Raw genomic sequence first — 228,989 nt, 5'->3', positions numbered from 1 at the left:
GCCTCGGCAGCCGCGCCATCGGCGGCACCGCGTAAGGGTCAGCCGATTGTCCCGCCAGCAACATAAGACGTCCTCCGAAGGTCATTGCGCGAACGCATGCGATGCTACCGTGGCGGCTCTTCATTCACACGGCTTCCGTTCACGAGCGCTCACACCCGCACCACCCGCAAAACCGTCACCGCGATCCGTTCGACCAAGGGCATCGGCAGCCTCGTCGCGCTGACCGCGTATTCCGCGCCGATGGCGAAACTCGTCGACGACGTGGCCGACGTGATCATCGTCGGCGACTCCGTCGGCATGGTGCTGTACGGAATGCCCGATACGCTGCGCGTCACGCTCGACATGATGATTGCACACGGCGCGGCCGTCGTACGCGGCGCCGCGCAGGCGTGCGTCGTCGTCGACCTGCCGTTCTCGACGTTCCAGGAATCGCCCGCCCAGGCCTATCGTTCGGCCGCGCGCCTGCTCGCCGAAACCGGTGCGCAGGCCGTGAAGCTCGAAGGCGGCTGCGAGATGGCCGACACGATCCGCTTCCTGACCGATCGCGGCATCCCGGTGATGGCGCACGTCGGCCTCATGCCGCAGCAGGCCAACGCGACGGGCGGCTTCCGCGCGCAGGGGATGGACCCGCATTCGGCCGCGCACGTGTTCGACGCCGCGTGCGCGGCCGAGCGGGCCGGCGCGTTCAGCGTGGTAATCGAAGGCACCGCCGAAGCGCTCGCGCGCCACCTGACCGACACGCTGACGATCCCGACGATCGGCATCGGCGCGTCGCCCGCATGCGACGGCCAGGTGCTCGTGACCGAGGACATGGTCGGCGCGTTCGATGCGTACACACCGCGCTTCGTGAAGCGCTACGCCGATGCGAATGCGGTGATGCGCGACGCGATCCGGCAGTATGCGCACGACGTGCGGGAGCGCGTGTTTCCGGAGCCCGCGCATTGCTTCGGATACGGCAAGCCGCTGCAACTGCCGGAGGCGGCTGCGGTTGCGGCTACGGTTGCGTGATGCGGATCGAACGGTATGGTCAGGTCACGCGCGTTTGCGTGTCGCATGCGCGACCCGTGCGTTCGCTTCGAATTTCGCGCGATGCGTCGAGAAGAACGTTCGCACGTTGCGGACGTTCGATGCGCCGGTGAACAGCCGCCGCGCGAATTCGTCGTATTCGGCGACGTCGGCGAGATCGGCCACCACGACGAAATCGGGCCCCGGGGACACGCGGTAGCACTGCGTGACGGCCGGCTCCGCGCAGACGTAGGTTTCGAACGCGTCGTAGTCCTCGGCTGTCTGCCGGTCGAGACTGATCTCGATCAGTGCGGTGACGGCCGTACCGATCGCGACCGGGTCGAGCACCGCGACCTGCCGGCGGATCACGCCCGCCTCCGTCAGACGCCGTACGCGGCGCATGCAGGTCGGCGGCGACGACAGCGCCCGCTCGGCCAGTTGCAGGTTCGACACCGACGCATCCTCCTGCAGGATCGCGAGGATGCGCAGGTCGAGATCGTCGAGGGTGATGCCGGCCATCGGCGGCTCCTTCCGGTCAAGGGAGTGAAATTTAATTTCAATATGATAGATGATCTACGGTACGTTTCATTTTCATTTGATTTTTGAAATTTAATTCCACACAGCCCGCCCTACCATCGCTCTCACTGATCCAGACAGGACATTTACGGAGCGCGATATGTGTGGAATTGTCGGGGCGGTCGCCCAGCGGGACATCCTGCCGAACCTGGTCGACGGCCTGAAGCGGCTCGAATACCGCGGCTACGATTCGTGCGGCGTCGTGGTCTATCGCGACCGCGCGCTCGCGCGGGCGCGCAGCGTCGACCGCGTGGCCAACCTGCAGCGCGACATCGCCGCGCAGGCGCTGTCCGGTTACACGGGCATCGCGCATACGCGCTGGGCCACGCACGGCGCGCCCGTCACGCTCAACGCGCATCCGCACTTCTCGCCGAGCGACGCCAATGCGCGCATCGCGCTGTCGCATAACGGCATCATCGAGAACTGCGATCAACTGCGCGTGGAGTTGCAGGCGCACGGTTATGTGTTCGCGAGCCAGACCGACAGCGAGGCGATCGCGCACCTGATCGATCACCTGTACGACGGCGATCTGTTCGATGCGGTGCGGCGGGCGGTGGCGCGGCTGCGCGGCAGCTACGCGATCGCGGTGATGTGCCGCGACGAGCCGCACCGGATCGTCGGCGCGCGCGACGGGATGCCGCTCGTGGTCGGGGTCGGCGAAGGCGAGAATTTCCTGGCGTCCGATGCGATCGCGCTGTCGGGCATCACCGATCGCATCGCGTATCTGGAGAACGGCGACGTCGCCGACATTCAGCTGCATCGCTACTGGATCGTCGACGCGAACGGCCAGCGCGTCGAGCGCGCGGTGCAACGCGTCGCCGCGCATAGCGGCGCGGCCGATCTCGGGTCGTACCGCTACTACATGCAGAAGGAGATCTTCGAGCAGCCGCAGGCCGTGGCCGATACGCTGCTCGACGTGTCGTCGATCATGCCCGAGCTGTTCGGCGACGGCGCGTGGCGCGTGTTCAACGATGTCGACTCGGTGCTGCTGCTCGCGTGCGGCGGCAGTTATCACGCGGCGCTGACCGCGAAGTACTGGATCGAGAGCATCGCGAAGCTGCCGGCGAGCGTCGAGATCGCGAGCGAGTTTCGTTATCGCGACGGCGTGCCGAATCCGCGCACGCTGGTGGTCGCGGTGTCGCAGAGCGGCGAGACGGCCGACGTGCTCGGCGCGGTGCATGTCGCGAAGCAGAGCGGGATGATGCATACGCTCGCGATCTGCAACGTCTCGACGAGCGCGTTGATGCGCGAATGCGCGCTGCAGTTCGTGACGCGCGCGGGCATCGAGATCGGCGTGGCGTCGACGAAGGCGTTCACGACGCAGCTCGTTGCGTTGTTCCTGTTGACGTTGTCGCTGGCGCAGGTGCGCGGGCGGTTGAGCGACGACGAGGAGAAGACGCATCTGCGCGCGCTGCGGCACCTGCCCGATGCGATGTCGAAAGTGCTCGCGCTGGAGCCGCAGATCATGGGGTGGTCGGAGTTGCTCGCACGACGCGACAACATGCTGTTTCTCGGGCGCGGGATGCATTACCCGATCGCGCTGGAAGGCGCGCTGAAGATGAAGGAGATTTCGTATATCCATGCGGAGGCTTATCCGGCCGGCGAGCTGAAGCACGGGCCGCTCGCGCTCGTCAGCAACGAGATGCCCGTGATCGCGGTCGCGCCGAACGACATGCTGCTCGAAAAGCTCCGGTCGAACATGCATGAGGTCAGTGCGCGGAACGGACGGCTGTTCGTGTTCGCGGATGTGGACTGCGGGTTGGTGCCGGGCGAGGGGATCGAGGTGATCCGGCTCAACGAGTATTACGGGCCGCTATCGCCGATCCTGCACACGGTGCCGATGCAGCTGCTCGCGTATCACGCGGCGCTGGCGCGGGGGACGGATATTGATAAGCCGAGGAATCTGGCGAAGTCGGTGACGGTGGAGTGAGGCCTGTTTTTTGCGCAATTTCGGCACGATGAAAAAAGCGTTCCGCGCCCCGTCCAGTTAGGTTTTTCGGAGAATTTATCTCCCTCCACGAAACGCTCCGACCTTCACCCCCTCGTCTTCGCTCTGGATCGCGTTATGGCCGCGCTACATATGAAGAATTCGGTGCGTGATTCGTTGAGCCACGTCAAGCCATCGGAGGGGCGTCGGCATAGAGTGGTTTCAGGGTTCGACCGCCTCCCGAGAACCGCGCTCATGGAGAACAAGATGGCAATCCCGCAAAAACTCGCCATTGCAATTGCGACGCTCGGCATGGTCAGTGCCGCTGCAATCGCTGGTACGCCGGCAGCCAGCGACAGTGCAGCACACGACGCCCATCATCCGAATAAAGCAACCGCAAAAGCGCCGAGCAAGTCGAAACGCGACGCGGACGACCAAATGCAGGCCATGCGCGTCATGCACGAAAAGATGATGAACGCGAAGACGCCTGAAGAACGCGCCGCCCTGATGGACGAACAGATGAAAGTCATGCAAAACGGCATGAGCATGATGGAAATGATGGGGCCTCCCTCGTCCGGCATGCCGATGTCGTCGCGGCGGGGAAGCATGGAAATGCGCATGGACATGATGCAAATGATGATGCAGGCAATGATGGACCGTCAGGCTGCTCGGGAGCATCCGGCCGAGAAGTGACGGTACGAAATGGGAGACTGCCGTGGATGACAACTCGCATGGCGACCGGCCGTTCTGGAAATCGCGGTCAGCCGTTGCACTCGTCGCGTTCACCGCAATAGCGCTGGTCCTCCTGCTTTCCGAACACCGCGCCCACTTCCTTGGGGCGCTGCCCTATCTGCTGTTGCTCTCGTGCCCGCTGATGCATCTGTTTATGCACCATGGACACGGGCACCACGGGACGAAATCGACCGACAGGCGTCCTGATTCAGGAGACGGTCATGACCAGCATCGGTGACGGTTACGGGCTATGGAGCCTCGTCGTTATCAATTCTCTTGTCTTCATCATCTTCGCGTTCAGCTTCTTCAAGCCGGCAACCAAGCGGGACTGGCGAACGTTCGGCGGGTTCTCCGCCTTCATCGTCGCGCTATTTGCGGAAATGTACGGATTTCCGCTCACCCTCTATTTGCTGTCGGGTTGGTTGCAGACGCGCTTTCCGCAAACGAATTTGCTGTCTCACGACGCAGGGCACCTCTGGTGGACCTTGACCGGCCGGCACGGCGACCCGCATGGCGGACTGCCGCATCTTCTCAGCTTCTTCCTGATACTGGGCGGCTTCTACTTGCTGTCCACAGCCTGGCACGTACTGTATGAAGCGCAACGCGACAAAGAGCTGGCCACCACCGGCCCCTACGCGAAAATCCGGCATCCTCAGTACGTCGGGTTCGTCGTCATCATGCTGGGCTTCCTGCTCCAATGGCCCACGCTCGTGACTTTGGCCATGTTCCCCATCCTGGTCTTCATGTACGTTCGACTCGCGATACAGGAGGAGCGCGATTCGGAGGCGAAGTTCGGCGCTGCGTGGCGTGAATATGCGGCACATACGCCGCGCTTTGTGCCGAACTTGTCTGGAAAACGCCCGGCTCACCCGTAGCTGGCACTGCCGCCCGGAATGAATGTTGCTCCCGCCCTATCGCTCAGGCGTCCTCCGACGATTCGGCAATGTAGTCTCACTGTACGCAACCGAGATACCGGCCAGCCTCAATGGAAGCGGAACGGATGAGCAAAGGAGCGTCAAATGAGCGGCCAACCCGGCGAAGACAAGCTTCATCACCCACGGATTTCCGAGCACGTGTCATCGGGCGAACATCACGCTCGCGAGATGGACAAGCACGACCATCCCGCCGGGCACGAACACGACGCACATGCTCATCACCGTGAGGGCCAGGACGAGCGCGTTCGTTCCACCGATTCGCTTCGCGACCCTGTCTGTGGAATGACGGTGACCGATGAGTCACGCTTCCGCCGCGAACACAATGGCAAGTGGTACACGTTCTGCAGCCAGGCCTGCTTGACGAAATTCGAGGCTGCACCGTCCAGGTACGTTGAGCCTTCGACCATTGAGCAACCACAAGCAGTGCCCGGGGGCACCATCTACACGTGTCCGATGCACCCGGAAATTCGCCAGGACCATCCCGGGCAATGTCCGAAGTGCGGCATGACCCTGGAACCGATTCTGCCCAGCGATGACGAAGACGACAATCCGGAGCTGGCCGATTTCCAACGCCGATTCTGGTGGACGTTGCCACTGACCGTCGCAGTCTTCGTCCTGGCGATGTTCGGTCATCGCCTCAGATTGATGGACGTCGGCACCGGGAGCTGGATCGAGTTCGTCATCTCCACACCGGTCGTCCTGTGGGCAGGACTGCCGTTCTTCGAGCGGTGCGTGCGCTCATTCATGAACCGCAGCCCCAACATGTGGACGCTCATCGGGCTCGGGACAGGCGCGGCCTACATCTACAGCGTCGTCGCCACCCTCTTCCCTGGCGTGTTTCCCGATACGTACAGTGCGCACGGCCGAGTCAGCGTATATTTCGAGGCGGCGGCAGTCATCATTTCGCTAACGCTTCTCGGGCAGCTGCTCGAACTGAAGGCCCGCTCGCAAACGTCCGCCGCCATCAAGGCACTCCTCGGGCTCGCGCCCAAGACTGCGCGGCGCGTCAACCCGGACGGCTCCGAAGAAGACATTCCGTTGCCCCATGTTCATGTCGGAGACATTCTTCGTGTGCGGCCGGGCGAGAAAGTCCCCGTCGACGGTGTGGTGACGGACGGCACGAGTTCGGTCGACGAGTCCATGATTACCGGCGAGCCCATTCCCGTCACGAAGCGTGTTGGCGACCACATCATCGGCGCAACGATGAACGCGACGGGCAGTCTCCTCATCCGCTCCGAGAAAGTCGGCGCCCAGACCGTCCTGTCGCAGATCGTGCAGATGGTCGCGCAGGCGCAGCGCTCCCGTGCCCCCATGCAACGTATGGCCGACAAGGTCGCCGGCGTATTTGTCGTCGGGGTCGTCAGCGTTGCGCTTCTGACGTTCTTCGTGTGGGGCATCCTTGGCCCCGAGCCCAGCTGGGTGTTCGGTCTCATCAATGCGGTGGCGGTGCTCATCATTGCGTGTCCGTGTGCGCTGGGCCTGGCGACGCCCATGTCCATCATGGTCGCGAGCGGAAAAGGCGCCACAAACGGAATTCTCTTTCGCGATGCGGCTGCGATCGAAAATTTGCGCAAGGTCGACGTGCTCCTTGTCGACAAGACGGGGACGCTGACGGAAGGGCGTCCCGCGTTCGAGCAAGCCGTAGGCGCAAACGGATACACGACCGACGAAGTGCTTCGTCTGGCGGCGAGTCTCGATCAAGGCAGCGAGCATCCGCTTGCGGCAGCCATCGTTGCGGCAGCCCGTGAGAAGAAGCTGACTTTGGACCGCACGGAAAATTTTGAATCCGCAACGGGTATCGGCGTGAGAGGAATGGTCGCGGGCAGGAGACTTGCACTCGGCAACACCGCGCTGATGCAGACTGACGGCGTATCCGTCGAATCGCTGTCCAACAAGGCGGACAGCCTGCGTGCACAAGGCGCCAGCGTCATGTATCTGGCAGTCGACGGCAGTTTGGCCGGACTGCTGGCGGTCGCCGATCCGATAAAGCTGACCACGCCGGAGGCACTTTCGACATTGAGGGCGAACGGAATTCGAGTCGTGATGGCGACCGGTGACGGTGTGGTCACGGCCCAGGCGGTGGCCGAAAAGCTCGCCGTCGACGAATTCCATGGCGAGGTGAAACCTGCCGACAAGCTCGATCTGGTGACACGGCTTCAGCAAGCCCGGCATGTCGTCGCGATGGCTGGCGACGGTATAAACGACGCCCCCGCGCTTGCCAAGGCCGATGTCGGCGTAGCCATGGGAACAGGCACGGATGTGGCGATGAGCAGCGCTCAGGTGACGCTCGTCAAGGGCGACTTGCGCGGTATCGCGCGTGCTCGAAAGCTGTCCGAGGCAACCGTCGCAAACATGAAGCAGAATCTTGGCTTCGCGTTCGTTTACAACGCGCTCGGAGTTCCGTTGGCGGCCGGCGTTCTTTACCCGTTCACGGGGCTGCTACTCTCGCCGATGATTGCAGCGTTGGCGATGAGCCTGAGTTCGGCCTCGGTCATCTCGAACGCGCTGAGATTGCGTAACGCCAAAATTTGAGCAGCACCGAACCCTGCCGCAATTCGAGCCACCCGCCACGATTCGCTGATGAAGCGTGCGTCAAGGCACTGACGGGAGACGCGGTCCGGAGAAGTCACGCGCGCAGTTCCACTGGCGGCATACGTCATTCACACGATTGCAAAAGCGCGTGTTCGGATGTTGATGGTGGACACACGATCCGTATGACCTGCACCAACGGGCCGTTGTCCGGCTCATCCGAACGCGCCTCACCCCGCCCGCACGAAATGATGCTCCACCCTCGTGCGCAATACACCATCGAGCGCGGCAAGCCGTTCGCGCAGACGCACCGCCTGCCCTTCCGTCATTTCACCGAGAACGATCTTTTGCTCGAGCACGTCGCCACAGCGGGTGATGGCCCACCGGTCGACCGTCGCCGTTTCACCTTCGAGCACGGCGGCCGCGGTCGAGACGATGCCCGGATTCCGTTTCGATACGAGATGAACGGTATGCGTCAACGTGAAACCGGGAAGGAACTGCGACCAGTCTTCACAGAGGGTCGGGCGGGAAGCGGAGGAAACTTGGCTCATGGTTGCTCCGGATGAATGGTTATCGAACCGGTGCCAGCCATGCTGCTCCCGTTTCGTTGCCGTCAATCGGCCGCATCGCCTCGAAGGCGTCCACCTTGCCCGGGAGGGCAGGTTGGCGTCGGATAATCCGACTCTGGATGCTTGATGTGTCACGTTCGGCATTTCGAACGTGGGTTCATTATACCGAAAACCTGCCGGCGGGCAAGAAGCCCCGGAAAACGGCGCTTCAGCCGGACCGCATCACCGATCCGGCCCTTGTCTGTCCACACGCCGGCATACCCTCGTCGCCGACACCCGCTACTTCGACAAAGCCAGCTTCTTCGACACCACGACGCCGCTCGACGGGCTCACGAGCCGGATGTCGTGGAGATCCACGTGCAACGTGGAGACCCTCGTCGTGATGTCCGTCGGCTCCTCGATACTCGGATCGGCATGTTCGGTTTGGTCGGTCAGGTAGGGCCGAACCAGGCGCCCGGAAAAAACGAGCGCGAAGTCGCCCTGCGTCCGGGCGTACTCGGCGGGCGAAAGCCGCACGCGGCTACGAATGGTGGTCTTTTTGCCTTCCCCGGCGTCGAGTTCGATGACGTCGACGTGCTGGATGTACCCTTTTGCCTTCGCTTCGGGCGCAATCACGAGCCCGCGCCCTCGTGGCCCCTTCGTGACCTTGCTGAGCAGGATGCCCGTCCGGTCGCCGCGCTCCGCGTCGAACAGGTCGACATCCAGCGTCAACAGGTGCCGCCGCGACCGGTACCTCACCCCGTACCGCACCGGCACCACGAACGTCACGTCACGATCCAGACCGACGGCCGCCAGGTCGGGATTCGATCCGTGCCGGTCGACCGCACCGGGAACCAGGCCGCGAACCCGGTCGCGCAACGAAGGCGAGCGCGTGCCGACGTGCAGTTTCTGCAGCGCATCGCGAATGGCGGCCGGGTCGTCGCCGACAATCGGCCGGGCCGGCGACGCGTCGCGATTGACGGCCGACGCGATGCGCGTCGCGCCGTCGACAGTCTCCGTCTCTGCGTGCGCGGTGACCGTCGCCAGCATCGTCGCCAGGGCGACGATGCTGGCCAGGTTCGAACGACCCCATTTGGATTTCCGGTGAAACACGACACACTCCTGATTGGCTTGCAGATCGATCAACGACGAGCACTATAGGGTGGAATGATCGGCAGCGCACCCCTCGGTGTTGATCGTCACCGAGGGCCGGCGCGCCCCATCATAGGTTCGTTGTCGGCGCGGCGGCAGGCCCACGGGCACACTACCGTGTTGCCCGGCCGACAACAACCAACGGGATGTGCGCTGCGGCGCCCATCGGGCATCCACACACTCATGCCTGCCCGTCCTCCCGCCGATACTCCGCCGGCGCCTTCCCCACCAGCTTGCGAAAGTCGCGCGTGAAGTGCGCCTGATCGAAATAGCCGAGCGCCTGCGCCAGTTCAGCCAGATCGACCGGCTGTCCGCCGGCCAGCCGGTCAGCCGCCTCGTGCAGGCGATATCGACAGATCACCCACTTCGGCGTCACCCCCACGTAGTCGGCAAAGAGCTGCTGCAGCGTGCGCTCGCTCAAGCCGGCGCGTTCGGCCAGATCGCGCACCTGCGTGATGCCGATGTCCTGCTGCAGCATCTGCAGCAAGCCGTGGATACGCTCCACCTGAGGATCGGGCGGCGGCAGCACGCGCAACAGCAACGACTCCGCGGCCGATACCATCCCCGCATCGTCCTGCGCACCGAGCACCCCCGCCTCGGCCTGCGCATCGCTGCAGTCGAGCAGTGTCGACACCGGCAGCACCTTGTCGGTCATCAGATGCACGGGCTTGCCGAAAAACGCCCGAAACGCGCCGGGCCGGAATCGCAGCCCGATGACGCGCCCCGTGTCGGCCAGCGTCGTTTCGAATGCGCCGGACACCACGCCGAAAATGCCCGTCTGCCGCCGGTCGAACACCAGGTTCACGCAGGGATACGGCAGCGTGCGCTGCACGTGGGGCGGCTGGTCGCGCAAATCCCATTCGACGATCCAGTGGTGATCGAGCACGCCGGCCAGTGCGGCGCACGGATAGTAGCGATTCAGGCGGAAGCGCTGCAGGGCGGCCCGAGGGCCGACCACGCCCTTGGGGCTATCGGTCACGCTGCGCAGGTCGGACATGGTGTGAACGGCGAGAGGGAATACCGTGATGATGCACCGCCACAGCGGATTTTTCCAAGACGATGCCGCGCGCACCGGCCTACATTGGACGCCCGCTTCCCGACCACGCCATGGAGTCCGCCATGCCGCCAGACCGCCACCTGATCCTTTACCATTCGCCGCGCAGCCGGTCGGCCGGCGCCCGCATGCTGCTCGAGGAACTGAACGCCGACTATGAACTGCACGCGTTCGACCTGTCCGCCGGCCAGCATCGCGAGCCCGCCTATCGGGCGATCAATCCGCTGGGCAAGGTGCCCGCCCTGCGCCACGGCGACGTGGTCGTCACCGAGCAGGCCGCCGTCTATCTCTATGCGGCGGAACTGTATCCGGAAGCCGGCCTGGCGCCGGCGACGGGCGATCCGCTGCGCGGCTCGTACCTGCGCTGGATGGTGTTCTACGGATCGTGCTTCGAGCCGGCCATCGTCGATCGATCGATGAACCGGCCGCCTGCTCCGTATTCGACGTCACCCTACGGCGACTTCGATACCGTCGTCGACACGATCGGCGCGCAACTGGCCAACGGGCCTTATCTGCTCGGCGAACGCTTCACCGCAGCGGACGTGCTGTGGGCGTCCGCGCTGAACTGGATCACGATGTTCAAACTGATGCCCGAGACGCCGGCGGTGCGCCACTATCTCGATCGCGTGCTCGCACGCCCCGCCATCCAGCGCGCACAGGCGGCCGATGCGGCGCTGGCGGCGGAGCAGGACAAGGTGAAGGCGGCCGCCGCATCGGCCGGCTGACGCCGGGAATCCTCGCAGGTGACGGAGCCGGACCCGCGCACCGTCGTGCGGCGTCGGCTCCGCTCCCTCAAAACACCGTATGCAACCCGAGCCGAGCCACCGTCTGACTTGCCGAACTCGACGCACCGTTCGGATCGAGCACGCCATTCACCTGCGCATTCGCGCCGCTATTGGCGCGCTGGTAATCGGCCGACACGTACACCATGGTCCGCTTCGACAACAGGTACTGAAGCGCCACGCTGACCTGGTGCGCGTGGTTGTCGTTCACCGCTTCATTGCCCTTCATGTACATGTACTTCGCGCCCAGGACGACGTCCGGCCGGATCCGCCACAAGCCGCCCGCTTCCGCCATCCACACACCGGCATCGTTGAACGCATTCCGCACGGTGGTCACCAGTGCCGTCGCCTTCACGACACCGAAGTCGTAGTGCATGCCGACGCCCCAGTTGCGCACGCTGGTCGACGGCACGCCCGGCGCCGAGCCATATTTCTCGTTCGTGTATGCCGCGCCCACGCCGAAAGCGCCCATCTCGTAGTTCACGCCGGCACTGACGGCGTTGTCCGCGCCGATCGAGCCGGCCACCCCGCCGAACGCATACATCACGCCGCCGGAAAAGCCCGAGACCGTCGGCGACGTGTACTTGACCGAATTCGCGATCGGCTTGCTGCCTGCCGTGCGGTCCCAGTCGAACGCGCCGGTCGGATTGCCCGGCAGCGCGAGACGCTGGAACGGCCCGTTCCTGAAACCGTACAGCCCCGAGATGTCCCGCCCGATCGCATTCCCCTTGTTGAAAAGCGCGTCGACCATGAAGTCGTATTGATTCCCCAGCGTGATGCTGCCGAACCGGTCGCTGTCGAGGCCGACGTATGCATTGCGCCCGAAGATCCCGGTCCCGACGATGCTTCCGTTCGCCATCGAGAACTGGTTCACGAGCGCGAACACAGCGCGATATCCGCCGCCGAGGTCTTCGGTGCCGCGCAAGCCGAACAGATTCGGCGCATAGATGCCGTCGTCGAACTTGACGTTCTTGCCGCCGCCCTCGTTGCTGACATACGAGATGCCGGCGTCGATCAGACCGAACATCGTCACACTGCTCTGCGCCCATGCGCCCTGCGCGACGGCAAGCACCGCGAATACGCCAAACCTGAGTTTCATGTTGTCTCCGTCTTTTTATGGAAATACGAGCCCGTCACCGCGCCAGGCGGCGGGTGCTCGCTTGTTGCCTCGTGGAAAATCGCCCTGATTCGGGCTGCTACATCACCATCAAAATCATGATTAGTTTTACTGATTGATTAACGTGAAATTCTTTACGTGAACCGGTGTCGCACCCGAGCCGATCAGGATCCGTGATTCACGGCTCTCGAGAAATGACCCACGCCGAGGAATCCACGTCAACGGCCACGGCTTCCAGTCCGGCACCCGCACACGGCCCGTCGATGCACACGCCGTCGTCGAAGCGGAACAGCGCGCTGTGATGTGCGCACATCAGCACCTGCGACCGATAGCAGGAGACATTGCCCGGCACGTAATCGAGCGGGACGGAAAAGTGCGGGCATCGATTCACGTACGCCCATACCTGCTCGCCACGCCGCACGACGATGACGGGACGCCCGAGGCACGCTTCGTCGACGACGCGCGCGCCGCCGTCGGGCACCTCGGAAACGCGGCAGAGTCGTCTCGCTTCCATCGCTCACACCCGCTGCTCGGGGTTGCCGAGGCTCCAGTCCCACGGGCGCACTTCCACGTGCGAGAACAACCCCTCCTTCACATACGGGTCGTTGCCAACGAACCGCATCACCGCATGAATGTCGTCCGCCTCGACGACGAGCAGCGTACCGTTCATCGCGTCGCCCTGCGGGTCGAGCGTTGGGCCGCCAAGCCGCACGACCACGCCGTGCTCGGCAGCCGCACGCAGATAGGTCCGATGAATCGGCCGCACACGGTCGCGCACGTCGCGCATGCCGGGCTGGTCCGTCGCCAATACCGCGAAAAATCGAGCCATGACGATCAGCTCCGGTCGATGGAGTCATTCATCAGTCTTTCTCCATTGGCGCATCACGCCGCTCAACGCGGCGCACGGCCTTCCCATGCGTCCTGAAGCAGCGCGCGAATCGCCGCGCGCTCGATCGGCCGCGGATTCGCATACGGGTTCTTGCATGCGAGATCGGCCGCCTCGTCGAGCCCTTCCCGCGGCATCCCGATCGCGGCGAGCGCCGGCGCGATGCCGAGCTGCTCGTTCAGCCCGAACAGCAACGGGCCGGCGTCGGCCGCGTCATTCCCGCCCAGTGCCCGCGCGACGCGACGCAACGCATCCGGCGCCGCCGCGTGGTTGTAATGCGCGGTATGCGGCAACATCGCCGCGTGCGTCTGTGCGTGCGGCAGATTGAACGTGCCGCCGAGGGTGTGACAGAGCTTGTGGTGCAACGCCATGCCGACCGCACCGAGGCAGATCCCGGCGAGCCACGCGCCATACAGCGCGCGGCTGCGCATCGGCCGGTCCGCCGGATCGCGCACCACGCCAGGCAGCGCTTCGCCGAGCGCGCGAATCGCTTCTTCGGCCATCAGGCTGATCACGGGGTTCGCATCTTCCGCATAGAGCGCCTCGACCGCATGCGCGATCGCATTGACGCCCGACGCCGCCGAAATGCCCGGCGGCAGCGACACCGTCAGCGACGGGTCGTACAGCACGGTACGCGGCAGCACGCGCACATCGCGCCCGGTGCGCTTCAAGCGGCCTTCCGTGAGCCCGTAGATCGGCGTCATCTCCGAGCCGGCATACGTCGTCGGCACGGCCAGGATCGGCAGCGGCGATTCGAGCGCGATGGCCTTGCCCAGCCCGATCGTCGACCCGCCGCCAATCGCGATGCAACAGTCCGCGCCCCGTTCGGCGGCCATCTCGCGGGCCGCGCGCGCGACGTCGACCGGCACGTGCATGACGGCCTGCGCGCACACGCCGGCCGCGCGCTCGCCCAGTATGTCCGTCACCCGGTCGGCGAGAGGCCGCTGTTCGGGTGTGGACAGGATCAGCGCGCGGCGGGCGCCGAGCGTCGCCAGCTCGTCCGGCAGCCTGTCGAGCGCACCCCATTCGAATACCACGCGGGAGGGCGTGCCCTGATAGACGAAGCGCTCCATGCGAACCTCAGCGCTTGAAGTGCGGCGGCACGTTGCCGTCGACGTTGACCCACACCGATCGCGCTTCCGTGTAGTCGTGCATGGCCTCGAAACCCATCTCGCGGCCGTAGCCCGACTTGCCGACGCCACCGAACGGGCTGCCCGGATTGACGCGCTTGTAGCAGTTGATCCAGCACATGCCGGCGTTGATCCGCGACGCCATCTTGTGGGCACGCGACAGATTCTGGGTCCAGAGGCCGCTGCCGAGCCCGTATTCCGTCGCGTTGGCAATGGCGAGCGCCTCTTCGTCGCTGCCGAAGCGCAACACGGTGACGAACGGGCCGAACACTTCCTCCTGCGCGACGCGATCGTTGGCGCGCTTCGCCTCGATGACCGTCGGGCGCACGTAGTAGCCGTTGGCAAGCGCCGGATCCTGCGGCGCGCTGCCGCCGGTGAGCACGCGGCCGCCCTGCTCGCGCGCGACGTCGACATACGACAGCACGCGCTCGAGGTGCTGCTTCGACGTGAGCGGCCCCATTTCGGTATTCGCATCCAGCGGATTGCCGATGCGGATCGACGACGCGAGCGCGACGAAGCGCTCGAGGAACGCATCCGCGATCCGTTCGTGCAGCACGAGACGCGAGCCCGCGATACACGCCTGCCCCTGGTTGTGAAAGATCGCCCACGCAGCGCCGTTGATCGCCGCATCGAGGTTCGCATCGTCGAACACGATGTTGGCGCCCTTGCCGCCCAGCTCCAGCTGCACGCGCTTCAGGTTGCCCTGCGACGCTTCGACGATCCGCCGGCCGGTCGCGGTCGACCCCGTGAACGCGATCTTGCCGACGCCCGGATGTTCGGCGAGCCGCTGGCCTGCCGTATGACCGTAACCGGGCACGATATTGACGACGCCGGCGGGAAACCCGACTTCCGCCATCAGCTCGACGATGCGCAGCGTCGACAGCGGCGTGATTTCCGACGGCTTGAGCACCACCGTGTTGCCGGCCGCCAGCGCCGGGCCCATCTTCCAGCTCGTGAACATCAGCGGAAAATTCCACGGCACGATCTGGCCGACGACGCCGATCGGCGCGCGCTGCACGTAGTTCAGGAAACCGGTCTCGACCGGAATCACCGAGCCTTGCAGCTTGTCGGCCATGCCGCCGAAATAACGAAAGCACGCGGCCGTGCGCGGCACGTCGAGCGAACGCGAATCGCGAATCGGGTGGCCGGTATCCAGCGATTCGAGCCGCGCCAGTTCGTCCGCGTTGGCTTCGATCGCATCGGCCAGGCGCAGCAGCAGACGGCCGCGTTCGGCCGCCGGCATCGCCGACCATGTCGGAAAGGCGCGCGTCGCGGCTTCGACGGCCAGGTCGACGTCCGCCGCGGTGGCCGCCGCGATCTTCGCGATGACGGCACCGTCGTGTGGGTTCAGCACGTCGATCGTGCCGCGCTCGACGGCGTCGACGAAACGCCCGTCGATGAAGAGTTGGGTTTGCATGAATCGTCCTCGGTGTAGGGCTGAAGCGGAAGCCGTCGCTGGCGCGCGGCTCAGAACGCGATCGGGTACGGCGCAAGCTCGCCGCTCTCGTAGCGCCGCGGCAGGTCCGGCGTCGCGTTTTCCCAGACCAGCAGCATCGACCGCTTCGTCGAATAGCCCTGGTGGCGGATGTCGGCCGGCATCGCGCAGATGTCGCCCGCGCGCATCGTGATGCGCGCACGCGGCGCGCCGGTGTTCTTGTCGCCGATGTCCCACACGATTTCGTCGGACAGTTGCAGGAACCATTCGACGCGATCGTTGCCGTGGAACACCGGCAGGATGAATTCCTCGGTGGTCGGGCAGAACAGGCTGCGCCCGCACACCGACGTCACCGACGGATTCCACGTCACGTCCGAGCGCGACAGGTACTTGAACAGGTTGAACGCGTGCAGCTCGCCTTCGAAGCCCGGCTCGACGTGCACGTCCGGCTCGTCCTGCGCGACGTCGAGGAACGCGCGGTTGACCGGCAGTGCGTCGCGCAGCGGCGAATCGCCTTCGAGGCCCGGCATGCGGCGCGTCGCGATACGCGTGCGCTCGATCGCCGAGCCGTTGTCGCCGTGCTTGCGCCCGAACGCAGTCCCGGTTTCCTCGGGCGCCGCGAACGGATCGAAGCCTTCGTTCGTCCAGTCGTGCAGCATCGCCTTGAAGGTCGCCATGATCGTCGGCGTGTCGAAGGACTCGGTGTAGTCGACACCGGCATCCTTCAGGATGCCGTTGAAGGTGCCCGCATACATGTCGACCTTGCCGTAGTGATTGCGCGTGCCGAACACGTGGTCGAAGTTCACCCAGCCGTAGAAGAAGCCCCAGGCGACGTCACGCATCATCGCGCGCAGGAACGCATCCGCCGGCATCGCATGCGTGCGCGTCTGGCCTTTCGCGGGCCAGCTGATCTTCACGAAGTATTCGTCGCGCTGGAATTCGAATTCGCCGAGCTGGAAGCGGCGGTAGCCGGTCACGGCATCGGCGTCGGTCGATCGCACCAGATCGGCGGCAAAGCCCGTGGACGGATCGAGGGTGTCGAGGGTGGCCATAACGTGTCTCCTGGAATAGTCGAATGAGGTCGGAAGGTCAGTGCAGGCAGATCTCGGCCCACTTCTCGACGGACAGTTCGCCGAGGACGGTCTGCACGAGCGCGACGCCCGGCCGGCTCGCGGTGAAGCGATACGCGCAGCCGGCCGGCAGCAGCGCCTGATGGCCCTGGCGCAACACGACGTACCCCATGTTCCGGCCGGCCGGCTGCGAGCCGGCGCTCACGGTACCGCGGCCCGATCTCGGCGGGTGGTCGAGCTTGATGAAATCGATCCGGACTTCGCCGTCCATCTGGATCGTGAACTCGTCGTGCGCGCAGGCGAACCACGGCGACTGGCCGTCGGTCCTCAACACTTCGATCACGTATTCGAGATTCTTGCCGGCGACGACCTTTTCATAAGGGGCCGACTTCGATGCCACCTCGAAGACGTTCGAGAAGGCGTAGTGCTGCGCGCTGCCGCTGGTGATTTCGATCTCGCCCTTCCGGTAACCGTCGAGCGAGCCGAAGACGGTGTGGAATGCCGTGCTGGTCATTGCTGTCTCCTGAGTTGAACCGCTTGTTGGATTCCACTCTAGGGGCACCGCACGGCAGCAACAAGGCAACGGACGGCGATTACGGCATTTGCGTTTCGCGAATAATCCGCGCGGCTCAACGCACCCAGCCGCGCGCCAGCAGCGGGAGATCCCACGGCGATTCGTCGCCGATGTATTCGGCGAGGAATTCGACCAGCGCCTTGACCTTCAGCGCCTGTCGCTGCGTCGCGGGATAAACGGCGGCGAAGCTCAGCGGCGCGAGCTGGTAGTCGGTGAGGATCGGCACCAGGCGGCCCGCGACGAGCGCGTCGCTCGCCACGAGCGTCGGCAAACAGACGACCCCGCCGCCGGTCAGCGCGTATTCGCGCAGCAGGTGGACGGAGTTCGAGCGGATCATGCCCGGCAGCTCCATTTCGACGACCTCGTCGCCGCGCGTCATGGTCCAGCGGTTACGTGACGGATAGCCCGAATACAGCGCCGTCGTGTGCTGCAGCAATTCGCGCGGATGTTGTGGCGCACCATGCGCGTCGACGTAGGCGGGTGCCGCGCAAAAGAGACGCCGGACCGTGAACAGCCGTCGCTCGATCAGCGATTCGGAAATCGGCGGGAAGATCTGGAACGCGATGTCGAACCCTTCTTCGACAGGGTCGACCACACGGTCGTTGACGATGATGTCGAGCTGGATGCCCGGGTAGCGCTGATTGAAGGCCGCCAGCGGCGCGCCGAAGTGATCGAGCGCGAAGCCCGGCAGCATCTGGATACGCAGCCGCCCGGTCGGCGTCGCGCGAAGCTCGCGCATCTGGTCCGTCAGCTCGTTGACGCGCCCGACCACCTCCGCGCACTCGCGATAGAACGTCTCGCCCACGTCCGACAGGCGCACGTGGCGCGTGCTGCGATGGAACAACGGCGCGTTGACGAACTTCTCGAGCTGCTGGATGCGATTCGTCACGACCGAACTCGTCACACCCAGCTGCCGCGCGGCCTCCGCGAAGCTGCTCGCCTCGGCCACTCTCACGAATGCCTCGATGCTCAGGAACCGGTCCATACCGCGCCCTTTTTCGACAGCGAAACCGGCAGTCTACCCGCGCGGGAATCGGGCTGTGTCATGTGAAAAGCGTCACAGTGTCGCCGAATCGATGTCAATTGCGCGGCGCACCGCGCGTTACCGCGATTGCTCTCCGGCCGCCAGCTCCGGCGGCACGACCGCGCGGCGCTGCAACACGGCCGGCGCGGTTTCCTTCAACAGCAGACTGACCACGATACCGAGCAGGACCGCGCACATCGGCAACCACAGAATGTTCTGGATGCCAAAGTGTGCGGCGACATAACCGCCCAGCGCCGGCGCGATGCCGCCGCCGAAGATCTCGCCGACGCCGACCACCACGCCGATGGACGTCGACACGAGGCCGACCGGTGCGGCTTCGGTCGCGACCGGGCCGGACAGCAGCGACACCAGCCCGAGCGTGAAGAACGATGCGACGAACAGCACGCCGAACAGCGCGAGCGGCTGCGGGCCGAGACCACGGAAGAGGTAGAGCATCGCGGCCGTTCCCGCGAAACCGACGATGCTCGCGATGCGGCGGCCGACCAGATCGGAAAGACCCGGCAACCCGAACTGCCCGAGAAAACCGCCGAAGCCGATCGCCGAGACGACGAGGCCCATCTTCTGCGTACCGAGCGCCAGGTAATCGGTCAGGTACAGCGGCAGCAGCGCGCCGAGCACGAAGACGCCCGTCATCGCGCAGCACAGTGCGGCCATCGCGACGAGGATGTTGCGGCTCTTGAGTACATGGCCGAGCGATGCCGGCGCATGTTCCGCGGCGACTTCCTTTACCACCTTCGGCTCGCGAATCACGAAGAACATGATCGCGCCGAGCACCAGGCCGGGCACGGCCACCAGCGCAAAGACCCAGCGCCACGACACGAAGCCGAGCAGCTGCGTGGCGATGATCGGCGACAGCGCGAGACCGAACAACGCGAAGCCGCTTTGCTGCAGCCCGAGGTTCAGGCCGCGCCGCCGCGGATGCGATGCATCGGCCGTCGCCGCGAAGCTGGTCGGGCAGAACGAGCCTTCCGCGACGCCCATCAGCCCGCGAATCGCCATCAGGCCGAGCAGCCCGCCCGCGAGCCCCGAGAACCCCGACAGCAGCGAGAACGCGATGATGGCCGGAATCAGCACCTTCCTGCGGCCGATCTTGTCGGAGATGCCGCCCATCAGCGCCGCGAAGATGCCCCACGACAGGCCGAGCACGCCGATGCAGTTGCCGACGTCCTGCGCGGTCAGGTTCAGGTCCTTCATGATCGAAGGAAACAGCGGCGCGATGAGCCAGCGGTCGAGGCCGACCAGCCCGAATCCGAGCGCCAGCAGCGTGACTGCCCTCCACTCGTATGCGGTATCCCACTCGTTTGCTTTCATGTCCGTCTCCGTGGACGCCGGTTCGCCCGCGCGCGCCGCAGCGCCTGCGCGTGGGTCCGGTCCGATGGTTTTTGTGTGCGATGCGAATCGCAATGAAGTGCCGGCTGGCGTCCGGATTCGACGCATCGAATTCGCCCGGCCGACGTCGCCACGATAGGGGTATGGCCGCGAATCGGGTATGGAACAACCGGCGAACGCGCCATTCGCGAAACGCAAATAATCGGGAACGGCGGGCAAGAAGGACCGGCAGGGAAGCGTCGCGCGCGTCGACGCCGTGTTGAAGCGGCGCTCACGCGCGCCGCATCGGGGAATCCCTCATGGACTTGCAAGCGCCCGGATACCGCACCACCCGGGAACGTGGGAGGGGGCGCGTCTCATCCGGACAGAAAGGCCCTCGCATCGAATGAGAACCAAATTCCCCAATTTGGCACCAGGATAAAACGTCATTTCATATCAGACCGAATTACCAGCCAACTTTGGATCCTTTTTCCCTTCTGTCCCCCGTATCATTTCCGTCACCATGCAATGAGCAAGAGACGGAAATGAGCGACGCCCACCCGCTGCACTACCTCGACTACGCCGCCACGACGCCGGCCGATCCGCGCGTGATCGACGCGATGACGGCCTGCCTCGGCTTCGACGGCATCTTCGGCAACCCCGCGTCGAGCTCGCATACCGCCGGCCGGCTGGCGAAAGACAAGGTCGAGCACGCACGCGCGCAAGTCGCCGCACTGATCGGCGCGGATGCCGACGAGATCGTCTGGACGTCGGGTGCCACCGAATCGAACAACCTCGCGCTGAAAGGCTATGCGGAAAACGCGGCCGGCAAGCGCCACCTGATCACGAGCCGCATCGAGCACAAGGCCATCCTCGACACGATGGCCAGCCTGGCGAAGCACGGCTCGCAGGTCACGTTCCTGACGCCCACGCGCGACGGCGAGATCACCGCCGACGCGGTGGCGGCCGCCATCGGCCCCGAGACGGGCCTCGTGTCGCTGATGCTCGTGAACAACGAGATCGGCACGCTGACCGACATCGGCGCGATCGCCCGCCTCGTGCACGCCGCGGGCGCGCTGCTCCACGTCGACGCCGCGCAGGCGCTCGGCAAGACGCCGATCGACGTGCGCGCGCTCGGCATCGACATGATGTCGATGTCGGCGCACAAGGTTTACGGGCCCAAGGGTATCGGCGCGCTGTTCGTGCGCCGCGAGATCGCCGATCGCATCGCACCGCAGATTCACGGCGGCGGTCACGAGCGCGGGTTGCGCTCGGGCACGCTCGCGACGCATCAGATCGTCGGCATGGGTGTCGCATGCGCACTCGCCGCCGACAAGCTCGACGGCGAAACCGCACGGATCGCCGCGCTCGGCGCACGCCTGACCGACGCGCTGCTCGCGCTCGGCGACGTCACGCAGAATGCAGCCGCCGCGCGCCGCATCCCGCATACGCTGAGCCTGACCGTGAACGCACCGGGCTTCTTCCCGTTCATGCTCGGCGAAGCGCTCGCCGTCTCGTCGACCTCCGCGTGCAACTCGACCAGCGGCGCACCGTCGCACGTGCTCACCGCGCTCGGCCTCGATGCGGAAACGGCCGGCCGCACGGTGCGCATCAGCTTCGGCCGCTTCACGACGGAGCAGGACGTCGACTTCGCGATCGCGTGTTTCCGCAAGGCGATCGAGCAGTGCCGCGCGACGGCGGCGAACGGGTTCTCCGCGTCGCGCCAGATCACGCCGGCCGACCTGAAGGCGATCCGCAATGCCGGCTTCCGCTCGGTCATCTGCAACCGGCCCGACGGCGAAGGCGACGATCAGCCGGCGTTCGACGAGATCGCCGCCGCCGCCCGCGAACTGGGCCTCGAGGCACGCTACCTGCCGGTCGAGCGCGACCAGATCGGCGACGCGGAGATCGACGCGTTCGGCGCACTGGTCGACACGCTGCAGAAGCCGGTGCTCGCGTATTGCCGAAGCGGCAGCCGCTCCGGCCTGTTGTGGAATCGCCTGTCCGCGCGACGCACGGCCTGAACCCGCGCACTTCCCCGCTATACCGCGTCACCCGCGTTCACGCACGAAGCCGATGCTGCGTTGCATGACCGCGAGGTGATGCCGGCCAACGCAGCATCAGCCCCTTTCTCCGTCATTCATCGGCGTGTAGATCGCCAGTTTCAGCGCGGGATCGTCGTTCGCCTGAAACGTCGCGTACTCATAGCGCTGCGTGCCGCGTTGCGCATGCACGAGCACCTTCTCGCCGGACACGCCGCTGCGCACGTCGTGTGCGTCCCACCCTTGCGCGAATGCGACGCTGCTCGCATCCGGCGCACGCTTCCGGATTTTCACTACGCCGCCGAAATCTGATAAAGCCGGACGATCCCGCACGCGCGCTACCGAAGATTCGGCGGCCGATGCGATTCTCCATCGCACCGGCCGCCGCGCCGCCTGCTACGTCACTCGTCCTGCTGCTCCTGCTGCGCCTGCACCTGCCGCTGCTGGATGAACTGCTGCACGTCGCTCATCGTCACACGCCCGGTGTGCTTCGCATCGATCTCGTCGAAGTGCTTCGACACGAAACCCAGGCCGCTGCTCTGCGCCTGCGCCTTCGTCACGGCCGCGCCGTTGCTCAGCACGGTATTGCCGCCAAGCCTTGCGTCGACGCGCTGCTGCGCCTGCTGCTGCAGCGCCGCGCCGGTCGACGGCAACACCGGCGCTGCCCGCGTGGCGGGAAAGAACGGGCCGTCGACGCCGCGCCCGCCGTGTGGCAGCTTCACCGGCGCCACCGCTTGCGGCGGCAACGCATAGGCACTGCTCGTCACGGCACCGAGGACGATCAACGGAGACATACGCCGCATCAATTTGATTAGGGACATGATCACTCGCATTCAATGGATGAATAGAGGGTTCCTTTGACAAGGAGTCCGTCGCTCAGGGCGCCGCCGCCAGCGTCGTTCCGGCCGTCGCGCCCGGGACGCTGCCGGTCGGCACGCTCGGCGGATTCTCGTCCGGCCACGGCGGCGGCAGCGTGTGCAGCGTCAGCGCCGTCGGAATCCGCGCGCCCTTGTAGAACGTCTTCAGGTCCCGCTTCATCTCCGGCCGGGCGACGTCGTCCAGGTAGATCATGTGGCCGCCCTGGAAGAAGTTCACCTGCAGCTTCGGATTGAGGCCCTTCACCGTCTGCAACCGCGCGAGTTGCTTCTCGGTGTTGAAGAACGGCGTCGCGAGATCGTGATAGCCATTCTCCGCGAGCACGCGAAGCTTCGGGTTCAACTGCAGCGCACCGAGCAGATCGGGGATCGTGTCGGGCATCGGCTGGCCGTCGTGCGAGAAGTCCCAGACGCCGATGATGTTGTCGTTCAGCGGCAGGTACGTCGCGTTCGGCGCGGAGTAGCCGAGGTAATCCGGCATCTGTGTCGCGAGCGCGTTCGTGAACGGCTGCGAGATCAGGATGTCGGACGGGTCGCCGTCGTTCTGCAGCCGCGGATCGGAATTCGGCAACGACACGCGTCCGTCATACCGGCCGATCGTCGTGCCGGGCAGCAGGCTCGTGCCGAACGGATTCGCGTTGAAGTAGCCGCGCAGCGCCTGTTGCGTGAGGCTCGACGGGATCGACCACAGCCTGAGCGTCGCATCGCTCGGGAACACCGGCGTGCCGAGCGCATCCGGAATGCCGAGCTGGCTCAACACCCACGACTGCGAGTACTTCTGCAGCTGGTTGTAGATCAGCGTCGTGAACAGTTCCGTCTGCAGTGCGTACAACCCCTGGTTCACCGGCGCCGGCGAGACCTGGTTGAAATACGCCGCGACCGCCGCATAGCCCGGCAGGTAACCGGCCACCGTATCGGTTTCGAGCAGCAGCCCTTCCGTCGACTGCGTGATCGCCACCGCTTCCACCGCATCCGCGAAGTAGTTCAGGATGGCTGACTGCAGCACGATGCCCGTCAGGTGCACGCCGGCCGATTCGAGTGCGAGCGCCAGCATGTCGGTACGCGGCGTGCCGTACGATTCGCCGTACAGATAAATCGGCGACGTGCCGCGGCTGTTGACGTTCAGGTAGCGCTGGATGAAATCGCGCATGATGTTCACGTCCGCATCGGAACCCCAGTACTTCTGGTTGGTGTTCGGCAACACGGCTTCCGACAGCCCCGTTCCGGGCGGGTCGATGAACACGAGGTCGGTGGTGTCGATCAGGCTCTCGGCATTGTCGACGAGCGGATAGTTCGGCCAGGTGGTGCCGAACCCGGGATCGGGCGTGGCCACCCGTGTCGGCGCGAACGAGCCGAGCCGCAGCCAGATCGACGACGACCCGGGGCCGCCGTTATAGACGAACGTGACGGGGCGCGGCTTGCCGTTGGTGCTCGGCGCGGTGTACGCGACGTACGACATCGACGCTTCCGCATTGCCGTTCGCATCCTGCGCGGTCAGGTGGCCGGTGGTCGTCGTGTAGTTGACCGTCGTGCCGCCGGATTTCCACTGGTAATGCATGACGGCCGCTTTCTCGGATACCTGCGCCGCGGCGAGACCGTCGGTCGCGTTCATCGAGTAGGCGACGGGGTCGATGTACGGCTGGTTGGCCGCCGGCGCCTGATTGCCGGCCGCTTGCGCGCTGGCCTGCTGGCTGGCCGTGGCCTGCGCGAGGCTCGACGCGCCGACGGACGACGAATCGTCGCCGCCGCAGGCCGCGAGCGCCAGTGTCATGACGGTCACTACGCTCAGCCCGGCCATCCGGCCGTGACGAGCACGGCGGCTGCCGGTACAGCTCCTGTCTGGTTTCATCTCTGTCCTTTGGTTCGGATACCGCTTCACAAAGGCCGCCTTCGCCGACGAGACGCGCAGCAACACCCGCCACTCGCGCAAAAGGCGGTTGGGATCGGACTGCTTCAAGAGACTGAACGTGATACAGACACAGCAAACTGCTGGCGAGAATCGTGCTTGAACCGCCCCCTGCAGTTTGGACTTCTATTCTGATTACCGAAATTTACGACATCGACAAAATAGGCGGTGCTGCGCCGCGTTGTCAAAGATCATTCGGATATTAAAAATCCCGCAATGATGCGAAGGGCGGGCAGTGTTTGGCATTTGAAAGAAAACGGAATTATTCGTGCAAGCTGCGCTTTATCGGTAATACCGGGCCGAATATTTTACTTTTCTCGCATAACCCGGAAGCCCCGCCTGCATTGACTCGACGATGACGAAACCTTCAGATCGACAGGATTTTTCTTTCATTTTTATTATCTGTGATCGATTAATACAGCACGGCAACCTTCACCCATCACGCCAGGATTCGATTCGCCTCAACCTTTCTTCAATCGCCATGCTGATACGCGCCGCATCGCCCATAAAATACCGATTCCATTAATTTCAATCCGGCTTGACGGCATTATTTACTCGATATCCGGCCGGCATTTCCGGGCGGATGACGACATGCGGCGTCGCCGCACGTCGTCGGTTGCGGCACGTCGATTGTCGATTATTTCTTGCCGCCCGGGAGCGCGATATCGATCAGCACCGGATCGTGATCCGACGAACGATAGGCGTCCGGTGCATAGAACGTCTTCTGCTGTTCGGCCGACTTGTACGCGAGCGTGTACTGCAGCGCGAGCGGCTCGTCCGCGTTGATGTGCCATTCGTGCACGGCCTTCACGTGCGAGGCGAGCGGCAGCGTCGCGAGCGCGTGATCGAGATAGCCGGCTTCGCCGTTGTACACGTAGCTGTACGCATTCGCGCCAATCCAGCGCGCGACGAGGTTGCGGTAGCCGCGCGATTCGAGCGCGCGGATCGGGTCCTCGTACGTATAGCTGTTGAAGTCGCCGATCAGCAGCACGCCCTGGCCCGCGACGCCCGTCGGGTTGCCGGCCAGCCAGTCGGCCAGTTTCGTCGCCGCGCGCGTGCGCGTCGGGTTCCAGCAACCCTGGCCGTCGCCCTGGTCGAGATCGTCGTTCGCGGCGTCCGGGCAGTTCTTCGACTTCAGGTGATTGACGGCCACCGTCAGCGTCTGCTTGTTGCCGTCGACCAGGCGGAACGACTGCGCGAGCGGCTGGCGGTTCTTGTCGTCGATTGCAAGCGTCGCCGCGCGGCCGACCGGTTCGACCTTGCGGCTATCGTAGATCATCGCGACCGCGATCGCATCGCCGCCGAGGCGTGACGAGCCGGGATCGACGACGCGCCAGTGGCTGCCGAGCTTCGCCGCAAGCTGACGCACCGCGCTCAGTTCGCCGTAGCCGTTGTTCTGGATTTCCATCAGCCCGATCACGTCGGCATCGATCGCCTTCAGCGCGCTGACGATCTTCGCTTCCTGACGCTGGAATTCCTGGAACGTCTTCGCGCCGCGGTTGTTCGGATCGTCGAAGCCGCCGCCGAGCCCGTTGCCGTTGAAATAGTTGAGCACGTTGAACGACGCGACGCGCAGGTTCGACTTCGGATCGCGCGCGGGCGCGTTGGTGCGTGGATTCGGACGCGTGTCGAACGCCGGCACGGCCGCGCCGGGCAGCGGCTGCACGCGCCACGCGCCGTAACGCACTTCGAGCACGCCTTCGACGTCGCGCACGGTGTAGCCCGCGCGCAGCGTGTTCGCGGCCGACAGGCCCGGTGCCGGATACGGCACGGTCGCCGGGTTCTGCTTGTTCGAGCCGTCGTCGAGGATCAGGCGGTTGCGTGCGTTCGCATCGATCTGCGTCTGCGCCTGCGCGGGCGGCACGACGCTCGTCGGCGTACGCAAGCGGCCGTTGCTGAGCATCACGCTGCCGTAGCGGCCGAGCTCGTAGTTGTCGGTCACGTTCAGCGTCTGCGGCAGGCGCACGCGCATCCCTTCGTACGCGGCGAACGCGTTCGGGCTGTCGACCGGCAGCGTGAGCGTCGCGGGCGTGACCGTCTGGCCGTTCGCGCACACCGCGATCGCCCCCGACAGCGTCAGTTGCGTCTGGCCGTATTTCTCCTCGACCTTGCCCGTCACGTGCACGAGATCGCCGGCCTTCGCGCGCGCTTTCGGCGCATAGACGAACAGGCCTTCGGACACGCCCGGCTGGTTGCGGCGTTGCGCGTCGGCCTGCTGGACGAAGAAGCCGCCGAAGCCGTCCGTGCCGCCGAAATCGGCGGTGACGACCGCCTCGACCGACACGTTCTGGCCAGCGAGCGGCGACGGTGCGCCCGGCCCCTGGATATCGGCGATCGGCGTCGTGCTGCCGCCGCAGTTCGGGCTGACGGGAGCGGCAAATACCGGCGCAGCAAGCGTCGGAAGCAACAATAGCGGGGCAAACAGGCGGATTGTCGAGCGCATGACGGGGAATCCCGGTTGTGAGGGTGGCGAAAGCTTAGCGGCGCTCAATGACAGTTTTTGGTAATGAACAGACAGGCCGACGTAATGCCCGTCATCCCGCCGCGATCCCCACCGATCGCATGTTCGGGCCCGGAAATGCGGGGCAATCGGCTGGCAGGAACGCCTCCGTGCTCCGGACGATTCCCCCGCGCCGTCGCCGCCGCATCGCCGCGCTAGGCCGTTCCCGGCAACGCGCTCGATACGAGCACGGCCGCCACCATCAGCACGCCGCCGAGCACGACCGCCTCGATCCGCAACACGGCGCCAAACCGTTTCAACGAGACGGCCGGCATCGCGGCAGCCGGGTCCCGCAGCGCGGCCAACAGCTTCGGCATCCCGAAGAAGCGGTTATGGCCGCCGAGCGCCGCTGCGATCAACACGAGCGAAAGCTTCAGCAGCAGGATCTGCCCGTACGTCGACACGAGCAGGTTGGCCGGCGTATCGACGCCGCGCCAGCCGCTGTACGCGCCGGTCGCGAACAGCACGACCAGCGCATACGTCGACGCATCGGACAGCGACTGCACGAACGATGCGCCCGTCGCGCGTTCGCTCGCGGGCATGCCGGCGAGTCGCGGCATCACGCCGAATGCCGTCACGAGCACGAGCCCGACCCACGCGCTGATCGCCAGCAGATGCAGCCAGTCGATCCACACGGGCACGCTGAACAGGCCTGCGTCCACCGGATGCCCGCCGTTGCTGCGCGCAAGCGCGACGCAGGCAAGCGCGGCCCACATCGCGAACGGAAAACGCGTGTCGTTCGCGCGCCTGACGAACGCCAGCAGCACGACGACGAGCATGAACACGGCGCCGGCCAGCCATGCATGACCGAAGCCCGTGCCCGCGAGCATCGCGCGGACGGCCGGCCCCGCTTCGAACAACGGCACTTCGCTCATCAACGCGCAGTGCGCCCAGAACGCGGTGACGCTCGCGAGCAGCGACACGGCGGACGCGATCCGCAGCGTCGCGACGAGCCGTCGCCCGATCCCGTGCTGCCATGCCGACGCGCCAAGCGCGAGCCAGCGGCCGCCGAGCAGCGCACCGACGACGACGGCGAACCCCGCATTCTGGATCGCTACCGCCACGAGCCGCAGCAGGCCGACGATACCGTCGTTCATCCTTTCACCCGGAACGTATAGGTGCCCTTCGTGCGATGCGCGTCGGCGGTCATCGCCACCCATTGCACCGTGTATGCGCCGGGCGCGAGCCTCGGCATCGCGACCGTCATCACGCGCGGGTTCGACGCATCGACCTTCGCCTTGTCCCGCGTGACGGCATTGCCGTTCGCGTCCGACACCTTCACCGAGCTGAATGCAGGTTCGAGGTCTTCGTTGAACGCGAGCCGCACGGTGTCGGGCGCCACGTCGACCGTGCTGCCCGTCGCCGGTGCGGCGCTTTCCAGCTTGCCGTGCGCCGAGGCCGCGACGGGCGCGGCCGCGAGGATCGCGCCGGCCGCGGCAAAGCCGGCCAGCCGCTTGAGCATCGTGATCGTCATGTTCGCGCTCCGCGTCACGGCTTCTTCAGTTCGACGACGGTCAGCGCGCCGCCCACCTCTTCGGCGACGAAGTCGATCTTGTCGCCGGCCTTGACCTGGGACAGCATCGCCGGGTCCTTCACCTTGAACACCATCGTCATCGCCTCCATCCCGAGGTTCTCGAGCGGGCCGTGCTTGATCGTCAGCTTGCCCGCGGCCGCATCGACCTTGCGAACTTCGCCGTGCGACATGCGCTGCGCCGCGTCGGCGCCCTGCTTCGCGCCGCCGCTCATGTCCATGCCGGCCATGTCGCCGGCCGCGTACGACGCGGCGGAAAACGCCAGCGCGCAACCCGTTGCCATCAAAACCAGTCCCTTCTTCATCGTGTCGACTCCCGTGTGAGTGAATGGAAACCGGCGGCCGCATACGCACGGCCGCCGCATGCTGCTGCTCAACCGTCCGGCAATTCGCCGGTGTATGCGTAGGCGACGGTGCCCTTCGGATGCCGGAACCAGCCCGGATCGCGATAGTCGGTGCGGCCGAGCCCCTGCCGCACCTTGCAGACCGTGAACATGCCGCCCATCTCCAGCGGCCCGAACGGGCCCGTGCCCGTCATCATCGGCAGCGTGTTGTCGGGCAACGGCATTTCCATCCCGCCCATCGCGCCGCCCGTGCTGCCCATCGCCATGTAGTCGGGCACGAGCTTGCCGATACGCTGCGCAAGATCCTTCTGCGGCACGCCGATCAGGTTCGGCACCTGGTGGCCCATCGCATTCATCGTGTGGTGCGACTTGTGGCAGTGGAACGCCCAGTCGCCCGGACGATCGGCGGTGAACTCGATCGCGCGCATCTGCCCCACCGCGACGTCGGCCGTCACTTCGGGCCAGCGCGCGGCCGGTGGAATCCAGCCGCCGTCGGTGCCGGCCACTTCGAAGCTGTAACCGTGCAGGTGGATCGGATGGTTCGTCATCGTCAGGTTGCCGAAACGAATCCGCACGCGGTCGCCGGCGCGCACCGGCAATGGATCGATGCCCGGGAACACGCGGGAATTGAAAGTCCACATGTTGAAGTCGGTCATCTCGTTCACGCGCGGCGTGTAGCTGCCCGGGTCGATGTCGTACGCGGCGAGCAGGAACACGAAATCGCGATCGACCGGCATCGTGCCGCGATCCTTCGGGTGCACGATGAACATGCCCATCATCCCCATCGCCATCTGCACCATCTCGTCGGCGTGCGGGTGATACATGAAGGTGCCGTGCGCTTCGAGCTGGAACTCGTAGACGAAGGTCTTGCCGGGCGGGATGTGCGGCTGCGTGAGGCCGCCGACGCCGTCCATCCCGTTCGGCAGCCGTAGCCCGTGCCAGTGGATCGTCGTATGCTCGGGCAGCCGGTTGGTCACGAAGATGCGCACCTTGTCGCCTTCGACGGCCTCGATCGTCGGGCCCGGCGACTGGCCGTTGTAGCCCCACAGGTTCGCGTTCATGCCGGGCGCCATCTCGCGCACGACGGGCTCGGCCGTCAGGTGGAACTCCTTCCAGCCGTTCTTCATCCGCCACGGCAGCGACCAGCCGTTCAGCGTCGCGACGGGCGTGTACGCGCGGCCGTTCGGCGGCACGAGCGGCGGCTGCGTGCCGGTCTTCGCCATCGTGGGCGCTTCGGGCAGCGACGCGGCGCCGGCCTTGCTGACCATCGCCGCACCGAGCAGCGCGGCGCCCGAGCCGCTGAGAAATTGTCGACGGGACACCATGTCAATGACCTTCCGGATGCGTTTGCGTCGCGGGCGCCGGTGGCGCCGCGGGAGTGGAGACCGGCTGCGCGGCAGCGTCGGCCCTGGGCGTGGTTTCGGGTGCCGGTTCGGCGGCATTCGCCGCGCGCGGCGCAGCGCCTGACGACGGCAAGCGACCGCCGACGGCCATCTGCAGATCGGTTTCGGCGAGCCAGTAGTCCTTCAGTGCATCGATGTAGCCGTTGACCGCGCCGACCTGCTCGCGCGCGTCGGCCAGCAGCTCGAACACGCTCGCGAGCATCCCGTTGTAGCGCAGCAGCAGTTCGTCGGAGATCGTCTTGCGCAGCGGCACGACTTCGTCGCGATAGTGGGTCGCGACGTCGTAGCTCGTCACGTACGCCGCGTACGATTCGCGCACTTCGGAGCGCGCGTCGATCGCCGTTTTCGCGAGCCGGTTCGCCGACTGCATGTAGAGGGCCTCGGCGCGCGCGACTTTCGCGCCGCCCCAGTCGAACAGCGGAATCTCGACGCTGATCTCGTAGCCGTGCTCGTGCCCCTTGCCGGTTTCGTAGTTGTTCACGTAGCCGAGATCGACCGCGTTGACGAAGCGTGTCGCCTTGCTCAGGCCGAGCGACGACGCGACGCCCTGCGTCTGCAGCTTCGCGGCCTGGATGTCGAAGCGGTTGCTCATCGCGAAGCGTTCGAGATCGGGCAGGTTCGGGCGCGCTTTCGGCAGGTCGGGCAAGCGCTCGGGCAGCGCGTACCGCGTGCGCTCGCCCCACAGCCCCATCGCGCGCGTGAGCTTCTCGCGTGCGGCCAGCGCCTGCTGGCGCGCCTTCGCGTGCAGCGCGACCGCGTCCGCCTGGAACGCCTGTTCGCGCGCGTAATCGAGGCGGCTGAAGTTGCCGGCCTGCCGCATGCGTTGCGCCAGTTCGGCGGCCGCGCTCGCGGCGTCGCGCACCTGCTGCGCATAGTTCGCGGCCTGCCCGGCGGCGACGGCTTCCACGTAGGCGCGGCGCGCGTCGGCCGCCACCTTCAGCATCGCATCGGCCGTTTCGAGCCTGGTCTGCTCGAAGCGGCGGCGTTCGATGCTCGTCGCGAGCGGCATCGTCAGCAGTGCGAACACGTTCGCCGACAACGTGCGACCGAGCGTCAGTTCGCCGTCGCCGGCGCGCGTGCGGCTGAACGCGAAGCGCGGGTTCGGCAGCCGGCCGGCCTGCACGAGGTCGGCCTCCGACAGTCCGAGTTCGGCGTACGACGCCTGCAGGCCGCGGTTGTTCAGCAGCGCGACCTGCACCGCATCGTCCATCGACAGCGGCCTGGCCAGCAGTTCCTGCGTCCGCCTGTCGACGGCCTCGCGGTCGGCATCGGTCCTGACGACCACCGCGTCTTTCCCGATGCGTTCCGATGCGGCGGACGACACGGCGTCGAAACCGCCGTCCTTCGAAAACGTCGTACAGCCCGCAAGGAACGCCAGCGCGACCGCGGCCGCACCGATCCTCGGCGATATCGCCAGATTCGTCATCGCGCGGCCCCTCCGTGCGTCGCATGCGCGCCGCCGTTGCGCGCCGCATTGCCGGGCTTCGCGGGCCGCTCCGTCACGTCCCGGTTCAGTTGTTTCCAGCCGGGGCCTTCGTCGTCGCGATACGGCCGGTAGCCGTCGAACGCGGACGTCACGGTGACGTCAGGCACCGGCGCGGCGGCGTCCGCCGGATCGGGCAACGGGGTTTGCGCAGGCGCGAGCGACGGCATGAAGGCCGCCGCGCTCAACAGCGCCGCAGTGATCAGTCGCATGAAAATATCTCGTCGTGAGTCGTCCGGCGGACCGGGTGCGGCCGCCAGCGTGAATTGCAGGTCGCGGCCTGTCGGCCACGGGCGGGGACTAGACGGGTATCGCGCGAGGCGGCCGGTCGATGCCGCCGGTCAGGAACGACACGCCGCCGGCCGATGGGGGAGGCGCGGCGATCGCGACGCCGACGCTCGTGACGGCGGGCACCGCCCCGGCACCCGACATGCCCGTGCCGAAGCAGCACGACACGCACGCGGAACACGACGACGCATGCCGCGCGTGACCGTCATGATCGTGATGGCCCTCCTGCGCGTGCGGGGCCGCCTCCGCCGGCATGACGGCAGCGCCCGCGCACTGCATCGACACAGCCGCGAACGACAGGATCGGCAGGCTCAGCGCCAGCAGCACGACGACGAGGAATTTGCGCCAGTACGACATGGATGCGGAATCGGGCAGGCAACGACCGGTTGGGCCGGCGCGGCGCCGCGACGGCGCGCTCCGGGGACAAGACGGCTGCAGGTTATCGCCGCCGCGGTGACGACGACATGGCCGAAACATGACCGGATTTTCATGAAACGCGGGTGACGCGGCGCCTGGGCGATGCATGACAATCCCGTCATCCGGCGGTCATCGTTCGCGCACGCGCGGCCCCTTAAGCTCAGGCGTTACACTGACCGGCTGGAAATACGGACAGCCTGCCCCACCATGCGGATACTGATAGTCGAAGACGAACCCAAGATGGCGTCGTACCTCCGCAAGGGGCTGATGGAGGCGAGCTACACGGTCGACATCGCGGAAAACGGCCAGGACGGGCTGTTCCTCGCGCTGCACGAGGATTTCGACCTCGTCGTGCTCGACGTGATGCTGCCGGCGCTGGACGGCTTCGAGGTGCTCAGGCGGCTGCGTGCGCAGAAGCAGACGCCCGTGCTGCTGCTCACGGCCCGCGACGCGATCGAGGACAAGGTGGCCGGGCTCGAACTCGGCGCCGACGACTACCTGCTCAAGCCGTTCGCGTACGCCGAATTCCTCGCGCGCATCCGCTCGCTGCTGCGCCGCGCGCCGCGCAACGCGCGCGACATCCTGCTCGTTGCCGATCTCGAGATCGACCTGCTCAAGCGCCGCGTGCGGCGCGCCGACACCCGCATCGACCTGACCGCGCAGGAATTCGCGCTGTTGCAGCTGCTCGCCGAACGCGAAGGCGAAGTGCTGACCCGTACGTTCATCACGTCGCAGATCTGGGACATGAATTTCGACAGCGACACGAACGTCGTCGATGCGGCAATCAAGCGGCTGCGCGCGAAGATCGACAACGCATATGAGAAGAAGCTGATCCACACGATCCGTGGCATGGGTTACGTGCTCGAGGATCGCTCGTGAGCGCGAGCCCGGCTTCGTATTCGCTGCTGCGGCGCCTGACGCTCGCGTTCGCCGTCGTCGCCGCGCTCGTATTCGCGCTGACCGGCGCATACCTGTACCGCTCGCTGTCCGCCGAACTCACGCGGCGCGACGACATCGAGATCTCCGGCAAGCTCAACCAGTTCCTGCAGCTCGCGCACGCGAGCGGATCGACAGCCGCGCTGCGCGCCGATCCGGCCGTGTTCCATGAAGTGCTGCTGTCGCACCCGGGGGTCTATCTCGGCATCTACGATGCGCAGGACCGCCCGCTCGTCGAGCACTCCGACGCGGCCGGCAACACGCTGGCGTCGGTAATCACGGCACCGCATCCAGCCGGTGGCGCCGCCGGGCCGTTCTCCTGCTCGCCATCCGGCATCGGCACGTCCCGCTGCGTGTATGCGCGTGCAACGCTGCCGTCCGGCGAAGCGATCCAGGTCGCGCTCGCACGCACGGCGACCGATCGCCAGTCGCTGCTCGAAAGCTATCGCGTCGACATCTGGCTCGCGGCGGCCGTCGGCGCGCTGCTGGTCGGCGCACTCGGCTACGCGGTCGCATCGCGCGGCCTGCGCCCGGTCGAGAGCCTCGGCCGGCAGACGTCGCGCATCGAGGCGCACAACCTGAACGCGCGCCTCGACGCGCGCGGCGGCCCCGTCGAGCTGCGCGAACTCGCGACGTCGGTCAACCGGATGCTCGACCGCCTCGAACGCGCGTTCGTGCGGCTGTCGCAGTTCTCGTCCGATCTCGCGCACGACATGCGCACGCCGCTCGCGAACGTGATCAGCTCGTCGCAGGTCACGCTGTCGCGTGCCCGCACGACCGAGGAATACGAAACGCTGATCGATTCGAACATCGAGGAATGCGAGCGGCTGCAGCGGATGATCGAGAACATGCTGTTTCTCGCGCGCACCGACAATGCGCGTCAGCACCTGAAAACCGCCGAGCTGGACGCCGGCAGCGAGTTGCGCCGGCTCGCGTCGTATTTCCAGGCGCTGGCCGACGAAGCCGGCGTGCGCATCGACGTGCGCGGCGAAGCACCGGTCGTCGCGGACGCGACGCTGTTCCGGCGCGCGGTGAGCAACCTCGCATCGAATGCGCTCGAACACGCGCAAGTCGCGTCGGCGATCGAACTGGCAGTTTCGGTGCAAGGGAATGATGCGGTCGTCGAGGTCACGAATCGCGGCGCCGCGATTCCGCCCGAACAGGTCGAACGGATCTTCGAGCGCTTCTACCGCATCGATTCGTCGCGGCACGGCGCGGCGCGCAACGCGGGGCTCGGGCTCGCGATCGTGAAGTCGATCATGGAATTGCATCGCGGCAAGGTGGAGGTCGCGAGCCGCGACGGGCGCACGACGTTCGCGCTTTATTTTCCGCGCGGCACGGACGGGTAATCCGCCCGCCCGCTCACGCGTCCGTCCCGCGCCGCAGCTTCGCCTCGCGGCGCGACCGGTCATTCAGTATCTGGTGCCGGCGGTGATCGGTCATCTTCTTCCAGTCGCGTGCCTCGTCGCGCGTGCGCAGGCAGCCGGCACAAAAGCCCGTCCGGCCGTCGAACGCGCACAGGTCGATACACGGCGATTTCACGGCCACGATCAGGCCGCCTTCGCACGCGTCGTCACTTCGACGGTCACGTGGGACACGCCGTCGAAGCGCGCGACGAGCGCATGGTAGAAACGCGCATCGCGCGCGGTATCGCCGGTTTCGACCGACACGATCGCGCTCATGTGCCCCGGGCCCACGCGCCACACATGGAGATCGTTGACCTTGTCGCCAAGCGCCTCGATCGCGCGGCGGACGTTGTCCGTCAGCTTGCGATCGACGTTGACGTCGAGCAGGATGCCGCCCGTGTCGCGCATCAGCCCGTAGGCCCAGTTGGCGATCACCAGCGCGCCGACGATCCCCGCGAGCGGATCCATCCAGACCCAGCCGAACGCCCGCGCGAGCAGCAGGCCGACGATGGCCAGCACCGACACGGCCGCGTCGGCGATCACGTGAACGTAGGCGGACCGGATGTTGTGGTCGCGATGCGCCGCCGCGAGCGAGCCGTGGTCGTGATGCGCGTGATGCGCGTCGTCATGGTCGTGATCGTGGACATGCGCATGACCATGCCCGTGATGATGATCGCCGCTCAGCAGCCACACGCTGGCGAGATTCACCGCGAGCCCGAGCACCGCGATCGGAATCGCTTCGCCGAAATGGATGGGCACCGGAGACAGAAGGCGCGCGATCGCCTCGTAGCCGATCAGCAGCGCGATCATCGCGAGCACGATCGCGCTCGTGAACCCGGCCAGATCGCCGAGCTTGCCGGTGCCGAAAACGAAGCGCGGATCGTCCGCATGCCTGCGTGCGTAGGTGTAGGCCAGCGCCGCGATCAGCATCGCGCCCGCATGCGTCGACATGTGCAGCCCGTCGGCGACCAGGGCCAGCGAGCCGAACAGCGTGCCGCCGACGATTTCGGCGATCATCATCGCCGTGCACAGGCCGATGACCATCCAGGTCTTCCGCTCGTTCCGCGCGTGCGCGGCGCCGAGAAACGCATGGCTGTGCCAGCCGTCGGCGGCACTCCCCTCGAGTTTGCTCATGTTCCGATCCGGTTACTTGAAATAACTGTGGACGACGTCGATGAGCTGCTCGGTCGCGCTGCCTTCATGCGCGTCCGGCGTGTCCGCGTCGACGAGATGCGACCGGATGTGGTCTTCCAGCACGACGGCCAGCAGGCCGTTCATCGCGCCGCGGCAGCTCGTGATCTGCTGCAGCACATCGTTGCAGCCGCGCTCGTCCTCGAGCGCGCGCTCGATCGCCTCGACCTGACCCTTGATACGGCGCACGCGGTTCAGCAGCTTCTGTTTGTCGCGAACGGTATGACTCATCGATGGCTCCTGTATAGGGTAGGGGAGTATATCTCCAGGACGGTTTCCCCATAGGGTGGAGGGAGATATTTTTTTCGAGATGAAGGCTTGTCGAAAGCAACCCGCTCGGCTAGACTGCCCTTCGTCTTTGGGGAGTAGCCTGCTTTCCGTCCCCCGGAAAGCGAACGCGTCAACACACTCGGCCTGCGGCCGTGGCGCGTTCGGCCTGATCGGCTTGGCGAGACCATGGGCGCATCGCGTCGTTCCTGGTTGGACGGCGGCGGATGCGCCATGGTTCGTCAGCGTCCGACCACGGAGTCCCCATGTTCCTCCCCGCTCTCTCCCCATACGCCACCGTTGCCCGCGGAGGTGCCGCATGACGTTCATGTTCCTCGAACTGGCGTTCATGCTGATCGTCATCCTCGTCGCGGCCGAAGTCTTCACCAATGCGCTCGAACATCTCGGCGAACGCCTGAAGATTTCCGAAGGCGTGACCGGTTCGCTGTTCGCGGCCGTCGGCACGGCGCTGCCCGAAACGATGGTGCCGCTGCTCGCGCTGGCCGGCGGCACCGCGAACCAGGCCGTGAACGAGGAAATCGGCGTCGGCGCGATCCTCGGCGCGCCGCTGATGCTCGCGACGCTCACCACGTTCCTGATGACGCTCGCCGTGATCCGCTCGCGCGGGTTGCGCGGCACGATCGCGCCGGAACGCACGGGCTTCGTGCGCGACATGAACTACTTCCTCGCCGCGTTCTCGCTGGCGACCGCCGCGATGTTCGTCCCGCATCACAACTGGGCCGTGCGCGCGCTGCTCGCCGCGATGCTCGTCGGCCTCTACGTGATGTACGTCGTGATGACGTTCCGCGCGTCGACCCGGCTCGTCGATGCCGGGCACGGCACCGAGGCGCCGCATGCGATGTTCCTGTCGCGCGCGGGCCTGCCGACCAACCTCGCGACGATCGCGCTGCAACTGCTGATCGGCGTCGCGCTGCTGGTCGGCGGGGCGAAGGGCTTCATTCACGGCGTGGAAGGCGTGTCGCATGCGCTCGGCATCTCGGCGCTGCTGCTGTCGCTGATCATCGTGCCGATCGCGACGGAGCTGCCGGAGAAGGTCAACAGCGTGCTGTGGATCCGCCGCAGGAAGGACACGCTCGCGTTCGGCAACATTACCGGCGCGATGGTGTTCCAGGGCACGCTGCTGCCGGCGATCGGCATCATGCTGACGCCGTGGGAGCCGCGCCCCGAAGTGCTGACCGGCGTGATCATCACGCTCGCGGCGGCCGCGTGGCTGCGCGTCAACGCGCGGACGCGCGGGCTCGCGATCTGGGCACTGCTCGCGAACGGCGCGGGGTATGCGGGTTATCTGGTCCTGACGCTGACACGCTGAATGCGCCGATGCGCGCACCGGGCGCGCCGGCCGACGGACACGTCGGCGCGGCGCGCTTCACTGCGCAGATGCGGGCGACCGCCGCACCTGCCGACGACGGTCAGGAACCCTTGACGAGCTTGACGATCGTCAGCGTGCCGTCGACCTTCTCGATCCGCACCTTGACCTTGTCGCCCGCCTGCGCGTGCGCGAGCATCGCCGCATCCTTCGCCTTGAACGCCATCGTCATCGCCGGCATCCCGACGTTGTCGAGGGCGCCGTGCTTTAGCGTGATCCTGCCGCTCGCGGCATCGACCTTCTTCACCTCGGCGTCGGTCAGCGCGGCATGCGAATCGGCCGCGCCGTCCGGCGCCATCTTCATGCCGGCCATGTCCATGCCCGACATCTCGCCGGCGGCAAACGCCGGTATGGCGGCAGCGCCGAGCGCGACAACGGCGGTTGCGGCGGCGATCAATTGATTCATCTTCATCGTGATTCTCCGGTTGGGATGGGTGGCACGTTCGTGCCGGAAGGAACTGCATCGGAATGCCGCGCCCGGCCCGCGCCGTACGCACGACGGCGCTGAAGCAGGAGCCACGCGGCGGGAATGACGAACATCGACAGCAGCGGCGCCGTGACCATGCCGCCGACCATCGGCGCGGCGATGCGCTGCATGACTTCGGAGCCGGCGCCATGGCCGACCATGATCGGCACGAGACCGGCGAGCACGACGGCGACCGTCATCGCCTTCGGCCGCACACGCAGCACCGCGCCCTCGCGGATCGCGTCGAGCAGCAGCGCATCGGTCAGCGGTTCGCCGCCGTCGAGCCGGCGCTGCAGCGCGCCTTTCAGGTACAGCAGCATCACGACGCCGAATTCGGCGGCCACGCCGGCCAGCGCGATGAAGCCCACCGACGTCGCGACCGACACCGCATGACCAAGCGCCCACACGAGCCAGAAGCCGCCGACCAGCGCGAACGGCACCGTCGACATCAGCAGCAGCGCATCGGCCACCGAGTCGAACGTGAGGAGCAGCAGCACGAAGATCACGACGAGCGTGACGGGCACCACGGTACGCAACGTCGCCGCCGCGCGTTCGAGATACTCGAACTGGCCCGACCACGCGATCGAATAGCCGGGCGGCAACGCGACCCGTTGCGCGACGGCCCGCTGCATCGCGCGGACGGCCGTGCTCAGGTCGACGCCGCGCAGATCGACGTACACGTAGCCGGACAGCCGCGCGTTCTCGCTGCGGATCATCGGCGGCCCGTCGGCGATGCCGATGCGCGCGACATCGCCGAGGCGGATCTGCGCGCCGCGCGCGGTGACGACCGGCAGTTGCCGCAGGTTCTCGAGCGAATCGCGGATCTCGCGCGGATAGCGGAGGTTGATCGGGAAACGCTCGCGCCCCGCGACCACTTCGCCGACATCGTCGCCGCCGACCGCCGACGACACGACCGACTGGATGTCGGCCACCGACAATCCGTAGCGCGCGGCCGCGAGCCGGTCGATATCGACGTCGATGTAGCGGCCGCCGTTCAGCCGTTCCGCGAGCGCGGACGTCACGCCGGGCACGCGCTTCACGGCCGCCTCGACCTGCGTCGCGATCGCGTCGATGCCTGCCAGGTCCGGCCCGGAAATCTTCACACCGACCGGCGTCTTGATCCCGGTGGACAACATGTCGAGCCGGTTGCGGATCGGCGGCACCCACACGTTCGACAAGCCCGGCACCTTCACCGTCCGGTCGAGTTCGTCGACGAGTTTCTCCGGCGTCATGCCGGACCGCCATGTGCTGCGCGGCTTGAAGCGGATCGTCGTCTCGAACATCTCGAGCGGCGCGGGATCGGTGGCCGAATCGGCCCGGCCCGACTTGCCGAACACCGTGTCGACCTCGGGCACGGTCTTGATCAGCCGGTCGGTCTGCTGCAACAGTTCGCCCGCCTTGTCGGCCGAGATGCCCGGCAGCGCGGTCGGCATGTACAGCAGGTCGCCTTCGTCGAGCGGCGGCATGAATTCGCTGCCGAGCCGCGACAACGGCACGGCCGTCAGCACGAGCGCGACAACCGCGATACCGATCGCGAACCACGGGCGCCGCAGCGTCGCCTCGAGCAGCGGCCGGTACAGGCGGATCAGCACGCGGTTGATCGGGTTCGCGTGCTCGTGCGGAATGCGGCCGCGCACGAGATAGCCCATCAGCACGGGCACCAGCGTCACCGACAATCCGGCGGCCGCGGCGATCGTGTAGGTCTTCGTGAACGCCAGCGGCGCGAACAGCTTGCCCTCCTGCCCTTCCAGCGAAAACACTGGAACGAACGACAGCGTGATGATCAGCAGCGAGAAAAACAGCGCGGGCCCGACTTCCGCGGCCGACGCCGCGACCAGCTCCCAGCGGCGCGCGGCGGTCGGCGGCTCGCCCGGATGCGCGTGGTCGTACGCTTCCAGATGCTTGTGCGCGTTCTCGATCATCACGATCGCCGCGTCGATCATCGCGCCGATCGCGATCGCGATCCCGCCGAGCGACATCAGGTTCGCATTCACGCCCTGGTAACGCATCACGATGAACGCGGCCAGTACGCCGAGCGGCAGCGACAGGATCGCGACGAACGCGCTGCGCAGATGGAACAGGAACACCGCGCAGACGATCCCGACGATGACGAATTCCTCGATCAGCTTGTCCTTCAGGTTGCCGACCGCGCGCTCGATCAGTTGCGATCGGTCGTAGGTCGTGACGATGTCGACGCCGGGCGGCAGCGAACGCTTCAGGCCGGCGAGCTTCGCCTTCACCGCGTCGATCGTCGTCAGGGCGTTCTTGCCCGAGCGCATCACGACGACGCCGCCCGCCACTTCGCCCTGCCCGTTCAACTCGGCGATCCCGCGCCGCATCGCCGGGCCGACCTGGATGTGCGCGACGTCGCCGAGCAGCACCGGCGTGCCCGCGTCGTCGGTACGCAGCACGACGCGGCGGAAGTCGTCGAGCGTGCGCAGGTAGCCGGACGAACGCACCATGTACTCCGACTCAGCCAGCTCGACGACCGAGCCGCCGGATGCCTGGTTGGCCTTGCCGAGCGCATCCGCGACCGCCGCCTGCGTGATGCCGTAGGCACGCAACTTGTCGGGATCGAGGACGACCTGGTACTGGCGCACCATGCCGCCGATGCTCGCGACTTCCGAGACGTCCGGCACGGCCTTCAGCTCGAACTTCAGGAACCAGTCGTTGAGCGCGCGCAGTTGCCCGAGATCGTGACGGCCGGTGCGATCGACGAGCGCGTACTCGTACACCCAGCCGACGCCGGTCGCATCCGGCCCGAGCGACACGGTCGCGCCGGCCGGCAGGCGGCTTTGCACCTGGCTCAGGTATTCGAGCACGCGCGAGCGCGCCCAGTAGGGATCGGTGCGGTCGTCGAACAGCACGTAGACGAACGCATCGCCGAACGACGAGTATGCGCGCACGGTCGTCGCGCCCGGCACGCCGAGCAGCGTCGTCGTCAGCGGATAGGTGACCTGATCCTCGACGACCTGCGGCGCCTTGCCCGGATACGACGCCTTCACGATCACCTGCGTGTCCGACAGGTCGGGCAACGCATCGAGCGGCGTCTGCCGCAGCGAATGAACACCCCACGCGGCGATCAGCACGGTGGCCAGCAGCACCAGGAAGCGATGCCGGACGGACCAGAGAATGACGCGCGCGATCATCGTTCGCCTCCCTGCGGCTCGACCTTCGTTAGCCGGTAGCCGTCGTCGGTCTGCATGAACGCGAACCGCGCGGTCTGACCCGGCTTCACGTCGGGAAACGCCCGGGCCGACGGCTTGCCGAACGCCATCGTCATCGCGCCCCAGCCGAGCGCCGGCACCGGTTGATGCGAGAACGTGATGTCGTCGGCCGTCACCTTCTCGACCTTGCCGGTCGTTTCGTAGACCGGCAAGGTCGCCGCAGCGGACGATGCGGCCGTACCTGCCTCCGACGTGCGTTCGAGCCGCGGCAGCACGCTTTTCAGGCTGGCTTCCGAATCGATCAGGAACTGGCCCGACGCGACGACCGTGTCGCCTTCGTGCAACCCGTCGAGCACTTCCGTGTCGCCGCCGACGTCGTTGCCGGTCGTGACCGATACCGGCTGAAGGCGGCCGTCGCCGTTCTTCACGATGACGATCGTGCGCTTGCCGGTCGCGATCACGGCCTCGGACGGCACGAGCAGGCGCGACACCGTATCCTTCGCGGCTACGCGCACGCGCATCAGCATGCCGGGTGTGAGCTTCAGCGACGCGTTGTCGATCTCCACGCGCGCCTGCAGCGTACGGCTGCCCGTGCCGATGCCGGGCAGCACTTCGCGGATGCGGCCGCTGACGTGCCGCGCCGCATCGCCCGCGAACGTCGCGTCGACCGACATCCCCGGCTGCACGGTCAGCGCGAGCGCTTCCGGCACCTCGACGATCAGCCACAGCGTCGACAGCCCCGCGATCTTCGCGAGCGTCTGACCGGGTGCGACCATCGCGCCGTCGCGCACGTTCAGCTCGCTGACGACACCCGTTTCCGGCGCCGTGAGCACGACATGCGTCTGCGCACGGCCGGTGCGTTCGAGGGCCGCGACCATCCCGTCCGGAATCGACAGCGCCCGCATCCGTGCGCGCGCCGCATCGAGCAGGCTGCCGTCCATCCCGCCGCGCTTCAGCGCGAGATATTCCTCCTGCGGCGCGAGCCAGTCGGGCACGAACAGCGATGCGACCGGCGCGCCCTTCTCGATGCGCTGCATCGGCGCACGCGCGTACAGTCGATCGATATAGCCGGTGACGCGCGACTGCACGACGTCCGCGCGCGATTCGTCGAACTGCGTCGTGCCCACCGCGTCGAAGCCGGCGGCCGTCTGCTGGCGCCGCACGGTCGTATACCGGATGCCGAGGTTCTGCTGCAGGCCCGGATCGATCCGGATGCCCGGTGCGGCGCCCTCTTCGTCCGCATAAACGGGCTGCAACTGCATGTCCATGAAAGGCGACTTGCCCGGTTTGTCGAAATGCTGGTTCGGCACCATCGGGTCGTGCCAGTACAGCACCTTGCGTGCCGCTTGCGGATCCTGCGTGCCGGACGGCGCGGCAGCGGCCGGGGCGGCCGTCGCCGCGCCGCCCGCCGCATGGCGAACGCCCGCGAAGTAGCCGGCGCCGCCGAGCGCCGCGCCGGCGAACGCCAGCACCACCGCGCGTGCGAGTGCTTGCTTGTTCATGGTGTTCTCCTTCACTGCGCGGCGGCCAGCGCCGACGGCACGACCTGATATTCGAGCTGCGCCCAGGTCCGCGACACGTCGCGCCTGAGATCGAGCAGCTGCAACTGCGCGTCGAGTTGCGCCCGCCGCGCGGCGAACGTATCGGCGAGCGACCCCGTGCCGGCCCGGTACGCGGCCATCGCGAGCTGCACGCGCTGGTCGGCGGCGGGCAGCAGCGCGGCGCTCAGGTTCGCGATGCGTTCGCGGCCGCTCGCCAGCGCCTCGGATTGCGTACGGATATCGGCCTGCACCTGGCGCAGCGTGTCCTCGTACATCAGGCGCGCCCTCGTCTCGAGGGCGGCCTTCTCGGCGATGTCGCGGTTCTGGCGGTTCTTGCGATTGAGCGGCAGCGGGATCGAGACGCCGACGGACACCATGTTCGAATACGCGCCGCCGCGCTGCTGGTACGCGATCTCCCATGTCCAGTTCGGGCTGCGCTCGCTGTTCGCGACCGCCGTGTCGGCTTCGGCCACCGCGATGTCGTCGGCCGCGGCGACGAGCGCCGGCTGCGACAGGCGCAGTTCGTCCGGCGGCAGCGACGACACGAAGGATTCCGGTGCAGGCGGCGCCCCCGTCACGTCGGCCGCCGGAACGGCCGTCCAGCGGGCCAGCACGACAAGCGCGGTGCGGTATGCCTGCTGCGCCTTGAGCACCTGATCCTGCGTTTGCGCGAGCATCGCGCGCGCCTGCACGACATCGCCGGCACCCGCCTTCGCGCCGCGATACGACGCCTGCGTGGCGTCGAGTTCGTGATTCATGTGGCCGAGCAGCGCCTGCTGAAGCGCGAGCGCCTGCTTCGCGTAGACGGCGTCGAGCCAAGCCGTCGCGGTCTGCTGGCGCACGATGGCGAGCTGCGCGAGATAGCCCGCGCGCTCACGGCCGACCTGCTCGTTGGCAAGTGCCGTGCGCAGCCGCCGCTTGTCGCCGGACACCCACTCCTGCTCGATGCCGATGCGGCGCATCGTCATGAAGTCCTGGCCGACGGTGAAGCGCTGACCGCCATTGACTGGCAGGTTGTCGATACCGGCCTTGAGCATCGGGTCGGGCAACTGGCCGGCCTTGACGGCCGCTTCGGAACGCGCGAGCACGGAAGCCTGCGCGGCCTGCATCGAAGCGGAATGATCTGTCGCGGACTGCAGCGCGGCGTCCAGCGTGACAGGCGACTGCTGTGCGTGAACGGCGCCCGCCGCCAGCAGCGCGACCCACAGTACGGGCGCGCGCCGACACCCACGCCGCGTACGCGGCGTGCTGAAATCGAATGACATGGTGTAACCCCAGGTCGGAACCCAAAAGGATTCCACGTCCTGCGCACAGGACGAACCTCACCGCGTGCGCGGTGAACCGGTCAGATCGGGATCAGTTGATGCGCGGCGGGCGCCACAACCCGTTCGGGTCGCGGGACGGGACGGACTGCGTGTAATGGAAGACGATCGTGCTCGCGAATGCGGCGGGACGGCTGACGTCGACGCGAGCGACCGGGTGATAGAGGCTGCCGAACTGGCATTCGGCCGTCACCTTGCAGGCCGCGCCCTTGGCTTTGGCCTTCGCGTGATCGGCGGATGACGGCTGCATCGAATCGCAGCCGCTCATGCCGGCGGACATCGCCAGGTTCATGCCGGTATCCGGATCCGTCGACATCGTGTGCTGCATCGGACATTCACCGGTCAGGCCGCTGGCTGCCAGCCCAGTGAGGGGCAGCACCGCGCACAGCAGCAGCAGGATGAAGGTCCGAAGCAGTTTCATGGCGGCGATTATATCCCGGCCGGTCGCTGCGTGGCGGCGCGTCGCTACAGCAGAATGACGCGCCGCCACGCCTCACTTCAGCAGGCCGTCCGCGGCCAGCGCGGCCTGCACGGCCGGCCGCGCGCGCACGCGCTCGTACCACGCGCGCAGATGCGCATGGCGGCTCAGGTCAATATCCGCGTTGTACACCGAGCGCATCCAGTCGGCCTTGCCCCAGCCGGTCAGCGCGAACAGGTACGCATCGGCGACCGTGAACGTGTCGCCGGTCACGAACGTCCGGCCGTCGAGCTGGCGGTCGATCCATGCGAAGCGGCCGTCGAGTTTCTGCCGGACGGGCTCGACGTACTTCCCCGCCTGCACCGCATACAGCAACGGGATGAAGCCCTTGTGGATCTCGGTGCCGAGGAAGTTGAGCCATTCCATCAGCCGGTAACGCGCGAGCGTCCCATGGGCCGGCGCGAGCGCGGCTTCCGGGCGCTGGTCCGCGAGATACTGCGCGATCACCGGCCCTTCGCGCAGCATCGTGCCGTCGTCGAGTTCGAGCAGCGGCACGTAGCCGAGTTCGTTCACGTCGTAGTAGTTGCGGCCGTCTTCGACGACGTGCTTGCGCGCGTCGACCTTGACGATCTCCGCGTCGATGCCGCCTTCGCGCAGCACGATGCAGATCGCCTGCGAACAGCTGCCGGGAGCGTGATAGAGCTTCATGCGTATCCTTCGTGGGTAGTCCAGGTATCGATTCGCCGCGACGCGGGCGCTAATATCTCGCATCGGCGCACGGCTGGGAAGACGGCAGTCGTTTGTGCCGTAGTCACAAAAAATTTACCGATCAGGGTTCAGCACGATGAAAACGAGTGCGACAGGATGTTCCGTTGAAGAAGCGATGCGCCTGCTCGGCGGCCGCTGGCGGCTGCTGCTGGTGTCGTATCTGCTCGACGGGCCGCGGCGCTTCAGCGACCTGCGCCGCGACATGCCGGGAATCTCGCAGCGCATGCTGACGCTCGACCTGCGCGCGCTGGAGGATGCGGGACTCGTGAAGCGGACCGTCTATCCCGAAGTGCCGGTGCGCGTCGAGTACGATCTCACCGCGGACGGCGACCGGCTGCGGCCGGTCGTCGAAGTCATGCGCGAGTTCGGGCTGTGGCTGAAGGCGCGCGACGAGCAGGCCGATCCGACGCCCGACACCGCGGCCACGATCGAAACACGCATGCATTCCCTCCGATAATCTTCATGCAGGAACCGACGTTCATGGAACTTCACGCTACCGTCGGCGCGGCGACGTCCGACCTCGACGACGACGAAAGCTTCGCCAACCTCTACTGTCACGATGCGGAGCAGGACTACTGCTTCGCGCTGTCGCGCTTTCCGGACGACGCGCTGATCGAAGTGATGGTGCGCGACCAGGTCAACCTGCGCGTCAAGGATCTGTCGGTGCGCCTGACCGACGATGCGATCGACGTCGAGATCGAACCGGGCATCGCCGCGCGGCTCGACGGCCACACGCGCTACGTGATCCATCTCGCGCCCGGCCAGTACGATCCGGTCACGCTGCGCGCCGCGCTGAAGGAGATCTTCGTCGGCAAGAGCGGCTATCGCGACGACAGCACGCAACGCTGACCGGCTGCCCGCATGCGCCCCTTCGCTTCGCTCCGGCACCCGCTCGTGACGCACTCCCCGCGGCTCCGCCCGCTTCCCCGCGTCGCCGCGCTGCTGCTCGCCGCGTGCGCATCGATCGCCCCCGCCGCGCATGCGGCCAAGCCGCTGCTCACGTTCAAGGTCGACGACACCGTCACGGCCCGCGTCGAACGCGCCGACAGCGCGCACATCACGGTCCGCTTCCTGCCGAGCGGGAAAACGCAAACGCTCGACGTCACGGCCACCGACGAGGAGGGCCACTATCACCTCGCGACCGACGACTACAACTTCGACGGCCACCGCGATCTCGCGGTGCATGCGCTGCTCGGCATGGTCAACGAAAGCTACGGCATCTACCTGTACGATGCCGCGCGCCAGCAGTTCGCGCCGCTTTCGATGCCGGCGAGCAACCTGCCGCACGGCAGTTGCGATGACCTGATCAATGTCGATGCAAAACCGAAGGAGCGCACGCTGTACAGTTCGTGCCGTGGCGGGCCGATCTGGTACACCGATGCGTACCGTTTCGACACCGCCGGCAAGATGTATCTGTACCAGTCCAGCGAAGCGGTACCCGACGACCTGCGCACGCTCCTCGACGACGACAACGGCCCGGCGTCGATGCTGCTGACCTACGACGAGCACGGCAAGCGTGTGTCGCGCCGACCGCAGGCGTATGGCGGCGGCAACGTGACGTTCAAGGTACATCCGGCGCGCCTGCCGCTGCACGACGCAATGATCGATGCGCCCACGCGCCGTTATGTCGTCGCGGGCGACACGGTGGAGGTGATCGATGCGAGCGATGATTTTCAGTGGCTGAAGGTGCGGTATCGCAATCCGCACGCGGGTGTGGTGCAGGGCTGGGTCCGTTCGGAAGAAGCAACGGGAAACTGACAGGGAACAATTTGTTGTACCCAGCGGGAACCCTTTCGTTGCTCATCAGTTACGGTAACTTGAGGACCCCGATAGATCGCGCGTGTTCTGGATCCGGCACTCGTGACAAGACTGCCGCCGCAGCGCGATATCGCGGCTGCGGCTCGCGGCTCTTCGACAACAGCGCGGCGATCTGCGCCGTCAGAAAAGCCGTGAGCTCTCGGTCCACGCCGACATCGTCTCCGAAGACAGCGGACCAAGAATCTCGCCCCTTCATCAGAACTGTGCCGTGACCTGAAACCCAATCGTCACTCGCGCCGTAGGGAACCCGGACGGCTTGTAGACCGGCGTAGCCGCGAACAGGTCGTACGCATAGGCGCCGAAGTGCGTGCCGACGCTGCCCTTCACGCCGATCGCCGCACCGGCCAGTTGCGCGCCGACCAGCGTGACCGGTTGCGGCCCCCACACACGGCCGTAGTCGAGGCCGGCATAAACGGCCTGCCCAGTCTGCCCGATCGTCATCTGCAGCTCGTTGCGCCAGTAGAAACCGCGTGACGCGGCCAGCATCGTCTCGCCATCGAAACCGCGCACCGTATAACGGCTGCCGATCGTCAGGTCGTCGATGTAGTACAGCGTGTTGCCCGTGTACTGACCGTGAAACGTCGTGACGTAGCGGAGCGGCTGCTGCGCGATTGCGAACGGCACCGACAGGTTCGCATCGAGCACGGCCATCTTGTAGCGGTAAGTCGGGCCGCCGTCGGTCGCCAGCATGTCGTCCTGCGCGCCGAACGCGCCGATACCCTGCCGATACGCAAGTGTGCCGTCGAACTGCGCGTTGCCGAAGTAATGGCGATCGGTCAGGCCAAACTCGACGAACGTGTTGTTGCGGCGCTGCTGCGGGATCTCGGTGTCCTCGATGAAGCTTTGCCCGAAGCGGCGCGACAGTCGGAACTGCGCACCGAACACGTCGTCCTGGCTGCGCGACAGCACGCGGTTCAGCTTAAAGTCGACCGTCTTCGAATTGCCGCTCGCGACGAACGTCTGATTCACGCCGGCGATCTGCTGGTAGTACGTGCTCGTGTAGGCCGACAGCGTGGCGGTCCAGTATCCCCACGGGATCGAGTAGAAGCCGTTCCAGCCGTGCGAGCCGAGCCGCTTGTCGCCGAACTCGAGATCCTGGCTCACGCCGATGTTGAAGAGGTCGTTCAGGCCGAGCGGGTTGTCGATGCCGAGCGACAGGTTGCCCTGTAGCCGGCCGGTCGCGCGCGTACCCGAGTTGTCGATCGACGCGACGACGGTCCACGGCTTGGCGCGTTTCACGTCGAGCACGACGTCGCTTTCTCCGGGCACGTCGGCCGGGACGATCTGCATCGACACGTCCTGGCTCGATACGCGTTTCATCTGTTCGAGGCCCTGTTCGAGATCGCGCAGGTTCAGCAGTTCGCCGTCACGCGTTGGGAAAGCGGTTTTCCAGGTGCCGCGGAGCTTAGAGGCCAGTTCAAAAAGACCCCGAAGGGGCTGTTAACTTCACCGGCGACCTGTTAACCTCACGCATCTGAGCAACGGGATCATGAGGAATGCAATCGCCGATCGTTGATGACGAATTGTGGATACTCATCGAACCATTACTGCCGCCACCGAAACCGCGGCGAACGAAGAACCCAGGACGGTTTCCGGTTCCGAATCGAGCAGCATTAAACGGCATCCTGTTCGTGCTCAAGACCGGTATTCGATGGAACCATCTGCCGACGCAGCTCGGCTTCGGCTCGGGGACGACCTGTTGGCGCCGGCTTCGCGACTGGCACGAGGCCGGCGTGTGGGATCGCCTCCACGAACTGTTGCTCGCCAAACTTCGGGCAGCCGACCAGATCGATTTCTCGCGTGCCGCCGTCGATTCATCATCGGTACGGGCCGTTGGGGCGGGCCAAAAACTGGCCCGAACCCCACCGATCGCGCGCGACCCGGCTCCAAGCATCACATCGTCACCGACGCCAATGGCACACCTCTCGCCGCGATCCTGACTGGCGCGAACGTCAACGATGTTACGCAGTTGCTGCCGCTTATCGACGCAATTCCATCGATTCGCGGCCTACGCGGCCACCCGATTCAACGGCCTCGCGTGGTCTATGCCGATCGCGGCTACGACTCTGAGCGACATCGGCAAGCATTGCGAAATCGCGGTATCGAGCCGGTGATTGCCAAGCGCCGGACCGAACACGGTAGCGGACTCGGCAAGTATCGTTGGGTGGTCGAACGCACGCACTCATGGCTCCACAATTTTCGACGTCTACGCACTCGCTTCGAGCGACGTGCTGACATTCACGAAGCATTTCTCAAACTCGGCTGCTCGCTTGTCTGTTGGAACATCTTCAGGCGTATCGAGCAGCCTTTTTGAACTGGCCTCTTATCGTCAGCGAAGCGCACGTGACGGATCACGCCCGGGATCAGCGAAAACTTGAGGGTACCGGCCGACAGATCCTGTTCGGGCAGCAGGACGCGCGTTGTGACGTAACCGCGAGCCAGAATGGCTTGCGACAAGCCCTTGACGAGCAAGTCGAGCCCCTGTTTGCCGACGCACTGTCCGGTGTAGTGTTCGAGCCATTCACGCGCGAATGCGAAGCGATCCATCGGCAACGCCGATGCTCCTTGCGCTTTCACGGAAGTCGGCAGCGCATCGGGTACGTCGAGTGTGAAACGCTCAATCCGAAAGCAGGGCGTTTCCGACGGTAGCGTGGGATACCCAGCGCTGGCCGTCACGTCCGATCGCACTCCGGGCGCAGAGACGGCCCGTTCGCGTTCACGCGCCTCTTCCTGCTGTCGGGTTTGCTGGTCGTTGCCCGGAATGATCAGGCGCGGCGCTTCCTGCGCCGACACACTGGTCGCGATAAGCAGCAGTGCTGCCGCAGCAGAATTCCCCCGGCGAATAGTTCTCGTGTGTTTTTCTAGATATCTGATCGTTGGCTGCAATTCAGTCAAGCATGTTATCGGCGCATCGTTTTCGACCGATTTGCCTGCAGACACCTGTCTGGACCACGTCTACAGACTCTATGCAACCACCCCTAGTTACTTTGCCGCTGGTATGTTCGAACTCGTGTCGTTGACGCGAACCAGTTCGAAGTCCGCTGAGCCTCCATTTTTATAAGCAAGGTACAGGCGATACTCCCCAGGCTTGATTTCGAACGATTTCTCCTTAAAGATGAGATTGTTCGATGAATACTCCATTGGAAAGTTGTCGAAGATGACGAACGGCTCACTCGACATCATTCCGGTTAGGCCGCACGTCACGTAAGTGCCAGTGCTGCCTTCAGGTTTCTTACGGGTGCCCGAGGTTTCGCACACGCGTGGCGTGATTGCATCGAACTGTTTGCCGTCGTTCCTGTAGAGACGAAACAGGGGAAGATTATTTCCGGCAGCGTCACCTCGAATCACTGATACCGTCGATACATTCCAGTTTCGACCTTTGATGTTCAGCACGCGGTAGGTTCCGTAGAATTGCTCCAGGCTTTCCGCAGCTTGACCTTTCAATCACTGGTTTTCGTCTGCAAGATCCGGCGCAAGCACAGAGCATGCGCTAACGAGTGGCAAGAGAAGTGCGGCAAGGCATCGGATTTCCATGATGATTTTTATTTAAGAAGTATAAATGTTTACATTATAAAATCGAAAAATATCTGAGCGTATTGGGCTCAGGACTTGTTCCGTTCATCGCTCTTCGCTTCGTAACTCTTGCGCGCCTTTTTGTAGCTGTTATCGAAGGGCTTGATCTTCAACATCGCGGCGCGACTTGTAAAGCCTCCGATCAAAGCCACCCCGAAGCCAGCCAATAATACAATCCCTCCAAAAATTGATGGTGGAATAAATTTCACTGCGACATACATCGCCAACACCCCCATCACAATCAAACTAAATCTCATCCATCGAGGAAAATTCCCATCCTCGATCATCTTAATTTTTCGCACCATTCCCTCCAGCATTTCCCGTTGTCGATTTCACGACACCTTGCCAATAAGAATTGAGTATCTCTTGAACCTTATTTTAAATATCGTTGCCGCTCATGGTATTCGACACTCCATTGATAACCGGGCCGAGAAGGGGATATTTCTCCGATGCTGCATTCGACACCACGGTTGGTTTATTGAACGCGAGCTTACCGAAACGCTGAAAGGCAATTGTCAAAAACTGCCAAGATGTTGAGTGGAAACCACGAATTTCAAATTTCAGACTCGTCCAATTGACGTGCACCCGGGCATCTATGGTCGAGTCTCTAAAGCATACGGGCGACAAACCTATGCTTCCCGTTTCAGACTGGCGCGCGATACAGCGCTACCGCCACACGTTCCCACATACTGAACGCCAAACATCCCATTAATAGGGATGCCTGTCCAAATGTTGACGCGCGTCGCGCCACGGTTCTAACGTTCGCCCCAACGCCATCCGATTCGGCCGCCCCGCTCGCGGGCGCCGGCCGGGCAGAGAACACAGGAGACGACCGTGGCCCAATCCGCGTCACGCACCCATGCGACCCCGCCTGAGCGCTCGACCGCGCATGGCGGTACCACCCCCGAATCCACGCCCCGCTCAGCCGCAACCACCCAGCCGAGCCGCAAGCGCCTGCTGATCCTCGCGCTGCTGTTCGTCACGGTCGTGATCAACTATCTCGACCGCAGCAACCTGTCGATCGCCGCACCCGCGCTGTTCAAGGAACTGAACATCGATCCGGTCCGCGCGGGCCTGGTGTTCTCCGCATTCGGCTGGACCTACGCGCTGATGCAGATTCCGGGCGGCTGGCTCGTCGACAAGGTATCGCCGCGCGTCCTGTATGCGGGCGCGCTTGCGCTGTGGTCGGCCGCGACGCAGCTGCTCGGCTTCGCGGGTTCGTTCGTCGGGCTGATCGTGCTGCGTCTCGCGGTCGGCGCGCTGGAAGCGCCGGCCTACCCGATCAACAACCGTGTGGTCACGACGTGGTTCCCAACCCGCGAACGCGCAAGTGCGATCGGCGGCTACACGTCGGGGCAATTCGTCGGCCTCGCGTTCCTCACGCCGGTGCTCGCTTGGCTGCAGGTGCACCTCGGCTGGCACATGGTGTTCGTCGCGACGGGCCTCGCCGGCATCGCATGGGCCGCGATCTGGTATGCGGTATATCGCGAACCGCGCGCGTTTCGCGGCGTCAACGCGGCCGAGATCGCGCTGATCCGCGACGGCGGCGGGCTCGTCGATCTGGAGGACCGCATCGCGGCACGCAGCGAACGCGCGCCGTCGACGTGGCGCGACCTCGGCGTCGTGCTCGGCCGACGCAAGCTGTGGGGCATCTACCTCGGCCAGTTCGCGCTGAACTCGACGCTGTGGTTCTTCCTCACGTGGTTCCCGACCTACCTCGTCAAATACCGCGGGATGGATTTCATCAAGTCGGGCTTCCTCGCATCGCTGCCGTTCCTCGCCGCGTTCGTCGGCGTGCTGTGCTCGGGCGTGCTGTCGGACTGGCTGATGCGCCGCGGTGCGTCGCAGGGCTTCGCGCGCAAGCTGCCGATCATCTCGGGGCTGCTGGTCTCGACCTGCATCATCGGCGCGAACTACGTGTCGTCGACGGGCTGGGTCATCGCGTTCATGACGATCGCGTTCTTCGGCAACGGCTTCGCGTCGATCACGTGGTCGCTCGTATCGGGGCTCGCGCCCGCGCGGCTCCTCGGTCTCACGGGCGGCGTCTTCAACCTGATCGGCAACCTGTCCGCGATCGCGACGCCGATCGTGATCGGACTGCTGGTCGACGGCGCCGACTTCTCGCGTGCGATCACCTACATCGCCGCGATGGCGCTCGCCGGCAGCCTGTCGTACGGGCTGCTCGTCGGCAAGGTCGAGCGCATCGACGCATGAGCGTCACGAGGGCGGCCCATACGAGCCGTCCCGGCCTTGCCGCTGTCCGCGTGCCGCGTCAGAACCGCGTGAACCCGTCGCGCGCGAGATCGTGCGGATTGCCGGCCACATAGTCGAGCGCGCACGCATCGGTATCGATGCCGACGGTCAGCAGCGTTTCCCAGCGCTCGGTATCGGGCATCGACGGATCCGGGTGGAAACACACGACGGCCGCGTCGCCGGCCGCACCGCACATCGCCGCCGCGCGTTCGCGCACATCGGCGCCCGTCATGCCCGTCACGACCTCGTTCAGGTACGCGAAGCGTTCGCGCGTGGTGGAACTGTCGGGCATGCACTCGCCGCCGCTCAACGCGCGATCGAGGAAGTGGTTCGTGTGCAGCAGCCAGCCGTCCGGGCGCGGCACGACCACACCGACACCCGACGGGCTCAGTTCGATGCTCGCCGCACGCGGGTTCGCGTCGTGCCGCGTGAACACGGTCAGCACCGTCGATGCGCTCACGCGCGCGGTGCGCGCGAGTTCGATCGCCTCCTGCACCGTCGTCGCCTCTTCGAGCAGACGCCGCGCGATCGCATGCACGGGCACGCCCGCGCTGCCGTCGTCGCTCGCGTGATGCAGGATGTTGAAGTGCAGCCCGAGCCCGGCGCTGTTCACGCCGAGCTTCGCGAGCATCCCGAATTCGGCGAACAGCTTGACCGTGCGGCCCTGCGGCGTCGCGAACTGCATCAGCAGCCCCTGCGGCGCGAGGCTGTCGTGCCAGTCCCACGTCTGCAGCGTGCGCGGCGCGTGCGGGCCCGCCGGCGCGTAGACGGTCGTCGAGCATTCGCCTTCGGCCGACGCGGGCGCGGTCGCGAGAATCTCGGTGCGCGCGTTCAGGCACGCGAGCTGCCAGTACGGCAAGTCGACGCCCTCGGCGATCGCCTCGACTTCGGCGGCCAGGCGCGGGCACCATGCGTCGAGCGCCGCGAGGCTCGCTTCGCCGATCGCCCGCGCGCGCTGCGGCTCGATGCCGAGCTTCGGGAAGAACGCGAGATAGCGCGCAACCGTATCGCGGATCGCGGGCGCGAAGCGCGCGCCGATCAGACGGCCCCGCTCATGCGGATCGGTGATGTCGGTCGCGAATGTGTGCAGCTTCAAGATCAAACCTCCTGTGTCGAATGAGACCCGGGCCGGCGCGGCCCGTAAAGTGTTTCGCTATACGAACAAATCGGCACGCGCCGGCCGTCAGAACGAGTAGATGAACTGCATCCCGGCGAGGTCGTTGCTGCGCGCGTACGTGCCGTTGCTCTTCAGGAACACCGGATGGTTCGCCGCGTCGTGGCGGTATTCGACCTTCACGGTGATCTGCTGCGTCGGATAGAACAACAGGTCCGCCGTGATCGCATAACGCCGCGCGCCCTTGCATTCGGTGCCGTTGGTCGCCGAGCCCTGGAAGCACGCCGGATCGATGCCGAAGCCGCTCGTGCCGTTCACCGACGGGTTGCCGCCCGCGAGCCCGTACTGGATGTTCGTGCCGCCGCCGCCGTTCGACGTGTTGTTCAGGTAGTCGAAGCGCAGCGTCGCGCCCATGCGGCCGACCCACGACGTCGTCCACTTCGTATGGCCGAGCAGCGACATCCCGTACCAGCGGGCCGTGCCGCCGTTCCACGCGCCCTTCTGCAGCTCGCCGTAGTCGACCTGCGCGTTGACCTGCGTCTTGTCGTGCGTATAAGTCATGTCGGCTTCCACGTACTTGTAGAAGCCGGTCGGTGACGCGCCGTTGCACTGGTAGCCGTAGCCGCCCGCCACCGCGCACGGCGAGAACAGCGACTGCCGGCCGAGCATCCCGGAGATCCCGAAGTCGAAGGCCGTCGACGTCGCGTTGTCGAAGCGCGCGGTGATCGTCGGCGTCCAGTTGGTCTTGGTCGTGTTGTTCGCCGCGTTCGCGATCGCACCGGCCGTACGCAGCACCTCGTTGCCGATCACGACCTGCCAGAAGCGCGTCATCGCCGCGTTGGACCCCTTCAGCCCTATGCCGATCAGGTTGCCCGGCTCGCTGAAGTCGTACAGCAGCCCGTGCGTGAGCGTGAGCATCTGGTTCGACGGCTGCACTTCGTAACCCGCGAGGCTCGGCATCATGCCGATCTCGAACGTGCGCGTCGTGGTGAGCGGCACGTTGACCTGCGCCTGCGTGACGATGTTGTTGCCGACGCCGCCGTGCGAATTGCTGAACACGTTGCCGAAGCCGCGGTTCGGCTGGATCACGATCTCCGCGGACGGCGCCATCGGGCCGACGCCGAAGGTCTTCTTGATGTCGAGATAGACGTCGCCGATCGTGCTGTTGTAGTAATCGTACGCGCCCGGGTCGTGGTTCAGGAACTGGAAGCCCGACGTACGCTGCGCGCGGTTGAACAGGTACACGGGATCGACGTAGCCGGTGATGCTCAGGCCCGCGAGCGGGCCGGTCGTCGCGGCTTCCTGCAGCGAGTCGACCTTCAGCGATGCATTCGCGATCTGCTCGCGCATCTGCTGCAGGTTGTCGTTCGTGAAGGCAGGCGCGGAATCGGCGGCCGCCGCCGTGCTGATCGAACCGATCTTCACGCCGCCCGAGGCGGCATGGGCCGTTGGTGCGGCGCCGGCAGGCTGCGCCGCCAGCATGCTCGCGCGCAGCTCGTTCACCTGCTGCTGCAGCGCGGTGACCTGCGCCTGCAGCGCCTTCATCCTGCTCGCGTCGGTCGCCTGCGGCGCCGTGTGCGCCATCGCCGAAGCCGCTTCGAATGCGAGCAGGCACAGCGCCGTCATGTGTTTGATCTTCATGTTCTGGGTGGTCGTCGGGACGAGCGCGCCCCCGCCCGCCGCGATCAGCGGCGGGGCGCGCGAAAGGTATGCGGGAGTGCGGGAGGCGGCGGCCGGCTTACTCGGTCTTCAGCTTCGTCCAGAGACGGTTCTGCAGACGCATCAGCTCGGGCGGAACCGGCTTGCTGAGGCTCAGCCGGCGGATCACGTCGGCGGGCGGGAACACGGCCGGGTCGCTCGTCACTTCGGCGCGCACGAGATGCCTCGACGACGGCACGGCGGACGGATACGACGTGTCGTTGGTCAGGTTCGCGCTCTCCTGCTCCGACAGCACGAAGTTCACGAACTTCAGTGCGGCGTCCGGATGCGGCGCATCCTTCGGAATCGCCATCATGTCGAACCACATCGCGCTGCCTTCGGTCGGAATCACGTACTTGATGTGATACGACTTCTTCGCGGAAGCAGCCGCGATCCGCGCGGAGTTCACGTCGCCCGACCAGCCGAGCGCGAGGCAGATGTCGCCGCCCGCAAGATCGTTGATGTAGCTGCTCGAGTTGAACTGCGTGATGTACGGCCGCACCGTCTTCAGCAGCTCATAGGCGGCCTGGTAGTCGGCCGGGTTCGTCGTGTTCGGATCCTTCTTCAGGTACACGAACGCCATCCCGAACGCATCGACCGGCGAATCGAGCACCGACACGCCGCAGTGCTTCAGCTTCTGCACGACCTTCGGATCGAACAGCAGCGACCAGCTGTCGAGCGGCGCATCGTTGCCGAGCGCCGCCTTCACCTTCTCGACGTTCATCCCGAGCCCGTCGGTGCCCCACGTCCACGGAATGCCGAACTGGTTGCCCGGATCGTCCTTCGCCAGCACCTTCATGATTTCCGGATCGAGCAGCCCGTAGTTCGGCACCTGGCTCCGGTCGATCTTGCGGTAGATGCCGGCCTGCAGCTGCCGCGCCCAGAAGATGTCGGACGGCACGACGACGTCGTAGCCCGACGTGCCCGACAGCAGCTTCGCCTGCAGCGTCTCGTTCGAATCGAACTCCTGGTAGACGACCTTGATGCCGGTCGCCTTCTCGAAGTTCGCGATCGTCGCCTTGCCGATCGAGTTGCCCCAGTTGTACACGTTGACGACGTCCGCCGCGTGCGCGACGGGCGTGCCGGCCCACGCGAACCCGCCCAGCGCGAGCGCCGCGCATGCCGTCCCCAGATGCCGTTTCCACTCCCCTGCCATGTTTTCCTCCGTCGGTATCGTGATCCGCTCCCGGCGAGCGGTGGTTGCTTCGGTCCGGGAAAATGTAGCCAGAGGAAATTGGCCGGTCTGCCCTGCCAATAGGGGGACACGCGTCACAATCGGCGCATCCGGTTCCGGCCGGGATGCGGCGGCCCGCGAAAACGGAAGCCGCCTGAAAGCCGCCGTCACCGCGTCGTCAGACGGGATGCCCGGTCAGGACGCCTGGATACCCGTGCGTGCCCCGAAATCGTTGCCCACGTGCGTGATGCGGCCGCCCATCATCGTCAGCCCGACGTCGATGCGGCCGATGTCGTATTGGCCGACCTCGAACAGGTCGTTCTCGAGCACGACGAGATCCGCGCGCTTGCCGGGTGTCAGCGAGCCGACCTCGTGCTCCATCCCGAGCTGGTACGCGCCGTGGATCGTGTACGCGGCGATCAGCTGCGGAATGCTCAGACGCTCGGCGATGTCCGGAAACACCGGCGCATCGGGTTCGCCCGCGAGCTGGCGCGTGTGGCCCGACTCGATGTGCTCGAGCGGCTTGTGCTGGCAGCGGCACTGGCACGCGAGGCCGTCCATGCCGATCGACACCGTCACGCCTGCGTCGAGGAACGTGCGGAACTTGTACATGTTGCTCCAGCGTGCGTGGCCGTAGTGGTCGCGCAGCTGCTCGGTGTACGCGTCGACCACGCCCCACTGCAACTGCGTGTTCGCCATCACGCCCGCGCGGCGAAAGCGCGGGATGTCGTCCGGATGCGTGAGAAACGCGTGCGTGATCACGTGGCGGCGGTCGCGCGGCGGGTTCGCGCGGTTGACCTCGTCGAAGCCGTCGAGCGCCATTCGCACCGCCGCGTCGCCGACGCAATGGACCATCACGTTCGCGTTCGCGCGATCGGCTTCGACCAGATAGCGGTTGAACGTGTCGGCCGGCATCGTCGGCGCGCCGCAGGTGTCGGGGCGATCCGCGTACGGTTCGAGCAGGTAGGCGGTGTGGTTCGCCTCGGTGCCGTCGAGGAACAGCTTCAGCGTACGCGCCTTCACGAGCGGCGAATCGTACTGCTCGCGATACCGGACGAGCGTGCCGACCGGATCGTCGATCTCGCCGATCACCGCGACGCTGCCCACCACGCGCAGCTTCAGGTCGCCCGCGCGCTCCATCGTCTGCAGCGTCTCGTACAGCAGCGACTGGTCGCCGCTCGCGTCGAAGAAGCCGGCATCGAACACGGTCGTCACGCCGGCCGCGCACAGCTTCTTCTGCCACGGCGGAATCGATTTCAGGTACAGGTCGATGCCGGTCGGCAGCAGGCCGGCCGCGCTGATCCGCTGCATCAGCAACGAATACGCGGCGCCGTCGACGATCAGGCCGGTCGGCTCGCCCGTCACCGCGTCCTTCTCGAACCAGCTCGCGCCTGCCTGCACGGGCGGCGTCGACGCGTCGATACCGGCGATCTCCAGCGCCTTCGAGTTCACCCACATCGAATGGAAATCCGTCGACAGCAGGCACACCGGGCGATCCGCGCAGATCGCGTCGAGCGTCTCCTTGCGCAGCATGGCTGGCGGGATCGTCGCCTGCACCCAGCCCATCCCGGTGATCGCCGGCTCGTCCGGATGCGATTCGACGTAGGCACGCAGCGCGCCCAGCACCTTCTGCGGATCCTCGTGATTCACGAACGCCTGGAACGCGAACGCGGTCGTCTCGAAGTGCCAGTGCGACTCGACGAAGCCCGGCAGCACGAGCCGGCCGGCCGCGTCGACGACCTTCGTCCGCGCACCGACGTACGCCTGCACGGCCGCCACGTCGCCGACGTGGACGATCCGGCCGTCGCGCACGGCAACGGCCTGCGCCCACGGCCGGTGCGGATCGACGGTGTAGACCTTCGCGTTGGTCAGAACGAAATCCGCCGGCGTCGCGGCGACCTGCGTCGGTTGAATCTGCATTGCCTGTCCTCGGTGGTCATCAGGTTTTCGAAGTGCTTTCACTATAGACAGACGATTCACACCGGTATGCCCCCCCGCCGCGGGGGCTTCGGCGAATTCACGCCGCCGCGTACCCGGTCTTGTCGTCGTTTTGGGGACAACGCGCGAAATCCGCGGGGTTGACCGGTGAATACCCGGCTGACGCACGCGCGGCGTTCGCGTAACGTCGCGCTGTCCCCTGACCGCCTGCGCCCGACCATGCGACTGCTCCAGCCCGACCCCGCCGCCCGCGGCCACTACCTGATCGGCGTGCGCCCCGACACGCTCGGCGCGACGCTGCGTGCGGTCGGCACGCCGGATTTCGTCGGCGCGGTCACCGCGTTCGTCAACGACAGCATCCACGCCGACGCCGTGCACCTCGAACGCTGGCGCGCGGACGCGGGCAGCACGTCGGGCTTCGTCGTCGAATGGCTCGGCAGCGGCAGCCTGCGTGTCGCGGCCGATACGCTGCGCGTGATGGATATTTACTACCAGCACTATTGCCAGACCGACCCGCTGGTCGCGCCGCTGCGCGGCAAGGCCGGCACGCTGCTCGTGCAGCGCCATGTCGACGGCATCGCGCAGGGCGAGTTCCGCCGGCGCATCTTCGACGAACCCGGCATCGCGCAGGAATGCCTGCTCGTGCACGGCACCGCGCACCTGCAGTACGCGCTCGGGCTCGCGCGCGCCGTCGGGCGGGCCGCGTTCACGACGGACGAGCTGTTCCATTTCCGGCAGATGGTCGATCTGCTGTTCCCGATGTTCGAGCTGCATGCGCGTACCTGCGCGGCGCGGCGCGTGGCAACGGTATCGGTGAACGTCGGATCGCAGGCGAGCTTCGACGCGCGCCTCGAACGCCAGGACGTGCAGTTGTCGCGCCGCGAGCACGAGATCTGCCGGCTGATGCTGTGCGGGCGCTCGGTGCCCGAGGCCGCGCAGCAGTTGGACGTGAAGCTGTCGACGGCCGAGTCGTACGTGAAGCGCGCGTTCGCGAAGCTCGGCGTGCGCACGCGCCGCGAGCTGTTCGACTGGACGCTCGTCGACTGCTGAGCGCGCGGCCCGGATTTACGCGGCCAGCACGGCCGCCTTGATGTTGAAGGCGCGCAGCAAGTCCTCGCAGAACGCGTCGACGATCGGCTTGTCGCTCGTGCTGCGCTTCATCGCGAGATGCAGCGGCACGTCGAAGCTGAACGTCGCGCGGCCGACGGCCTTCACGAGCCCGCGCTGTTCGAACGGCTCCGCGTAGTGCGCGGGCAGATAGCCGAGATGGCCGCCCGACAGGATCAGAATGGTCGCGGCCTCGATGCTGTCCGCGCTCGCGGTCACGCGGCGCTCCGGCAACGGATACTGCTCCTCCGGCACCGGGTAGGTACGCCACACCCAGTCGTGAAGCTGCAGATCGTCCGCCGTCACGGGCCGCGACGCATGGAACAGCGGATGCCCGCGCCCGCAATAGATCACCTGCTGCTCGGTGAACAGCGGCGTATAGAGCAGGCCCGGCACGCGATGCCAGAAATAGCCGATCGCGAGATCGAGCTGGTTGTTGACGAGGCTTTCCTCGAGCTCCTGCGGCGAGGCGACCTTCATCGAGAACGTGACGGCCTGGTCGCGCTGGCGGAACGCGCCGATCGCGTCGGCCACCCGCGCGTTCTCGACGAGCGGCGCCTGGCCGATCAGGCCGATCGACAGCGTGCCGACCAGCTTGCGGTCGATGTCGCGCACGCGCGCGACGAATTCGGAGGTCGCCGCGACGAGCGTACGCGCCGTGGCCGCGAAGCGTTCGCCCTTCGACGTCAGCCGAAAGCCGCCGCGCCCGCGATCGCACAGCTTGAAGCCGACGCGCGCCTCGAGCGCCGACAGCTGCGTGCTGATGGTCGACTGCCGCACGCCGAGCGACGCCTCGGCAGCCGTGATGCCGCGTGCGTCGACGACGGCCAGAAAGACCCGGATGAGCCGGAGATCGAGATCGGTGGTATTCGAAAACATGCGTCAAGCCGCTGCGCGTACGCGCGTTGCCCGGCCGGCACGGCGCGCCTCGCGCGCCCCGCCCGCCGCCTTCGCCGATGAACCGAACGGGACGCGCGCCGCCATCGGCAGCGGCGCGCGTCGCAACCCTGTCACTCCGATACCGCCGCGAGCGGGCGCGCGATGCCGAACACGGCCGGCCGCAGCCGCCCGTAGCAGAGGAACGCCGCCGCGCACAGCGCGATCGCCGCGATCAATGCCGACTGCGTGCCCGCGCGCTCGATCAGCGACCCGCCCGCGACCGAGCCCACTCCATAGCCGAGCGCGACGCAGCCCGGCGACAGCGCGGCCGACTGGCCGATCAGGTCGTACTGCGGAATCGTCGCGTAGATCAGCAGCGCGCCGCCGGTCCAGCAGCCGATGAACACGATCGCGCCGAGCGTGAACGTCGCGACCGACGCCGGCATCGCGAGCAGCACGGCCGCGACCGCGCAGCCGCCGAGGTTCACGAGCGTCCAGCGACGCAGGCCCGCGCCCGCGCCGAGCTTCGGCATCGCCGCGCAGATCACGAGGCTCGCGACGTTCGCGATGCCGAGCACGAGCGACACCGACTTGCCGCTCAGGCCCGCATCGGTGCCGATCTTCTCGAGGAAGGTCCATACGACGCCCACGCCGCCGTACAGCGCGAGCTGCGCGCACAGCACGAGCATCGCGCCCTGGCGGTCGATGCGGCTGGCCCCCCCGACCGGCGTCGGCGCGGCCATCGTCTCGCCGCGGCGGAACAGCGGCGTCGCGAGCACGAACATGCCGAGCACGCACGCGACGAAACCGAACACGCCGCGCGCGCCCCACGTGCCGCTCAGCATCGGGAAGACATACGCAAGCAGCACCATGCTCCACATCACCTGCCCCATCAGCATGATCCCGAGATTGCGTTCCGGCGCGCGCGAATACGACAGGTAGCGCAGCGCGATCCCGTTCAGCCCGCCCGAGCCGACGCCCGCGACGAACTGCAGCGTCGAATAGGCGACGAGCCCGTGCGTCGCGAGCGTGCCGAGGTTCGCGCCGGCCGCGAGCGTCACCGCGCCCGCGAGCACGAGCCGGACCGGCTGGCGGCCGAGCACGAACGCGACGAGCAGCGTGCCCGTCGATTCGCCGAGCACCTCGATGAAGCTCGACAGCCCGAGCGCCGCTTCGCCGAAGCCCCAATGGCGCTCGACCTGCCCGACGATCGCGGGCAGGCCGAGAAAGACCGTCGGTCCGAGGATGCCGAGCAGCAGCATCACGACGACGAACAACGCGCTTTCCTGCCGCGCTTCATCCTGCAGATTCACAACGTTCATGCGATGTCTCTCTCCGTGTCCGCGGCGCGGACCGTCTCCTCGGGGGAGTTGGATATGGCGGCGGCCCGGGCCGGGCCGCCGTGTCGCTTACATCGGGAAGCCCATCGCCTTGAGGCCGCTGATCCACGCGCGCTTCCAGCCGCCTTCGGCATCCGCGCCGTCGAACGCGTGGAACGTGATCTTCGCGGCGACCCAGCGCATCGGCTCCGGCGGGATGTAGCTCGGGCTCTGGTTCGCGATGTCGAGCTTGCGCTCGGGGCTGTCGCGGTCGAACAGGATGTTCAGCCCCATGAACGCGCCGAACCGGCTCGCCGCGACGCCGAATCCCGTATAGCCGGCGACGAACACGGCCTTGCCGCCGAGATAGCGTTTCGCGAACACCGAGCCGCGCGAGCAATAATCGATCGGGCCGCCCCATGCGTGCGAGAAACGCACGTCGCTCAGTTGCGGGAACGTGCGGTAGAACGCTTCCGCGAGCCGGTAGTACGTTTCGCGCCGGCCGTCCTGGTGCGGCTCCGGATCGCCGTCGAAGTGATAGCTGACGAGGCCGCCGAAGATGATGTTGTTGTGCTTCGTCAGCCGGAAATAGTTGAGCTGCGTGCGCGTGTCGTACACGCCCTGGCGATTCTTCCAGCCGATCCGCGCGAGCTGCTCGTCGGTCAGCGGCTCGGTGGCGAGCACGTGATCGCGCACCTGCATCACGCGGCGGTTGATGTCCGGAATCCCGACCTTCGCGGTGCCGCTGCCGAACACGACACGCGGCGCGCGCACGCTGCCCTTCGGCGTCGTCACGAACACCGTGCCGCCTTCGTCGGTCACGGTCGTCAGCGGCGTGTGCTCGTACAGTTTCACGCCGAGCGACAGCGCCGCGCGCTTCAGCCCCCACGCGAGCTTCGCCGGATGCACGATGCCGCTGCGGTTGCGCGACCACAGCGCGCCCGCGAACAGCGGCGAATTCAGTTGTTCGAGCGTTTCCTCGCGGTTCAGCAGCACGACGTCGTGGCCGTACTCGCGATGCAGGTCGTAGTCGCCCTTCAGGTGCGCGAGGTGCTCGGGATCGACCGCCACCGTCATCTCGCCGTTCCACTCGATGTCGGCGTCGATGTCGTAGCGCTTCAGCGTTTCCTCGAAGCCATCGAGGTTGTGATGGCCGAACGCCTCGAGTTCCGCGATGTCGTTCGGGAACACGCGCACCGCATTCGGCAGCCCGTGCATCACCGACGTCGAGATGATCCCGCCCGCTCGGCCCGATGCGCCGTGCGCGACCTTGCCCGCCTCGATCAGCACCACGTTCAGGTGCGGCATCTGTTCCTTTGCCTGCACGGCCGACCACAGCCCCGTGAAGCCGCCGCCGACGATCAGCAGGTCGGCCGTCACGTCGCCGACGAGTTCCGGCTCGGTGGCCGGCGCGGCCGGGTTGTCGAGCCAGTACGGGAACAGCCTGGTATTCGCGAGCGCCGCCTCGACGCCCAGCGCGACCGGTGCGACCGGCGTGCCACGTGGCGCCTGCACCGGCGCGGTCTGTTTTGCTTCGTTGACTTCCATTTCCATGATCCCAGCCATCACACGCGAAAAACGAAACCGCCGCCGGATGCGCGTCACACGGACGACGACACCCCGGCGGCGGCTTCGGACATCACGACTGTTCGAGCAGCACGTAGAACTTCTTCGCGTCCTCGATCGTCTCCCAGCGGCCCGCGAAGCCGGCCGGCAGCAGGTAGCCCTGGCCCGGCGTGAATTCCTTGCGGTTGCCTTCGACGTCGGTCAGCGCGATCCGGCCCTCGACGAGCCACACCGCTTCGTCGGCCGCGGTTTCCGGAAACTCCACCGAGCCGGCCTTGCCTTCCCACCAGCCGACGATGTAGTTGCCGCTCTTGCCTTCGGCCGCGCGCCAGTCGCTTTCGTCCATCCCGAAGTCGAGCTTCGTGAATTCGCCCACGCCTGCGCCCAGCGGCAGGATGTCCTTGATCAGTTTGGTCATCGGAATCTTTCGTCTCTTGATTGAAAAAAGCAGAGACAAAGTTACTCATTTACACTGCCCCGGTATGCCCCCCTTCAGGGGGGACAAGCGATGTTTTGCGGGGGCGGGCAGGTCGGCAGGACAACCGACGGTGTTTCCCCCTAATGACGTTTTCCGTTGCCGACGCTACAATCGCGCCGCTTTTCACCGGGGAACCGCATGCTGCTCAACGTGAACCCCTTCCACCGCGACAACGACCGCTTCAACGTGTCGTTCAAGGCGCTGGGCGAGCTGATCGAGACGGTCGGCACGCCTCACTTCGTGCCGCGCCTCACGCAACTGCTGAACGACGTCGTGCCGCTCGACGTCGCGCACGTCGAACGCTCGCGCGTCGACGGCACGATGCCCACCGGCTACCGATGCGAATGGATCGGCAGCAGCGGCATCGGCACCGCCCCTCATGAAATCTCCGACGTGATGACGCTCTACTACGAGCGCTTTCTCGACAGCGACCCGCTGTTCGCCGGATTGCGCGGCAAGACGGGCACGATGCTCGTCGTGCGCGACATCGCGGCGATCCCGCCCGGCGAATTCCGTCAGCGGCTGTTCGACGACGTGCAGATCGGCCACGAATGCGTGCTCGCGCGCGGCACGCGCTATTCGCAGCACTCGATCGCGCTGGAGCGCGGCCGCGACCGGCCGCCGTTCACGCTCGCCGAGATGAACCGCTTCCGCGGCATCAGCGACGTGCTGTTCCCGCTGCTCGAACTCCACGCGTCGACCACCGCCGTGCGGCGCGTCGCGCATCCGACACCGGAGATCCATCCGCTCGCGCAGTTCGACGCGCGCATCGCCGCCGACGGCGTGAAGCTGTCGAAACGCGAATACGAAACCTGCAAGCACCTGCTCTCCGGCAAGACCGTGCCCGAAACCGCCGGCATCCTCGGCGTGCGCGTCGCGTCGGCCGAGTCGTACGTGAAGCGCGCGTTCGCGAAGCTCGGCGTGCGGACCAAACGCGAACTCGCCGCGTGGGGCTCGGCCACCACCGCGTTCCCTTCCGCCGGATCGCACGACGCCGCCACGCCGCCCGTCCTCTCCCGCTGACCGCCCGCCGCCCGCGCCGGCCGCGCGGCCGCTTTCGGTTGCGCGGCGTCGATGCGGCGGCGCCACTCGCATCGAGACCCGTCGATGTAAACGTTGCGACTTCAAAATCTTCGCGCAGGCGTTCTCCTCTACCATCGGCCGATCGCTTTACCCTGGAAAAAGGAGACGGCCCCCATGCCCCGCGAACTCAATCAACCGATGGGCGGCAACGCCATGCCGCGTTTTGGCGGCATCGCCACGATGATGCGGCTGCCGCAGGCCGCGACGACCGACGGCCTCGACGTGTGCTTTGTCGGCGTGCCGCTCGACCTCGGCACGTCGAACCGCTCGGGCTCGCGCTTCGGCCCGCGCCAGATCCGCACCGAATCCGTGCTGCTGCGCCCGTACAACATGGCCACGCGCGCGGCGCCGTTCGATTCGCTGCAGGTGGCCGACCTCGGCGACGTCGCGACCAACCCGTACGACCTGAAGGACTCGGTGCGCCGCATCGAGGAGGCCTACGACGAGATCGTCGCGAACGGCTGCCGGCCGATCACGCTCGGCGGCGACCACACGATCGCATGGCCGATCCTGCGCGCGCTGCATAAAAAGTACGGCAAGGTTGCCGTCGTGCATATCGATGCGCATGCGGACGTGAACGACACGATGTTCGGCGAGAAGATCGCGCTCGGCACGCCGTTCCGCCGCGCGGTGGAAGACGGGCTGCTGCAATGCGACAAGGTCACGCAGATCGGCCTGCGCGGCACCGGCTACCACGCGGACGATTTCGACTGGTGCCGCGAGCAGGGCTTCACCGTCGTGCAGGCGGAAGAATGCTGGAACAAGTCGCTCGTACCGCTGATGGCGCAGGTGCGCGAACGCGTCGGCGACACGCCGGTCTACCTGAGCTTCGACATCGACGGGCTCGACCCGTCGTTCGCGCCCGGCACCGGCACGCCGGAAATCGGCGGCCTCACCATTCAGCAGGGCCTCGAAATCGTGCGCGGGATGAAGGGCCTGAACATCGTCGGCGCGGACCTCGTCGAAGTGTCGCCGCCGTACGATCCGGCCGGCACCACCGCGCTCACGGGCGCGAACCTCGCGTTCGAGATGCTCTGCGTGATGCCGGGCGTCGCCTACCGCTAACCCGACCGACAGGATGACGCCCATGTCCATCGCCGAACTTTCCCGTTCCGCAACCGCATTCGTGCTGCCCGCCGCGCGCATCGCCGGCCAGCCGGTCCGCACGCATTCCGATACGGCCGGCGCGCCGATCTTCAACGCATCGACCGGCGACGCGATCGGCTGGCAGGAATTCGCGACGCCCGCGCACGTCGACGCCGCGGTGCGCGCCGCGCGCGACGCCTTCGCCGGCTGGCGCGACACGCCGCCCGCCGCGCGCGGCCGCGTGCTCGCGACGATCGCCGAGCGCGTCGAAGCCGCACGCGACCGGCTGGCCGCGCTGCAGATGCAGGTCAGCGGCAAGCCGCCGTTCGAGGCCGACGCCGACGTCGGCGACGTCGCCGCGACGTTCGCGTACTACGCGAAGCTGTGCGAAGACCGAGCGCTGTTCGCGGCCGAGCCCGTCGCACTGCCGAGCGACGCCGTCACGGCCGAGCGGTTCCACGACGCGGTCGGCGTCGCCGCCCTGGTGATGCCGTGGAACTTCCCGATGGTCACGACCGCGTGGAAGCTCGCGCCCGCGCTCGCGGCCGGCTGCGCGGTCGTGCTGAAGCCGTCCGAACTCACGTCGCCGACCGAGCACGCGCTGCTCGACATCGTCGCCGAAGCCGGCGTGCCAGCCGGCGTCGTCAACGTCGTGAACGGCGGCGCCGAGGTCGGCGCGGCACTGACCGCGCATCCGCTGATCGACAAGATCTCGTTTACCGGCAGTACGGCGGCCGGCCGCAAGGTGATGCGGGCCGCGGCCGAAGACATGAAGCGCGTGACGCTCGAACTCGGCGGCAAGTCGTCGCTGATCGTGCGCGACGATGCGGATCTCGACGTCGCGGTACCGCTCGCGATTGCGGGCGCGTTCACGAACGCGGGCCAGATGTGCTCGGCCACCGCGCGCATTCTCGTGCACGACAGCCTCTACCGCCGCTTCATGACCGCGTTCGAGACGGCCGTGCGCGCACTCGTCGTCGCGCCGCCGACCGACGAACAGGTCGCGATGGGGCCGCTGATCTCGGCCGCGCAGCGTGCGCGCGTCGAAGCGATGCTCCAGCAGGGCATCGACGCGGGCGCACGCATTGCGTTCAGCGGACGGGTCGCGGAGACCGGCGGCGAAGGCTTTTTCATGGCGCCCGTCGTGATCGCCGAGCCGGCCGCCGACAACCCGTTGTGGACCGACGAAATATTCGGCCCCGTCGCCTGCGTGAAATCGTTCCGCACCGACGACGAAGCGATCGCACTCGCGAACGACACGCGTTACGGGCTCGTCGCGACCGTCGTCACGCGCGATGCCGACGTCGCGAAGCAATTCCAGCAGCGCGTGCGGGCGGGGCTCGTGTGGATCAATGCGCCGCAGCTGATCTACCCGCACGTGTGCTGGGGCGGCTTCGGGCTCAGCGGGATCGGCCGCGAACTCGGCGTCACCGGGCTGCGCAGCTATCAGGAACTGCGCCACGCGATGCGCGCGATCGACTGACCCGTGCGGCCGTTCAGGCCGTTGGCGGCACCGTGGCGGATGGCACGGTGCCGTTTTTTTCAGGTACACGTCGGATTTCCGGGCAGAGGACCGGCGGCCCGCGTGCGCCGGTCACGCGTTCGAGCGGCGCGCGAGCGCGCCTCAATGCGACAGCGCCGCGGCGTGATCGTGCTCGCGCAGCGGGTCGGGAATCGCACATTGCGCGAGCCCGCCGGCATCGATCCACGCCCGCGTGCGTTGCGCCGCCGCGTCGATCAGTTGCGCGCACTTCGAGTAATCGTATGACGACACCTCGAGCGGGCAGAGCGGCGGCACGACATGGATGTGCGCGCGGGCCGCGTACAGCTCCAGATCGCGCACCAGTTGCCGCGCGATCACGAGCGTCAGCGCGTGCGTCGCATGCGCGATCGCGCTGCGCGGCGGCACGCGCAACGCACAGGCGAACCCGGCCGGCAGCACGACGATCCGCTTGACGCCGAGCGCGATCGCGACGGAGATCGGCGTATTGTTCGCGACGCCGCCGTCGACCAGTTCCACGCCACCGATGCAGACCGACGGAAACACGCCGGGAATCGCCGCGCTGGCCTGCACGGCATCCACGACCGGGCCGGCGGACAGCACGACTTCGCGACCGCTCAGCACGTCGGTCGCGACGATGTGCAGCGACAGCGCGGCCTGCTCGATCCGCCGGTACGGCAGGTTCTTTTCCAGCAGCAGGCGCAGCGCGTCGGCCTCGACCAGATGGGGCCGGTTGCGCAGCAGCATCGCGACGATGCCGCGCATCGAGAACGGCATGATGTCCTGGCGGCGGATGCTGCACCACAGCGCGGCGAGCATCGCGACGCCGTCCCTGTCCGGCCGGCCCGCGAAATAGGCGGCATTGATCGCGCCCGCCGACGCGCCGACGACGCAATCGGGCCGTTCGCCGCTCGCGATCAGCTCACGGAGCATGCCGACCTCGATCACGCCCAGACTGCCGCCGCCGGCGAACACGAAGGCGGTCGAAGGCGTGGAATCGGAATTCACGGGGCACCCTCCTGCGGTTGGCTGCGACAGCGCTTTCTCCATGATGGATCGTGCGGCGCGTTGGATGTCCTGATGAAAACCCTGCCGGCGTGCGGGCCAGGCCGTTCGGCTGCCGACGTTTCCGGGTCGCCTCCACTCGGAAACTCGCGCGATCGCCACGTACTTTTTGACCTCGATCAACAAAATCGCGCGCTTCGGCGCCCGCAAACGTGTGCCAGGCACGAATCGCGCGGGATGCGTGGAATCACGGGTTCAGCCGCCGCGACGCGCGCCGTTATTGCATCAACACCCGCCGACCGGCATCGCGTCGCGGGCATGGAGCGAGACAGCCGAGCTGTCCCGCCCGCTTATCGACAACGGAACCAGCAGCGCACGTCGCGGACGAGGTAATCATGTTTGTAGCCATCGGATGGATCGTCGTGATCGGGTCGGTGATCGGCAGTTTTGTCGGCGTGGGCGGCCATTTGCCTGCCTTGCTGCAGCCGTTCGAGCTGCTGTGCATTTTCGGCGCCGCGCTGGGCGCGTTCGTCGTCAGCAATCCCGTCACGACGCTGAAGAAGACCATCAAGACCCTGCCGACCTGCTTCAAGGGCGGCGGCTATACGAAACAGCAGTACGTCGAACTGATCGCGCTGCTGTACGAGCTGCTGCACAAGGCGCGCAAGGACGGCATGATGGCGCTCGAGGCCGATGTCGATGCGCCCGAACAAAGCCCGCTGTTCCAGAAGTATTCGCATGTGCTCGCCGACCATCACCTGCTCGACTTCATCGTCGATTACCTGCGGATGATGTCGAGCGGCAACGTGAACGTGCTGGAGATGCAGGACCTGATGGATGAAGAGCTGCATACGCATCATGCGGAGGCGTCGGTCGCGGCCAATGCCATCCAGAAGATGGCCGACGGCCTGCCGGCGTTCGGCATCGTCGCCGCGGTGATGGGTGTCGTGCATACGATGGGCTCGGTCGGCGCGCCGCCCGCCGTGCTCGGCAAGATGATCGCCGGCGCGCTCGTCGGCACCTTCCTCGGCATCCTGCTCTCCTATGGCTTCATCGGTCCGCTCGCGGATCTGCTCAACGCGAAAGGCCGTGCCGCGGCCAAGCCGTTCCAGTGCGTGAAGGCCGTGCTGCTCGCGTCGATGAGCGGCTACGCGCCGTCGGTTGCGGTGGAGTTCGGCCGCAAGGTGCTGTTCACCGCCGATCGCCCGAGCTTCAAGGAGCTCGACGACGCCGTCCGCGCGACCAAGTCGCCCAAGGCGGCATAACGGATACGCGAGGAAACGGAACACGCCATGGCCGACCATCGCTCCAGTTCGTCGAAGCAGCCCGCCTCGGCATCGCGCGTCGTCGTGCGCCGCAAGAAAGGCGGCGACCATGACGCCCACCACGGCGGTGCATGGAAAATCGCGTACGCCGATTTCGTCACGGCGATGATGGCGTTCTTCCTGCTGATGTGGCTGCTCGGCTCCGTCTCGAAGTACGACAAACAAGGGATCGAGGACTACTTCAATACGCCGCTGTCGACGCTCCTGTCCGGCGGGAAAGACGCCCAGGCGCCGCGCCCGAGCGTCGTGCAGGGTGGCGGCCGCGACCTGTCGGACCCCGCGCCGGCCATCGACACGAAAGCGCAACCGGTGCCGGCCAGCTCGCCCGCAGCCGTCGCCGACAACGCCGATACGCAAAAACTCGAGCGCCTGAAGGCAAAGCTGACCGCGGCGATCGCGCGGAGTCCGTCGTTGCGCGCCTACCAGGACCAGATCCGGATCGCGATCACCCACGAGGGCCTGCGCATCGAGATCGTCGATTCGCTCAAGCGGCCGATGTTCGCGTCGGGCAGTTCGCAACCGGAAAGCTATGCGACCGCGATCCTCGCGCAAGTCGGCGCGGCGCTCGACGAGGTCGACAACCGCGTGTCGATTGCCGGCCATACCGATTCGACGCCCTATCCCGGCGGCCCGACCGGCTATTCGAACTGGGAGTTGTCCAGCGATCGCGCGAACGCCGCGCGGCGCGCGCTGGTCGCCGGCGGGTTGCGGGAAGCGAAGCTGCTGCAGGTGCGCGGGCTCGCGGATGTGCTGCCGCTCGACCGGAACGTGTCGGACGAGCCGACCAATCGCCGCATCAGCATCCTCGTCATGAACAATGCCGCCGAGCAGGCGTTCTTTCGCGACGGTGGCCGCACGACCGTCGGCGAGACGCCCGGCATCGTGCCCGCCGTCCGCCCGTGACGCGCGCGCGGCCGCAGCCGGCGACGGTCAACCGATGAGCGCGGCCGTTCAGGCCGTTGACGACACCCTGCCTTGCGGCACGGTGTCGTCTTTTTTTGCGTCCTCGATATATTCCGTAGAATATATCGAAACCTTGCCCACCCGGAGAAGCAGCATGGCCCGCACGTCGACGGATCGCACCCCGCCGCGCACCGCCCGGGAACAGGCGCTCGCACGCAAGATCAGCGCACTCAAGCCGCTGTCGAGCGACACCCGGGCGCGGCAGGTCACGGATGTCGTCGACGCGTTCCGGCGCCTGCGCGGCAGCATCGTGCGTTTCATCCGGATGCTCTCCGCCGCGCACACCGGCGCGATGCCGGACGAAGCGTTGTCGGCAATGGGCTTTCGTGAACTGCTGGCGACGCTCGAACGCGACGCACGCGCCGCCCGCTTCACGCGCCTGCCCGACCTCGAACGCGCGATCGGCCACGCGCGCGGCCTCGAACGCACGCGCGACGACGTGTTTTCCGATTCGTTCAGCAACGACCCGGCCGCGATGCGCGACGCGGTTGCCGCGCTCGAGCGCGTCGACGTGCTGTTCGTCGGGCTGTGCGTCGAATCCGTGATGGCGCGCCACGCGCCGGCATCGCTCCCCCTTTCGCCCGCGGCGCCGGCCGCGCTACAGCAACCCTGCCGTCCGGCGCTGTCCTGCTGACCATCCCCCGCATCGCCCGATGGTTTCCCCGGAATTGTTCCCGTTATATTCCGTGGTATATTTCGAAAATCTTTCGCGCATCCGTCTCCGGTCCGATCGTGCCGGATAGAGGTCAACATGCACGCTCCGCCCTTTCGCCTGGCCCGCACGGCGGATCTCCCGTCGTCCGGCGGCCTTCCGTCCGCGGCCACCGGCGCGCGGATCGACGCGTGCTGCGCGCCGTCCCGCGCGCAACAGGCCGAGTTGAAGCGCCGCGCGCGCCTGTCCGAACTCGATGCGAACCTGCACTGCTCGATCATCGGCACCTGCCTGACCACGCACGAACTGCGCAAGCTCGTGCCGAAGTTCACCGGCCTCGACCGGCAGCGTGCGACCGACCTCGACATCCATCACGCGGCCGTCGCGCTCGCGATCGACGGCACGGCCGGCGCCAAGGCGTTGCACAAGGCGCTCGACGAACGCCATGCGGGCGCGATACGCGCGTTCGACAACGCAAAGGACGCGGACGAACTGCTCACGCGCTGGAAGGAAGCGCTCAAGCGCGGCGACATTCCGCCCGCGTACTGGGCACTGATGACGCATCCGCGCACGACGATGGGCGTGCGCCAGGCCGCATTCGGCGACCTGCACATGCTGTCGCACCTGGTCGGCGCGGCCAATCGCGCCGATATCCGGCGGCTGGTCGCGCTGGAGGAAGAGAACGCGGCATTGCATGCGAAGCTCGAACGGCAGCAGGCACGCCTGCGCGAGATGAGCACGCAGCGCGACGCAGCACTGCAGGAACGGGACGCGCTCCACGCCCGCCACCACGCGCGGCCGCTGGCCGCCGAAAGCGCGTTGCGCGACGAAGTGCACGAACTGCGCGAGGCGCTGACCGCGCGCGACGAACGGCTTGCGCTGCACACGAGCCGCCGCGAGGCCGCCGAGGAGCGGATCGCCGCGGAACAGGCGAGCGCCCGCGCGATGCGCGCGCGGCTCGACGACCTGACGGCGATGGTAAAGACGCTGCGCGCGGAGGCGAGCGCGATCGAACAGGCGGTGCAGGCGTCGGCGGCCGACCCGGCCGACCCGGCGACGAATGCGCTGTCGATGCTGCAGGGCAGGCGCGTCGTCTACGTCGGCGGGCGGCCCGGTTCGAACCGGGCGATCCGGCGGATCGTCGAGGCGTCGGGCGGCGAAGTGACGCTGCACGACGGCGGCGTCGAGGATCGCAAGGGCCTGCTGGCCGCCGCGCTGCCGGGCGCGCAGATGGTCGTCTTCCCGGTCGACTGCATCGATCACGATTCGATGAACCTGCTCAAGCGTATCTGCGAACGCCACCACATCGCGTACTACCCGTTGCGGACCGCCAGCGTCGCGAGCTTCGTCGAATTGATCGGTCGGCTCGATGCACGGGCACGCGACGTCATCGCGCCGGATGGCGCCGCGAGCGACCCGTCACGCTTCTGCCTGCGGCACGGGTAGGCCAGCGCCGGCACAACGCCCCCGTCAGCGACGCACCATTTTCGTGAGCGCGGCGATGTCGTCCGCGCACGCCGCGTAAGCGCGCGCCTCGATCCCGCGATAAAGGCGGATGATCTCCTCGCCGACCGGCGTCAGCACGCTGCCGCCGCCGCTCTGCCCGCCATGCTCGGACACCGTCGCGGGCGATTTCAGCGAACGGTTCAGTTCGTCCATCAGCAGCCACGCGCGCCGGTACGACATTTTCAGGCTGCGCGCCGCCGCCGAAATCGAACCGTGCTCGCGCACCGCCTCGAGCAGCGCGACCTTGCCCGGGCCGAGCGCGATCGTGTCGGCCTGCTGGATACGCATCCTGAACCGCACCTCAGGCTTGGGGTGTGCCGAAGTCTTCATGTTGTCCGCCGAGTGATCGATGCGGGCAAGCATACACGATGGCCTGCACGGAAAACGCCGCGCCCGGCCCCCGGCAGGCGCGCGACGATGCCGGCGAGCCGCTTCACGCAGCGCGGCGCGGGCAGCCGGTCGGCGCCCGGGAACGGCGGCGGCGCGCCGTCGTCGGCCGACAGCGGTCCGGGTGCAAACGGCGCGCCCCATGGACGGTAGACGGCAGCCGATCCCCCTGCCCGCGGGCGCTATGCCAGCACGACGTTCCCGACGGCCTTCCTGATGCGCTTGTAGCTGTCGACCGATTCCGCCTTCTGGTCGGTCACCAGCGTGCCGATCCGAGCGGGCTCGCAGAAGCTGATCCGGCTGTTCGTGCCGAGCTTGCTGAAATCGGCCAGGATCGCCACGTCCGCCGCGTTGCTCACCATCGCGCGCGCCACCTCGGTTTCCATCCGGTCGTAGTTCGTCGCGCCGCGAACGGCATCGACGCCCACCGGCGACAGCAGCGCGAGATCGGCGCGGTAGCGGAAGATCTCGGCGACCGTGCCGTCGCCGACCGTCGCGGCCGCGCGGCTGCCGATCATCCCGCCGAGCAGGATCGTTTCGTTCCTGCCTTGCGCCGGGTCGCTCGAGCGCATCTTCAGCGCGACGTCGATCGAGTTCGTGACGATCGTGAGGCCCGACAACTTCGCCAGTTCCTCGGCCAGCAGCGTGGTGGTCGTGCCGGCGTCGATGAACAGCGTCTGCGAGCCCGTGACGAGCCGCGCGGCCGCGCGCGCGATCGCCAGCTTCGCCTTCACGTGCGTCTGCGCGCGCTCGGCGATCGGCGCTTCGTCGCCGACCTGCACCGCGCCGCCGTGCACACGCTTCAGTTCACCGAGCGCCTCGAGGTCGACGAGATCGCGGCGCACGGTTTCGCGCGACACGTTCAGGTCGGCCATGATTCGGTCGGTGGACACGCGCTGCATCTTCGATAACAGAAGCCGGATCCTCTGGTATCGCTCTTCTTGCCACATGAAATGTCCTCGGAAAAGTCTGTCAATCTTATTCGAACGGCCGTCTACCCGGCGCTTTCTTCCATTTTTTTGACGCCGACGAGGGTCTGCAGCGATTGACGGACCACCTGGAATTCGCGGCTCGTCATCTTCGAGAACACCACGTGGATGCGGTCGTCGTCGGGTGTCTCGTCGTCCTGCTCGATGATGAACTGGACGATGCGCGCCTGGTCGATGCCGGGCATCGACTGCAGCGACGTCAGTTTCACGGCGCCTCGGCTCGCGAGGATGCGCACGCCCCAGCGCTGTCGCGCGGCGAAAAAGCGCTTCTCGATCGGCTTCAGCCCGGCCAGGATCGCCAGCACGATCGCCGTCGCGGCGATCGCGGCCACGTACATGCCGCCGCCCACCGCCAGTCCGACCGCCGCGACGACCCACAGGCTCGCCGCGGTCGTCAGCCCGCGGATGATCTCGCCGCGCAACATGATCGACCCCGCGCCGAGAAAACCGATACCGGATACGACCTGCGCGGCGACCCGCGACGGGTCGAGCGACACGTTCTTCGCCTCCTGGATATCCGCGAAGCCGAACGCCGACACGATCATCACCAGCGCGGCGCCCACGGCCACCAGCATGTGCGTGCGCAACCCGGCCGCCCACGACAGGCGCTCGCGCTCGATGCCGACGATGCTGCCGAGCAAGGCCGCCAGCAACAGGCGGGAAACGATTTCCAGCTGACTGATCATTCGAACACTCCTTCCTGACGGATTCACTTGATGACGCACGGACCGCTGCGCGGCTCGCCCCGGCTTCGCCTGGCCGCCTTCGCGTTCGCCGGGTTGTATTTTTGTGCAATCTTGCGATTTTGTGCGTTCTAATATACGGTACGCAAAACGACAAAGCCAGACCCAGGTTCGTTTGTTTCATCCGATCCACACGATCAATCGTCAGACCAATCAGGTAACACGATCCGAAACACTTGCTTAGGAGACCATCATGATCAAGAAAGCATGGATGCTGGCTGCGACGCTGCTGGCGGCATTTCTAACGGCACCCGCTCATGCGTCCGAGGGCGATACCTGCAGGAAGGTGACGCTCGGCGATGTGGGCTGGAGCGACATCGCGGCCACCACCGGCGTCGCGATGATGCTCCTGGACGGGCTCGGCTACGAGGCAACCAAGACGATCGCGTCGCCGCCGATCGTGCTGGCCGGCGTGAAGAAGGCGCAGATCGATGCGTTCCTCGGCTACTGGGATCCGAGCATGACGCCGACCGTGAAGCCGTTCGTCGACGCCGGCGCCGTGCACCTGCTGCCGCAACCCAACCTGGTCGGCGCGCGCTACACGCTGGCCGTGCCGCAGTATGCGTCGGACAAGGGCCTCAGGAGCTTCGCCGACATCGCCAGATTCCGCGACCAGCTCGACGGCAAGATCTACGGGATCGGCGCCGGCAACAACGGCAATGCACTGGTCCAGCGGATGATCGACAGGAACGAATTCGGGCTCGGCGGCTTCAAGCTGGTCGAATCGAGCGAGGCCGGGATGCTCGTCCAGGTCACGCGCGCGGTGCAGGAACACCGGATGATCGTGTTCCTGGCGTGGGAGCCGCATCCGATGAACATCAACTACAAGATCGCGTATCTCGACGGCGGCGACACCGTGTTCGGTCCGAACTACGGCTCGGCGAAGGTCTACACGCTCGTCACGCCCGGCTATCTCGAACGCTGCCCGAACGTCGGCCGGCTGCTGACCAACCTGAAATTCACGACCGACGAGGAAAACCAGCTGATGGTGCCGATCATGAATCACGCCGATCCGGTCGCGGTCGCAAAGGAATGGGCGAAGAAGAACCCGGGCGTGCTGTCGAAGTGGCTCGACGGCGTCACGACCATCGACGGGAAAAACGCCAGGGACGCGATCGAGAAGCTCATCGGCGCGTAAATACGCCATACAGGGAAAGGCCCATGCACAAGAATCTCGCGCTGTTCGACCTCGATCACACGCTGCTGCCGCTCGACAGCGACCAGGCCTGGAGCCGCTTCATCACGCGGGTCGGCTGGCAGGAGGACGACGCGCACACGGCGCTGATCGACGAGCACTACGGCCACTATGCGGCCGGCACGCTCGACATGGATGCGTATCTCGCCGTGACGCTCGCGCCGCTCACGCGCTACTCGCGCGCGCAGCTCGAACGGTGGCATGCGCAGTTCATGGACGAGGTGATCCGGCCGGCGATTACACCGGAGGCACGCGCGCTGGTCGACCGGCATCGCGAGAACGGCGATCTCTGCTGCATCGTGACGGCGACCAACGTCTTCGTCACGCGGCCGATCGCGGCCGAGTTCGGGATCGAGCACCTGCTCGGCATCGAGCTCGATACCGAAGACGGCACGCCGGCCGGGCGGTTCACCGGGCGCAGCATCGGCGTGCCGAGTTTCCGGGAAGGCAAGATCGTGCGCACGGCGGCATGGCTGAAATCGCTCGGCTACCTGCCGTCCGATTTCGAACGGACCTACTTCTACAGCGATTCGATCAACGACGTGCCGCTGCTCGACTACGTCACGCATCCGGTCGCGACCAATCCCGACTCGAAGCTTTCCCAGGTCGCCGGCAAACGCGGCTGGCCTGTCATGAAGTTGTTCTGATTCGGGCGATATTCTCTGCTGTCCATTTTCATGTCTGGAGGGGAAATGAAATACGGAGCACGCAGCAACCATCCCGATCAATCAGGAATCCGATTCGAATCGGATCGAAATCAAGTCGTCCCGCCTCGCCCCGCGGAAAGCCGTATTCCGCACTGGCGCGGCGTTTTCATGATCGCGCTGCTGTGCGCGCTGGCCGCCTGCGGCGACGGCGACCCGGGCGCGGCGGGCACTGTCGCCGCCGCGCGCGCGTCGGCACCGGGTTCGGCGTCCGCGCCGGTCCTGCACTGCGCAAGCGCGTGCCATTGACCGGCCCCGGCCCTACCCGCCATCCAGGACAAGGAGCGATCATGCAAAACAAACCCACGACACGACGTCAGTTCCTCGCCGATGCGCTGAAGCTCGCCGGCGCCACCGCGGTGACGGGCATGCTGCCCGAAAGCATCCTGCGCGCACAATCGATTCCGGCCGCCACCGTCACCGGCACGATCCAGGACGTCAAGCACGTCGTCATCCTGATGCAGGAAAACCGGTCGTTCGACCACTATCTCGGCACGCTGCGCGGCGCGCGCGGCTTCGGCGATCCGCGGCCGGTCGTGATCTCCAGCGGCTACCCGGTCTGGCGCCAGCCATCGACGCTGTCCTACGTGTTCCCGTTCAACCCGTCGCCGCCCGTTTCCGGCGTCGCGAACGGCGACACGTACTACGGCGACCTCGATCACAGCTGGAGCGGCACGCACAGCGCATGGAACAACGGCCGCTACGACAACTGGGTCGCCGCGAAGACCAGCGGCACGATGTACTACTTCACGCAGAACGACATCCCGTTCTACTACGCGCTGGCCAGCGCGTTCACCGTGTGCGACGCGTACCACTGCTCGATGCTCGGCCCGACCGACCCGAACCGCCTGTATCTGTGGACCGGCTGCTGCGGCAACGTCGCCGGCTATTCGCCGTACACGACGAACACGATGACCGGCACTGGCTGGACCACGATGCCGGAACGCCTGAACACGGCCGGCGTCACGTGGAAGTTCTACCAGGACAAGGGCAACGGCCTCGATGCCGGCCACGGCTACGGCGAATACAACGGGTCGAGCAAGGATCTCTGGTGGAACGGCAACTACGGCGACAACGTCATCCTGAACTTCAAGCAGTACCAGAACCTCGGCGCGAATGATCCGCTCGCGCCGGCGCTCGACGGCACGCAGATCGACCCGACCGGCGGCGGCACGGAGTACGACACCCGTCTGTTCAGTCAACTGCGGGCCGACGTCGCGAACGGCACGCTGCCGCAGGTATCGTGGATCGCCGCGCCCTATGCGTATTGCGAGCACCCGTCGTGGGCCGCGAGCGGCGGCGAATGGTATGTCAGCAACGTGCTCAACGCGCTGACGTCGAATCCGGCGGTGTGGGCCAGCACCGTGCTGCTCGTGATGTACGACGAGAACGACGGCCTGTTCGACCACGTGCCACCGGCCGTCCCGTCGAGCGCCGCCGCCGGCACCGGCCGGTCGACGGTCTCGACGGCCGCGGAATTCGTCGCCGGCAGCGGCGCCGCATCGGACGGCGCCGCGAGCGGCGACGTCCCGATCGGGCTGGGCCCGCGCGTGCCGATGTTCGTGATCTCGCCGTGGTCGAAAGGCGGCAAGGTCAACTCGCAGGTCTTCGATCACACGTCGGTGATCCGTTTTCTGGAAGCGCGCTTCGGGCTGCAGGAGACCAACATCACGCCGTGGCGCCGCACGGTGTGCGGCGATCTCACGTCGGCGTTCGACTTCGCGAGTCCCGACCAGACGATTCCGGCGATTCCGGCGGCGGCCAGCAACATGGACCCGAACGGCTCGACGGTGCTGATTCCGCCGGCCACCACCACCGCGGTTCCGGCGCAAACGGCCGGCCGCAACACCGCGTGCCGGCTGCCGTACGAGTTCTTCGTCCAGGGCCGCGTCAACCGCTCCGGCAAGACGCTCGCGCTGACGATGACCAACACGGGTGCGGCCGGCGTGCACCTGCAGGCATGGGTCGACGGCACGAGCACGACGCCGCGGCAGTACACGATCGGCGCCGGCACCGGCGCGTGCCTCACGGATTCGCTCGCGCTGAATTCGGCGGGCGGCTACGACTATTCGATCTACGGCCCGAACGGGTTCCTGCAGACGTTCCGCGGCACCATCGGCGCAGCGGGGAACGCGGGATCGACCGGCGAAGTGTCGCTCTGCTACGACGTACAGAACGGCAACGTGCAGATCATGCTCGACAATTCGGCCGGTTCGAGCACGACGACGTTCCAGCTCGTCGACAATGCGTACGGGATGAACCGCGCGCAGTCGGTCAGCGTACCGGCCGGTGCAACGCAGGCGGTCACGTGGTACGGCGACGCCGGCTGGTATGACGCGAGCATCCGCGACGCGAACGATCCGAACTTCCTGCGCCGTATCGCCGGCTGCGTGCAGACGCAATCCGGCACGTTGCTGACGGATTCGGCGATCGGCAATACGAACGGGAAATTCGTCGCGGCGCTGGCGTCGCAGGGGTCGTCGTACGCCACGCTGCGGTTCGACTACGTCGTGCCGCCGTGGCGCCACAGCCCGAAGAACTGGGTCGGCATCTATCCGCGCGGCGCGCAACCGACCCGGGGCGGCTACAAGTCGTGGGCGTACCTGCCCAAGAGCACCGGCTCGCTGCTGTTCTCGTCGACCGCGAACAGCACGCTTGCCTCGGGCCAGTACGACGCGTGGCTGCTGTTCGACGACGGCTATACGCCGCTGGCAGGCCCCATCGCGATCAGCATCTGAGGTCGCGGCCGTTTCGTCGTCGCTTCAACGTTCCGGCCGGCGCGCGTGCATGACGCGCGCCGCGGCAAAAACGGGTGACGCAGGCCGATCCGCGTTGCGCCGGCGATGCAGGTCAGCCTCTCTTCCGGCTTTCGTGGAGCAGTGGACGACGCGATGCTTGACGGCGCCACGACCGTCAAACTGTTTGACAGAACATGTCGAGTTGTTCAAAACGGTAAACAATCATTCGGTTTCCTGTCGTCTTTCATCCGCCGACGATCGACTGCCGTCGCGATTGGGAAACACGACGCGCGGCGGTCGTCATCGCACCTGCAGCAACGCCGTGACGACGCCGAAATCCAGCATAATCAGGCGGGCACACAGCCGTGTCTGTACCGGTTTCGCATGCAGCGAATGGTGCAGATGCAGAAAACGAAGAACGGGAACGGGCGCGATTCGATGCACATCGGTGCGCCGGCGATCGCGCCACCAACGAGACCACACCCTCCGCCGAAGACAGGACACCGACATATGGACCGAGCCGAGCACATCAGCATCGAACCGGCGATCTCGCTTGCCGCCGACGAGCTGGACCAATGCGACTTCTCGTTCGACATCGCATGGGAGCTGAATGCGCCGTATCAGGATTTGCTCGACCTGCGCGCGTTGCCCGCGCGCCGCAAAAACTACGGGTTCGATCCGGCCGGCTGGGCGGATGAAGCGTCGGGCAAGACAGCGCTCTTTCGCGCGACCGCCGGCGGGCGGTTCGCCGGGTTCGTCGCGGTCGCCGAGCGCTGGAACGGCATGGCCGAAATCGCCGAGCTGGCCGTCGACCGCGAGCATCGGCGCCTCGGTATCGGGCAATTCCTGCTGGCGGCCGCGGAAGCCTGGGCGCGCCATCACGGGTTCGGCTTCATGCGGCTGGAAACGCAGGCGAACAACGTCGCGGCCTGCTCCACTTATGCGCGCGCGGGCTTTACGCTCGGCGGCCACGACCGCTTCCTGTATGCAGGCGGCGAGAACGCCGGGGAAGTCGCGCTGTTCTGGTACAAGGACCTGCGCGACGGGCAGACCGCTCGGAGCCGCACGGTCGATCCCGCATCGGTGCGGCCGGTGCGCTGACGCCCCGCCGCCCGTCACGTCATGGCCGAATTACTTCCGAGTCGCCACGATGAACAGGCGCGGGAACGGCAGCAGCACAGTGCCGTCGTCGAGTACCGGATAACCGTCCGGCCCGGCGATCGCGTCGCGATAACGCGCGAGGAACGCGCGCTGCTCGGCATCGTCGAGCGCGGCAAGGAACGGCCGCAGCGCACTGCCCTTGAACCATTCGACGACCGCGTCCGCACCGCCGCGCAGCGGGTGATAGTAGGTCGTGCGCCACACATCCACGCGCGAACACAGCGGCGACAGCAGCGCATGGTAGTAGCGCGCATCGAACCGCTCGGTACGCGCCGCCCCTTTCAGCTTGTCGGCCCACGGCCCGGCCGCGGCGACCTCGCGCATCAGCCGGTGTGCGGGCTCGTCGAGGTTGTCCGGCATCTGCACCGCGAGATGGCCGCCCGGCGCGAGCCGGCCGACGAGCATCGGGAACAGCGTGTCGTGCGCGGGCACCCACTGCAGCACCGCGTTCGACAGGATCAGGTCATAGCCGCCCGGATCGTCCCACGTGGCGACATCGGCAAGATCGAACCGCAACGCCGGCAGCCGCTTGCGCGCGGCCGCGATCATGTCCGCCGATGCGTCGATCCCGTGGATCGTCGCGTCCGGCGCGCGTGCCATCAGCGCCTCGGTCGAATTGCCGGGCCCGCAGCCGATGTCGATCGCGGTACGGATCGGCGTCTTCGGCACGGCGGCCAGCAGGTCGCGCACCGGCCGCGTGCGTTCGTCCTCGAACCGCACGTACTGGTTCGCGTATTGATCGAGTGGGGTCGTCACGATGATTCTCCTTGTGGGCGGAGGCGGCATGCGCGCCGGGATCCGGGCAGCCGCCGATCCAGCACATTCTGCGACCGTATCCGACCTTCAGTAAAATGAATTTAATATCGTTATTGATTCAAAATTCTGATGAAAATCGATACGCTCGGTGTCCAGGCTTTCGTCGCGATCGCCGACGGCGGCAGCTTCCGGCAGGCGGCCGACACGCTGCACGTCACGCAAACGGCGATCACGCAGCGGCTGCGCAAGCTCGAATCCTATCTCGGCGTCGCGCTGGTCGAGCGCACGACGCGCCGCACCACGCTGACCGAGATCGGCCGGCGCTTCCTGCCGCAAGCGCGCCGGCTGCTGAACGAGTTGTCCGACGCGCTGACCGAAATCCGCGAGACGGGCCTGAGCCAGCGCGGCGACGTCACGATCGCGTGCGTGCCGACGGTCGGCGTGCAATACCTGCCGCGCATCCTGCGCGCGTTCTCCGGGCATCGCCCGCACGATCGCGTGAAGATCCTCGACCATGCGTCGGCGTCGGTGCTGCAGGCCGTGCTGCGGCGCGAAGCCGAATTCGGCATCAGCATCGCCGGCGACCAGCATCCCGAACTTGTCAGCGTGCCGCTCACGCACGATCCCTACGTGCTCGTGTGCCGCGACGATCATCCGCTCGCGAGGCGCCGGCGCATCCGCTGGGCGGCGCTGCAGCCGCATCCGCTGATCTTCGCCGGCGAGGTGAGCGGCAATCGCGGGCTGCTCGAAGGCGCGCTGAAGACGAGCGGCGTGTCGCTGCATTCGTTCTACGAAGTGCAGCGCAGTTCGACGGCGCTCGGGCTCGTCGCGGAAGGGCTCGGTGCGGCCGTCGTGCCGAAACTCGCGATCCAGAAGAACGCGTATCCGATGATCCGCACGATCGAGCTCGTCGAGCCGTCGGTGTCGCGCACGCTCGTGCTCGTCACGCGCAAGAGCGCGCAACTGTCGCCGGCCGCGCGTGCGCTCTACGACATGATCGTCGAGCGGGCCGCGCCGGGGCGGTAACGCGCGCCATGCGGGCGTTGCCTGTGCCGGCCGGTCGTCCGCGATGTCGGCAGGCGTCAGGAAGTAGCCCGCACCGCCACGCAGCGCTCAAAGCACCTTGACCATGAACACGCGCGCCGCGCCTTCGGGCTCGCAAGGCACTTCGCCGAACGTCTCGTAGCCCTGCTTCCGGTAGAAGTCCGGTGCCTGGAACGAGATCGTGTACAGCACCGCACGCGCGCAGCCGCGCCGCTTCGCCTCCGCTTCGGCCTCGCGCAGCAGCCGGCTGCCGAATCCGCCGCCGCGCAGCGATTCGGGCAGGTAGAACAGGTCGATGAAAAAGAGGCCGAGCGACGTGCGGCCCGTCAGGCCGCCCAATATCTCGCCAGTCGCGGGATCGGTCACGTAGACGTCGAGCGCGGCCGAGTCGGCGCGCCCCGTCATCGCATGGTTGAATTCGCCGAGCTTGCGGCTGATGAAATGGCGGGCGGCCGGTTGTTCGGTATCGGTCAGTTGCAGGGTGACGTCGGCAGGGGTAGTCATCGGGCGAACGCGTGCGTGAATGAAGCCGCCGGGTGCGCAGTACCTGCGGCGGGCGTCGCATGACTATAGCGCGCCGCCACACGCTCACGCCACCGAGAACGCCGCCTTTCGGGCGGCCGTGTGGTGCCGCTCGCGCGTCCGCTGCACCATCGGCGGCCGGCGCACGTCGGGCGCATGCGGCACCGCTGCCGCCGCGCCGCGCAAACGTCAGAACGGCTTGGTCGGCAGGTACTTGCCGTCGAGCGTGATCACCGCACGCGAACCGCCTTCGGGATCGTCGACCTTCTTCACGTCGAGCCGGAAGTTGATCGCGCTGATGATGCCGTCGCCGAACTTCTCGTGGACGAGCGCCTTCAGCGTCGTGCCGTACACCTGCAGCATTTCGTAGAAACGGTAGATCGTCGGGTCGGTCGGCACGCGATCGTCGATGCTGCCGCGCAGCGGGATCGTCTGCAGCAGCAGTACCGCATCGTCGTCGAGGCCGAGCTTGTCGGCGACCACGCGCGCCGCATCGGCCGGCAGCGCATGCTGGCCGAGCAGCGCGGCGGTGACGAACGCTTCGCTCAGGCCCGTGCCTTCGGTGAGCTGGGCGAACGACAGGTTCTTGCGCGCTTTCGCGAGCACGACGGTTTCCGCAAGCGCGTGGCGGGCAGTCTGGCTGTGCTGGGACTGGATCATGGCAATTCCTCGTGGTGGGGTGGGAGCAATCCGGATTCAGGCCGCGGCGGCAAGCGTCGCGGGAGTCGCGCGGACACCGGGGTGGTCCGCGAGGGACACGAACCGGCCGGCCGCGCCGTCGTAGGCGTCGATACAGCCCGATTCGATGTCGTAGACCCAGCCGTGCAGCGCGAGACGTCCTTCTTCGAGCGCGAGCCGCACGGCGGGGTGCGTCTTCAGGTTGGCGAGTTGCGCGACGACGTTCTCGCGCACCATCGAGTCGATCCGCTCGCGTTCGCTGCGGTGCGGGCGCGCCTCGTTCACGACGCGCGCCGAATCGGCATAGCGCAGCCAGTGGCCGACGGCCGGCATGTGGTCCATGCACTGACAGGTCGCGATCGCGGTCATCGCGCCGCAATCCGAATGACCGCAGATCACGACGTCGGTCACGCGCAGCGCGGCGACCGCATATTCGACCGACGCCGACACGCCGCCCGGCTCGGGGCCGTACGACGGCACGATGTTGCCGGCGTTGCGGATCACGAACAGGTCGCCCGGTTCGCGCTGCGTGACGAGCTCCGGCACGAGCCGGCTGTCCGAGCACGAGATGAACAGCGCACGCGGGTGCTGGCTGCGCGCGAGATCGCGGAACAGCGCGGCGCGTTCCGGATACGCGTCGCGCTGGAACTTCAGGAAGCCTTCGATGATGTCCTTCATCGCGTGTTCTCCGGTGCAGGTGGAATCGATGAAGGGCAGGTTACGCCGCGCTTCCAATAACGTAAAAGACTGATTTATGATCAATCGGATAAGTACGCCTTATAGGAATCGCCATGCTGCTGCGCCATATCAACTACTTCCTGGCCGTCGCCGAGCACCGCAGCTTCACGCGCGCGGCCGCCGCGCTGCACGTGTCGCAGCCCGCGCTGTCGCAGCAGATCCGCCAGCTCGAGGAGACGCTCGGCGCGCAACTGTTCGACCGCACCGGGCGCGTCACGCGGCTGACCGATGCCGGCGACGTGTATTTCCGCTACGCACGGCAGGCGCTGCACGATCTCGCCGAAGGCCGGCGCGCGATTCACGACGTGCAGGATCTCAGCCGCGGTTCGCTGCGGATCGCGGTCACGCCGACCTTCACGAGCTATCTCGTCGGGCCGCTCGTCGAGGCGTTCCACGGCCGCTATCCGGACGTGACGCTGTCGGTGCGCGAGCTGTCGCAGGAGCGTATCGAGACGCTGCTCGTCGACGACGAGCTCGACGTCGGCATCGCATTCGAGGACGTGCAGTCGGCGGATATCGCAGTAGAGGCACTGCTGGTCGAAACACTCGCGCTCGTCGTGAGCCGTCGGCATGCACTCGCGGGAAAACGCAAGGCCGGCCAGCGCGCGCTGCACGACGCGTCGCTCGTGTTGCTCACCGCGGAATTCGCGACACGCGTGCAGATCGACCGCTATTTCCGCGAGCACGATGTGCAGCCGCGCGTGCTGATGGAGGCGAATTCGCTGGGTGCGGTGATCGAGATCGTGCGCCGCACGAACCTCGCAACGCTGCTGCCCGCGACGATCGCGACGGGGCATGACGATCTCGTCGCCGTCGCGCTCGATCCGGCCGTCCTGCGGCGCACGGCCGTGCTGCTGCAGCGCAAGGGCGCGTACCGGAGCGCGGCCGCGCGTGCGTTCGTCGAGCTGGCGCTCGCGCTGCGGGCGGGGCCGACCAACCGCACGCGGTAGCATGGCCGGCGGGCCGATCGCGTGTGACGCGTCGGGGCGGCGCTACCCGCCGGCGCCGCGACGCCGAAGTTCCGCGATTTATCCTGTAAAATCGCCGATCGAGAGAATTTGTACGATAAAACCGGCGGTCGAATCGCCCCCCCTGCTCATCGTTCTCGATTCAAGAGGGCCACGACGATGAATTCCCGAGAACTGGTTCGCGCGATCAGCGGCGGCCTGTTTCAGCAAGCACGCCTACTCAAGCTCGATACGCCGCTGGGCCAGAATGTCCTGGTGCCCCAGACCGTTCACGGCGTATCGCGGCTGGGCCGCGATTTCACGTTGACCGTCGACGCCGTCTCGACCCGTGACAATATCGAGCTGAAGAAGCTGATTGCGCAGCCCGTCACGCTGTGGATCGAACAGCAAGGCGACACCTATCTGCCGTGGCACGGCTACGTGCAGACCGCGCGCCGGCTCGGCTTCGACGGCGGAATCACCGCGTACCAGATCCGTTTCATGTCGTGGCTCGGGTTCCTCCGGTACCGCCGCGACCAGCGCATCTGGCAGGACCGCACTGCCGACGAAATCCTGACCGATGTCTTCAATCAGCATCCGCAAGCTGCAGGCATGTTCCGGTTCGCGCTCTCGGCACCGCTGCGGAACCGGTCGTTCTGCATGCAGTTTGAGCATGACTGGCATTTCGTCCATCGCCTGCTCGAGGACGAAGGCCTGTTCGGCTATTTCGAGCAGGCCGAGGACGGCTCGCACCACACGCTGGTGATCACCGATTCGCTTCGTTCGCTGCCCGCCGCCGCACCGGCCCGCGTGCCATTCCAGCGCACGGCCTCGGACGACGAAACCCAGGCGCTCGTCCAATGGTCGGGCACGCGCACCCTGCAGAGCAGTCATTACACGACGCGCACGTTCGACTACAAGTTGCCCGGCACCGCGCTCAACCCGAAGGGCACCGATGTCCCGACCCGTCCGGATCAGGGCGACCTGCCGAACCAGGCCGAGGTGTATACGTACACGGGCTCCTATACGTACGGCGCGCAAGGCGACGGCAACCGCCAGTCGACCATCCGGATGGAAGAATGGGAGTCGCGCGCAAAGCGGTTCCGCGGCATCGGCGGGATGCGCGGCATCGACGCGGGCCGGGTGTTCGAGCTGACCGACCATGCAGCCCATCCGCCGTCCGAACAGGACGGCAACCAGTTTGCCGTCGTCGAGACGGTCTGGTGGATCAAGAACAACATTCCGGCTGCGCCATCGCATTTTCCGCACGGCTTGGCCGCGCAGTTCGACGCGATGAAGGCACAGCTCGGCGACGCAGCCGGCGCGATGACCGTGCGCCACGCCGACGGCAGCGAAGGCTTCTATCTCGTCGAGATCGAGGCACAGCGCCAGACGGTGCCGTTCCGCAGCCCGTTCGAGCATCCAAAGCCCGAGATGCACCTGCAGACCGCGACCGTCGCGGGGCCGAAAGGCGAGGAAGTGCATACCGACGAGCTGAACCGGATCAAGGTCCGATTCCACTGGGATCGCCTGAACGAAGGCGACGAGCGCGCGTCGTGCTGGCTGCGCGTCGCGTCGTCGGATACGGGTGGCGGGTACGGCAGCGTGCACGTGCCGCGCATCGGCGAGGAAGTGGTCGTCGACTGGATGTCCGGCGACTGTGACCGGCCGATCGTCACCGCGCGGCTCTACAACGGCGCGACCAAACCGCAGTGGCACACGGATGGCCTGCTGTCCGGCTTCCGCTCGAAGGAATACGCCGGCAGCGGCTACAACCAGCTCGTGATGGATGACGCGACCGGGCAGAACCGCTCGCAGCTCTACAGCAGCACCGCCAACAGCCTGCTGCATGTCGGTTATCTGATCGAGCAGTCCGGCAACACGCGCGGCGCGTACGTCGGCAGCGGCTTCGACCTGAGAACCGATGCATACGGCGCCATACGCGCGAACCAGGGCCTGTACGTCACGACGCATCCGAAGTCCTTGTCGAGCCAGCCGCTCGACGTGCGCGAGGCGCAGCAACAGCTCGTCGGCGCCGAAGGCTTGCTCGAATCGCTGTCCGATGTGAGCGAAACGCACCAGGCAGACACGCTGAGCCCCGGTCGCGACGCGCTGAAGACGTTTACCGACGCGACCCAGCAGAGCCTGCCCGGCGCGGCATCGGGCGGACGCACGTCAGGTGGCGGGACCGGTAACGCGAATGCGTTCACGCAGCCCGTGATGCTGTTCGGCAGCCCGGCCGGCATCGGGCTGGCGAGCCAGCAGTCGCTGCAGATGGTGGCCGACCGGCACGTCAACATCGTCAGCGGCCAGAACACCCACATCGCGGTGGGAAAATCGCTGGTCGCGAGCGTGATCTCTTCGGTCAGTCTGTTCGTACAGAACGCCGGGATGAAGCTGTTCGCCGGCCAGGGCAAGATCGAGATCCGCGCACACAACGACGATGTCGAACTCACCGCGCAGAAGACCGTGAAGATCGTCGCCGCCACGGCGCAGATCGACGTCGCGTCGAAGCAACCGATCCTGCTGACGTCCGGCGGTGCATATATCCGCATCGGCAACGGCAACATCGAGATCCACGCACCCGGCAAGGTGGATTTCAAGGGCGGCGATCACAGCTTCTCGGGCCCTGCCAGCACTGACTACCCGATGCCGCGCTTGCCCGAAGGCGTATGTTCGGAATGCCGGCGCAGCGCCGCAAAAACGAAATCCCCATTGACGCCTCGTACATGACATCCGCCGCCTCGATGAAGCCGTTTCACGACCTGACGCGCGCGCTGCCGCTGCCGGCTCAGTGGCCGCGCACGACCGTCGCGCAACGGTATGACGATCTGCGCGACTGGCATCGCACGCGGCAAGCCGCGGAAACCCGCGCGCTGCGCCTGCTGGCGCTCGTCGACGGCGCGCTGGACGATACGATGCTCGATGCGGCACGAGCACGCGGCATCGCGTGGCAGTCGCTGTATCCGGACACGATGCTCGAAGCGTCGCGGCCCGAAATCGGCCCGTTCCTGCTCGACCTGACGGCGGACGACGACGCGTCGCGCACGACGATGTTCGACCTGCTGAATGCCGGGAGCGATTCGGATCTCGTCGTGTGGCTCGCGACCGGTCATGCATTGCCCGTGCTCGCCGCGTACCTGCATCCGCTTGCCGAGGCGACGTTGCCGGATACGCGCCAAGCGCTGCTGCGCTACTACGATCCGTCGATTCTCGAAAACCTCGTGCCGATCCTGACGCCTGCGCAACGGCGCGAACTGCTGGCAACGTTCGTCGAACTGCGTTATCGGTTCGATCCGTGGGAGAGCATCGTCGGCGAGGAAAAGGGACAGCTCCCCGCCGCCGCCGCGACGCCAATCGTGTTCACGGAGGCGCAGTACGATGCACTCGCGCACGAGGGATTTGCGGAGACGCTGTATTTCCGGTTGCGTGACGAATTTCTGCCGCCGATGTCCGCGGTGCCGAACCGCTGGGGCATTCGCTACGTGAAGGATCTGGTCGCGCGAGCGCGGAGCCGGCATGGGCTCGTGAATGAGAACGATCTCGCGTATTTCGCGCTGATCGGGATGAACGTGCATCCGGCGTTCGATGCGCATCCGGCGATCGCCGAGAAAATCGCCGCGCGCGGAGCAGCGCCTCCGCCAATGTCGTCAACGCTCGCGGATGTCGATGCGGACGTTTGGGCTGCGTTGCTCGATACGCATCCGCTCGCCGGATATGCCGGCGAGTCGCGGGATGCCGAAGCAGCAGCGGCCGACGCGTCGCCTGACGTGGGTTGAGCGACGGGAGATGAGGATGGTGCACGAATTGACGTATAGGATGCGGCGGGCCGTCGAAGCGGGCGCGGTAGCCGCTGGCGGTTTGCGGACTGCGTTGGCACATGCGGGGAGCGACGGACCGTATCGCATCATCGGGGACAACTTCACCGATCGGAGTATCTATCGTTTCAGGATCGACGGGTTTGGGGCGGGCAATCTGCGCGCGCACCGCAGGATCGACGCTCGATGGGCGGCAGTTCCAACCGATCCGCGTAACCCGAATACAACGAGCAATGCGTCGTCCGCGACGAACTGAATGACAGGAACATCGACATGCTGACTTTGCTTCGCCGCCTCATTCGCAACCCCATCGTCATCGCGGCGCTGCTGTTGAGCGGCGCATGGTGGGTGCATGCACAGACCACAAGCTACGGCCCCTATCGCGTCGTGGGTTTCAACTACACCGAGCGAGGTGTCTACAACTTCGTCGTGGACGGCTTCGGCGCAGGCAGCGTGCACGCCCGCCAATTCGGCGGGGGCGGCGGCACCGTCTGTTGCATGGAGGTGCCGCGCAACAAGAAGAACTGGCACCTCAAGATCACGTACGACCTGACCCCGGAGGAGGACGCCAAGAACCTGTCGCCGGAAATCTACGAGACGGATGTCGCCGTTCCGAAGCTACCGAACAAGCGCGACGGCTATATCGAGTTCCATTTCCTGCCTGAGCGCAGGATCGAAGCGCAGTGGGTCGAATATCCGACGATGCCGCGCATGCGCGCCACCAACTAGTCCAGCGGGGGGAAACATGTCGGACGAAACCATCGCCGCACAAGGCGCCTCAAAAAGCCAGTCCGAATCGGCATCGGCTGCATCGCGGGCCACACGCGCCGCGAGCGTCAGCGCGCAACTTCCGGCCGAGCCGCCCAGCCCGTGTTTTCGTTGCAATCAGGAAATTTATCAGAGCTTCTTCTTCGACGGTTTCGCACAGAGCCTGGCCGACACTGATCGTTTGTCGAATATCGCGCGTCTCTTCAACGCGCACGCTGACAGCAGCGATGAGTTCGGCATCTACAAAATGTATTACGAAGGCATGGGCCGGGACTTGTCGGGGCAAACGGTCGGTGCGATCAAGAAAGTCCTGACCGATTCCGAAGCCGCCTTGCTCAAGGAAGCCGACGCCAAAGTGATCAAGGATCCTGGCAAGAAGATCGCCGCCGACATCGCCCAGCGGTTTCGCGACTCGCCTGCCGACAAAGGATTGTTGTCACGAGGCACATCGTCGGTCCTCGACGGGCTGGAGCATGCGGGAGAGACCGCGAGAAATCAAATCAAGGAATCAGTGACGCCGGGAAAAGTGGCTGGTGCCCTGCTACCCGCCGCCACGACCATCGCGGCAGACTCCATTCCAGTTGTCCGGGACAGTGAATTCGCTGCAGGTTATATGGGTACGGGATTTGATGCACGGGTGAACAAGGCTATTGCGGATTTCAAGAATAACGTCGCACACGCCACCTCAGCCGATCCGCGCGAAATCAAGCGCATTCGTGTGGCGATTTTCGGATATGACCGCGGCGGCGTCATCGGCCGGAAATTCGCAAACGAATTGATTGGAAAGACCTGCAAGCAAAAGGACGGCAAGATCACTTACGCCGGCATCGAGGTCCAGTTCGATTTCATGGGGCTGTTCGATTGCGTATCGACGTCCTATGCGGATTCGATCTTCACGAAAGTCGTCGCGCCTGTACTTGGCGTCGTCCCCGGCGAAGGCAAGGCCGCCAGCATCAGCATCAAGGGGCTGAGTTTCTTCCTCGCCCTGTCCAAGCAGTCGCTCGGGCAATTCGACATCCAGAAGGAATTCAAATCGATTGTCCATCACGTCGCCGCAACGGAGCTGCGCTTCTACAAGAACCTGGATTCACCGCGAAAATCGCCGGACCACGCGAACCTGCTGGAGATCGTCTATCCAGGCAGTCAGTCGGACGTCGGAGGTGGCTTCCTGGACGGCGAGGATCAAAAATCCTCCGAGCTGGCACGTGTCTCCGCAAGAAACATGCTCGATCGTGCATGGTCCGCGGGTGTGCCGCTGCTGCCGCTTGCCAAGCTGCGCACGATATCCCCATTGGCGGCACGCGAATTCGAGTATCGCAAGACTGTCAATGTCAACGGCAAGGATCTCAACGTCAACGATCTGTTCGGTGCGTACACCGCGATGCTGCCGAAAACAAACGGTCCGCTCGAGAAACACTTCCTCGAACATCAGAAGCTGTTCGTGTCGTGGGCACGCTCTGTTCACGATCGCACGGGCCACTCCAGCAGCGGCAGCAATCTTTTCATCAACACCATCGATGCCGACGTCTACAACGCTATCTTCACGAGTGGCGGCGGCTTGCCGGACTACGAAGGTCGGGACTGGTACTACAAGGGCCAGGATCCGAATTCCAAGGTTCCGCAGTCGACCTTCGGCGAACGCCGGACGGTCGACGACATCTCGGACAAAACGGTGCGCGCACTGGCCACCGCATGGGTACATCCGCCAAAGCTGACGCCGGAAGTGATCGCGTTCTTCGACAACTTCGTGCATAACACGATTACGCGGCTCAACAACGTGTCGCTTGGCGACGGCGTATTCATGCAACTTCGCGAAATCGAAGAGAAGGGCTGGATGGCGCGCCAGACCGACGCCGCCAAAGACTACATCAAGAAAGTCCTCGGCAACATCTCCAAGAACATCAAGGACGCCCAGAACGAATACGTCCGGCAAGTCACGTCCGGCCAGATTCCTCACGGCGCTTCGATCGGCGATCTCTCCGGCGACTGAGCGGCTCAGGCCGCACCAACCGCCAAATCCGCCCGGCGCATAGGCAGCCGGAGGGCTCATACGCTCAACCCCGCGTCAGTTGTACCCGAGAATCGCCACCGCCGCGACCTCCGGCCGGTCGAGCGTATTCCCGACGAGCGACGTCATCGGTTCCTGCAGCACGGCCTGATACGACGTCACGCGCGCCGCTTCCGGCACACCGGCATCGTCCGATGCCGGCTCGTCGAACGCTGCATCGAAACCGCTGTAAAACCCCGCTTGATTCTGCGAAAAAGTCATCTCCACTCCTTTCCTTGATTGTGTTCTTGATCAACTAACCGACGCGCTTCAACGCCGTCACCTGCACGGGCGCACCGTCATGCGCGGCTTCCGACCGCGCAAGCTGCGCACGTGTGCGCCGCGTGATGTGGATCACCGCGAACACGACCGGTGCGATCAGCAGGCCTTCCGCCAGCTCCGGATCGACCGGCAGGTTCATCACGTGCAGCGCCTTGAACGCCGCCGTCGCGAGCGACAGCACGTAGTACGAAATAGCCGCCACCGACAGACCTTCGACCGCATGCTGCAGATGAAGCTGGTTGCGCGCGGTGCGCTCCATCCCGGCCAGCAGGCGCGTCACGTCCTTTTCCTGCGCGAGGTTCACGCGCGTGCGCAGCAGGTCGACCGCGCGGGCGATCCGCGCGGCGATCTGCTCGTGGCGCGCCCATACGCTGCGGCACGTTTCCATCGCCGGCGCGAAGCGCCGCTCCATGAATTCGGCGATCGTCGGCATCCCTTCGATCCGCTCTTCGCGCAGTTCCTGAATGCGCGCCAGCACGAGCTTTTCGTACGCGCGCGACGCACTGAAGCGTGCGCCGGCCCCCGCCAGCGACTCGACCCGCACCGCGAGATGCGTGAGCTTGACGAGCAGCGCCGTGTCGTCGCCGTCGGCGCCGCTCGCGTCCATCCGCTGCATCAACGCATGCAGCGCCGCGTGGATCTCGTCGAGCTCGCGGCTCATCCGGCGCGCGACAGGCAACGCGAGCAAGGCCATCATCCGGTACGTTTCGATTTCATACAGGCGCTGCAGCAGGCGGCCGCCCTGCTCCTCGCGGAAATCCTCGTCGATGACGAGAAAACGCATGAAACCGTCGTCGCGCACGTGCCAGTCGCAGAACACCTTGCCGCCGCCGAGCACGTTGCTGCCGACGAGCGCGGGCCCGTCGATCCAGCGCCGCAGGTCGCCGCACACGCGTCGCGCGGCGTCGCCCGACAGCAGCTCCATCCTCACCGCGACGAAACGGATGCCGGCCAGCCGCGCGAACCACGCGGCCGGAATGCCTTCGATCGCGAGATCGTCAAAGTAGCCGGTGTCACGACGCGGCGCGACGAACGTGAAAGTCGAGAATTCGGTGTGACGCTCCCACTTCAGGTGCCAGCCGCACGGCGACTGCACCGCGTGGTGCGTCGCGCCTTCGTGCGGCGCGGCAATGCCGGTGTCGCGGCACAGCGCGTGCAGCAGCGTTTCGTGGATATCGGGCTGGCCGTCCGCGTAGATCGCGTAGTGCGTGAGCGACACGGCTTCGGCGAGCCGCAGAAACGGCCTGGCATGCAATTCGGCGGCCAGCGCGGCGCGCAACGGATGGTCGATCATCGATACACCACGCTTCCTCGTTCAGTGCTGCCCACCGGGTCGACCGGCCTGAATGCCGCGCCACCCGTGGGCAGGACGCCAGCGTGATCGCACTATGGCAGACACACATCAACAATAAAAACGCATAATGTTGATCGTTACGTTCAGTTTTCCTGATACCGATGAAGATGCTCGATCACGACGTGCTGGCCACCGTCGTCGCCGTCGCGGAGACCGGCAACATGACCCGCGCGGCCGAGGCCGTGAACCGCTCGCAGTCTGCCGTGAGCATGCAGATCAAGAGCCTGGAGGACGCGATCGGCCGGCCGCTGTTCGTGCGCAAGCCGCGCAGCATCGTGCTGACGCGCGAGGGCGAGGTGCTGCTGGGATTCGCCAGACGAATGCTGGCGCTGCGCGACGAGGCGTGGGCGGCCGTGGTGCGGCCGGAAGTGACCGGCAAGGTCGTGATCGGCGTGCCGGACGACTACGCGTCGTCGCTGCTGCCGTCGGTCCTGAAGAAATTTTCGGCGACCTACCCGAAGGTCGAGATCCAGGTGATGGGGCTGCCGAGCAGTGCGCTTGCGCCGCTGATCAAGGAGGGCACCGTCGATCTCGTGTGCGGCACGCGCATCAAGGGGCTGACCGGCGACTTCATCCGCCACGAGCCGATGGCGTGGGCCGCGATGACGAACGGGCCGCGCGTCTGGGAAGAACGGCCGCTGCCGATCGCGGTGTTCATGCCGGGCAGCGTCGCGCGCGAGAACGCGATCCGCAGCCTCGAACGCGCGAAGGTGCCGTACCGCACGTCGTATGAAAGCCCGAGCCTGCTCGGGCTGCTCAGCATGGTCGAGGCCGGCCTCGCGGTCGCGCCGCTCGCGCGCTGCGCGATTCCCGCGCAACTGTCGATGCTCGGCCGCTCGCACGGCTTGCCGGACCTGCCGCCGCTCGAACTGATCCTCGCGCGCAGCACGAAATCGAAGCGGCCGCCGTGCGACTTTCTCGCGGAACAACTGATGGAAGACCTGCAGCGCCAGACCGGGCAGACCGGCGACGCGTGATCAGCGCGTCGCGCCGAACCCTGCCGCGCCCAGCGCCGCGTTGACATGCGCGGCGACCGCATCGACGAGCGCTTCGAGCGTGTCGCCGCACACGTACCGGTGTTCCGGGGCCACGTGCTCGGAGCGCCGCCCGCCCCACTGCGCGCCCGATGCGACCGACAGCGTCGCACCGAACCGATGGCCGTGACGACGCCCGAAGACGCTCACGCGCTGCCCGGCCACATACGCCTGCTCAGGCAGATAAAGCCGGATCTCGACCGCCACCTGCACGGGATCGTTGACGCGCGCGGCCGGGCTGACCGTCGCGCCGAATACCTTGCCGATCCGCCAGATCACGCAGGTCTCCCACGCCGCGAGCGGGCCGCCGATCGCGTCGACCCGTTCGGTGTCGACCGACCACTGATGCCGGGGCGGCAGGACGATCGCCTGATGCAGCAGCACTTCGGCCACGCGTACCGTCGTCAGCAGCTGACGCGCGAGTTGCTGCCCTGACGGCAGCGATGCCGTCCGCGCGCGACGGCTTGCCGGCCGCGCGACACGCACTTCTTCCGGGATGTACATGGTCACTCCGTATTCAGGGGGTAGCGCCGCGCACGACGCGGCGCGCGAACCTCCGGCGCCGCCGGCCGATGGACAGCCATGGCGACCGGCGATCCGGCGGCGGAGCAAACGAACCGTCCGTGTACGAGCAACAACCGTTCCCCGCATCACCGGGCCCGCGGCCCGACATGCAACCGGCGCGCGACGGGCCCGATCACCGCATCGGCCTGCTGCGCGATCAGCATGTGCAGCGTGAAGTCCAGGTCTTCCGGCGCGATCTCGAAATGAACGTGGATCACGTCGCGCACCGCGCGGGCGCGGACGACATACACGCCGAGCGGCGAATGCAGCAGCGCCGCGAGCCGCTCGCGCGCGTGCTCGCCGGAATCGGCCGTCAGCGTGACGGGCAACTGCAGGCGCGGGCGCGGCGGCGGCAACGGAATGACGCGGGTGCGGGTGCCGGCGCGCATTTGGCGGCCGGCGACATCGAAGGCGGGAAAGGGATGGATGAAGGTCATGGAGCGGACGGGAGCCGTCCCGGCTGTTCGACATGTCCCCCAGCTTAGAAGAGACGGCATAAACGTCGTGCAAAAAAATGTCGCGGCGACGCAAAAAACGGCATGCGGAGCGCAGCGCGCCGTACCGATTCGACCCCACGCCTCCCCTGCCGCGCGACCGCTGCGCTATGCAAACGCCTCGAGCGACGCGCGCCGTCGTTCGTCGACCATCGATTCGATCAGCGACACGAGATCGTCGGTCAGCGGATCGCAGATGCCGGGCGAGCGATGCAGTTCGAGATCGGCCGCCGGCAGCGGCGGGAATCCGTCCGCCTCGCCGAGCACGCGCATGCGCTGCCGGCCGTCGGCCGCAACCTGCAGGACCATCTGTGCGTGAGCTTCTACTTCAAGGCGAACCGGCCGACGCTGAACGACGAGATGGGCACGCTGCTCGGCAAGATGAAGATCGGCTTGCGCTACCTGCTGACGAAGCGCGGCCCGCTCGCGATGAGCGTGAACCAGGCCGGCGGCTTCTTCCGCGGCTCGGCTGACGTGCGGGAGCCGAACCTGCAGCTGTACTTCAACCCGCTGTCGTACCGGATTCCGAAGAGCGACCGTGCGAGCATCAAGCCCGAGCCGTATTCGGGCTTCCTGATCGCGTTCAACCCGTGCCGGCCGACCAGCCGCGGTACGATCGAGATCGCGTCGAACCGCGCGGAAGACGCCGCGAAGATCCACATCAACGCGCTGACCACGCAGAAGGATCTCGACGAAGCCGTGCAGGGCAGCAAGGTGATCCGGGCGCTGATGCGCGCGCCGGCGCTGAAGTCGATGACCGTCGAGGAAATCTCGCCGGGGCCGCAGGTCGACACCGACGAAGCGATGCTGCAGTATTTCCGCGAGCAATCGGGATCGATCTACCACCTGTGCGGCTCGTGCGCGATGGGGCCCGACGCGACGACGTCCGTCGTCGATGCGTCGCTGCGCGTGCACGGGCTGCAGGCGCTGCGGATCGTCGATGCGTCGGTCTTCCCGAACATCACGTCCGGCAACATCAATGCACCGACGATGATGGTCGCGGAGAAGGGCGCGGACCTGATTCTGGCGGAGGCTGCGCTGGCGGAGCGGGCCGGCATGCCGTCGACGCAACGGGAGACGGTCGCACAGTGAGTGACGCCACGCCGGCAGGGCCGGCAGCGGCCGCCGGCCCTCAGCCGTTCCCCGCGTCCACGACCTGCCGGCAAACCTTCACGATCAGGTCTCGCAGCCCGGCATGCACCGTGTCCCGGTCGAAGCGGGGATGCCACATGATCGAGATCGCCAGCCCCGGCGTCGCGACCGGCAACTCGAACGTCACGACGTCTCGCCGGGCCTGAGCGGTGTGCTTCTCCGGCACCTGCACGATCCAGTCCGAACGCCGGGCCAGCTCGATGCCCGATTTGAAGTTCGGCACCACCGCGATCACGTTCCGCTCGCGCCCCTGCTCGCCGAGCGCATCGTCGATCGGCCCGTGAAACCGCCCTTTGCGCGACACGCTGATGTGCGGCACGGACAGGTACGCGTCCAGCGTCATCCGGCGCCGCGCCAGCCGATGGCCTTTGCGCAGCACGCCGACCATGCGGTCGTCGAACAGCTTGCGGACCATGATTTCCGGCCCCGTCTCGCCGATCACGCCGATTTCGATATCGACTTCGCCGCTGCGCAGCCGCGCCACCGTCTTCTCGTGCTTGGGCAGGAACCGCAGCTTCGCATGCGACCATGCCGCGTACGCCTGCTCGATGATGGGCACCGCAAACGAATCGATGAATCCATCGTTGGCGCTGATGTTGAACACGCGTTGCGCGTCGATCGACCGGTGCTGCGCACCGAGCAGCTGTTCCACATCCTGCAGGATGCGGTCGAGCGGCGCCTTCAGCCGGCGCGCCGTTTCGGTCGCCACCATGCCCTTGCCCGCGCGTACCAGCACCTTGTCGCCGATCGCGTCCTGAACGCGGGCAAGGGTCCGGCTCATCGCGGACGGACTCAAATCGAGGCTGCGCGCCGCGCGCGACACGCTTTCCTCGTCGATCAGCGCCTTCAGCGCCAGCAGCAGGTTCAGGTCGATTCGGTTCAACGCCGCGCTCCTCGCAGATTTGCGTTGAATGCATCATATATCTGACAAACCTGCACTGTACACACGCGATCCCCGCTCCTACCATTCGTGCAACCGAACGGAGGAATGCATGGAAACAATGCAAGTACACGACGAGCCATTGCGCGAATTGCTGATCCGGGACTGGCAGGAGCATACGAAGCAGCCGATAGCGGTCGCGACCCGCCTGCGGGAACGGCTGGCGCTCCCGATGGGCGCGCAGGACCTCGTCGAGCTGGCGGCGCTCGTGACGCATGTATTCGGCGAGCATCTCGGCGACTGGGAAGCGGGAATGGACGCGCTCGAACGACTCGTGGACGCGCACGACGATGCACCGGCCGATGCGCGCCGGCGGATCGATCGCCAGCATGCGGTGCTCGAGAAATCGCGGGACTTGCATGCGCCGCTCGACCGGTTCGACGCCGACGATCGCCTCTACGTCACGGCACTCGCGCTCCCCGCGATCACGCTTCAACAATCCGCGGCCGAGGCGGAAGCGGCATTCACCGAAGCGATGCACTTGCTCGCGTCCAGCGACTGCCGCGAGCACCGCCGGCTGTTCGGCATGGTCACGGCCAATCTCGTCTGCGACCTGCTGGAGCGTTCGGCCCTGTCGGCCACCAGACGGCGCCTGCTGATCCTGCTCGCGGAGAAAAGCCACGCGATCTGGCTGCAGGACGGCGACGACACGGACCGGGAGAAGGCCGCGTTCCGGCTGACGCAGTGTTACCAGAAATGCAGGATGCCTGACAACTACGGCAGCGGGCGCTATCCGCGGTATCTGTCGATCGAACCGTAACGGCAGGCGATACGCGAACCGGAATGAAACACGGCACGGCGCGTTGCACCGCGCCGATCGACGCGGACGGCCCGCATCCCGTCGCGGCCTGCCGCCCTTCCGGCTCGCGTCACACGTGCCCGGCATCCCCCCAAGCACCGCCCGATGCCGGCACGGCGTCGAACACCCGCACGATGTGATCGATCATCGCGCTCATCCGCGCGGTGTGCCGCAAATCCTTGTGCGTCACCATCCAGACTTCGTAAGGGCGCGCCGACGTACGCGCCGGCCACACGCGCACCAGCCCGTCTCGCTCCGCGATCGGCACCGGGAGTTCGGCGAGCCCGAGCCCGGCACGCGCCGCCGCGCGCAGCATGAGATTCGAATTCAGCCCCGACACGATCCGTCCGGCCCGAACCGGCTCGCCGACCATCGTGAGCGGGCGGCGCGCATTCAGGTGCGGCAGGAAGCACACGAGATCGTGGCCGTCGAAGCCGGTGCCGGGCACCGGTTCGCCATGCCGGTCCAGATAGTCCGCCGACGCGTATAACCCCGTCGGCCACGCAGCAAGCCGGCGCACGAGCAGATCGGGGTTGTCGGGCTTGATCGTGCGGATGGCGATGTCCGCCTCGCGCTTGGCGAGATTCTCCACCTGCGTCGACGTGTTGAGCAGCACACGCACGTCCGGATGCTCGTCGTGCAGGTTGCGCATCGCGCACATCACGAATTCGAGCCCGATCGTATCGGTCGTCGTCACGCGCACGTCACCCGCAAGGCGCCGGTCGACGCCCTGGGTCTGCCGCATCAGATCAATCACCGACTGCTCCATCTTCTCCACGTTGCGCAGCGCAACCTCGCCCACCGCGGTCGGCACGTAACCGGCCGACGTGCGCAGGAACAGCGTCGCGCCGAGCGCGCGCTCGAGTGCCGCGAGCCGCCTGCCGACCGTCGCCTGGTCGAGCCCGACCACCCGCGCGGCGCCGCGCAGGCTGCGTTCCCGGTGGATGGCGAGAAAAATCCGCGCGTCGTCCCAGTTCAAAGGCCTTCTCCTGAAGTGATGCAAATTTGCATCTGTGGTCTTGAAAATCGCTGCGCGAATTCATCAACCCAGAAGCCTATACTTTTTTCACCGATCACTCATCTACCCGTTGCGAGGCAAACATGTCCGGTACGCACGCGCCCCTTCCCGCCGACATGGCGGCAGTCGAAATCACCCGCCCCGGCGGCCCCGAGGTGCTGGCAACGACACGGCGCCCGGTGCCGCGGCCGAACGCCGACGAAGTGCTGATCCGGGTTCACGCCGCCGGCGTGAACGGCCCGGACGTGCTGCAACGCAAGGGGCACTACCACCCGCCGCCCGGCGCGTCCGACATCCCGGGCCTCGAGCTCGCGGGCGAAGTCGTCGCGACCGGCGAGGCCGTGCGCGAATTCGTCCCGGGCGATCAGGTCAGCGCGCTGGTGACGGGCGGCGGCTACGCGGAATACGCGGTCGCCCACCGCCTCACCACGATGAAGCTGCCGCCCGGCCTCGACATGATCGAAGCCGCGGCGATGCCGGAAACGTTCCTGACGGTGTGGCTGAACCTGATCCAGCGCGGACGGCTGCAGGCCGGCGAATCGGTGCTGGTCCACGGCGGCGCGTCGGGCATCGGCACCACCGCGACGATGATCGCGAAGGCAATGGGTGCATCGACCGTCATCACGACGGTCGGCTCGGAAGCTCATCGCGCCGCGAGCCTGCGGCTGGGCGCGGATCACGCGGTGCATTACCGGGAAGAGGATTTCGTCGCCGAAGTCGACAGGATCACCGCCGGCCGCGGCGTGGACGTAATCCTCGACATCATCGCGGGCGACTACGTCGCGCGCAATTACCGGGCCGCGGCGACGAACGGCCGGATCCTGCAGGTGAGCGCGCTCAACGGGCCGGCGAAGGAACTCGACGTGTGGCCGATGATGACCAAGCGCCTGACGCACATCGGCTCGACGCTGCGCTCGCGCACGCCCGAGGAGAAAGGCGCGCTCATCGCCGAGCTGGAACGGCACCTGTGGCCGCACGTCGCGGCCGGCACGGTCAGGCCGCAGGTGTTTCGGTCCTTCTCGCTCGACGACGCGCGCGATGCGCACACGCTGATCGATTCGGGCGTGCACATCGGCAAGATCGTGTTGACGACGGCCGCGCACCGTGCGGCCTGAGCAAGACGACGCGCCAGGTCAGTTCACGCTCGTGCGCTTCTCGACGAACCGCTTCACGTAATCGTCGGCCGGCCGCGACAGGATATCGTCGGGCGTGCCGACCTGCACGAGCGTGCCGTCGCGCAGGATCGCGATGCGGTCGCCGATGCGCAGCGCCTCGTCGAGATCGTGCGTGATGAACACGATCGTCTTCGACAGCGTCGCCTGCAGCTCGAGCAGCTGATCCTGCATCTCGGTGCGGATCAGCGGATCGAGCGCCGAAAACGCCTCGTCCATCAGCAGCACGTCGGTGTCGGCCGCCAGCGCGCGCGCCAGCCCGACGCGCTGCCGCATCCCGCCCGACAGCTCGTCCGGGTAATGATCGCCGTAGCCGTCGAGCCCGACCTTCGTCAGCCAGTTGCGCGCCGCGTCGGCCGCGTCGTGCCGCTTCCCGCCCCGCGTGCGCAGCGCATACGCGGCGTTGTCGAGCACGGTCTGGTGCGGCAGCAACCCGAAGTTCTGGAACACCATGCTGACCTTGTAGCGGCGCAGTTCGCGTAGCCCGTGCGCGTCGAGCTTGATCACGTCGCTGCCGTCGATCACGATCTCGCCGGCCGTCGGCTCGATCAGCCGGTTGAAGTGCCGCACGAGCGTCGACTTCCCGGAACCCGACAGCCCCATGATCACGAAGATCTCGCCCGACTCGATGCCGAGGCTCACGTCGTTGAGCCCGACGTTGCAGCCGGTTTCGGCCAGCACGTCGGCCTTGCGCCTGCCGGCCCGCAGCAGGTCGAGCACGCGCGCATGCGCGGCCTGCGGCCCGAACAGCTTGTACACGTGTTTGACGTCGATGGTCGCCATGTCTGTCTCCGCTCCTATGCGCGCGACGATTGCGTCGCCTGATTCGAATCGACGCTCGGCGCCGACGCGTTGCGCGGCAGCCGGTACGGCACGCGCGATGCTCCCTTCTGCCGGCGCTGCTGCGCAAGCCGCCGCCGCGCGCGCCGCTCCTGACCGAAGCCCTGGCTGATGCGGTCAATCACGATCGCGAGAATCACGATCGCGAGGCCGGCCTGCGTGCCCTTGCCGACGTCGAGCGTCTGGATGCCCGCGAGCACGTCCTCGCCGAGCCCGCGCGAGCCGATCATCGACGCGATCACGACCATCGACAGCGCCATCATCGTCGTCTGGTTGATGCCGGCCATGATGCTCGGCCGCGCGAGCGGCAATTGCACGTTGACGAGCAGCTGCCAGCGCGTGGTGCCGAACGCGCGTGCGGCCTCCGTCACGTCCGGATCGACCTGGCGGATGCCGAGATCGGTCAGGCGGATCAGCGGCGGCAACGCGTAAATGATCGTCGCGAGGATCGCGGGTACCTTGCCGAGGCCGAACAGCATCAGCACCGGGATCAGGTAGACGAAGCTCGGCAATGTCTGCATCACGTCGAGCACCGGCAGCAGCATCCGCCGCAACCACGCGCTGCGCGACGCCAGAATGCCGACCGGCACGCCGATCGCGACCGACAGCACCGTCGCGACGAGCATCAGCGCGAGCGTCTGCATCAGCTTGTCCCACAGGCCGAAGCAGCCGATCGCGTAGAGCAGCAGCATGAAGAGCGCGCCGAGGCCGATGCGGCGCGTCGCATTCCACGCGATCGCGCCGACGACCAGCAGCACGAGCCACGGCGGCGCCATGCGCAACGCGCCTTCGAGCGGCACGAGCAGGTAGCGCAGCAGCAGCGTGCTGAAGTGATGAAAACTGTCGCCGTATTGCGCGACGAACGTCTCGAGCGCGCGGTTGACCCAGTCGGCGATCGACAGGTGCAGGAAGAAGCCGTTCATGTTGATTCTCCGTCGCGCCGCGAAGGCGCGTGACGACGGCGGCGAGCGCGGGCCCGCCGCCGCGCGCAGGTTACGCGCCCTTCAGGCTGCCGGCGATCTTCTGCGCGACGTCGGCCGGCACCCACTGCTTCCACATGTCCGGGCGGGTCTTCAGGAACTGCGTGGCCATCGCCGCGCCGTCGATCTTCTTCGTCGTCATCTCGAGGATCGTCTGGTTCAGGAAGTCCATCGGAAACCGCACCTTGCCGAACACGCCGACGAGATCGGGGTTCGCATCGGCGAACGGCTTCGACACGCCGACCGTCAGTCGCGACACCATGTACGACGACGCGCACTGATGCGTGCTGCTCTCGTCGCGCAGCGTCTTCCAGCATGCTTCGTTGAAGGCTGGCATCTTCAGCGCCGTGAACTTGTATTTCGCCATCAGCGCGGCCGGGCCCCAGTAATAGAACACGATCGGCGCGCCGCGCTGGTACGCGGACGCGATCGCCGCATCCAGCGCCGCACCCGTGCCCGGATGGAAGTTCGTGTACGACTGGTCGAGCTTCAGCACGCGCAACAGGCGCGTGTTCACGCGCTCGCAGTCCCAGCCGGTCGGGCAGTTCAGGAAGCGGCCCTTGTCAGGCTCCTCCTCGTCGGCGAACACCTGCTTGTACTTCGGCAGATCGTCGACCGACGCGAGCCCCGGCGCGACCGGCTTGATGTTGCGCGCCGGATCGCCCTTCACCACGTAGTCGGGCACGAACCAGCCTTCGGTGGTGCCGCCGGGCAGCGTGTCGCCGATCAGCTTCACGGCGCCCGACGAGACGGCCTTCGCGGTGATCTCGCTGCGGCCCGTCCACTGCTCGGCCCAGATCTGCAGGTCGTTGCGCGCGAGCGCCGTTTCGGTGGCGGCCGTGCTGCCCGGCACGACGTCCGTCCTGCAGCCGTAGCCCTTCTCCATGATCAGCCGCAGCACCTCGGTCGCGAACGACCCGCTCTCCCACGTGATGCCCGCGAAATGGACCGTCTTGCCGTCGGCGCACGCGCCGCCGGCCGCGTGGACCGCGGGCGCGGACAGGATCGCCGCGGCGGCGAGAAGGACCGTTTTCAGTCGTCGAATCTGCATGGTGGGTCGTCTCCAAATCGAATCTGTTGTTTGTGCGTCGCGGCATGCGCGGCAACCGGCGCATCGTGAATGCATCCACGTCCGGTCAGCCTGCATGTTCGAGCGGCCATTTTGTTTAGGGAAACGAGTAATTCCGATCATTGCAATCGGCGGCGCCAATCGATCGCCGTCGCCCCCAGCAGGCCCGCCGGACGGGCCTTGCAGGCGATTGCAGGCAGCCGGTCATGACCCGGCGCGGGCGCCTGTTCGAACGCCGCCCGGCCGGTGTCGAACGACCGCGCCGTCCCCGCCGTTTCGACTGTCGAAACGGCCTGCGCCGCCCCCATTGGCGAACCCGATCCCGTCCATCGAAATTACTCGCTTTCGAATCCGTATCGGCTTGGGAAGAATGCGCGGTGTCATCGGAGGAGACACGACCCGACGCCGCCGTTGCCGCGCCGCCGCACGTTGCCGGCGCCGCGCGCGGCGCCGGATCGCCCCGGATGACGGGGGCGCGCCTCGCCGGACGCGCTCACGACAACCGATACACGCTGGATATTCCCGGAGATCTCAATGAAAAAGACCCTGACGGCGCTCGCCGTGACGGCAACCTTCGCAGCGCCCGCGTTCGCGCAAAGCAGCGTCACGCTGTACGGCGTGATCGACGAAGGCCTGAACTACACGAACAACGTCGGCACCGGCCACGTCTACGAGATGGCCAGCGGCTACGCACAAGGCAGCCGCTGGGGCCTGAAGGGCAGCGAGGATCTCGGCGGCGGCATGAAGGCGATCTTCCAGCTCGAAAACGGCTTCGACGTGAACACCGGCCGCCTCAACCAGGGCGGCCGCATGTTCGGCCGCCAGGCGTACGTCGGCCTGAGCCAGACGCAGTACGGCACGCTGACGTTCGGCCGCCAGTACGATTCCGTCGTCGACTATCTCGCGCCGACCACCGCCAACGGCAACTGGGGCGGCTACCTGCTCGCGCATCCGTTCGACAACGACAACACCGACAACTCGTTCCGGCTCGACAACACCGTCAAGTACGCGAGCCCGAACTTCGGCGGCTTCCAGTTCGGCGGCGCGTACAGCTTCAGCAACAGCACGAACTTCTCGGACAACCGCGCCTACAGCTTCGGCGCGCAGTACCAGAACAACGGGCTGCTGATCGGCGCCGCCTACCTGCAGGCGAACCGCCCGGGCGACGGCTCGGCCGGTGCGATCACCGCGAACGACGCGAGCTACATCGCCGAGCGCATGCGCGTGTTCGGCGCGGGCATCAACTACTCGTTCGGGCCCGCGACCGTCGGCTTCGCGTATACGAACGCGAACTACAAGAACCCGACCGGCAACGGCTACCTCGGCACGCCGGGCGCGATCATCGCGCCGGGGGCGACGGTCAGCGCGATCAAGTACCAGAACTTCGAGGTGAACGGCTCGTACCAGATCACGCCGGCATTCATGGTCGGCGCGCAGTACGTCCTGTCGCTCGAGAAGTACGACGCATCGACCGGCGACGCGAAGCCGAAAATCCACTCGGTCGGGCTGATGGCCGACTACAACCTGTCGAAGCGCACCGACGTGTACGTGCAGGCCGCGTACCAGCACATCGCCGGCGACAAGACGAACTCGATCCTCGACAACGCTTTCATCCCCGGCACCGACGCACCGTCGTCGACGTCGAACCAGGTGGCCGTGCGCCTCGCGCTGCGCCACAAGTTCTGACGCAACCCGGTTCTCCCTCCTTCACGCGACACCCGCGCCGGTCGGCCCGAGGTGTCTTCGCCCGCCCGCAAGCGCCAGCCTGCCGGCGGTTTTTTCATGGATCACGCCGTGCCGTGACGGGCGCCGGCAGCCCCATCCGCCGAAAGCCGCACGCACCCCGTCAACCATGACAGGTCAACGGCCCGCGATCAGCCGATACACTGTGTGATCCCGACGGCCGCGATCCGCCCTCCCCTTCAAAGCAGGCCGTCGTTCCGATTGCGCGGCCGCCCGCTTCCCCGCCTGCCCCGCGCATCTTCCGCACGCTTTCCAGGGAGCAACACTTGAAGCACTGCCGCACCGCGCTGCTGGCCTTCGCCACGGGCCTCCTGGCCGCCGCATCCGCCCATGCCCATCCCGTCTGCACCGTCGTCGCCGACGCCGCCACCGGCCGAGTGCTCGTGCAGCAAGGCGACTGCGCGACCCGCGTCACGTCCGCATCGACGTTCAAGGTCGCGATCAGCCTGATGGGTTTCGACGCCGGCGTGCTGAAGGACGAGCACACGCCCACGCTCGACTTCCACGCCGGCTATCCCGACTGGGGCGGCGCGCCGTGGCGCGAACCGACCGACCCGGCGCGCTGGATGAAGCTGTCGATCTTCTGGTATTCGGAGCAGGTCGCGCAGGCGCTCGGACAGGCACGCTTCCAGCAGTACACCAGCGCGTTCGGTTACGGCAACGCCGACGTCACCAGCAAGCAGGGTGAACTGAGCGGCGTGATGGGCGCGTGGGCCAATTCGTCGCTGCGGATCTCGCCGCTCGAACAGGTCGCGTTCATGCGCAAGATCGTGCGCCGCACGCTGCCCGTCAGCGCGCATGCGTACGACATGACCGAGCGCATCACGCTGATCGACGCGCAACCGGGCGGCTGGATCGTGCACGGCAAGACCGGCACCGGCTCGCCGGGTCTCAAATACGACGGCGCGCATGCGTACGGCTGGTTCGTCGGCTGGGCGACGAAGGGATCGCGCACGCTGGTGTTCGCGAACCTGATCCAGGACGACACACGGCAGACGCCGAATGCCGGCCTGCGCTCGCGCGACACGTTCCTCGCGGCGCTGCCGGCACTCGCCGAAGCGGGCGCGTCGCCATGAGCACCGGACCGCGCAACGCACGCATCGACCTGCTGCGCGGCGTGTCGATCCTGCTCGTGCTGCTGCATCACTTCAACATCGCGTATCCGCTGCGCGACACCGCGCTCGCGCGCGTGCTCGGCTGGGACACGATCCACGCGATCGTGCGCAACGGCAACTACGGCGTGACGATGTTCTTCGCGATCTCGGGCTACCTGATCACGTCGAATGCGCGCCGCCGCTGGGGCAGCCTCGGCGCGCTCGACGTACGCGCGTTCTACGTGTCGCGTATCGCGCGGATCGTCCCTTGCCTGCTTCTGCTGCTCGCGCTCGTCAACGGCCTCGCGGCGGCCGGCGTGCCGATCTTCACGAACCATGCGCCGCAGGGCATCGCCGTGTCGTACTGGCTCGTGAACCTCGCGTCGCTCACGTTCTGGATGAACGTGCTGATCGGCGCATACGGCTGGGTCAATTACGCGCTCGGCGTGCTGTGGTCGCTGTCGGTCGAGGAGGTGTTCTACCTGTCGTTTCCGCTGCTGTGCATCGCATTGCGCCGCGACGGGTGGCTGTTCGCGTTCTGGCTGCTGATCGCCGCGATCGGCCCCGTGTATCGCTACACGCATCCGGGCGACGAAGGCGGCTTCCTTTATGCGTACTTTGCATGCTTCGACGGCATCGCGATCGGCTGCTGCACCGCGCTGCTGGCCGAACGCGCGCGCTGGCAGGTGCTCGCGGCCGCGCCCGTGCAATGGCTCGTCGCGGCGGGAATGACGGCGCTCTATCTCGCGTGGCCGATTGCCGAAAGCCATGTGCCCGGCGTCTCCGCGATGGCGCTCGGCACCGCCGTGCTGCTGATCGGCGCGCATGCCGAACGCGAACGCGCGCACGGTCGCGTGCTCGCGCCGCTGCGCTGGAGCGGCCGGCTCAGCTACGAGCTGTATCTGTTCCACCTGATCGTGCTCGGCGCGTTGCGCACGGCGTGGCCGCCGTCGGGCACGCACGGAGACGGCAAGCTGGCGTTGCTCGTCGCGTATCTGGTGCTGTCGGCCGGGTTGAGTGCCGTCATCGCGCGCGGCTACGCGACGCCGCTCGACCGCCTGATCAAGCGGCTCGCGTTGCGGCCGGCGGTGCAAGTGACGAACCGCGCACGCGTGTAGCGCGGCGGCGGCGATCCCTGTCGCGCGGCGGCGAAAACGGAAAAAACGGCCAGGGTCCGCTTACGACGTTTCGATCGAGTCAGCCCGCGTATTCCGCGGCGGCACAGCGCACGGTCACGATGCGCGCGGGCGGAAGATTCGCCCAGACGATCCGGCTGCCGCTGGCGACAAACGCCGCATCGCCGAGCGGATGGCGGCGGGGCGGCCGCAGGTCGTACGTGAACTGAATCATCACGCCGTCGGCCGACAGCACGCGGTGACATTGATCGACGATCGCCGCCACGTCCTCGCGCGGCAGCGTGCGCAACGGCAGGCACGACACGATCGCATCGACGCGCGCATCGGGCGGCAGCAGCCGCTCGAGCTGCCGCGCATCGCCCGACACGATCGTGATGCCGGGAAAGCGCCGTCGCAGATGCCGCACGAACGCGGGCGAGCGTTCGACCACGACGAGGCGCCGCGGCGCGACGCCGCGCTCGAGCAACGCCGCGGTGATCGCGCCGGTGCCGCCGCCGAGCTCGACGACCAGCCCGTCGCCAGCCGGTACCGCGTCGGCCATCTCGCGCGCCAGGTGCCGCGAACTCGGGCACAACGCCCCCACCGCGGCCGGACGGCCGACCCACTCGCGCACGAACAGCGCCGAGACCCGCCATGCGTTCGGCCACATCATCGGCGACCCTCGAGCGGTTGCGTCATCGGCCTCGACAGGCGGATGACTGCGTGGAACAAGGCTACGGCGACACGGTGCTTCGGCATGCGCATCCTCCTGGGCGAATCGGTCCGCCGCGGGACGCGCGGCGATCAATCGATTCTAGGAAACGCAAACTTAAGGCGACGTGAAGATTGTCCCTGATTTGCCTGATCAATTCGTGCCCGACCGGCGATCGACGCACTGCAGCATATGCACGCGCTCACGTGCGCCGACGAGCCGGATCGGCTGCCGCGCGGCCGCTATCGCGGCGCGCGCGCCGGCCGTCGATGCGAGCGGCCGCGCCGGCGTTCCCGACGCGGCCGCCATGCGACGCACGCGCTGCCGTCACCGCAGGTTGGTTCTCGCGAGCTCGACGATCTCGTCGCCGCGCCCACTGAGGATCGCGCGCAGCATGAACAGGCTGAAGCCCTTCGCATGCGCGAGCTCGATCTTCGGCGGCATCGCGAGTTCGTACTTCGACGTCACGACGTCGACGACGGCCGGTCCGTCATGCTCGAACGCCGTGCGCAACGCGTGCTCGACGTTCTCCGAGTGCTCGACCCGCACGCTGAAGATACCCGCGCCCTTCGCGATCGCCGCGAAGTCCGTCGGGCTCAGGTCGACGTTCGTATCGAGATAACCGGCCGCCTTCAGCTCCATCGACACGAAGCCAAGCAGGCTGTTGTTGTACACGACGATCTTGATCGGCAGGTTGAGCTGGCGCGCGCTCAGCAGATCGCCGAGCAGCATCGACAGCCCGCCGTCGCCGGACAGCGACACGACCTGCCGCCCCGGATGCGCGCCCTGCGCGCCGAGCGCCTGCGGCATCGCGTTCGCCATCGACCCGTGGTTGAACGAGCCGTGGAGCTGCCGCTTGCCGTTCATCGTCAGGTAGCGCGCGGCCCACAACGTCGGCGTGCCGACGTCGGCCGTGAAGATCGCGTCGTCGGCCGCGACGTCGTCGACGAGCTTCGTCAGGTACTGCGGATGGATCGCGCGGCCGGGCGGCTCGGCCACCGCGAGATCGTCGAGCCCCTTGCGCGCGGCCGCGTAGTGCTTCAGCGCGTTCTCGAGGAAACGCCGCTGCGTCTTGCGCGTCAGGCGCGGCAGCAGTGCCGCGATCGTTTCCTTCACGGTGCCGACGAGGCCGAGCGCGAGCGGCGCGCGGTGACCGAGCTGCGAGCCCTTCCAGTCGATCTGCGCGATCTTCGCATTCGCCGGATAGAACGGCCGGTACGGGAAATCCGTGCCGAGCATCAGCAGCGTGTCGCACGATTCCATCGCGTGATAACCCGAGCTGAAGCCGATCAGCCCCGTCATCCCGACGTCGAACGGGTTGTCCCATTCGACGAACTGCTTGCCGCGCAGCGCATGCACGACCGGCGCGCCGAGCGTGTCGGCCAGCGCGACCACTTCGTCGTGCGCGCCCTGCGTGCCGCTGCCGCACAGCAGCGTGACCGCGTCGGATGCGTTGAGCAGGGCCGCGAGCCGGTCGAGATCGGCATCGGCCGGGAGGATCGACGGCGGCGCCGATTCGCTCCATGCCGGCGCCTCTTCCGGGCCGTCGCCGAGCGCGATGTCGCCCGGCAGCACGATCACCGCGACGCCGCGCTCGTCGATCGCGGTACGCATCGCGCGCGCGAGCACGCGCGGGAACTGCGACGCGTTCGTCACGAGTTCGGCGAAGTGGCTGCACTCGCGGAACAGTTCCTGCGGATGGGTTTCCTGGAAGTAGCCGAGGCCGATCTCGGTCGACGGAATGTGCGCGGCGATCGCGAGCACCGGCTGGTGATTGCGGTGGCAGTCGTACAGCCCGTTGATCAGGTGCAGGTTGCCGGGGCCGCAGCTGCCGGCGCACACCGCGAGCCGGCCGGTCGACGCGGCATCGGCACCGGCCGCGAACGCGGCGCTTTCCTCGTGCCGCGTATGCATCCAGCGGATCGAGCCAATCTGGCTCAGGCTGAACGACAGGCCGTTCAGGCTGTCGCCCGTCACGCCCCAGATGCGCTCGACGCCCGCTGCCGCCAGCGTCTTCGCCAGGTATTCCGCCATCGTCTGTCTTGCCATGATGCCCTCGCTCGTTGATCGGTCGTCACACGAATGAACCGGCTCCGGCGGCTGCCTTCGCCGGCGACCAAACGAGCATACGCGATCGTGCCGCACCGCGTCGCGAAGCCCACAGGCGTCCCGGCCCGTTCCTTTCGGTCATGTCAGGCAATCGTCGCCGCTTCGTCGGCTGGCGCGCGCTCAACTCCAGTCGGACGCCGCCTCGTCCGGATCGACGAGCGTGAGCCCCGCCGCCGGCAGCGGCAGCGCGGTCTTGTAGCGCACCTGCTTCAGCGCGAAGCTCGAGCGGATGTTCGACACGCCGGGGATCGTCGTCAACCGCTCGATGATGAAGCGCTCGAGCGTGCGCATGTCGGGCATCACGACGCGCAACAGGTAATCGGCGTCGCCCGACATCAAATAGCACTCCATCACCTCGGGCCGCTGCGAGATCGCCTCCTCGAAGCGCTGCAACGCATCCTCGACCTGCTTTTCCAGGCTGACCTGGATGAACACGTTGATCCGCAGCCCGAGCGGCTCGGGATCGAGCAGCGTGACCTGCTGCCGGAACAGCCCGAGCTTCTCCAGCGCGCGCACGCGGTTGAAGCACGGCGTGGCCGACAGGTTCACCGCGCGTGCGAGTTCCGCGTTGGTGATCCGCGCGTTCTGCTGAAGCTGGTTCAGGATGCCGATGTCGATGCGGTCGAGCCGCCGCGGGTTTGCGCTCATGATCGAAATATTCCGAAAGAGTGGCGATAACCGGAATATTTACACTATCAGACCGCGAAACTCCAATGAAATCAGACGCATATTTTGCGGATCGACGGGTAGCATGATTCGACCGATTGCCACTGATTGCGCGCCGCCCGAACCGGCGTGCGGGAGACCTGCGATGACGGACCTGTCGAACGGAATTGACGCCACGCGGCGCGCGGGCCTCGCGCATGCCGATGCCGACCCCGAAGAAACCGCCGAATGGCTGGAGGCGCTCGACGCGGTCGTCGCTCACGTCGGCCAGGATCGCGCGCAGTTCCTGCTCGATCGCCTGGCCGCGCACGCGCGCACGCGCGGTCTTGCTGCATCGCGCGGCCCGGTCACGCCGTACGTGAACACGATCGCCGCGCACGAACAACCGCCGTATCCGGGCGATGCCGATCTCGAAGCGCGTCTGTCGGCCGCGCTGCGCTGGAATGCGCTCGCGATGGTCGTGCGCGCGAACCGTGCATACGGCGAGCTCGGCGGACACATCGCGAGCTATGCATCGGCGTCCGACCTGTTCGAAGTCGGCTTCAACCATTTCTTCCGCGCGGCGACGGGCGAAGGGCATGACGACGGCGGTTCCGGCGGCGATCTCGTCTACTTCCAGCCGCATTCGTCGCCGGGCGTCTATGCACGCGCGTATCTCGAAGGCTTCCTCGACGAGGCACACCTGAAGCACTACCGCCGCGAAATCGCCGGGCCCGGTCTGTGCTCGTATCCGCATCCGTGGCTGATGCCCGACTTCTGGCAGTTCCCGACCGGCTCGATGGGCATCGGCCCGATCAACGCGATCTACCAGGCGCGCTTCATGCGCTACCTGCAGCATCGCGGCCTGGCGGACACCGCGAACCGCACCGTGTGGGGCTTCTTCGGCGACGGTGAAATGGACGAACCCGAATCGCTCGGCGCGCTGTCGCTCGCCGCGCGCGAAGGGCTCGACAACCTCGTGTTCGTGATCAATTGCAACCTGCAGCGGCTCGACGGCCCGGTGCGCGGCAACGGCCGCGTGATCGACGAACTCGAGGCGTTGTTCGCCGGCGCCGGCTGGAACGTCATCAAGGTGCTGTGGGGTTCCGACTGGGATCCGCTGTTCGCGCGCGATCACGCCGGCGCGCTCGCCCGCGCGTTCGCCGACACCGTCGACGGCCAGTTCCAGACCTTCTCCGCGAACGATGGCGCGTACAACCGTGCACGCTTCTTCAGCCGCGACCCGGCGCTCGACACGCTCGCCGCGCAATTGACCGATGCGGAAATCGACCGCCTGCGCCGCGGCGGCCACGACGCGCTCAAGCTGCACGCCGCGTATGCGCGCGCGCTCGCCCATCGCGGCCAGCCGACGGTGATCCTCGCGAAGACGATGAAGGGTTACGGGATGGGCACGATCGGCCAGGGGCGGATGACGACCCACCAGCAGAAGAAGCTCGACGTCGACGACCTCAAGGCGTTCCGCGACCGTTTCCGGTTGCCGCTGTCGGACAACGACGTCGAGCAGTTGAAGTTTTACAAGCCAGCGGAAGACAGCCCGGAGATGCGTTACCTGCATGCCCGCCGGGCTGCCCTGGGCGGCTATCTGCCCAGAAGGCGGATGGCGGCATCGCAAGGACTGACCGTCCCGCCGATGGCGGCCTGGGGTGCGTTCGCGCTGGACGCGGCGAACCGCGAGATGTCGACGACGATGGCGCTCGTGCGCATGCTGGCAGCGCTGCTGAAGGATCGCGACCTCGGCCCGCGCGTCGTGCCGATCGTGGCCGACGAAGCGCGCACGTTCGGCATGGCGAGCCTGTTCCGGCAGGTCGGCATCTACTCGCCGCTCGGCCAGCGCTACGAACCCGAGGATCTCGGCTCGATGCTCTACTACCGCGAGGACACGCGCGGGCAGATTCTCGAGGAAGGGATTTCGGAAGCCGGCGCGGTGTCGTCGTGGATCGCCGCGGCGACGTCGTACAGCGTGCACGACCTGCCGATGCTGCCGTTCTACATCTACTACTCGATGTTCGGTTTCCAGCGCATCGGCGACCTGATCTGGGCCGCCGCCGACCAGCGCTCGCGCGGCTTCCTCGTCGGCGCGACAGCGGGCCGCACGACGCTCGGCGGCGAAGGCCTGCAGCACCAGGACGGCAGCAGCCATCTCGCGGCGTCGACGATTCCGAACTGCCGCGCGTACGACCCGGCGTTCGCGTACGAAGTCGCGACGATCGTCGATGCCGGCATGCGCGAGATGGTCGAGCAGCAGCGCGACGTGTTCTATTACGTGACCGTCATGAACGAGAACTACGCGCAGCCGTCGATGCCCGGCGACGATCCGGCCGCCCGTCGCGCAGGCATCCTGAAGGGCATGCACCGGCTGCCGTCCGCCTCGAACGCGGCCGCGCGCGTGCAGTTGTTCGGCGCCGGCGCGATTCTCGGCGAAGTGCTCGCCGCGCAGCGGATGCTGCAGGACGGCTGGGGGATCGATGCGGCCGTCTGGAGCGTCACGAGCTTCAGCGAATTGCAGCGCGACGGGATGGAAGCCGAACGGCTGTCGCGGCTTGGCGACGGATCGGCATCGTCGTATGTCACGCGGATGCTTGAAGGAACGCAGGGCCCGGTGGTCGCCGCGACCGACTATGTGCGCGCGGTGCCCGAGCTGATCCGCGCCTACGTGCCGCGCCGCTACGTGACGCTCGGCACCGACGGGTTCGGCCGCAGCGACACGCGCGACGCGCTGCGCGCATTCTTCGAGGTCGATCGCGCGAGCATCGTGCTCGCCGCGCTGAAGGCGCTCGCCGATGACGGCGCACTCGATGCGACCGTCGTGCGCGACGCACGCGAGCGTCTCGGCAAGACCTCGCATCCAGGCGGTGCGCCATGGCAGCGCTGATCGGGCAACGCGACCGGGCACGTCGAGCGGCTTCAAGCCGCCGAGCGCCGCGTTCGCCGGGCCCCTCCACGCCGCGGCGCATGCGCCGCTCTCACACGGACCGGCGTGAATCGGCGGCGCTCCGCGCTAAACCGGCAACGCGTGCGTCGACAGAATTTCCTTGAGCACCATGAACGAGCGCACCTGTCGCACACCGGGCAGGTACAGCAACTGTTCGGCATGCAAACGGTTGAAGCTCTCGTTGTCGCGCGTGCGGAGCAGCATGAAGTAGTCGAATTCGCCGGTCACCACGTGACACTCGACGCACCCCGACACTTTCTGCGCGGCCTTCTCGAATTCGGCGAATGCTTCCGGCGTCGAACGATCGAGCACGAAGCCGATCACGACCAGCATCCCGGCACCCAGCGGCTTCGGGTCGAGCAGCGCGACGATGCCGCGAATCAATCCCATCTCCTTCAACCGCTCGACGCGCCGCAGGCACGCCGGCGCGCTCAGCTTCACCTTCGCCGCGAGGCTCACGTTCGAGATCGACGCGTCCTGCTGCAACTGCCGCAGGATCGCGCGGTCGATGCGGTCGAGCGCCGCCGCGGCGTCGGCCGGCGATGCACTGACGCGATCTAATTTCATTGCGTTTCCTCGAAATTTTGCGAATCAAAATTATTCATTCATTCCTGACCTCACAGATAACGTAGGTTTTCATTATTTATTTCGCAAGCCCATTTCGCACCGTCATGCCTATCATTTTTCCATCGGGACACGGCGTGCAAGCCGCACCCGGCCGATCCGGTTTCCTGTCCACCGTCCCTCGGAGCGCGTCGACGAACCTGCAACGTTTCCCCCGTTATCCGCTCACGTTCGGTCCGACCCCGATCCAGCCGCTCAAGCGCCTGAGCGCGCATCTCGGCGGCAAGGTCGAGCTGTATGCGAAACGTGAGGACTGCAACAGCGGCCTTGCGTTCGGCGGCAACAAGACCCGCAAGCTCGAATACCTGATTCCCGATGCGCTCGCGCAGGGTGCGGACACGCTCGTGTCGATCGGCGGCGTGCAATCGAACCAGACACGCCAGGTCGCGGCCGTCGCCGCGCATCTCGGGATGAAGTGCGTGCTCGTGCAGGAGCACTGGGTCAACTACGACGATCCGGGATACGACCGCGTCGGCAACATCCAGCTGTCGCAGATGATGGGGGCCGACGTACGGCTCGTCGCCGACGGCTTCGACATCGGCATTCGCCGCAGTTGGGAAGAAGCAATGGACAGCGTGCGGCAGGCGGGCGGCAAGCCTTACCCGATTCCGGCCGGATGTTCCGAGCATCCGCTTGGCGGCCTCGGTTTCGTGGGCTTCGCGGAAGAAGTGCGGGAACAGGAAGCGCAGCTCGGCTTCAAGTTCGATTACATCGTGGTCTGCTCGGTCACGGGCAGCACGCAGGCCGGGATGGTCGTTGGCTTCGCGGCCGACGGGCGCGCGGACCGCGTGATCGGCATCGATGCGTCCGCGGCGCCGGAGAAGACGCCTGCGCAGATCACGCGCATCGCGCGGCATACGGCCGAGATCGTCGAACTCGGGCGCCGCATCGACGACCGGGACGTCGTGCTCGATACGCGTTTTGCCGGCCCCGAATACGGGCTGCCGATGAAGGCACGCTGGAGGCGATCCGGATGTGCGCGCGGCTCGAAGGCATGCTGACCGATCCCGTCTATGAAGGGAAATCGATGCACGGGATGATCGACAAGGTGCGGCGCGGGGAATTCGAGCCGGGGTCGAAGGTGCTGTATGCGCACCTTGGCGGCGTGCCGGCCTTGAGCGCTTACGCGGAGATCTTCCGCAACGGCTGACGGGCTTCCGCAGTCGATCCGGCGCACGACGGCCAATTCCGCGTCATGAAGCTGCCGCCTTCGGCATCCGCCCGAGGCGGCGGCATGCGGGATAGCCGGTGGTCGAGCGTTGCACCGTTCCGCGCGATGCCGTGCGGTGACCGTGCGCCCCTCATCGTTTTCGCGCGCCGTCCATGAACACGCTCGGCCGGCGCGTACCGCTCGACGATTCAGTGCGCGCGGCGGCACGGCGCGCATGGTCGTCGGCCGTCAACGTCGCAGGCATCGCCCGCCATCGCGCCCGCAAGCATGGCGTCGCATCGTTCAGACGCCGGACAATCTCGACAGCGCAGCCTCCACCTCCACGCGCATCTCCGGCCACTCCGGCCGGAGTGCATCGACACCGCCCGCGGCCAGCACGCGCTCGCCTCTCGCGCACGTATCGCTCGCGTCTGCGTCGCCGGCCAGCGCGAAGCCGCCTCGCATCGAATGCAGTTCGCCCTTGACGCGATCGTGGTCGCCGCGCGGCAATGCGGCGTCGATCGTCGCCAGCGAGTGCAGCGTCGCGGCACGCAATTGTTCACGAATCGCGTCGGTCATCGGCGGCGCCTGCCGGTCGTCGCGATCGACCGCCGGCAACGCCGTCGCGCCACGCGCCCCATGGCGTTGCAACACAGCCCCGAGCGCATCGATCGACAGCGGCTTGAGCACGACTTCCGCGACGCCGGCCTGCGCGCACCGCCTGCGATCCTCTTCGGTCGCGTGCGCGGTCATCGCGATCACGGGTACCGTCGCCCCCTGCTCGCGCAGGAAGTTCGCCAGCGCAAAGCCGTCGAGTTCCGGCATGCCGAGATCGGTCAGTACCACGTCGTACGAACGCGCGAAGAAGGCACGCATTGCCTCGACGCCGTTCGTAACGATCGTCGCATCGTAGCGCAGCGCATCGAGTTGATCCCGCAACAATACGCGGCTCGCCGGGTGGTCTTCCGCGACGAGCACGCGCAGCGGCACGCTTTCGTCCGCGTGCGTCGGCAACGCCGCCGCCGCGGGCTCGTCGTCGAACGCGGCACGCCATCCGGACGGCGCCTCCGCCAGCGGCAGCGATGCGGTGAAGCGCGTCCCCGCACCCGGTCGGCTGTCGACCGTCAGCGCGCCGCCCATCAGCCGCGCGAGACGTCCGCAGAGCGGCAGCCCGAGCCCGGTGCCGCCGAAGCGCCGGTAAATCGACGGATCGGTCTGCACGTACACGTCGAACAGCGTCGGCAACGCTTCCGCGGGGATGCCGATGCCCGTGTCGCGCACCACGATTTCGACGCCGCGCGGCCTGCCGGAAGCGGCAGCCGGCAGCGCGTCGATCGTCACGCTGCCGTGCTCGGTGAATTTGATCGCATTACTGACAAGGTTCGACACGATCTGACGCAGGCGGGTCGGATCGCCGACGTAACCGTCGGCCAACCCCGGCGCGACGCGGCATTCGAGTACGAGCCGTTTCGCGTCGGCGAGCGGCCGAAAGATTGCCGCGACGTCGCGCAGCACCGTACGCAGGTCGAACGGCACGGCTTCCAGCACCATCTGGTTGGACTCGGCCTTCGACAGGTCGAGCACGTCGTTGATCACGCGCAACAGCGCGTCGGACGATGACATGACCGTCCGCAGTCGGCGCTGTTCCGCGGCGGGCAGCGCCGCGCGCGCCATCAATTCGAGATTGCCGACGATGGCGTTCAGCGGCGTACGAATCTCGTGACTCATCGTCGCCAGGAAGGTCGACTTCGCCTTGTTCGCGTCGTCCGCGGCTTCGCGCGCTTCATGGAGCTTGTCTTCGGCCTGTTTGCGCGCGGTGATGTCGGTCAGCGTGCAAAGCAGCACGTCGACGCCGCGATAGCGGGTGCGGACGATGTGCGCGGCCAGGTAGGCGGCCCCGCCACCGGCCCGGTCGACCGCCAATTCGTGCGTGACGACGCGCGGCTTTCGTCCGCCCGCGATATTGTCGCGGTATGCGTGCCAGATGCGCTTGCCGAGCAACGGCGCCGTGCCGGCGTCGCCGTAAATCTGTGCGGCTTCGTTACGCGCCATCGTGTCGCCGTTGGCCAGCGACAGCAGCATGATGCCGGCTGGCGCCGTGCGAATCAGCGTGCGGTTGAGCGCCTCGCTTTCGATCAGCCGGATCGCGCGGCGGTTGGCCGGGCGCAGCGCGCGCCGGTCGAACATGACGATCGCGAACCACACCGTTCCGATCGCGAGCAACGCGAGACCGGTTGCGATACCCAGACGGACGGCCACGTCGTCGAACACACTGCGCCACGAATGCGTCGCGGTGAGTACCTCATCGAATCCCGGCATGCGATCGCCGATGACGATATTCGTGCCGACACGGTGTGCGGCAGCCCGTTCACCTCCGGCCGCGCGCGCGTAATCGAGCGCACGGGCAGTCAGCACGGGCGCAGCCTGCTGGCCGGTCAGGACATTCGCGTTCGAATCGACCAGTGCATAGTTCTGGCCGACGGACGCGGAACGCAGGATGTCGTCGATCTCCGGCCGCGTGACGATGACAAACCATGCGATCGGCTTGCCCTGCGTATCTCGCACCGCCTGCGCGAACCGCAGCACGGACCGCCCGAGCAGCGGATCCTGCCGCCTGTCCAGAAAAATCGGCCGATTGCCGGGCGCGGCGGCGGCCGATACGAAATCGGCCGGCGGCTGCAACTGCCGGATCAATGCCTTCACGTCGAAACCGGCCGGCAGCGCGAGCGTCGACTTCACCAGCGGATACCCGGTCACGATGACGAAGTCGCCCGCCAGATCGATCAGATATCCGCCCATGCCCGGGTCGCCGGGCTGCCTCGGCGGCATGACGCCCGTCTTCTCGACCGTCTCGAGAAATGCCGCGAGGAACGGCGCGTAGGTGCCCCCTGGCCGAGACGACGGATCGGCCGCAAACGCGGCCACCGCCACGCGTCCCGCGTGTCCGAGAACGGCCAGCCTGCCGCGCCCGTCGGCAAACGGCTCGAGTGCATCGGGCGGGGTGGTCGGTCCGTGCCGAGCCATCAACTCGAGGATGTCGGTGTAGCGATTCTGGAGGGCCTTGACCACCTCCATCTCCGCCAGCAGGTCGGCCTTGCGGACCAGGAACTCCGACCGCTCATGCGCAACCGATTCCTGCAGGTCGAGCCGCACGACGAGTGCCGCGCAGGCCAGGACGAACACCGTGATCGCCACACCGCTTCCGTACAGCAGCCATTGCTGCTGCCGTCGCACGCGCCCCGGTTCGAACGGCTTGCGGCCCGCGGCCGCGGCATGCGCGATCAGCGCTTTCAGTTTGGTTGGCATGAGTGTCGTCGAAGTCGTCTCGGCGCCGGCACCGCGTCGTGCGCCGTCCGGGTCACTCGGTAGTGTCCGACGGACACCGTCTATGCACTGGCCTCGGGCAATTCGGGCAGCTGGCCCTCGCTCGCGTAGCGAATCAGATCGGCGTCCCGAACGATACCGAGCTTCTTCATGGCACTCGATTTCTGCGAACTGATCGTCTGCTTGCTGCGGTGAAGCTGGACGGCGATCTCGCCGACCGTCAGGCCGGCCCCGTAAAGCCGCACGACTTCGATCTCGCGGGCGGTCAAGGTGCGGACACCCGCCGACGGCTGGCAGTCCTCCAGCAGCCTCTTGACGAACGGAGACAGATAATTGGCCCCGACGAAGGCCGCATGCACCGCGCCCACCAGATGCGATATCGCATCGGACTTGCTCAGGATGCACCCGACGCCCTGCTTCTGAATCGCGAGCAGCACGCTCGGGTTGTCGATCATCGTGATCGTCACGAGGCGAAGCGCCGGATAACGACGCTGCAGAAAGGACAGCAATGACAGACCGTCGCCATACTTGCCGCCGGGCATCACATAGTCGACGACGAGCACGTCGCTCTGCTGCTCGTCGAGCATCGCCACGAGGTCGGTCGAATTCGAGACAGTGCCGAGCAGCTTGATCGTGCTGCTGCCCGCGAGCGCCTGCGACATCCCGAGCGCGGACGAAGGATGATCGTCCGCCACCATCACCCGCACAAAAAATTCATCCATCTCTACTTTTCTCCCGATACACGCGGCCCGACGTGCGATGTTGTGCGACGCGCCGGAGCTCGAATCGATCCCGCAACACGATCGCGTTGCGGCATCCAGCGAACCGGGCGGTGCGCAGCGCAATTTTAAGATAATAGACGGCTGTACGATCAAGCGTGGCGGTCTGTCGACACACATGCCCATCTCGCCGGCTGGCGCGCGCACCACGACATTGCGGTATGAACCGTCGACAGTCCGCCGCCCACGCCCGTCCGATCGGCGGCGCCCCCACGCCGTCGATCCATCCCGTCCCGCCGGGCGGCCGAAACCGCTCCCTAGTGCTTGACCACGGTTTCGTCCGGCTCGCCGGGCTCGTCATCCACGGCGTGCTGCCACTCGGTGACGGCCCGCCGCTTTTGCGACGGCGACATCATCATGAATTCGTTCAGCTTCATCAGGAAATGCCGTCTGGATTTCTCTGGCAACGTCGCGAATCCAAGTAGCAGCCCGAACACCTTTCCCATATAGCGCACGGCCTTACCCTTCCTTCTTCAGTCGAAATCACGCGGCATTGAAGCAATGCGGCGTGTCTGCCTTCCCTGTTCTGACGCAGGCGATCTGCGTCGCCCTCGCGCCGCCTCTTTTTTTACCGTCCGGGCCAGTGCATCGTCGCAGCGGCCATGACACCCGAAGCAGGCCGCTTGTCCGCCGTGCCCGCGGGGAGTGCGATCCCGCGCCGCCGCGCGACGCGGGCGAGGCCGCGGCGCAGGTCGGCCAGCGTCACCGGCTTGGTCAACACGTACGCGACGTTCGATGCCGCGTAGCGCCGGGCATTGTCGGGCGCCAGATACGATGCCACGACGATCATGTCGCACGGCAACGCGCGCGCATGAACGGCTTCGACCAGTTCCCGGACCGACATGTCGGGCAAGTCGGCACCGAGCAGCAGCACGTCCCACATGCCGCTCTCGAGCGTGTCGAGCGCCGCGCCGCCGGACGACACACACCGGACCGTGCAACCGAGCACATCCAGCTGCTCGCGGAAAATCGACCCGTTGACCGCCGCATCGTCGGCGACCAGCACACGCGGCACACGCGTACTGGAAGCCGGCGACGCCGACTGCCCGAAATCGGGCGCGCACCCCGGCCCGCGCGGCGACTCGGCGGTAGCGACTCGCGCCTGCGCGATCGCCATGCGCAGCCCGTTCAGCGAATAACTCGACACGCGGATCGTGCGGCCCGCGACGTCCGGCTGCAGCGGGCCGTCCGGCGTCGCCAGCACGACCGGCGTACCGCCGCCGAGGCTGTCGAGCTCCTCGCGCCGCCATTGGTCGGAATCGCCGAAGAGCACGATCGCGTGTGCACGCGCGAGGCACCCGGCGGCAATCCCGATCGGACTCGGATGCATCGCGACGTCGAACCCCCATGCACGCAGATGCGGAAAGGCAAACGCACGCCACGCGTCCTCCGGCGACACGACGATCAGCGTCCGGCCGGCACCCGCGCTGGCCGGGGATTTCGGCGCAATGCCCGTGTGCAGCGGCAAGCGCACGGTGAACAGGCTGCCGACGCCCGGCGCGCTGTCGACCGCAATCGTCCCGCCCATCGCCGCGACCAGCCGGTCGCACAGCGCGAGCCCGAGCCCCGTGCCACCATAGCGCCGCGTGATCGACGCATCGACCTGCGAGAACGCCTTGAACAGCTTGCCCTGTTGCGCAGGGTCGATCCCGATGCCGGTATCCTCGATGCCGATGGCGATCTCGGGCGCACCGCGCGCATTTCGCCCGACCGCCACGCGCGCGACGATGCGCCCGGCGCTCGTGAACTTGATCGCGTTGCTCAGCAGGTTGCCGACCACCTGCGCGAGCCGCGTCGGATCGCCGCGCATGCGCTGCGCGCCGCTCGCATCGATATCGGCGAACAGCGGCAACCCTTTTGCCTTCGCGACCGACGCGAATGCCGCGAGCTCGCGCTCGATCACCGCGATCACGTCGAACTCGATCGACTCGACCGACATCGCGCCGGCTTCGATCTTCGAGAAATCGAGCACGTCGCTGACGATCGCGAGCAGCCCTTCGGCCGACGCGCGCAGCGTCCGCACGCGGCCTTGCTGCGAGGCATCGAGCGCCGTGCGCTCGAGCAGCTCGAGGTTGCCGAGGATCACGTTCAGCGGCGTGCGGATCTCATGACTCGTCGCGGCGAGAAACGACGACTTGGCCGCATTCGCCGAATCGGCCGCGCGCACCGCTTCCTCGAGCTGATGAACGAGGCGGCACTGCGCGCTCATGTCGGCGAACGTCGCGATCAGCACGTCCTCGCCTTGATAACGCGCGCCGTGCGCGATGATCTCCAGGTGCAGCGGCGTATCGCCGCGTGCGTCGAGCACGAGTTCGGTCGTCATCGTCCGGCCGGCCCCGCCGTTCGCGACGAACGCGTCGTACTTCTCGAGTGCCAGCGCGGACAGCGCATGGTAATCGCCTTCATGCGGCAGCAGCATCTGCTTGAGCGCGTCGCTCGCGAGCATCACGCGCCGGTCGGACAACGACACGAGGCCGATGCCGACCGGCGCCATCGCGATCACGCTGCGGCACAGCGCCTCGCTGTCGAACACGCGGGCCGAGCGTGCATACACCGGCACAAGCACGCGCCGGTGGAAACGCACGAGCAGCAGCCACATCACGATGATCGCAACGAGGGTCGACGCCGCGAGCCCGCCGGCCTGCACGCCGATGCCGGCCAGCACGTCGGCCCACGACAGCACATAGGCGATCGTCCAGCCGGTTGCCGCGAGCTTGCTGCTGAACACGATCGCGCCGTCGCGAAAGAGCGGCTCAGCGGACACCCTTCCACGATGCGCGACATCGAGGCTCAGCAAGCGCTCGCTCAAGGCGTTCGTGCGTGCGACGTCCGGATCGATCGCGATCAGCCGGTTGTCCGCCGACGTGATGAAGAACGTGCCGGCCAAGCCCCGTCCGGGCAGCCACGACAGCAGGTAGTCGGGTGCGTATTCGGTGACCAGCACCGCGAACGGCTGGCCGGCGGCGCGCGCCTCGGCGGCGACGCGGATGCGCATCTGCCCGGTGACGGGGTTGACGTAGGGCGGCAGCCAGCGGACGTTCGGCCGACCGTCGTTCGGCGCCGGCGGCGAGCCGTCGAAATCGATGCGCAGCGCATCGAATACTTGCGCACGCGCGTCGGCCGACGCCAGTGCCGGATTGTCGCGCGCCAGGTGTGGCACCAGGCCGAAGACGCCCGTGCGCGTACTGTAGTGGTACCCCTCGAGCGTACGCCCGCGATTGAGCGAACTCGCCGCGCAGATGCGCGACAGCATGAACGACAGCGCGAGATAACGAGCGACCTCGTCGCGCCGCGCGGTTTGCCCCGGCACGCCGACCACGAGCGACGGATACGGCTTGATCGCCAGCTGCTGGCCGTCGGCGAAGAACGCGTTCACGACGTCGGCCGGCGCCGCGCCGATCTCCCGCCAGATGAGTTGCGTATTCGTGACGCCGTTGCGGAACGACGTCTCGGCCACCTGCACCTCGTCCGCGGCTTCCTCGACACCGTTCAGGAAATTGCGCCGCTCGCCGTCCAGATGGCCGTAGACGATCGACGTGATCCCGAGCCCGCAGGCGATCAGGATCAGCATCGTGACGACGATGCCGCCCCCGAACATCGAAATGCTCTGGTAGCGGCGAATGGACTGAAGCGTGCTGTATGGCATGGCTCGATGTGACGGAGCCCGGAACGCGGACCTGCGGCAAATCCCGGCCGGCCGGACGTCACGATGGAAACATTCGGGACGGTAAGGTCCCGATCATGCCTAACGACACCGCGAAAATCAGGTGTGCATTATCCTTTTAGTACACGTCCTATTTGTTTTAATGATTGTTTTGAACTTGAACGAGAATCGGCGGTGGAATCGCGTGTCGCGCACCGCGCCGTTCGGACCCGTCGCTTCGGCGAATCGCCTCAGGTCCGTCCACAATGAAATACCGCCGGCGAGCCGGCGGCAAAAGATGCGTCAACGAATCTCGTGACGCACCGAGGCACCCGATTCGACCCGCGCGGGACTTCCCGGCAGGATCGCCCGCTCAGTTCTGGGTGAGCGGATTCAGCGTCGTGCACAGGAAGCCCGTGCAGTTCTTCGGCGTGAAATAGAACGACGCCATCACCGGCGCGGGCGAGCCGAGCGCGAGATCGCTCAGATACGCGCTGCCCTGCGCGCCGAATGTGTTCGCCTGCTGAACGAAGCTGGCGCCGGTCGACTGGATCGCGGCCGACTGGTACGTGAAGGTCGGCGACTGCGTCTGGTCCTTCACGTAGACCCACGAGATCGCCGTACCGAATGCCATCGCGCCCTTCGCGCGATAACCCTTCGCCCCCTCGCTGTTGGCCTGTGCGATGAAGTCGCCGACCGTCGACGTCGGCGCCAGCGCGTCGTACGTATAGGTCGCGTTCGACGCGTTGTTCTTCATGTACACGTTCGCCTGCGCGGTGCCCACCGCCATCGGGCCAAGGAACCAGTAGCCCGACTGGCCCTGTCCGTTCGCCTGCGCGAGGAATGCGTTGGCGTCGGCGGGCAGGCCCGTCGCCGTGTACGTGTAGGTGGCCGACGAGCCGCCGTCCTTGCGATAGAGGTCGCCGTACGTGAGCGGCCCTTCGTAGCGGTAGCCGCTCGCCCCTTGCGCGTTGGCCGCGTTCACGAAGGACGTCATGTCGGCCGGCGCCGTCTGCAACTGGTACGTGTAGGTCTGCGCGGTGCCGTCGTTCACGAAGATCGATTGCGACCCGCCGTTGCTCGCATTGTAGAAATAGTCGCCCAGATATCGATAGCCTTTCGCGCCCTCGTTGTTGACCAGCGTCAGGAAGCTCGCCCGATCCGCCGCGACCGGCTGTGCCTCGTAGCGCCACGTCAGCGTACCGCCGCCGGAGCCGCCCGAACCACCGCTTCCCGCCCCGCCGCCGCCCGTCCCGCCGGAGCCGGTGCCCGTGCCACCGCTGCCGCCGTTGTTGCTCGTGCCCGATCCGCCGGACGATGCAGGCGCGGAAGTGTCGTCGCCGCCGCAAGCGGTCAGCGCCAGGCAAGTCAATGCGATCAATGCAACGGTTTTCATCGGAATCACCTTCTGAACGAACAGGACGAACGAAGCCGTTACGCACGGATCACGCCGCGCGCACGGACCATCCGCATCGGGATTGGGCCGGCGGCCAACCACCGGCCCGGGAACGTCAGTTGACCTGCAGCTGGCCGCCGCGGCCGAGGCCGCCCTTCACGTCCTGCGCCTTGTAGCTGCGCAGCGCCACGACCATCTTGTTGTACGCGTCGATGAACGCGACGACCGTCGCCTTGCCTTCCGGCGTCGACGAGAACCCGGCGAGCGCACCACCCACGCCGCCGCCGAAACCGCCCAGCGCCGCACCGTAGTTGGTCGCCGTCGAGCTGCCTTCCGACGCCGCGATCTGCACGGCCGAGCGCACGTCGAACAGCGTCAGCGTCACGACCGACGCCTTCGTCTGCAGGTGGCCGGCCACCGCCGCCACCGCGCTGTTGCCGATCAGCCCGCCGATCATGCTGCCGATGCCGCCGATCGGCGAATCGTTGATCACGATCTGCGGCTCCATGTAGTAGTCGGCCGCGACACGCTGGCCCTTCTGCTGCTTCGAGCCCGCGCGGTATTCGCCCGAGTTGCGCTGCAGCTGCGTGATGCGCGACAGGCGCGCGTCGCTCTTCTGGTTGCCGATCGACGTGATCACGAAGCAGTTCGACTGCTGCACGGCCAGGCGCAGCAGCGGATCGATCGTGGTCATCTTGGTCGCGCTGCCGAACGGGCCCCACCAGTCGGCGTTGCGGCCGTCGTCGACGGCGATCGTGCCGAGCGGCGACGCACAGCGCTGCAGCTGCGAATCCGCGCCCGCGCTCGCGCCGCCTGCCGCGGCACCCGTCACGCCGGCGTTCTGTCCGCCGGGCGTCACCACGCCGCCGCAACCCGCGACGGACGCGCCAAGCGCTGCAACCAGCGCACCTTGAGTGAGACGTTGGGAAAGGTTGGTCTTCATGTCGTTGTCGATCGATTAGAGTCGTTGTTCGGCTTATGTGTTCGTGCGAACTTCGATAAGCCCCCCGGCGTGGCGCGCGATGGTGGTCCCCCCGCTGCTGCCCCCGTTGCCTGATGCGCGGTCAGTAGTACCAGTACGTCTGCTGCCAGACGCCGTAGTACGGATAGCCCGAGTACCAGTAGCCGTAATAGACGTCACGCCATTGCGTGCGCCATTTCCAGTCTTCTTCGTCTTCCTTCTTGGCCTTGCGCGCGAGATCGAGCAGCTTTTTCGATTCCTTGTCGCCGCGGCCGGCCGCGATCGACAGCCACTTCTCCGCTTCACGCGCGTCGGAGCCCATTTCCTCGAGGCCGAACAGGTAGAAACTGCCGAGCGCCTTCTGCGCCTGCAGGTCGCCGCGTTCGGCGGCCTCGCGCATCCACTTGAGCGCCTGATAGCTGTCCTGGCGCACGCCGTCACCGCGGAAATAACGCAGGCCGAGGTCGTAGGCAGCCTTCGGCTGGGTCTTCGCGGTCTGCTTCAGCGCGGCGATACGCGGATCTTCCCGGTCTTCCGCATCGTCCTTCTTCTGATAGGACACCTGATCTTTCGGGCGATCGGAACACCCGGTGTCGTCGCAGATCCGTACCGTGTTGCCGGTGACGGACGGGTCCTGCGCGCACGCGGCCAGCAGCAACAGCAGCCCCGGAGCGAGTAAACGGCGATACATTGGTACAGTCCTCAGTTTTATTGGCGCCGCAATTCTTCGAGCCATCCCACCCCGTGAGCTCGTACCTGGTTGCGTGCGGCGCAACGGATACAATCCGCCAACGCCGACACGCAGTCCAAGGCTCTCTCAGGTTCTCTCTTGGAATTGTTCCGTCACCATTTCATGGCTGCCGCTTTTCGCTGTACCGGCTATCCCGGCATCGATCTCCAAACATGACGCGGCAAACAATAGTGACGTGGTGAGCAATAATAATGGAGAAAAATGGCATGTCAAGGTCATTCGCTTTTTCAAAGTTTGCGTGACACGTCAGTTTTGCTATGCTCTCCCTCGCCCAAAACCCTTCGAGACCCCATCGAGATGTCCACCACCGAGCAGGCCAATGTCGATCTCATCACCGCGAACAAGGTGCGCGATCTACTGAACCGGAACGGCATTCCGCCGCGTAGCCACAACACGACGATCGCCAACGTGCTCGGCCTGAGCTTCTCGGTCGTCACGCGCAAGATGAAAGGCCTGATCCCGTGGAACCTGTCGCAGCTGCAGGACATCGCGACGCACTTCGGCGTGCCGCCCGCGATCCTGCTCGACGACAAGGGCACCCAGCCGGCCGCCGCCGAGATGATCGACGCGACGTTCGTGATCGAATCGAGGCGCTTCCGCTGCCGCGCCGCGATCTCGACGAAGGCCAGCAGCCAGATCGAAACGGATTTCGTCGCGCTGCAGTGGCAGGGCGAATGGATCGTGACCGAGCGCCAGCACGCGCGCGAGGGCCGCACCTATCCGGTCGACGTGATCGAGCTGCGCTCGACCCAGCCGAACGTCTATGCGGCGCGGATCGCCGTGGTCGACGATTCGCAGGATGTCGCCGAGACGGTGTGTGAATATTTCATCGAGAAAGGCGTGAACGCGATTCCGTACTTCGACGGCGCGACGTTCCGCAAGGCGCTGGAAGTCGAGGATTTCGACGGCTACATCCTCGACTGGATGCTCGGCGACCAGACGGCCGCCGAACTCGTGCGCGGCATCCGTTCGAGCGAGAACAGCGGCGCGCCGATCTTCCTGCTGACCGGCAAGATCTCGACCGGCGAAGCCAGCGAGGACGAAATCGCGCACATCGTGTCGCACTACAACGCGCGCTGCGAGGAAAAGCCGGTGCGCCTGCCGATCCTGTTCGCCGAAGTGGCGCGCGAACTGAAGATCACGCTGCCGGCCGTGGCCGCCGCGAACTGAGTCCCGAACCACAAACCACGACACGAACCACGAGACCGAGGGCACGACATGCGCATTTCAACCATCTGGATCAAGAGCCTGCTGACGGCCTGCCTGCTCGGCATGGCAGCCTCGGCATGGGCGGCTTCGTCGTTTACGTTCACCGTCGACGGCAAGATCAGCAAGAGCAACCAGCAGGGGAAGATGACCTACGTCTTTTCCGAGCAGGCGCTAATGGCGCTGCCGCAGCATACGATCGTCACGTCGACGAGCTGGACGCCGAAGTCGACCTTCACCGGCCCGCGCCTGTCGGACGTGCTGAAGACCGTCGGCGCGCATGGCACGCAGATCGAATTCCGCTGCATCGACGAGTACACGTTCACGATTCCCGTGTCGGATGCCGACAAGTACGGCGTGATCCTCGCGCGGACGATGAACGGCAAGGTGCTCGGCAACGACAACTACGGCCCGCTGTGGATCATGTATCCGCGCGACCAGTATCCCGACGAACTGAAGACGCCGCTCGGCGAGGCCAAGTTCGCGTGGCAGATCATCGGCCTGACCGTGAAGTGAGTTCGACCGCGACATGAAACGCCGGCGGTGGAAAAACAGAAAGATCATCCTGGTCCTCGGCTCGCTGTGGATCATGGGGTTCGCCGCGTGGGCGTTCCTGCTGTGGGACCTGCTCGCGACCTCGGTCAACGAGGGCGTGCTCGAAGGGCCGCGCGAAGGCGTGTTCTGGACCGCCGCGCAATACCGCAACGTCTATACGCGATTCGACCGGCAACTGATCCTCTACGCGACGCGCGAGGACGACGACTTCGATCACGTGCGGATGCAGCTCGACAGCCTGTCGGTGTCGTTCGGGTTCCTGCAGCGGCCGTCCGAAGTATCCGAATACTGGCTGCGCATTCCGCGCGCGCGCAACGAGATCGACGCGCTCGGTGAATTCATGACGCGCCTGAAGCAGGAAGTGCCGCCGCTGCGCGACACGCCGAAGAACGCGCGGCAGGTGATCGACGAAGTCAATGCATACTGGCCGAAGGTCAACGGCCTCGCGAACTACTTCCGCGCGATCGAGATGGCGCAACGCGATTTCACTTTCCATCAGCTGAAGGAAAAGCAGCGTGCGATCCTGATCCTCGGCATCGTGCTCGGCGTGATCCTGTGCGCACTGTTCCTGCTGCTGTTCTACACGATGCGCACGCGCGACGACCTGCTCGAACGGCAAAACGCGGCGCTCGACGCCGAGCGCAAGGCCTCCGACCGCGCGTTCGAGATGATCGAGGCGAAGAACGCGTTCCTCGGGATGGTCAGCCACGAGCTGCGCACGCCGCTGCAGGCCATCTGCGGGTCGATCGAGATCCTGCTCGCGCGCCCGCAGTCCGACGCGAACCTGAAGACGATCCGGCGGCTGCAGAATTCCGCGCTGTCGCTCGAAGCACTCGTCAAGGACCTCACCGACTACATCAAGCTGCGCTCGACGAAACGCCTGGCCGAACTGGATACCGTCGGAATCGCGCCGCTGCTCGCCGAAGCGATCGAACCGTTGCGCGAGAAGATCCTGGCCAAGCGGATCACGGTCGAACAGCGGATCGAGCCGCCGGGTCTCGCGATCCGCTCCGATCGCAAGCTGCTGCGGCAGGTGCTGTCGAACCTGATCGAGAACTCGGTCAAGTACACGCACGGCGGATCGATCAAGGTGTCGATCACGCTCGCCGACACGCCGGCCGGCCAGCAGGTGAAGATCGCCGTGCACGACACGGGCGCCGGCATCGCGAAGCAACACCTGTCGAAGATCTTCGAGCCGTTCTATCGCGCGAACGACGCGGTCGGGCTGCATGTGGACGGGATCGGCATGGGGCTCGCGGTGGTGCGCGAAATCGTGACGACGCTGCGCGGGCATGTGGACGTGCGCAGCGTGGTCGGCGAAGGCAGCGAGTTCATCGTGACGCTGCCGGCCGAAGTGCCGGGCATCGACACGGCCGGCCACGCGGCCGGCGACGTGCCCGCACTGCCGCCCGCGATCGCGCTCCGCGACCGGCGCGCGCTGGTGGTCGACGACAACGACAACGCGCGCGAAACGCTTGGCGCGATGCTGTCGGCCCTCGGCATCGAGGCCGATCTGTGCGGCACCGGGCAGGAAGGCGTCGCGCGCTTCGGCACGGGCCGCTACGACATCGTCGTGCTCGATCTCGAACTGCCGGACCTGAGCGGCTTCGAGGTCGCGCGGCGCATTCGCGCGGCGGCGGAACTCGACCACGACGGCCGCCATCCGGCGATCCTCGGCGTCAGCGCATATGAGTCGGCCGCGCTGCGCGAGAACAAGCAGGTGTTCGATGCATTCCTGCCGAAACCCGTCCATTTGCGCGAGCTCGGCACGCTCGTCGAGAAGCTGCTCGCCTGAGCAGGCGCATCGCCCGTTCCCCGTTCCCGCCTACTCGCCGATCAGATGCAGCACGATGTCGCGCCGGTGCGCCGCGCGGCGATGCTCGAACAGGTAGATCCCCTGCCACGTGCCGAGCACCATGCGCCCGTGCTCGACCGGAATCGACAGCTGCACCTGCGTGAGCGCCGTGCGCAGATGCGCGGGCATGTCGTCCGCGCCTTCGGTGTCGTGCTCGTAGCGCGTGTCGTCCTCGGGCGCGAGCGTCGCGAAATAGCGTTCGATGTCGCGCCGCACCGACGGATCGGCATTCTCCTGGATCAGCAGCGACGCCGATGTATGGCGGCAGAACACGGTGACGAGGCCGGTGCGGATCGCCTGCTGGTCGACGAACGCGCGCACCTGCGGCGTGAATTCGACGAGGCCGCCGCCGCGCGTGTCGACGCCGATGTGCGTGAGGGCCTGTTGCATCTCGGCCACCTCAGGCCAGCGCGGCGAAGCCGTCGGCTTCGATCTGTTTCGCGTCGGCGGGGCGCACGACGCGCGCGACCTCGACGCCGTCGCGCAGGAAGACGAGAGTCGGCCACAGCTTCACGCCGAACGAGCGGCCGAGCGGGCGGCCCGGGCCATCCTCGATCTTCAGGTGCCGCACCGCAGGATGCTCGGAGAACGATGCGGCGATCGCGGGCTGCGCGCCTGCGCAGATCCCGCACCAGTTCGCGCCGAATTCGATGACGGTTGCGCCGCCCAGTGCGTCGACTTCCGCGCGCGTCGGCGCATTGGCGGTGTAGCGTTGCTCGGTGTCCATCGGGCCCTCGTGTGCGTTGGCGGAACGGGGCCGCGCCCGCGAGCGTGGTGCGGCGGTCGCGGCCGACGATTTCCTACTCTAGCGGAAAAGCGCGCGCGATGCCGGCCGGTCGCGGCGCCCGCGTCCTTCGGGAATGACACGACAAGATTCGGAGCGCCGCGCCGCCGCAACCGGATCAGCATGCGGACTGATCCGTCACCGAGGGCACCCGCCATGAATGCGCCGCACTGCGTCACCGAACCGAACATCCTCTATTTCGGCACGCCCGTCGTGCTGGTCAGCACGCTGAACGAAAACGGCACGCCCAATCTCGCGCCGATCTCGTCCGCGTTCTGGCTCGGCTGGCGCGGCGTGATCGGCATCGCCGCCAGCTCGCAGACCACCCGCAACCTGTTGCGCACCGGCGAATGCGTGCTGAACCTGCCGTCGTCGGCGCAGGCGGACGCGGTCGACCGGATCGCGCGCACGACGGGCACGTATCCGGTGCCCGACGGCAAGCGCGCGAAAGGCTACGTATTCGAACCCGACAAGTTCGGCACGGCCGGGCTCACTGCAGCCACGTCGCAAACCGTCGCGCCGCCGCGCGCGCTCGAATGCCCGGTGCACATGGAAGCGGTCGTCGCGGCCGCGCACGGAATCGGCGACGAGGCGCCGGACCTGCGCGGCCATATCCGCGTGTTCGAGTTGCGCATCCAGCGCGTGCACGTGCATCCCGACCTGCTGATGGACGGCCACGCGGACCGCATCGATCCGGACAAGTGGTCGCCGCTGATCATGAGCTTCCAGAAGTTCTACGGGCTGGCGCCGCGGCAGGTGCATGCGTCGCGGCTCGCGGAGATTCCGGAGCGCGCGTATCGCAGCCCCGACATCGAGCGTTCGCGTGAAGCGGGCATCTTGACCGGCGCCGGACGGTAACGAAACGCCCGGCGCAATGGCAGCGAAGCCGGCGCTTCGTCGTGCCTCCACCGGCGGTATCGACGCGGCTGCGCCGCCCCCGCACCGCCGGCCCTGTGCATCGCCGTGCCGATCGCGCGGACCGACACCGCGAGCCTATCCCGCCTCTCGGCTCGCCACGCCTTCCATCCATTGCCCGAACGCGGACACCGCGGCATCGTCGGCACGATCGGCGCTCGTCACCAGCATGTAGTCGTCAGCACGCCATACGGGCGACGCGATCGGACACACGAGGCGCCCCTCGGCGAGATCGCGCCCGATCAGCGGCAACGACGCCAGGGCCACGCCGAGCCCCTCGACGGCCGCGCCGAGCTGAAGATTCACATGATCGAATTCGACATGACGCGCGGCGCGCAGATCGGAAGCACCCGCCTCCTGCAACCAGTGCGACCAGGCGGAGCGCGTCGTGGCCGAATGCAGCAGGGTGTGATGGCGCAGGTCGGCCACGCTTTGTATCGGATGCCGGCGCAGCAACGCGGGATTGCAGGCCGGCACGCGCAGGTCGGGCATCAGCGGACGCGATACGACGCCCGCGCCCTGCTCGGGACCGGAACGGACCCCGATATCGAAAGCGTCGGCGACATAGCGCAACTTGCGCGATGTCGTCGATACCCTGACGTCGATGTCGGGGTACCGCGAATGGAAATCGGCGAGCCGCGGCAGCAGCCAGCACAGCGCAAAGCTCATCGGCACATTCACCCGCACGACGCCCGATATCCGGTGCTTGAACGTGTCGTGGCGCAGCCGCCCCACCGCGGTACCGAGGCGCTCGAACACGTGGCTGACGTCATTCAGCAGCGCGGCTCCTTCGTCGGTCAACACGACACCGCGCGGACGACGGTCGAACAACGGCAGGCCGAACCAGTCCTCCAGCAGCCTGATCTGCTTGCCTACGGCCCAGTGGGTGACATGCAGCTCCAGCGCCGCCCCCGCGAAGCTGCCGTGCCGCGCGACCGCGTCGAACGCGCGCAGCGCATTGAGCGGGGGCAACTCGCCCCGGTGCTTCGCCGTGTCCTGGTTGTCGTTCATGACGTGACTTTTTCTCTCTGTTGACGCAATTTTAGTTCAATTGAAATGGCCGCGACCTCAACCATAAAATTGACACTTCGAGCGCGAAAGCGAAGCCACGAACGGCTTCCACCGACCGCTCGCACGGAGCGAACGACGATGCGCCTGCCGGATTTTTCCCCGCCCATGATGCGGGAGACCGCGTCACCCCGACGGCGCGTGCTGTGGCTGTCGTGCCTTGCGCACGCCACGCACGATGGCTATACGGACATGATCTACGCGTTGCTGCCCGTGTGGCAGTCGGAATTCGGGCTCGACTTTGCGGCCCTGGCGATCCTGCGCGGCGTCTATGCCGGCACGATGGCGACGCTGCAGTTGTCGGCGGGGCGCCTCGCGCAACACCTGGGCAGCCGCACGACCCTCGCATTCGGCACGCTGCTCGCCGCGCTCGGCTATGCGCTCGCGGGCCTGTCGGGCGGCCTGCTCGGTCTGGGCGTGGCGCTGGCGATTTCGGGCGGCGGATCCAGCACGCAGCATCCGATCGCATCGGGCGCCGTGTCCCGCCTCTATGGACGCGACGCGAGAGGCCCGCTCAGCATCTACAACTTCGCCGGCGATCTGGGGAAATCCGCACTGCCGGCCGCCATTTCGCTGCTCGTGACCCTGATGCCGTGGCGTCACGCGCTATGGATCGTCGCCGGATTGGGCTGCATCGTGGCCGCCGTCATCGCGCTCTGGTTTCCCGCCGTGCCGCGTGGCGCCGACAAGACGGCGGCCAAAGGGCAGGCGTCCGCTCAACGCAGCGGCACCGGCGGAAGCGGATTCACCACGCTGTTTTCCATCGGCGTGCTCGATACGGCGGTACGCATGGGACTGCTTACCTTTCTGCCTTTCCTGCTCAAGGCAAAGGGTGTCTCGCCGCAACTGCTGGGAACGGCGCTTGCACTCGTTTTCATAGGCGGCGCGGCCGGCAAATTCATGTGCGGCTGGCTGGGCGCGCGCCTGGGCATGGTCAGGACGGTGCTGCTCACGGAGGGCGGTACGGCCGCGTGCATCGTCGCGGTGATGTATCTCCCGTTGGCACTTACCATGGTGCTGCTGCCGATTCTGGGTATGATGCTCAACGGCACTTCGTCGGTGCTGTACGGAACCGTTCCGGAGATGTCCGCACCCGAGCGTACCGAGCGCGCATTCGCGATTTTCTACACGGGGACGATCGCATCGGGCGCGATCTCGCCCGTTCTCTACGGTTTCCTGGGCGACAGGATCGGTGTGCATGGCGCCACGTATGCGACCGCGTTGACCGCCCTCGCGATCTTTCCGCTCGCCCTCGCACTGCGCCCGCATCTGGCGGATGACTGAACAGGATGAACACCATGACGAACGCTGACTCCCCGACCGTCGCACTCGTCGGTCCGGGCGCAATCGGAACGACCGTCGCCGCGGCCCTTCACGAAGCCGGCCGCACACCGGTGATCTGCGGCCGCTCGGCCCACGCGCAGCTGAAGCTGCGCTTCGACGGCGGCGAGATCGTCGTGCCCGGGCCCGTCCTGACCGATCCGCACGCGGTCAAGGAGCGGTTCGATCTCGTGTTCGTTGCGGTGAAGTCGACGCAGATAGCGAGCGCGGCACCCTGGGTCTCCGCGCTATGCGATGCGAATACCGTCGTCTGTGTGCTGCAAAACGGCGTCGAGCAAAAAGCCGCGTTCGCACCGTACGCGGCCGGCGCCACGGTCGTGCCGTCGGTCGTCTGGTTTCCGGCGCAGCGCGAATCGGGCGCATCGGTGTGGCTGCGGGGCAAGCCTCGGCTCACGCTGCCCGATACGCCGGCGAGCAACGTGGTGGTCGCCGCGTTGCACGGCACGCGCTGCTCGCCGGAGGTCGCGGAGGATTTCATCTCCCTCGCGTGGCGCAAGCTTTTGCAGAACGCAGTAGCGGGACTGATGGTGCTGACCGGTCGCCGCGCCGGCATGTACGCGCGCAGCGACATCACCGAACTGTCGCTCGCCTACCTGCGGGAATGTCTCGAGGTCGCGCGGGCCGAAGGTGCGAAGCTGGGTGATGAAGTGCCGCAGGAAATCGTCGATGGACTGCATGGCTATCCGCCGGACTTGGGTACGTCCATCCTGGCCGACCGGCAGGGCAACCATCCGCTCGAATGGGACTGCCGGAACGGCGTCGTGCAGCGATACGGACGAACGCACGGCATTCCGACGCCGATCAGCGATCTGGTCGTGCCGCTTCTCGCTGCCGCCAGCGATGGTCCGGGCTAGTCGCAAGGAAACCCACGCGCATCCGATCGACGCGCGACTCCCCGCCTGACCGGCCATGACATTCGGCCGCAAGTCACTGGCTCGCGCCGCACTGATTCTCGTCAGCAGCGAAGGGCGCTTCGTCAACGGCATGAACCGGAATGCCGACGGCGGGATGCGCTGCGATGACCTCCCGCCACGACGCTCACTCCGCCGCTCGGTGATACATCGCAACGTAGCGAGCCCGTGCAATCACTTTTCCGTGCATCTGGTATGCAACGAGAGCCGGGCTCGACGTGGCGTTCACGTCGATACCTGGAACCGAGAGCGCCGACGCCGTGACGACGTATCGGTGCGACTCTCCCTGAGGCGGGCAAGGCCCGCCGTATTTCGCCGTCCCGAAATCGGTCAGCGTTTCGATGGCGCCTGCAGGCATCCGCTTCGGATTGCCGGACGCGCCCTTTTCGATCGACGCTTCCGACGCCGGAATATTGACGACGCCCCAATGCGTCCAGCCCAGCCCGCCCGTCGGGGCATCGGGGTCGTGAATGGTCACGACGATGCTCTTCGTTCCGCGAGGAAGATAGGACCACGAAATGCGCGGCGAGACGTTTTCGCCATGGCAGCCAAATCCGCCGTAGACCTGTTCATTCCCGAACCGGCCATGGTTCAGGTCATCGACTTTGACGGAGAACGTTCCCGCGACGGCGATTGTCGGCACGATCGACAAGAGCATCGCGGAGCAGAGGGTCGATCGCGAAAGGAAATTGAATGTCATGGTGTGCTCCGTTGAAAAGGAGGGCGTTTCCGCGGCGGGCAAAAACGATCCAGCCGAACGAAGCGCGCGGGTTGCCGGCTTCCTTGCGGCAGATACGCCGGGTTGAAACATGAAACAAGCGTTGTACAACCGGCGTTGACGCAAATTGTAGATTTGGATTCCCAACGTCGGTAGCGTCGCCCACGCGTTCACCATGTTGTCTTGATAGCAACAATTGACGACGGGCATGTCTTGAGATTGCGATCGCGACCGTCACGCTGAAGTGGCGGCGGCACGAGAAGCAGGCATCGCAAACCGGCCGACTGCGTCTCGCGGAGCATTCGCGCGTGCCCGCAATCGGCCGCCGTGCGCGCCTACGACCGGATGATCCGACTCCGTGCGAATCGCCCGGTTGCGTCGAAGAATGCATCCCGGCGAATCAGATAACATACGGGCCGCCACCTTTCCACGATCAAACCGACGGAGCGTTTTCAGTGATTCAACCGACCCCTGTATTCAAGGACAACCTCGCGCAACTGCCGGCCATCGACGGTATCGCACGCATCGATCTCGCCGGCGCGAACGGCGACGTGGTCGCGACCATCGAGAACCAGCCGGGCAAGCAGGGCTCGCTCGCGGTGTACCACTATCTGCAGCAGGCATTCGGCACGCTCGACGCGAAAGCGGCCGAGCATGGCCTCGCCGTGTTCGCCGAACACACGGCCGACGCACGCAACCGCCCGGGCGCGCACCCGAACGTCGATCGTCTGCTGGCGATCGTCGACGGCGGCGAAGCGCTGCGCATCGACGTCGTCGCGAAGGACTGAGTCGTTGGCGGCACGCGTGCGGAACACCGCGATCGTTGCATCCGTATCAGCTTCTCCGGAAACCGCTCGCGTGTCGCGCTTCGGTGCGCTGGCCTGGGGCCGCCGTTTCGCGACGGCAACCACGATCGCCACTGTTGCCTGGGCCGCGCTCGGCGGCACGGCATCGGCCGCCCCGCCGCGGACGGCGTCCGATATTGCCGGCGCATCGCTCGTGCCGCTCGGCGTGCTGCCGCATTCACCCGAGAACGGTTCGCTCGATCCGTTTTGCACGCGATATCGCGCGAAGGCGACCACCGCGGCCGGCCGCGAAGTCGCGAAGCGCGACTGGATCGTGACGTCCGAGGCGCCGCTCGGGCGCTACACGGTCGTCACGTTCTCGAGCGGCTTCGGCGCCGGCACGAGCGCGATCTGCTTCGCGCGCAACGGCAACATCGGCGTATTCGACGGCACGACGCTCGTCGCGCTCGGCTATACCGCGCGCAAGGCCGGCTGGCAGCTCGGCTCGGTCGATCGGCTGGAAAACGGCGCGCTGCTGATCTGGGGCGGCGACGGCCCGGCACCGCCCGTCGGCGAGCTGCATGAAGAGAACGGCGGCCTGCGCTTGACCGGCGTCGCCGCCGAAAGCACGCACTGCGGCGGCCGCGCGGTCGTGCCGAACGTGTACGGCAAGCCGCTCGACGCGGCACGCAGGATCCTGATCGCGCATGGCTGGCAACCGCTGCCCCCGCGCGAGAAGCCGGAAGCCACGGATGGCGCGGCAACGCTCGCGAAGCACGGCATCATCGAAGCCGAAGCGTGTTCGGGCACCGGGATGGGGTATTGCGCGCTGCGCTACCGGAATGCGGCCGGCGTGCTCGGCGTGACGACGGTCGGCGGCGAGCCGGACAAGCCTTCGGCGAATACCGTGATCGACTACCAGGTCGCGTGTCGCAAGCAGGGGGCGCGCTGATCGCGCGAGCATGATGCCTGTGTCATGCGATCCACACCGTCCGGCCATCGTCCGTTCGCTCGATTGACCGCGCTCACGTGCCCTCCTAAACTGACCTCCCTTTTACGCCGCACCGACAAAAGGGACTGCCATGATCGACTTCTCCACGCTCGCGCTGTTCTCCGGCGCATGTCTCGCGCTGACGGCCACGCCCGGCCCCGACATGCTGCTGATCGCGTCCCGCAGCGTGAGCCAGGGCCGGCGTGCAGGCTTCGCGACGCTCGCGGGCATTCAGGCCGGCACCTACTGCCACGCGCTCGCGGCCGCGCTGGGCTTGTCGCAGCTCTTTGTCGCAGTGCCGCTCGCGTATGACGCCGTGCGCTTCGCAGGCGCCGCGTATCTGCTGTATCTCGCGTGGAAGACCTTCCGTTCGGATGCGACCGCGCTGTCGCCCGTCGCGTCGCCACGCCGCCACTCGACCGCGACGATCTTTCGTCAGGGCCTGACGACGAACCTGCTGAATCCGAAGATGGCGTTGTTCGTGCTCGCGCTGTTTCCGCAGTTCGTGCGCCCCGAGCACGGTTCGATCGCCGCGCAGATTCTCGTGCTCGCGACGGTATTGAACCTGATCGGGCTCGTCGTGAACGGCGCGGTCATTCTCTCCGCGAGCCGGCTGAGCCGGCGGATCGGCGCGCGCCGCCAGCCGTCGAAACTGCCTCAGTATCTGCTTGGGTCGGTGTTCGTCGGGCTGGCGGCACGGCTTGCGGTGGCAGGGCGAAACTAACTCCGTCATCCGGCCGTGGTGCCTGCCCCACCCTGACACCGGATCGCGTACTTGCCGGACCCGAATTTCCTGAAAGCCGTCGGGTCCGAACGCCGTCTCCGCTATCTCCGACCGCAGCAACAAGGTCTCGAACGTTCCCTCACCGCTGACCAACCGCCTGTACCCGCATCCGCGGTCGGTCACTGTTCTCGCGAATACATAACATATTTGTTACCGTGTTGAATCATGCTTGTGAGATTCGCTTCTTCAATGAGCGTGTCGAGGTTGGGGTAGCGTCGTTACCCGCGACCTTGCTTGCCCGGTTCCTTGCACTCGCCGACCGCATGGCGCAGTACGGCCCGAATCTGGGCGAGCCCCACACCCGACCGATGGGAAACGGGCTGTACGAAATGCGATTGAAGGGCGCGGAAGGTATCGCCCGGGTGTTTTACCGCGCGATTGTCGGCCGGCGTATCGTCATGCTCCCCTCTTTCGTGAAGAAGACGCCCAAAACGCCGCGGAAGGAACTGGAAACCGCCCGTCGTCGATCGAAGGAGGTTCGAGATGGCAACGTATAAGGAACTGCGCGAGCGTGCGTTGGCCGCTCCCAAGGTGCGCGCCGAATACGAACGGCTGAATCGCGAAGAATTCGCGCTGCTCGACGCGATGCTGGCGGCTCGGCGAGCGGCCGGCTTGTCGCAAGCCGACGTGGCGGAACGGATGGGCACGAAAGCGCCCGCCATTACCCGGCTCGAACGAGCGCTCGCGACGGGCCGGCACTCCCCGTCCATCGATACGCTGCGCAAGTATGCGGCGGCTTGCGGCAAGCAGCTCGTCATCTCGTTTGCCTGAGTCACGCGCCCGCGACACGATCGCTTTCTCCTGCCCTCCTTCAAGCCCTGCATCGCGTCAGCGGACGCGCCGCCGATTCCGTATCGCACTTGCCCGTCAATCGGCCTCACACCCGCGCGTATCCGCCACCACCCGCAACGCGCCGCTCTCGAGCAAGCTCGCCGGCGTCACCGTGCGGCGGCGCCACGGGATTCGCCCGAAATACCAGATTTTCCAGAAACCGAGCGGATGATCGGGATTCCGGCGCAGCAGCATGTCGAAGGTCTCGACATCGCCGAGCACGATCCGCGTCGCATCCCGCACGACTTCGCGCACGAACCGCGAGCAGAACTGCCGGCGCGACGCGAGATTGAAACCCGTGTCGTAGACCACGCCGATCCGGCGCATCGCCGCGTCGACGAGCCGGCGTCGCTGCGCGGCGTCGAGCGGCTGCTTGAGCCGCGCGATCACGCATGCGCCGCGATCGGAACGCGCGAGAAACCGCGACATCGTCGTGACGCGCGACAGCGGGAACGTGCTCTCCGCGATCAGCGTTTCACCGCCGCGCGCACCGACCACGATGCCGACGTGATTCGTCCATGAGCGCGTGGCGCTCGCTACCTCGAGGAACGGCCGCACGGTCACACGAATGAACACGATGTCGCCGATCTCCGGTTCGACCGGCAACGACACATCACGCGTTTCGGGAGAACCGACGAAGAAGAGACGCCGCCGGCCCGCGCCGGGCGAGCGGATCATGAGCGGCTGGCGGCCGGTGTCGACGACCATACGGACCTCGCGCGAGTGGTGATGGCGCGAGCATGTCAGCAGCGGCCGGGCTTCGCATCCGCTTCCTGTGCGAGGGCGGATATTCGCGCCGCCCGGTGGCGGATTCCGATACCGGCGTGAAGCGGCGCGCGGGCGCCGCTGCCTTCAGCGCGTCGCGCCCAGCGCCACGCGCAGCCGCTCCATCAACTGCGTGTAGTGGCGCAGCACGTCGTCCCTCGGCACGACATTCGCCGTCGCGAAACGGTCGGACCACGCGGGCTTCCACTCGTACGAACCGTGCACGCTGCGATCGCCGTCGGGCGCCTGGATCAGCGAGCGGATCCGCGCGTCGCGGCCCGGGCCCGTATGCACGTCGAACAGCGCGTGGATGTACGTGTGATAGGCGTCGTACACGTCGTCGTCGAACAGGTAGCGGTAGATGTGGAACGTGCGGTCGAGCTCGCGCTTCGCACGGATCACGTCGTCCGGCGAGATGTCCTTCCAGTAGCCGATCCACGTGTAGAAGCACAGCAGCATGTTGAGCTGAGGCGCAACGGCGTCGTACAGCGCGAGCCGCTTCTCGATCAGCCGCTGGTTGGTCCACTGCACGAGTTCGAGCCGCTTCAGCCGGCGCGCGACGAGCCAGCCGAGACACGCGACCGACAACGGCGTCAGCACGCCGAGCACGAGCTTGACGATTTCCAGCGAATTCCACGGATTGTTGATTGGCTGCATGAATGGCCCGACAAGAAGAAACGCATTCACGGCAACGCATGTCCGGCGCGCAGCGCCGCGTGCCCGATCGCGTCGACATTGACCGTTAGTTGCTTGCACATCGAACGTCGCATCACCGCGCCGGCGAGACGGGCGATGCGGCCTGCGTCGCCAGTTTATCCGGCGATTGTCACTGCGCAATGACCATTCGTCGACGGGCACCGTGCGCCCGCGTCGCGCTACGTCGGCAGCGCCGACGTGAGCTTGATCTTCTGCATCGGAATGTCGGTCTTCACGCTGAGCACGCCGGGAATGCGCGTGAGGGTTTCCATCTGGAAGCGCCGGTAGTCGTCGATGTCGGCCGCGACGACGCGCAGCAGGAAATCGCAATCGCCGGCCATCAGGTGGCATTCGACGACTTCCGGCATCTGCTGGACGGCCTCCGAGAAACGGTTCACCGATTCCGCGTCCTGCCCCTTCAGCCACACCCGCGTGAAGATCGTCAGCCCCTTGCCGACCTTCGCGGGATTCAGCACGGCCACGTATTTCTCGATCACACCGGCTTCCTCGAGAAGCCGCACGCGCCGCAGGCACGGCGACGGCGACAGCCCGACCTCGTGCGCGAGCTCCACGTTCTGCATGCGGCCGTCGCGCTGCAGCGCGCTCAGGATGCGGCGATCGATAGCGTCAAGTTTCATTTGGCATCCGATTCCAAAAAATTCTCGCATCGCGCGTTCAATGCCAAATTCTGAGGAAAATCTGGCCACAACGCAACCCGATTCGAGTCAAAAAAGCAGACAATCCCCCCCGAAGGAGGAGTCATGAGCAGTAGCGTTTCAACGTCGTCCGGGCTTCGCGACAAGCCCGCCTATGTCGCCGAGATGGGTCGCGGATTGCGCGCGGCGCTGCCCGTCATGCTGGGTTTCGTGCCGTTCGCGCTCGTGCTGGGCGCGCAGGCCGCGCAGAAAGGGCTGAGCCTGTTCGAGGTGCCGATGATGACGGGCCTCAATTTCGGCGGCGGCTCCGAATTCGCGGCGATCCATCTGTGGACGTCGCCGCCGCACATCGCGCTGATCGTCGCGATGTCGTTCCTCGTGAATTCGCGCCACATCCTGATGGGCGCCGCCTTCGCGCCGTACATCCGGCGCCTGCCGCGCCGCCGTGCGTTCGTCGCGCTGTTCTTCATGTGCGACGAGAGCTGGGCGATGTCGCTCGCCGACGCGAGGGCGCGCTCGGCCACGCACATCAGCGTGCCCTATTACGCGGGCATCTGCATGGGGCTCTACCTGACGTGGATCTCGATGACGACGCTCGGCGCGGCCGTCGGCCCGACGATCGGCAACGTCGAGCAGTACGGCTTCGACACGGCGTTCACCGCCGTGTTTCTGGTGCTGCTGCGCGGCATGTGGAAAGGGATGTGTGCGAGCCGGCCGTGGTTCGTGAGCCTCGTCGTCGCGGCGGCCACGCACCTCGCCGTGCCCGGCGCCTGGTACGTCGCGGCAGGCGCATGCGCGGGGCTGGTCGCCGCGCTGCTGTGGGAGCCGCGCGATGCCTGAGCTGCCGGATTTCAGTACCGTCGCGACGATCGTGCTGATGGCGTCGACGACCTATCTGTCGCGCATCCTCGGCTACGTGCTGCTGCGCAACCGCACGCTGAGCCCGCGGATGGCGTCGGTGATGGAGAACGTGCCCGGCTGCGTGCTGATCTCGGTGATCGCGCCGGCCTTCGTGTCGACGCGCCCCGCCGACCTGCTCGCGCTCGCGATCACGCTCGCCGCGGCGACGCGCCTGTCGATCCTGCCGACCGTGATCGTCGGCGTCGTGTCGGCCGGCCTGCTGCGGCACCTGCTCGGCTGAACGGTGCCGGGCCGCCGCGCCGGCCACCCCTCCAACGACGAACGGGCGCGCGATGCGCCCGTTTTCACGTCCGCGCCGGCGTGCGGCGAGCGCGTGACATGACGCTCCTCACGCCGGAGTGCTAGCCTTGTGGCTTGCGCCACGCTGGCGCGGCGCCGTACGCCCCTGTCATTGCCCATCTCCGCGAGGATCGTCCCGATGCAAGAAGCCCGCCCGCTGTTCGACCGTGTCCTGCTCACCAACGACGACGGATTCGACGCCCCCGGCCTGGCAGTACTCGAACAGGTCGCCACGCAACTGGCACGCGAAGTGTGGGTCGTCGCGCCGGCGGAAGACCAGAGCGGCACGTCGCATTCGCTGAGCCTGCACGAACCGCTGCGCGTGCACCGCAAGGGCGAGCGCCGCTTCGCGGTGCGCGGCACGCCCGGCGACTGCGTCGCGATCGCGGTCAGCCACCTGATGAAGGATGCGCGGCCCGACGTCGTGCTGTCCGGCGTGAATCGCGGCGCGAACCTCGGCACCGAAACGGTATTTTCCGGCACGGTCGGCGCGGCGATGACGAGCATGCTCGTCGGCGTGCCGGCCATCGCGCTGAGCCAGGCCTTCGTCGATCGCAACGCGGTGCCATGGAACACGGCGCTCGCGCACGCGCCGGACGTCATTCGCCGGCTCGTCGCCGCCGGCTGGGACAGCGATGCGTGCCTCAACGTGAATTTCCCGGCGCGGCCGGCCGACGACGTGCGCGGCCTGAAGGTGACGAACCAGGGCGCCGGCACGCTGCAGGGTGTCGAGATCGTGTCGGGGCGCGATCCGCGCGAGATCGACTATCACTGGCTGAAGCTCGCGCGAGCGCCGCGCGACGACGACGCGGATTCGGAAACCGTCGCGCTCGGCGAAGGATATGTCGCCGTCACGCCGCTGAAGTTCGAGCGCACGCACGATCAGGCGCTCGCGCGGCTGCGGTCCAGTCTCGGCTGATCGTCCGCGCCCCCCGAAGGCCCCGGCGGTCGCGCGCGACACGCGCGCGTCGCCGCGTCACCGCGTCACCGCGTCACGTCAGGTTCAACCCGCCGTCGAGCATCACGATCTCGCCCGTCACGTAATCGGACGCGACGAGCATCGCGACCGTCTGCGCGATGTCGTCCGGCGCCGCCGCGCGGCGCATCGGCGCGCGCTCGCGCCACAGCTGCTGCGCTTCCGTCCAGTCGGCGGTCAGCGGCGTATCGACGAGCCCCGGCGCGACCGCATTGACGCGGATCGCCGGCGCGAGCGTCCGCGCGAGCAGCCGTGTGGTGTGATTGAGCGCGGCCTTCGCGGCCGCATACGGAATCGACGCGCCCTTCGGCCGCACGCCCGCATGCGAGCTGACGTTCACGACGCACCCGGCTCGCCCGTGCGACGCCGCTTCGCGCAGCGCGGCCTCCGCTTCGGCGACGAGCCGGAACGGCGCGATCACGTTGATCTCATGCATCTCGCGCCACACGTCGGGCGTGGCCGCCGCGAGGTCGTCATGCGGAATCACGCGGCTGACGCCCGCGTTGTTGACGAGCACGTCGAGCCGGCCGTGCACGGCCAGCGCGTCGCGGATCAATCGCACGCGCTCGGTATCGTCCGCGAGATCGGCCTGCACGTAGGCCCCGCCGAGTTCGCGCGCCATCGCACGCCCGGTGTCGGCCGAGCTGCGCGAATGCAGGATCACCGCGTAGCCGTCCGCCGCCAGGCGGCGCGCGACGGCCGCGCCGATCCCCGACGTCGAGCCGGTGACGAGCGCGACCGGCCGGTGCAGGCGCGACGCGCGCGGCGCGGCGGCGGTTTCGGTTTCGGGGGCCGTCTCGGCAATCGGGGCAGACATCGGCGGAAGCGGCGCATCCATGGCGGGGAACCCTGTCAGTGGCGTTCCCGCATCATAAGCGCGACGGGGCACAGAATCGAAGCGCAATCGATCCGCCCCCACGCGCGTGCCGGCCGCGCCACCCGGTGAGCGGGCGGCACGACCGGCAGCGCCCCATGGCGCCGCCGCGCGCGGCTACTGCACGCCGGTCGTATTGCCGGCCGCCACCAGCGACGGCGCGAGCGCGCTGTTCGGGTCCTGGCCGTTCCACTGGCCGACCCACGTATCGTTCGGCATCGAGCCCATCACGAAGTCGAGCGTGCCGCCGGCCTTCATCTCGTCATAGGTGATGTACGGCCGGTGCAGCGGCGTGCCGTTCAGGCTGACCGACTGCACGTAGCGATTCACCGACGACGGCGCGCCGCCGCTCGCCGTATGCGCGGTGACCTTGAAGCGCCGCGTCGCGCCGAACCTCAACGCCCCGCCCGCCGCGCTTGCCGACGCGACCGGGATATCGATCGTCGCTTCCTCGAACAGCGGCGTGCCGAAGTAGAACACGCCGCCGACCGGATTCAGCGAATAGATGCCGAGCGCGGACAGCACGTACCACGCGGACAACTGGCCGCAATCGTCGTTGCCGGGAATCGCCGCATCGCGCACGCGCCGCGGATCGCTCAGCGCGGCCTTCAGGCTGTCGCCGCTCAGCAACGCGCGATCGCCGGCCGTCAGCGTCAGCGAGTACATGTCGTCCATCACCGTGCGCACGCGGTCCTGGGTCTTCGACGGCATGCCCGCGACGGCGTACAGGTACGGCAGGTGATTCGCCGGTTCGTTGCCCGCGAAGAACTGGCCGCTGCGGCCGGTCAGGTCCGGAAAGCCCTGGTTGTACTGGAAGGTCAGCGGGTTGGCCGGATCGAACGTGCGGTCGAGCTGCGCGATGAACTGGCGCTTGCCGCCGAGCAGCGCGACGAGGCCGGGGAAGTCGTGGAAGATGTTCCATGTATCGACCCACGCATTCGATTCGGAGAAGTCCGTCTTCTCGGCGGCGGTCGGATCGAAGCCGGCGACCCAGTTGCCTTGCGCATCCTTCGGCTGCGAGAACGTCCAGCCGTTGTTCGGCACCGCGTTGAACACGTTCCGGTAGTTCCGGCTGCGTTGCAGGTACGGCCGGTAGTCGGCCGCACGCTTGCCGGCCGCCTTGCCGACCGCGGCCGTCGCCCAGTCGTCGAACGCATAGTCCTGCGTCGTCGACACCGACGCGTTGTCGCCCGCGAACACATAGCCGCTTTGACGATACTGATCGAAACCGTGCGCGCTCGCGCCCTGCGTGGTCGTCAGCGCGGTCCAGATGTCGTCGATGCCCGCGCTCGTCAGGTGCTTCAGGTACGCATCCGCGATCATCGGAATCGACGGGTGGCCGGCCATCGTGAAGGTTTCCGTTTGCGCCAGCGGCCACACCGGCAGCTCGCCCTTGCCGTTCTGCCGGAACTGCGTGAGCAGCGACTTCACCCAGCCGTCGACGCGCTCGGGCTGCACGAGCGTCATCAACGGCGATTCGGCGCGGAAGGTATCCCACAGCGAGAAAGTCGACGAATAGTCGAAGCCCGGGTTCGCATGCTTGCTCGTGGTCGGCGACGACGTCGTGCCGTCGTTGGTCGAATCCATGCCGACGTAGCTGCCGTCCGCGTTGTTGTAGACCGTCGGTGCGAGCATCGTGCGGTACAGCGACGTGTAGAACATCGTCCGCTGGTCGGCCGTGCCGCCCTTGATCCGGATGCGGTCGAGCGCGGCGTGCCACGCGCGCTCGGCCGCACCGCGCACCTGGTCGAACGACTGCGTGCCGACTTCCGCCGCGAGGTTGGCCTGCGCATCCGCGACGCTCGACGGCGAGATGCCGACCTTCACCGTGACCGCGCCGCCGTCGCTGCCGTCGGCGAACGTCAGGTAGGCCTTGAAGCCGTCCGTGCTGAACGCGACGTTCTTCGTATCGAACGGCCTCGAGAAGCGCGCGACGAAATACGTCGGCTTGTGGTTGGCCCAGTTGTTCGTGAATTGCCAGCCGACGATGGTCCGCGCGTCGACGATCTGGATCCTGCCGCTCGCGGTCGACCCGCCGATCGGGTTGTCGATGCTCACGATCATGCTGCGCTTCTGCGTCGCCGCGCCCGGGAAATACGTATAGCGATGTACGCCCGCATGCGTGGTCGCCGTCATCTCCGCGAGGATCGTCGCGCCCTGCACGTTCCACGGCGTGTTGCCGCTGCCGACCGGCGCCATCTTCACGCGGTAGTAGCCGGGGCTCGCGGTTTCGTCGTCATGGCTGAACGACGCGTTGTAGGTGATCGACGGATCGGCGGCGACCTTCGCCAGGGTTGCCTTGTCGACCGGCGCGAGCGTCGGCAGGAACCGCACTTCGCCGCCCGAGCCGATGCCCGTGCCCGAGAGGTGCGTGTGCGTGAAGCCGGTGATGAACGGATCGTCGTACTGGTAGCCCGACGTGCGATCCCAGTTCCACGGCAGCGTATGCGCGCCGCCCGTCGTGTCCGGCCCGAGCTGCACCATCCCGAACGGCACGGTCGCGCCCGGATACACGTGGCCGTGGCCGCGCACGCCGCTCGCCCAGTCCGCGTTGATGTCGAGATTCGCGGTGCCGATCATCGGATCGACGCTGCGCAGCACCGACCGCTTGCCCGCGCCGCCGTTCTCGCCCTGGTCGTTCTGATCGCCTTGGTCGGTTCGATCGTTCTGGTTGCCCTGCGGGTTCGACATCTGCGCCAACACGCTCGCATCCGTCGAACCCTGGTCGCCCCCGCACCCCGACAACACGGCAAGGCACCCGATACCCACCACATGACGTAGCTTCATCCGTTCGTCCCTCCCTCTCTCTCTTTGCGTCGATCCCGTTGGCAAGGACCGCTCGTTGATCGTCCAGCCTTACTGCGCGCCGGCCGCCTGCGGGAACGACGGCATCGCGGACGCATCGGTGCCCCACGTCGCGGCGTTCGCGTCGGCCGTCATCGAATACGACAGCGTCCCGCCCTGCGCGATATGTTCGAACGGCAGCCATGCGGTCGGGTAAGGTGCGCCGTTCAGCTTCAGCGACTTCACGTAGAACGACGCGCCGTCGCTGGAGCCCGCCCCCGGCGCGGCGATGCGCAGCAGACGGTAGCTGCCGTCCTGCTGCCCGACGCGCACCGTGATCTTCTCGAACTGCGGGCTCGACAGCGCGACGCCGCTCACGCCAGGCACGACCGGATAGAGACCGAGCGCGGCCCACACGTACCAGCCGGAGAGCGCGCCGAGATCGTCGTTGCCGGGCAACCCCGCCGCGCCGGTGCCGAACGCGTTCGCGAGCGACGCGTGCAGCACGCGCTGCGTATGCGACGGTGCGCCGGCCCACGCATAGACCCACGGCACGGTCATCGTCACTTCGTTGCCGACGTAGAAATACGGCTGCACGGTGCCGACGTTCAGGTGCGTGAAGAACGTGTCGAGCCGCTCGACGACCGGTGCGGCGCCGCCCGCCCGCGCGACCACGCCCGCGAGATCGTGCGGCACGTACCACGTGTATTGCTCGGCGTTGCCTTCCATGAAGCCGGAGCCGTCGGTAACCCACGCGCCGGCCGACGTCTTTGGCTGGATCGCCGTCCTGTCGAACAGGTTCCGCCAGTTGCCGCTCGACTTCAGCAGCGTGCCGGCCGTCGCCGTATCGCCGAGTGCCGTCGCGAAGCGCGACACCGCGAAATCGCGCACGGCGTATTCGAGCGTGTTCGACGCGGTCTGGTTGTCGCCGCTGCCCGACGCGGGCACGTAGCCGAGCCGGTCGTAGTCCGCTCGGCTGCCCATCACGGGTGTGCCGGCACACGCGGCGCCGGGCGCCGTGCTGCGCTTCATGATCGACAGCGCGGCCTGCGTATCGAAATTCGTCGCGCCGAATGCATACGCGTTCGCCGCGATGATCGATCCCGCGTCGCCCGGCATCACGGCCGTTTCCGTATTGAAGTATGCCCAGCGCGGGAAGGCGCCGCAGGCCTTCGCGTCGAGCACGAGCGACTGCACGATGTCGCTGGTGCGCACCGGATCGAGCAGCGCCTGCAACTGGATGAACGAGCGGTCGATATCCCAGCCGGAGAAGTTCGCGTACATCGTGCGGCCCCGGTCGACCTGACGTGTCGGCGCATCAGGCGCGCCGTTCGATGCATGGAAGTCCGGATACTGGCCGTTCACGTCGTTGAATACATTCGGATGCAGCGACGCGTGATACAGCGCGGTGTAGAACCTGGTCTTGTCGGCATCGCTGCCGCCGGTGACCTGGATCGCGTTCAGGCGGGCGTTCCAGGCGGCGCTCGCCGCGCGGCGCACCTTGTCGAAGTTCCAGCCTGCCCGGCCGTGCATCGCGTTGCCGGGGTTTTCCGCGTCGAGGTTCGCCTTCGCGTTCGCTTCGCTGACGAACGAAATGCCGAGCTTCATCATCACGTCCGGTTGCTTGCGGTCGACATGGAACGTCAACGTCACGGGGCTGTCGTTCGACAACGCGGGCTTCGCCGCGAACGGCTGGCTGAACTCCGCGTAGTAGTAGACGGGCACCGCATGCCCGGCCCAGCAGAATCCGCCGCCCGCGATCGTGCCCGACAGCGCGCGGTCGCCGACCTGGCGGATCGTGTCGCGCGTCGTGCCCTGTGCACGGTTGTTCAGCACGGTCGGATCGATCGCGATCGTCGCCTGCTGGCCCCGCGCGAGTACCGGATACGTGAAGCGCGCGAAGCCGGTGCGCACCGTCGTCGTCAGTTCGGCCTTGATGCCGTTGCCGAGCGTTACGCCGTAGTAGCCGGCCTGCGCGGTTTCGTCCGCGTGGCTGAAGCTGGCCGGCGTGCCGGCATCGCCCGGTGCGAGCTGCGGCATCACGTTCAGGTAGCCGCCATTCGCCCAGCAGCCGGTGCCGCTCAGGTGCAGGATGCTGAATGCGTTGATCGACGTGTCGCCGTACCAGTAGCCGCCGGAGAAGCCGGAGCCGTCGCCCTTGCGGCTGTCGTATTGCGCGGTGGGCGTCATCGGGCTCCACTGCATCATCCCGAACGGGACCGTCGGCCCCGGGAACGTGCCGCCGCCGAGCCCCGAGCCGACCGGGTCGGCCGGCTGATCGGTCGCGTAGTCGGTGCCGATCAGCGGATCGACGTACTGGACGACGCGCATGTCGGCGTTTTTCTTCGATGCTTCGTTGCCGGTGCTGTCATCGTTTTCATTGCGTTGCCCATGCGCCGCGGCCGACAGATTCGACACCGCGACCGACGGCGAATCGCCGTCGCCGCCGCACGAAGCCAGCACAACGCACAGCGCCAGCAGCGCCGCTCGCCACCCCCAGTTCCTCGACATCGCCTGTCTCCGTTTCGTTCTTGAATCAAGCTGTTGGTTCGAACTACTGAGCTTTAGATCAGGAATCTTTTCGTGACTTGTCGCGTACGCGGTCAATCGGTCGAAACTGCCGGACGCATGTATTTATTGCCGCATTCTGAGTGCCCGAAAAGGACGCACCGGCATGTCGACATGCCGGCGCCCGGGAACGGACAACGCGCACAAGCGTGCCCAAATAAACGTGATTTCTCTACCCCGTGTTTTTACGAATTTTTATTTTGTTTATCTAAACAAATATGTTATCCAAGATTTACAGGATATTTAGAGCCGCTCGCGAGTAACGACACGCAACCAGACTCAAGCCTGAATTCGCATCACGTGTCGGATCGGGCATTGATCGTTGCCTCCAGGCGCTCCACACTCGCCAACACGTCGGCTAACGAAGATACCTCGTGGAATATCATTCCGGTCATGGCGGTATAGTCCCGTCGCAGAGCATCCAGCATCCCGGCGGACGGCATCAGCGTAAACGTACCGTGCCGAGCAATGTCCAGTCGCAAATCCGGACTACCGAAAAACAAACGGGCATGGCGAGCACAATCTTCGGCCAGTTCGATATTCCCTATCCATTTTAATTCTTCAGGACTACTGAGCAGTTGGTGTACATCGTAATAGTGCCGGGAGACTCGCTGACCTCCGTGACGCAATTCCGCACGCTGCTCGAACCATTGCCGTATTCCATGCAGGATCACGACTTTGTCCCAGAAAGTTCGCTCGGGCTGCACGGTCGTCACGTTCATCACACGTAAATCAAGATGCGGAAGATCGTCCGCGACGTAGGGCTTGATGATCGCCATCGTGTGCGGGTCCAGCGCTGATTTTGCGCCGGACTCGATCTTGACCGCGGAACGGATGTACTCGCCTTGTCGAACCGTCGTCGTGGGATACCAGAAAAGCAGACTTTGCCCATCCGCATCGTCGAAGTCGGACTGCAACGTAAAACCCTGAGAGACGAGCCGTGTAGCGCAGGCATGCAACCCTGCGTGGAAGTCCCCTTGAATGAAGGTCCGGCACGCATTACGTATCGCATCGAGCCGGTGGCGACGCTGCTTTCCGCTCAGTGCCTCAAGATCCGTCGGCTCGACAGGCTGCCCGAGATCGCCCCGAAACACCGTAATGTCGATGTCTTCCGAAAAGCGGGAAATCAACCCGAACCCCTTGGACAAGGACGTGCCGCCCTTGAACAGGAGACGGGGGCCGCCCGCAGGCAGCCCGTTGAACAGCGCATCCAGAACCCAACATACCCAGAAGTCTTTCCCGACGTTCTGCACCGTCGTGCCAAGGCGCGTCGCCGTGCCGACGAACAAATCGCGACGATCCACGTCACTAGCTGCGATGATTTCCCGAAATGCTTCGTTCATCAAGCACCCCTACCCGCACCCGGCAAAACTGTTTTGCCATCCGACACTTCGGAGATTCGCTGCAAGGGCAAATCGGCGAGCCGCTGAGCGAAAATGGGAATGTCACGCAGGAATTCCTGCATCCATGTCGGCAAATGTGAAAATCCCAACGCGAGGTCAGCGGAAATCACGTGTCCGTATTTCGGGTCCGCAAGGATCGCCCCGAGCCAGCCACGCACCCTGTCCCCGTCTACCGGCAGGGTGTCCTTGAGCCAATGGAGCGCCTGTACGACACGCATCGCGGGTCGACCTGCCCAATAAAGGCGACTGGGAGCTGTCTGCTTGAAATCGATGCGCAATTCGCCCAGTTGAACGGCACGTCGGCGCGCGTCGGTGTGAATGGTCACGCGCGCAGGCACCCCGTCCGTCAGCCCGAGGTCATTAGCCGCCGTCATGCCGTCGACCAGCAGACGCAACTGATCGCGACGGGCAATTGCATCGAGCACGGCACGATAATCGGGAGCCGTCGGCCGCTTGGTCAGCGGATTGAGGGACGGGAGGTCGTACAGCCCCCGGTCGATGCGACGCAGGGTTCCACTGGCGACCAGACGTTGTAACGTCTTGTCTATCACGTCGCGCGAGCCAAGATGCGCAAAGTCGGTTGGCACCCAGACAGTGCCTGGGTCCGCCGCGCGAACGAGCGTGAAGATGCGGGTACTGATATCCGACATGCGAATTCTCCTTGTCCGAAATTTGTATACTTTTTCCGGACAAATATCAACCGTGACGTGTCCGAAAAAATGCTACAAATTTCGGACAAATCTCCCCTTCGAGGAGCGAGTGGTCGGACGGCGGGAAGCGGGAAAATCGACTACACGGATGTCAGTGCCTGCCGGTTGCACGAGCCCTAGCATGGGGCAATCAGGCTCGGGAACCGAATCAGCGTTGCTTCGGCAGATCGACGTAATCCTCGAGTTCCCCGGCGATATAAAGCCGCTTGCCAATTCGCGGGTATTCGCAGACGTCGTGTTCGAGCCGCTGCCCGCCGACGAGCAGTTCCAGCGGCGCATCGCCGGTGTTCTGCACCGTATGCGCTTCGCCGCCGCGCGGGAAGCCGATGAAATCGCCCGGCCCGATTTCACTGGCGCGTTCGCCGATCGTGACCGAACCCGTGCCGGCCAGCACGTAGACGAACTCCTCTTCGTACAGGTGGCGGTGATATTCGGCCGATTCGTGACCGGGCATCAGCGTGAGCAGGTGAACACCGAATTGCGTCAGGCCGGTCAGGTCGCTGAGTTGTCGCTTGAGACGAACGGCATTGGGATTCAGCGAATGCACCGCGCGCGTCGGTTCCATCTTCTCGATATCGGCGGCCTTCAGCAGTTCCCGGGGAAAGGGAGTCGACATGGGGATCTCGCAAGCGTGAATGCGTCAGTTGAATGCGGCGCCGGCGCGGCGCACGCAGCGGTCATTGTCCGACATTTTCACGCTTGCAAGGCGCGTCAGGCCGCCCCTGCGACGCGGCCAACCTGGGCTAACGCGCGCAATCGGCCAGCAGGTTCGCCAGCACGGACGCCCCTTGCGCGAGGTGCACCGGATCGGCGTCTTCCGCTTCGTTGTGGCTCAGGCCGGCCTTGCACGGCACGAACACCATCGCGGACGGCGCGACGTACGACAGGTTCACCGCGTCGTGCCCCGCGCCGCTGCACATCTCCAGGTACGGATAGCCGGCGGCGGCCGCCGCACGCCGCACGCGTGCGACGCATTCCGCATCGAACACCACCGGCTCGTATTCGGCGATGGTCTGCACTTCCACCGTCGTACCGCGCAGCGCGGTGCGCCGCAAGCAGATCGCTTCGATGTCGGCGACGAGCTGCTGCAACGCCGGCCGCGACGGGTGACGCACGTCGACGCTAAAGCGGACCTTGCCCGGTATCGTGCTCGGCGAATTCGGCTGGCACGCGACATGGCCGACCGTCACGCGCGCATCGGCGTCGAATGCGTGGCCGTGCTCGACGATCGCGGCGATCATCGCGGCCGCCGCGCCCATCGCGTCGCGGCGCACGCTCATCGGCGTCGTGCCTGCATGCGATTCGAAGCCGCTCACCGTGACGTCGAGTTCGTAGATGCCCTGCACGCCCGTCACGACGCCGATCGGCAAGCCGGCCTGCTCCAGCACCGGCCCTTGTTCGATATGCGCTTCGAAATACGCGTTGGGCATCTGCCGCTCGCGCGCGGGGCCGGCGAAGCCGGTACGTTCGAGTTCGTCGCGCAGCAGCACGCCCGTCTGCATGCACGGGCGGGCCAGCGCGTAGTCGAGATCCAGCGAGCCGGCATAAACGGCCGAGCCCATCATGCCCGGCGTGAAGCGCGAACCCTCTTCGTTGGTCCACGCGACGACGTCGATCGGATGCCGCGTTTCGATACCGTGCTCGTTCAGCGTGCGGATCGCTTCGAGGCCCGCCAGCACGCCGTAGACACCGTCGAAACGTCCGCCGAGCGGCTGCGTGTCGAGATGGCTGCCGCACATCACGGCCGGCAGGTCGGGCTGCGTGCCGGGCCGGCGCGCGAACACGTTGCCGATCGGATCGATGCGGACCTCGCAGCCGGCTGCCTCGCACCATGCGATGAAGCGGCGCCGGCCCCGCGCGTCGTCGTCGGTCAGCGCGAGCCGGCAGCTCCCGCCGTGCGCGGTCGCGCCGATCGTCGCCATCTCCATCAGCGAATCCCACAGCCGTTGCTGGTTAACGAGAATCATCGCGACCGCTCCTGAAAAGCCCCGAGCATATACACTCGACCCAATAAGAAAAATCCAAGATTTCGTTGTGGACGATAACTTTTCCTTGTCACCCGGGGTTCCACCCGACACCCTGCGCCTTCCCCGCAACCGGATCGATCGGTTATGAAGCTCAAGCAACTCGATGCGTTTCTCGCGGTCGCCGAGCATCGCACCATTCGCGGCGCGGCGCGCGCGCTCGGCGTCACGCAACCGGCCATCAGCAGCATCGTGCGCGAGCTCGAACAGGCGCTGGGCGTGCCGCTCGTCGTGCGCAGCGTGAAAGGGATCGAACTGACCGATTACGGCAGCGCGTTCGCGATTCGCGCGCGGCTGATCGTCGAGGAGATCCAGCGCACGCGCGACGAGATCGAGCAGTTGCGGCTGGGCACGACCGGCTCGGTGTCGATCGCGGTCAGTCCGACCGTCGCGTTGACGATCCTGCCGCGCGCGTTCGCCGCATTCACGCGCGACCTGCCCGACGCGACACTGAACGTCGACGACGCGCTCACCGCGACGGATCTCGCGCGGCTGCGCGACGGTTCGCTCGATTTCATCGTCACGCATCAATTGTCGAACGCGATGCCGGACCCCGACGCGCTCGCGAGCATTCCGTTGTTCCGGACCGCGTTCGCGGTCGTCGCGAGAAACCGGCATCGGCTCGCGCGCGCCCGCTCGCTGCGCGAGCTCGTCGATGCACACTGGTGCGTGCCGCGCTACGGCGAAGGCGGGGACGATCTGGTGCGCTCGATCTTCACGCCGTTCGGCCTCGACGTGCCGAAGCGGGTGGTTCACTGCCCGTCGTTTGCCGCGACGCTCGGGCTCGTGTCGCAGACGGATGCGCTCGGCGTGTTCGCGCGGCCGCTCGCGGACGTCGAACGCAAGTCGCGCGGAATCGTCACGCTGGATCTCGCCGAGCCGATGCCCGCGTTGACGGTTGCGATCGTGATGCGGCGGCATGCATGGCTGACACCGGCCGCGCTACACCTCATCGAATGCCTGAAAGTTGCATCCGCAACCATCACGGCCACGGCCGACGCGTGACGCTCAGCGCACGTGCACGCCGCGCAGCTCCGTCAGCAATGCGACGAGCCGGTCGATGTGCGCATCTTCCGTGCGCCACGACGACACGCTGATCCGGAACGCCGGCCGCCCCTGCCACACGGTCGCGCCGAACCATACGTCGCCCGAGGCCTGCGCGGCGTCGAGGACCGCCGCGGTTTCCGCGTCGGTGCCGGCGCGCACGAGCACCTGGTTCAGCACGACGCGGTTCAACACGTCGTAGCCGGCCGCCCGCAGCCCGTCCGCGACCCGCGCCGCCTGCGCGCAATGCCGTTCGACCATCGTGGCCACGCCGGCGCGGCCGAGCGCACGCAGCGCGGCCCAGACGGGGATGCCGCGCGCACGCCGCGAGAATTCGAGGTTCAGGTTCTTCTGCGCATCGCGCGCGCCGCTCAGGTAGACGGCGTCGCTGTTCATCGCGGTGGCAAGCGCGGCCGAGTCGCGGCAGATCACCATCGCGCCGTCGTACGGCGTGTTGAGCCACTTGTGGCCGTCGGTCGTCCAGCTGTCCGCGCCGTCGATGCCGTCGGTCAGCGCGCGCTTCGCCGACGCGCGCGCCCACAGGCCGAACGCGCCGTCCACGTGTACCCAGGCGCCGGCCGCCTTCGCGAGCGGAATCAGCGCCGCGAACGGATCGAATTCGCCGGTGTTCACTTCGCCGGCCTGCACGCAGAGGATCGTCATGTCGTCGAGCGGCGGCAACTGCGCGGGGTCGATGCGGCCGTGCGCATCGACCGGCGCGACGACGATGCGCTTCATCCCGAAACCGAGCACGCGCAGCGCCTTCTTCACCGTGATGTGCGCGAGCGCGGAGATCACGACCTTCACTTCCGGCGCGCCGATCAGGCCGTCCTCGTCGATGTCCCAGCCCTTGCGCGCGAGCAATGCGCGCCGCGCGGCCACCAGCGCGACGAGCGTGCAGGCCGTTGCGCTCGTGCCGAAGCCGACCGCGCTGCCTTCGGGCAACGCGAGCACGTCGACGACCCAGCGCGCGGCCTGCCGTTCGAGCGTCGCGGCCACCGGCGAATTCGCATACGACGACGCGCACTGGTCCCACGCAAGCATCAATCGTTCGGCCGCGGCGGCAGCCGGCAGCGTCGCGCCGATCACGAAGCCGAAGTAGTTCGGGCCGTTCGATGCGACCGTCGCGGGCGTGCCGCGCTCGTCGAGCAGGCGCAGCACGTCGTCGGCCGGGCGGCCCGTATCGGGCAGCGGTTCGTCGAAAGCGGCGAGACCGGCCAGCGCGGCCGCGTCGGGAAACGCGCGCCGGTCGGCGGTTGCAGCCAGATACGCGTGCGCGCGCCGGTCGGCGTCGGCCAGCAGTGCGAGTTCGTCCATGTCGGTTGCCTCGGTGGGAATCAGCGGTGCGTCAGAGTTGCGAGAGATCGTGGCCGAGCTGCTGGAGCGCGCCGTCGATCCGCTTGTAGTACGTGAACTTGCCGACACGCGTGGCCCGCACGAGCCCGGCATCCGCGAGGATGCGCATGTGGCGCGTGGTCGTGGCCGGCGCGATGCCGAGCTTCTCGGTAATGTACGTGCAGCACACGCCGAGCGCGTCGATATCGCCGTGCGGCTGCGGCGGGAAATGCTCGCGCGGCTGCTTGAGCCAGCGCAGCACGGCCAGACGGCTTTCGTTGGCCAGGGCGCTGATGCGGGTGACGTCGTCCATGAGATGCGGTTTCGTTTGACGTTTTGAATATTAGCTAAATGACGAAACGTGGGCAAGGGGGCGAACGGCGATGTCGGCGGGCGATGTCGTTCGCCGTTCAGGGGCACCGCCATGCGACGCGATCGCGCCTCATATGCCCTCGGCACGGTCCCTCACCTCTTGCCATCGCCACGAAACAATTTGTTACAAACAGCCGTTTTCACCCCCTCTTGAAGCGCGCGACGGGCGCCTCTATTTCGCAATCCGCCAGACATTGGCTCGGCTGCATGGCGGCGTTCCACGCGCCCCGCTACCCGCAGCCGGATTCCCTTATTGGTGATCCTTTAATCGCTCAGGAGATGGAAATGCAGATTCGTCCCCTCTACGACCGGGTTATCGTCAAGCGAATCGAAACGCAGCGGACGACGGCTTCGGGCATCGTGATACCCGATTCGGCGGCGGAAAAACCGGAACAAGGCGAAATCGTCGCAGTCGGCAACGGCCGGCTGCTGCAGGACGGCACGCTGCGCGCGCTCCAGTTGAAAGTCGGCGACCAGGTGCTCTTCGGCAAATACGCGGGCCAGACCGTCAAGGTGGACGGCGAGGAACTGCTGGTCATGCGCGAAGAGGACGTCATGGGCGTACTCGAACCCGGCTCGCAAGCCGCCCGACAAGCGGCCTGACACCCGCTTCGACCGCGCCGCACCGGTGTGGGCCCGGTGTGCGCGGCATTCCGATCAACGACTTTTTCCGGAGCAATCAAAATGGCTGCAAAAGACGTGAAATTCAGCGACGGCGCGCGTAACCGCATCGTCAAGGGCGTGAACGTGCTGGCCGATGCGGTGAAGGTGACGCTCGGTCCGAAGGGCCGCAACGTGGTGATCGAGCGCAGCTTCGGCGCGCCCGTGATCACCAAGGACGGCGTGTCGGTCGCGAAGGAAATCGAGCTGAAGGAGCGCTTCGAGAACATGGGCGCGCAGATCGTCAAGCAGGTCGCGTCGAAAACCGCCGACGTGGCCGGCGACGGCACGACGACCGCCACCGTGCTCGCGCAGGCCATCGTGCAGGAAGGCATGAAGCATGTCGCGGCCGGCCTGAATCCGATGGACCTGAAGCGCGGCATCGACAAGGCCGTCGGCGCGGTGCTCGACGAGCTGCGCACGCTGTCGAGGCCGATCTCGACCCACAAGGAAATCGCGCAGGTCGGCGCCATTTCCGCGAACGCGGACGAGGCGATCGGCAAGATCATCGCCGACGCGATGGAGAAGGTCGGCAAGGAAGGCGTGATCACGGTCGAGGACGGCAAGTCGCTCGACAACGAGCTCGACGTGGTTGAAGGCATGCAGTTCGATCGCGGCTATGTCAGCCCGTACTTCATCAACGATCCGGACAAGCAGGCCGCCTATCTCGACGACGCGCTGATCCTGCTGCACGACAAGAAAATCTCGAGCATTCGCGATCTGCTGCCGATTCTCGAGGCCGCCTCGAAGGCCGGCAAGCCGCTGCTGATCGTCGCGGAAGATGTCGAGGCCGAAGCGCTCGCGACGCTCGTCGTGAATGCGATGCGCGGCATCCTGAAGGTCGCCGCCGTCAAGGCGCCGGGCTTCGGCGACCGGCGCAAGGCCATGCTCGAGGACATCGCGATCCTGACCGGCGCGACGGTCATCTCCGACGAAACCGGCAAGCAGCTCGACAAGGCCACGCTCGACGATCTCGGCCGCGCGAAGCGCGTCGAGGTGCGCAAGGACGACACGATCATCATCGACGGCGCGGGCGACGCGGCGCGCATCGATGCGCGCGTGAAGTCGATCCGCGTGCAGATCGACGACGCGACGAGCGACTACGATCGCGAGAAGCTGCAGGAGCGCGTGGCGAAGCTCGCGGGTGGCGTCGCCGTGATCAAGGTCGGCGCGGTCACCGAAGTCGAAATGAAGGAAAAGAAGGACCGTGTCGACGATGCGCTGCATGCGACGCGCGCGGCGGTCGAAGAAGGGATCGTGCCCGGCGGCGGGGTCGCGCTGCTGCGCGCACGCGCGGCGCTGTCGGACCTCAAGGGCGCGAACGCCGATCAGGATGCCGGCATCCGGATCGTGCTGCGCGCGCTCGAGGCACCGCTGCGCGTGATCGTGTCGAATGCGGGCGACGAGCCGTCGGTCGTGATCGCGAAGGTGCTCGAGAGCAAGGGCAACTTCGGCTACAACGCGGCGACCGGCGAGTACGGCGATCTCGTCGAGGCAGGCGTGGTCGACCCGACCAAGGTCACGCGTACGGCGCTGCAGAACGCCGCGTCGATCGCGGGGCTGATCCTGACGACGGACGCAACGGTCGCCGACGCCCCGAAGGACGAAAAGCCGGTGCAGGCCGCCGCACCGGAACTCGAGTACTGACCCGGCAGCGGGTCGTGCACGCGCCGGCCAACAGTCGCGGCCGGCGCCATTCGTTCGGCGCCGCACGCTGCCATTCACGCGGCGCCGCTTTTTTTCCGGCGACCGACATGAAACTCGAACTCTGCATCGACTCGAAACGGCTCGACATCGAACTCGACGACGTCGTGGCCGGACTGCTGGCCGCCCGGCTGAACCTGCCCGCGGGCACGGACAACCGGGACGCGCTCGCGCGCTATCTCGGCAAACAGGGCGAGCCCTGGAGCCTCGACGAAGAGCACATGCGCAGGCGCATCCTTCGCCGCCTGATTCTGGATATCGCCGACCCGGCGCTGGTCATCCGGCATCTCATGGCCGGCGAATGAACTCGACCGGCCCATCGGGCCGGAGCCGAGGCTGCGGCGTCACAGGCGCGCGCCTCGATCGTCCTGCCATCCCGCTGAATCGGACATCACCATGCCCAGCGAACCTCGTTCGTCCGTCCGCTCGTCGATGGGACTGCCTGCCGGCGTGCTCGGGCGGGACTACCTGACGTTCTTGCAACTGGCAGTCGATGACGCGCTTCTCGGCAACGCGTCAAGCGACGTCGAAGCGCTGGAAGAAGCGAAAACCGCGATCCGGCTGGGCGCCATGCGCGCGGCACGGCCGGCGATGAAAGTGTTCTTCGACGGCTGCCGGTTCTGGCTCGCCAGTCACTTTCACCGCTACGAGGCGGCCCGTCGGCTCGGTGCCCGTCATCAGGAATTCTGGTGCGAGATCGCACCGGGGCCGAAGGACGATGCCGTGAGACATGCGTCGAGCGTCGCCGGCTTCACGCCCGTCCGTCATTCCTGACCGGCGGACAAAAAACCGGCCGCGCCGCGGCCTGCGCCAACCGCCCGGTGCGCCCGGTATCCGGCCGCCGCCCCGGCACGTTGCCGGTCTGGCCTAGTGGATCTCGATCGTGCGACTCAGGGTCCGCGCCGGCTCGGATTTCGGCACGGTCAGCGTCAGCACACCGTTGTCGAACTTCGCCAAGGTACGGTCGGGGTCGGCGTTTTCCGGCATCGGGATCGTGCGCACGAAGCTTCCATGGGCACGCTCCAGCCGGTAACAGCCGTTTTCCTCGCTGCGCACGTCCTGCTTTTTCTCTCCGCGCAGCACGATCGCGCCGTCCTCGACGCTCACCTTCAGATCCTCGCGCGCCATTCCGGGCAGTTCGGCGGTCACGCGAAGCACCGGCCCTTCATCGACGACGTCGATGCGCGGCTGGAAGCGCGACGAACTGAAGTCGCCGAACCATCGTTCGAGCGCGCCACGGCCGGCGAACGGGTCATGAAGGAACGTCTCCACGACACGCCACGGCTCCCGCGAGAGCAGTCGCGGAATGTCGGGCCACGAGGCCTGCCACGGTTCGCTCGTTTGCGGGTTTTCCGGACCGTCCCCGTCGGACTTGCGGGCCGCGCCGCGCAGGAACTTGAACGGGTTCCATTTTTTCGGATCGGTATTCATGGCGTCCTCCGATGATGCCCTTTCCCGGGATTGCCGCGTGACAGCGGACGCCGGTGCCCCCTGCGTCCGGCTCGCGACGGGCGGCCGCACGGTCGCGGCCGCCCAGGCTCCCGATTTACCGTTGCCGAAGGTCAACCGGTCTTGACTTCGATGCGCCGCGGGCGCGCCTCGTCGCGACGCGGCAGGGTCAGTTTCAACATGCCGTCCCGGAGGCTCGCCTCGATCTTCGACGTGTCGAAGTCCGGCGACAGCGTGAACGTCCGCGCGAAGTGCGGCTCCCGGACCTCCGCATGCTGCAGGCGCAGTTGGGCGGGCGTCGGCACCGCCGCCTCGGCCTCGATCGAGAGGCTGCCGTCGTGAACCTTGACGTCCAGCTTGTCCTTCGTCACGCCGGGCAGATCCGCCCACAGGGTGATGCCCTGGCTGTCCTCGTATATGTCGACGGCCGGCGTGAGGGTGATCCGGCGCGCGGGCTGTTCCGTGGCGCGACGCGTGACTGCGGACGGGTCGCGTTCAGCCAGTTGGGTCGTGTCGTTCATGATCGCCTCCTTGCGTTACTGGACAGAGATGGCGCGCGGCCTCGACGACTCGCGCTTGCCGACGCTGATCGACAGGCAGCCGTTGTCGTAGCGCGCCTGGACCTTGTCGGGATCGGCCGTGTCGGGCAACTCGATGACGCGCCGAAAGGTGCCGGCAAAGCGCTCCTGCGCATAGGTGCGCGTCTCGCTTCCCGTGTCGGGTTGGGTCGACCGCCGCTCGCCGCTGATGATCAGCAGTCCCTTGTCGATCGACACATCGAGTTCGTTGGCATCGATTCCCGGCGCGAACGCGACGATCTCGATCGACTCGTCGGTCGCCCCGATGTTGATCTGCGGAAACGTGCCGGACCGGCCGGCGCGGATGCTGGACGGGAAGCCGCCGAAGCGTTGCGCCATCTGCTGCTGCAGGCGGTCCAACTCGCTGAAGAAGTCGGTTCCGAAGTAAAGATCGCTCATGATCGTATCCTCCTCGAATGCAGCCGGGAGGCGAACGGGCCTACGCGCTCCAGTTCGCCTGCCGGACTGCCGGCAAACAAATCGAAACACGCAGCGCGCGGGATGAGGTCACTCGCGCGTCTGCCTAAGCGAAAATCAAGATAGGCACTCCGCGGAAAATTTCAAGCCGGGCCGGCGGATTTTCGCACTTGAAATTCCGGTGCTGGAACCTATCATCGCAGCGACCCGGAACTGCATGCGGAGAACGTCATGGAATTCGACACGGACTGGCTCACGCTGGGCAGGCATCGCGTCCGGCTGCGCTCGACGAAAGGCTTTCCGACCGAAACGATGCGCACCGTGACCGAGGTCGTCCGGCTCGCGATCGACCACAACATGAGCGCGCGGGCGCGGCTCGTCGAAGTCGTCTGCCGGCAGGAGCGGACCTACGACGTGCTGGTCGGCACGACGATGGCGGAGGACCAGGTTTGTGCACCGCAACTTGAAGCGGCGGTGGCGGTCGTGCTGGGCCTGCTGCCCGAGCAGATCAACATCACGGTCACCCCCGTCACGCAAAAGGAGGTCGACCTGCACTTCGGCGTGTACGAGCGGATGCTGTCGGAAAAGCTGAGTACGACGCCACCGATCCGCGGACCGGCCGGTCCGCCGCCCGAAAACAGCCTGGCCGGATGACGGGAAGGCCGTTGCGCCGGGTGTGCCAGGTCGGACGTTCACCCCGACCGGCCGCGCCTTGATCCACCGAAACAGCGGCATACGCGCCCATTGCCTCAGTTGATCCGTATCGGCGTGATCGGGCTGCGGCCCCGCGAAGCCGCCGCGATCGCGGAACGGATGCACGAGCGAGATGAACAGCAGCCCGTCCGGCTTCAGCACGCGGCGCGCCTCGTGCAACGCGCGCTGCATGTCGTCGAGGTCCATCAGCACGTTGTACGCCATCACGAGATCGAAGCTGGCATCGTCGAACGGCAGCGCCGCCGCGTCGGCCAGTTGATAGCGATGCGCGGAATCGGCATGACGCGCGGCGTCGAGCATCGCGGGCACCGCGTCGCTCGCGTGTCACGTCGTCGCCAGCGCCTGCGCCAGCCTGTCGATCAACGCACGCACGCGCCTCGGCTGCGCGGCGCTGCCCGGATAGACGATCTGCAGATCGACGTCGCCCGGCGAGAACGCACCGAGCACCTCGACCAGTGCGCCGGACGCCAGATCCTGTTCGACGTCGACCAGCGACTTCAGCGCAACGCCATGCCCCGCGATGCACCACGCGCGCACGAGCGCGCCGTCGTTGGCCACGCGGCGGCCACGCACCATCACGCGCTTCGGTTCGCCATCGATGCTGAACGGCCATTCGGCATACAGGTCCGGCCCGAAGCGCATCACGATGCAGTCGTGAGCGGCGAGCTCGTCCGGATGCACCGGCGTGCCGTGCGCGGCGAGATACGCAGGCGACGCGCACACCACGCGCCGCGCGCGGCCGAGCAAACGGCTGCGCAGCGAACTGTCCGCAAGCGTGCCCCGGCGGATCGCGAAATCGAGCCCCTGGCCGACGAGATCGACGTAGCCGTCGCCGAGATGCAGGTCGACCGTCACGCCTGGATGCTCGGCCAGAAACGCATCGACGACGGGCACCACGCGCTCGCGCCCGAGATCGGCCGGCGCACTCAGCCGCACGGGCCCCGACAATGTCTGCACGCCGAGCCGCACGCGGCTTTCGAGTTCGTCGGCCTCGGCCAGCAGGCGCCGCGCGCCGTCGACGAGCGTGCGGCCCTCGTCGGTCAGGCTGATCGCGCGCGTCGTGCGCGTGAGCAACGCCGCGCCGTAGTGGCGCTCGAGCGCCGTCAGCCGCTCGGACACCGTGGCCGGCGACAGGCCGACCTCGCGGCCCGCCGCGGCCAGCCCGCCCTTCTCCACGATGCGCAGGAACAGCGCGAGGTTGTCGAGCAGCATTGTTCGCCTCTTCCGAAGGATATTTTCGCTATCTTCAGGATTATCAGGAAAAGTCGCAAACGGTACATTGAGTGGCCGACGATCGACATGCGGCCCCGCTCGCTCACCCGACCAAAGGAAACGCAGATGGAATACCGTACGCTCGGCCGTTCCGGCCTCAAGGTTCCCGTCCTGAGCTTCGGCGCAGGCACCTTCGGCGGCACCGGCCCGCTGTTCGGCGCATGGGGCAACACGGGCGTCGATGAAGCGCGCCGCCTCGTCGACATTTGCCTCGAAGCCGGCGTCAACCTGTTCGACACGGCCGACGTGTATTCGGACGGCGCGTCCGAGCGCGTGCTCGGCGCGGCGATCAAGGGGCGTCGCGACCAGGTGCTGATCTCGACGAAAACGGGCTTGCCGACCGGCGACGGTCCGAACGATGCAGGCACGTCGCGCGCGCGGCTCGTGCGTGCCGTCGACGACGCACTGCGCCGCCTCGACACCGACTACATCGACCTGCTGCAGCTGCACGCATTCGATGCGGGCACGCCGGTCGAGGAAGTGATGTCGACGCTCGACGATCTCGTGCGCGCGGGCAAGCTGCGCTACATCGGCGTCTCGAACTTCGCCGGCTGGCAGATCATGAAATCGCTCGCAGCGGCCGATCGGCACGGCTGGTCGCGCTATGTCGCCAACCAGGTCTACTACTCGCTCGTCGGCCGCGACTACGAATGGGACCTGATGCCGCTCGGCGCCGACCAGGGCCTCGGCGCACTCGTGTGGAGCCCGCTCGGCTGGGGCCGGCTCACCGGCAGGATCCGCCGCAACGCGCCCCTGCCCGAAGGCAGCCGCCTGCATGAAACGGCCAGCTACGGGCCGCCGGTCGACGACGCACGCCTGTACGACGTGGTCGATGCACTCGACGCGATCGCGGAGGAAACCGGCAAGACGGTACCGCAGATCGCGCTGAACTGGCTGCTGCAGCGGCCGACCGTGTCGTCGGTGATCGTCGGCGCGCGCAACGAGGAACAGTTGCGGCAGAACCTCGGCGCGGTCGGCTGGGCGCTGACCGATGCGCAGGTCGCGAAGCTCGATGCGGCGAGTGCTGTCGAAGCGCCTTATCCGTACTTCCCGTATCGCCGGCAGGCGGCGTTCGCGCGGTTGAACCCGCCGCTGCGCGGGTAAGCCTCCGCGCCGTACCCGTCCGCGCATCCCGAACGTGTTGCCGGGTCGTCATGATCCTGTTGCGCGGCTGCTTGCGGGTTGGCCGTGGCACCATGAAATGCCGCCGGCCTGGGCCTACCCATGGTGCCGTGAACTTCCTATCGTAGAGACCTGCGACGCGTCGGCCGGATCGGCCGCGCGCGCCGTTCTCATCGAAAGGCCCGCCAACATGAATGCCAACGACACCGGACTGACCGTACGCGCGGTCACGGAAGACGACTACGACCAGTGGCTGCCGCTGTGGGACGGCTATAACCGCTTCTACGGCCGTTTCGACGACACGGCCCTGCCGATGCGCATCACGCAGCTCACGTGGTCGCGCTTCTTCGACGCCTACGAACCGGTGCATGCGCTCGTTGCCGAGCGCGCAGGCCGGCTCGTCGGGCTCGTGCATTTCCTGTATCACCGCAGCACGACGCTGGCCGGACCGACCTGCTACCTGCAGGACCTGTTCACGCTCGACAGCGAGCGCGGCCAGGGCGTCGGCCGCGCGCTGATCGAGGCCGTGTACGACACCGCGCGTGCGCATCGCGCCGAACGCGTGTACTGGCAAACGCACGAGACGAATCACACGGCGATGCGGCTGTACGACACCGTCGCGGAAAAGCCGGGGGCCGTGCTCTACCGGAAGGAGTTGTCGCGCTGAAAGGGATGAAAATGGGTGTCGGAATGCTGGCCGTCTCACGTCGACAAGCCACAGTAGCCCAGGGGATACGAGATCCGTCGTTCCATCGGTTTCTGCATCCCCACGGCTACCCGTTCAACGCGTCAATTCATGTTCTCATCCGGACAGGCGAACCCATCGTCGTCGCCCGACCTTGACCGCCCGCGCTCACCCCACCGGCCGCGCCTTGATCCACAAAAACAGCGGCACGCGCGCCCATTGCTTCAGTTGATCCGTATCGGCGTGATCGGGCGGCGGCTCGCGTAGCGACACGATCGCGAGCCCCGCCGCTTCCAGCGCTTCCATGTACGCCTGCAGCGGCAGCGACCAGCCCGCGAAGTGCATCGACAGCCCGTCGCGCGTTTCCACACCGTCGAAATGCGCGCGCCCGAAATAGCTGCCCTTCAGCACGAACGGCGCGTCGGGCTGCGGCCCCGCGAAGCCGCCGCGATCGCGAAACGGATGCACGAGCGAGATGAACAGCAGCCCGTCCGGCTTCAGCACGCGGCGCGCCTCGTGCAACGCGCGCTGCATGTCGTCGAGGTCCATCAGCACGTTGTACGCCATCACGAGATCGAAGCTGGCATCGTCGAACGGCAGCGCCGCCGCGTCGGCCAGTTGATAGCGATGCGCGGAATCGGCATGACGCGCGGCGTCGAGCATCGCGGGCACCGCGTCGCTCGCGGTCACGTCGTAGCCGAGCGCCTTCAGCTCGCGGCTCACGCGGCCCTCGCCGCAGCCGATCTCCAGGGCGGTGCCGGTGCCGCGGCCGATGTAGGCCGCGAGCCCGGCGCGGTATTTCCAGAATGCGTCGTGGCCCGGCTTGCCGGCCCAGCCGATCCATTGGTCGGCCACCTGCGTCCAGTGTTCGGTGATGGCTTTCGTGTTCGTCATGTCCGCTTCCGCCCGGTATTCGTCGTTGCCCAGGATGCGCATGGTAAGCCGAAGCGGCGAACGGCGCGGGCGGATTGGCCATCCGGCCGGTTTCCGTTTCCGGCCGCGACGTCCTACAGTTACGGGAAACAACCCGTGCCGCCGCGCATCGCCCCGTTCGACGATGCGCACCCGATTCCGAGGAAAATCCATGCCGAGCATCCTGGCCGCCCCCGCCGATCTCCCGCCGAGCGCCGTCGCGGCGGAAACGCGCATGGTGCACGACGTCGCGACGCTGAAGCCGTCCGACTACCGTGCGGCGGACGGCGCGTCGTGGGTCATCTCGACCATCACGCCGGCAAAGGACAGCGGGCAGAACGTCACCGGCACGACGGTTTTCGACACCGCGAAAGGCCGCACCGTCCCAGTGCCCGACGCGCGCCGCCGCTACGCGAATCGCGGCACGTGGCAGGTCGTCGCGAGTTCGAGCCCCGCCGTGCCGGCGACGGGCCATTACGACTGGCTGACGCTCGCGTGGCTGCCGATCAACCGGCGGCCGCTGCCGCAAACGCCCGAGCACCTGTATTCGCCGTTCATTCACGGCGGCACGATCGTGTACCGGTGGAATCCGGCGGCGGAAGGCGGTGAGCAATTCGGCAACGTCAGGATGATCTTTCCGGCATGGACGCAGCAGGTGGCCGACGCGCTGCGATCTGCACCGGCAGCCGCGCCCGCCAGCGTGCCTGCGCTCGATCGGCTGAATGCGGACCGCAATCCGATGACCGCCGTGCTCGACTTCGGCGATGCGCTGCGCGACGAACCGGTCGAGCGGATCGTCGCGCGGCTGCCGGCGTTGCTGCAGGTCAAGGACCTGCATGAACTGTCGGCGCTCGTGTTCCTGTGCCTGTCCGGGTCGCGCGCCGAAGACCGGCCGCGTCTCGTCGAAAGGATCGACGCAGCCATCGCGGGCACCGATGACCCGGCACGCCTGCTGGCAATCGCGTACGGGACGTTCGCCGCGGGGCGGGCGCAACCGGTACCGTTTGGCGACCCGGCGCGGATCGCACTCATCAACGACGTATTCGGCGCGCTGAAACGGCGGACGTCGGCACTCGGCGTACCGGTTACGGAAGGGTCGCCGTGGTACGAGTTCTTCACCGCGTATCGGCTAGGCGAATCGGCATCCCGCAACGGCCAGTAATCGCTCGTCAATAGACGACCTCGCAAACGCAATGGCGAATCCCCATCGCCGTTCACCACTCACCGTGCATTGTCCCGGCCATTCATTGGCGTACTCACACCGCGACGAATAAACACCGATTCGATTTTCGATCTATTCGTCGAATTGAATCCGGTCGCCCCGTGTTAAATTCCCGCCCGGCCACAGAGCCAATTCAAATAACCCAAATCAAAAGACCAAATCATGAAATCTCTTTTCCGCCACGCCGCGCTGGCATTCGTGACGATCGGCTTCCTGTCGGGCTGCGCCAGCAGCGTGACACGCGACGCCAGCGATCCGGCCGGGGCCGCCGTGACCGCATCGACGACGAAATTCGGCACGAAACCCGTGATCGTGAAGGTCACGCTCGACAATGCCGCGCAGGAAGCGTTGAAAGACAACCTGAAGTTCGACGCGAAGAAACTGCAGGAAAAAATCGAAAGCGCGCTGGATGCACGCAAGCTGCTGGCAAAGGCGGATTCGACCGATGCCATGCATCTGAACGTCGAAGTCAACAGTATTCGCGTGCGCTCGAGCTTCTCCGCCGTCATGTTCGGTTTCATGGCCGGCAACGATCACGTCGACGGCACCGTGACGCTGCTCGACGCCGACAACCACCCGATCGACCGTTTCAAGGTGTCGGCATCGTATGCACTCGGCGGCATCGCCGGCGGGATGGACGATACGCGCATGAACTGGCTGTACGAGAAGTTCACCGAGAAGACGCTGACCACGCTCGAACCGGCGGCCGGCGCGCAGCAGGCTGACGCGGCACCGGCTGCTTCGAAGAAGCTGTAAGACTCGACGCTCGACGGGCCGCGGATGCGCGGCGCGTCGAGCCACGGCGGCATCCCCGTGCCGCCGGCGACGAACGGCCGCGCCGAGCGCAAGCCGGGCGTCAAGCAATGCGCGAGTGAATGCCCTGTGCTCGCATGTGGCAGCGTTCCTATTCCGTTGAACCAGCCGATATGAACCGGATTGCGGCCGCGCCCACCGACCGCCACAAGGCATTCACGCCCGCATGCACCGCGCTGAAAAAGCGGCCGCTCGCAAAAGGAGCGGCCGTCAAGGAGAGATCCCTGTTCGGGATACCGGAGGACACCACATCTCGCCGGTATGCGTATTGTTGACGAGCGGTATTCCGCTGACCATCAGACCAGTCTGATTCGCAGCCCTTCCGAATGTCGGTCACGGTCCTGCTCCACGCGCGTTCACAGAATCCGCAACACGCCGTTACGTTCTCGAAGGGAACCGCGTTGCGCGGCAACCGGTCGAAACGCCGCATGACCGTCGACGGTTTCTTCGCCGCGGCGGACAATCCCTTCTCCTTCCCCGCTCGTTCACCTCCACCCATCCCTTTCATGCTGAGCATCGGTCCCTTCTCGATTCGCGTCGTCGCGGTCGCCGCCGCCGCGCTGCTGGCGTGGCTCGTCGCGCGTTTCATCCAGCGCCGCCCGCCTGACGGACATCACAAGACCGCCTCGAGCCTGATCCTGGACGTGCTGCTGCTCGGGCTGATCGCCGCGCGCGCCGGCTACGTCGCGCAGTGGTGGCCGGACTATGCGGCATCGCCGCGCTCGATCGTCGCGCTCGGCGACGGCGGTTTCGACTGGCGTATCGGTGTTGCGGCCGCCCTGGTGTTCGCGGGCTGGCGCTTGCGCCGCCTGCCCGCGCTGCGTCGACCGGTGCTGGCCGGCATCGTCGCGGGCCTCGGTGCGTGGGGGATCGCGCAAGGCACGCTGGCGACGTTGCAGCAGAGCGCCGCGCCGCTGGCCGCGCTGCAACTCCGCGCGCTCGATGCCGCGCCCGTGTTGCCGGCAAGCTTCGTCGGCAAGCCGGTGGTCGTGAACCTGTGGGCGACGTGGTGCCCGCCGTGCCAGCGCGAAATGCCGATTCTCGAACAGGCGCAGCGCGACCATCCCGGCATCACGGTGCTGATGCTCAACCAGGGCGAAAATGCGCAGGTCGTGCGCGCATTCCTCGAACAAAAGGGCCTGCGCTTCGATCACGTGCTGCTCGATCCGTCGCTGCATGCGATGCATGCGTACGGCTCGCGCGGGCTGCCGACCACCTTGTTCTTCAACGCGCGAGGCGAACTCGTCGAGTCGCACATGGGCGAGCTGACCGCCGCGCGGCTGAAGGATGCCATCGCGCAACGCTTCGGGCAGTAACGCCCGCGGGGCGGCCGGTTGGGCGGCACCGGAATCAGACACGTCCGATAGGCCCTGCGGCGCGTCGTCCGTACACTCGGGCGCATGAATTCGCTGAATCCGACCGCCTTCGACACGGTACGCGATGCCGTCCGGCAATGCGTGCATCGTCCGTCGTTCATCCGCAAGCTCGACGTCGCGGTACTCGCGCTGATCGTCGCGAGCGTGCTCGTCGTGATGGCCGACAGCGTGCAGGAACTGCACGCGCAATACGGCCGCACGCTCTACGCGGCCGAATGGGCGTTCACGCTGCTGTTTTCGGCCGAGTACCTGCTGCGTCTGTTCACCGCGAAGCAGCCCGCCGCGTATGCGCGCAGTTTCTTCGGTATCGTCGATCTCGTGTCGGTGCTGCCGACCTATCTCGCGTTCTTCTTCCCCGGCCTGCATGCGCTGATCGACGTGCGGCTGCTGCGCTTGCTGCGCGTGTTCCGCATTCTCGGGCTGTCGATCTATCTCGAGGAAGGGCAGATGCTGATCCGCGCACTCGCGCGCGCGCGTCGCAAGATCTTCGTGTTCATCGGCGGGATGTTCGTGCTCGTCGTGATTCTCGGCACGGTGATCTTTCTCGTCGAAGGGCCCGAGCACGGGATCACGAGCATTCCGGTGGGCGTCTACTGGGCGGCGGTGACGATGAGCACGACCGGCTACGGCGATCTCACGCCCGTCACGCCGCTCGGCCGGCTGATCACGTCGTGCGCGATCCTGCTCGGCTACGGGATCATCGCGTTTCCGACGGGGATCATGGGCGCGGAACTCGTCGCGTCGGCGCTCGAGCGCAAGCGCGCGGGCGATGCACGTGCCGGCTGTTGCCCGCATTGCGGCAGCGTGTTGCCGAAGGACGATGCGGCCGGTGCCGCGGCGCACGATTCACGCCCGGCCACGCCGCCGGCGGAATAAGACCGGGCCGCTTCAGCTCGACTCCGCGACCACCGGCACGGGTGCCAGCCCCTTCTTCGTCATCCGCCCTGCCCGCCGAACGTCTTCACGAACTCCGACAGGCCCGTCAGCATGATCTGCACGCCGACGCACAGCAACAGGAACGCGGACACGCGCATCGCGACCTTCGTGCCTTCTCCACCGAGATAACGCGCGAGCGTCGTCGCGCGGCTGTAGATCTGCCAGATCGCGAACGCGACCAGTGCCGCGACCGCCACCGACACCACACCCGACAACAGATAGTCAGCGGCCGTATGCGCGCGGTTCGCATGCAGCGCGATACCGGCCGCGATCGAGCCGGGCCCGATCGTCAGCGGCACCGTGAGCGGAAAAAACGCACGCGTCATCAGCTTCTGCAAGTCATCACCATGCACGGCAACGTCGCCGCCCGCCGGCACGTCCGGCGCGTTCAGCATCGACCAGCCGGCCACCGCCACCGCGAAGCCGCCGCCGATGCGCAGCGCCTCCATCGAAATCCCGAAGAAGTTCAGCACCGGCGCGCCGACGAAGAAGATCACAAGCAGCGTGAAAAACACGTTCGTCGCGAGCTGCTTCGACAGCGTCGCGCGCTCGGCTTCGGTCAGCGATTGCGTGCGCTCGAGAAACACGAACGCCATGCCGAATGGGTTGATGATGCCGATCAGGCCCGTGAAGCCGAACAGGATTTCAGGGATCAGGCGGTCGAGCTGCATCGCGATCGTGCTCTCCGGTGACGAACGGGAATAAAAAAGCGGCCAGTCGAGAAGACCGGCCGCGAAGAGGAGATATCTCCATGATCCGGCACACGGGGTATGCCGGGCCGCAGAAACCGAATTGTCGGGAATGTGAACCGGGAAGGGAATCAGCCGAGTCCGATTCTGTCGTCGCAGACCATCAGCATCGCGACGGCCGATCCCGGACAGACACCCTGAAACTGGCTGGACGCCAACAACGGCTCGGGCACATCCTCGCGGGCAATACGGACGAAACCGTGCCCGGCGAAGTAGTCTTCCGCCGTCGTGGTCAGCAACCCGATCGACCGGACGGCCCGCGCGCGGCATTCCGCGAGCAGGCGGGCCACCAGCATCCGCCCGACGCCGGCGCGACGCGCGTGCTCGACGACGGCGATCGAACGCACGAGCGCATGGCGTCCGTGGAACTCGATTCCGCCACACCCCACGATGCCGGATGCCGCGTCGGCCACAACGAAATGCGGCAGAGACAAGGCGACGCCCTCGGTCGGCAAACCGCTGGCTCGAAGCAGTGCTTCGATCGAGGCCAGATCGGACTCGGTCGCTTGACGAACAGGTACCATGGTTCCACTCCCGGTTTGCAGTGACGTCGCTGGATCCAGCACGCTCCAGCCAATCCAACGCCGCGCAACGAAACGTGCCTGAGCGTCTCGGCGTTGATTCGACAACGAACGCTAAATACGCGCTTGATTGACGCGTTTCGACAGTGCCTCCGCACTTTCTTTCCGCTCGCTGTACCGGTCGACCAGATAGGGGCCGACGTCGCGCGTCAGCAGCGTGAACTTCACCAGTTCCTCCATCACGTCCACCACCCGGTCGAAATACGCCGACGGCTTCATCCGCCCGGCTTCGTCGAACTCCATGAACGCCTTCGCCACCGACGACTGGTTCGGGATGGTCAGCATGCGCATCCAGCGCCCCAGCACCCGCATCTGGTTCACCGCGTTGAACGACTGCGAACCGCCGCTCACCTGCATGACCGCGAGCGTCTTGCCCTGCGTCGGCCGCACGGCGCCGACCGACAGCGGGATCCAGTCGATCTGCGACTTCATGATCCCTGTCATCGCGCCGTGCCGTTCCGGCGAGCACCACACCATCCCTTCCGACCACATCACGAGTTCGCGAAGCTCGACCACCTTCGGATGATGCTCGGGCGCGTCGTCGGGCAGCGGCAGGCCGCTCGGATTGAACACGCGCACCTCGGCGCCCATCGCCGTCAGCAGGCGCCCGGCTTCCTCGACCAGCAGGCGGCTGAACGAACGTTCACGCAACGAACCGTAGAGCAGCAGCAGTCGCGGCGGATGGGTCGAGGGCGACGCCGGCCGCAGCCGGGCGGCGTCCGGCACGCGAAACAGCGCGGCATCGAGTTGCGGCAGATCGTTCACGTGGTCGGTCATGTCTGGATTCCCTGGTGTGTGCTCAGGTCCGGCGCGCGTACCAGTCCTTCGACCGGTTGACGATGCGCACGACCAGCAGCATCGCCGGCACCTCGATCAACACGCCGACGACGGTGGCCAGTGCCGCGCCGGAATGGAAGCCGAACAGGCTGATCGCGGCCGCGACCGCCAGTTCGAAGAAGTTGGACGCGCCGATCAGCGCCGACGGGCATGCGACGTCATGTTGCTCGCCGACCGCACGATTGAGCCAGTACGCGAGCGCCGAGTTGAAAAACACCTGGATCAGAATCGGCACCGCGAGCAGCGCGATCACCAGCGGCTGCTTCAGGACCGCTTCGCCCTGGAACGCGAACAGCAGCACGAGCGTCGCCAGCAGCGCGGCGATCGACCACGGGCCGATCTTGGTCATCGCGGCGTCGAACGCCGCGTTGCCGTGCGCGAGCAGCCGCTTGCGCAGGATCTGCGCGAGGATCACCGGCATGACGATGTACAGCACGACCGACGTGAACAGCGTCGCCCACGGCACCGTGATCGCCGACATGCCGAGCAGCAGCCCGACCAGCGGCGCGAACGCGATCACCATGATGCTGTCGTTCAGCACGACCTGCGACAACGTGAACAGCGGATCGCCGCCCGTCAGCCGGCTCCAGACGAACACCATCGCCGTGCACGGTGCGGCGGCCAGCAGGATCAGCCCGGCGACGTAGCTGTCGAGTTGTTCCGCCGGCAGCAGCGGTGCAAACAGATGGCGGATGAACAGCCAGCCGAGGAACGCCATCGAGAACGGCTTGACCAGCCAGTTCACGACGAGCGTGACGCCGATGCCTTTCACGTGCCGGCGCACGTCACGCAATGCGCCGAAGTCGACCTTGACGAGCATCGGGATGACCATCACCCAGATCAACAGCCCGACCGGCAGATTGACCTGTGCGTACGCCATCCGGCCGATCTGCTGGAACAGGCCGGGCAGCCACTGGCCAAGCGTGATGCCTGCCACGATGCATGACGCGACCCAGACCGTCAGGTAGCGTTCGAAGAAGCTGATCGCGGGTTGCGCGGCGGCCGCTCCGGGCGGCGTGACGGGGGACGTGTTCATCTGACAAGGTTCGTTTTCGAAGCCGCCGGCGGTCGCGTGTCGCGCACGCCGCGCGGCGCATGATCAGTTTTGCGAGATCTCGACCAGCGCTGCCTGGAGTTCGGCATCGCTGATGCGATCGAGCGGCAGCGCCAGCAACTGCAGCATCCGGTAACCGATCGCCTGCCGCGTCAGTTCGAACGCGAGACGCTTGCCTTCGTCGCCGCCCGTCGCGTTCGACGGATCGGCATAGCCCCAATGGATCTTCACGGGGCTGCCGGGCCAGTACGGGCACGGCTCCGACGCCGCGCTGTCGCACACGGTGATGACGACGCGCATGCGGGGCGCGCCGTCGCCGACGAATTCATCCCAGTTCTTGCTGCGGTAGCCGTCGACGTCGACGCCCGCGTTCGTCAGCGCCGCCAGCGCGAACGGATTGAGGCGGCCGCTCGGCGCACTGCCGGCGCTGTAGGCCCGCACGTCCTTGCCGAGTTTCGCGGCCCAATGGTTGAGCATGCCCTCGGCCAGCACGCTGCGGGCCGAGTTGTGGGTGCAGAGGATCAGGACGTTCGTGGTCATGAAAGGCGGGCGCGAGCGCGCTTCAGGATTCGCAGGCGCCGGACGGCGCGCATGCCGGCACCGGCGAGCAAGGATGGCCGCCGCAGCAGTTCTCCGTGAGGTAGGCCAGCAGGCCGTTCATCGTCGCGAAGTTCGCGCAATAGAACACGAAGCGGCCTTCCTGCCGACTGGTCACGAGCCGCGCATGCGCGAGTTCTTTCAAGTGGAAGGACAGCGACGACGGCGGGACCTCGAGCAGCGTGGCGATCTGGCCGGCCGGCATGCCTTGCGGCCCGGCCTGCACCAGCGCGCGAAACACCGCGAGGCGCGACTCGTGCGCGAGCGCCGCGAGAGCGGCAAGGGTCTGGTTCGTTTCCATTATTCGATAATAGTCGAAATATGGAAACCAGGGAAGTCGCGTCGAGGCGCGCGTCGCCCGAGAGCGCGCTGTCCCCGAGAAGAGATGCGCCGGGCCCGCGCGCCACGCGTCTAGGTCAGCGCCCGATCAATCGCGTGTGGCTCGGCAGATCGACCGACAGATCGGCGCCGCCCGCGGCCGGCCGTGACGTGTCGCGCGTCACCGCGAGCCATTGCGTGAACTCGGCGGCAGTCATGCCGACGGCCTGGGCCGAACTCGACACCGGCGCGACTGCCGGCGCGTCCGCCACGCGTGCGGCCGGCTGCGCCTGCAGCGTCGCCTCGCGGGACGCGGTGGCTGCGTTCGGCGCCGCGTCCCGCGCCTTCTTGCCGCGCAACGTGGCGGCAGGCTTCGCCGCCGCACGCGCCGCGATCGCGACCGCGACCGGCTTCCTGCTTGCCGGCGATGCGCGTTCCGCAACCGGCGCCGCGGCTTCCGCAACGACGGCATCCGATGCGATGACCATCGCAACGGCAACCGGCGCGCTCGCCGACGCGCGGCCCGCCTGCGCCGCACGCGATTCCGCGGACACGGTTTTCGCCACGACGGTCGCCGCACGGGCCGCCTGTTCACCCGCCGACGCAGCACGATCGGCCGATACGATCGCGACTTCCGCGGATCGGCCGGTCGCCTGCGCAACCTCCGTGGCGGCGACCGCAGCCGTGGGCGCCACCGAGATCGACGCCTCGTACACCGCGCCGTGCCCGGCCGCATGCTGACGTTCATCGACGAAATGCGTCGCGAAGATGCACGCCGCGCCGAACAGCGCGCACGCCATCAGCGTCAGCCGCCAGCGCCGGCGCAACGGATGCGGCCTGACCCACGCGCGGTTATCCGAACCGAAATCCTCCGCGCGCACGGCCTTCGCGGCCTTGTGCGCCTTCGTTGCGCGCGACGCGACCGCGGCCTGCGCCGAGGCCGGCGGCGCCGCGTGACGCGCGCGCGTCAGATCGAACACGACCGGCGTCGGCCGACGGCTCGCCACGAACGGCCGGCGTCGCCGGCCGTACGGCGGCGGCACGTCCGAGAACGGAAGTGCGAGCGGAATCGCGTATTGCCCGGTGATGTCCTGCATGCTCATGATGTCGACGACGCATTGCGCGACCTCCGCCGCCGCAATCCGTGCTCCCGTAGTTGAACGAATGGCTCCGAGTATCGCCGTCGCACCGGTTGCGGTAAATCGGACTGCGTCACCTTCAGTCCGATCCGGCAGTCAGCCTGGTCCTACCGCCCCCGGGGACCGGAGCGGACGATGCGTCGCCGCGCCGCCGACGTCGCCGTCGCCGTCAGAACCGGCCGCGCAGGCCGATGAACACTTCGTTCGACGACAGCTTCGCCTTCAGCTGCTCGTCGCGCGCGTTGATGCGGTTCGCGAACGTGTTGAAGCCTGTCTCGACGTTGCCCATGTCGACATAGCGATACCCGAGGTCGATCGAGAAACGCTTGTTGATCGCATAGCTCACGCCGGCGCCGGCCGAGTAGGCGAGGTTGGTCTGCGTCTTCGATGCGAAGCGGCGCGCGTCGTTGGTCTGCCAGCCGTCGGCCGACACGATCGCGACACCGATGCCGAGCGTGCCGTACACGGAGAAGCCGCGGCCGAGATCGACATCCTTGTAGCCGTTCAGCATCAGGCGTTGCGCCGACACGTGGAATTCGTTCGCGTTCGCATCGAACGGCGCCCAATAGCTGACGAAGTTGTTGTTGCGCTTGAACACGTATTCGCCTTCCGCGCGCCAGCCGTTGCCGAACTGGTAGCCGAGGCCGAGCGAGCCGGTGACGTTCGAGCCCGTCTCCGGGCCGCCGACGCGGCTCGCGACGCGCGGGCTCGTCAGCTCCATGTTCACCGCGTTGTCGAACGCGCCGATGATGCGGCCCGTCGCGTAGTAGCCGGCGTCGCTCGTGTCGGCGGCCTTCTTCGGTTCCGGCACGGCGACGTTGTCGGCGAAAGCGGCACCCGAGAACAGCAGGGCGAGCGTGGAGGGCAGGGCAAAGCGCTTGATCATGATGAATCCGGTTCCTTGACGATGAATGGCTTGTCGGAGAAGCCGTCATCGTAGGAACCGCGCGACGATCGTTGCACCCGGTCGCGTACGGGTCGCGCCTCCGTAGCGCTACGGAGGCGACCCGCCCGCGAGCGCCGCGTAATCGCGCACCAGCTCGACCAGCGACGCGACCTGCAGCTTGTCGAACACGTTCGCGCGATAGGTTTCGACCGTGCGCGGCGACAGCCCGAGCGCGCGCGCGATCGCCTTGTTGCTCCAGCCGCGCACGATGCCGTCCAGCACCTCGCGTTCGCGCGCGCTCAGCGTGGCGACACGGGCCGCACGCACGTGGTCCGCATCGCCCTGCCCGCGCCGCGCGGCCTGCCGGCGCAGCGCCTGCTGGACCGCGTCGATCAGCTCGTCGTCGTCCGCCGGCTTGCGCAGGAAATCGAGCGCGCCGCGCTTGAACGCGCGCCGGCACGCGTCGACGTTGCCGTGGCCCGTCATCACGATCACCGGCAGGTCGCGCCGCGCACGCAGTGCGTCGAGCGCGTCGAGGCCGCTCATTCCCGGCATCCGGATGTCGAGCAGCACGCAGCCGAGCGCCACGTCATCCGCATCGGCAAGAAAGGCCGATGCGTCCGCATAACGGCGCGTCGCGACACCCACCGTGCGCAGCAGCAGCGAGAGCCCGTCGCGCACGGCTTCGTCGTCGTCGACGATCGCGACGACCGATGCGTCCTGCGTCGAATGCCGCGAATCGTTCATGCGGCCTCCCCTGCCAGCGGCAACAGCAGCGCGGCCTCGACGCCGCCCGACGGCCGATTGCGCAGCGTCAGCGTGCCGCCCTGCCGCTGCGCGAGCGTGTCGCACAGCGGCAGCCCGAGTCCGAGCCCGCGTGCACGCGTCGTGAAGAACGGTTCGAACAGGCGCGGCAGCGCGTCTTCCGGCACGCCGGGGCCGTTGTCGACGACGCTGAAGCGGTAATGCCCGCCGACGCGTGCGCCACTGATGCGAATCTCGCCGCGCGATGCGCGCGCGCCGGCGAGCGCGTCGCGCGCGTTCTGGATCAGGTTGTGCAGGATCTGCTCGACCGCGATCGGCTCGGCGAACGGCCGCGCGCGCGCCGCCGCGTTGTGCCAGCCGAGCGCGATGTGCTCGCGCGCGCAGTCGTCGCGGTACAGGAACAGCAGCGCATTCACGATCGCGTCGGGATCGAGCGTGCGGCGCTCGCCGCCGTGCGCGGTGGTCACCGCGTCGCGCATGCGCTCCAGGATCGCCGCCGCGCGCTTCGCCTGCGCGACGCTCGTCTGCAACGCACGGCGCACGCTGTCGCGCTCGGCCGGCTGGTCGAGCATGCGTTCGGCCGCACGCGTGTGGCTGACGATCGCCGTCAGCGGCTGGTTCAGCTCGTGCGCGAGGCCGGCGGCCATTTCGCCGAAGGTGTCGAGGCGGCCGAAGCGGTCGAGGCGCGCACGTGCATCGGCACGGCGCCGTGCCTCGCGCAGCCGCCATGCGCCGAGCGCACCGGCCGCGAGCAACGCGGCCACCGCGTTCCACAGCGCGATCGACAGCCACGGCAGGTCGGCGGCCGTCAGCGTGCGCGTCGTGCGCAGCACGAAGGCCTGCGGCTGCGCGGGCAGGTGTTTCTCGAGATGCATCGTCCACAGCGGTTGCGCATCGCCGGGCGCGGGCGACAGCAGGTCGATGCGGCGGTCGCGCAATTCCAGCGCCGCCGACGAGATTGTCGTGGACCAGTCCCCCGGCTGCAGCATCCAGCGCGGATCGACGCGCACGGCCCAGCCGGTCCCGGCGACGAGCCAGTACGCAGCGGGGCCGTCGAATGCCAGCGTGAACGGCTTGCCGGGCCGCCGCTGCGGCAGCGCGGCGGGCGCCGGCCCGCCATCGGTCTGCCAGCCCGCGCCGGGCCGCCAGTACGCGAGCCCGCCGAGTTGCGGCATGCGTTCGCGCAGGTTGTCGAGCATATGCGCGGGCGGCGAAGCGAGCGACGACGCGCCGAGCGTCGCGAGAATCGCCTCGTGCTGCGCGGCTTTCTGCGCGAGCAGGCGAATCGTGATGCTCGAATCCTGGAAGAAGCGGTCGTACGCGTCGGAGACGGCGCGCGAGACGACCAACGCGGTGCCGGCGAGGCTCAACGCGAGCCACGCAGCCAAGGAGGCGAGTCGGACGGACGGTTTCATGATCGATGGTAATGCGGCCATGCGCGACGGGTACGGGTCGCGCCGCGCGGCAAGCGAAGCGGTTGAGGGTGACGACGAGCGCGCGCATGGGACAAAGTGCCGTCCCTGCGCGCCGGATCGATTGCGCTCATTGTCGGCAAGTTGGCACTTCCCGTGGTCCGAATGCCGTTATGTTTGCCGTCAGACCCGTCCCAAATCCGGCCACCATTCGCGAATGGCCGTGCCGCGTCGACGACATCGTCTCGCACCTCCACTCGCACGGCGGCGCCCGCACCGGGTCGCACCGCGAACACGATCGCGGCCGACCCCGCGTAATTTCAGACCAGGCTGATTTTCTTCCCACTCCGAACCGAACACAATCGGCCTGCCTGTCCTCCGGAGCCTCCGGGAGCACAGGCTCCATAGTCGATACTTTCTCCCGCCTCCCCTGGCGGGAATTTTTTTGGACGGCGTCACGCCGAACCCTGCCCGGAACCCGTCCGGCCATGATCCCGCTTCCGTTCATCCGATCGCGCATGCATCCCGCCACCGCGCCACACCGGCCTGGGCCGTCCACATCGTGACCGACGCTTCCTCCACCGCCATCGCGATCCTGACGATCGACCACCCGAGCCGCGGCTCGTTCGACGATCGCCTGCGCCGCGCCGGACATGGCTACGACCGGCTGCGCATCGAGGACATCCTGCGCCGCGCCGGCTACCGGCCGTCGCGCTTCGAGTATCTGCCCGATCTGCTCGCAGCCTGCAACACGCGCGCGTTCGATCTGTTCATCGTGCAATGCGAGACGGCCTGCCGCCGCACGACGGACGCGATCCGTGCGCTGCGCGCGCGTTTCGCCGGCACCGTCGCGATCCTGTCGATCAGTCAGCGCGACACGGAACTCGCGCGATCCGCCTGCTTCACGGCCGGCGCGAACGAGCATCTGCCGTACGCCGTGCCGCCGGACCTGCTCGTCGCCAGCATGGCAACGTGGCTGCGCTGGTCCCATCATCGCGCGATCCATCATCGCCACTGGCGCATCGGCAGCTTCGAATTCGACACGGCCACGCGCAGCGTCATCGTCGCTGGCCGCGAGCATGTGCTGACGGAGAAACACTTCCAGATCATCACCGCGTTCTTCCTCAACATGGGCCGCGCGCTCGACCGCGCGCACGTGAGCCAGCTCGTGTGGGGTTCGCTCGTCGCGGCATCCAGCCGGCGGCTCGACACGCACGTCGCGTATCTGCGCGACCGGCTCGAACTCGACGGGCGGCACGGCGTGCGGATGATGACGATGTACGGGGTCGGGTATCGGCTCGTCGCGTGCGAACCGGGCGGGCTCGATTCCGATGGCGCGCCGCCGCAATGACGCCGCGCGACCCCGCAACCCTGACAGGCCCCATTGCGCGCTGATCGGACTCCATTATCATGGGGGCACCCAGGCCGACCGCCCCGCTCCCGATGGACCACCGCGCCACACCCGATCACGCCCGCGCCGCCGCCGGACACGCGTCCGCCGCGCCGACCCGCATCGGCCGCCGCCAGCGCGCACTGCTCTATGCCGGCGGCGCGGCCGTGACGGTCGCGATCCTGCTCGCCAGCGGCCTGATGCTGTATACGATAGCGCGCGATGCGATCCAGGCGCGCTATACGACGTTCGCGGTACGCCAGTTCCTCGTCCAGATCGAATTCAAGATGCGCACGACGGGCATGGACACGCTCGTCACGCACGACGAAGCCGTATGGAACACGCGCGCGACCGATCCGGCGCGCGTCGCCGCACTCCAGGCCGGCCGCGGCCGGCTCGTGATCCAGGGCAGCCCGGCCTTCCCGCCGACGCTCGTGCTGGCCGACCTGTCGCCCGCGCAACCGGCCGCGCGCTACGCGCAGGATCTCGCGATGGCGAGCGACATGAGCTATCGCGTCGGCGCGTACGTCGCCAAGCACGACGCCGACCGCGCGATCGCGGGCTACGCCTATCGCCCCGACCACAGCTTTGCCGTCGTCATCCCCGAACCGATCCCGCCCGATCCGCTCACCGCGTCGCCCGCCACCGATGCAGCGACGCTCGTCGCGAAAGTCGCCGCCGGCATCGACACGCCGCCGCCCGGCCAATACCAATGGTATGCGCCCGTCTACGATCCCGTACAGCGCCGCGACGTGTTCCGGATCGCCGGTGCCGTCTACGATGCGCGTGCGCCCCGCGCCGTCTTCCTGTCGACGCTGCCGGTCGACGTGTTGCGCACCCGTCTGTCGACGGGCGGCACGACCGACGCCGCGATCGTCGCCGACGCGCACGGCCGCACGCTGCTGCGCGCGGGCATCGCGGCCGACGACGACGCCACCCGCGTCGCACTCGAACGCCTCGGCGCGCCCACGCACGAGGCAGCCAATCGCAGCGGGCCGCGCACCGCGTTCGGCGACGGGCTGTTCTCGCTGAGACAGCCCATTCCCGAAACCGACTGGACGCTCGTGCAGGCGTTCACGCTGCGCTCGCTGCTCGCGACGATCGGGCTGCACGCGGGCTGGTACGTCGCGGTCATGCTGGCCGTGATCGCGCTAGTCTGGTGGCTGCTCGTGCGCTTCGACCGCCGCGTATTGAAACCCGACGACGCGCGCACGCGCCGCGTGATCGACAGCGAGAACCTGAACCGGACGATCGTCGAGGCAGCGCCGTCCGGCATCGCGCTGCTGTCGCTCGCCGACGGCGCGGTGCTGCTGCAAAACGACACGATGCGCGACTACGATGCGCGGCGTGCGGGCGAACCTTCGTTGCCGGCGCGGCTGCTCGCACGCTTCGACCGCTCGCCCGCCGCCGCCGCGTGGCAACCCGATCTGCACGTGACGCTGCCCACCGCCGCCGGCGAGGCCGTCGACCTGCTCGTCAATCTGGTGCGCACGCGCTTTCGCGACATGGACGTCGTGCTGTGCAACTTCTCCGACATCACGTCGCAGAAGAACATCGAGCGCCGGCTCGACGAAGCGGCGCGCGCCGCCGACGCCGCGAACGACGCCAAATCGGCGTTCCTCGCGACGATGAGCCACGAGATCCGCACGCCGCTCAATGCGATCCTCGGCAACCTCGAGCTGATCGGCCGCGAGCCGCTCGCCGATTCGCAGCGCGAGCGGCTGCATACGGTCGAGGGCGCGTCGTCGGTGCTGCTCGACCTGATCAACGACATCCTCGACCTGTCGAAAATCGAAGCCGGCCAGATGACGATCGAGGCGATCCCGTTCGATCTCGCGGAGACGGTCCGGCAGACCGGCGCGATGTTCGAGCCGCTCGCGGCCGCGAAGGGGCTGCAGTTCGACGTGTTCGTCGACGATGCGCTCGCGTCGCGCTACGTCGGCGACCCGACGCGCATCCGGCAGATCGCCGCGAACCTCGTCGGCAACGCGATCAAGTTCACGAACCACGGGGAAATCACGCTCGAGGTCTACCTGCGCGACGACACGAACCCGGAATCGCCCGTCGCGATCGGCGTGAGCGATACGGGCATCGGCATGACCGACGCGCAGCGCGCGGCGCTGTTCCGCCCGTTTACGCAGGCCGACACGTCGATCACGCGCCGTTACGGCGGCACCGGGCTCGGCCTCGCGCTGACGAAGCAGCTCACGCAGATGATGCAGGGCACGGTCGACGTGAAGAGCGAACCCGGCAAGGGCAGCACGTTCGTCGTCACGCTGCCGCTGCGCGCGGCCACCGATGCGCAGGTTGCCGAACATGACGCCGCGCGGGCCGACGATACCGCGCTGCCGGCCGTCGCCGCGCGCGTGCTCGTCGTCGACGATCACCCGGTGAACCGCACGCTGCTGCAAGGGCAACTCGTCACGCTCGGCTATGCGGCGGACGCCGCCGACGATGGCGCGGCGGCGTTGCGGCGCTGCGCGGAGACGCGCCACGACCTCGTGATGACCGATCTCAACATGCCGGGGATGGACGGCTATACGCTCGCGCGCGTGCTGCGTGCCCAATATCCGGGGCTGCCGGTCGTCGCCGTCACCGCGCACGCGAGCGCGGCCGAGCATGCGCGCTGCGCGGAAGCGGGCATCGCCGCCGTGCTCGTGAAACCGGTGCTGCTCGATACGATCGATCGCACCGTGCGGCGTTACGCGCAGACGGCAGCGGCGCAGGCGCCCGCCGCGCGCACGCTCGTCGATCTCGCGCAAGGTCCGCTGCCGCCGGACGTGCACGCGTTGCTCGAAACGAGTCGAGCGCAATCGGTCGCGGCGATGCACGACGCGGCATCACGCAACGATATCGCCGTGCTGCGTCACGAACTGCACTCGCTGCGCGGCGCGTTCGCGACGATTCACGAACATGCCGTGGCCGACGCGATCGGCGAACTGCAAGCCATCGTGCACGGCGGCGACCTGACGTCGTTCGATGCGCGGCTCGCCGACGCGGACGCCCTCGCGCGGGAAGCACTGCGACGGCGCGCAACGCAGGCGCCGACTGCCTGATTCCCGCGCGGCCGGCCCTCGCGCGCCGGCCTCCCCGATCCCTCGCCTTTCGTTCTGCGGCGCATGCCCGCGGCGCGTCGTCGCGCGCGTAGGACTGGGCCTACACGGTCGCTATCTCGAATCAGCCCTGGACGACTGATTAGGACGAGGCCGATCCCTACCATCGGTTTGTGAACTGACAAACTGAAAGGAGTAGGGGCATGAACAAGACTTATCGCAGCGTCTGGAACGCCGTGACCAGCACATGGACGGCCGCCGCGGAAACGGCGAAGTCGCATTCGAAGGGATCGGCGCGCGCGGCGCGGCAAGCGGTGATCGCGATCGCGCTGGGTGGCGCGGCGATCGGCAGCGCGGCCGCGGCGGAAGCGTGCACGACGGCAGACGGGTCGAGCGGAACGGTCGATGCGGCGGGGGTATGCACGGCGGCAGGCGGTGGTGCGATCGGCATGATGGGCACCGTCGGCACGATGGCGACTGACGATACGACCTTCGTAAAGGTCAACGCTACTGCAAATCCTGCAAGCGCAACCGGCGCCAATGCGGTCGCCATCGGTCAAACCGTGACTTCCGCGGGTTCGAGTTCAGTTGCCATCGGCTCCAACACGACGGCCAGCGGCCTGCACTCGGTTGCGCTTGGTGCGGGAGCAAAGAACGCAGACGCCAGCGACCGGCAAATCGCAATCGGCGGCCAAGCGCAAACCACCGGAAGGTACACGATCGCGATGGGCTACCTGGCATCGGCAACGGTCGAAGACGCTCTGGCATTCGGACGCGCGTCTTCCGCAACGAACACCGGCGCGGTGGCGATCGGCGCCACTGCAACGTCGGGCGGCACGGGCTCGACGGCCATCGGCCAGTCAGCAGCCATCGCCAACGGCGCAAACAATGCCGTCGCGCTCGGGATGAACGCACGCGTGGCGAATTCGAACTCGGCCGCCATCGGATCCAATGCGTCCGCCTCCAACAATTATTCGACTGCGTTCGGCACGTCGGCCACCTCGACCGGCACCGCCAGCATGGCGCTCGGCGCCAATTCGACGGCAACCGGGAACTACAGCGTTGCTCTCGGCAGCGCCATTGGTACCGGTCGCGCTGCGGTGGCAACCGGCAACGCGTCGGTCGCGATCGGCACCACGTCCAGCGCCGGCGCCAACAACGCCGTCGCATTGGGCTTCGGCACGGTTGCGGATCGGGACAACACCGTATCCGTGGGTGCCGGTGTTCCCAATATCGACGGGAACAAGTTCACGCGCCAGATCGTCAACGTCGCCGCCGGGACGGAAGACAACGATGCCGTGAACGTCGGCCAGATGAAGACGGAGTTGTCGACGAAGGTCGACGATACGTACGTCAAGATCGATACGAGCAACAGCACGGTCGCCGCGCAAGCGGGTACGGCCGCGCTTGCGATCGGCACGAACACGAGCGCCTCGGGATCTTACGCGACGGCCGTCGGTAACAGCGCACTCGCCAGCGGCAACAACAGCACGGCACTCGGCTTCCAGGCCAGCAGTGCGGGCGGCGCCGCCGTCGCGGTCGGCAATGGCGCGAACGCAAGCGGCTCGCACGGCGTTGCACTGGGCGTCAACGCAAGCGCGTCCCATACCGATTCGGTGGCGCTCGGCGCCGGCGCGGCCACCGATCGCAACAACAGCGTTTCGGTCGGCTCGTCGGCGCTGCGTCGGCAGATCACCAACGTGGCCGCCGGCACGCAGGACACGGACGCGGTAAACCTCGGCCAGATGACGGCCGAGTTCACGAAGACGAACAACGCGATCGCCGCGACCAACCTCACGGTCTCCAGCCTGAGCACCGGCTTGTCGACGACGAGCAACGCGGTTGCCGGCCTGAGCACCGGGCTCTCCGCCACCAACAGCACCGTCGCGGGTTTGAGCACCGGCCTCTCGTCGACCAACGGCACGGTCGCCGGCTTGAGCACGGGCCTCTCGGCCACCAACAGCACGGTTGCGGGCCTGAGCACGGGCCTCTCATCGACCAACAGCACCGTCGCGGGCCTGAGCACCGGGCTCTCGTCGACCAACAGCACCGTCGCGGGCTTGAGCACCGGGCTCTCGTCGACCAACAGCGCCGTCGCGGGTTTGAGCACCGGGCTCTCGTCGACCAACAGCACCGTCGCCGGACATACGTCGCAGATCAGCGACATCGACGACAAGCTGAGCAAGCTCGAGAGCGGGACCAGCGGTCTCGTGCAACAGGCGAATCCGGGGGACGACATCACGGTCGGCGCGAACACCGGCGGCAACGCCGTGGACTTCAGCGCGACCGGCGGCACCGCACGCACGCTCAAGGGCGTCGCGGCAGGCGACGTGTCGGCCGCCAGCACCGAAGCCGTCAACGGCTCGCAACTGCACGGCGTGTCGGACAGCGTCGCGGCAGCAATCGGCGGCAACTCGAAGGTGAACTCCGACGGTTCGATCTCCGCGCCGTCCTTCACCGTCGGCGACGGCAGCGGCGGCACGAAGATCGTCAACTCGGTCGGCGACGTCGTCACCAATCTCGACGGCCGTGTCACGACCAACGAAGGCGACATCAAGAAGCTCGCCGACGACATCGGCAGCGGCACGCTCGGTCTCGTCCAGCAGCCGAAGCCCGGCGACGACATCACCGTCGGCGCGAACACCGACGGCAACGCCGTGAACTTCAGCAGCAAGACCGGCGCGCGCACGCTCAAGGGCGTCGCGGCAGGCGACGTGTCGGCGACGAGCACCGAAGCCGTCAACGGCGCGCAGCTGCATGGCGTGTCCGACAGCGTCGCGGCAGCAATCGGCGGCAACTCGAAGGTGAACTCCGACGGTTCGATCTCCGCGCCGTCCTTCACCGTCGGCGACGGCAGTGGCGGCACGAAGATCGTCAACTCGGTCGGCGACGTCGTCACCAATCTCGACGGCCGTACGACGACCAACGAAGGTGACATCAAGAAGCTCGCTGACGACATCGGCAGCGGCACGCTCGGTCTCGTCCAGCAGGCCAACCCGGGTGACGACATCACCGTCGGCGCGAACACCGACGGCAACGCCGTGAACTTCAGCAGCAAGACCGGTGCACGCAAGCTCGCAGGCGTCGCGGCAGGCGACGTGTCGGCAACGAGTACCGAAGCCGTCAACGGTTCGCAACTGCATGGCGTGTCCGACAGCGTCGCGGCAGCAATCGGCGGCAACTCGAAGGTGAACTCCGACGGTTCGATCTCCGCGCCGTCCTTCACCGTCGGTGACGGCAGCGGCGGCACGAAGATCGTCAACTCGGTCGGCGACGTCGTCACCAACCTCGACGGCCGCACGACGACCAACGAAGGCGACATCAAGAAGCTCGCTGACGACATCGGCAGCGGCACGCTCGGCCTCGTCCGGCAGGCCAACCCGGGCGACGACATCACCGTCGGCGCGAACACCGACGGCAATGCCGTGAACTTCAGCAGCAAGACCGGCGCCCGCAAGCTCGCAGGCGTCGCGGCAGGTGACGTGTCGGCGACGAGTACCGAAGCCGTCAACGGTTCGCAACTGCATGGCGTGTCCGACAGCGTCGCTTCCGCAATCGGCGGCAATTCGAAGGTGAACTCGGACGGCTCGATCTCCGCACCGTCCTTCACCGTCGGCGACGGCAGCGGCGGCACGAAGATCGTCAACTCGGTCGGCGACGCCGTCACCAATCTCGACGGTCGCATGACGACCAACGAAGGCGGCCTCAAGAAGCTTTCCGAGCAGTTCGAAAGCGGCACGCTCGGCCTCGTCCAGCAGAACCCGACGACGGGCGGCATCACGGTCGGCGCGAATACCGGCGGCTCGGTGGTGAACTTCACGGGCACCGGCGGCGCGCGCGTACTGTCCGGCGTCGCGAACGGCGTGGACGACGACGACGTCGTGACGGTGTCGCAGCTCCGTGCAACCGGACTGATCGACTACACGGGCAAGGAAGTCGGCGCGGTCACGTACGACTCGGGCCTGAATTTCGACACGGTGACGTTCGCCGGCACGTTCGGCACGAAGCTGCAGCGCGTCGCCGCTGGCGAAATCAGCGCGACGAGCATGGACGCGATCAACGGCAGCCAGTTGTTCGACCTGCAGGAACAGTTCGCGAAGCAGTACGGCGAACTGAGCGGCCAGTTCGGTGACCTGTCGAACCGCTTCGACGATCTGTCGGACCGTCTCGGCGAACTCGAAACGAACCCCGGCACGGGCGGCCCGGGCACGGGCGACGGCTCGACCGTCGTCGGCGAAGGCGCGGTGGCAACGGGCGAAAACAGCTCGGCGATCGGCGACAGCGCGCTCGCGTCCGGCGAGAACAGCTCGGCTGTCGGCCAGGGGGCGGTCGCATCGGGCAGCAACGGTTCGGCCATCGGCCAGGGTTCGACGGCATCGGGCAGCAACAGCTCGGCCGTCGGTCAGGGCGCGGTCGCGTCGGGCAACAACGGTTCGGCCATCGGCCAGGGCTCGGTCGCGTCGGGCGAAAACGGCACGGCGCTCGGCCAGGGCGCGGTTGCATCCGGCAAGGACAGCACCGCACTCGGCCAGGGCGCATCGGCCACCGGCAGCGGCTCGGTCGCGATCGGCCAGGGCTCGGTGGCGGCGGAAGCCAACACCGTCTCGTTCGGCAACGGCACGGAAGAAGGCAACCGCCGGCTCGTCAACATCGCGGACGGCATCAACGCCAGCGACGCGGCCACGAAGGGCCAGCTCGACCGCGCGATGGAATCGGTCGACCAGCGCTTCAACGACACGAACCGCGCGATCAACGACGTCGCGAAGAACGCGTATGCCGGTATCGCGGCCGCGATGGCGATGCCGAACATGACGCCGTCGCAACCGGGCAAGACCGTCGTCGCGGTCGGCGCCGCGAACTTCAAGAGCGGCTCGGCGATCGCCGCCGGCGCCACCTACCGGTCGCGCAGCGGCAACTGGCTCGTGAACGGCGCGACGTCAATCACGTCGGTCGGCGACGTGGGTGTCCGTGCGCAAGTCGGCTACGAGTTCTGACCGAAGGGCTCCGCGCAAGCGGAGTGCCGACCCGACGCGGAAGGGCATCGCCCCTTCCGCTTGTCGGCCGACGGCCAGTGGCGATTCCCGCGAGTTGCCACCGGCCGTCGGTGCGACGGGATCGCGACCGCCAGCGGTATCGCCGGCGGCCGTGCCCGTGTGCCGACTTCCACCCAGCCTCGACAACGCCTACCGCAACCCGCCGCATGGCGCGGCGCAACGCGCAATCTCAACATGAACAGAACCTTCCCCATCCGCATCGTGATCGCCGACGACCATCCGGCGGTCGTCATCGGCGCGCGCTACGAATTGTCCGCGACGAATACGGTGTCGGTCGTCGCGACCGCGCACAATTCGACGGAACTGATGGACGCGCTCGCGCAGCATCCGTGCGACGTACTCGTGTCGGACTACGCGATGCCGGGCGTCGAGCACGGCGACGGCCTCACGATGTTCACGAGCATCCTGAAGCGCTTTCCCGGCCTGAAGATCGTCGTGATGACGATGATGGAGAACGCGGTCGCGCTGCGCGCGCTGATCGACATCGGCATCGCATGCATCGTCAGCAAGTCGGACATGCCGAATCATCTGACGATGGCGATTCACGCGGCCTATACGAACGGCCGCTACCTGTCGCCGTCGATGGAGCGGATCATGCGCAACACGGGCAGCGTCAGCGGCAGGCCGCCGGCACTGTCGGCTCGCGAGGTGGAAGTCATCCGCCTGTTCGCGTCGGGGCTGTCGGTCAACGAAATCGCCGACAAGCTGAGCCGCAGCAAGAAAACCATCAGTACGCAGAAGAGTTCGGCCATGCAGAAGCTCGGCATCGAGCGCGACGTCGACCTGGTGCGTTACGCGATTTCGTGCGGGCTCGTGACCGACCACGGTTATTCGACATCCGCACGCGGCGACGGCGCAAACGGGTAACGCCGCCGCGGAAGACCGAAACAAAAAGCCCCGGCGCCTTGCGGCCGCCGGGGCTTTCGCGCGTCGGTGCGATCCGGCGCGCTGATCTTCGCCGGCACGTTCCCGTGCCGCCGGTGTCGTCGCACCTGCCGTCAGGCCGGATCGACGCCGCCCTCCTCCCTGGTTTCGCCGCCGCGCCCTTCGCTGGCCGACGCGGCGACGATCCCGTGCTCGATCGCGTAGCGCAGCAGGTCGATGTCCTTGTCGATCCCGAGCTTTTCCATCGCGCGCGCCTTCTGCGTACTGATGGTTTTCTTGCTGCGGCTCAGCTTGTCGGCGATTTCGTTGACCGTGAGGCCCGACGCATAGAGCCGCACCACTTCGAGTTCGCGGTCGCTGAGATCGCGCTTCTGGTCGGCGGCCCGCGCGCTCGAATGCGACGTGAGCGTGCGCACCACCTTCTCCACCGACGGCGAGTAATAGGTGCCGCCCGTCGCGGCCGCGTGAATCGCGGGAATCAGATGATCGATCGTGTCGGACTTGCTGACGATGCACTCGATGCCGAGCCGCGTCAGCGCGCCGACCACGGCCGGATTGTCGAGCATGGTCAGCACGACCAGCTTGACGGCCGGGTGATTGCGCTGGAGATAGGAGAACAGCGTGATGCCGTCGCCGTGCGCGCTGCCCGGCATCGCATAGTCGGACACCACGACGTCGCATACGCCGGCCTCGACGAGCCGGATCAGCTCGGTCGAATTGACTGCCTTGCCGGTCAACCGGATCGTCGGCACCGACGACAGCCCGTGCTCGACGCCGACCAGCATCGCCGGGTGGTCGTCGGCCAGTACCACGCGTATCAGATAGCTTCCCATAGTCGTCCAGATTTGCGCGGCAACCGTCGCGGCCGGCTCGCCGCCCGCGGGCGGCGCCGACCGCGCGCAGCGCGGCGTCGTGGATCGTAATTGGGCGCTATCTTCGCACGAAAACGGGGCCGTCAGCCATCGCCCCGGCCTGCGGCGGCCGCCGCCGCACCGCGCACCGCCATGAAAAAAACCGCCGGCTCGTGACGAGCGGGCGGTTCCAGGTACAGGGCGGGCGGGTGGGAGCGTCCTTCCATCGGCTCAGTGCCGATCGAGTCCCCGCACGTACCGGTGGAGCGTCATGCGTGACGCATTACTTCGCATCGATCCGGATCTCGACGCGGCGGTTCTGCGCGCGGCCTTCCGCGGTCGCGTTGGACGCAACCGGGTCGGCGGCGCCGAGGCCTTCCGACACGAACGACTGCGCCTTCAGGCCGTTGCTGCTCAGGTAGTTCATCACGTTGCGGGCCCGCGACGCCGACAGCGCCAGATTGTGCGTCTTGCTGCCGGTCGAATCGGTGAAGCCCGTGATGGCCACGCGGCGGAATTCGATGCCGCCGTTGATCTGCACGAAGCGGTCGAGCTGGCTGCGCGCCTCCGGCGTCAGTACCGCGCTGTCGAACGCGAAGTTCGCGTCGCCCTGCAGCAGCACCTGGCGCTGCTGAACCGGCTGCGGCGCCGGTTGCGGTTGCGGTGCCGGCGGCGCGGCCTGCACGACCGGCTGCGGCTTGCCGCACATGAACGTGATCTCGCGCGGGTCCTTCATCGGTGCGCGGCTGTACACGCGGTCGATCATCTCGAGCGGCGTGAAACCCTTGCCCTGGCAGAATTCTTCCGCCGCACGGGCGCAGGCGTTCGCGCTGCCGAGCAGCCCATCGCAGCTCACGCGAAATACGTTGTCCGGCTTGCCCGGAATCGACACCGCCCGGATGTCGTAGGTGACGCCCGATTGCGTCGTGCACGCACCGAGCGCCATCGCGATCGCGCCGATCGATGCCGCGCGCAACAACAAGGTTTTCATGGTCATGGTGAAACGTCCGCCGTGACGGCGGACGCCTGGAAAAAGTTGAATGGAGTCAATCGGATCGACGTCGCGGGCGGGGCGCGATGCCCCGCCCGGCGACTTACCACTGATACGAAGCGCCCACGCCGACGGTGTTGCCGCCGCTCGACATGCCCACGCCGGCCTTCATCTTCAGGTTCTGCGTGATGCGGGCCTCGCCGCCGAACGCCACCGCCTGATAGCCCTCGTAGGTCGCGCCGCCGATACCGAACGACACCGTCTTGCCCGGATCGACACCCGGAATCATCGTCAGCGCGGTGGCCGCGGCGATACCGGAGTACGCGTTGCGCGACAGGTCGTTGACCTGACCTTGCACGCCGCCGATCGCGCGATCCATCTGGCCCTTCGTCGCCGCGTCGGACGCGTTCACGCCATCGGCCAGGTTCGAGATCGTGCGCTTCTGATCGGCCGTACCGACGGACACGGTGTTGTCGCTCGACGCCACCGAACCGGCGCCCAGCGCGACGGAGTTCTTGCCCGATGCGTTCGCACCTTCGCCGATCGCCGTCGACTTCTCGCCGGACGCGTTCGCGCTGCTGCCGATCGCGGTCGCCCCTTCGGCGCTGCTCTTCGCGCCCGAACCGATCGCCGTACCGTTGCTGCTCGATACGTTCGCGTTCGAACCGACGACCGTGGCGTTGTTCGCGCCCGTCCCGATCGTCGAGCCCGAACCCGCGGCCGTGTTGCCCGTGCCGCTGCCTGCGTTCGCCTTCGTCGTACCGTCCGCACCCACGTCGGTACCGGCGAAGTAGTCGTTGCCGGTACCGCCATCGCCCGGATTGCCCGTGCCCGGGTTCCGCTCCAGTTCGCCGACACGGTCGTCGAGGCCGCCGATCTTGTCGTTCAGTTCGCTCAACTGCCCGAAGTTCACCGCGTCATACCGGCTCGAACCGTCCGCGACGTTGCCCAGGCGCACCGGTGCCGCGCCCGAGCCGCCGAGGGTCACCGAGCCGTAGTTCGGCGTGCCGTCCTTGTTCAGGTCGTAACGCACCGCGAGCGAATCGGTCGCGCCGTACTTGGCCGCGGCCTGGACAGCTTCGGCCACGGTCTTGTACTTGCTGCCGTTCACTTCGATCGACGTATCCGCGAGCTTGCCGTCCGCATCGACCGTCGTCCCGCCGCCGATCGTGTCCGCCACGCTCTGCGCGGTGCCGTGCAGTTGCGAGCCGTTGATCGCGTCGCGACTCGTCGCGCTCACCGCACCCGCGCCCACGCCGGTCAGCACGCGGTCGCCCGCCGTGCCCGCGAAGTTCACGGACGTGCCGTCCGTCTCCTTCGCGACCGTGATCTCGCGCGTGTCCGCGTCCTGCTGGACGAGGCCGATCGAGCCGTGGACGAGGCTGCTCGAGATGTTCTCGATCGCGTCGCCGACGTTGTTGTACGTCTTGTCGTTGACGGTGTACGTCGGGTTCGTCACCTTGCCGTTCGCGTCGACGGTCGAACCGCCGCCCAGCGCATCCGCCACGCTCTTCGACGCGCCATACAGCTGCGAGCCGTTCACGGCGTCCATGCTGGTCGCGTTCACCGCGCCCGCCTTCACGTTCGACAGCGTCGTGCCGTTCGCACCCTTCAGCGTGATCTGGTCGAAATTCGCCGAACCGTTCGCCTGCTTATCGTACGTCACGGCGAGCGACGTCAGGCCCGCACCCGGGTTCGTCGGATCGATCGGCGTGAGCACACCCGCGCTCTGCAGCTGACCGACGTTCACCGCGTCATGCTTGTCCACGCCGTCCGCGATGTTCTTCAGCGCCACCGGACCCGTCGCGCCCGCGCCGCCCAGCGTCACCGAACCGCGGTTCGCCGTGCCGTCCGCATTTCGGTCGTACGTCACCGCCGCGATCGACTGGCCGCTCACCGGGTCGACCAGACCCGAATCGGCCAGCTGCTTGTTGATCACGGTGATGTTTTCCGTGTTCGTCGTCGTGCGTCCGTCGAGGTTCGACAATGCATCGCCCACGTTGTTGTACGACTTCGACTTCGACGCATCCGCCGGATCGGCCAGCGAGTACGTCGGGTTCGTCACCTTGCCGTCCGCGCCGACGGTCGAGCCGCCGCCCAGCGAATCGGCCACGCTCTGCGCCGTGTCGTGCAGTTGCGCACCGTTGACCGCGTCCGTGCTCGTGGCCGTGACCGCGCCCGCCTTCACGTTCGTCAGCGTCGTGCCATCCGCGCCCTTCAGCGTGACCGTGTCCTTCGCGGCACCGTCGTATGCGACGGCGAGCGACGTCAGGCCCGCCCCCGGGTTCGTCGGGTCGACCGGCGCAACCAGGCCGGCATCCTGCAACTGGCCGAGGTTGATCGCGTCATGACGCTCCGTGCCGTCCGCAACGTTCTTCAGTGCGACCGGCGTCGTGGCGCCTGCGCCGCCCAGCGTCACGGTATCCTTCGCCGCGCCGTCGTACGTCACCGCCATCGACGTCAGGTTGCCCTTGCCGTCGTCGCCCACCACGCCCGCGTTCTTCAGCTGGCCGAGGTTCAGCGCATCGCCGTCGTCCGTTGCGTCCGCCACGTTCTTCAGCTGCGTCGGGCCGGCGCCGTGGCCCAGCGTCACCGAACCGTAGTTCGGCGTGCCGTCCGCGTTGCGGTCATACGTGACCGCCGCGTTCGCCTTGCCGTCGTCGCCGATCAGGCCCGAACCCTTCAGCTGCGCAACGTTCACCGCGTCCAGGTCGGCCACACCGGCCTTCACGTTCGACAGCGTCGTGCCGGCCGCGCCCTTCAGCGTGACCGTGTCCTTCGCGACACCGTCGTACGCGACGGCGAGCGACGTCAGGCCCGCCCCCGGGTTCGCCGGATCGACCGGCGCCACCAGGCCCGCGTCCTGCAACTGGCCCACGTTGATCGCATCGTGACGATCCACGCCGTCCGCGACGTTCTTCAGCGCCACCGGAGCCGCCGCGCCCGCGCCGCCCAGCGTCACCGAACCGAGGTTCGGCGTGCCGTCCGCGTTGCGGTCGTACGTCACCGCCGCGATCGACTGGCCCGTTGCCGGATCCACCAGCCCCGAATCGGCCAGCTGCTTGTTGATCACGGTGATGTTTTCCGTGTTCGTCGTCGTACGGCCGTCGAGGTTCGACAGTGCGTCGCCCACGTTGTTGTACGACTTCGACTTCGACGCATCCGCCGGATCGGCCAGCGAATACGACGGGTTCGTCACCTTGCCGTCCGCGCCCACGGTCGAGCCGCCGCCCAGCGAATCGGCCACGCTCTGTGCCGTGCCATGCAGCTGCGAGCCGTTGATCGCGTCCGTGCTCGTGGCCGTCACCGCACCCGCCTTCACGTTCGTGATCGTCGTGCCGGTCGCGCCGCCTTGCAGCGTGACGCGATCCTTGGTGTCGTCGTCATAGCCGACGGCCAGCGGATTGCCCGAACCGCCCGAGTTGTCCGCGACGTACTGCTTCAACTGGTTGTAGTTGATCGCGTCATGGTCGTCCGTCGCATCCGCGACGTTCTTGATCTGCGTCGGGCCCGCGCCATTGCCCAGCGTCACCGAGCCGTAGTTCGGCGTGCCGTCCGCGAGACGGTCGTACGTCACCGCGGCGATCGACTTGCCATCGTCGCCGATCAGGCCCGAGCCCTTCAGCTGGCTCACGTTCACCGCATCCATGTCCGCTACGCCGGCCTTCACGTTCGACAGCGTCGTGCCGTTCGTGCCCTTCAGTGTCACGGTGTCCTTTGCATTGCTGTCGTACACCACGGCCAGCGATTCGCCCGTGACCGGATCGATCACGCCGCCCTTCGACAGCGAATCTTCCAGGTTGCCGACACGCGTGTTCGTCGCGAACAGCTGCGAGCCGTTCACGGCGTCCTTGCTCGTCGCCGACAGTTCGCCATCCTTGACGTTGTGGATCGCCACCGGCGTGGTCGCGCCCGTGCCGCCCAGCGTCACGCTGTCCTTCGCCGCACCGTCGTACGTCACGGCCATCGACGTCAGGTTGCCCTTGCCGTCGTCGCCCACCAGGCCCGCGTCCTTCAACTGGCCGAGGTTCAGCGCATCGCCGTCGTCCGTCGCGTCCGCCACGTTCTTCAGTTGCGTCGGGCCCGTGCCATGGCCCAGCGTCACCGCACCGTAGTTCGGCGTGCCGTCCGCATTGCGGTCGTACGTGACCGCCGCGTTCGCCTTGCCGTCGTCGCCGATCAGGCCCGAACCCTTCAGTTGCGAAACGTTCACCGCGTCCATGTCGGCCACACCGGCCTTCACGTTCGACAGCGTCGTACCGGTCGTGCCGGCCAGCGTCACGGTGTCCTTCGTCGCGCCGTCGTACGTCACCGCCAGCGACGTCAGGTTGCCCTTGCCGTCGTCGCCCACCAGGCCCGCGTCCTTCAACTGGCCGAGGTTCAGCGCGTCGTGGTCGTCCTTCGCGTCCGCGACGTTCTTAAGCGCCACCGGAGCCGTCGCACCCGCGCCGCCCAGCGTGACCGAACCGAGGTTCGGCGTGCCGTCCGCGTTACGATCGTACGTCACCGCGGTGATCGACTGCCCGGTCACCGGATCGACCAGCCCGGAATCGGCCAGTTGCTTGTTGATCACGGTGATGTTTTCCGTGTTCGTCGTCGTACGGCCGTCGAGGTTCGACAGCGCGTCGCCCACGTTGTCGTACGACTTCGACTTCGTCGCGTCCGCCGGATCGGCCAGCGAGTAGGCCGGGCTCGTCACCGTGCCGTCGGCACCCACCGCCGCACCGCCGCCAAGGGCATCGGTCACCCCCTTCAACTGGCTGACGTTGACCGCGTCGGTTGCCTGCGTGCCTGCCGCGACGTTGACGATCTGGCGTTCCGCCCCTGCACGGCCGACGGACACTGCGTTCGCACGATTCGAGAACGCGTTCGCGCCGAGCGCGACGCTGTTGGCCGCGCCCGCGGTCGCGTTCGCACCGAGCGCCATCGCGCCTTCGACGCTGCGCGCGACGTTCGCACCCGTGCCGATCGCGACCGCGTTGGTCGAGCCGGCCCGCACGTTCGCCGCGCTGCCGAGCGCGACCGAGCCGTCGCCGATTGCCTGCGCGCCGTTGTTGCCGACCGCCAGCGCATAGTCGCCGTTCGCCTGCGCGTTCGCACCCAGCGCGACGGCTTGCGTGCCGTTCGTCTGGACGTTCGAACCCATCGCGACCGAGTAGTCCTGGCCGGCGCCGGTTTGTGCGAAGCTGCCGATTGCGACCGAGTTGTTCGAACCCGCGCCGCTCTGGAGGCCGACCGCCACCGCGTTGGCGCCGCTTGCCGCCGTCGACGAGCCGATCGCGGCCGCCGTCGCCTTGGTCGGATCCGCGCCGTTCAGCGAAGCGACGTTGTTGCCCTGCAGACCTTCGATCGCGACGAGCGGGTCGCTGACATCCTGCGGCTGCATCGAACGCGAACTCACTTCGTCGATCGCAGCCTTCGTCTTCTTGTCGATCTCCGACGAGAAGGTATCGATCGCTTGCTGCGTCTTCGAGGTCACCGACGTCGACAGGTTGTTCAGCGCCGCATAGAGCTGGCCGCCGTTGACCGCGTCGGTGCTCTGGAATGCGACGTCGCCGTCCGCCACGTTGACGATCTTGCGTTCCCGGCCCACATCGCCGACCGACACGACGTTGTTCTGGTTCGCAACCGAGTTGTAGCCGATCGCGACCGAGCCGTTGCCGGTCACGCGTGCACCGCTGCCGAGCGCCAGCGAGTTGGCGCTGGTCGCCCGAGCGTCGGAGCCAATGGCGACGGCGAGCGCGCCGCTTGCGACCGCCGGCGTGCCCGTGACCGGGTCGGCATTGACCTTGACGAAGCGCAGGTTGCCGCCGGACATCTCGTCGCGGAGATCCGACAGGCCCGTGTTCAGTTGCTTGACGTTGACCGCGTCCAGGTCGTCGACGCCCGTCGCGACGTTCTTGATCTGCGTCGGGCCTGCGCCATTGCCCAGCGTCACCGAGCCGTAGTTCGGCGTGCCGTCCGCGTTACGGTCGTACGTCACCGCGGCGATCGACTTGCCGTCGTCGCCGATCAGGCCCGAGCCCTTCAGCTGGCTCACGTTCACCGCGTCCAGGTCCGCCACGCCGGCCTTCACGTTCGACAGCGTCGTGCCGTTCGTGCCCTTCAGCGTGACGGTGTCCTTCGCGTTACCGTCGTATACGACAGCCAGCGATTCGCCCGTGACCGGGTCGATCACGCCGCCGTCCTTCAGCGAGTCCTTCAGGTCGCTCAGGTTCTGGTTCGTTGCGAACAGCTGCGAGCCGTTCACGGCGTCCTTGCTCGTCGCCGACAGTTCGCCTTCCTTGACGTTGTGGATCGCCACCGGCGTGGTCGCGCCCGTGCCGCCCAGCGTCACGCTGTCCTTCGCCGTGCCGTCGTACGTCACCGCCAGCGACGTCAGGTTGCCCTTGCCGTCGTCGCCCACCAGGCCTGCGTCCTTCAGCTGGCCGAGGTTCAGTGCGTCGTGATCGTCCGTTGCGTCCGCGACGTTCTTGATCTGCGTCGGGCCTGCGCCGTTGCCCAGCGTCACCGTGCCGTAATTCGGCGTACCGTCCGCGTTACGGTCGTACGTCACCGCGGCGATCGACTTGCCGTCGTCGCCGATCAGGCCCGAGCCCTTCAGCTGCGAAACGTTGACCGCGTCCATGTCGGCCGCACCGGCCTTCACGTTCGACAGCGTCGTGCCGCTCGCGCCGGCCAGCGTCACCTTGTCACGTGCCGTACCGTCGTACGTCACCGCCATCGACGTCAGGTTGCCCTTGCCATCGTCGCCCACCAGGCCTGCGTCCTTCAACTGGCCGAGGTTCAGGGCGTCGTGATCGTCCGTTGCGTCCGCGACGTTCTTGATCTGCGTCGGGCCTGCGCCGTTGCCCAGCGTCACCGCACCGTAGTTCGGCGTGCCGTCCGCATTACGGTCGTACGTCACCGCAGCGATCGACTTGCCGTCGTCCCCGATCAGGCCCGAGCCCTTCAGCTGCGAAACGTTGACCGCGTCCAGGTCCGCTACGCCGGCCTTCACATTCGACAGCGTCGTGCCGTTCGTGCCCTTCAGCGTGACGGTGTCCTTCGCGTTGCCGTCGTATACGACAGCCAGCGATTCGCCCGTGATCGGGTCGATCACGCCGCCGTCCTTCAGCGAGTCCTTCAGGTCGCTCAGGTTCTGGTTCGTTGCGAACAGCTGCGAACCGTTCACCGCGTCCTTGCTCGTCGCCGACAGTTCGCCTTCCTTGACGTTATGGATCGCCACCGGCGTCCCGGCATTGCCCAGCGTGACCGCGCTCTTGGTTGCATCGTCGTACGTCACGGCCAGCGACGTGAGATTGCCCTTGCCGTCGTCGCCCACCAGGCCCGCGTCCTTCAACTGGCCGACGTTGACCGCGTCCATGTTCGCCACGCCGGCCTTGACGTTCGACAGCGTCGTGCCGCCCGCACCGGCCAGCGTCACCTTGTCGCGCGCCGCACCGTCGTACGTCACCGCCATCGACGTCAGGTTGCCCTTGCCGTCATCGCCCACCAGGCCCGCGTTCTTCAACTGGCCGAGGTTCAGCGCGTCGTGATCCGCCTTCGCGTCTGCAACGTTCTTCAGCGCGACCGGCGTCGTGGCGCTCGCGCCGCCCAGCGTCACCGAACCCATGTTCGGCGTGCCGTCCGCGTTGCGGTCGTACGTCACCGCGGCGATCGACTTGCCGTCGTCGCCGATCAGGCCCGAACCCTTCAGCTGGCTCACGTTGACCGCATCCATGTCGGCCGCGCCGGCCTTGACGTTCGACAGCGTCGTACCGGTCGCGCCGGCCAGCGTGACCTTGTCCTTCGTCGCACTGTCGTACGTCACCGCAGTAATCGGCTTGCCCGTCACCGGATCGATCAGCCCCGAATCCTTCAGTTGGTTCACGTTCACCGCATCGGTGTCCGCCGTCCCGGCAGCCAGATTGGTGATGCGTCGCTGCAACGCCGACGAACCGACGGAGACCGTGTTGTCTGCAGTCGCGATGCTGCCGCTACCCAGTGCGACCGACGACACGCCGGTCGACGACGCATTCGCGCCCAGCGAAACGCTCGAATTGCCCGACGCAAGCGCAGCAGGCCCGAATGCGAGCGTATTCATCCCCGATGCGGACGAACGGGTGCCGAGCGCAACGCTTTGACTGCCGGCCGGTCCCATTGCGGTCGCGCCATCGCCGATCGCATAGTTGGCATAGTTCGACTTGGCGCCGAACCCGATCGCACCGCCGCCAGCGTACCCGCTCGTGCCGGCTTGCGCGTTCACGCCGATCGCCATCGTGCCGTACCCGCCGCCGCTGGTATTGGCCGTGGCACCGTTACCGATGGCGATGTTTCCGCCAGAGCTTCCCGACTGAGCCACCGCTCCGCTTCCGAGCGCGACAGATCCCGATCCGCTGGCCGTCGCCGCGGTACTCGTCGCGTTACCCAGAACCTTGATGTAGGTGTTGTCCGTCTTCGTCGACAGCGCCGTGTTCATCTGGCCGACGTTTACGGCATCCGTATTGGCGACGCCGGCCTTGACGTTCGACAGTGTCGTGCCGCCCGCGCCCTTCAGCGTGACCTTGTCCTTCGTCGCGCCGTCGTAGGTCACCGCGTTCGGATCGCTGCCGCCATTCGCGGCCAGCGCATCGAGCGCGTCGCCGACGTTGTGGTAGTCGGTTCCGGCGACCTTGTAGGTCGGCTGAGTGACGTTGCCGCTGCCGTCGACCACCGCGCCGCCGCCGAGTGCCTTGGTCACGCCCGACAGCTGGCCAACGTTGACCGCGTCGGTGGCTTGCGTGCCGGCCGCGACGTTCACGATCTGGCGCTGCTGCGTCGCCGAGCCGACCGAAATCGTGTTGTTGCGGGTCGCGCTCGAACCGGAGCCGAGCGCCATCGCACCGGTCACGTTCGCGGCGACGGCTGCTTGCGTGCCGAGCGCAACGGAATTGGTGGCCGATGCGCCAACGACCGCGCGATCGCCAATGGCAACGGCACCATTCGCGCCGGCATTCGCCTGATTGCCCAATGCAGTTGCGTGACTGCCGCTTGCCGATGCCATACGACCCAGCGCCGTTGCGCCTTCACCATTGGCCACCGTACCGGAACCGAGTGCCGTCGCGGACAGGCCCTGTGCGGAAGCCGCATTCCCGATAGCTGTCTCCGCGCCCATGGTGCCGGCCACGGCCGCATTGCCGATCGCGACGCCATTCGTGCTGCCCACGCTGGCCGCCGCGCCCGTCCCGCGAACGTTGACGTACGTGTTGTCGACCTTCTTCGACAGCGCCGTGTTCATCTGCCCGACGTTCACGGCATCCGTATTCTGCGTACCGGCAGCCACATTGACGATCTGTCGTTGCAGCGACGTCGACCCGACCGACACCGCATTGTTGCGATCGCCCACCGAGTTCGCGCCGAGCGCAACCGCATTCGTACCGCTGGCCAGTGCACCACGACCGAGTGCCGTCGAGGTCGCGCCCGTTGCACTTGCCCGCTCACCCAAGGCAACGCTCGACGCCGATGTCGCGTTCGCGAGCACACCGATCGCAACGGCGTTCGTGGTTGCATTCGCTGCATAACCGATTGCGGACCCATAGGTCCCGCTGGTGCTGGCACCGCGGCCCACCGCAATGGCGTTCGCGCCGACGGCACTTGCCGTCATGCCGAGTGCCGTGGCACCGTCGGCGCCCGAATAGGCGCCATAGCCGACGGTAGTCGCATTGGTGGACAGAGCCGCCGCACCTCGGCCCATTGCCGTCGAATTGCTCCCCGTCGCGCGTGCGCTCACGCCGACCGCCACGGTCTCGCTGCCCGTCGCGTTCGCAAGGGTGCCGAGCGCAACGGCATTCTGCCCCGTTGCAACGGTATTCCCGCCGAGCGCCACGGCCGACGTGCCGCCGGCGTTCGCATTCGCCCCGATTGCCGTCGCGCTGCCGCCCGCGCGTGCCGCCGTCGCAGTCGCATACGTACCGGTATTGGTCACAACATACGGGTTCGCCGTCCCCGCAGCCGCAATCGCCGCGTTCAACTGGTTGACGTTAACGGCATCCGTCCCGGCCGTACCGGCAGCCAGGTTGTTGATGCGGTGATTCGTCATGTTGAAGTTGCTGTCGACGTCCACCGGGCCGCGAAGGTGCACGCCCGAGCCGCCCAGCAGGAAGAGATGGCCGTCGACGGTACCGCTGATGCCGGCCTCGGTCGCCGCGCTTGCCTGACCGACACCACCACCGTTGACGTTGCTGTTGTTGTACAACTGAAACGACCTGACGTGACCTTCGCTCAGTCTGAAATTGGAGATCGCCGTACCGCACGCCGCAGTCGTCCTGGTTCCGACCGTGTTGCCGCCGCCAAAGGTCGTCCCATAATAGCCGCTGCCCGCCGGCGCACACAGCGACAACGATCCACCGCCATTGGCGGCCTGCGCCATCGCGTCGTTCGCCATGGCGCCACCACCCACACCGGCCATCACGGCGACCGCCGCGGTGACCGACGAACGCATCGTCGTATTCGACTTCGATTTCGTGCGCATCCGCGCCGTTTCGGCTGCCGCCGTCCATGTACCCGTCGTCGCGTTCCAGACGGTGCGATAGGTCTTGTTCACGTTGTTTGCCTCAGTAGAAAAAAGGGAGAAGGACGCTCCTCGTCCACCATTGGCAATGTATTGATCGCCCGTCGTTTCGATAATCAGACGGCCGGACGTCACATGACTTATTTCGTAGGCCTGGTCCTAACATGACGTTGCTTGACAATCGGTCATGTCAAACGCGGCGCGACATTCCGTTCTCTTGAACGATTCCGTTTGACACGGCCGCGTTGCAGGACGTATATACGCTGCGCGCGGCCGATTGCATGAATAGGACTGGTCCTATCCTTCGCGCGCGAGTGTTTCGGACTGCCCTACATACAGCCTCCCCCACTATCCCGATAATTTTCCCGTTCCCCGAGCCGGCGGCGCATCGCGCTGCCTTCAATCGGCTCGTGGAGATCGTCCGCGTTCCGGCCTCGCCGCGGCGCGTCCCCGATTCGCGCATTGATTCACCAGTCTTCGCCTCATGCCCATTCGCCACCTCTTCGCGTCCCACACGGACGCCAGCGCGCCGTTCGCATCGATCGACGACGACACGCGCGACCTGAGCCTGCTGAACCGGTATCAGCGCTTCACGCTGTACGGCGGCGCGGTCGTGCTGTCGCTCGTGATCCTGATCGCGGCAGGCATCCTGCTCGTCGGCTCGGTGCGCGACTACATCGCCGAGCGGCGCGACCTGTTCGCGACGCACAAGGCGCTCGTGCAACTCGAAATGGACGCGAAACAGGCGTCGATGCGCCGCGCGGTGATCAATGCCGAGCTGCTGTGGAACGGCCATCCGCCGCATGCGCGCGAAGCCTCCGACGCGCTGCGCAGGGACGGGCACGTCCTGCTCGCCCCGATGCCCGGCGTGAGCGAGATCTTCGTGGCCGCGTCGCCCAAGGCGCTCGCCGAGCGCGAAACGGATCGCTACGTGCAGCTGATGGAGCGCCAGACGATCTCGGTCGCGGCCGCCGAACGCCAGACCGGGCGCGCGGTACGCGGTTACGCATACAGCCCCGACCGCAACGTGATCGCGATCACGCCGCCGCCGTCGATGCCGTATCCCGACCTGCTCGCACGCATCGGCGTGCCCGACACGCCTACGCTGATCGAACACCTCGCGTTCGACGCGGCCGACTGGTCCGATCCGGCCATCGCGCGCTACTGGCGCCTGTCGCGCCGGATCGCCTGGCAGGCGCCGGCGATCGATCCGCTGACCGGCAAGACGGTCTTCCGTCTCGTCGAACCCGCATTCGACGGCCAGCAGCATTTCATGACCTTCGTGAGCGACTTCGACGTCGACGTGATCGCCGAGCGGATGAAACATGCACCCGGCGATGCCGTCGCGATGTTGATCGACGAAAACGGCCGCGTGCTGCTGGATGCCGATCGCACCGGCGACGCGGAGGACGGCGCGGCCCTGATGAAACAAGCGCTGGCCGAAGGCACCTGGCGGCGCGGCCTCGCGCATTTCGACGAAAGTTACCGTCACGGCATGTTCACGATCACCGACCGGATTTCGGACACCGGCTACGCGATCGTCTATGCGTACTCGTGGCGCACGATCGCCTTTGCGATCTGGTCGACGATGCTGCGCGAGTTCGGCACGACCGCGACCATCCTCATCGTGCTGTGGACGCTCGTGATCGCGTTCGACCTGCGGGTGTTCGCGCCGCTGTTCCGTCGTTCGCGCCGCGTGTTCGAAAGCGAGCGGATGAGCCGCACGATCGTCGCCACCGCGCCGTTCGGCATCGGCCTCGTGTCGCCCGATACGCAGCAGGTGCTGCTGCGCAACCGGATGCTCGAGCTGTACGACCGCGAGGCCGGCGATCCGCCGCTGCACGAGCGGCTGCTGGCTCGCTACCGCGAGCGCGCGGACGCGTCGCCGGTGCAGCTCGACGTCGAACTGCCCGTGACGCTCGACGACGGCCGCGCGCGCGACCTGCTCGTCAACTTCGTGCGCGTCCGCTACAAGGGCAAGGAAGCGCTGCTGTTCAGCTTCTCCGACATCACGACGCGCGCCGACGCCGAACGCGCACTCGACAGCGCGAACCGCGCGAAGTCGACGTTCCTCGCCACGATCAGCCACGAGATCCGCACGCCGCTGAACGCGATGCTCGGCAATCTCGAACTGCTCGACAAGGCGCCCGACCCAAGCCGCCAGAAGCCGCGCCTGCATGCGGTCACGTCCGCCGCGCGCATGTTGCTCGACATGCTGAACAACGTGCTCGACATGACGAAGATCGAAGCCGACCGGATGACGCTCGAAGCGACGGGGTTCGGGATCGACGAGTTGATGCGCGACGTGGCGGACCTGTTCGAGCCGGTGGCCGGCGCGAAGGGCGTCGCGCTGCGTATCGACGTCGATCCCGCGGCGACCCGCACGTATGTCGGCGATCCGATGCGGGTGCGGCAGATCGTCGTGAACCTGGTCAGCAACGCGATCAAGTTCACCGATCGCGGCACGGTCGCGCTGTCGGTGTCGGCGCCGCCGGGCGATGCGACGCCCGTGACGATCCGCGTCAGCGATTCGGGCATCGGCATGACGGCCGACCAGCTTGCGCACGTGTTCGAGCCATTCGCGCAGGCCGACGAATCGATCGCGCGTCGTTTCGGCGGAACGGGCATCGGCCTCGCGCTGAGCTACAAGCTCGCGGAGTCGATGGGCGGGCGCATCGACGCGAACAGCGTGCCGGGCGTGGGATCGACGTTCGTCGTCACGTTGCCGCTGCCGCTCGACAGTCAGCCGGGCGCCGCGCACACGCCGTCCGGCGAGGATGCGCCGAACGTGCGCGTGCTGTTCGTCGACGACAACCCGGTCAACCGTTCGCTCGTCCACGATCAGCTGGACGTCCTCGGCTATCAGGCCGATATCGCATCGAACGTCGCCGAGGCGCTCGATCTGGTGGACCGTCACGACTATCCGGTCGTGCTCACCGATCTCAACATGCCGGGCCTCGACGGGTACGCGTTCGCACGCGTGCTGCGCGAGCGCGGGCGGGTGCAGCCGATCCTGGCGGTGACCGCGCATGCCGAACCGGACGAGTTGCGCCTGGCGTGGGAAGCGGGCATCGACGAGATCGTCACGAAGCCGACGTCGCTGAAATCGCTCGAACAGGCGATCGCGAGGTACACGGGCACGTGGCGTCGGCCGGTCTATCCGCCTGCACCGGCGCGTGCGTCCGGCCCGCTGCCGAAAGACCTGCATACGGTGCTCGCCGATGCAACGCGACGCTCGAGCGCGACCATCGCTCGGGCGCTGCAGGACGGCGACCTGAAGGTCGCGCGCTCGGAGATTCACAGCATGCGGGGCGCGTTCGCGATGATCGGCGAGCGGGAGATTTCGGGGCTCTGTGCGTCGATGGAAGCGCTGGCGCTGGCGGGCGATGCCGCCGCGTTCGCGCGGGAGTTCGAGCGCTATCGACGGAGCGCGAACGAGATTCTCATGCGGCGGGCGGCAGGCTGATCGAAATCGTCGACTGAAACGATTGCTGACACATCCGGAAGGAATCGATCATGCGGCCGGCCGGCTCGATTGCGCCGCACACGTTGTGCAGCAGGCATTCGAGGCATTGACCTGATGGCCATCGCGGATGATTTCGTACATGACTGCCCTCTGACACCGCGCGATCTCGGCTACAGTGGTTGCACGTTTTCGCCTGGACTCCGGCATCATTTCGACATGCCAAGCATGTGACGGACTGATCGTTGGCATCCACTGCGTAAACGAGCGCGGCCCGCAGGTGATACAGCACCCACGGGCCGCTGACCACAACCAACTCAACGCAGGAGTTGACCATGGCTGGCGCGCATCATAACGCACCGATGTATTTCCGCGATTGTTTTGTCTCCCCTCAATCGTCTTTCCAATCTGGCCGCGTCGTCCCGCACATCAGGCTGACCGACATGGCGCCGCCCGTCGTGTATCTGTGGACGCAGCTGTCCGGCCGGTGGATCGAGGCAGCCGGATTCGATCCCGGGCAGCGCCTGCGGATCGAGGTGTCGCACAAGCGGCTGGCGATCACGCCGATCGAAGACGCTGGCTGCACGTCGGATGAACAAGCGGGATGTCCCGATATCGATCGCGGAACCGGGCGGCAGCAACGTTCGGTGATGACGGAGGAAGCGTAATGAACTACGACGCATCGAAGCAGCACACCGACGACGTACCGGACGATTTCGACTACTACGATGTCGGCGAACTGGCAGCCAAGTCCGTACTCGTACTTAAGCTCAACGCATTGATGGCATCGCGCGGCCTGACCGAAGAAGAGGCCGCGGCGCTCGCGGAAATGGCCCGGCCGGTCGTGACCCCCGAGCAGCGCGAGCGGCTCCGCAACGTGACGCTGGATCAACTGATGCTGACACTCGCCTCGTTCGGCCAGCATGTGGAGATCGTCGTACGACCTGCGCGGGAAGGGGGGCCGGCGGGGATCACGGTTTCGGTGTGACGGCCATCGGGCGGGCTTGAAGGAGCGTGTGGCGGCCGGAAGCGCCTCGGCGCTCGCATGAGGCAGCGTTAGGAGTAGTGCTATCGAATACATAGCATGACGACGGCCGGGCCCAGCGGCCGACGCCGAAGCGGCTCCGGCACCACACTCGTTCAATTTAACGTGAACGATCGTCACAACCAATCGGACCAGGCTGATTCTTCTCCTGTCGTGGCGGCATCCTCGGCCATGCCATCGGTGGCGCATCCGATCGACTCCAATCCGTTACCTGAATCCGCCGCCTCCAGTCCACGCGTGCCACGCGCCATCGATCCCCCAAAGCAGACGCGGCGACAGTCCGGTCACGCATCGAAATGACATCGGCCCGCGCTCGAATCGAGCAACGGGCCGACGTATGTGACACATACCCGGAATGCGGGCCGTTTACTGCTGAATCACCGCCTGCTGCGCCAGCTTGTCCACCAGCGCCGTCATCGCACGCTGCTGCGCCTGTGCTTCGAGCTGCTGACGCAAGACGCTTTTCGCCGCGTCGAAGGTCGGCACGGTCGTCGCACGCTTCTCGTCGAGTTTCACGATCGCGAACGCGTTGCCGATCCGGATCGGGCCCGCGACGGCGCCCGGTTGCAGCGACGTGATCGCCTGCGCGAGCGGCACGGGCAGGCCGCCCGTCTTCCCTTCGGCCACCGGCGTGCGCAACTCGACCCACTGTGCCACGCCGCCGTTCGGTGTCGTGTTGTATTTCTTCGCCACGGCGTCGAACGCGGCGCCCTGCTTCAGCTCCGCGACCAGCGCGTTCACGTCGGCCGGATCGGCCACGGCGATCACGTCCGCGCGATATTCGAACTGCGCGGCATTCGCGACGACGTCGTCGTAACGCGCCTTCACCTGCGCATCGGTCACCGCTTGCGGGTGCAGGTTGTCGCGCAGATAGAGATCCGTCGCCGCCACCGTGCGGGCGCGCATCACGACGCGGTTCACTTCCGGCCGGCTGCCGTAGTTGGCCTTTTCAGCCGCCTGCTCGACCAGATGCTGGGCGATCAGTTCACGCTTGGCCTGTGCACGCAGTTCCGGCGTGGCGGCCAGCCCGGTGGTTTCGATCATGCTGTCCACGTCGCTGCGCGCAATGGGCGTGTCGTTGACGACCGCTTCGACGCCCGACGGCAGCGGCGTTTCGGTTTTCGTGCCTGCGGCGCGCGCGACGGGTGCGCCGCAGGCGCATGCGAGTGCGATCAGCGTGGAAACAATGGATATGTGGTGCTTCTTCATGAGGGTTCCTTCATCGAGGGAGGGAGTTGCCGCACGCGATGGCGGTCGGGAGAAAGCGCGGCGGTTTCGCCGCGGGCAACCGAACGGATCGGTGCCGGACAGGCCGCGCGCGAACGATCGCGTCGCGGCCGGACCTGGAACGAGAACCGGTCGACCCGGTCTCGCATGGGATGGCACAGCGGCCGCCGGCGACGCAACGGCGGCCGTCGGCGCGGAAGACAGAGATGAATGCCCTGCGCTCGCATGTGGCAGCGTTCTCCCAACCTGCGACCCAAATGGGGCAGACGCGACCGAGCCCACCGGTCGCCGCAGGGCATTCACGTCTCGCCATCCGGCTCGGCCCGCTTAGGCTGTATCGTTCGATTCGGGCGCACGCGGAGAAAAATGCGCCGCCCGGCGAACGGGCAGCGCGTCCAACGAAGCGGGGCTTCGGATACGAGGTGTCGGGCGCACACCATGCGACCGCCCGACGTTTGCATTGTCGAAGTTCGGACAGCGTCCGCACAATCAGCCGGGTCCTATTCCGCACGACATCACCGTTGAATCGTCGAGGTCTCGCGCGCATTCATCGTCACGGCGAGCGGCGGGAATGCGGCGACGCTGCGCATCGCGCCGTAGAACTTGTTCATCGCGACGTCGATCCCGTAGTTCGGCAGCGTGCGGCCAAGCCCGTGCGAGAACAGCGTCTCCGGCTGCAGCGGAAAACAATGGTCGAGCAGGAAGCGCGCACCGGCCGGCGAGATCGTATACGCGCAGATCCCGTAGAACTCGAGCAGGTTCATCACGAGCACGGGGCCGCGATCGATACGGAAATCCTCGACGGCCTGCGCGAGCGACGCCTCGTCGAAACGCATCGTCACCGGCGTGCGGCTGTTGAAGATCGAGCCGCGCAGGATCGAATCGAAGTTGTAGCCCCACGCGACGAAGTCGTAACGGCCGGCATGCGCACGCAGGAACCGCATCGCGGTGTCGTCGAAGTCGGGCCTGAAGATCGCGTCGTCTTCAGCGACGGTCACGAGCGCGTCGCCTGCGGCGATCGCGGTCCACAGCCGGTGCGTGGTCATCGCAATGCCGATCGCGCCGCGCGTATAGGGCAAGCCCGGTGCGAACAGCCCGCTTTCCTCGATCGTCGCGTCCGACAGCGCGCGCCCGTCGACCGCGTCGACGAACGCAAAATCCAGATTCGGGTTGTTCGCGCGAAATGCGTCGCGACGGCCGCGTTCGTCCTCCAGCGAAATCACGCGCAGCGTGCGGGATACGGTCGGCATGCACGCGTCGGACACCGAGGCGGAATGCCGGGCGGTCAGGCCGGGCCGATCGGTAACGGGTGTCGACATCGTCACCACCCCGTCACGACCGACACGCCGAACACGATACCGAGCACGATGCCGACCGAGCGCCCTTGCAGAATAGGCTTCAACGCCGCGGGCTCGAAAAACGGATCGACCGCTTCGTGCCGGTTGCGCCACGCCGCGAGCAACGGCGGCGCCAGCAACGCCAGCGCCATCAGCAGCGCGGTTGCGCCCATCACGACTGCGCCGGTCGACGTCCAGCGCGTGCCGAACTCGACGACGACATGGACGAGCGCCACCGTCGCCGCACTGGCGATCATGCCCATCACCGTGCCTTTCACCAGATGATCCGCGTCGCTCATGGTTCGTTCTCCCAGTAGGTTGGCGGCCGAACGCCGTCGGCCGGAATACCCCGTATTAAAGGGATGCGCGACACGAATCTCTGTCAGACGAGTCCGATTGGATGGCCCGACACGCAAAAATAGGACTGGGCCTACACGCGCGGCGCGGAAATCCGTCAACGCGATGCAGATTAGGACTGGTCCGATTCAGTTGCCGAAACGGCATGCCTAAAGTGGCAGTCGACACGGAGCCGGTGTCGTCGAGCTCTCTCTCGTCGCCCGGCTCCACGACCGACAACCCGACCGTCCGCATGCCGTCACGCGGACGACTCACCGGAGCGACTTCCATGCAGACCATCTTCCCCGACACGCCGCCCGCCGCCCGCATGCAGCCGATGCCGATCGCCCGCGAGGACATCGTGTCGCCGGCGATGCATGCCGACGACAACGCCGTCGCGACGCTGACGCAGGCACTCATCGATCGCGGCGCCATCGCGGATGCCGTGGATCTCGCCGCGCGGCACTGGCACGCGCACCCCGACTCGGCGCATGCCGCGTTCAACTGCGGCTACGCACTGCAGATCGCCGGGCGCCACGCCGACGCGCTCGCGCCGTATCTGCGCACGTACGAACTGGCGCCCGCGTGGCCGTCGCTGAAGAACAACCTGGCACTGGCGATCCGGCTGACGAACGGCGACCCGGATACCGAATACGCGCTGCTCGAACATGCGCTCGACGACGACCCGAACGACGCGCAGGCATGGACCAATGCGGTCGTCACGCGGCTCGAACGGCTCGATCTCGACGGCGCGCTGGATGCCGCCACGCAGGCGTACGCGCTCGCCCCGGAAAGCCCGCTGGTCGCCAACAACACGGCGACCGTGCTGAAGGAAGCCGGACAGTGGGATGCCGCCGAGGCCTATGCGCGACGCGCCATCGATCTCGCGCCGGACAACGCGGCCTACCGCCACAACCTGTCGCTGCTGCAGCTCGCGCGCGGCGACTTCGCGTCCGGCCGGCGCAACTACGAAGCACGCTGGGACGGCTCCGGCGAACTGCGCGGCCGCCTGCCGGTGTTTGCCGGGCCGCGCTGGCGCGGCGAATCGCTTGCGGGCAAGACCTTGCTCGTCTGGGGCGAACAGGGGCTCGGCGACGTGCTGCAGTTCTGCCGCTACGTGCCGTTGCTCGCGGAGCGCGTGCGACGCGAAGGCGGACGCCTCGTCTGGAACGCGTTCTCGGTGATGGGCGCGCTGCTCGAGCGCAGTCTCGCGCAACACGTCGACGTGTACGACATCGCGACGCAACCCGACGCGCTGCCGGCCTTCGATTTCGAACTGCCGCTGATGAGCATTCCGTGGATGCTCGGTCTCGACGGCGACACGCTCGCCACGCCCACGCCCTATCTGCACGCCGACCGGGCCGCGACCGATGCCTGGCGCACGGCGCTCGCCGACGAGACACGCCTGAAAGTCGGCCTCGCATGGACCGGCAGCGTCACGCATGCGCGCAACCGCTACCGCCGCGTCGGCCTCGACCGCTACGCCGATGCGTTCGCCGGCCTGCAGGACAAGGTCGCGTTCTATTCGCTGCAGCCCGGCGCGCAGCACGACGTCGAAGCGGCGCGCGCGCGCGGGTTCGCGATGAAGGATTGCACGCACGAATGGAAAACGCTCGACGACACCGCATCCTTCGTCGGCGCGCTCGACCTCGTGATCACGGTCTGCACGTCCGTCGCGCACCTGAGCGGCGCGCTCGGCCGCCCCACGTGGGTGCTGCTCGATGCGAATCCGCACTGGGTCTGGCAGCATGAGCGCCGCGACAGCCCGTTCTATCCCGACGCGTCGCTGTACCGGCAGCCGACGTTCGCCGACTGGGGGCCGGTGCTGAACGAAGCGGCCGACGATCTCCGTACGCTCGCCGCCTGACGGCGCCGCCCGATTCCACACCGCCGCCGGGCCGACGACGCGCGATCGCCGTCGGGCCCGGCGCGACACCGGAGCCTCGCCATGCACTACAACATCTGCGTCGTCCGGCCGCCGGGCTACGCGCATTCCGGCGCATTCACGGAACTCGCCGAAGTCGTCGCCTACGGACTCGACGATCTCGGCCACACCGTCCATATCAGCGAGAACGCGATGATGCCCGACGCGCGCAATCTGCTGATCGGCTGCCATCTCGCCGATCCCGACGCGACCGCGCACGTGCCCGACGACACGATCGTCATCAACACCGAGCAGATTCACGTCGATGAACAACCGTGGAACGAGAAGATTTACCGCTGGGCGTCGCGTTACGAAACCTGGGATTACAGCGAACGCAATCTCGCCAAATTGCGCCGTCTCGGTATCGCGCATGCGCACTATCTGAAGCTCGGCTTCCATCCGGCGCTGCGCCGCATTCCGCACGACGTCGAACAGGACATCGACGTGTTGTTCCACGGCACGATCGGGCCGCGACGCGCGGCGATACTCGACGCGCTGCAGGCACGCGGGCTGAACGTCGGCATCGTCAGCGGCGGCATCTACGGCGCGCCACGCGACGCGGCCATCGCGCGCGCGAAAGTCGTGCTGAACCTGCATCACTATGCGTCGCAGATATTCGAGGTCGTGCGCGTGTTTTATCTGATGACGAACGGCAAGGCCGTCGTCGGGGAAGTGTCGCCTGCCACGGCCCTCGATCCGGACTATGCAGGCGGGTTTCAGGCGGCGCCGTACGACGGACTGGTCGACGCATGCGTCGAGCTGGTTCGCCATCCGGAGCGGCGTCGGGCACTGGAGGCGGCCGCGCTGGAAACGATCGGCCGGCATCCGCAGGCACGCGCGCTCGCACCGCTGCTGCGGGAAGCGCTTGCCGCATCGTGACGGGACGCGTCCGATCGGTCGCGCGTGGCCGCCTTGTCCACACCGTCGGCTGCCATTCCGAAGCGGCGTCAAGCGACTCGCCCATCGGCCCATCCAATTCTTCTTTCACAATCGTTGACAGACAGCTAAGACGCGTCTGATTCCCTGCACCCCGCCCATTCGACACAATGGCTGCGCTGGATGGCTAACACGCCGTCACCCGGCAAGTAATGCGAATTTCGTTGCGATTGGCGTCGTCGTTTTTTCGTTCTCGAATCGATTTTTTTGTACGGAGTGCGTATCGATTTATCGTCGATCACCTTCCGCATCGATCAGACGCCATGGGCGAAAACCGCTTTACATCGGGCGCGCGCCGGTGATTCCCGGTCACGAACAGCTCGATTTTTCGTACATGTCCCATGGTTTCGGGACAAGACGGCACCTAGACTCGTCTTCCTCTCCGGATACGTCGGCAGTTGGCCCGCCGAGCAGCGTCCCGTGACCGGGCAGACGAGACGGCGCCCCATCGCGCCTAGCGGATCAGGTTGGAAGGGAAGAGAAACATGAATGGCAGGCAGCCCACAGGCAGCGAAATCACCGTGTGCGCGGTAGACGTCGCCGCGATCGTCGCGATCGCGGCCTGGGCGCATACCGGTTCGTTCCGCGATCTCGCATCGATCCGCGTCGAATCGATCCTGGTCGGCGTCAGCGCGCTGCTCGCGGCGTTCCTGCTTCGCCTCACCGGCGCCGGCATGGACGGCCGGCGCCTGCCTGCCACACGCGCCGCATTGCGCTCGCTCGCGCTGTGGTTGGTCGTGCAGGGCTTCGTGTTCGTGAAGATGATCGCGCTGACGACGCTCACGGCCGTGTTGCTGCACTGGTTCTTCGACTGGACGATCGGCGTCGCGATCGCGCTCGTGGTGTTCCGCATCGCCCTGAGCGTCGCGCGGCGGCGCAGCCTGCGCGCGACGGTCGCGCCGTGCCGCGTCGCGATCGTCGGCGACGGTGCGCGCATCGAGCGCCTGGCCGCCACGCTGCGGGCGAACGCCGCGCCGCAGTATCGACTCGTCGGCGCATACCTGACCTCGGGCGACATGCCGGAGCTCGACGGCGACGCACGCATTCTGGACACGCTGCCGTCGTTCTCCGCCTGCGTGCGGCGTGCACAGGCGGAAGAAGTCTGGATCGCGCTCGCGATCGAGGACGACGCGGTCGAGCCCGTGATCGACGAGTTCCGCAACGATTTCGTCGAATTGCGCCTGATGCCCGATGTCAGCAAGCACGCGCTGTTCGGCAGCCGCATCGACGAGATTCTCGGCGAGCCGGCGATCTCGCTGGCCGCACCGCCGCTGTCCCGCGGCGCCCGGTGGACCAAGGCGATCTTCGATCGCGCGTTCGCGGCGGTGGTGTTGATTCTGCTGATGCCGTTGCTGCTCGCGATCGCCGCCGCGATCAAGCTGAGTTCGCCGGGCCCGGTGCTGTTCACGCAGAAACGGCGCGGCGGCGACGGCGGCACGTTCGACATCTACAAGTTCCGCACGATGCGCGCGCATGCCGAATCGCCCGGCACCGTCGTGCAGGCGACGCGCAACGACCCGCGCGTGACGAAGGTCGGCGCGTTCCTGCGCCGCACGAGCCTCGACGAGCTGCCGCAGTTCATCAACGTGCTGTTCGGCGACATGTCGGTGGTCGGCCCGCGCCCGCATGCGGTGGAACACGACGCGCAGTACCGCACGCTGGTCGACGGCTACATCCATCGCTACCGGATCAAGCCCGGCATTACCGGCTGGGCGCAGGTGAACGGATTGCGCGGCGCGACCGAGCGGGTCGAAAGCATGCAGTCGCGCGTCGATTACGACCTGTACTACCTGCGCAACTGGTCGTTCGCACTCGACCTGCGAATCATCGCGGCGACGGTGCTCAAGGGGATCGTGCATCCCAATGCGTACTGAGCGGCCACGCCGCCCGGGGCGGCATCGCGGCCGCCGATTGATGTGACTGCGGCGCAGTGCCGACGCCACGGCCGCGCTGCGCGGCGCTCCTGGAAGGAACCCATGACCAATCCGATCGTACCGGCGGCCGTACGCCGCCTTGCCGCGCCCATGCTCGCCCTGACGGCCTGCGTGTGGCTGTCCGGATGCGCGCTGGCGCCCGGCATGAAGATGAGCCCGTCGTATCTCGGCTGGCTGGCGGACGACCCGCACCCCGCGCCCGCCTCCGCCGACGGCCCACGCGAAACCCGCGACGGCTCCGGCGATGTGCCCGCCGCGCCGCAACCGCCGGGCGCTGCCTCCGGCGCGATGCCGCCCGTCGTCACGATCGACCCGGCGCTGATCGCGCGCCAGCATGCGGCGCACGAAGCGGCGGCCGCGTCGCTGGCGGCGCTCGCCGGCGCGCGCGCACCGGCCTACCGGATCGGCCCGGGCGACGTGCTGCAGATCACCGTCTGGGATCATCCGGAACTCGCGGCCGCGCAGGGCGGCATGCCGCAGACGCCGTCTCGCGCCGCCGATCCCGTCGCGGGTTTCGTCGTCGACGATCGCGGCAACCTGACGTTTCCGTATGCGGGCACGCTGAAGGTGGCCGGTTCGACGGCCGCCGAGGCACAGGCGAGCGTGCGGCGCGCCCTGGCGTCGGTCTACCGCGATCCGCAGGTGACGCTGCGCGTCGCGTCGTTCCGTTCGCAGCAGGTCTACATCGACGGCGAAGTCCACACGCCCGGTGCGCAGCCCGTCAACGACGTGCCGATGACGCTCGCCAGCGCGCTCGCCCGCGCGGGCGGCTTCACGCCCGCCGCCGACCAGAGCGACGTGACGATCGTACGCGGCGGCATACCGGTTCGCATCAGCCTGACCGGCCTGCTCGAACGGCGCACCGATCCGTCCGGCATCGTGCTGCGCGACGGCGACCTGCTGCGCGTCAATGCGCGCGACGACAACGGCGTCTACGTGATGGGCGAAGTGAACCGGCCCATGCTCGCGCTGCCGAAGCGCAACGGCCGCCTGACGCTCAGCGACGCGCTGCTGCAGGCCGGCAGCATCAACTCGAACACGGCCGACGCCGCGCAGATGTTCGTGATCCGCGGCGCGCACAGCCGCGCGCCGATGATCTTCCATCTCGACGCGCGCTCGCCGGTCGCGATGGTGCTTGCGAACCAGTTCGAACTGGAGCCGAAGGACATCGTCTACGTCGACGGCAACGGGCTCGTCCGCTTCAGCCGCGTGCTGAGCCTGCTGCTGCCGAGCGTCAACACGGGCGTCGCCGCCGGGATCGCCGCGAAATGAGCGCGCGCCCGTTCCTGCTCGTCGTATGCGAAGGCAACCTCTGCCGCAGCCCGCTCGCGGCCGCGCTGCTCGCGGCGCGGTTGCCGCAGGCCGACGTGGAATCCGCCGGCCTCGCACCGCCGCCGCGCCGCCCGGCCGACCCGCTCGCGTGTGACATGGCCGAAGCGCGCGGCCTGACGCTCGACACCCACGCCGCCCGCCCCGTGACGACCGCGCTGTGCACGCGCGCCGACCTGATTCTCGCGATGGACGACGGCCAACGCCGCGTGCTCGAGGCGCGCCACCCGTTCCTGCGCGGGCGCGTGTTCCGGCTCGGCGAATACGCGCGTGCGTCGGACGACGCGCGTCCCGGCCTCGACATCCCCGATCCGTATCGCGGCACGCGCGCGGATTTCATCCGTTGCGCGGCGCTGATCGATCTCGCCGTTGCCGGCTGGCTGCCGCGCCTCGCCGCGCGCTGGCCGGCCCACCCCGTTTCCGTCTCCCGGTCATGAACACGCCCTCTTCCTCCGAACGCGAGATCGACCTGGTCCGCGTGCTCGACGTCCTGCGCCATGCGCGCTGGACCGTCGCGTCGATCGTCGCGGCCTGCGTCGCCGCCGGCGCGCTCTATGCGTTCGTCGCGCCGCCCACCTATCAGGCCGACCTGATGATCCAGGCCGACGATGCGAGCGACGCCGCATCGAAGAACCTGCTCGGCGACGCCGCGTCGTTCTTCAACGTCGGCTCGCCCGCGTCGGCCGAAGCGCAGATCCTGTCGTCGCGGCTCGTCGTCACGCGCGCGGTGGAAGACCTGCGCGCCTACATCGTCGCGAAACCGTCGCGCGTGCCCGTGATCGGCGCGTTCGTCGCGCGTTTCAACGACGGCGCGGTGTCGCCCGGCCTGCTCGGCTTCGGCGGCTACGCATGGGGCCAGGAGCGCTTGGACGTCGCGCGCTTCGACGTGCCGACGCGCGCCGAAGGCGACACGTTCCACGTCGTGCGGCTCGACGCCACGCGCTACCGGCTGACAGGCGCCGACCTGACGGCCGACGCCGTCGGCCGCGTCGGCCGCGCGGAAACCTTCGCGACGCGCTACGGCCCGCTGCAGATCGAGATCACCGGTTTCGACGCGCTGCCCGGCACCCGCTTCAGGCTGGTCCGGCATTCGCGCGCGGAAACGATCGACACGCTGCGCACCGCGCTCGACGTGCAGGAGAAGGTCAAGCAGTCGGGCGTGCTGGTCGCGTCGCTGCGCGGCGACGACCCGGCCGACCTCAGCGCGACGCTGAACGCGGTGGCGAACCGCTACGTCGAGCAGAACATCGCGCGCCGTTCCGCCGAAGCGGCGCAGTCGCTGACGTTCCTGAACGGACAGTTGCCGATCGTGAAGCAGCAGCTCGAACGGGCGGAAACGCATTACGCGTCGCTGCGCAGCCGCACCGGCTCGGTCGATCTCGCCGAGGAAGGCAAGCTCGCGCTCCAGCAAGGCGCGGACCTGCAGACGCGCGCGCTCGAACTGCGGCAGAAGCGCGACGAACTTTCGCGCCGCTTCCTGCCCACCCACCCCGACATGGCCGCGCTCGACGCGCAGCTCGCGACGCTCAGGCGCCAGCAAGGCGCGCTCGACAGCCGCATCGCACACCTGCCCGCGCAGCAGGCCGAGGAAGTGCGCGCGCAGCTCGACGTGAAGGTCAACACCGACCTGTACACCGCGCTGCTGAACAACATCCAGCAGCTCGAACTCGTGCAGGCCGGCCGCACGGCCAGCGTCCGCGTGGTCGACGCGGCCGTCGCACCGGCCGATCCCGTCCGGCCGAACCGGCCGGTCGTGATCGCGGCGGCCGCGCTGGCCGGCCTCGCGCTCGGCATGCTCGCCGCGTTCGCGCGCGAGTTCCTGTACGGCGGCCTCACGGCCGTCGACGAGATCGAACGCCACACGTCGCTGCCGGTGCGCGCGGTACTGCCCGCCGCCGCGCGCCAGCGCCGCCTGATCCGCGCGGTCGAACGGCGCGACGCGGGGTTGCACGTGCTGGCCTACGACGATCCGGACGAACCCGCGATCGAAGGGCTGCGCAGCCTGCAGACCGCGCTGCACTTCTCGCTGGCCGACGTCCCGCATCCGCTCGTGCTGGTCACCGGCCCCGCGCCCGGCACCGGCAAGTCGTTCGTATCGGTCAACCTCGCAGCCGTGCATGCGGCGAACGGCCAGCGCGTGCTGCTGATCGACGGCGACCTGCGCAAGGGCTATCTGCATCAGTACTTCGGCCTCGAACGCGGCGCCGGTTTCGCGGAACTGCTCGACGGTCGCGCCCGCGCGGACGACGTCGTCCGCCGCGGCGTCGCGCCGAACCTCGACTTCCTGCCGACCGGCGAACTGCCGGCCGCGCCGATCGCGCTGCTGCAGCACGCCGGCACCGGCGCGCGGCTCGCGTCGCTGCGCGAGCGCTACGACCTCGTGATCGTCGATGCCGCGCCGCTGCTCGCGGTCGCCGACGCGACCTGGCTCGACACGCACGCGGACGCGACCCTGCTCGTCGCCCGCGCGGGGTCGACCCGCGCCGGCGAACTGGTCGAGTCCGCGCGACGGCTGCCGCAACGGCCCGCCGGCTCGCTGGGCGTGGTGCTGAACGGCCTCGATCCGCGCTCGGGCGCGTCCGCGTTCGGCTCGAAATACGGCAGCTATCGCTACGAGGCCTATCGCTACACGTGCGGGACGCGCTGCACGTATCCGGCCCGTCTGCGCGCGGCCCTTCAACGCCTGCTCCGGAGGTCCGCATGACCGACATCGAACTTGCCCCGCCGCCCGCCACGCGCACGGCCGCCCGCCCCACATCGAACCTGGCCGCGCCCGCAGCCCGCGCCGCACGGCCGACGCGCATCGCGCTGGTCGTCGAAGCAGCCGGCGGCGGCGTCGCCGTGCACCTGAGCGACCTGATCGCAGGCCTGCGGACACGCCCGGGCGTCGAGATTCATCTGATCGCCCCGCTCGGCGAACGCTTCGACGAAACCATGCTGTCCGCCGCCGCCGCGCAATGTCACGCGTTCCACCGGCTGCCGCTGCAACGCGCGGTCGGCCTGCACGACCTGCGCGGCGCACTGGCGCTGCGGCGGTTGCTGCGCAAGCTGCGGCCCGACATCGTGCACAGCCACAGCTCGAAAGCCGGCGCGCTCGCGCGGCTGTGTCGCGGGCCGTGGAAGCAGGTCTACACGCCGCACGCGGTCTATACGCTGAACCCGGCGCTGTCGCCTGCGAAGCGCGCGTTCTACGGCGGCATCGAGCGCGTGCTCGGCAATGCCTGCTCGGACGCGGTGATCGCGGTGTCGCAGGACGAGGCCGATCACCTGCAAGCACTCGGCATTGCGCACCAACGGATTCGCGTCGTCGAGAACGGCGTCACGCCGCCGCGGCTGCTCGCGAGCCAGGCCGCGCGCATCGCGCTCGGGCTCGCCGACGACACGTTCGTCGTCGGCTTCGTCGGCCGTTTCGATCATCAGAAGGGCGTCGACCGCCTCGTGCGCATTGCACGCGCGCTGGACCGGCGCCACGGCCGCCGCGTGCAGGTCGTCGCGATCGGGTCCGGCGATTTCGCCCGCGCGGCGGGCGACGAGGCGCGCGACCTGCCGCTGAACCTGTACGTCGCGGGCCGCGTCGACGACGCGCGCCGCTACTTCGCCGCATTCGACCTGCTCGCGCTGCCGAGCCGCTACGAAGGCTTTCCGTACGTCTGCCTCGAAGCCGTCGCCGCGCATGTGCCGATGGTCGCGACCCAGGTCGCGGGCGCGGCCGAACTGATCGCCGCGCACCACGTCGGCCTTACCGTGCCGAACGACGACGATCCGACCGTGTTCGCCGCGGCGGTCAGCCGGCTGGTCGAGCACCCGGCCGCATTCCGCATGATGCGCGATCGCTGCGCGCAAGCGTCCCCGCATTTCTCGGCCGACGCGATGGTCGACCGCACGCTCGCCGTCTATCGCGCGCTTCTCCAGGAACACGCATGATGAAACGCTCCGTTCACGTCGTGCTGCTGCACGCCTACAGCGCACGCAACTCCGGCGACGGACTGCTCGTCGACCTGTCGGTCGCACTGCTGCGCGAGGCGTTCGGCCCCGACACGCAGGTCTCGATCGTCGCGGCCGATCCCGCGTCGTTCCCCGGCTACCCGGACGTGCATCCGGCGCCGGTGCTCGCGGCCGGCGGCGCCGGCCGCCTGATCGGCGCGGCGATGGCCGCGCTGCCCGTCGGCGCGAACCCGGCGCTCGCCGGGCTGCGTGCGCTGCTGCGTCGTGCGGACCTGATCGTCGGCGTCGGCGGCGGCTATCTGCGCGCGCGCAACGCGGTCGAAGCGCTCAAGCTCGAGGCCGGGCATCTCGTGCAGATGCGCGCGGCCCGCGCGGCGGGCAAGCCGGCCGTCTATCTGCCGCAGAGCATCGGGCCGGCTGCCGGCAGTCCGGTGCTCGCCGCGCACCTGACGTCGCTGCTCGCGGGCTTCGACGCCGTGTTCGTGCGCGACGACCGCTCGGCCGAGCTGCTCGCCGCCAATGCGAACACGCGCCGCGCCCCCGATCTCGCGGTGCTCGAACTCGCGCACCGGGCGAACGACCTGCGGATGCGCACGCATGCAGCCGCGTCGACGCCCGCCCACGTCGCATTCGTGCTGCGACGCCCGCCGGCGTGGAGCGACGCGCAACGCGCGCGCTATCTCGCGGCGACCGACGCGCTGATCGAGCGGCTCGGTACGCTCTGCCGCATCACGTTCGCGGTGCAGAGCACCGGTCGCGGCAACGACGACGCCGCGTACTACCGTGAACGCGGATTCGACGCCACGCGCACGCTGAAGGACGTGCTCGCCGACGACACCCCCGACGCGGTCGTGTCGGTGCGTCTGCACGGTGCGCTCGAAGCGATCCTGCACGGCGTGCCCGCGTACCACCTGAGCTACGAGCGCAAGGGTTTCGGCGCGTACGCGGATCTCGGCGTCGGCCACTGGGTCGCGAACGCGGCCGATTTCGACGCGGGCGCGGTGTGCGACACGCTGCTCGCGCCCCATGCACTGAGCCGCTTCTGGATGCAGGCCGACGCCGGGCTCGCCCGTCTCGCGCGCGAACGCGGAAAGATCGTCGCCGCACTGCGCGATGCGCTCGACCGCGAGGCAACGCGATGAGCGCCGCATGGTTGCGCCTCACGCTGCGCGTCGGCGCGCTCGGGCTGAAGTTCATGCTGACGATCGTCGTCGCGCGCACGCTCGGCTTCGATGCGGTGGCCGCTTACGGTTTCGCGCTCGCGATGTCGGTCGTCGCGTCGAAGGTGCTGGGGCTCGGCTTCAGCACCGAGATCAACCGCCGGCTGGCCGGCCCCGATCCGCACGACGCGGTGCGGACCTGCGTGCGCCTGTCCGTGCTGTACGCCGGGGTCTACGCGTTACTCTGCGGCGTGGCCACGCTGCCGATCGCCGCGCCCGGCGCGCTGCGCGACGTCCCGCTCCTGCTCGTCGCGCTCGTGGCGTGCGCCGAGCATGCCGCGCTCGAAGTCAATACGTGGCTGTTCTCGCTGCATCGCGCGCGCGCCGCATCCTGGCTGCTGTTCGTCCGCACGGGTGCATGGGCCGGCGTCGCGATCGGCGCGCTGACGCTGCGCGCGATCGCGTCGGTCGAGGATCTGTTCGCGATCTGGATCGCCGCCGACGTGCTGGTCGTGGCGATCGGCTGGATCCTGATCGCCGGCGCCGCGCGCCGCTTGCCGGCCATGCCCGCGCTGTCGGCGACGCGCGTGCGGCTCGCCCCGGTGTGGCGCGACGGTGTGCCGTTTTTCGTCGCGCTGCTGCTGCTGTCGGTGTTGCAGTATCTCGAGCGCTTCGTCGCGTCCGCGCAGCTCGATGCGAACGCGCTCGGCCACTATGTGTTCGTCTGGTCGATCGCCAATGCGATCCAGACGGTCGCGTCGGCGACCGTCGTCGCCGTCGCCGCGCCACGCGTCGTGCGCGTGCTCGACAGCGTGCACGCGGCCGCGCCCGCGTTCCGCGCCGAGCTCGCACGGGCCCTGCGTGCGTCGCTCCTGCTGACCGGCGCCACCGCGCTCGCGATCGCGCTCGCCCACCCGTGGCTCTTCCGGCTTGCGCACGGCGGCGACGATGCGCGGTCGACCGTGCTCCTGCTGATCCTGCTGCCGTCGTTCGTCCTGCGTGCTGCCGCCGACGTGCTGTGGGCGGCGGCAGTCGCGCTGCGTGCGGGGCGCACGGTCGCATGCGTGATCGCCGCGCTGACGGTTGCATGCGTGCCGATGTCGATCGCACTGGTCCAAAGCGAACATGAGCTCGGCGCGGCCTGCGCCCATCTGGTTGCGAGCATCGCGGTAACGGCGTGGCTCGCGTGGATCGTCACGTCGCGCCTGCCCGCCGTGCGCGGCAAGCGCACTCGAGCCGGCCATGCTGCGTAACGTCATCCGAAGCGCGATCCGCAGCGGGCCGCTGCTGAGTCCCGGCCTGCGCGACGCGATCGCGGCGCTCGTCGCGTTGCTGTACGTGGGCGTCTACGCGAATGCACGCGCGCTGCTGCCGGAATTCATCTTCCGCGATGCGGACAAGATCCAGACCCAGATCGGCGGCGGCTCGACCTACGACGGCTCGTCGTTCGACGCGGTCGGCAAGCTGTACCAGGCGCTCGGCAGCGCGGGCACCGCCGTGTTCGTCGTCGCGCTCGGCGTCGCGACGATCTGGATCGCGCTGCGCGAGACGCGCCGGCTCGGCGGGCTCGTCATCTATCTCGCGCTGATCGCGCCGTGCCTGTTCTTCAACCTGTTCGTCGCGAGCAAGGATACGATCGTCGCCGCGATGTCGATCGCCGTGCTCGCCGTCGCGCGCCTGCGCGGCACGGCGCGGCGGATGCTGATCGTTGCCGTGCTGTATCTCGCCTACGCGGCGACGATCCGCAGCTACTTCGCGCTGATTCTCGCGATCGCGTTCGCGGCGTGGGTATTCCGGCGCGTGTCCATGCTGCCGAGGGTGGCCGGCGCGCTGCTGCTCGTCGCGGTGCTGGTCGCGCTGCCGAACGGCGTTTATACGCTGCTCCAGCAACCGCGCGACCTCGCGGTCGACTATCTCGTCTATTCGTCGCCGTTCGGCGCGCGCACGAGTTTCTACAATCCGCTGCCGCCCGATTCCTTCGTGCATTTCGTCGGCAATTACGCGTATTCGGTCGTCCGGCTCAACCTGCCGGTGTTTTTCTCGTTCGATCCGAAGGGCTGGGCGATGCAGGCGCTGATCGCGCTGTTTCTCTGCGCCGCGTGGCGCCGCCTGCCGGTGCGGCGCATCGACGGCCACGCGATCGCACCCGCACGCGACGGCGAGTTGCTGGCTTGCGTGGTGCTCGGCCATGTCGCTGTGTCGATGCTGTTCGAGCCCGATCTCGGCAGCTACCTGCGGCACCTGTCGAGCGTCGCGCTGCTGGCCGTCGCGCTGTGGTCGGTCCGCACGGGACCGAGGTCGCCCTGATTACCGGGGAAGCGGCGCCGTGCGCAGCGCGGCACGCAATGCGTCGAGCGCCGGCTTCGGCGACCGGTCCGCATGCACGACGCCGTAGGCGCGTTGCGCCGCGTCGCCGGCGCTTGCGGTATCGGCCCACTCGTAAACCGAAATCAGCGGCGTATGCAGTTCGCCGCGCGCATCGAGCAGCGCGCGCAGGCGATGCGCCTGCCGCTGCTCGCCATCGCCGCCCGTCGACGCCGCGCCGACTTCGGTCACGATGGCCGGCAGCCCATAGCGCGTGTCGATGTCGCGCGCGGCCGCGCGAATCTGCGCGGGCGTCATCCCGTACGCGTGGTACGACACAGCGTCCAGACAGCCCGGTGCGGCCGCATGCACGCCCGCCAGCAAGCGGTCCGGCACGCTGCCCGGCAGCGGCGCGCGCGCGAACCCGAAGCCGACGACCGGCACACCCGGCGCCGCGTCGGCCAGCGCGCGGCACAAGGCTACGGCGAATGGTGGAAAGGTCCGCGCGACATCGCCGGTCGGCCAGTAGCGCGCGAGGTCGGGTTCGTTCCAGAGTTCGACGGCGATCAGGTCGTGCCGATGCCGCGCGGCCAGCGCCGCGATCGCATCGGCCATCCGGCGGCCCGCGAGCGCGAGCGCGTCCGTCTTCGTTTTCGCGTCGTGCGCCGGCACGAGCGGACCCAGCGCGCGCACGGTCAACAGCACCGGCAGGCCCGCGGAACGTGCGGCCGCGAACGCCTCGTCGAGTTGCGCCCGATAAGCCGCCTGATCCAGACGTTCGGCCCACGCGCCGAAGCGGACGAACGCGAAGCCGGTGTCGCGAATGTTGCGCGCATCGTCGCGCGTCAACGACTGGATCTTGACCTGCACGCCGACGCGCGGCTCACCGCCCGACGCGCCAGGCCAGCGCGCCGTATCAGCAGCACCGGCCGCAGCCGCCAGCATGCAGCCGGCGGCGGCGATCGCCAGCTTGCGAATTCGATTGGACATCGCGGACAAGGCCCCCCTTCTGTCATGGAACGCGCACGAGCCGCGTCGATCGGCGCCGGTCACAATACGAAGAATATGGCGACGGTGACGCATATCGCGATGATCAGCAGACCCATGCAAGGATTCCCTCAAATCCCGACAGCATCGCCTGTGTCGTGCATGTGGGCAATCGGACCGGTCTTAGCCCCGCTGCCAGGAAAACGTGGGCGGCCGGGCGCGATGGGCGCGCTCAGCGTTGGTAGGTTTGGGCTTGATCGGATTGCGGCGCAACTGTCATTTCATCGACGGTTGATGCGCGGGATGCCCTGATTGATGACCGGGTCCCGGAAAACGTCGTCTTGCCGGCACGATCACGCTTTCATCGGTAAGCACGTCCCTGAGCGCGTATGTGCCGTTACCTGTCCGCTCACCGAAACTCGGCGACGCGAATGCGCGTCCGGAGGATTGCATGCGGGAAGCAGAATACGCGGACACCGGCGAGCGCGGATCGCCGCCGCAACAATGCTCCGTGACATCACCCGGCAGCCCGTTCATCGTGTCGAAGGTCGCGCAATGGATCAGAAAGCGCCCTTCCTGCCGGTTCGTGCGCAAGCGCCGCGAGCGCGGCGACGATTTCGTTCGCTTCCCTATTTCGGCAACGGCGAAATAGGGAAAACCGAAAAGCCGGCTTGACGAGGGAAAGCTGCCGAGCAATAGAGCGACGCAGCCGGACGGCATCCCGTCGACGGCCGCATCACATTCACCTGCACACTTCTCGATGCACGATCGGCCGTCAGCGTCGGCCCGGCGCCCGGCTCACGGCCGCGAGAACACCATCACGCGCCCGTTGACACGCTGGAGCTTGAGCCAGCCCATGTCGGCCGTGAAACGCAGCTGCTGCAGCGTGAAGTCGAACGACGCATGCTCGGCGGCGCTCACGACCGCGTTGGCGATCCAGCGGATCAGCGCCTTGCCTTCCTCGGTCGTCACGCTGCCGTTCTGGACGCCGTAGAAATAGCGATTCCCGGCGTTGACCTCGTTCTGCAACTGCATCCAGTGCCCCGGCAATCCCGGCAAGGTCCTGAACAGGTCGGCGACCCGCTGCGTCGTGAGCCCGCGCGCCCACAGCGCGCCGTTCGCGGCCGGCCGCGCCAGGTTGTGGCGGTCCGCCGCCTGGGCCTGCCCCTTGATATCGCCCCGCAGGGCATCTTGTTTCGACATGACACATTCCTCGTGGTGATGGGCGCGATAAAACGGACCCGCGCGCCGCTTGCACGATACGCTCGTTATGTGAAGTCATCGCCTGTCAGGGTTGTCAGGCTTGCGTCACACCGGCGCACCCATCACCGCTCGACTTACGCCACGGCCTTCACCGCGCGCGCCACGTCAAAGAACGTCGCCTGCACCGCCTCGTCCGCGCGCGCATACGCGCGGTTGATGCCGCTGATCACCGCGCGGATCGACGCGGTCGTCAGGTTCGCATCGATGCCAACACCGAACGCGCTGCCGCGCACGCCCGTGCCGGCCAGCTCGGCGATCGCGATCGCCTTCGCATCGGCGCCCTGCGACAGCGCGCGCTCCTCATAGTGCTGGATCCGCAGCGGCGTGCGCAGCGCGTGCATCAGCGCGTCGAGCGGGCCGTTGCCTTCGCCGCGCAGCACGCGGCGCTCGCCGTGCACGTCCGCGGTCAGCACGATCGTCTCGCGGCCGTCGCGCTCGGTCAGCTCATGGCCGACATAACGCAGCGGCGCATCGCCCGCCACATACTCCTGCTGGAACAGCGACCAGATCTGCGCGCTCGTCACCTCGTGGCCGCTGTCGTCGGTCAGGCGCTGCACGGCCGCGCTGAAGTCGACCTGCAGACGGCGCGGCAACGCGACGCCGTAGCCTTGTTCGAGCAGGTACGCGATACCGCCCTTGCCCGACTGGCTGTTCACGCGAATGATCGAATCGTAGGTGCGGCCGAGATCGCTCGGATCGATCGGCAGGTACGGCATTTCCCACACGGCGTCGGGTTTCTGCACGGCAAAGCCCTTCTTGATCGCGTCCTGATGCGAGCCGGAGAACGCGGTGAACACGAGATCGCCGACATACGGATGACGCGGATGGATCGGCAATTGCGTGCATTCTTCCGACGTGCGCGCGACTTCGTTGATCTGCGAGAAGTCGAGGCCCGGGTCGACGCCCTGCGTGTACAGGTTCAGCGCGAGCGTCACGAGATCGACGTTGCCGGTGCGCTCGCCGTTGCCGAACAGGCAGCCCTCGATGCGGTCGGCGCCGGCCATCACCGCGAGTTCGGCCGCCGCGACCGCGGTCCCGCGATCGTTGTGCGGATGCACCGACAGGATCAGCGCATCACGACGCGCGAGGTTGCGGTGCATCCACTCGATCTGGTCCGCGTAGAAGTTCGGCGTGCCGACTTCGACGGTCGCCGGCAGGTTCACGATCGCCTTGTGCTCGGGCGTCGGCTGCCACACGTCGAAGACGGCATCGCAGACTTCCTTCGCGAAGTCGAGTTCGGTGGCCGTGAAGGTTTCGGGGCTGTATTGCAGCGTGAACCGCGTGTCGGTCGCCGCGTCGGCGCAGCGCTTGATCGTGCGCGCCGCGTTCACCGCGAGTCGCTTCACGCCGTCGCGCTCGAGGCCGAACACGATCTTGCGGAATTCCGGCGCGGTTGCGTTGTACAGGTGCACGATCGCGCGCTTCGCGCCGCGCAGCGACTCGAACGTGCGCTCGATCAGGTCGTCGCGCGCCTGCGTGAGCACCTCGATCGTCACGTCGTCGGGAATGTGGCCGCCCTCGATCAGCTCGCGCACGAAGTTGAAATCGGTTTCCGACGCCGACGGGAACGCGACCTCGATTTCCTTGAAGCCGATCGCGACCAGCGTCTTGAACATCCGCATCTTGCGCGCGGCGTCCATCGGCTCGAACAGCGCCTGGTTGCCGTCGCGCAGATCGGTGCTCATCCAGATCGGCGCGTGCGTGATCGTGCGCGACGGCCACGTGCGGTCCGGCAGGTTGACGGGCGTAAACGGTCGGTACTTCGTCGCGGGGTTCTTCAGCATCATGATGTTCGGTCCTCGGTCGGTATGTCGGGAAACCGCGTCGCGGCGGCCCTCGGCGGGTGTGGCCGGCTGCGCGCGCAGCGGTGACAGCGATGAAACGGCACAACGGCAAAGCGGTACGGCGAACGACGGCCTTGGCGGTTGAGCGACCGGGACGGAGCGGAGCGATACGGAAAAAAGACGAACTCAGGCGCCGGTCGACAACCGGGGCCAGGTCGGTGATACGGGGAAAATCTGGCGCTTCAGGACAGAAGCAGACGGAAAGCGCGCAGCCGTAGACCCAGCCCGGAGAAACGGGCGAGTAGTCGTAGCGAGAAGAGGGACTGGGCGGCTTGCATGGCCGGAATCAGATCACAGGGCGACCGGGGCTGTCAACCGGGCGCTCGGGATTCGCGGTTTTTGCCGGCACTCAGTGCGGGCGCAAAATCAGTCCAGTCCGATAGGCGACGGCCTGCCCCGTCGATATGCTTCACGGGTGCGGCGCCGGTGAGGTCCTATTCATGTTCGGAGTGAGTCGGTCCATCCTCTTCGCCGGTGTCGCACCCCTTCCCCTTGCGATCGGGCTTCGGTGCGGGCGTTCGACGGTGGCCGGTGGGCGCGGCCACGACCGAGATGCTGATGTTGAAACGAAACGCTGCCATATGCGAACGCCGAGCGTCTGCTCCGAAGCCCGATTGTCCGCTGCACCTTCCCGCCACGCTCTCGCCGCGCTACGGCCCGCATCGTTCAGGAAAACGATACGCGCATCGACATAATTTCCCGAATACATCGAAAATCGATTCATTAACTGCAATTCATTAAATCGATTAACCTTGATTTTCGATTTACTGAACAATAACCCTTCCCGTTCGAATATTTTTTTATTTATTTTTCTCCATGCTTTAACCGTCGCGTTTCAAACGGCAAACGTTTGCGCGACAGCGCTCACGCCTTATCCAACAAACCTCAGGAGGCAAGCATGGCCGACTCTCAAACGTCTTCCAATCGTGCCGGCGAGTTTTCGATTCCGCCGAATACCGATTTCCGTGCGATTTTCTTCGCGAATGCCGCCGAGCAGCAGCACATCAAGCTGTTTATCGGTGACAGCACCGAACCCGCCGCGTATCACAAGCTGACGACGCGCGACGGCCCGCGTGAAGTCAAGCTGAATTCCGGCAACGGCAAGCTCCGCTTTGAAGTGTCGGTCAACGGCAAGCCGTCGGCCACCGACGCGCGCCTCGCGCCGGTCAACGGCAAGAAGTCGGACGGCTCGCCGTACACGGTCAACTTCGGGATCGTCGTGTCGGAAGACGGCCACGACAGCGACTACAACGACGGCATCGTCGTGCTCCAGTGGCCGATCGGCTGACCTGACGCGATCGACGACCGACCACCGCCGGCTGGCCGCGTCCGCGCCGGCCGGCGGGTTCGCGCCGCGTTCGGCGGCCCCTCACGCCGCCATCCCAGAACCGTGTCATCACCGGAGACTTCCATGCCGC

201 protein-coding genes, 5 pseudogenes and 2 riboswitches (2 of these 208 cut by a window edge) are annotated in these 228,989 nt (G+C 66.9%); of the genes and pseudogenes, 90 read left to right on the top strand and 116 right to left on the bottom strand.

Annotated elements, in window-relative coordinates; genetic code table 11:
* Positions 1–64 carry the 5' end (the start) of an AraC family transcriptional regulator gene (locus tag AC1VVG_RS21930; protein WP_343726350.1) on the bottom strand. 755 nt of this gene lie to the left of the window's left edge, so the window shows 64 of its 819 coding nt (coding positions 1–64); it begins with the start codon at positions 62–64; its stop codon lies beyond the left edge, outside the window.
* Between the two features lie 32 nt (positions 65–96).
* Between AC1VVG_RS21930 and panB the strand changes: the two genes are divergently transcribed.
* The gene (gene panB / locus AC1VVG_RS21925) at positions 97–1,008 is read left to right on the top strand and encodes a 3-methyl-2-oxobutanoate hydroxymethyltransferase (protein WP_482836247.1); all 912 of its coding nucleotides are present in this window, start codon (positions 97–99) and stop codon (positions 1,006–1,008) included.
* 24 nt (positions 1,009–1,032) lie between these two features.
* Here the strand turns inward: panB and AC1VVG_RS21920 are convergent, their stop codons facing one another.
* Entirely contained in the window at positions 1,033–1,524 is a 492-nt protein-coding gene (locus AC1VVG_RS21920) for an Lrp/AsnC family transcriptional regulator (RefSeq protein WP_034188457.1), read from the bottom strand.
* 157 nt (positions 1,525–1,681) lie between these two features.
* Between AC1VVG_RS21920 and glmS the strand changes: the two genes are divergently transcribed.
* From glmS to AC1VVG_RS21895, 5 genes are all read left to right on the top strand, one after another.
* On the top strand, positions 1,682–3,511 hold the full coding sequence (glmS, locus tag AC1VVG_RS21915) for a glutamine--fructose-6-phosphate transaminase (isomerizing) (protein WP_200089359.1): 1,830 nt from the start codon (positions 1,682–1,684) through the stop codon (positions 3,509–3,511).
* 252 nt (positions 3,512–3,763) lie between these two features.
* A complete protein-coding gene (locus AC1VVG_RS21910) occupies positions 3,764–4,201 on the top strand; it encodes a hypothetical protein (protein WP_051700987.1) in 438 nt (145 codons plus the stop codon).
* 22 nt (positions 4,202–4,223) lie between these two features.
* Positions 4,224–4,478 (top strand): DUF2933 domain-containing protein, encoded by a 255-nt coding sequence (locus AC1VVG_RS21905; RefSeq protein ID WP_226251998.1) that lies wholly within the window; start codon positions 4,224–4,226, stop codon positions 4,476–4,478.
* Entirely contained in the window at positions 4,462–5,115 is a 654-nt protein-coding gene (locus tag AC1VVG_RS21900) for a methyltransferase family protein (RefSeq protein WP_034188459.1), read from the top strand. The genes AC1VVG_RS21905 and AC1VVG_RS21900 overlap by 17 nt, the downstream gene beginning before the upstream one ends.
* Before the next feature lie 228 nt (positions 5,116–5,343).
* Positions 5,344–7,707, top strand: a complete 2,364-nt coding sequence (locus AC1VVG_RS21895) for a heavy metal translocating P-type ATPase (RefSeq protein WP_482837203.1) — start codon at positions 5,344–5,346, stop codon at positions 7,705–7,707.
* A gap of 227 nt (positions 7,708–7,934) precedes the next feature.
* On the opposite strand, the gene AC1VVG_RS21890 is transcribed toward AC1VVG_RS21895, so the two are convergent.
* The 3 genes from AC1VVG_RS21890 to AC1VVG_RS21880 form a co-directional block, all read right to left on the bottom strand.
* On the bottom strand, positions 7,935–8,255 hold the full coding sequence (locus tag AC1VVG_RS21890; protein WP_154233749.1) for a hypothetical protein: 321 nt from the start codon (positions 8,253–8,255) through the stop codon (positions 7,935–7,937).
* A 42-nt stretch (positions 8,256–8,297) separates the two neighbouring features.
* Positions 8,298–8,401, bottom strand: a riboswitch (SAM-I-IV-variant riboswitch).
* A gap of 151 nt (positions 8,402–8,552) precedes the next feature.
* Positions 8,553–9,365: a hypothetical protein gene (locus AC1VVG_RS21885; RefSeq protein WP_482837202.1), complete on the bottom strand. Its 813-nt coding sequence runs from the start codon at positions 9,363–9,365 to the stop codon at positions 8,553–8,555.
* A gap of 220 nt (positions 9,366–9,585) precedes the next feature.
* Positions 9,586–10,401, bottom strand: a complete 816-nt coding sequence (locus tag AC1VVG_RS21880; protein WP_482836244.1) for an AraC family transcriptional regulator — start codon at positions 10,399–10,401, stop codon at positions 9,586–9,588.
* Between the two features lie 122 nt (positions 10,402–10,523).
* On the opposite strand from AC1VVG_RS21880, the gene AC1VVG_RS21875 reads away from it, so the two are divergent.
* Complete coding sequence (locus AC1VVG_RS21875; protein WP_034188606.1) at positions 10,524–11,183, top strand: glutathione S-transferase family protein; 660 nt, start codon at positions 10,524–10,526, stop codon at positions 11,181–11,183.
* Between the two features lie 67 nt (positions 11,184–11,250).
* Here the strand turns inward: AC1VVG_RS21875 and AC1VVG_RS21870 are convergent, their stop codons facing one another.
* The 9 genes from AC1VVG_RS21870 to AC1VVG_RS21830 form a co-directional block, all read right to left on the bottom strand.
* Positions 11,251–12,339 carry a porin gene (locus AC1VVG_RS21870; RefSeq protein ID WP_059559853.1) on the bottom strand — a complete coding sequence of 363 codons (1,089 nt, stop codon included), beginning with the start codon at positions 12,337–12,339 and terminating at the stop codon, positions 11,251–11,253.
* A gap of 196 nt (positions 12,340–12,535) precedes the next feature.
* The gene (locus tag AC1VVG_RS21865; RefSeq protein WP_059559855.1) at positions 12,536–12,871 is read right to left on the bottom strand and encodes a Rieske (2Fe-2S) protein; all 336 of its coding nucleotides are present in this window, start codon (positions 12,869–12,871) and stop codon (positions 12,536–12,538) included.
* A 3-nt stretch (positions 12,872–12,874) separates the two neighbouring features.
* Positions 12,875–13,186 carry a YciI family protein gene (locus tag AC1VVG_RS21860; RefSeq protein WP_034188464.1) on the bottom strand — a complete coding sequence of 104 codons (312 nt, stop codon included), beginning with the start codon at positions 13,184–13,186 and terminating at the stop codon, positions 12,875–12,877.
* A gap of 62 nt (positions 13,187–13,248) precedes the next feature.
* Complete coding sequence (locus AC1VVG_RS21855) at positions 13,249–14,316, bottom strand: maleylacetate reductase (protein WP_482836241.1); 1,068 nt, start codon at positions 14,314–14,316, stop codon at positions 13,249–13,251.
* Between the two features lie 7 nt (positions 14,317–14,323).
* Positions 14,324–15,790 carry an aldehyde dehydrogenase family protein gene (locus tag AC1VVG_RS21850; RefSeq protein ID WP_034188466.1) on the bottom strand — a complete coding sequence of 489 codons (1,467 nt, stop codon included), beginning with the start codon at positions 15,788–15,790 and terminating at the stop codon, positions 14,324–14,326.
* A 50-nt stretch (positions 15,791–15,840) separates the two neighbouring features.
* The gene (locus tag AC1VVG_RS21845; protein ID WP_482836239.1) at positions 15,841–16,860 is read right to left on the bottom strand and encodes a hydroxyquinol 1,2-dioxygenase; all 1,020 of its coding nucleotides are present in this window, start codon (positions 16,858–16,860) and stop codon (positions 15,841–15,843) included.
* Positions 16,861–16,897: 37 nt separating this feature from the next.
* Positions 16,898–17,392, bottom strand: a complete 495-nt coding sequence (locus AC1VVG_RS21840; RefSeq protein ID WP_069704443.1) for a cupin domain-containing protein — start codon at positions 17,390–17,392, stop codon at positions 16,898–16,900.
* Between the two features lie 115 nt (positions 17,393–17,507).
* Positions 17,508–18,437, bottom strand: a complete 930-nt coding sequence (locus AC1VVG_RS21835) for a LysR family transcriptional regulator (RefSeq protein ID WP_034188469.1) — start codon at positions 18,435–18,437, stop codon at positions 17,508–17,510.
* Positions 18,438–18,554: 117 nt separating this feature from the next.
* Entirely contained in the window at positions 18,555–19,808 is a 1,254-nt protein-coding gene (locus AC1VVG_RS21830) for an MFS transporter (RefSeq protein WP_069704442.1), read from the bottom strand.
* Positions 19,809–20,350: 542 nt separating this feature from the next.
* On the opposite strand from AC1VVG_RS21830, the gene AC1VVG_RS21825 reads away from it, so the two are divergent.
* Positions 20,351–21,829, top strand: a complete 1,479-nt coding sequence (locus AC1VVG_RS21825; protein ID WP_482836236.1) for an aminotransferase class V-fold PLP-dependent enzyme — start codon at positions 20,351–20,353, stop codon at positions 21,827–21,829.
* A 96-nt stretch (positions 21,830–21,925) separates the two neighbouring features.
* Here AC1VVG_RS21825 and AC1VVG_RS21820 read toward each other — a convergent pair whose 3' ends face one another.
* The 11 genes from AC1VVG_RS21820 to AC1VVG_RS21770 form a co-directional block, all read right to left on the bottom strand.
* A complete protein-coding gene (locus AC1VVG_RS21820) occupies positions 21,926–22,225 on the bottom strand; it encodes an MmyB family transcriptional regulator (RefSeq protein WP_482836234.1) in 300 nt (99 codons plus the stop codon).
* A 23-nt stretch (positions 22,226–22,248) separates the two neighbouring features.
* The gene (locus AC1VVG_RS21815; protein ID WP_482836232.1) at positions 22,249–22,680 is read right to left on the bottom strand and encodes a 2-oxoglutarate dehydrogenase; all 432 of its coding nucleotides are present in this window, start codon (positions 22,678–22,680) and stop codon (positions 22,249–22,251) included.
* A 43-nt stretch (positions 22,681–22,723) separates the two neighbouring features.
* The gene (locus AC1VVG_RS21810; protein WP_482836230.1) at positions 22,724–24,571 is read right to left on the bottom strand and encodes a S10 family serine carboxypeptidase-like protein; all 1,848 of its coding nucleotides are present in this window, start codon (positions 24,569–24,571) and stop codon (positions 22,724–22,726) included.
* A gap of 694 nt (positions 24,572–25,265) precedes the next feature.
* Positions 25,266–27,071: an ExeM/NucH family extracellular endonuclease gene (locus AC1VVG_RS21805; RefSeq protein ID WP_069704438.1), complete on the bottom strand. Its 1,806-nt coding sequence runs from the start codon at positions 27,069–27,071 to the stop codon at positions 25,266–25,268.
* A 212-nt stretch (positions 27,072–27,283) separates the two neighbouring features.
* Positions 27,284–28,225, bottom strand: coding sequence for a CopD family protein (locus tag AC1VVG_RS21800; protein WP_059559868.1), 942 nt, complete (start codon positions 28,223–28,225; stop codon positions 27,284–27,286).
* A complete protein-coding gene (gene copC / locus AC1VVG_RS21795; RefSeq protein ID WP_059560093.1) occupies positions 28,222–28,602 on the bottom strand; it encodes a copper homeostasis periplasmic binding protein CopC in 381 nt (126 codons plus the stop codon). The genes AC1VVG_RS21800 and copC overlap by 4 nt, the downstream gene beginning before the upstream one ends.
* 14 nt (positions 28,603–28,616) lie before the next feature.
* Complete coding sequence (locus AC1VVG_RS21790) at positions 28,617–28,964, bottom strand: copper-binding protein (protein WP_069704436.1); 348 nt, start codon at positions 28,962–28,964, stop codon at positions 28,617–28,619.
* Positions 28,965–29,032: 68 nt separating this feature from the next.
* Entirely contained in the window at positions 29,033–30,328 is a 1,296-nt protein-coding gene (locus tag AC1VVG_RS21785; protein ID WP_482836228.1) for a multicopper oxidase family protein, read from the bottom strand.
* A gap of 1 nt (position 30,329) precedes the next feature.
* The gene (locus AC1VVG_RS21780; RefSeq protein WP_482836227.1) at positions 30,330–31,832 is read right to left on the bottom strand and encodes a TolC family protein; all 1,503 of its coding nucleotides are present in this window, start codon (positions 31,830–31,832) and stop codon (positions 30,330–30,332) included.
* Positions 31,829–32,101, bottom strand: a complete 273-nt coding sequence (locus AC1VVG_RS21775; RefSeq protein WP_482836225.1) for a hypothetical protein — start codon at positions 32,099–32,101, stop codon at positions 31,829–31,831. The genes AC1VVG_RS21780 and AC1VVG_RS21775 overlap by 4 nt, the downstream gene beginning before the upstream one ends.
* 88 nt (positions 32,102–32,189) lie before the next feature.
* Positions 32,190–32,534, bottom strand: a complete 345-nt coding sequence (locus AC1VVG_RS21770) for a hypothetical protein (protein ID WP_175027075.1) — start codon at positions 32,532–32,534, stop codon at positions 32,190–32,192.
* A 267-nt stretch (positions 32,535–32,801) separates the two neighbouring features.
* On the opposite strand from AC1VVG_RS21770, the gene AC1VVG_RS21765 reads away from it, so the two are divergent.
* Complete coding sequence (locus AC1VVG_RS21765) at positions 32,802–33,473, top strand: heavy metal response regulator transcription factor (RefSeq protein ID WP_034188484.1); 672 nt, start codon at positions 32,802–32,804, stop codon at positions 33,471–33,473.
* Entirely contained in the window at positions 33,470–34,879 is a 1,410-nt protein-coding gene (locus AC1VVG_RS21760; RefSeq protein WP_034188485.1) for a heavy metal sensor histidine kinase, read from the top strand. The genes AC1VVG_RS21765 and AC1VVG_RS21760 overlap by 4 nt, the downstream gene beginning before the upstream one ends.
* A gap of 13 nt (positions 34,880–34,892) precedes the next feature.
* On the opposite strand, the gene AC1VVG_RS21755 is transcribed toward AC1VVG_RS21760, so the two are convergent.
* Genes AC1VVG_RS21755 through AC1VVG_RS21745 form a run of 3 tightly spaced genes read right to left on the bottom strand, consistent with a single transcriptional unit; the run spans position 34,893 to position 36,358 of the window.
* Positions 34,893–35,078: a DUF1289 domain-containing protein gene (locus tag AC1VVG_RS21755; RefSeq protein ID WP_034188486.1), complete on the bottom strand. Its 186-nt coding sequence runs from the start codon at positions 35,076–35,078 to the stop codon at positions 34,893–34,895.
* Between the two features lie 2 nt (positions 35,079–35,080).
* Positions 35,081–36,070 carry a CDF family Co(II)/Ni(II) efflux transporter DmeF gene (gene dmeF / locus AC1VVG_RS21750; RefSeq protein WP_049035874.1) on the bottom strand — a complete coding sequence of 330 codons (990 nt, stop codon included), beginning with the start codon at positions 36,068–36,070 and terminating at the stop codon, positions 35,081–35,083.
* Positions 36,071–36,082: 12 nt separating this feature from the next.
* Positions 36,083–36,358: a metal/formaldehyde-sensitive transcriptional repressor gene (locus tag AC1VVG_RS21745; RefSeq protein ID WP_034188488.1), complete on the bottom strand. Its 276-nt coding sequence runs from the start codon at positions 36,356–36,358 to the stop codon at positions 36,083–36,085.
* A gap of 117 nt (positions 36,359–36,475) precedes the next feature.
* Positions 36,476–36,645, top strand: a riboswitch (yybP-ykoY riboswitch).
* 68 nt (positions 36,646–36,713) lie between these two features.
* Here AC1VVG_RS21745 and AC1VVG_RS21740 point away from each other — a divergent pair.
* Positions 36,714–37,724: a sodium:calcium antiporter gene (locus tag AC1VVG_RS21740; RefSeq protein ID WP_049035875.1), complete on the top strand. Its 1,011-nt coding sequence runs from the start codon at positions 36,714–36,716 to the stop codon at positions 37,722–37,724.
* 100 nt (positions 37,725–37,824) lie between these two features.
* Here the strand turns inward: AC1VVG_RS21740 and AC1VVG_RS21735 are convergent, their stop codons facing one another.
* The 6 genes from AC1VVG_RS21735 to gstA all read right to left on the bottom strand — a co-directional run bounded on the left by AC1VVG_RS21735 (position 37,825) and on the right by gstA (position 45,403).
* On the bottom strand, positions 37,825–38,193 hold the full coding sequence (locus AC1VVG_RS21735) for a copper-binding protein (RefSeq protein WP_482836223.1): 369 nt from the start codon (positions 38,191–38,193) through the stop codon (positions 37,825–37,827).
* Positions 38,190–41,396, bottom strand: coding sequence for an efflux RND transporter permease subunit (locus tag AC1VVG_RS21730; protein ID WP_482836221.1), 3,207 nt, complete (start codon positions 41,394–41,396; stop codon positions 38,190–38,192). The genes AC1VVG_RS21735 and AC1VVG_RS21730 overlap by 4 nt, the downstream gene beginning before the upstream one ends.
* Positions 41,393–42,916, bottom strand: a complete 1,524-nt coding sequence (locus AC1VVG_RS21725; protein WP_482836220.1) for an efflux RND transporter periplasmic adaptor subunit — start codon at positions 42,914–42,916, stop codon at positions 41,393–41,395. Before AC1VVG_RS21725 ends, AC1VVG_RS21730 begins: the two co-directional genes overlap by 4 nt.
* A gap of 11 nt (positions 42,917–42,927) precedes the next feature.
* Positions 42,928–44,220, bottom strand: a complete 1,293-nt coding sequence (locus AC1VVG_RS21720; RefSeq protein ID WP_482836218.1) for a TolC family protein — start codon at positions 44,218–44,220, stop codon at positions 42,928–42,930.
* A gap of 91 nt (positions 44,221–44,311) precedes the next feature.
* Positions 44,312–44,698: a hypothetical protein gene (locus AC1VVG_RS21715; protein ID WP_482836217.1), complete on the bottom strand. Its 387-nt coding sequence runs from the start codon at positions 44,696–44,698 to the stop codon at positions 44,312–44,314.
* 72 nt (positions 44,699–44,770) lie between these two features.
* Positions 44,771–45,403 carry a glutathione transferase GstA gene (gstA, locus tag AC1VVG_RS21710; RefSeq protein ID WP_049035471.1) on the bottom strand — a complete coding sequence of 211 codons (633 nt, stop codon included), beginning with the start codon at positions 45,401–45,403 and terminating at the stop codon, positions 44,771–44,773.
* Positions 45,404–45,539: 136 nt separating this feature from the next.
* On the opposite strand from gstA, the gene AC1VVG_RS21705 reads away from it, so the two are divergent.
* Genes AC1VVG_RS21705 through AC1VVG_RS21695 form a run of 3 tightly spaced genes read left to right on the top strand, consistent with a single transcriptional unit; the run spans position 45,540 to position 47,221 of the window.
* Positions 45,540–45,920 (top strand): winged helix-turn-helix transcriptional regulator, encoded by a 381-nt coding sequence (locus tag AC1VVG_RS21705; RefSeq protein WP_034188495.1) that lies wholly within the window; start codon positions 45,540–45,542, stop codon positions 45,918–45,920.
* Positions 45,921–45,943: 23 nt separating this feature from the next.
* A complete protein-coding gene (locus AC1VVG_RS21700; RefSeq protein WP_034188610.1) occupies positions 45,944–46,312 on the top strand; it encodes a hypothetical protein in 369 nt (122 codons plus the stop codon).
* A gap of 45 nt (positions 46,313–46,357) precedes the next feature.
* On the top strand, positions 46,358–47,221 hold the full coding sequence (locus AC1VVG_RS21695; protein WP_482836215.1) for an XAC2610-related protein: 864 nt from the start codon (positions 46,358–46,360) through the stop codon (positions 47,219–47,221).
* A 255-nt stretch (positions 47,222–47,476) separates the two neighbouring features.
* On the opposite strand, the pseudogene AC1VVG_RS21690 reads toward AC1VVG_RS21695, so the two are convergent.
* A pseudogene (locus AC1VVG_RS21690) lies at positions 47,477–48,688 on the bottom strand (ShlB/FhaC/HecB family hemolysin secretion/activation protein); the annotation flags it as partial.
* Between the two features lie 89 nt (positions 48,689–48,777).
* On the opposite strand from AC1VVG_RS21690, the gene AC1VVG_RS21685 reads away from it, so the two are divergent.
* Positions 48,778–49,595 (top strand): IS5 family transposase gene (locus tag AC1VVG_RS21685; RefSeq protein ID WP_175902521.1). Its coding sequence is split into 2 segments (ribosomal slippage): positions 48,778–49,126 and positions 49,126–49,595, totalling 819 coding nucleotides; the frame shifts between segments, so codons are not numbered across the junction.
* Between the two features lie 8 nt (positions 49,596–49,603).
* Here the strand turns inward: AC1VVG_RS21685 and AC1VVG_RS21680 are convergent.
* The 3 genes and pseudogenes from AC1VVG_RS21680 to AC1VVG_RS21670 form a co-directional block, all read right to left on the bottom strand.
* Positions 49,604–50,092: pseudogene (locus AC1VVG_RS21680) on the bottom strand (POTRA domain-containing protein); the annotation flags it as partial.
* A 171-nt stretch (positions 50,093–50,263) separates the two neighbouring features.
* Positions 50,264–50,725 (bottom strand): hypothetical protein, encoded by a 462-nt coding sequence (locus AC1VVG_RS21675; RefSeq protein ID WP_482836213.1) that lies wholly within the window; start codon positions 50,723–50,725, stop codon positions 50,264–50,266.
* A 158-nt stretch (positions 50,726–50,883) separates the two neighbouring features.
* Complete coding sequence (locus AC1VVG_RS21670; RefSeq protein ID WP_226193678.1) at positions 50,884–51,171, bottom strand: DUF4231 domain-containing protein; 288 nt, start codon at positions 51,169–51,171, stop codon at positions 50,884–50,886.
* Positions 51,172–51,688: 517 nt separating this feature from the next.
* On the opposite strand from AC1VVG_RS21670, the gene AC1VVG_RS21665 reads away from it, so the two are divergent.
* Complete coding sequence (locus AC1VVG_RS21665) at positions 51,689–53,068, top strand: MFS transporter (RefSeq protein WP_482836211.1); 1,380 nt, start codon at positions 51,689–51,691, stop codon at positions 53,066–53,068.
* Between the two features lie 58 nt (positions 53,069–53,126).
* Here AC1VVG_RS21665 and AC1VVG_RS21660 read toward each other — a convergent pair whose 3' ends face one another.
* The 4 genes from AC1VVG_RS21660 to AC1VVG_RS21645 all read right to left on the bottom strand — a co-directional run bounded on the left by AC1VVG_RS21660 (position 53,127) and on the right by AC1VVG_RS21645 (position 59,013).
* The gene (locus AC1VVG_RS21660; protein ID WP_482836209.1) at positions 53,127–54,203 is read right to left on the bottom strand and encodes a C45 family autoproteolytic acyltransferase/hydrolase; all 1,077 of its coding nucleotides are present in this window, start codon (positions 54,201–54,203) and stop codon (positions 53,127–53,129) included.
* 87 nt (positions 54,204–54,290) lie between these two features.
* The gene (locus tag AC1VVG_RS21655; RefSeq protein ID WP_482836207.1) at positions 54,291–55,862 is read right to left on the bottom strand and encodes a DUF3138 family protein; all 1,572 of its coding nucleotides are present in this window, start codon (positions 55,860–55,862) and stop codon (positions 54,291–54,293) included.
* 97 nt (positions 55,863–55,959) lie between these two features.
* A complete protein-coding gene (locus tag AC1VVG_RS21650; RefSeq protein ID WP_034188498.1) occupies positions 55,960–57,075 on the bottom strand; it encodes a polyamine ABC transporter substrate-binding protein in 1,116 nt (371 codons plus the stop codon).
* Between the two features lie 213 nt (positions 57,076–57,288).
* Entirely contained in the window at positions 57,289–59,013 is a 1,725-nt protein-coding gene (locus AC1VVG_RS21645) for an amidohydrolase (protein ID WP_482836205.1), read from the bottom strand.
* A 237-nt stretch (positions 59,014–59,250) separates the two neighbouring features.
* On the opposite strand from AC1VVG_RS21645, the gene AC1VVG_RS21640 reads away from it, so the two are divergent.
* A complete protein-coding gene (locus AC1VVG_RS21640; RefSeq protein ID WP_034188500.1) occupies positions 59,251–60,081 on the top strand; it encodes a helix-turn-helix transcriptional regulator in 831 nt (276 codons plus the stop codon).
* 15 nt (positions 60,082–60,096) lie between these two features.
* Here the strand turns inward: AC1VVG_RS21640 and AC1VVG_RS21635 are convergent, their stop codons facing one another.
* The 4 genes from AC1VVG_RS21635 to AC1VVG_RS21620 form a co-directional block, all read right to left on the bottom strand.
* A complete protein-coding gene (locus tag AC1VVG_RS21635; RefSeq protein WP_473375420.1) occupies positions 60,097–61,017 on the bottom strand; it encodes a LysR family transcriptional regulator in 921 nt (306 codons plus the stop codon).
* Positions 61,018–61,148: 131 nt separating this feature from the next.
* Positions 61,149–62,339, bottom strand: coding sequence for an MFS transporter (locus AC1VVG_RS21630; RefSeq protein WP_473375421.1), 1,191 nt, complete (start codon positions 62,337–62,339; stop codon positions 61,149–61,151).
* A gap of 87 nt (positions 62,340–62,426) precedes the next feature.
* On the bottom strand, positions 62,427–63,890 hold the full coding sequence (locus AC1VVG_RS21625) for an NAD(P)/FAD-dependent oxidoreductase (RefSeq protein ID WP_200087229.1): 1,464 nt from the start codon (positions 63,888–63,890) through the stop codon (positions 62,427–62,429).
* An 85-nt stretch (positions 63,891–63,975) separates the two neighbouring features.
* Entirely contained in the window at positions 63,976–64,320 is a 345-nt protein-coding gene (locus AC1VVG_RS21620) for a cupin domain-containing protein (protein ID WP_006484551.1), read from the bottom strand.
* 198 nt (positions 64,321–64,518) lie between these two features.
* Between AC1VVG_RS21620 and AC1VVG_RS21615 the strand changes: the two genes are divergently transcribed.
* The 3 genes from AC1VVG_RS21615 to AC1VVG_RS21605 all read left to right on the top strand — a co-directional run bounded on the left by AC1VVG_RS21615 (position 64,519) and on the right by AC1VVG_RS21605 (position 68,032).
* Positions 64,519–65,403, top strand: a complete 885-nt coding sequence (locus AC1VVG_RS21615; RefSeq protein WP_034188504.1) for a helix-turn-helix transcriptional regulator — start codon at positions 64,519–64,521, stop codon at positions 65,401–65,403.
* A gap of 174 nt (positions 65,404–65,577) precedes the next feature.
* Positions 65,578–66,528, top strand: coding sequence for an agmatinase (gene speB / locus AC1VVG_RS21610; RefSeq protein ID WP_482836203.1), 951 nt, complete (start codon positions 65,578–65,580; stop codon positions 66,526–66,528).
* Positions 66,529–66,550: 22 nt separating this feature from the next.
* On the top strand, positions 66,551–68,032 hold the full coding sequence (locus AC1VVG_RS21605) for an aldehyde dehydrogenase family protein (RefSeq protein WP_482836202.1): 1,482 nt from the start codon (positions 66,551–66,553) through the stop codon (positions 68,030–68,032).
* Positions 68,033–68,173: 141 nt separating this feature from the next.
* Here AC1VVG_RS21605 and AC1VVG_RS21600 read toward each other — a convergent pair whose 3' ends face one another.
* Positions 68,174–69,100 (bottom strand): patatin-like phospholipase family protein, encoded by a 927-nt coding sequence (locus tag AC1VVG_RS21600; RefSeq protein WP_482837200.1) that lies wholly within the window; start codon positions 69,098–69,100, stop codon positions 68,174–68,176.
* A 350-nt stretch (positions 69,101–69,450) separates the two neighbouring features.
* Here AC1VVG_RS21600 and motA point away from each other — a divergent pair, with 350 nt between their 5' ends.
* The 4 genes from motA (at position 69,451) to AC1VVG_RS21580 (ending at position 73,441) form a co-directional block, all read left to right on the top strand.
* Positions 69,451–70,320 (top strand): flagellar motor stator protein MotA, encoded by an 870-nt coding sequence (motA, locus tag AC1VVG_RS21595; RefSeq protein WP_034188508.1) that lies wholly within the window; start codon positions 69,451–69,453, stop codon positions 70,318–70,320.
* Between the two features lie 27 nt (positions 70,321–70,347).
* Positions 70,348–71,283 (top strand): flagellar motor protein MotB, encoded by a 936-nt coding sequence (gene motB, locus AC1VVG_RS21590; protein ID WP_034188509.1) that lies wholly within the window; start codon positions 70,348–70,350, stop codon positions 71,281–71,283.
* A gap of 154 nt (positions 71,284–71,437) precedes the next feature.
* Positions 71,438–71,977: a hypothetical protein gene (locus tag AC1VVG_RS21585; protein ID WP_482836200.1), complete on the top strand. Its 540-nt coding sequence runs from the start codon at positions 71,438–71,440 to the stop codon at positions 71,975–71,977.
* Positions 71,978–72,094: 117 nt separating this feature from the next.
* On the top strand, positions 72,095–73,441 hold the full coding sequence (locus AC1VVG_RS21580) for a DUF2325 domain-containing protein (protein WP_482836198.1): 1,347 nt from the start codon (positions 72,095–72,097) through the stop codon (positions 73,439–73,441).
* A 24-nt stretch (positions 73,442–73,465) separates the two neighbouring features.
* Here the strand turns inward: AC1VVG_RS21580 and AC1VVG_RS21575 are convergent, their stop codons facing one another.
* From AC1VVG_RS21575 to AC1VVG_RS21565, 3 genes are all read right to left on the bottom strand, one after another.
* Positions 73,466–73,789: a winged helix-turn-helix domain-containing protein gene (locus tag AC1VVG_RS21575; protein ID WP_034188511.1), complete on the bottom strand. Its 324-nt coding sequence runs from the start codon at positions 73,787–73,789 to the stop codon at positions 73,466–73,468.
* 281 nt (positions 73,790–74,070) lie between these two features.
* Positions 74,071–74,838: a DeoR/GlpR family DNA-binding transcription regulator gene (locus tag AC1VVG_RS21570; protein WP_034188512.1), complete on the bottom strand. Its 768-nt coding sequence runs from the start codon at positions 74,836–74,838 to the stop codon at positions 74,071–74,073.
* Between the two features lie 44 nt (positions 74,839–74,882).
* Positions 74,883–75,563, bottom strand: coding sequence for an MgtC/SapB family protein (locus tag AC1VVG_RS21565; protein WP_034188513.1), 681 nt, complete (start codon positions 75,561–75,563; stop codon positions 74,883–74,885).
* A gap of 250 nt (positions 75,564–75,813) precedes the next feature.
* On the opposite strand from AC1VVG_RS21565, the gene AC1VVG_RS21560 reads away from it, so the two are divergent.
* The 5 genes from AC1VVG_RS21560 to AC1VVG_RS21540 all read left to right on the top strand — a co-directional run bounded on the left by AC1VVG_RS21560 (position 75,814) and on the right by AC1VVG_RS21540 (position 81,358).
* Complete coding sequence (locus AC1VVG_RS21560) at positions 75,814–76,758, top strand: choline ABC transporter substrate-binding protein (protein ID WP_034188514.1); 945 nt, start codon at positions 75,814–75,816, stop codon at positions 76,756–76,758.
* Positions 76,759–76,781: 23 nt separating this feature from the next.
* Positions 76,782–77,462: an HAD family hydrolase gene (locus tag AC1VVG_RS21555; protein ID WP_482836196.1), complete on the top strand. Its 681-nt coding sequence runs from the start codon at positions 76,782–76,784 to the stop codon at positions 77,460–77,462.
* Between the two features lie 168 nt (positions 77,463–77,630).
* Entirely contained in the window at positions 77,631–77,768 is a 138-nt protein-coding gene (locus AC1VVG_RS21550; protein WP_226103870.1) for a hypothetical protein, read from the top strand.
* Positions 77,769–77,809: 41 nt separating this feature from the next.
* Positions 77,810–80,257: a phosphocholine-specific phospholipase C gene (locus AC1VVG_RS21545; protein ID WP_482836194.1), complete on the top strand. Its 2,448-nt coding sequence runs from the start codon at positions 77,810–77,812 to the stop codon at positions 80,255–80,257.
* A 510-nt stretch (positions 80,258–80,767) separates the two neighbouring features.
* Positions 80,768–81,358, top strand: coding sequence for a GNAT family N-acetyltransferase (locus AC1VVG_RS21540; RefSeq protein WP_124670154.1), 591 nt, complete (start codon positions 80,768–80,770; stop codon positions 81,356–81,358).
* Between the two features lie 30 nt (positions 81,359–81,388).
* Here the strand turns inward: AC1VVG_RS21540 and tam are convergent, their stop codons facing one another.
* Positions 81,389–82,174 carry a trans-aconitate 2-methyltransferase gene (gene tam / locus AC1VVG_RS21535; protein ID WP_175027056.1) on the bottom strand — a complete coding sequence of 262 codons (786 nt, stop codon included), beginning with the start codon at positions 82,172–82,174 and terminating at the stop codon, positions 81,389–81,391.
* A gap of 129 nt (positions 82,175–82,303) precedes the next feature.
* On the opposite strand from tam, the gene AC1VVG_RS21530 reads away from it, so the two are divergent.
* Entirely contained in the window at positions 82,304–83,200 is an 897-nt protein-coding gene (locus AC1VVG_RS21530) for a LysR family transcriptional regulator (protein WP_034188520.1), read from the top strand.
* Positions 83,201–83,287: 87 nt separating this feature from the next.
* Here AC1VVG_RS21530 and AC1VVG_RS21525 read toward each other — a convergent pair whose 3' ends face one another.
* The 3 genes from AC1VVG_RS21525 to AC1VVG_RS21515 form a co-directional block, all read right to left on the bottom strand.
* Positions 83,288–83,722 carry a GNAT family N-acetyltransferase gene (locus AC1VVG_RS21525; protein WP_034188521.1) on the bottom strand — a complete coding sequence of 145 codons (435 nt, stop codon included), beginning with the start codon at positions 83,720–83,722 and terminating at the stop codon, positions 83,288–83,290.
* A 207-nt stretch (positions 83,723–83,929) separates the two neighbouring features.
* Positions 83,930–84,400, bottom strand: a complete 471-nt coding sequence (gene cynS, locus AC1VVG_RS21520; RefSeq protein WP_047901820.1) for a cyanase — start codon at positions 84,398–84,400, stop codon at positions 83,930–83,932.
* A gap of 36 nt (positions 84,401–84,436) precedes the next feature.
* Positions 84,437–85,096: a carbonic anhydrase gene (locus tag AC1VVG_RS21515; RefSeq protein ID WP_034188523.1), complete on the bottom strand. Its 660-nt coding sequence runs from the start codon at positions 85,094–85,096 to the stop codon at positions 84,437–84,439.
* 113 nt (positions 85,097–85,209) lie between these two features.
* Here AC1VVG_RS21515 and cynR point away from each other — a divergent pair, with 113 nt between their 5' ends.
* From cynR to AC1VVG_RS21490, 5 genes are all read left to right on the top strand, one after another.
* A complete protein-coding gene (cynR, locus tag AC1VVG_RS21510) occupies positions 85,210–86,106 on the top strand; it encodes a transcriptional regulator CynR (protein WP_482836192.1) in 897 nt (298 codons plus the stop codon).
* 177 nt (positions 86,107–86,283) lie between these two features.
* Positions 86,284–88,836 carry a type VI secretion system Vgr family protein gene (locus tag AC1VVG_RS21505; RefSeq protein ID WP_482836190.1) on the top strand — a complete coding sequence of 851 codons (2,553 nt, stop codon included), beginning with the start codon at positions 86,284–86,286 and terminating at the stop codon, positions 88,834–88,836.
* Positions 88,833–89,882, top strand: a complete 1,050-nt coding sequence (locus AC1VVG_RS21500; protein WP_482836189.1) for a DUF4123 domain-containing protein — start codon at positions 88,833–88,835, stop codon at positions 89,880–89,882. Before AC1VVG_RS21505 ends, AC1VVG_RS21500 begins: the two co-directional genes overlap by 4 nt.
* A gap of 312 nt (positions 89,883–90,194) precedes the next feature.
* Entirely contained in the window at positions 90,195–90,650 is a 456-nt protein-coding gene (locus AC1VVG_RS21495; RefSeq protein WP_049033634.1) for a DUF3304 domain-containing protein, read from the top strand.
* A 16-nt stretch (positions 90,651–90,666) separates the two neighbouring features.
* Positions 90,667–92,679, top strand: a complete 2,013-nt coding sequence (locus AC1VVG_RS21490) for a DUF2235 domain-containing protein (protein ID WP_049033635.1) — start codon at positions 90,667–90,669, stop codon at positions 92,677–92,679.
* Positions 92,680–92,754: 75 nt separating this feature from the next.
* Here AC1VVG_RS21490 and AC1VVG_RS21485 read toward each other — a convergent pair whose 3' ends face one another.
* Both AC1VVG_RS21485 and AC1VVG_RS21480 read right to left on the bottom strand, forming a co-directional pair.
* A complete protein-coding gene (locus AC1VVG_RS21485) occupies positions 92,755–92,958 on the bottom strand; it encodes a hypothetical protein (protein ID WP_124670156.1) in 204 nt (67 codons plus the stop codon).
* Positions 92,959–92,992: 34 nt separating this feature from the next.
* The gene (locus AC1VVG_RS21480; RefSeq protein ID WP_034188526.1) at positions 92,993–94,312 is read right to left on the bottom strand and encodes a DUF3422 family protein; all 1,320 of its coding nucleotides are present in this window, start codon (positions 94,310–94,312) and stop codon (positions 92,993–92,995) included.
* 161 nt (positions 94,313–94,473) lie between these two features.
* Here AC1VVG_RS21480 and AC1VVG_RS21475 point away from each other — a divergent pair, with 161 nt between their 5' ends.
* The gene (locus tag AC1VVG_RS21475; protein WP_027782171.1) at positions 94,474–95,349 is read left to right on the top strand and encodes a LysR family transcriptional regulator; all 876 of its coding nucleotides are present in this window, start codon (positions 94,474–94,476) and stop codon (positions 95,347–95,349) included.
* On the opposite strand, the gene AC1VVG_RS21470 is transcribed toward AC1VVG_RS21475, so the two are convergent.
* The 3 genes from AC1VVG_RS21470 to AC1VVG_RS21460 form a co-directional block, all read right to left on the bottom strand.
* A complete protein-coding gene (locus AC1VVG_RS21470) occupies positions 95,350–95,910 on the bottom strand; it encodes a hypothetical protein (RefSeq protein ID WP_034188527.1) in 561 nt (186 codons plus the stop codon). It abuts the gene before it with no gap.
* 146 nt (positions 95,911–96,056) lie between these two features.
* On the bottom strand, positions 96,057–96,407 hold the full coding sequence (locus AC1VVG_RS21465; protein WP_034188528.1) for a hypothetical protein: 351 nt from the start codon (positions 96,405–96,407) through the stop codon (positions 96,057–96,059).
* Positions 96,408–96,572: 165 nt separating this feature from the next.
* Positions 96,573–96,773, bottom strand: coding sequence for a hypothetical protein (locus tag AC1VVG_RS21460; RefSeq protein ID WP_083286463.1), 201 nt, complete (start codon positions 96,771–96,773; stop codon positions 96,573–96,575).
* Between AC1VVG_RS21460 and AC1VVG_RS21455 the strand changes: the two are divergent.
* Positions 96,732–97,556, top strand: a pseudogene (locus tag AC1VVG_RS21455) (GMC family oxidoreductase); the annotation flags it as partial. The gene AC1VVG_RS21460 and the pseudogene AC1VVG_RS21455 sit on opposite strands and share 42 nt — an antisense overlap.
* Positions 97,557–97,596: 40 nt before the next feature.
* Here AC1VVG_RS21455 and AC1VVG_RS21450 read toward each other — a convergent pair.
* Positions 97,597–98,499: a LysR substrate-binding domain-containing protein gene (locus AC1VVG_RS21450; protein WP_034188529.1), complete on the bottom strand. Its 903-nt coding sequence runs from the start codon at positions 98,497–98,499 to the stop codon at positions 97,597–97,599.
* A gap of 109 nt (positions 98,500–98,608) precedes the next feature.
* Between AC1VVG_RS21450 and AC1VVG_RS21445 the strand changes: the two genes are divergently transcribed.
* Positions 98,609–99,316, top strand: a complete 708-nt coding sequence (locus tag AC1VVG_RS21445; RefSeq protein WP_367188990.1) for a hypothetical protein — start codon at positions 98,609–98,611, stop codon at positions 99,314–99,316.
* 109 nt (positions 99,317–99,425) lie between these two features.
* On the opposite strand, the gene AC1VVG_RS21440 is transcribed toward AC1VVG_RS21445, so the two are convergent.
* Positions 99,426–100,334: a LysR family transcriptional regulator gene (locus AC1VVG_RS21440; RefSeq protein ID WP_482836186.1), complete on the bottom strand. Its 909-nt coding sequence runs from the start codon at positions 100,332–100,334 to the stop codon at positions 99,426–99,428.
* Between the two features lie 122 nt (positions 100,335–100,456).
* Here AC1VVG_RS21440 and AC1VVG_RS21435 point away from each other — a divergent pair, with 122 nt between their 5' ends.
* Entirely contained in the window at positions 100,457–101,488 is a 1,032-nt protein-coding gene (locus AC1VVG_RS21435) for an NAD(P)H-quinone oxidoreductase (protein WP_482836184.1), read from the top strand.
* A gap of 18 nt (positions 101,489–101,506) precedes the next feature.
* On the opposite strand, the gene AC1VVG_RS21430 is transcribed toward AC1VVG_RS21435, so the two are convergent.
* The 3 genes from AC1VVG_RS21430 to AC1VVG_RS21420 all read right to left on the bottom strand — a co-directional run bounded on the left by AC1VVG_RS21430 (position 101,507) and on the right by AC1VVG_RS21420 (position 104,416).
* Entirely contained in the window at positions 101,507–102,328 is an 822-nt protein-coding gene (locus tag AC1VVG_RS21430) for a quaternary amine ABC transporter ATP-binding protein (protein ID WP_053092594.1), read from the bottom strand.
* 14 nt (positions 102,329–102,342) lie between these two features.
* Positions 102,343–103,308: an ABC transporter permease gene (locus tag AC1VVG_RS21425; protein ID WP_034188532.1), complete on the bottom strand. Its 966-nt coding sequence runs from the start codon at positions 103,306–103,308 to the stop codon at positions 102,343–102,345.
* Positions 103,309–103,378: 70 nt separating this feature from the next.
* Positions 103,379–104,416, bottom strand: coding sequence for an ABC transporter substrate-binding protein (locus AC1VVG_RS21420; protein WP_482836183.1), 1,038 nt, complete (start codon positions 104,414–104,416; stop codon positions 103,379–103,381).
* A 552-nt stretch (positions 104,417–104,968) separates the two neighbouring features.
* Here AC1VVG_RS21420 and AC1VVG_RS21415 point away from each other — a divergent pair.
* The 3 genes from AC1VVG_RS21415 (at position 104,969) to AC1VVG_RS21405 (ending at position 108,389) form a co-directional block, all read left to right on the top strand.
* Entirely contained in the window at positions 104,969–106,120 is a 1,152-nt protein-coding gene (locus AC1VVG_RS21415) for a porin (RefSeq protein ID WP_482836181.1), read from the top strand.
* A 323-nt stretch (positions 106,121–106,443) separates the two neighbouring features.
* Positions 106,444–107,253 (top strand): OXA-1043 family class D beta-lactamase, encoded by an 810-nt coding sequence (blaOXA, locus tag AC1VVG_RS21410; RefSeq protein WP_175901400.1) that lies wholly within the window; start codon positions 106,444–106,446, stop codon positions 107,251–107,253.
* Complete coding sequence (locus AC1VVG_RS21405; protein ID WP_482836179.1) at positions 107,250–108,389, top strand: acyltransferase family protein; 1,140 nt, start codon at positions 107,250–107,252, stop codon at positions 108,387–108,389. The genes blaOXA and AC1VVG_RS21405 overlap by 4 nt, the downstream gene beginning before the upstream one ends.
* 79 nt (positions 108,390–108,468) lie before the next feature.
* On the opposite strand, the gene AC1VVG_RS21400 is transcribed toward AC1VVG_RS21405, so the two are convergent.
* The 3 genes from AC1VVG_RS21400 to AC1VVG_RS21390 all read right to left on the bottom strand — a co-directional run bounded on the left by AC1VVG_RS21400 (position 108,469) and on the right by AC1VVG_RS21390 (position 111,855).
* Entirely contained in the window at positions 108,469–109,059 is a 591-nt protein-coding gene (locus AC1VVG_RS21400; protein ID WP_034188538.1) for a class I SAM-dependent methyltransferase, read from the bottom strand.
* Between the two features lie 366 nt (positions 109,060–109,425).
* The gene (gene poxB, locus AC1VVG_RS21395) at positions 109,426–111,147 is read right to left on the bottom strand and encodes a ubiquinone-dependent pyruvate dehydrogenase (RefSeq protein WP_059559960.1); all 1,722 of its coding nucleotides are present in this window, start codon (positions 111,145–111,147) and stop codon (positions 109,426–109,428) included.
* Between the two features lie 180 nt (positions 111,148–111,327).
* Positions 111,328–111,855 carry an Lrp/AsnC family transcriptional regulator gene (locus tag AC1VVG_RS21390; protein ID WP_049032659.1) on the bottom strand — a complete coding sequence of 176 codons (528 nt, stop codon included), beginning with the start codon at positions 111,853–111,855 and terminating at the stop codon, positions 111,328–111,330.
* Positions 111,856–112,018: 163 nt separating this feature from the next.
* Between AC1VVG_RS21390 and mdeB the strand changes: the two genes are divergently transcribed.
* Entirely contained in the window at positions 112,019–114,745 is a 2,727-nt protein-coding gene (gene mdeB, locus AC1VVG_RS21385; RefSeq protein WP_482836178.1) for an alpha-ketoglutarate dehydrogenase, read from the top strand.
* A 126-nt stretch (positions 114,746–114,871) separates the two neighbouring features.
* Here the strand turns inward: mdeB and AC1VVG_RS21380 are convergent, their stop codons facing one another.
* Positions 114,872–115,372, bottom strand: coding sequence for an Lrp/AsnC family transcriptional regulator (locus tag AC1VVG_RS21380; protein ID WP_034188541.1), 501 nt, complete (start codon positions 115,370–115,372; stop codon positions 114,872–114,874).
* Between the two features lie 164 nt (positions 115,373–115,536).
* On the opposite strand from AC1VVG_RS21380, the pseudogene AC1VVG_RS21375 reads away from it, so the two are divergent.
* A pseudogene (locus tag AC1VVG_RS21375) lies at positions 115,537–116,579 on the top strand (1-aminocyclopropane-1-carboxylate deaminase).
* 303 nt (positions 116,580–116,882) lie between these two features.
* On the opposite strand, the gene AC1VVG_RS21370 reads toward AC1VVG_RS21375, so the two are convergent.
* From AC1VVG_RS21370 to AC1VVG_RS21345, 6 genes are all read right to left on the bottom strand, one after another.
* On the bottom strand, positions 116,883–119,885 hold the full coding sequence (locus AC1VVG_RS21370) for an ATP-binding protein (RefSeq protein ID WP_482836176.1): 3,003 nt from the start codon (positions 119,883–119,885) through the stop codon (positions 116,883–116,885).
* 80 nt (positions 119,886–119,965) lie between these two features.
* The gene (locus AC1VVG_RS21365; RefSeq protein ID WP_034188543.1) at positions 119,966–120,625 is read right to left on the bottom strand and encodes a response regulator; all 660 of its coding nucleotides are present in this window, start codon (positions 120,623–120,625) and stop codon (positions 119,966–119,968) included.
* A 625-nt stretch (positions 120,626–121,250) separates the two neighbouring features.
* Entirely contained in the window at positions 121,251–124,328 is a 3,078-nt protein-coding gene (locus AC1VVG_RS21360) for an ATP-binding protein (protein WP_482836174.1), read from the bottom strand.
* Positions 124,329–124,698: 370 nt separating this feature from the next.
* On the bottom strand, positions 124,699–125,721 hold the full coding sequence (locus AC1VVG_RS21355; protein WP_034188546.1) for a hypothetical protein: 1,023 nt from the start codon (positions 125,719–125,721) through the stop codon (positions 124,699–124,701).
* Positions 125,722–125,836: 115 nt separating this feature from the next.
* Positions 125,837–126,664 (bottom strand): hypothetical protein, encoded by an 828-nt coding sequence (locus tag AC1VVG_RS21350; protein ID WP_034188547.1) that lies wholly within the window; start codon positions 126,662–126,664, stop codon positions 125,837–125,839.
* A 121-nt stretch (positions 126,665–126,785) separates the two neighbouring features.
* Positions 126,786–127,373 carry a tetratricopeptide repeat protein gene (locus tag AC1VVG_RS21345; protein WP_034188548.1) on the bottom strand — a complete coding sequence of 196 codons (588 nt, stop codon included), beginning with the start codon at positions 127,371–127,373 and terminating at the stop codon, positions 126,786–126,788.
* A gap of 357 nt (positions 127,374–127,730) precedes the next feature.
* Here AC1VVG_RS21345 and AC1VVG_RS21340 point away from each other — a divergent pair, with 357 nt between their 5' ends.
* Genes AC1VVG_RS21340 through atsR form a run of 3 tightly spaced genes read left to right on the top strand, consistent with a single transcriptional unit; the run spans position 127,731 to position 130,989 of the window.
* On the top strand, positions 127,731–128,603 hold the full coding sequence (locus AC1VVG_RS21340; protein WP_034188549.1) for a response regulator: 873 nt from the start codon (positions 127,731–127,733) through the stop codon (positions 128,601–128,603).
* Positions 128,604–128,651: 48 nt separating this feature from the next.
* Positions 128,652–129,155, top strand: a complete 504-nt coding sequence (locus AC1VVG_RS21335) for a putative pterin-binding protein (RefSeq protein WP_069245818.1) — start codon at positions 128,652–128,654, stop codon at positions 129,153–129,155.
* 13 nt (positions 129,156–129,168) lie between these two features.
* Positions 129,169–130,989, top strand: coding sequence for a hybrid sensor histidine kinase/response regulator AtsR (gene atsR / locus AC1VVG_RS21330; RefSeq protein ID WP_124670173.1), 1,821 nt, complete (start codon positions 129,169–129,171; stop codon positions 130,987–130,989).
* Between the two features lie 30 nt (positions 130,990–131,019).
* Here the strand turns inward: atsR and AC1VVG_RS21325 are convergent, their stop codons facing one another.
* Both AC1VVG_RS21325 and AC1VVG_RS21320 read right to left on the bottom strand, forming a co-directional pair.
* Positions 131,020–131,439: a secondary thiamine-phosphate synthase enzyme YjbQ gene (locus AC1VVG_RS21325; protein WP_034188617.1), complete on the bottom strand. Its 420-nt coding sequence runs from the start codon at positions 131,437–131,439 to the stop codon at positions 131,020–131,022.
* Between the two features lie 10 nt (positions 131,440–131,449).
* Positions 131,450–131,776 (bottom strand): thioredoxin family protein, encoded by a 327-nt coding sequence (locus AC1VVG_RS21320; protein ID WP_482836171.1) that lies wholly within the window; start codon positions 131,774–131,776, stop codon positions 131,450–131,452.
* Positions 131,777–131,989: 213 nt separating this feature from the next.
* Here AC1VVG_RS21320 and AC1VVG_RS21315 point away from each other — a divergent pair, with 213 nt between their 5' ends.
* Positions 131,990–132,691 (top strand): flavin reductase family protein, encoded by a 702-nt coding sequence (locus AC1VVG_RS21315; protein ID WP_226227030.1) that lies wholly within the window; start codon positions 131,990–131,992, stop codon positions 132,689–132,691.
* 135 nt (positions 132,692–132,826) lie between these two features.
* On the opposite strand, the gene gcvA is transcribed toward AC1VVG_RS21315, so the two are convergent.
* Entirely contained in the window at positions 132,827–133,759 is a 933-nt protein-coding gene (gcvA, locus tag AC1VVG_RS21310; protein WP_059559978.1) for a transcriptional regulator GcvA, read from the bottom strand.
* Between the two features lie 138 nt (positions 133,760–133,897).
* Between gcvA and AC1VVG_RS21305 the strand changes: the two genes are divergently transcribed.
* Together AC1VVG_RS21305 and AC1VVG_RS21300 are read left to right on the top strand one after the other, a co-directional pair.
* Positions 133,898–135,100 (top strand): MFS transporter, encoded by a 1,203-nt coding sequence (locus AC1VVG_RS21305; RefSeq protein WP_482836169.1) that lies wholly within the window; start codon positions 133,898–133,900, stop codon positions 135,098–135,100.
* A gap of 14 nt (positions 135,101–135,114) precedes the next feature.
* The gene (locus tag AC1VVG_RS21300) at positions 135,115–136,011 is read left to right on the top strand and encodes an oxidoreductase (protein WP_482837199.1); all 897 of its coding nucleotides are present in this window, start codon (positions 135,115–135,117) and stop codon (positions 136,009–136,011) included.
* Between the two features lie 184 nt (positions 136,012–136,195).
* On the opposite strand, the gene AC1VVG_RS21295 is transcribed toward AC1VVG_RS21300, so the two are convergent.
* Positions 136,196–136,768, bottom strand: a complete 573-nt coding sequence (locus tag AC1VVG_RS21295) for a YbhB/YbcL family Raf kinase inhibitor-like protein (protein ID WP_124608165.1) — start codon at positions 136,766–136,768, stop codon at positions 136,196–136,198.
* Positions 136,769–137,241: 473 nt separating this feature from the next.
* Here AC1VVG_RS21295 and AC1VVG_RS21290 point away from each other — a divergent pair, with 473 nt between their 5' ends.
* The 5 genes from AC1VVG_RS21290 (at position 137,242) to AC1VVG_RS21270 (ending at position 140,117) form a co-directional block, all read left to right on the top strand.
* Positions 137,242–137,574, top strand: a complete 333-nt coding sequence (locus tag AC1VVG_RS21290) for a DUF2322 family protein (protein WP_034188557.1) — start codon at positions 137,242–137,244, stop codon at positions 137,572–137,574.
* Between the two features lie 88 nt (positions 137,575–137,662).
* A complete protein-coding gene (locus AC1VVG_RS21285) occupies positions 137,663–138,523 on the top strand; it encodes a hypothetical protein (RefSeq protein WP_241013018.1) in 861 nt (286 codons plus the stop codon).
* Positions 138,524–138,653: 130 nt separating this feature from the next.
* Complete coding sequence (locus AC1VVG_RS21280) at positions 138,654–139,286, top strand: LysE family translocator (RefSeq protein WP_482836167.1); 633 nt, start codon at positions 138,654–138,656, stop codon at positions 139,284–139,286.
* Between the two features lie 215 nt (positions 139,287–139,501).
* Complete coding sequence (locus AC1VVG_RS21275; RefSeq protein ID WP_482836165.1) at positions 139,502–139,843, top strand: type II toxin-antitoxin system RelE/ParE family toxin; 342 nt, start codon at positions 139,502–139,504, stop codon at positions 139,841–139,843.
* A complete protein-coding gene (locus AC1VVG_RS21270; RefSeq protein WP_034188559.1) occupies positions 139,830–140,117 on the top strand; it encodes a helix-turn-helix domain-containing protein in 288 nt (95 codons plus the stop codon). The genes AC1VVG_RS21275 and AC1VVG_RS21270 overlap by 14 nt, the downstream gene beginning before the upstream one ends.
* 96 nt (positions 140,118–140,213) lie before the next feature.
* Here the strand turns inward: AC1VVG_RS21270 and AC1VVG_RS21265 are convergent, their stop codons facing one another.
* The 3 genes from AC1VVG_RS21265 to AC1VVG_RS21255 all read right to left on the bottom strand — a co-directional run bounded on the left by AC1VVG_RS21265 (position 140,214) and on the right by AC1VVG_RS21255 (position 142,276).
* Complete coding sequence (locus AC1VVG_RS21265; protein ID WP_069704390.1) at positions 140,214–140,885, bottom strand: YebB family permuted papain-like enzyme; 672 nt, start codon at positions 140,883–140,885, stop codon at positions 140,214–140,216.
* 144 nt (positions 140,886–141,029) lie between these two features.
* Positions 141,030–141,599: a hypothetical protein gene (locus AC1VVG_RS21260; RefSeq protein WP_034188561.1), complete on the bottom strand. Its 570-nt coding sequence runs from the start codon at positions 141,597–141,599 to the stop codon at positions 141,030–141,032.
* Positions 141,600–141,817: 218 nt separating this feature from the next.
* Positions 141,818–142,276, bottom strand: a complete 459-nt coding sequence (locus tag AC1VVG_RS21255) for an Lrp/AsnC family transcriptional regulator (protein ID WP_034188562.1) — start codon at positions 142,274–142,276, stop codon at positions 141,818–141,820.
* Between the two features lie 123 nt (positions 142,277–142,399).
* Here AC1VVG_RS21255 and AC1VVG_RS21250 point away from each other — a divergent pair, with 123 nt between their 5' ends.
* From AC1VVG_RS21250 to surE, 3 genes are all read left to right on the top strand, one after another.
* The gene (locus tag AC1VVG_RS21250) at positions 142,400–143,134 is read left to right on the top strand and encodes an AzlC family ABC transporter permease (protein ID WP_482836162.1); all 735 of its coding nucleotides are present in this window, start codon (positions 142,400–142,402) and stop codon (positions 143,132–143,134) included.
* Positions 143,127–143,435 carry an AzlD family protein gene (locus tag AC1VVG_RS21245; RefSeq protein WP_080287849.1) on the top strand — a complete coding sequence of 103 codons (309 nt, stop codon included), beginning with the start codon at positions 143,127–143,129 and terminating at the stop codon, positions 143,433–143,435. The genes AC1VVG_RS21250 and AC1VVG_RS21245 overlap by 8 nt, the downstream gene beginning before the upstream one ends.
* A 198-nt stretch (positions 143,436–143,633) precedes the next feature.
* The gene (gene surE / locus AC1VVG_RS21240; RefSeq protein WP_482836160.1) at positions 143,634–144,413 is read left to right on the top strand and encodes a 5'/3'-nucleotidase SurE; all 780 of its coding nucleotides are present in this window, start codon (positions 143,634–143,636) and stop codon (positions 144,411–144,413) included.
* Between the two features lie 73 nt (positions 144,414–144,486).
* Here the strand turns inward: surE and AC1VVG_RS21235 are convergent, their stop codons facing one another.
* From AC1VVG_RS21235 to AC1VVG_RS21205, 7 genes are all read right to left on the bottom strand, one after another.
* Positions 144,487–145,308: an SDR family NAD(P)-dependent oxidoreductase gene (locus tag AC1VVG_RS21235; RefSeq protein ID WP_049031219.1), complete on the bottom strand. Its 822-nt coding sequence runs from the start codon at positions 145,306–145,308 to the stop codon at positions 144,487–144,489.
* A gap of 153 nt (positions 145,309–145,461) precedes the next feature.
* Positions 145,462–148,131, bottom strand: a complete 2,670-nt coding sequence (locus tag AC1VVG_RS21230; protein ID WP_482836159.1) for a GH92 family glycosyl hydrolase — start codon at positions 148,129–148,131, stop codon at positions 145,462–145,464.
* Between the two features lie 69 nt (positions 148,132–148,200).
* Positions 148,201–150,639, bottom strand: a complete 2,439-nt coding sequence (locus tag AC1VVG_RS21225) for a GH92 family glycosyl hydrolase (RefSeq protein WP_482836158.1) — start codon at positions 150,637–150,639, stop codon at positions 148,201–148,203.
* Positions 150,640–150,992: 353 nt separating this feature from the next.
* Positions 150,993–152,039, bottom strand: a complete 1,047-nt coding sequence (locus tag AC1VVG_RS21220) for a nucleotidyl transferase AbiEii/AbiGii toxin family protein (protein WP_482836156.1) — start codon at positions 152,037–152,039, stop codon at positions 150,993–150,995.
* Positions 152,039–152,749: a DUF6088 family protein gene (locus AC1VVG_RS21215; protein ID WP_482836154.1), complete on the bottom strand. Its 711-nt coding sequence runs from the start codon at positions 152,747–152,749 to the stop codon at positions 152,039–152,041. Before AC1VVG_RS21215 ends, AC1VVG_RS21220 begins: the two co-directional genes overlap by 1 nt.
* Positions 152,750–152,957: 208 nt before the next feature.
* The gene (locus tag AC1VVG_RS21210; RefSeq protein WP_034188570.1) at positions 152,958–153,425 is read right to left on the bottom strand and encodes a cupin domain-containing protein; all 468 of its coding nucleotides are present in this window, start codon (positions 153,423–153,425) and stop codon (positions 152,958–152,960) included.
* Positions 153,426–153,552: 127 nt separating this feature from the next.
* On the bottom strand, positions 153,553–154,776 hold the full coding sequence (locus AC1VVG_RS21205) for a Zn-dependent hydrolase (RefSeq protein WP_034188571.1): 1,224 nt from the start codon (positions 154,774–154,776) through the stop codon (positions 153,553–153,555).
* 144 nt (positions 154,777–154,920) lie between these two features.
* Between AC1VVG_RS21205 and AC1VVG_RS21200 the strand changes: the two genes are divergently transcribed.
* Entirely contained in the window at positions 154,921–155,838 is a 918-nt protein-coding gene (locus tag AC1VVG_RS21200; protein ID WP_226227038.1) for a LysR substrate-binding domain-containing protein, read from the top strand.
* A 3-nt stretch (positions 155,839–155,841) separates the two neighbouring features.
* On the opposite strand, the gene AC1VVG_RS21195 is transcribed toward AC1VVG_RS21200, so the two are convergent.
* On the bottom strand, positions 155,842–157,194 hold the full coding sequence (locus AC1VVG_RS21195) for a pyridoxal phosphate-dependent decarboxylase family protein (protein WP_482836152.1): 1,353 nt from the start codon (positions 157,192–157,194) through the stop codon (positions 155,842–155,844).
* A 31-nt stretch (positions 157,195–157,225) separates the two neighbouring features.
* On the bottom strand, positions 157,226–157,525 hold the full coding sequence (locus AC1VVG_RS21190) for an ArsR/SmtB family transcription factor (RefSeq protein WP_049030128.1): 300 nt from the start codon (positions 157,523–157,525) through the stop codon (positions 157,226–157,228).
* A gap of 344 nt (positions 157,526–157,869) precedes the next feature.
* On the opposite strand from AC1VVG_RS21190, the gene AC1VVG_RS21185 reads away from it, so the two are divergent.
* From AC1VVG_RS21185 to AC1VVG_RS21170, 4 genes are all read left to right on the top strand, one after another.
* Positions 157,870–158,187, top strand: a complete 318-nt coding sequence (locus AC1VVG_RS21185; protein WP_034188621.1) for a co-chaperone GroES — start codon at positions 157,870–157,872, stop codon at positions 158,185–158,187.
* Positions 158,188–158,268: 81 nt separating this feature from the next.
* Entirely contained in the window at positions 158,269–159,891 is a 1,623-nt protein-coding gene (gene groL / locus AC1VVG_RS21180; RefSeq protein WP_482836150.1) for a chaperonin GroEL, read from the top strand.
* A 107-nt stretch (positions 159,892–159,998) separates the two neighbouring features.
* The gene (locus tag AC1VVG_RS21175; protein WP_034188622.1) at positions 159,999–160,253 is read left to right on the top strand and encodes a hypothetical protein; all 255 of its coding nucleotides are present in this window, start codon (positions 159,999–160,001) and stop codon (positions 160,251–160,253) included.
* 127 nt (positions 160,254–160,380) lie between these two features.
* On the top strand, positions 160,381–160,722 hold the full coding sequence (locus AC1VVG_RS21170) for a hypothetical protein (protein ID WP_034188576.1): 342 nt from the start codon (positions 160,381–160,383) through the stop codon (positions 160,720–160,722).
* A gap of 93 nt (positions 160,723–160,815) precedes the next feature.
* On the opposite strand, the gene AC1VVG_RS21165 is transcribed toward AC1VVG_RS21170, so the two are convergent.
* The 3 genes from AC1VVG_RS21165 to AC1VVG_RS21155 all read right to left on the bottom strand — a co-directional run bounded on the left by AC1VVG_RS21165 (position 160,816) and on the right by AC1VVG_RS21155 (position 162,374).
* Positions 160,816–161,379: an Hsp20/alpha crystallin family protein gene (locus tag AC1VVG_RS21165; protein WP_034188577.1), complete on the bottom strand. Its 564-nt coding sequence runs from the start codon at positions 161,377–161,379 to the stop codon at positions 160,816–160,818.
* A gap of 131 nt (positions 161,380–161,510) precedes the next feature.
* On the bottom strand, positions 161,511–161,918 hold the full coding sequence (locus AC1VVG_RS21160; protein ID WP_482836148.1) for an Hsp20/alpha crystallin family protein: 408 nt from the start codon (positions 161,916–161,918) through the stop codon (positions 161,511–161,513).
* A 15-nt stretch (positions 161,919–161,933) separates the two neighbouring features.
* On the bottom strand, positions 161,934–162,374 hold the full coding sequence (locus AC1VVG_RS21155) for an Hsp20/alpha crystallin family protein (protein ID WP_069704380.1): 441 nt from the start codon (positions 162,372–162,374) through the stop codon (positions 161,934–161,936).
* A 249-nt stretch (positions 162,375–162,623) separates the two neighbouring features.
* Between AC1VVG_RS21155 and AC1VVG_RS21150 the strand changes: the two genes are divergently transcribed.
* The gene (locus AC1VVG_RS21150; RefSeq protein ID WP_034188580.1) at positions 162,624–163,046 is read left to right on the top strand and encodes a hypothetical protein; all 423 of its coding nucleotides are present in this window, start codon (positions 162,624–162,626) and stop codon (positions 163,044–163,046) included.
* Positions 163,047–163,091: 45 nt separating this feature from the next.
* Here AC1VVG_RS21150 and AC1VVG_RS21145 read toward each other — a convergent pair.
* Together AC1VVG_RS21145 and AC1VVG_RS21140 are read right to left on the bottom strand one after the other, a co-directional pair.
* Positions 163,092–163,427, bottom strand: a pseudogene (locus AC1VVG_RS21145) (class I SAM-dependent methyltransferase); the annotation flags it as partial.
* A gap of 3 nt (positions 163,428–163,430) precedes the next feature.
* On the bottom strand, positions 163,431–164,318 hold the full coding sequence (locus tag AC1VVG_RS21140) for a LysR family transcriptional regulator (protein WP_034191147.1): 888 nt from the start codon (positions 164,316–164,318) through the stop codon (positions 163,431–163,433).
* A 126-nt stretch (positions 164,319–164,444) separates the two neighbouring features.
* Between AC1VVG_RS21140 and AC1VVG_RS21135 the strand changes: the two genes are divergently transcribed.
* The gene (locus AC1VVG_RS21135) at positions 164,445–165,482 is read left to right on the top strand and encodes an aldo/keto reductase (protein ID WP_049031081.1); all 1,038 of its coding nucleotides are present in this window, start codon (positions 164,445–164,447) and stop codon (positions 165,480–165,482) included.
* Positions 165,483–165,690: 208 nt separating this feature from the next.
* Entirely contained in the window at positions 165,691–166,167 is a 477-nt protein-coding gene (locus AC1VVG_RS21130) for a GNAT family N-acetyltransferase (RefSeq protein ID WP_059560024.1), read from the top strand.
* A 186-nt stretch (positions 166,168–166,353) separates the two neighbouring features.
* Here AC1VVG_RS21130 and AC1VVG_RS21125 read toward each other — a convergent pair whose 3' ends face one another.
* Complete coding sequence (locus tag AC1VVG_RS21125; RefSeq protein ID WP_059560115.1) at positions 166,354–167,079, bottom strand: class I SAM-dependent methyltransferase; 726 nt, start codon at positions 167,077–167,079, stop codon at positions 166,354–166,356.
* A 190-nt stretch (positions 167,080–167,269) separates the two neighbouring features.
* Between AC1VVG_RS21125 and AC1VVG_RS21120 the strand changes: the two genes are divergently transcribed.
* Positions 167,270–168,259: a hypothetical protein gene (locus tag AC1VVG_RS21120; protein WP_034189609.1), complete on the top strand. Its 990-nt coding sequence runs from the start codon at positions 167,270–167,272 to the stop codon at positions 168,257–168,259.
* Between the two features lie 222 nt (positions 168,260–168,481).
* Positions 168,482–169,075 (top strand): DUF4410 domain-containing protein, encoded by a 594-nt coding sequence (locus tag AC1VVG_RS21115; RefSeq protein ID WP_034189610.1) that lies wholly within the window; start codon positions 168,482–168,484, stop codon positions 169,073–169,075.
* A gap of 148 nt (positions 169,076–169,223) precedes the next feature.
* On the opposite strand, the gene AC1VVG_RS21110 is transcribed toward AC1VVG_RS21115, so the two are convergent.
* Entirely contained in the window at positions 169,224–169,649 is a 426-nt protein-coding gene (locus AC1VVG_RS21110; protein WP_175027021.1) for a hypothetical protein, read from the bottom strand.
* Between AC1VVG_RS21110 and AC1VVG_RS21105 the strand changes: the two genes are divergently transcribed.
* Positions 169,639–170,448 (top strand): TlpA family protein disulfide reductase, encoded by an 810-nt coding sequence (locus tag AC1VVG_RS21105; protein WP_175027020.1) that lies wholly within the window; start codon positions 169,639–169,641, stop codon positions 170,446–170,448. The two genes, AC1VVG_RS21110 and AC1VVG_RS21105, sit on opposite strands and share 11 nt — an antisense overlap.
* An 84-nt stretch (positions 170,449–170,532) precedes the next feature.
* Positions 170,533–171,384, top strand: a complete 852-nt coding sequence (locus AC1VVG_RS21100; protein ID WP_069704376.1) for an ion transporter — start codon at positions 170,533–170,535, stop codon at positions 171,382–171,384.
* A gap of 59 nt (positions 171,385–171,443) precedes the next feature.
* Here AC1VVG_RS21100 and AC1VVG_RS21095 read toward each other — a convergent pair whose 3' ends face one another.
* The 10 genes from AC1VVG_RS21095 to AC1VVG_RS21050 all read right to left on the bottom strand — a co-directional run bounded on the left by AC1VVG_RS21095 (position 171,444) and on the right by AC1VVG_RS21050 (position 179,785).
* Entirely contained in the window at positions 171,444–172,115 is a 672-nt protein-coding gene (locus AC1VVG_RS21095; protein ID WP_124610189.1) for a MarC family protein, read from the bottom strand.
* Between the two features lie 149 nt (positions 172,116–172,264).
* The gene (gene arsN2, locus AC1VVG_RS21090; RefSeq protein WP_034189613.1) at positions 172,265–172,717 is read right to left on the bottom strand and encodes an arsenic resistance N-acetyltransferase ArsN2; all 453 of its coding nucleotides are present in this window, start codon (positions 172,715–172,717) and stop codon (positions 172,265–172,267) included.
* A gap of 111 nt (positions 172,718–172,828) precedes the next feature.
* Positions 172,829–173,551, bottom strand: coding sequence for an arsenical resistance protein ArsH (gene arsH / locus AC1VVG_RS21085; RefSeq protein ID WP_034189614.1), 723 nt, complete (start codon positions 173,549–173,551; stop codon positions 172,829–172,831).
* Positions 173,552–173,573: 22 nt separating this feature from the next.
* The gene (gene arsB, locus AC1VVG_RS21080; protein ID WP_473375452.1) at positions 173,574–174,647 is read right to left on the bottom strand and encodes an ACR3 family arsenite efflux transporter; all 1,074 of its coding nucleotides are present in this window, start codon (positions 174,645–174,647) and stop codon (positions 173,574–173,576) included.
* Positions 174,648–174,710: 63 nt separating this feature from the next.
* Positions 174,711–175,205, bottom strand: coding sequence for an arsenate reductase ArsC (locus AC1VVG_RS21075; protein WP_473375453.1), 495 nt, complete (start codon positions 175,203–175,205; stop codon positions 174,711–174,713).
* Between the two features lie 22 nt (positions 175,206–175,227).
* A complete protein-coding gene (locus AC1VVG_RS21070; RefSeq protein ID WP_473375454.1) occupies positions 175,228–175,563 on the bottom strand; it encodes an ArsR/SmtB family transcription factor in 336 nt (111 codons plus the stop codon).
* Between the two features lie 115 nt (positions 175,564–175,678).
* Entirely contained in the window at positions 175,679–176,677 is a 999-nt protein-coding gene (locus AC1VVG_RS21065) for a serine protease (protein WP_473375455.1), read from the bottom strand.
* A 211-nt stretch (positions 176,678–176,888) separates the two neighbouring features.
* A complete protein-coding gene (locus tag AC1VVG_RS21060; protein ID WP_034189619.1) occupies positions 176,889–177,605 on the bottom strand; it encodes an outer membrane protein in 717 nt (238 codons plus the stop codon).
* Positions 177,606–177,713: 108 nt separating this feature from the next.
* Positions 177,714–178,352, bottom strand: coding sequence for a response regulator transcription factor (locus AC1VVG_RS21055; RefSeq protein WP_034189620.1), 639 nt, complete (start codon positions 178,350–178,352; stop codon positions 177,714–177,716).
* Entirely contained in the window at positions 178,349–179,785 is a 1,437-nt protein-coding gene (locus AC1VVG_RS21050; protein ID WP_482836145.1) for a sensor histidine kinase, read from the bottom strand. The genes AC1VVG_RS21055 and AC1VVG_RS21050 overlap by 4 nt, the downstream gene beginning before the upstream one ends.
* A gap of 559 nt (positions 179,786–180,344) precedes the next feature.
* Between AC1VVG_RS21050 and AC1VVG_RS21045 the strand changes: the two genes are divergently transcribed.
* The 4 genes from AC1VVG_RS21045 (at position 180,345) to AC1VVG_RS21030 (ending at position 190,146) form a co-directional block, all read left to right on the top strand.
* Positions 180,345–181,133: a response regulator transcription factor gene (locus AC1VVG_RS21045; protein WP_245169501.1), complete on the top strand. Its 789-nt coding sequence runs from the start codon at positions 180,345–180,347 to the stop codon at positions 181,131–181,133.
* 59 nt (positions 181,134–181,192) lie between these two features.
* A complete protein-coding gene (locus tag AC1VVG_RS21040; protein ID WP_482836142.1) occupies positions 181,193–184,228 on the top strand; it encodes a hybrid sensor histidine kinase/response regulator in 3,036 nt (1,011 codons plus the stop codon).
* 200 nt (positions 184,229–184,428) lie between these two features.
* Entirely contained in the window at positions 184,429–189,219 is a 4,791-nt protein-coding gene (locus AC1VVG_RS21035) for an ESPR-type extended signal peptide-containing protein (protein ID WP_482836140.1), read from the top strand.
* Between the two features lie 234 nt (positions 189,220–189,453).
* Positions 189,454–190,146, top strand: coding sequence for a response regulator (locus tag AC1VVG_RS21030; RefSeq protein WP_482836138.1), 693 nt, complete (start codon positions 189,454–189,456; stop codon positions 190,144–190,146).
* A gap of 131 nt (positions 190,147–190,277) precedes the next feature.
* Here the strand turns inward: AC1VVG_RS21030 and AC1VVG_RS21025 are convergent, their stop codons facing one another.
* From AC1VVG_RS21025 to AC1VVG_RS21015, 3 genes are all read right to left on the bottom strand, one after another.
* Complete coding sequence (locus tag AC1VVG_RS21025) at positions 190,278–190,997, bottom strand: response regulator (protein ID WP_034189626.1); 720 nt, start codon at positions 190,995–190,997, stop codon at positions 190,278–190,280.
* 301 nt (positions 190,998–191,298) lie between these two features.
* The gene (locus AC1VVG_RS21020) at positions 191,299–192,012 is read right to left on the bottom strand and encodes an OmpA family protein (protein WP_034189627.1); all 714 of its coding nucleotides are present in this window, start codon (positions 192,010–192,012) and stop codon (positions 191,299–191,301) included.
* A gap of 97 nt (positions 192,013–192,109) precedes the next feature.
* Entirely contained in the window at positions 192,110–202,570 is a 10,461-nt protein-coding gene (locus AC1VVG_RS21015; protein ID WP_482836136.1) for a YadA-like family protein, read from the bottom strand.
* 451 nt (positions 202,571–203,021) lie between these two features.
* Between AC1VVG_RS21015 and AC1VVG_RS21010 the strand changes: the two genes are divergently transcribed.
* The 3 genes from AC1VVG_RS21010 (at position 203,022) to AC1VVG_RS21000 (ending at position 206,988) form a co-directional block, all read left to right on the top strand.
* Complete coding sequence (locus AC1VVG_RS21010; RefSeq protein WP_482836134.1) at positions 203,022–206,003, top strand: ATP-binding protein; 2,982 nt, start codon at positions 203,022–203,024, stop codon at positions 206,001–206,003.
* Between the two features lie 332 nt (positions 206,004–206,335).
* On the top strand, positions 206,336–206,668 hold the full coding sequence (locus tag AC1VVG_RS21005) for a SymE family type I addiction module toxin (protein WP_482836132.1): 333 nt from the start codon (positions 206,336–206,338) through the stop codon (positions 206,666–206,668).
* The gene (locus AC1VVG_RS21000; RefSeq protein WP_034189630.1) at positions 206,668–206,988 is read left to right on the top strand and encodes an XRE family transcriptional regulator; all 321 of its coding nucleotides are present in this window, start codon (positions 206,668–206,670) and stop codon (positions 206,986–206,988) included. The genes AC1VVG_RS21005 and AC1VVG_RS21000 overlap by 1 nt, the downstream gene beginning before the upstream one ends.
* A 423-nt stretch (positions 206,989–207,411) precedes the next feature.
* Here AC1VVG_RS21000 and AC1VVG_RS20995 read toward each other — a convergent pair whose 3' ends face one another.
* From AC1VVG_RS20995 to AC1VVG_RS20985, 3 genes are all read right to left on the bottom strand, one after another.
* Positions 207,412–208,254 carry a peptidylprolyl isomerase gene (locus AC1VVG_RS20995; protein WP_482836130.1) on the bottom strand — a complete coding sequence of 281 codons (843 nt, stop codon included), beginning with the start codon at positions 208,252–208,254 and terminating at the stop codon, positions 207,412–207,414.
* 533 nt (positions 208,255–208,787) lie between these two features.
* Positions 208,788–209,522 (bottom strand): glycosyltransferase family 25 protein, encoded by a 735-nt coding sequence (locus AC1VVG_RS20990; RefSeq protein ID WP_367188959.1) that lies wholly within the window; start codon positions 209,520–209,522, stop codon positions 208,788–208,790.
* 71 nt (positions 209,523–209,593) lie between these two features.
* Entirely contained in the window at positions 209,594–209,908 is a 315-nt protein-coding gene (locus AC1VVG_RS20985) for a hypothetical protein (protein ID WP_034189633.1), read from the bottom strand.
* A gap of 365 nt (positions 209,909–210,273) precedes the next feature.
* Between AC1VVG_RS20985 and AC1VVG_RS20980 the strand changes: the two genes are divergently transcribed.
* The 10 genes from AC1VVG_RS20980 (at position 210,274) to AC1VVG_RS20935 (ending at position 223,480) form a co-directional block, all read left to right on the top strand.
* Entirely contained in the window at positions 210,274–211,812 is a 1,539-nt protein-coding gene (locus AC1VVG_RS20980) for a tetratricopeptide repeat protein (protein ID WP_482837196.1), read from the top strand.
* An 81-nt stretch (positions 211,813–211,893) separates the two neighbouring features.
* The gene (locus AC1VVG_RS20975; protein ID WP_482836128.1) at positions 211,894–212,748 is read left to right on the top strand and encodes a CgeB family protein; all 855 of its coding nucleotides are present in this window, start codon (positions 211,894–211,896) and stop codon (positions 212,746–212,748) included.
* A 542-nt stretch (positions 212,749–213,290) separates the two neighbouring features.
* The gene (locus AC1VVG_RS20970) at positions 213,291–214,679 is read left to right on the top strand and encodes an undecaprenyl-phosphate glucose phosphotransferase (protein WP_059556328.1); all 1,389 of its coding nucleotides are present in this window, start codon (positions 213,291–213,293) and stop codon (positions 214,677–214,679) included.
* Positions 214,680–214,781: 102 nt separating this feature from the next.
* Positions 214,782–216,011 (top strand): polysaccharide biosynthesis/export family protein, encoded by a 1,230-nt coding sequence (locus AC1VVG_RS20965; protein ID WP_482836126.1) that lies wholly within the window; start codon positions 214,782–214,784, stop codon positions 216,009–216,011.
* Entirely contained in the window at positions 216,008–216,505 is a 498-nt protein-coding gene (locus AC1VVG_RS20960; protein ID WP_034189637.1) for an arsenate reductase/protein-tyrosine-phosphatase family protein, read from the top strand. The genes AC1VVG_RS20965 and AC1VVG_RS20960 overlap by 4 nt, the downstream gene beginning before the upstream one ends.
* Entirely contained in the window at positions 216,502–218,772 is a 2,271-nt protein-coding gene (locus AC1VVG_RS20955; protein ID WP_482836124.1) for a polysaccharide biosynthesis tyrosine autokinase, read from the top strand. Before AC1VVG_RS20960 ends, AC1VVG_RS20955 begins: the two co-directional genes overlap by 4 nt.
* On the top strand, positions 218,769–219,992 hold the full coding sequence (locus tag AC1VVG_RS20950) for a glycosyltransferase family 4 protein (protein WP_069705897.1): 1,224 nt from the start codon (positions 218,769–218,771) through the stop codon (positions 219,990–219,992). Before AC1VVG_RS20955 ends, AC1VVG_RS20950 begins: the two co-directional genes overlap by 4 nt.
* A complete protein-coding gene (locus AC1VVG_RS20945) occupies positions 219,989–221,155 on the top strand; it encodes a polysaccharide pyruvyl transferase family protein (protein ID WP_367188955.1) in 1,167 nt (388 codons plus the stop codon). The genes AC1VVG_RS20950 and AC1VVG_RS20945 overlap by 4 nt, the downstream gene beginning before the upstream one ends.
* Positions 221,152–222,426 carry a lipopolysaccharide biosynthesis protein gene (locus AC1VVG_RS20940; protein ID WP_301741266.1) on the top strand — a complete coding sequence of 425 codons (1,275 nt, stop codon included), beginning with the start codon at positions 221,152–221,154 and terminating at the stop codon, positions 222,424–222,426. Before AC1VVG_RS20945 ends, AC1VVG_RS20940 begins: the two co-directional genes overlap by 4 nt.
* Positions 222,416–223,480: a hypothetical protein gene (locus AC1VVG_RS20935; protein ID WP_069705899.1), complete on the top strand. Its 1,065-nt coding sequence runs from the start codon at positions 222,416–222,418 to the stop codon at positions 223,478–223,480. Before AC1VVG_RS20940 ends, AC1VVG_RS20935 begins: the two co-directional genes overlap by 11 nt.
* Here the strand turns inward: AC1VVG_RS20935 and AC1VVG_RS20930 are convergent, their stop codons facing one another.
* Complete coding sequence (locus AC1VVG_RS20930) at positions 223,481–224,467, bottom strand: beta-xylosidase (RefSeq protein WP_034189642.1); 987 nt, start codon at positions 224,465–224,467, stop codon at positions 223,481–223,483.
* A gap of 448 nt (positions 224,468–224,915) precedes the next feature.
* Here AC1VVG_RS20930 and AC1VVG_RS20925 point away from each other — a divergent pair, with 448 nt between their 5' ends.
* Positions 224,916–225,116 (top strand): hypothetical protein, encoded by a 201-nt coding sequence (locus AC1VVG_RS20925; RefSeq protein WP_141727464.1) that lies wholly within the window; start codon positions 224,916–224,918, stop codon positions 225,114–225,116.
* A gap of 146 nt (positions 225,117–225,262) precedes the next feature.
* On the opposite strand, the gene AC1VVG_RS20920 is transcribed toward AC1VVG_RS20925, so the two are convergent.
* Complete coding sequence (locus AC1VVG_RS20920; RefSeq protein ID WP_124670684.1) at positions 225,263–225,667, bottom strand: peptide ABC transporter ATPase; 405 nt, start codon at positions 225,665–225,667, stop codon at positions 225,263–225,265.
* 134 nt (positions 225,668–225,801) lie between these two features.
* Complete coding sequence (gene leuA, locus AC1VVG_RS20915) at positions 225,802–227,511, bottom strand: 2-isopropylmalate synthase (protein ID WP_482837195.1); 1,710 nt, start codon at positions 227,509–227,511, stop codon at positions 225,802–225,804.
* Positions 227,512–228,469: 958 nt separating this feature from the next.
* Between leuA and AC1VVG_RS20910 the strand changes: the two genes are divergently transcribed.
* Both AC1VVG_RS20910 and AC1VVG_RS20905 read left to right on the top strand, forming a co-directional pair.
* Positions 228,470–228,859, top strand: a complete 390-nt coding sequence (locus tag AC1VVG_RS20910) for a fucose-binding lectin II (protein WP_034189645.1) — start codon at positions 228,470–228,472, stop codon at positions 228,857–228,859.
* A gap of 123 nt (positions 228,860–228,982) precedes the next feature.
* Positions 228,983–228,989 carry the 5' end (the start) of a fucose-binding lectin II gene (locus AC1VVG_RS20905; protein ID WP_482836121.1) on the top strand. The gene runs 800 nt beyond the window's last position, so only the first 7 of its 807 coding nucleotides appear in the window; the start codon lies at positions 228,983–228,985; its stop codon lies beyond the right edge, outside the window.

This window comes from Burkholderia sp. L-4 (assembly GCF_056856535.1).
This window is presented reverse-complemented; position numbering and strand designations above follow the sequence as displayed.

Excerpts from the sequence above, each read along its gene's own strand:
- AC1VVG_RS21545 (WP_482836194.1), top strand. The coding sequence starts at position 77,810 with ATGCAAAACAAACCCACGACACGACGTCAGTTCCTCGCCGATGCGCTG.
- AC1VVG_RS20960 (WP_034189637.1), top strand. The coding sequence starts at position 216,008 with ATGAGCGCGCGCCCGTTCCTGCTCGTCGTATGCGAAGGCAACCTCTGC.
- AC1VVG_RS21920 (WP_034188457.1), bottom strand. The coding sequence starts at position 1,524 with ATGGCCGGCATCACCCTCGACGATCTCGACCTGCGCATCCTCGCGATC.
- AC1VVG_RS21055 (WP_034189620.1), bottom strand. The coding sequence starts at position 178,352 with ATGAACGATTCGCGGCATTCGACGCAGGACGCATCGGTCGTCGCGATC.
- AC1VVG_RS21110 (WP_175027021.1), bottom strand. The coding sequence starts at position 169,649 with ATGCTCAGCATGAAAGGGATGGGTGGAGGTGAACGAGCGGGGAAGGAG.
- AC1VVG_RS21635 (WP_473375420.1), bottom strand. The coding sequence starts at position 61,017 with ATGTTTTCGAATACCACCGATCTCGATCTCCGGCTCATCCGGGTCTTT.
- AC1VVG_RS21500 (WP_482836189.1), top strand. The coding sequence starts at position 88,833 with ATGACATCCGCCGCCTCGATGAAGCCGTTTCACGACCTGACGCGCGCG.
- AC1VVG_RS21790 (WP_069704436.1), bottom strand. The coding sequence starts at position 28,964 with ATGAAGAAGGGACTGGTTTTGATGGCAACGGGTTGCGCGCTGGCGTTT.
- AC1VVG_RS21115 (WP_034189610.1), top strand. The coding sequence starts at position 168,482 with ATGAAATCTCTTTTCCGCCACGCCGCGCTGGCATTCGTGACGATCGGC.
- AC1VVG_RS21490 (WP_049033635.1), top strand. The coding sequence starts at position 90,667 with ATGTCGGACGAAACCATCGCCGCACAAGGCGCCTCAAAAAGCCAGTCC.
- AC1VVG_RS21765 (WP_034188484.1), top strand. The coding sequence starts at position 32,802 with ATGCGGATACTGATAGTCGAAGACGAACCCAAGATGGCGTCGTACCTC.
- AC1VVG_RS21575 (WP_034188511.1), bottom strand. The coding sequence starts at position 73,789 with ATGCGTATCCAGCAGGCCGACACGATCGCGCTCGGCCCGGGCAAGGTC.
- dmeF (WP_049035874.1), bottom strand. The coding sequence starts at position 36,070 with ATGAGCAAACTCGAGGGGAGTGCCGCCGACGGCTGGCACAGCCATGCG.
- gstA (WP_049035471.1), bottom strand. The coding sequence starts at position 45,403 with ATGAAGCTCTATCACGCTCCCGGCAGCTGTTCGCAGGCGATCTGCATC.
- AC1VVG_RS21250 (WP_482836162.1), top strand. The coding sequence starts at position 142,400 with ATGAGCAGTAGCGTTTCAACGTCGTCCGGGCTTCGCGACAAGCCCGCC.
- AC1VVG_RS21305 (WP_482836169.1), top strand. The coding sequence starts at position 133,898 with ATGCGCCTGCCGGATTTTTCCCCGCCCATGATGCGGGAGACCGCGTCA.
- AC1VVG_RS20935 (WP_069705899.1), top strand. The coding sequence starts at position 222,416 with ATGCTGCGTAACGTCATCCGAAGCGCGATCCGCAGCGGGCCGCTGCTG.
- AC1VVG_RS21900 (WP_034188459.1), top strand. The coding sequence starts at position 4,462 with ATGACCAGCATCGGTGACGGTTACGGGCTATGGAGCCTCGTCGTTATC.
- AC1VVG_RS21300 (WP_482837199.1), top strand. The coding sequence starts at position 135,115 with ATGACGAACGCTGACTCCCCGACCGTCGCACTCGTCGGTCCGGGCGCA.
- AC1VVG_RS21295 (WP_124608165.1), bottom strand. The coding sequence starts at position 136,768 with ATGACATTCAATTTCCTTTCGCGATCGACCCTCTGCTCCGCGATGCTC.
- AC1VVG_RS21785 (WP_482836228.1), bottom strand. The coding sequence starts at position 30,328 with ATGGTGTCCCGTCGACAATTTCTCAGCGGCTCGGGCGCCGCGCTGCTC.
- copC (WP_059560093.1), bottom strand. The coding sequence starts at position 28,602 with ATGACGATCACGATGCTCAAGCGGCTGGCCGGCTTTGCCGCGGCCGGC.
- AC1VVG_RS21150 (WP_034188580.1), top strand. The coding sequence starts at position 162,624 with ATGGAATTCGACACGGACTGGCTCACGCTGGGCAGGCATCGCGTCCGG.
- AC1VVG_RS21265 (WP_069704390.1), bottom strand. The coding sequence starts at position 140,885 with ATGGTCGTCGACACCGGCCGCCAGCCGCTCATGATCCGCTCGCCCGGC.
- glmS (WP_200089359.1), top strand. The coding sequence starts at position 1,682 with ATGTGTGGAATTGTCGGGGCGGTCGCCCAGCGGGACATCCTGCCGAAC.
- AC1VVG_RS21555 (WP_482836196.1), top strand. The coding sequence starts at position 76,782 with ATGCACAAGAATCTCGCGCTGTTCGACCTCGATCACACGCTGCTGCCG.
- AC1VVG_RS21270 (WP_034188559.1), top strand. The coding sequence starts at position 139,830 with ATGGCAACGTATAAGGAACTGCGCGAGCGTGCGTTGGCCGCTCCCAAG.
- AC1VVG_RS21865 (WP_059559855.1), bottom strand. The coding sequence starts at position 12,871 with ATGGAAGCGAGACGACTCTGCCGCGTTTCCGAGGTGCCCGACGGCGGC.
- AC1VVG_RS21580 (WP_482836198.1), top strand. The coding sequence starts at position 72,095 with ATGCACGCTCCGCCCTTTCGCCTGGCCCGCACGGCGGATCTCCCGTCG.
- gcvA (WP_059559978.1), bottom strand. The coding sequence starts at position 133,759 with ATGAACGACAACCAGGACACGGCGAAGCACCGGGGCGAGTTGCCCCCG.
- AC1VVG_RS21540 (WP_124670154.1), top strand. The coding sequence starts at position 80,768 with ATGGACCGAGCCGAGCACATCAGCATCGAACCGGCGATCTCGCTTGCC.
- AC1VVG_RS21075 (WP_473375453.1), bottom strand. The coding sequence starts at position 175,205 with ATGACCACGAACGTCCTGATCCTCTGCACCCACAACTCGGCCCGCAGC.
- AC1VVG_RS21810 (WP_482836230.1), bottom strand. The coding sequence starts at position 24,571 with ATGAAACCAGACAGGAGCTGTACCGGCAGCCGCCGTGCTCGTCACGGC.
- AC1VVG_RS21835 (WP_034188469.1), bottom strand. The coding sequence starts at position 18,437 with ATGGACCGGTTCCTGAGCATCGAGGCATTCGTGAGAGTGGCCGAGGCG.
- arsH (WP_034189614.1), bottom strand. The coding sequence starts at position 173,551 with ATGACCGACCACGTGAACGATCTGCCGCAACTCGATGCCGCGCTGTTT.
- AC1VVG_RS21320 (WP_482836171.1), bottom strand. The coding sequence starts at position 131,776 with ATGGACACCGAGCAACGCTACACCGCCAATGCGCCGACGCGCGCGGAA.
- arsN2 (WP_034189613.1), bottom strand. The coding sequence starts at position 172,717 with ATGGTACCTGTTCGTCAAGCGACCGAGTCCGATCTGGCCTCGATCGAA.
- AC1VVG_RS21425 (WP_034188532.1), bottom strand. The coding sequence starts at position 103,308 with ATGAACGGCTTCTTCCTGCACCTGTCGATCGCCGACTGGGTCAACCGC.
- AC1VVG_RS21035 (WP_482836140.1), top strand. The coding sequence starts at position 184,429 with ATGAACAAGACTTATCGCAGCGTCTGGAACGCCGTGACCAGCACATGG.
- AC1VVG_RS21890 (WP_154233749.1), bottom strand. The coding sequence starts at position 8,255 with ATGAGCCAAGTTTCCTCCGCTTCCCGCCCGACCCTCTGTGAAGACTGG.
- AC1VVG_RS21525 (WP_034188521.1), bottom strand. The coding sequence starts at position 83,722 with ATGACTACCCCTGCCGACGTCACCCTGCAACTGACCGATACCGAACAA.
- AC1VVG_RS21870 (WP_059559853.1), bottom strand. The coding sequence starts at position 12,339 with ATGAAACTCAGGTTTGGCGTATTCGCGGTGCTTGCCGTCGCGCAGGGC.
- AC1VVG_RS21340 (WP_034188549.1), top strand. The coding sequence starts at position 127,731 with ATGTCCACCACCGAGCAGGCCAATGTCGATCTCATCACCGCGAACAAG.
- AC1VVG_RS21215 (WP_482836154.1), bottom strand. The coding sequence starts at position 152,749 with ATGTCGGATATCAGTACCCGCATCTTCACGCTCGTTCGCGCGGCGGAC.
- atsR (WP_124670173.1), top strand. The coding sequence starts at position 129,169 with ATGAAACGCCGGCGGTGGAAAAACAGAAAGATCATCCTGGTCCTCGGC.
- AC1VVG_RS21725 (WP_482836220.1), bottom strand. The coding sequence starts at position 42,916 with ATGAACAAGCAAGCACTCGCACGCGCGGTGGTGCTGGCGTTCGCCGGC.
- AC1VVG_RS20965 (WP_482836126.1), top strand. The coding sequence starts at position 214,782 with ATGACCAATCCGATCGTACCGGCGGCCGTACGCCGCCTTGCCGCGCCC.
- AC1VVG_RS21740 (WP_049035875.1), top strand. The coding sequence starts at position 36,714 with ATGACGTTCATGTTCCTCGAACTGGCGTTCATGCTGATCGTCATCCTC.
- AC1VVG_RS21605 (WP_482836202.1), top strand. The coding sequence starts at position 66,551 with ATGTCCATCGCCGAACTTTCCCGTTCCGCAACCGCATTCGTGCTGCCC.
- AC1VVG_RS21840 (WP_069704443.1), bottom strand. The coding sequence starts at position 17,392 with ATGACCAGCACGGCATTCCACACCGTCTTCGGCTCGCTCGACGGTTAC.
- AC1VVG_RS21235 (WP_049031219.1), bottom strand. The coding sequence starts at position 145,308 with ATGGATGCGCCGCTTCCGCCGATGTCTGCCCCGATTGCCGAGACGGCC.
- AC1VVG_RS21105 (WP_175027020.1), top strand. The coding sequence starts at position 169,639 with ATGCTGAGCATCGGTCCCTTCTCGATTCGCGTCGTCGCGGTCGCCGCC.
- AC1VVG_RS21415 (WP_482836181.1), top strand. The coding sequence starts at position 104,969 with ATGAAAAAGACCCTGACGGCGCTCGCCGTGACGGCAACCTTCGCAGCG.
- AC1VVG_RS21530 (WP_034188520.1), top strand. The coding sequence starts at position 82,304 with ATGAAAATCGATACGCTCGGTGTCCAGGCTTTCGTCGCGATCGCCGAC.
- AC1VVG_RS20940 (WP_301741266.1), top strand. The coding sequence starts at position 221,152 with ATGAGCGCCGCATGGTTGCGCCTCACGCTGCGCGTCGGCGCGCTCGGG.
- AC1VVG_RS21800 (WP_059559868.1), bottom strand. The coding sequence starts at position 28,225 with ATGAACGACGGTATCGTCGGCCTGCTGCGGCTCGTGGCGGTAGCGATC.
- AC1VVG_RS21420 (WP_482836183.1), bottom strand. The coding sequence starts at position 104,416 with ATGCAGATTCGACGACTGAAAACGGTCCTTCTCGCCGCCGCGGCGATC.
- AC1VVG_RS21175 (WP_034188622.1), top strand. The coding sequence starts at position 159,999 with ATGAAACTCGAACTCTGCATCGACTCGAAACGGCTCGACATCGAACTC.
- AC1VVG_RS21830 (WP_069704442.1), bottom strand. The coding sequence starts at position 19,808 with ATGAAAGCAAACGAGTGGGATACCGCATACGAGTGGAGGGCAGTCACG.
- AC1VVG_RS21465 (WP_034188528.1), bottom strand. The coding sequence starts at position 96,407 with ATGACCTTCATCCATCCCTTTCCCGCCTTCGATGTCGCCGGCCGCCAA.
- AC1VVG_RS21200 (WP_226227038.1), top strand. The coding sequence starts at position 154,921 with ATGAAGCTCAAGCAACTCGATGCGTTTCTCGCGGTCGCCGAGCATCGC.
- AC1VVG_RS21130 (WP_059560024.1), top strand. The coding sequence starts at position 165,691 with ATGAATGCCAACGACACCGGACTGACCGTACGCGCGGTCACGGAAGAC.
- panB (WP_482836247.1), top strand. The coding sequence starts at position 97 with ATGCGATGCTACCGTGGCGGCTCTTCATTCACACGGCTTCCGTTCACG.
- AC1VVG_RS21195 (WP_482836152.1), bottom strand. The coding sequence starts at position 157,194 with ATGGACGAACTCGCACTGCTGGCCGACGCCGACCGGCGCGCGCACGCG.
- AC1VVG_RS21345 (WP_034188548.1), bottom strand. The coding sequence starts at position 127,373 with ATGTATCGCCGTTTACTCGCTCCGGGGCTGCTGTTGCTGCTGGCCGCG.
- speB (WP_482836203.1), top strand. The coding sequence starts at position 65,578 with ATGCCCCGCGAACTCAATCAACCGATGGGCGGCAACGCCATGCCGCGT.
- AC1VVG_RS21315 (WP_226227030.1), top strand. The coding sequence starts at position 131,990 with ATGAATGCGCCGCACTGCGTCACCGAACCGAACATCCTCTATTTCGGC.
- AC1VVG_RS21550 (WP_226103870.1), top strand. The coding sequence starts at position 77,631 with ATGATCGCGCTGCTGTGCGCGCTGGCCGCCTGCGGCGACGGCGACCCG.
- AC1VVG_RS20970 (WP_059556328.1), top strand. The coding sequence starts at position 213,291 with ATGAATGGCAGGCAGCCCACAGGCAGCGAAATCACCGTGTGCGCGGTA.
- AC1VVG_RS21335 (WP_069245818.1), top strand. The coding sequence starts at position 128,652 with ATGCGCATTTCAACCATCTGGATCAAGAGCCTGCTGACGGCCTGCCTG.
- leuA (WP_482837195.1), bottom strand. The coding sequence starts at position 227,511 with ATGCTGAAGAACCCCGCGACGAAGTACCGACCGTTTACGCCCGTCAAC.
- AC1VVG_RS20950 (WP_069705897.1), top strand. The coding sequence starts at position 218,769 with ATGACCGACATCGAACTTGCCCCGCCGCCCGCCACGCGCACGGCCGCC.
- AC1VVG_RS21040 (WP_482836142.1), top strand. The coding sequence starts at position 181,193 with ATGGGGGCACCCAGGCCGACCGCCCCGCTCCCGATGGACCACCGCGCC.
- AC1VVG_RS21160 (WP_482836148.1), bottom strand. The coding sequence starts at position 161,918 with ATGAACGACACGACCCAACTGGCTGAACGCGACCCGTCCGCAGTCACG.
- AC1VVG_RS20925 (WP_141727464.1), top strand. The coding sequence starts at position 224,916 with ATGCGGGAAGCAGAATACGCGGACACCGGCGAGCGCGGATCGCCGCCG.
- AC1VVG_RS20930 (WP_034189642.1), bottom strand. The coding sequence starts at position 224,467 with ATGTCCAATCGAATTCGCAAGCTGGCGATCGCCGCCGCCGGCTGCATG.
- AC1VVG_RS21025 (WP_034189626.1), bottom strand. The coding sequence starts at position 190,997 with ATGGGAAGCTATCTGATACGCGTGGTACTGGCCGACGACCACCCGGCG.
- AC1VVG_RS21485 (WP_124670156.1), bottom strand. The coding sequence starts at position 92,958 with ATGACTTTTTCGCAGAATCAAGCGGGGTTTTACAGCGGTTTCGATGCA.
- AC1VVG_RS21640 (WP_034188500.1), top strand. The coding sequence starts at position 59,251 with ATGCGACTGCTCCAGCCCGACCCCGCCGCCCGCGGCCACTACCTGATC.
- AC1VVG_RS20980 (WP_482837196.1), top strand. The coding sequence starts at position 210,274 with ATGCAGCCGATGCCGATCGCCCGCGAGGACATCGTGTCGCCGGCGATG.
- AC1VVG_RS21350 (WP_034188547.1), bottom strand. The coding sequence starts at position 126,664 with ATGAAGACCAACCTTTCCCAACGTCTCACTCAAGGTGCGCTGGTTGCA.
- AC1VVG_RS21505 (WP_482836190.1), top strand. The coding sequence starts at position 86,284 with ATGAATTCCCGAGAACTGGTTCGCGCGATCAGCGGCGGCCTGTTTCAG.
- AC1VVG_RS21735 (WP_482836223.1), bottom strand. The coding sequence starts at position 38,193 with ATGAAGATGAATCAATTGATCGCCGCCGCAACCGCCGTTGTCGCGCTC.
- AC1VVG_RS21825 (WP_482836236.1), top strand. The coding sequence starts at position 20,351 with ATGAGCGACGCCCACCCGCTGCACTACCTCGACTACGCCGCCACGACG.
- arsB (WP_473375452.1), bottom strand. The coding sequence starts at position 174,647 with ATGAACACGTCCCCCGTCACGCCGCCCGGAGCGGCCGCCGCGCAACCC.
- AC1VVG_RS21805 (WP_069704438.1), bottom strand. The coding sequence starts at position 27,071 with ATGCGCTCGACAATCCGCCTGTTTGCCCCGCTATTGTTGCTTCCGACG.
- cynS (WP_047901820.1), bottom strand. The coding sequence starts at position 84,400 with ATGATCCAGTCCCAGCACAGCCAGACTGCCCGCCACGCGCTTGCGGAA.
- AC1VVG_RS21670 (WP_226193678.1), bottom strand. The coding sequence starts at position 51,171 with ATGCTGGAGGGAATGGTGCGAAAAATTAAGATGATCGAGGATGGGAAT.
- AC1VVG_RS21225 (WP_482836158.1), bottom strand. The coding sequence starts at position 150,639 with ATGTCGAGGAACTGGGGGTGGCGAGCGGCGCTGCTGGCGCTGTGCGTT.
- AC1VVG_RS21220 (WP_482836156.1), bottom strand. The coding sequence starts at position 152,039 with ATGAACGAAGCATTTCGGGAAATCATCGCAGCTAGTGACGTGGATCGT.
- AC1VVG_RS21875 (WP_034188606.1), top strand. The coding sequence starts at position 10,524 with ATGCCGCCAGACCGCCACCTGATCCTTTACCATTCGCCGCGCAGCCGG.
- AC1VVG_RS21615 (WP_034188504.1), top strand. The coding sequence starts at position 64,519 with ATGCTGCTCAACGTGAACCCCTTCCACCGCGACAACGACCGCTTCAAC.
- AC1VVG_RS21260 (WP_034188561.1), bottom strand. The coding sequence starts at position 141,599 with ATGCAGCCAATCAACAATCCGTGGAATTCGCTGGAAATCGTCAAGCTC.
- AC1VVG_RS21435 (WP_482836184.1), top strand. The coding sequence starts at position 100,457 with ATGTCCGGTACGCACGCGCCCCTTCCCGCCGACATGGCGGCAGTCGAA.
- AC1VVG_RS21460 (WP_083286463.1), bottom strand. The coding sequence starts at position 96,773 with ATGGTCCTGCAGGTTGCGGCCGACGGCCGGCAGCGCATGCGCGTGCTC.
- AC1VVG_RS21125 (WP_059560115.1), bottom strand. The coding sequence starts at position 167,079 with ATGACGAACACGAAAGCCATCACCGAACACTGGACGCAGGTGGCCGAC.
- AC1VVG_RS21445 (WP_367188990.1), top strand. The coding sequence starts at position 98,609 with ATGGAAACAATGCAAGTACACGACGAGCCATTGCGCGAATTGCTGATC.
- AC1VVG_RS21095 (WP_124610189.1), bottom strand. The coding sequence starts at position 172,115 with ATGCAGCTCGACCGCCTGATCCCTGAAATCCTGTTCGGCTTCACGGGC.
- AC1VVG_RS21650 (WP_034188498.1), bottom strand. The coding sequence starts at position 57,075 with ATGGCAGGGGAGTGGAAACGGCATCTGGGGACGGCATGCGCGGCGCTC.
- AC1VVG_RS21120 (WP_034189609.1), top strand. The coding sequence starts at position 167,270 with ATGCCGAGCATCCTGGCCGCCCCCGCCGATCTCCCGCCGAGCGCCGTC.
- AC1VVG_RS21390 (WP_049032659.1), bottom strand. The coding sequence starts at position 111,855 with ATGAGCGCAAACCCGCGGCGGCTCGACCGCATCGACATCGGCATCCTG.
- AC1VVG_RS20975 (WP_482836128.1), top strand. The coding sequence starts at position 211,894 with ATGCACTACAACATCTGCGTCGTCCGGCCGCCGGGCTACGCGCATTCC.
- AC1VVG_RS21205 (WP_034188571.1), bottom strand. The coding sequence starts at position 154,776 with ATGATTCTCGTTAACCAGCAACGGCTGTGGGATTCGCTGATGGAGATG.
- AC1VVG_RS21280 (WP_482836167.1), top strand. The coding sequence starts at position 138,654 with ATGATCGACTTCTCCACGCTCGCGCTGTTCTCCGGCGCATGTCTCGCG.
- AC1VVG_RS21325 (WP_034188617.1), bottom strand. The coding sequence starts at position 131,439 with ATGCAACAGGCCCTCACGCACATCGGCGTCGACACGCGCGGCGGCGGC.
- AC1VVG_RS21070 (WP_473375454.1), bottom strand. The coding sequence starts at position 175,563 with ATGGAAACGAACCAGACCCTTGCCGCTCTCGCGGCGCTCGCGCACGAG.
- AC1VVG_RS21850 (WP_034188466.1), bottom strand. The coding sequence starts at position 15,790 with ATGCAAACCCAACTCTTCATCGACGGGCGTTTCGTCGACGCCGTCGAG.
- AC1VVG_RS21165 (WP_034188577.1), bottom strand. The coding sequence starts at position 161,379 with ATGAATACCGATCCGAAAAAATGGAACCCGTTCAAGTTCCTGCGCGGC.
- AC1VVG_RS21005 (WP_482836132.1), top strand. The coding sequence starts at position 206,336 with ATGGCTGGCGCGCATCATAACGCACCGATGTATTTCCGCGATTGTTTT.
- mdeB (WP_482836178.1), top strand. The coding sequence starts at position 112,019 with ATGACGGACCTGTCGAACGGAATTGACGCCACGCGGCGCGCGGGCCTC.
- AC1VVG_RS21405 (WP_482836179.1), top strand. The coding sequence starts at position 107,250 with ATGAGCACCGGACCGCGCAACGCACGCATCGACCTGCTGCGCGGCGTG.
- AC1VVG_RS21030 (WP_482836138.1), top strand. The coding sequence starts at position 189,454 with ATGAACAGAACCTTCCCCATCCGCATCGTGATCGCCGACGACCATCCG.
- AC1VVG_RS21645 (WP_482836205.1), bottom strand. The coding sequence starts at position 59,013 with ATGCAGATTCAACCGACGCAGGTCGCCGCGACGCCGGCGGATTTCGTT.
- AC1VVG_RS21815 (WP_482836232.1), bottom strand. The coding sequence starts at position 22,680 with ATGCGAGTGATCATGTCCCTAATCAAATTGATGCGGCGTATGTCTCCG.
- AC1VVG_RS21020 (WP_034189627.1), bottom strand. The coding sequence starts at position 192,012 with ATGACCATGAAAACCTTGTTGTTGCGCGCGGCATCGATCGGCGCGATC.
- surE (WP_482836160.1), top strand. The coding sequence starts at position 143,634 with ATGCAAGAAGCCCGCCCGCTGTTCGACCGTGTCCTGCTCACCAACGAC.
- AC1VVG_RS21355 (WP_034188546.1), bottom strand. The coding sequence starts at position 125,721 with ATGAAAACCGTTGCATTGATCGCATTGACTTGCCTGGCGCTGACCGCT.
- poxB (WP_059559960.1), bottom strand. The coding sequence starts at position 111,147 with ATGGCAAGACAGACGATGGCGGAATACCTGGCGAAGACGCTGGCGGCA.
- AC1VVG_RS21585 (WP_482836200.1), top strand. The coding sequence starts at position 71,438 with ATGGCCCGCACGTCGACGGATCGCACCCCGCCGCGCACCGCCCGGGAA.
- AC1VVG_RS21060 (WP_034189619.1), bottom strand. The coding sequence starts at position 177,605 with ATGATCAAGCGCTTTGCCCTGCCCTCCACGCTCGCCCTGCTGTTCTCG.
- AC1VVG_RS21185 (WP_034188621.1), top strand. The coding sequence starts at position 157,870 with ATGCAGATTCGTCCCCTCTACGACCGGGTTATCGTCAAGCGAATCGAA.
- AC1VVG_RS21400 (WP_034188538.1), bottom strand. The coding sequence starts at position 109,059 with ATGATGTGGCCGAACGCATGGCGGGTCTCGGCGCTGTTCGTGCGCGAG.
- AC1VVG_RS21100 (WP_069704376.1), top strand. The coding sequence starts at position 170,533 with ATGAATTCGCTGAATCCGACCGCCTTCGACACGGTACGCGATGCCGTC.
- AC1VVG_RS21170 (WP_034188576.1), top strand. The coding sequence starts at position 160,381 with ATGGGACTGCCTGCCGGCGTGCTCGGGCGGGACTACCTGACGTTCTTG.
- AC1VVG_RS21625 (WP_200087229.1), bottom strand. The coding sequence starts at position 63,890 with ATGGAAATGGAAGTCAACGAAGCAAAACAGACCGCGCCGGTGCAGGCG.
- AC1VVG_RS21135 (WP_049031081.1), top strand. The coding sequence starts at position 164,445 with ATGGAATACCGTACGCTCGGCCGTTCCGGCCTCAAGGTTCCCGTCCTG.
- AC1VVG_RS20995 (WP_482836130.1), bottom strand. The coding sequence starts at position 208,254 with ATGAAGAAGCACCACATATCCATTGTTTCCACGCTGATCGCACTCGCA.
- AC1VVG_RS21715 (WP_482836217.1), bottom strand. The coding sequence starts at position 44,698 with ATGAAACTGCTTCGGACCTTCATCCTGCTGCTGCTGTGCGCGGTGCTG.
- AC1VVG_RS20945 (WP_367188955.1), top strand. The coding sequence starts at position 219,989 with ATGATGAAACGCTCCGTTCACGTCGTGCTGCTGCACGCCTACAGCGCA.
- AC1VVG_RS21255 (WP_034188562.1), bottom strand. The coding sequence starts at position 142,276 with ATGAAACTTGACGCTATCGATCGCCGCATCCTGAGCGCGCTGCAGCGC.
- cynR (WP_482836192.1), top strand. The coding sequence starts at position 85,210 with ATGCTGCTGCGCCATATCAACTACTTCCTGGCCGTCGCCGAGCACCGC.
- AC1VVG_RS21010 (WP_482836134.1), top strand. The coding sequence starts at position 203,022 with ATGCCCATTCGCCACCTCTTCGCGTCCCACACGGACGCCAGCGCGCCG.
- AC1VVG_RS21780 (WP_482836227.1), bottom strand. The coding sequence starts at position 31,832 with ATGACGAATCTGGCGATATCGCCGAGGATCGGTGCGGCCGCGGTCGCG.
- AC1VVG_RS21360 (WP_482836174.1), bottom strand. The coding sequence starts at position 124,328 with ATGCCATACAGCACGCTTCAGTCCATTCGCCGCTACCAGAGCATTTCG.
- AC1VVG_RS21370 (WP_482836176.1), bottom strand. The coding sequence starts at position 119,885 with ATGCCAACCAAACTGAAAGCGCTGATCGCGCATGCCGCGGCCGCGGGC.
- AC1VVG_RS21570 (WP_034188512.1), bottom strand. The coding sequence starts at position 74,838 with ATGTGGCAAGAAGAGCGATACCAGAGGATCCGGCTTCTGTTATCGAAG.
- AC1VVG_RS21065 (WP_473375455.1), bottom strand. The coding sequence starts at position 176,677 with ATGCAGGACATCACCGGGCAATACGCGATTCCGCTCGCACTTCCGTTC.
- AC1VVG_RS21720 (WP_482836218.1), bottom strand. The coding sequence starts at position 44,220 with ATGTCATTCGATTTCAGCACGCCGCGTACGCGGCGTGGGTGTCGGCGC.
- AC1VVG_RS21155 (WP_069704380.1), bottom strand. The coding sequence starts at position 162,374 with ATGAGCGATCTTTACTTCGGAACCGACTTCTTCAGCGAGTTGGACCGC.
- AC1VVG_RS21245 (WP_080287849.1), top strand. The coding sequence starts at position 143,127 with ATGCCTGAGCTGCCGGATTTCAGTACCGTCGCGACGATCGTGCTGATG.
- AC1VVG_RS21140 (WP_034191147.1), bottom strand. The coding sequence starts at position 164,318 with ATGCTGCTCGACAACCTCGCGCTGTTCCTGCGCATCGTGGAGAAGGGC.
- AC1VVG_RS21860 (WP_034188464.1), bottom strand. The coding sequence starts at position 13,186 with ATGGCTCGATTTTTCGCGGTATTGGCGACGGACCAGCCCGGCATGCGC.
- AC1VVG_RS21380 (WP_034188541.1), bottom strand. The coding sequence starts at position 115,372 with ATGAAATTAGATCGCGTCAGTGCATCGCCGGCCGACGCCGCGGCGGCG.
- AC1VVG_RS21730 (WP_482836221.1), bottom strand. The coding sequence starts at position 41,396 with ATGATCGCGCGCGTCATTCTCTGGTCCGTCCGGCATCGCTTCCTGGTG.
- AC1VVG_RS21210 (WP_034188570.1), bottom strand. The coding sequence starts at position 153,425 with ATGTCGACTCCCTTTCCCCGGGAACTGCTGAAGGCCGCCGATATCGAG.
- AC1VVG_RS21515 (WP_034188523.1), bottom strand. The coding sequence starts at position 85,096 with ATGAAGGACATCATCGAAGGCTTCCTGAAGTTCCAGCGCGACGCGTAT.
- AC1VVG_RS21770 (WP_175027075.1), bottom strand. The coding sequence starts at position 32,534 with ATGTCGTACTGGCGCAAATTCCTCGTCGTCGTGCTGCTGGCGCTGAGC.
- AC1VVG_RS21470 (WP_034188527.1), bottom strand. The coding sequence starts at position 95,910 with ATGTACATCCCGGAAGAAGTGCGTGTCGCGCGGCCGGCAAGCCGTCGC.
- AC1VVG_RS21000 (WP_034189630.1), top strand. The coding sequence starts at position 206,668 with ATGAACTACGACGCATCGAAGCAGCACACCGACGACGTACCGGACGAT.
- AC1VVG_RS20955 (WP_482836124.1), top strand. The coding sequence starts at position 216,502 with ATGAACACGCCCTCTTCCTCCGAACGCGAGATCGACCTGGTCCGCGTG.
- AC1VVG_RS21855 (WP_482836241.1), bottom strand. The coding sequence starts at position 14,316 with ATGGAGCGCTTCGTCTATCAGGGCACGCCCTCCCGCGTGGTATTCGAA.
- AC1VVG_RS21630 (WP_473375421.1), bottom strand. The coding sequence starts at position 62,339 with ATGAACGTTGTGAATCTGCAGGATGAAGCGCGGCAGGAAAGCGCGTTG.
- AC1VVG_RS21565 (WP_034188513.1), bottom strand. The coding sequence starts at position 75,563 with ATGATCAGTCAGCTGGAAATCGTTTCCCGCCTGTTGCTGGCGGCCTTG.
- AC1VVG_RS21700 (WP_034188610.1), top strand. The coding sequence starts at position 45,944 with ATGGAACTTCACGCTACCGTCGGCGCGGCGACGTCCGACCTCGACGAC.
- AC1VVG_RS21560 (WP_034188514.1), top strand. The coding sequence starts at position 75,814 with ATGATCAAGAAAGCATGGATGCTGGCTGCGACGCTGCTGGCGGCATTT.
- AC1VVG_RS21050 (WP_482836145.1), bottom strand. The coding sequence starts at position 179,785 with ATGAAACCGTCCGTCCGACTCGCCTCCTTGGCTGCGTGGCTCGCGTTG.
- AC1VVG_RS21480 (WP_034188526.1), bottom strand. The coding sequence starts at position 94,312 with ATGATCGACCATCCGTTGCGCGCCGCGCTGGCCGCCGAATTGCATGCC.
- AC1VVG_RS20920 (WP_124670684.1), bottom strand. The coding sequence starts at position 225,667 with ATGTCGAAACAAGATGCCCTGCGGGGCGATATCAAGGGGCAGGCCCAG.
- AC1VVG_RS21495 (WP_049033634.1), top strand. The coding sequence starts at position 90,195 with ATGCTGACTTTGCTTCGCCGCCTCATTCGCAACCCCATCGTCATCGCG.
- AC1VVG_RS21430 (WP_053092594.1), bottom strand. The coding sequence starts at position 102,328 with ATGGCGACCATCGACGTCAAACACGTGTACAAGCTGTTCGGGCCGCAG.
- AC1VVG_RS21230 (WP_482836159.1), bottom strand. The coding sequence starts at position 148,131 with ATGAAGCTACGTCATGTGGTGGGTATCGGGTGCCTTGCCGTGTTGTCG.
- AC1VVG_RS21775 (WP_482836225.1), bottom strand. The coding sequence starts at position 32,101 with ATGCGACTGATCACTGCGGCGCTGTTGAGCGCGGCGGCCTTCATGCCG.
- AC1VVG_RS20985 (WP_034189633.1), bottom strand. The coding sequence starts at position 209,908 with ATGAGCGACGCGGATCATCTGGTGAAAGGCACGGTGATGGGCATGATC.
- motA (WP_034188508.1), top strand. The coding sequence starts at position 69,451 with ATGTTTGTAGCCATCGGATGGATCGTCGTGATCGGGTCGGTGATCGGC.
- AC1VVG_RS21895 (WP_482837203.1), top strand. The coding sequence starts at position 5,344 with ATGGACAAGCACGACCATCCCGCCGGGCACGAACACGACGCACATGCT.
- AC1VVG_RS21365 (WP_034188543.1), bottom strand. The coding sequence starts at position 120,625 with ATGGATGAATTTTTTGTGCGGGTGATGGTGGCGGACGATCATCCTTCG.
- AC1VVG_RS21845 (WP_482836239.1), bottom strand. The coding sequence starts at position 16,860 with ATGGCCACCCTCGACACCCTCGATCCGTCCACGGGCTTTGCCGCCGAT.
- motB (WP_034188509.1), top strand. The coding sequence starts at position 70,348 with ATGGCCGACCATCGCTCCAGTTCGTCGAAGCAGCCCGCCTCGGCATCG.
- AC1VVG_RS21745 (WP_034188488.1), bottom strand. The coding sequence starts at position 36,358 with ATGAGTCATACCGTTCGCGACAAACAGAAGCTGCTGAACCGCGTGCGC.
- AC1VVG_RS21705 (WP_034188495.1), top strand. The coding sequence starts at position 45,540 with ATGAAAACGAGTGCGACAGGATGTTCCGTTGAAGAAGCGATGCGCCTG.
- AC1VVG_RS21910 (WP_051700987.1), top strand. The coding sequence starts at position 3,764 with ATGGAGAACAAGATGGCAATCCCGCAAAAACTCGCCATTGCAATTGCG.
- AC1VVG_RS20990 (WP_367188959.1), bottom strand. The coding sequence starts at position 209,522 with ATGCCGACCGTATCCCGCACGCTGCGCGTGATTTCGCTGGAGGACGAA.
- AC1VVG_RS21600 (WP_482837200.1), bottom strand. The coding sequence starts at position 69,100 with ATGGAGAAAGCGCTGTCGCAGCCAACCGCAGGAGGGTGCCCCGTGAAT.
- AC1VVG_RS21190 (WP_049030128.1), bottom strand. The coding sequence starts at position 157,525 with ATGGACGACGTCACCCGCATCAGCGCCCTGGCCAACGAAAGCCGTCTG.
- groL (WP_482836150.1), top strand. The coding sequence starts at position 158,269 with ATGGCTGCAAAAGACGTGAAATTCAGCGACGGCGCGCGTAACCGCATC.
- AC1VVG_RS21880 (WP_482836244.1), bottom strand. The coding sequence starts at position 10,401 with ATGTCCGACCTGCGCAGCGTGACCGATAGCCCCAAGGGCGTGGTCGGC.
- AC1VVG_RS21655 (WP_482836207.1), bottom strand. The coding sequence starts at position 55,862 with ATGAAGATCAAACACATGACGGCGCTGTGCCTGCTCGCATTCGAAGCG.
- AC1VVG_RS21475 (WP_027782171.1), top strand. The coding sequence starts at position 94,474 with ATGAAGATGCTCGATCACGACGTGCTGGCCACCGTCGTCGCCGTCGCG.
- AC1VVG_RS20910 (WP_034189645.1), top strand. The coding sequence starts at position 228,470 with ATGGCCGACTCTCAAACGTCTTCCAATCGTGCCGGCGAGTTTTCGATT.
- AC1VVG_RS21620 (WP_006484551.1), bottom strand. The coding sequence starts at position 64,320 with ATGACCAAACTGATCAAGGACATCCTGCCGCTGGGCGCAGGCGTGGGC.